Raw genomic sequence first — 230,686 nt, 5'->3', positions numbered from 1 at the left:
TGTCGTCGTGGTGGGTGCCGGGCCTGCCGGGCTGGCAGCCGCCATCCGCCTGAAGCAGATCAACCCGGAAACCAGCGTCGTGGTGGTGGAAAAGGGGTCGGAAGTCGGTGCCCATATCCTTTCCGGCGCGGTGATCGATCCCATCGGCCTCGACAGTCTCCTGCCGGAGTGGCGTGAAGCACCCGATAGGCCGCTGGTGACCGAGGTCACCGAGGACCAGTTCTACTATCTGGGTCCTTCAGGCGCCCTCCGCCTTCCCAATTTCGGCATGCCGAAGCTGATGTCGAACCATGGCAATTTCGTCGGTTCGCTCGGCAATGTCTGCCGTTGGCTGGCCGTTCAGGCCGAGGCCCTGGGCGTCGAGATCTATCCGGGCTTCGCCGCCGCCGAGGTGCTCTACGACGACAATGGCGCCGTGATGGGCATCGCCACCGGCGACATGGGCATCGGCCGGGACGGCAAGCCCAAGGCCGGCTTCACGCGCGGCATGGAACTCCACGGCAAATACACGCTGTTCGCCGAGGGCGCACGCGGCAGCCTCTCCAAGATGCTGATTGCCCGCTACAAGCTGGACGAAGGCCGCGAACCGCAGAAATTCGGCATCGGCATCAAGGAACTGTGGCAGATCGCCCCCAAGAAGCACGTGCCGGGCCGCGTGCAGCACTCCTTCGGCTGGCCGCTGGATTCGAAGACCGGCGGCGGCTCCTTCCTCTACCATCTGGAGAACAACCAGGTCGTGGTGGGCTTCGTCATCCACCTCAACTACACCAACCCCTATCTCTCGCCCTTCGACGAATTCCAGCGCTTCAAGCATCATCCGCTGATCGCGCCGACCTTCGAGGGCGGCAAGCGCATCGCCTATGGCGCGCGCGCGATCACCGAGGGCGGCTACCAGTCGGTGCCCAAGCTCTCCTTCCCCGGCGGGGCGCTGATCGGCTGCTCTGCCGGCTTCGTTAACGTGCCCCGCATCAAGGGCAGCCACAATGCCGTGCTCTCCGGCATGCTGGCGGCGGAGCACATCTCCAACGCCCTGGCCGAGGGCCGCGCGCATGACGAACCGCTCGCCTACGAGCAGGCTTGGCGCCACAGCGAGATCGGCCGCGACCTCTTCAAGGTGCGCAACGTCAAGCCTCTGTGGTCCAAGCTCGGCACCATCGCTGGCGTCGTCCTCGGCGGCATCGACATGCATCTGAACGAGAAGCTCGGCCTCTCCCTCTTCGGGACGCTGAAGCACGGCAAGGCCGACTATGCCACGCTGAAGCCGATCGCGGAGTCCCGGCCGATCGACTATCCCAAGCCCGACGGCAAGCTCTCCTTCGACAAGCTCTCCTCCGTCTTCCTGTCCTCGACCAATCACGAGGAAGACCAGCCGATTCACCTCACCCTGAAGGACCCGAAGGTCCCGGTCGAGAAGAACCTGCCCATCTATGGCGAGCCGGCCCGGCTCTATTGCCCGGCTGGCGTCTACGAAGTGGTTTATGGGGATGAGGCGGCGAAGAAGGATCCGCGCTTCGTGATCAACGCGCAGAACTGCGTGCACTGCAAGACCTGCGACATCAAGGATCCCGCCCAGAACATCAACTGGGTGACGCCCGAGGGCGGCGGCGGGCCGAACTATCCGAACATGTAGGCCGCGAGCGCGGCGCTCCTCCGATCGCAGGCGGGCCTGCCTGCTTCCCGGAGGAGTCGCGTTCTTCGAGAGGTAGAGCAAGCAAGGATGCCCGCGGTCCCGATGGATCCCCAGGCACATCGAAGTAACTACCTTCCCCCAAACTGCCTTCTTACGCAGGCCGAAGGTTCCGAATATATACCAACTCCCGATCATAGACTTTGAAGGGAGTTCCTCCATGACCCAGCCCCGCCTCCTCGTCGCCGCGGCCAGCGGCCAGCTCGGCCGCCTCACCGTCGATGCCCTGCTCGAAAGCGTGCCCGCCGCGCGGATCGTCGCCGGCGTACGCAATCCCGACGGCGATGCCGCCAAGGCTTTCGCCGCGAAGGGCGTCGAGGTACGCAAGGTCGACTATGCGGATCCGGCCGGCCTCGCCGCGGCCTTCGCCGGCATCGACCGGCTGCTGCTGATCTCCTCCAACGCGGTCGGCGCGCGCGCCGTCCAGCATAACAACGCGATCTCGGCAGCCAGGCAGGCAGGCATCAAGCTGATCGCCTATACGAGTATCCTTCATGCCGACACCACGCCGCTCGGCCTTGCCGAGGAACACAAGCTGACCGAGGCCGCGCTGCGCCAGTCGGGCGTTCCCTTCGCGCTGCTGCGCAACGGCTGGTACACCGAGAACTATGCCGCCTCCATTCCCCCCGCCCTCGCCCATGGCGTCTTCCTCGGAGCGGCCGGCGATGGACGCATCTCCGGCGCCGCCCGCGCCGACTATGCTCGCGCGGCGGCAGCGGTGCTGGCGTCCGACGAGAGCCAGGCAGGCCACATCTACGAACTCGCGGGCGACCAGGCCTTCACCCTCACCGAATTCGCCGCCGCGATCGCCAAGGCTTCCGGCAAGCCGGTGGCCTACAAGAACCTCAGCGAGCCGGAGTTCAAGGCAGCGCTGGTGGGCGCCGGGTTGCCCGAGGGATTCGCGGGCCTGCTGGCCGATTCGGATGCCGGTGCGGCCAAGGACGCGCTGTTCGACGACGGCAAGGCGCTGAGCAGGCTCACCGGCCGCCCGACGACGCCCTTTGCCGAAACGATTGCCGCGGCCGTGAAGGGATAAGGCGTCCCGGTTCACGGGCGCCAGCCTCGCGGGACGAGGCGCGTGGAGTGGCGATCGGTGATCCCCACTCCACGCCCGCAAACCGTGTCGTTTCCAAGATTGCCGATCCCGCCGACGCGCTAGCTTCTCGCCAGGCCGAGCCTCGCCGCGCATGCCACCGCGAGCGTAATCAGCACCAGCGTGAAGCCGGCCACCGCCGGCCAGGCGCCCTCGCTCCAGAACCAGCCCCCGCAAGAGCCGGCGATGCTGGAGCCGAGATAATAGGCGAGCATGTAGAGCGAGGCCGCGTGTCCCTTGCTCATGCCGCCGAGCCGTCCGACCCAGCCGCTCGCCACCGCGTGAGCGGCGAAGAAGCCGCTCGTCAGGACGGCGATGCCGGCAACAACGCCGGTCAGTTGGGGCACCAGGGTCAGTCCCACGCCCGCCGCCATCAGGATGAGGCTGAAGATCAGCACTGGTGCCCGGCCGAAACGGTCTGCCGCCGCCCCGCCGAGCGACGATGCGGCGATGCCGAAGAGATAGACCGTGAAGATCAGCCCGGTCTGGGTCGGGCCGAGATCGAAGGGCGGCGCCATCAGCCGAAAGCCGGCATAGTTGTAGATGGTCACGAAGCTGCCCATGGCGCAGAAGGCGATGATGAAGAGCATCGGCTTGGCCAGGGCCAGGCCCTCGGCACCGCTGAAATGGGAAGCCCAGGCCCGGGCGTGATAGGCGAGGTCGAAGCCCTTTTTCGGCGTGAAGTGGCGCGAAGGGGGCAGCAGGGCGATGAAGCCCAGCGCCAACACCAGCCCCATGGCGCCGATGCCGCCGAGTGCGCTGCGCCAGGAAAGGAACTCGGCCAGAAATCCGGTCACCACACGGCCGGCCATTCCGCCGAAGGCCGTGCCCGCGATGTAGAGGCCCATGGCGAAGCCAAGGCCTCGCGGCTCGATCTCCTCGGCCAGATAGGCGATGGCGACAGCCGGAACGCCGCCGAGCGCCAGCCCCTCCGCGGCGCGGATGACCAGGATGGCGTGCCAGCCCGGCGTCGCGGCAGCGGCGATATTGAGGAGGCTCGCGAGACTGATGGAAGCAAACATCAGCTCCCGCCTGCCGAAGCTCTCGGAGATGGCCGCCGCCGCGAAGATTGCGAGGGCGAGCAGGCCCGTCGTCAGCGACAGGGCGAGGGAGCTCTGGGCGGCGCCGATATTGAAATGCTCGGCCAGCAGCGGCAGCAGGGGCTGCACGCAGTAGATCAGCGAGAAGGTGGCAAAACCCGCGAGGAACAGCGCCAGGCTGATCTTGCGGTAGGCTGCGGTGCCCCTCGTCACGTAAGGCACGGGGTCGGCGGATGCGGGAACGGACGTCATGCGGCAGGCCTCGGACGATCGCCGCGCGCTGTCAATCGGGCGTGCGGTCGCGGGCGTCCCGGAAAGGCCATCCCCTTGGTGACCGTGGCCCCTTCCGCAGGTCGCTATCACGAAACTGCGACATCGGAACAAGGACAAAATCGATTTTCGCCCGCACACTATGGGTTGTTCCCTCGCCTCAAAGCGGCCATGGTGACAGGGAATGATTTGCGACTGCGTCGCCTCGCGAAGGCGAACGGATGATTCGGAGTTTTCCCAACAGTGGCCTTGTCTTCTCGCGCGCCTCTTTCCGCCGCCCTCGTGGCGTTCATGGTCTCGACTGCGGCCATCGCCCCGGCCTTCGCAGCCAAATCCGCCGAGGCTGCGAGCTTCCGGCCGACGACGGCCTCCGGGAGCCTCCTGGCCGGACGTCTCGCGGCCAATCTGCGCGATGACGACAATGCCGCCGCCTTCTATGCCCTAGCGTTGAAGAGCCGGCTGTTCCGGGACGGCGAGGCCCAGCAGGAACTGACCAACCGCACCTTCATCGCCCTTCTCACCTCCGGCGAGATGGACAAGGCGGTGATGTTCGCCAAGCGCGTCATCGAAATCGACAAGAAGAACCCGATCGCCCATCTCGTGCTCGGCATCCGGGCGCTGAAGGCGCGCAGCTACAACACCGCCCGGACCGAGCTTGCCTTCACGTTGGACAAGCCGATCCTCCAACTCGCCACCCCCCTGATCTCGACCTGGACCTATGCAGGGGCAGGCCAGACCAAGAAGGGCGTGTCGGCCACGGACGACATCTCGTCCAATGACGGCTTCTCCACCTTCAAGAACTTTTCCGCCGGCATGATGCTGGATCTCGCCGGCCAGCGCGAGGAGGCGATCGCCCGCCTCAAGGATGCGCATGAGCGCGACTCCAATGCCGTCTCGATCGTGGATGCCTATGCGCGCGCCCTGGTGCGTGGCGGCAAGAAGGACGAGGCGCTCACCGTTCTCAACGACTATGCCGCCAAGGTGCCGCGCCAGCCCATCGTAGCCGGCCTGATCGCGGACATCCAGAGCGGCAAGCGCATCGGCCCGGCGGTGAATTCGGCCCAGCAGGGCGCCGCCGACATCCTGATCTCGGTTGCCGCCGGCATCGCCAAGCAGGGCGGAGCCGACTATGCCGTGGTGTTCTATCGCCTCGCGCTCTATCTCGACCCGAACAATGCCAATGCCCTGATCGGCCTCGCCGAGCTCTACAGCGATCTCAAGCAACCCGAGGTCGCCCAGCAGCTTTTCCAGGCGGTTCCTCCTTCCTCCCCCCTCAAGCGCAATGCGGAGATCGAACTCGCCTCGACGCTGGACGAGCTCGACAAGACCGACGAAGGCGTGACGCATCTCAAGAAGATCATCGCCGCCAATCCCAAGGATCTCGACGCCATCATCTCCCTCGGCGGCATCTATCAGACCCGCAAGCGCTGGGATGAGGCCGCAGCCGCCTTCTCGCAGGCCATCGACGTAATCGGCACGCCCTCCCGCAACGATTGGTCGACCTTCTACTATCGCGGCATAGCCTATGAACGCACCAAGCAGTGGCCCAAGGCGGAAGCGGATTTCAAGAAGGCTCTGGAACTGTTCCCCGACCAGCCGTCGGTGCTGAACTATCTCGGCTATTCCTGGATCGACCAGGGCGTCCACCTCCAAGAAGGCATGGACATGATCAAGAAGGCCGTCGATCAGCGCCCTGACGACGGCTACATCGTCGACAGCCTCGGCTGGGCCAACTACAAGCTCGGCCAGTATGACGAGGCGGTGGAGCAACTCGAGCGGGCCGTCTCGCTGAAGCCGAGCGATCCCACGATCAACGACCATCTCGGCGATGCCTACTGGAAGGCGGGCCGCAAGCTGGAAGCGACCTTCCAGTGGCGCCATGCCCTGGATGCCAAGCCCGAGCCCGACGAGAAGGCGGAACTCGAGCAGAAGCTCAAGCAGGGCATGAAGGACACGGCCTCCGCGGATGCCAGCAAGCCGGTCGAGGCGGCCAAGCCCGCGGAGCAGCCCAAGCCCGCAGTGGAAACGCCTACACCCGTCAACGCTCCCAAGCCGGCCGATACGCCCAAGCCCGTGGATGTCCCCAAGCCGGCGGACGCGCCCAAGCCGGCGACTCCCGGCAACGGCGGCTGAGGCCGGCTGCTGGATAGCGACCCATGCGCCTCAACGAACTCGCGCGCGCCAAGGTCAATCTGACCCTGGCGGTGCTGGGGCGTCGCGCCGATGGCTACCATGTGCTCGACAGCCTCGTTGCCTTCGCCGATATCGCCGACAGCCTCAGCCTGGAGCCCGGCCCCGAACTGACGATCGAAGTCAGCGGCCCCCGGGCCGAAGGCGCCGGGCCGGATGAGGACAATCTCGTCCTCAAGGCTGCGAGGGCGCTGGCGGCACGCTTACCGGGACTGGCGCTCGGACATTTCCACCTCGTGAAGACGCTGCCGGCGGCAGCCGGCATCGGCGGCGGTTCCTCGGACGCCGCGGCGGCCCTGCGCCTGCTCGCCCGCGCCAACAAGCTCGCCCTGACGCATGACGCCGTACTGGAAACTGCCCGCGCCACCGGATCGGACGTGCCGGTCTGCCTGGAGGGGCGGGGTCGCTGGATGCGAGGTGCCGGCGAGGCCCTTTCCGAGCCGGTGGCGCTGCCGGTCCTGCCCGCCCTGCTCGTCAATCCCGGCGTAGCCACCCCCACTGCCGACGTGTTCCGGGCCCTGGCCCTTCAGCCGGGCGCCATGGCACCTCATGATGCGATGCTGGCGCGGCAGATCGGGCTTGCGAGCAAGCCATCGGCCCTGATCGACCTGATCGCCGGCGGACGCAATGATCTCGAATCACCCGCCATTGCCCTTCGCCCGGTGATCGGCGAAGCGCTCGACGCGGTACGGGGCCAGTCCTGCTGTCGCCTTGCCCGCATGTCCGGTTCCGGCGCGACGGTGTTCGGCCTGTTCGAGACCCCGGAGGCGGTGCGGGTTGCCGCTCAGGCCTTGAGGCAGTTCAAGCCAGCGTGGTGGATCGTCGAAACGTCGATCGGATAGCGGGTCGAGCAGAGGCGCCATTTCGAAGCGTAGACGGGCCGTCGACACAGGCAGCATTGCATCCTTGCCCCTGATCGGGCAAAGGTCCGGCCCTGACAATCTCTTCAGGCGGTGACGATGAACATTCTTCTGATCGGATCGGGTGGGCGCGAGCACGCCCTGGCCTGGGCGATATCGGCGAGCGCGGAATGCGACAGGCTCTACGCCGCACCCGGCAATCCCGGCATGGAAGAATGTGCAGTCTGCGCTGCCGTTGATCCGGCCGACCATGCGGCCGTGGTCGCTTTCTGCCGGCAGAACGATATCGATTTCGTCGTCGTCGGGCCTGAGGCGCCTCTGGTGGCGGGCCTCATCGACGATCTCTCCAAGGCGGGCATCAAGGCGTTCGGACCCACGAAGGCAGCGGCCGCGCTGGAAGGTTCCAAGGGCTATACCAAGGACCTGTGCCGCGAGTTCGACATTCCCACCGCCGAGTATCGGCGCTTCACCGACGCCACCTCGGCGCGGGCCTATATAACCGAGCGCGGCGCGCCGATCGTGGTGAAAGCCGACGGCCTCGCCGCCGGCAAGGGCGTTGTGGTAGCCATGACCCTCGACGAGGCCCTCGCCGCCGTGGATGCCATCTTTGCGGGCAGCGTCGGCGCGGCCGGCCATGAGGTCGTGGTGGAGGATTATCTCGACGGCGAGGAGGCCAGCTTCTTCGCCCTGTGCGATGGCACCACGGCCATACCGCTGATCTCCGCACAAGACCACAAGCGCGCCTTCGACGGCGACAAGGGACCGAATACCGGCGGCATGGGCGCCTATTCGCCGGCCCCGATCATGACGCCGGCAATGGAAGAGCAGGTGATGGAGACCATCATCCGCCCTACCGTTCGCGCCATGGCCGCCCGCGGCACTCCATTCAAGGGCGTTTTGTTTGCCGGCTTGATGATCACCGGCAAGGGCCCGCAACTGATCGAGTACAATGTGCGGTTCGGCGACCCGGAAACGCAGGTGATCATGCCGCGCCTGCGCTCGGATCTGCTTCCCGCCCTGCTGGCTTCCGCGGACGGCCTGCTCTCCACCATTTCGCTGCGCTGGAAGCCCGATGCGGCGCTCTGCGTCGTTATGGCGACGATGGGCTATCCCGGAAATTTCGAGCGGGGTTCGGAGATCCGCGACCTCGCCAAGGCGGCCTCTCTCGACGACGTGCTCGTCTTCCATGCCGGCACGCGGCGCTCGGGCGACCGTATTCTCGCCAATGGCGGGCGCGTGCTGGGCGTCACCGCTACCGGCAAGACGGTGAAGGAAGCCCAGGCGCGCGCCTACGAGGCCGTGGATCTCGTCGACTGGCCGGAGGGCTTCTGCCGCCGCGACATCGGCTGGCGGGCCATCAGGAAAGGCTGAGCCATGGCGAAGACGGTGGCCCTGGCGCTTGGCGGAGGCGGCGCGCGTGGCCTCGCCCATATCGCCATGCTGGAAGTCTTCGACGAACTCGGCGTCCAGCCCGTGGCGCTGGCCGGAACCTCGATGGGCGCGATCTACGCCGCCTCCTTTGCCAGCGGCCTCTCAGCCCGCGAACTTCACGACTACACGCTCGCAACCCTGGCCGATCGCCGCGGCACGCGCAGCAAGCTGTTCTCCGCCCGTGTCGGCCGACTCGCCGACCTCTTTTCACCCCTCGGCAACCCCGTGATGATCGACGGCGAGGCCTTCTGCGAGGCCTTCCTGCCGGAGGTCGTGCCGCAGAACTTCGACCAGTGCCGCATCCCGCTCACCGTGATTGCCGCCGACTATTACGCCCGCCGGGAGAAGGTCTTCACCGAAGGCCCGCTTCGCCCGGCCATCGCCGCTTCCATGGCGATTCCCGGCGCCATCCGTCCCGTGCGCATCGGCGGCCAGGTGCTGGTCGACGGCGCCACCGTCAACCCGCTGCCGATCGACCATCTGGCCGGCAAGGCCGACATCATCGTGGGCGTCGACGTCAGCGGCGCGCCGGTGGTGCCTGGCGAGGCGGACATGCCCGGCGCATGGGAAGCGATGTTCGGCGCGCTGCAGATCATGCAGGGCGCCATCGTCGACGCGAAGGCAGCGCAATACAAGCCCGACATCCTCGTCCGCCCGAATGTCGGCAGCATCCGGGCACTGGATTTCGGCAGCTCAAGCGTGATCTTCAGGCTGGCGAAGCCCGCGAAGGAGGAGTTGAAGCACAGGCTGGCGGAATTGCTCGAGGGACAATAGGGAGGCTTCGCCTGCCGGCACGCCGCAACCTGCCGTGAGACGTTCCGCCCCTTCCCACCTGCGTCTTCCCGGCTTATGTCAGAGGCATGCCCGCCTCCGCGGGATTCCGTCCACCATCCGAAAGGCCCCGCCTTGGCTTCCTCGCCCCGTCTCATCCATGGCTTTCGCGAGATTGCCGATGCCTACGACCTTCTGTTTTGCGACATCTGGGGCGTCATCCATAACGGCCACGCTCTCTTTCCCGGTGTCGCCGAGGCACTGACGACCTTCCGCGGGAACGGCGGCACGGTGGTGCTGGTGTCCAATGCGCCTCGTCCCAACAGCGCGGTGGCGCCGCAACTCGACAGGCTCGGCCTGCCGCGCGAGGCCTGGGATGCCATCGTCACCTCGGGCGACGTCACGCGCTCGCATATCGCCGCCGTCGCCGACAAGAAGGTCTTCCATCTCGGCCCCGAGCGGGACCTGCCGCTCTATGGCGGTCTCGACATTCGTTTCGCCGGCGCCGACGAGGCAGAGGTCGTTGTGTGTACCGGCCTGTTCGACGACACTACCGAGACGCCGGAAACCTATGCCCCGATGCTCGAGGCCTTCCTTGCGCGCAATGTACCCATGATCTGCGCCAATCCGGACCTCGTGGTCGACCGGGGCGGCATCATGATCTATTGCGCCGGCGCCATCGCCGAAGCCTACCGCGCGATCGGCGGCGAGGCGTCGATCTGCGGCAAGCCCTTCAAGCCGATCTACGACGCCGCCTTCGAGACGGCAGCCGGCCGGCGCGGCGGCCCGATACCGCATGGGCGAACGCTCGCCATCGGCGATTCCGTGCGTACCGACCTCGCCGGCGCGGCTGCCATCGGCTGCGGCGCCTTGTTCATCTCCGGCGGCATTCATGCCCTGGAGGCCGGCCATGGCGACGGCGAGATCGACGCCGAAGCGCTGGCCGCCTTCCTGCACGACAAGGGCGTCGTACCCGATGCCGTGATGCCGCGATTGATCTGGTGAGAGCATCATGCCTTTCGAGCAGTTCCTGGATCCCGTTTCACTGCCCGCGCATCTCCACAATGCGGCAGTGGCGATCGGCAATTTCGACGGCGTCCATCGTGGCCACAAGGCGGTGATCGACGCCGCGGAGGCCCTGGCCCGAGGTACGCACACCGCGCCGCACAACCCACCGCGCCCTGCGATCGCACTCAGCTTCGAGCCCCATCCACGGGCTCTGTTCCGCCCGAACGAACCGCTTTTCCGCCTTACCCCGCCAGCCCTGAAGGCGCTGCTGCTGGAGCGTTCGGGGCTCGATGCCCTCATCACGCTCACCTTCGACCGAGCACTGGCGGGCATGACGGCAGAGGAATTCCTGGAGGAACTGGTGGTGCGCCGCCTGGGTGCCAGCGCCGTGGCCGTCGGCTATGATTTCCATTTCGGCAAGGACAGGCGCGGCACGCCCGAATTCCTGGTCCAGCACGGACGGGCGCTCGGTCTCGACATCGCCATCGTGGCGCCGACGCGCCAGACCGGGGAGGCCGTCTCCTCGTCCGGCATCCGCAAGGCACTGGCGGCCGGCGAGGTGGAACGCGCCAATCGCCTGCTCGGCCATGAATGGTCGGTGCTCGGCTCCGTCATCCATGGCGAGAAGCGCGGGCGCGACCTCGGCTTCCCCACGGCCAACATGGCGCTCGATCCGCAATGCAGCCTGCTCCACGGCATCTACGCCGTGCGCGCCGTCATCGACGGCGTGACGCGTCCGGGCGTCGCCAGCTTCGGGCGCCGGCCGACCTTCGACAACGGCCCGCCGCTCCTGGAGACCTATGTCTTCGACTTCGCGGGCGACCTCTACGGCAAGGTAATCGAGATCGCGTTCGTCGGACGGATCAGGGGCGAGGAGAAATTCGACTCGATCGAAGCCCTGGTGGCACGAATGCACGAGGATGTGCGCGTCGCACGGGAGATGGTGAAAGGCTGAGAACCGCTCCGCCCCAGAAGCCGGAGCGACAAGTCGGACAGCCCGGAACAATTGGCCCTGTCTCCTGTTCAACATGAAAGGGCAGGAGGATTTCCCATGGCAATCGAAAGTGCAGAATTCGGCAATCTCATCGGCAGCGACAAGGTGGAAGGCACCGCGGTCTATGGCGCAGACGGGGAGCGTATTGGCTCCATCGAGCGCGTGATGCTCGACAAGCGCAGCGGCCAGGTTTCCTATGCGGTGCTGGCCTTCGGCGGCTTCCTGGGCATCGGGAACGACCACTATCCGCTGTCGTGGAACACGCTCAAATACAATATCGACCTTGGCGGCTACCAGATCGGCGTCACGGAAGACGAACTGACCCGTGCTCCGAGTTATACGGAAGAGGACGAGTGGGACTGGAACGATCCCGATCGCACACGGGTCATCGACGACTATTACAAGACACCGGGCGGTCGCGCGCTCGGTGAGTATCCCGCTTCAGGGATCTGACGCCTCACCCCAGCATCGGCTTGAGATACACATTCCTTCCCGGCCCTCGCCGGGGAGGAATTCAGGTTGACTTTGCACGCGCCAGGCAGCGCTCGCGATCGCGCGCCCTGGCCAGATCGGAAAAGCGCGCCGCCGCTTCCTGGAACAACGCCGTGGCCTGCGCTCCGTTGCCCTGGGCGCGTCTCAGGACGCCGCGTGCCTCCCATACGGAGGCGACCCACGGCCCGCCCTGCCACATGCCCGCAATGCGCTCCGCCTCGTCGATGCGCCGCCCGGCCTGGTCGACTTCACCTGCCTCGGCCAATGCGATCGCAGAGGCGACGCGAAATCCCATCGAGCAGGGTTGGCAGGTGCTTTCCTCCGCGATGAGCCGATCACCGTGCCTGATGGCCTCGGCGACCTGCTCGATATCCGTCGCGGCTTCCACGGCCAGGGCCGTGTAGCGGATGAGGAGATGCGGCGTCAGCCATGTCTGCTCAGCGATATTCAGCCCCCTCTGCAGCAGGCGGCCCGCCTTCCATCTCTGGCCGCGGGCAAGAGCGACTTCGGCGAGACGATGGAGCGCCAGGGCTCGGCCGACCAGCGCTCCCGCCTGTGCATGGAGTTCGTCGGCTCGGGTGAGCAGGGCCTCGGCGTCTTCGAGACGCCCGGAAAAGAGGGCGGCCTTGCCGAGGATCAGGGTCGCGAGAGCCTGGCCATGGGTCGAGCCCATGTCCTCGGCTATCGTAAGCAGTTCACGCGAAAGACTGGCCATGTCCGCATGGCCACGGGCGTTGCAAAGGCAAAACTCGGCCAGGCAGAGATGGCCGTCGAAGACATTGCTGGCGGCGGGAACCGGCTGGCGCACCCACTTCACGAATTCGGAGCGGAAAAGGTCCTGCCACTGCCCCTGCATGTGGGCAACGAGGCCAACCAGCGCGCTGGCTTCGCCGATCTCGCGGCCGAGGCCACCGGCCAATGCGAGAGAACGCGCCTCCTGCGCCTTGCGCTCCGCCTCCCCGAAATCCCCGCTATGGAGATGGATGATGCCCCAGGCCATCAAACCGCGCACATGCTCGTCGATGCCCTTCGTCGCGGCATCGGCGGCTGTGATCGCCTTCTCGTAGAGCGAGACGGTGGCCCGATCCGGGCCAAGGCCCATGTCGATGCGCAACCGTTCGCGCAGCCCCTGGAACAGGCGAATGGCCTCGCCGCGATTGCCTGTATCGAGCGCCGCCTGCATCAGGGCACGCACTGCCTCCTGGTCGACGGGATCGACCTTCAGCACCTCCTGCCAGAGGCCGGCGCATTTGAGGACCTGGACATGCAGCGCCTGCAGTCTCTCGCGCGGCTGCTGCGTCCACTCCGCATAGCGGTCATCCGGCAGGAGTTCGCCGCCATAGGCAGGCGCAAGCAGGGCACAAGCCGCGGAGTCCCGGTCCTTCAAGGCGGCCTTCGCGGCCGCCTCGTAGCGTTCGAGATCGATGGCCAGCTCCGCATCGGGCGCGAGCGACAGGACCTCACCGTTCAGTCCGATCACCTCGTTCGCCTGCAGGGTCTGCCGCGCGAAATGAACGGCCTTGCGGAGATTGGCGGCTGCCGCCTCCGGCGGAAGGTCCGGCCACAGCGCTTCCATCGCCTGTTCACGGTGGAGACGATGCCTTGGCGCGAGGGCGAGCAGCTTGACGAGCGTGACGCTTCTCGATCGCCGCCAGTCCGTTTCCGCCGTCTCCCTTCCGTCGACCGTGACGCGGAAGCGGCCGAGGAGCTGAATATCGATGCGCATGAAATGGGTCCGGAATAGCTGCTTGCCGATGAAGCCGCCGACCGTCTCACAGCGTGCTGTTGCGAGGAACGGCGGAGGAACGGGACTGCTCTAAGTTAGCATCGTCATCACACAACAGGAGACGAAAAATGTCACTCCGAATTGGCGATCTTGCACCAGACTTTCAGGCCGAAACCACGCACGGCCCGATCAGTTTTCATGGTTGGCTCGGCGATGCTTGGGGAATACTTTTCTCACATCCGAAAGACTTCACCCCCGTCTGCACTACGGAACTCGGCTACATGGCGAAGCTGAAGCCCGAATTCGATATGCGCAACGTCAAGGTGATCGGCCTGAGCGTCGATCCGGTCAGCAAGCATTCGATCTGGGCGAAGGACATCGAGGAGACCCAGGGCACGGCGCCGAACTACCCCATGATCGGCGATCCCAGCCTCGAGATCTCCAAGCTCTACGACATGCTGCCGGCTTCGGCGGGCGACACCGCGGAAGGACGAACCGCCGCCGACAACCAAACGGTACGCAACGTCTATGTCATCGGTCCCGACAAGAAGGTGAAACTCGTCTTCGTCTACCCGATGACCACGGGCCGCAATTTCGACGAGATCCTCCGCGTCATCGATTCAATGCAGCTTACGGCTCGCTACAAGGTGGCGACGCCCGTCAACTGGAAGAACGGCGAGGATGTCATCATCACCACGGCCGTGAGCGACGAGGAGGCCGAAAAGCTGTTCCCCGACTTCACCCGCGTGAAGCCCTATCTGCGCACGACCGCACAGCCTGCCTGAGCGAAATCATCGTCCCCGGCAGAGCACTTGGCGGGGAGGCTGCGAGCCTTCCGCAGCCGGGGTAATCGCCGGGGATGACGGCTGCATCCGACACCGACGCGTCGACGGGAAAGCCGTTTCTCCTGCGATCCCGCGGCCGGGCCGGCAGGCCGCAGAGAGCCGGCTTTTCCGCTCTCCACGACAGGCATAAGGTAGTCGGCCCGGACGGCCCCCGACGACCCGCCAAGGGAACCAGGAGGACAGGCCAGATGATCTTTCGACAGCTCTTCGACAGCGTTTCAGGAACCTACAGCTACATCATCGCCAGCCGGCCCGGCGCGGAGGCCCTGATCATCGATCCTGTCCTCGAAAAGGTGGATCGCTATGTGAAGCTCCTGCAGGAACTCGACCTCAGGCTGGTGAAGGCGGTGGACACGCATCTCCACGCCGATCACGTGACGGGCCTCGGCGCCCTGCGCGACCGCACCCGCTGCATCACCGTGATGGGAGAGCAGAGCAAGGCGGACGTGGTGTCGATGCGCCTCTCCGACGGGGATCGGCTGGAGATAGAAGGCATCGGCCTCGACGTGATCTACACGCCCGGCCATACCGACGACAGCTACTCCTTCGTCATGGAGGACAGGGTTTTCAGCGGCGATACGCTGCTGATCCGCGGCACCGGCCGTACCGATTTCCAGAACGGCGACCCTCGCCGGCAATATGAGAGCATCTTCGGCCGGCTGCTGCGCCTGCCCGACGGCATGCTCCTCTACCCTGCCCACGACTACAAGGGCGATACGGTCAGCACGATAGGCGAGGAGAAACGCAACAATCCCCGGCTGCAGGTGAAGAACGTCGAGGAATATGTGCAGCTCATGAATAATCTGAACCTGCCCAACCCGAAGATGATGGACGTCGCGGTGCCCGCCAACATGCATATCGGCCTGCACCAGGAAGCCGTCGCGGCACGAGGCTGGGCCCTCTCCACCGAACAGGGCATGGCCCTGGTGGGCCGGGAGGAAGCCGTGCTCGTCGATCTCAGGGAGCAGCGCGAACGCGAGCGGCACGGTTGCATCCCCGGCGCGATCCACTGTCCCTACCCCACGCTCGGCGCCGAACTCGCACGTGGCGGCTTTCTGCGCGAGATCGCCCGCAACCGTCGCCTGGTGTTCTTCTGCGCCTATGGCGAGAGGTCGGCGATGGCGGTACAGGCCGCGCAGGACGCCGGGATGACGGCAGCGATGCATCTCCAGGGAGGCATCGCTGCCTGGAAGAACGCGGACGGGCCGATGGAGACCTAGAACAGGGTGGCGTCGGCTCGAACCGCACGTCCGGCTTTACGTCCGGAAATCACGGGCATTTTGCGATTGGGCCTGAAAGCAGGATGCGTCGGCCCCGGGGTTCAAAGACCGAGAAACTTGAACGGGACCGCTGGCTTGAACTGGTCGTTGGCCATGCCGGAGTAGATGTGGATCTGGTTCGGTCCCAGATCGAGCTTGAGGACCTTCCCGGTTTCCTCCGAAAAATCGATGCGAGCGAAGTCCACCCAGAAGATATTCGGCGTCAGCGCGGACTCGAAGAAATAGAGCTTGCGCTTCTGGTCGGACACCGTGCGCCAGCGCGTCGACGAGATATTCGGCTGGTCCGGCGTGGTAATTCCGAACGGGACGGAGACGTTCCTGATCACGCTGAACACGCTGGCGATGGTCTCCACCGCATCCTCGCCTTTCGGAATCGCATTCACGTAGAAGGAGGCTCTCGCGAAGCGGTCGGCCGCCCGGTTCGTCCCGGGCAGCATCACGGTGCCACCGATCTGCTTCCAGTATTCGTTCAGGGCGAGTTGCTCTTCGAAGATGGGAGAATTGGTCATCACCTGATAGGAACGGCTGTGGTGAATGACCTGCCTGCCCTGAATATACTCGACGATCGCACTGTCGCCGGTCGCGTCGGAGAGCGAGAGGTGCAGGGTCGCCAGCCTGTCCTCACCGGGCACGCTGTCGGTGACGATGGTGAAGGGCTCTTTCGACAGCGCGTCGACCGCTTCCTGCACCGTGCCGAAATTGTCGAGAACATATTGCGCCCACGCCGCGATCGACAGGCCCGGGCCAGTGCCGTCATATTTCGGATAGGAGGACTCGACCAGCCAGAGCACGTTGGCGACCAACCCCGCCTCGTTCATGCCGTCGGTGGTCGAGACGTCGTAGCCCGAGGCGATGACGCTGCCATATTTCGAGATCCACCGGATCGAATTCGGCCCGGCCTCCCCCGAACGCCGCATCCCACGGGGGAAGACCCACAGGTTCGTGCCGACATCGGTCTTCCAGTCCATGGAGCGCGCGGTGATCACCTGGTGGTCGGCGCCCACATAGACGAGCCGGGTGCAGGCCTCGGTTGCGGGCACTGCGAGCATGTTCGCCGCCATGAAAATGGCCGCCCAAATCGCGCTGAAAGATCTACGTCCTGCAATCATGACTGCCTCTCACACCTTCCACGCAAGCCGATAGCACAAGGAGCCGGCAAGTTAGCCCCGCACGAGTTGTGGCAGGAGATAGAGCCAGGCGATCAAGGTGACGATCGAGAGCAGCGTCGTGATCGAAACCGTCGAGGCCACGAGGGATTCCTCGCATTTCTGCTCTCCCGCAAGAATGTAGACGGTCTTGGCCGTGGGCACCGCGGCGCATATGACGGCGGCAATGGTGTAAAGGGGATCGAGACCCAGCAGCAGCGCGAGAACGCAAGTAAGCGAGGGCATGACGATCAGTTTCACGGCGGCGAGCGAAAGGGAAGGGCCAAGGTTGGCGCGTACGGCGTCGAGCGACAGGCCAAGCCCTATCGCGAAGAGCGCGCTTGCCGTCAGCGCATCGGCAAAGATCTTCAGGAAGGCGGCGACCGGCGATGGAACCGGGACGCCGGTGATCGCCCACGCCATGCCGATGACAGTCGACAATACCAGCGGATTGATCACGACGTGCCGAACCATTGCCCAACGCCGCGAACCCTGCCGCGCGCCCTTCAGTTCCAGCAGCACCATCGCCAGGGGGAACATGACCACCGCCACGAACACGGTCGCGATGGCAGCCGGCAGCACCGCACGGGAGCCGTAGAGCGCCTGCAGTACCGGCAGCGCCACGAAGCCTGTGTTCGTCATCGAGGCTGACAGCCCATACATGGTCTGCCTGCGGGCATCTTGCCCGGCATGACGTGCGCTCAGCAGGAATATCGCGGCAAAGCAGATGAGAGATCCTCCCCCGAATGCCAGCAAGAACCGCCACGCCAGAAGCGATTCCGGCTTCTCCTGTGCAATCGTGCCGATGAGCAGCGCGGGCATGGCGATGTTGTAGGCGAAATGGATGAGGCCTTCGGCAAGTCCGCGCTGCACATAGCCGAGATAGCCGGCGAGCCACCCCGTCACGATCACGGCGAAGACAGGGAGAATTAGATCGACGACAGCCATGGCTTGCTCCGCCCTGATCCGGATATTTCTACGCTATGACAAGTTCGCTGGCATGACGTGCCGGCCGGAGGCCGAGGGCTTGCCGCGGGCATCACGCCGGTGCCCCGGCTGCATCCGAGGCCTTGTCCATTGCGCCGCGAATGAACGCGCCGGCATGCGAGAGCGCGCGGCGCCCGTCCTCGAGAGCAGCATTCCAGACGGGCCATGCGTGGATCATGTGCGGCCAGATTTCGAGGCGGACATCGACATCGGCAGCGCCCGCCGCTTCGGCAAGCCGCGTCGCGTCGGACAGCAACGTCTCGGCCGAGCCGACCTGGATCAGCAGGGGCGGGAAGTTCGCGAGTTCGGCGAACAGCGGCGAAACCAGGGGATCGAGACGCCCGATCCCGGCCGGCACATAGGCGTCGGCGAGTTCATCGAGATAGCCCTTGTGAATGATGGGATCGACCGCGTCCTTGCTGGCAAGCGTCGCGCCGGACATCGTGAGATCGGTCCAGGGCGAGATCAGCCAGGCACAGCTGGGCAAGGGCTCTCCCACCGCACGAAGACGGCCGATGAGCGAGAGCGCGAGATTGCCGCCGGCGCTGTCGCCGCCGAGCGCAATGCAGCCCGCCGCAATGCCCATGCGGCGCAGGAAATGCCAGGCAGCGAGCGCATCCTCGTGCTGGGCGGGGAAAGGATGCTCGGGTGCACGCCGATAGTCGATGATGAGCGTGCGCATGCGCGCAGCACGACCGGCTTCGGTGACCAGGCGGCGATGGCTCCTGATCGAGCCCGAGCAATAACCGCCGCCATGGAAAAAGAGCAGCACCCTGTCCGCGTTGCTACCAGGGGCGATCGACCATTCGCCCCCGACCCCGTCGCAATCGACGCTCTCGCATTCGATGTCTTCGGCGACGGGCCAGGTTGCTCCCACCTCGTCCAGCCGTTCACGACGCTCCGCCCATCCGACCGGCCGCGGACGGGAGGTGAGAAGGCTGCGAATGGCGCCGATTTCCCGCAGAGCGCGCTCGTGATCGGTCACTGCTTGTTCCTCGATGGGGCCGTAGCATCCTGAAACCATGCCCGGCGGCAAAAATTCCGGCGAACTCACACATCACTTTGCAGACGTCCCGTAGCACCTCCGTGACCGCGCTCCTTCAGCGCGTATCGAAGGTCTATGCCTCCGGCATCGCCTTCGCGGCCGGCCCCTGCAGCAATTCGACATAATCGGCCAGGAGCCGAGCATGGTCTTCTTCCGCGCGGAGGCCGACATGGCCATCGGGGCGGACTACGAGCAGGGTGATGCCGCCGCCCAGCCGGTCCGCCGCTGTAGGCTCGACATGGGCATCGACATCCGAGAAGCCGGTATTGGACGCGAGAGCGATCGTCGCCTCGAGGAGAGTCCCCCCGGATGCCGGTTCCAGGTCACGCAGGACGCGGGCGAGATCCTCCCGGTTCGCGGCCGTGCCGCCGATGAGAAGGGCCGTGTGCCCTCGGCGATTGGCGAAGTCATGGAGTTTGCCCGTGCCACCGCCGGCAATCGTGACCCCGATGCGGTCCGGCAGCCGCTGGCCGGGCCAGGAGGTGTCGCTCCGATGGCCCAGGACGATGGGAGACCCTGCATAGTCGATATCGAGCTCCGCTTCGGCGACCGCTTCGTGATGCCGGGTCTCGGCATCCGCGAAAGCACTGCGGATGGCGACGTCGCGCTGGCGGCGTTCCTCGTCATCCTTCACCATCTGGGCGCTCTCGGCGGCATCTCCCGACGCCATGATCCGGTCCGCGACAGGGCGGCGTTCCGCATGATAGCTGTCGAGGAGCGCTTCGGACCCATGCTTTCGGCAGACAAGGGCGAGCTTCCAGGCGAGGTTGAACGCATCCTGAAGGCCGGAATTCATGCCGTGGCCCTGCGCCGGGCTGCAGGTATGGGCGGCATCGCCCGCGAGCAGGATGCGCCCGGAACGGAAGCGGCTCGCGACCTTGGTATGGCACTGGAAGCGCGTCGGATTCGCGACACCTTCGAAGCTGGCGTCAGGCAGATAGTCGCGCAGCGTGGACAGGGCATCGGTGACGAGATCGGACTCGGGGCCGCCAGGCCGCAAGTAGACGCGCCAGCGCTCGTTCGGCAAAGCCGTGAGGATGACGGGGGTCGGATCCAGATAGGCGTAGTTCGCCTCGAAGGAATGCGGCCAGCCGCTCACACCAGCATCGAAGACGGCCCAGGGCTCCGCGATATCGTGCCCCTCCTGCCCGATATTCATGAGCGTCCGGACCGCGCTGTGATGCCCGTCGCACCCCACAACCCACTGGGCGAGGACGTGGCTCGCCACGCCCTCGTGTTCGACCGTGGCGAGGATCCCCTGCTCCTGTTCCTCCAAGGCCACCAGCATCGCAGCCCGCGTGACTTCGCCCCCCTGGCGAATGAGATAGTCGGTGAGAACGGCCTCCGTGACCTCTTCGGAAATCCCGATATTGTAGGGATAGCGGCTGCCGCACAGCTCGAGGTCGATTTCGCCGAGCACCGCACCACCCGCATGAATGCGCGCCCGCCGTTGCTTCACGCCAACCGCCAGGAGAGTATCCACGATACCGAGTGTCTCGAAGATTTCGAGCGAACGGGGATGGACGACGGTCGCCCGGTCCCATTCCATGGGGCGCTCATGTGCATCGATGAGAAGGCACTCGGTTCCGTGCCGATTGAGTTCGGCGGCCAACAGAAGGCCGGTGGGACCACCTCCAACCACAAGGACAGGTACAGCAGCCTTCACATTGCGCCCCCAGTACAACCGGCGTCATCATGCACGGGCGCGAGGAGGTTGCAACCGCACGCAAGGATAACAACCATTCCTCCTTCGTGCGATAGAGTGCACCGAAAGAACTGGATAGACGAGCCGCGAGCTACGCAGCGCAAAATACTCCGGAAACCAGTTCTATCATGCGGCTCGTCTTCGCCATCCGAGGCATTCAATGCCAGTGCCGCCGTCGACAGGAGCCTTGGAGACGGCGGGTCTGCCTGCGGGAACCGGCAGACCCAAGGGGTGAGCGTCAGTGCGGGATGGCTCCCATCTCGACGCTGGTCTTGTCGTGGAGGGCGAAGCGATCGACAAGATCGGCGCTTGCCTCGTTGTAGCCGGTCACCAGGACGTTGCGATCGTCGCGCCGCAGGCGCAGCACGAGCTTGTCCAGTGCCGCTACCGCGGAAATGTCCCACAAATGAGCGCCGCTCACGTCGATCACGACCTGGCGTATCGACCCGGGGGGCTGGATAGCGCGCGAAAACACATCGACGGAGGCAAAGAATACCTGTCCTGTCACGCGATAGGTGGCGCGGGATCCATCAAGCGCGATTTCCTCCTGGATGGAAAGCATGCGGCGCACCTTGCCGGCGAAGAATATCCCCGAGAGAAGCACGCCCGTCAGCACGCCGAGCGAAAGGTCTCGCGTCGCCACCACGACTACCACCGTCAGCACCATCACGATGGAGGACGGCACCGGATGGCGCCTCAGGTTAGGGATGGAGTTCCAGCTGAACGTGCCGATCGAGACCATGATCATGACCGCGACGAGAGCGGGCATCGGGATCCGGCCGACATAGGGGCCGAGCGCGGCAAGAAGGAAAAGCAGGAAGGAACCGGCGACGAAGGTGGACAGGCGCCCCCTGCCCCCGGAGGTCACGTTGATCACCGACTGGCCGATCATCGCGCAACCTCCCATGCCGCCGAAAAGCGCGGCCACGATGTTGGCGCTCCCCTGCCCCATGCATTCCTGGCGCTTGTCTCCGGATGTCTCCGTCATGTCGTCGACGATCTGCGCCGTCAGCAGGGATTCGAGCAGCCCCACGGCGGCCATGGTCAACGAATAGGGGAAGATAATGCGAAGCGTTTCCAGAGTCAGTGGAACCTGCGGCAACGCGAAATGCGGCAGCCCCTCGGGCAACTTGCCCATGTCGGAAACGGTATTGACCGGCAATTGCCAATACATGCTCACGGCGGAGAGCACGAGAATTGCCACCAGCGGCGAAGGCACGGCCTTCGTGAGACGAGGAAAAAGATAGATGATGGCAAGCCCAGCGGCGACCATCACATAGGTTTGCCAGCTAACGCCCGTCAGCTGCGGCAACTGCGCCATGAAGATCAGGATCGCGAGCGCATTGACGAAACCCGTGATCACCGATCGCGACACGAATTGCATGACGAGATCGAGGCGCAGCAGCCCGGCCAGGATCTGGATGAGGCCCATCAGGATGGTTGCGGCGAAAAGATAGTCGACGCCGTGATCGCGCACCAGGGGGCCGACGACGACCGCGACGGCGGCGGTCGCCGCCGATATCATGCCGGGCCGGCCGCCGGTGAAGGCGATGACCACGGCAATCGCCACCGAGGCATAAAGCCCGACGCGCGGGTCGACGCCGGCGATGATGGCAAAGCCGATCGCCTCGGGAATGAGCGCGAGCGCAACGACGATACCGGCCAACAAGTCGCGCCGAACTTGCGGAAAATCGCCCACCCACTGGCGGCGATAGTCAGTAAATCGATTTATCATGAGGAAGATATTCAACAAGGCACATGGCGCCGGTTCTTGGCGCTGTCGATGATCATGTGTGATGAGGTCCGGCGGATAGGCGGCCGGAATAGCCACCCGGATTCTCACCGGGTCCATGTGAATATGTTCTTGCTAGTGCAGAAGACGTCCCAAGGCAAGAACCCCATGCAGGAACAGGAAGACACCCGAACTCAATCATGCGCCGCCGAGCAACATGAATGTTCTGTCTGCAAATTGTTCAGTGATTACAGATAAATATATTTGATCATGAGAAGCGGTCCATATGTTCTCGGGTGTTCTGGCAACCCCGTCCTGATTCCATACGAGGGCACTCGGGACGCACTGTCGGGTTTCGTGCACCTGGCGACTTCGATCGGTCATTTGCGAGGCGATCCTCGCATTTCACAAGGAGCCGCTGCGATCCATGTCGGTCCCATCGGCCCTGCCGCTTGCTTGAAAAGGCGAAAGGCGCGGGGCACTATGGCGGCATGACCGTGCGTCCACCGCAGAACCTGTCCGGCCCTTCCTCGCGCGCCGCCGTCGACGTCCTTGCCGCCGAGATCCGCGTGGAGAAGGCAATTTCGCTCGAACGCACCGGCGAGGCCGTGGCGAAGGCCGTCGCGGCCCTCAATGCCCTGCCGGTGGACGATCCCGGGCGCGACCGCCTCGTCGCCGAAGCCGCGGAGGCAGTCTGGGGTTATTTCATCCAGCGCGAACTGATGGGCCAGTCAGCGCATGGCGCCGTTATCCGCGACCTCGGCATCCCGCGCGAGGTGCTGGCCCGCCTCGGTGCCCGGCCGCGGAGCGGGTGAGGCAGATCCGAAGGGAATCCTGGCCGGGGCTGTCGCCGTGATCCCGCGCGCTACGCCACGCATCGCGGTTTTGAGCTTCGACGCCTTGCGCAGGGCCGCATGCTTTCATACCTTCAGTCGATATCGTGCATTCGGCTTTTGCCGCCGGGAGCGGCGCTCTGCCCCGAAAGCCGCGCTCTACCAAGATGAAAGCCATGAATATTCATTCGATCATGCGTTCGGTCGTGACCGTGCGCGCCATCATTCCGCAGGAAGCGTTCACCGCCGACACGCTGGGGACGACACGCGAGGGAAGCGGCGTCGTCATCCGAGAGGACGGCCTCGTGCTCACCATCGGCTATCTCATAACGGAAGCCGAGGAAGTCTGGCTTACGGCGCAGGACGGGCGCGTCGTTCCCGCCCACGCCCTCGCCTATGACCAGACGACCGGCTTCGGCCTCGTGCAGGCGCTCGGCCAGCTCGGCCTGCCCGCGATCAATCTCGGCGATTCCGGCAAAGTCGCGATCGGCGATGAAGCCGTGTTCGCCGACGGCGCCGGCCACTATGTCGACGCCAACATCGTGGCCAAGCAGGAATTCGCCGGCTACTGGGAATATCTGCTCGACGAGGCGATCTTCATCGCGCCGGCCCATCCGTCCTGGGGCGGCGCGGCGCTCATCGGCGCCGACGGCCGATTGCTCGGCATCGGTTCGCTCCTGCTGCAGATGGAGCGGGCGGACCAGAGCTTCGACATCAACATGGTCGTCCCCATCGATCTCCTGCCGCCCATCCTGGACGACCTCCTGACACGCGGGCAGGTCAACAAGCCGCCTCGCCCCTGGCTCGGCGCCTTTTCGGCGGAGAGCGACGGCAAGGTGGTCGTGGTCAGCATTGCCGGCGGCAGTCCAGCGGCCAAGGCGGGCCTGCGGCCGGGCGATGTCATTTCGGATGTCCGGAACGAGGAAGTCCAGGGTCTCGCCGACTTCTACCGCAAGGTGTGGGACACGGGCCCGGCCGGGTCGGAAGTGCCGTTGAGGGTGCTGCGCGAGGGCCGGGAATCCTGGCTGCGCATAAAATCGGCAGACCGCAACAGCTTCCTGCGCAGGCCGCAACTCCAGTAAGCGAAAGCTTTCTCCGGGTGCACGGGCATCCTGCCCGTTCTCGGAATCGCCGTGCACCCGGAGATGTCGGTCGTCAGCCTGCCGCTTCCAGCTTGTCCTGCGTCTTCGTGTCGAAGTCGCCGGCGTCGTGACGTTCGCGCAACTGGCTCGACGGTTCGCCTGAGGTGCGGTTGACCATGCGGCCCCGCCTCACCGCCGGACGCTGGAAGATCTGCTCGGCCCAGCGCTGGACGTTCTTGTAGTCCTGCACCGACAGGAACTCGGCCGCCCCGTACTGCCAGCCCTTCGCCAGGCCGCCATACCAGGGCCAGACCGCCATGTCGGCGATGGTGTAGTCGGCGCCGGCCAGATATTCCGCCTCCGCGAGGCGACGGTCGAGCACGTCGAGCTGGCGCTTGGTCTCCATGGCGAACCGGTCGATGGCATATTCGATCTTGGTGGGCGCATAGGCATAGAAGTGGCCGAACCCGCCGCCGAGATAGGGTGCGCTGCCCATCTGCCAGAACAGCCAGGACATGCATTCGGCGCGGGTCGCGATGTCGCTGGGCAGGAACTCGCCGAATTTTTCGGCGAGGTAGAACAGGATCGAGCCGGATTCAAACACCCGGATCGGCTTGGGGCCGCTGCGGTCGAGCAAGGCAGGAATCTTCGAGTTCGGGTTCACATCGACGAAGCCGCTGCCGAACTGGTCTCCCTGTCCGATATTGATCAGCCAGGCATCGTATTCGGCCCCTTTGTGCCCGAGGGCCACCAGTTCCTCCAGCATCACCGTGACCTTCACGCCGTTGGGCGTGCCCAGCGAATAAAGCTGCAGGGGATGGCGCCCGACGGGCAGTTCCTTCTCGTGGGTGGGGCCAGCGATGGGCCGGTTGATGCTGGCGAACTGGCCGCCGCTCGCCTTGTTCCAGGTCCAGACTTTCGGGGGCAGGTATTCGGACGTGTCGGTCATTCTCGAACTCCAGGAATCGGATGGGCGATCGCGCAAGGCAATCCGCGTTGCGCCACGATGGAGCGAAAAGCCGCCGGAGGGCAAGGCAGCCGGGGCGTCTTGCGACGCCAGCCCGGTCAAATCCTGGCGAGGAGACCGAATGTCCGGCGTGCACGGGCACCCGGAAAAATCCCTTCAACCTCACCGCCGTGCTTTATCCCGCCGCGATAGCCTGCTATTCACGCCCGCATGACATACGCGCAGCGCTTCATACGAATTATCGACCCGGCTTCCGCGTGCGGGCTCCCCTGAGCTCCGCGGAAGGTCCGGGTTTGCGCTGCCTGTCTCTTTCATCCGTATCGACGGACCTTTCTTCATGACCGACGCTGTGTCCCATCCCGAAGCCGAGAGCTTCGACTACTCGCAGACCCTGTTCCTGCCGCAGACCGCCTTCCCCATGCGCGGCGGCCTGCCGCAGAAGGAACCGGAGATCCTGGCCCGCTGGCAGAGGGACGACCTCTACAGGCGCCTGCGCGAAACCTCCGCCGGCCGGCCCAAATTCGTACTGCATGACGGCCCGCCCTACGCCAACGGCAACATCCATATCGGTCACGCGCTCAACAAGATCCTCAAGGACATGGTGACGCGCTCGCAGCAGATGCTGGGCTTCGACTCCAACTACGTTCCGGGCTGGGACTGCCACGGCCTGCCGATCGAATGGAAGATCGAGGAGCAGTACAGGGCCAAGGGGCGCAACAAGGACGACGTGCCGCTCGTCGAATTCCGCCGCGAGTGCCGCGCCTTCGCCGAGCATTGGGTGAACGTGCAGCGCGAGGAGTTCAAGCGCCTGGGCGTCGAGGGCGACTGGAGCAATCCCTATCTGACAATGGCCTATCCGGCCGAGGCGCAGATCGCCCGCGAGATCATGAAGTTCGCCGTGACCGGCCAGCTCTACCGCGGCTCCAAGCCCGTGATGTGGAGCGTGGTTGAGAAGACCTCGCTCGCCGAGGCGGAGATCGAGTACGAGGACCACACCTCCGACATGGTGTGGGTAAAGTTCCCGATCATCGAGGGCGCGCGCCGCGACGAGCTTGCCAAGGCGGCCATCGTGATCTGGACCACAACGCCCTGGACGATCCCCGGAAACCGGGCAATCGCCTTCTCCAGCCGCGTCGCCTACGGCCTCTATCGCGTCATCGCCGCTCCCGAGAACAATTGGGCCAGGGCTGGCGACACCTTCGTGCTCGCCGACAATCTTGCGGCTGATGTCTTCAAGGCCGCGAAGGTGGAAGCCTATGAGCGCCTGTCGGACGTCGGCGCCGGTGAACTCGCCGGGCTCGCGGCGGCCCATCCGCTCGCCGGCTACAACGACTTCTACGGCTTCAGGGTGCCGCTGCTCGACGGCGATCACGTCACCGACGATGCGGGTACCGGCTTCGTGCACACCGCGCCCGGCCACGGCCGCGAGGACTTCGACATCTGGATGGCCAAGGGCCGCGAGATCCATGCGCGCGGCATCTCCACCCACATCCCCTACACGGTGGATGGCGACAGCGCCTACACCGCCGAGGCCCCCGGCTTCGACGGCGCGCGTGTGTTCAACGACAAGGGCGAGAAGGGCGGCGCCAACGACGCCGTGATCAAGGCGCTGGTCGGCCAGGGCAACCTGGTGGCGCGCGGACGGCTGAAGCATCAGTATCCGCATTCCTGGCGCTCGAAGAAGCCGGTGATCTTCCGCAACACGCCGCAGTGGTTCATCGCGATGGACATGCCGATCGACCAGGTGCCGCCGGGCAGCGTCGCCGCTGCCTCGCCGAAGCCTACCGAAGGCGGCGCCTTGCGCAACGATACCGGGCCGATACTCGGTGACGGCTCGTCGCTGCGCGAACTCGCGCTCCATGCCATCAGCGTCACCGAATGGGTGCCTGCGGCCGGCGAGAACCGCATCACGGGCATGATCGCCAACCGGCCGGACTGGGTCGTCTCCCGCCAGCGCGCCTGGGGCGTGCCGATCGCGGTGTTCGTGCGCGACAAGGCAGGTGGCGGTGTCGAGGTCCTCAAGGACGAAGCCGTCAATGCGGCGATCGCGGCGGCATTCGAGGTCGAGGGCGCCGATGCCTGGTACCAGGAAGGCGCCGCCGAGCGCTTCCTCGGTGCGCGTGCGTCCGAAGGCTGGACGAAGGTCAACGACATCCTCGACGTCTGGTTCGATTCCGGCTCCACCCACGCCTTCACGCTGGAAGACCCGGTGCACTTCCCCGGCCTGGCCGGCATTGTGCGCAAGGTCGACGGCGGCCGCGACACCGTCATGTATCTCGAAGGCTCCGATCAGCATCGCGGCTGGTTCCACTCGTCCTTGCTGGAGAGCTGCGGCACGCGCGGCCGGGCGCCCTACGACGTGGTGCTCACGCATGGCTTCACGCTCGACGAGCAGGGCCGCAAGATGTCGAAGTCCATCGGCAACACGGTGGCTCCCCAGGACGTGATCAAGCGTTCCGGCGCCGATATCCTGCGCCTGTGGGTTGCCACGTCGGACTATGCGGACGACCAGCGCATCGGCCCGGAAATCCTGAAGACGGTGGAAGACAGCTATCGCAAGCTGCGAAACACCATGCGCTGGATGCTCGGCACCCTCGCCCACTACGAAGCGAGCGACGACATGCCGGCGGCCGAGATGCCCGAACTGGAGCGGCTGATGCTGCACCGGCTGGCGGAACTCGGCCCGCAAGTGCGCGCGGCCTATGAGGGCTACGACTACAAGCGCGTAATCGCGCTGCTCGCCACCTTCATGACGTCGGACCTCTCGGCCTTCTATTTCGACGTGCGCAAGGACGCGCTCTATTGCGATCCGAAATCGTCGCTGCGCCGCCGCGCGGCGCTCAGCGTGGTGAACACGCTCTTCACCAGCCTCGCCACCTGGCTGGCGCCGGTGCTCTGCTTCACCATGGAGGAGGCCTGGACCTCGCGCTTCGGCGAGGAGGGTTCGGTTCATCTTGACCCGCTAGCTTCGGCCGATCCCGCATGGATCGATCCCGCGCTTGCCCGGAAGTGGGAAGTGGTCCGCGAGGTGCGCCGCGTCGTCACGGGCGCGCTGGAGCAGGAACGGGCCGCCAAGCACATCGGCTCTTCGCTGGAAGCCGCGCCCACCGTCCATATCGCCGATGCCGCCACCCTGGCCCTGGTCGGCAGCGTGGATTTCGATGACGTCTGCATCGTCTCCGGCCTGACGCTCGCGGCCGGCGAGGGACCGGCGGACGCATTCCGCCTCGATGGCGTTCCCGGCGTCGCCGTGGTGCCGGGCAAGGCGTCCGGTGTGAAATGCGCCCGCTCCTGGCGCTATTTCGACCCGAAGACGGCCGATCCTGCGTTTCCCGACATCACGCCGCGCGACGCGGCGGCCATGAGGGAATGGCAGGCGCAGGCCGGGGCTGGGGCCTGATCGATGCTGTCACGCTTCATCGGGCGCTTCACGGGCCTGGGGGTGGTGGTCGCGCTACTCGCCATCATCCTCGACCAGGGCTTCAAGTTCTGGGCTCTGCATCTGTTCGGCATCGCCGATCAGATTGCCTTCGAAGGCCCGGTGGATTGGACGTCCTTCCTCCAGTTCACCCTGGTTTGGAACCGCGGCGTTTCCTATGGGCTGTTCCAGCAGGAAAGCCAGGCCGGCATGATCCTGCTGGTCACCTTCCGGCTGCTGGCGACGATCTTCCTGCTCGCCTGGCTGGCGCGTATCCCCAGCCGCTCGGGGGCGGTCGCGATCGGGCTGATCATCGGCGGAGCCATCGGCAACGCCGTCGACGGACTGCTGGCAATCGAGGGCGCTTTTGCACCCGAATGGCTTCGGCGCGAGGGCGTCGCCGACTTCTTCCTGTTCCATGTCGGCAGCTTCAGCTGGTACGTCTTCAACATCGCGGACGTCGCGATCGTTGCAGGCGTGGCCCTCCTGCTGTATGACGTGGTGCTGAACAAGGAAACGCGGGCGCACATATCCTAGTGGATATCTCGGCCCTGGAAGATCGGTTTGATCAGGATTTTCTTTGTTTTGACGCATTTTCTCTGCAGAAGGTCCGGTGACTTTCCTGGAAAATGCTCCGGGGTTCGAGCAGCGATTGGGATTTAGGATGCAGACAAAGAATTGGCTCGGTCTGGCTGCGGCCACTGCGCTCATTGTCATTGCCCCGGCCGGTGCTGCCAACGCGCAGTCCGTTCAGGGTTTCTTCCAGAAGATGCTTGGCACGGGCGACGACGCTCCGGCGATCAACTATTCGGACCGCGCCCCCCTGGTGAAGCCGGGCAAGCTCGACCTGCCGCCGCCCGGCAGCGCGACCACCAATGAATCGGATCCCAACTGGCCGAACGATCCGGACGAGAAGAAGCGCAAGGCCTCCGGCCTCTTCCCGAAGGAAAAGCCGAAGAACGGCGATGGCCGCCTTTCGCCCGACGAGATGGCTGCCGGCCGTGTGCCTGGCGCCGGTTCTCCGGATGCTCCCGAACCCTTCGATGCCGCCAAGTCCAGCTCAGTTCCGTTGAAGCCGAGCGAATTGCTGGGCAAGCGCATCAAGACGGGCAACGACGACGACACGCCGCTGGTCGCCGGCCAGGAGCCGCCGCGCCGTTCGCTCACCGATCCGCCGGACGGTTATCGCAAGCCACTCGCCTCCGCTCCGATCAGCGGCAACGAGCCGCTCCCCTCCGAAGGCAATCAAAACACGCCATGGTACGAGCGCATCTTCAAGAACCCGAAGATGCACTGAGCGCCTTCCAGCGATTTCCAGAAATGCCCGGACCGGTTCCGGGCATTTTTCGTTTTGGCCGGCGCATGAAGACCGGGCCGCTCGGTTGGACCTACCCGTATCCGCAGGCAGGCCGAAAGCTCGGCTTCGCTGCTGCATTGACCTCGGGGCCAGCGCACCCCAGACTGGACACAACAGGACGCGTGCCGGGCAGTTTGCAGCTTGCCGGAGAAGCGCATAGGGGGAGGCAGGCAGGCCATGGCGCAATTGTCGGGTGTCGTGATCGTCACCGGGGCCGCTTCAGGTCTTGGCCGGGAAGCGGCCCGTCATTTCGCGGATTGCGGAGCGACGGTCGTGGCTGTCGACATCAATGCCGAGGGACTGGCCACCCTTGCCTCTGAGCGAATCCACCCTTTTCCGGCCGACATCACCAAAACTGCGGAATGCCGAGCGGTCGCCGACAAGGCTGCTACCCTCGGACGGATTTCGGGCCTCCTCAACTCGGCCGGCATCGAACTCCATGGTTCCGTGATCGAAATGCCGGAGGACGATTGGGACCGCGTGATGAACGTCAATCTCAAGGCGATCTTCCTGCTGTCGAAACACGTCATCCCGTACATGGTCGCCGCCGGAGGTGGCTCTGTGGTCAACATGTCGTCGATCCAGGGAATTGCCACGCAGGCCGGAGTCGCCGCCTATGCCGCCACCAAGGGCGGCGTGCTGGCGCTCACGCGCGTGATGGCGCTGGATCATGGCCGGGATAATATCCGCGTGACCGCCATCTGTCCGGGAACGATCGAGACGCCTCTCGCCCACGCCAACGCACGCCACTGGAATCCGCAAGATCCAGGGGCGGTGCTCGCGGAATGGGGCGCCAAGCATGCCCTGAACCGCATCGGACAACCCATCGAAGTCGCCAGGCTGGCGGCTTTCCTGCTCTCCGATGAATCGAGCTTCATCACCGGCTCCCACCATCTCGTCGATGGCGGTCTGCTGGCTTCATTCTGAGGGGGATGCCATGAAACGTTCCGAGATCAACCGACAGCTGAGATCGGCCCAGGCGCTCTTCGCGGAGTATCGCTTCGCGCTGCCGCCGTTCGCGATGTGGGACGAGGCACGCTGGCGGGACGATCCCGAGACGGCGCATTACTGCCGGGTTCATCAGATGGGATGGGATGTCACCGATTTCGGCTCCGGGGATTTCCTGAGCCGGGGCCTCGTCGTGTTCTGCGTGCGCAACGGCCTGCAGTCCCAGGCCCACAGCAAGCCCTATGCCGAAAAGCTGCTGGTTGTGGCCGAGGAGCAGGAGACGCCCACCCACGCCCATCGCATCAAGATGGAAGACATCATCGTGCGGGGTGGCGGCAATCTGGTGATCGAGTTCTACAACATGACCGACGATGGCGGCCTTGCCGATACGCCGGTGGAGGTGCGAGTGGACGGCACACGCAAGGCCTTGGCGCCCGGAGAGCCGCTGCGCCTCTCCCCCGGCCAGAGCGTCACGGTCACCCGCAATCTCTGGCACCGCTTCTACGGCGAGAAAGGCAAGGGAACGGTCTTCGTGGGCGAGGTTTCGCAGGTCAACGATGACCTTACCGACAATATTTTCCTCGGCGGCCTCGGCCGCTTCGCCGAGATCGAGGAGGACGAACCCAAGCTCTATCCGCTTTGGAACGAATTGTGACGCGGGACGCGCATCGGCGCGCCAGCCACTATCGCCGCCCGAACAGCGCCTCGATGTCCGTCAGCTTCAGGGTGACGTAGGTCGGCCGGCCGTGATTGCACTGGCCCGAGTTGGGCGTGATCTCCATCTCGCGCAGCAATGCGTCCATCTCCGCCGGCAGGAGACGGCGGCCGGCACGCACGGAGCCATGGCACGCCATGGTAGCGGCGACATGATCGAGGCGCCGCTCCAGAACGATCTCCGAGCCCCATTCCGCGAAGCCGTCGGCGAGATCCCGTATCAGGGAAGCCGGGTTCGTCGTGCCCAGGGCCGCAGGGGTCGCGCGCACCAGCAGCGCACCCGGTCCGAAGGGCTCGACCACGAGCCCCAGGGCTGCGAGATCCTCGCCGGCGGCCGTCAAGCGCTCGACATCGGCCGGATCGAGATCCACGACCTCGGGTATCAGCAGGAGTTGGCTCTTGACGCCGGCGGCCGACCGCTCGCGCTTCAGGCGCTCGTAGACGAGGCGTTCATGGGCGGCATGCTGATCGACGATCACGACCCCTTCGCGCGTCTGCGCCACGATGTAGGTTTCGTGCAGTTGAGCCCGGGCGGCGCCGAGCGGCCTGTCGAGACTGTCTGGAATGACAGGTGCCGCGCCGGCACGCGCATCGGCAGACGGCAGGACCAGCGTATCGAACCCTGCCTGCGCGGGCTCTGCGAAACCGGCGAGCCCTTCCGACGTCAGGCGCGGGGCCGCGGGGGAGACGCGCCAGTCCCAATCGAGGTTGGCAGGGCGCCCGGCACTGCGGGCGAGCATGCCGAGCGCCGCATCGGCATTGCCCGTCGAGGTCCGGCCCGACTCTCGTTCCAGCGCGCTGCGAATGGCCGAAACAATCAGGCCCCTCACGAGGCCGCCATCGCGGAAGCGGACTTCAGCCTTTGCGGGATGGACGTTGACGTCAACGTCATGCGAGGGAATATCGAGGAAGAGCGCCAGAACGGGAAAACGGTCCTTCGGCACGTGGTCCGCATAGGCGCCCCGCACGGCGCCAAGCAATAGCTTGTCACGTACCGGACGGCCGTTGACGAAAAGATACTGATGCTGGCCCGTCCCACGGTTGTAAGTCGGCAAACCGATCTGTCCATGGAGACGGACGGAACCGCGCGAAACATCGATCTCGATGGCGTTGTCGGTGAAGTCCTGTCCGAGAATGGCACCGAGACGCGTGGCCTCGTCGCCGGTCGGCCAGGTCGACGGCGCATGATCCTCGCCCGCCAGCGTAAAGCTGATCTGCGGATTGGCCATGGCGAGGCGCTTGACGATGTCGCCGATCGCCGCTGCCTCGGTGCGCTGCGTCTTGAGGAACTTCAGCCGCGCGGGCGTGGCATAGAAGAGATCCCGCACCTCGATGCGCGTGCCCTCGCTCAAGGCAGCCGGCTTGACCGGCTGCCGCTCGCCCGCCTCGATGGCGATCATCGAAGCCGTATCGGCACCCCGCGCACGCGTGGAAATGGCGAGGCGCGAGACTGAAGCGATGGAGGGCAGCGCCTCGCCGCGAAAACCCAGGGTGGTGATGGCGAGCAGATCCTCGGTCGGCAATTTCGAGGTGGCATGGCGTTGCACCGCCAGGGCCAGGTCCTCCGGCGACATGCCGCTGCCATCGTCCACGATACGGATGAGCCTCTGGCCGCCGCCTTCGGTGACCACCTCGATACGGCTCGCACCGGCGTCGATGGCGTTTTCCACCAGTTCCTTTACCGCGCTCGCCGGCCGCTCGACCACCTCGCCGGCGGCGATGCGATCGATCAGGATCTGGGGGAGGGCTCGGATGGCCATAGGCGAATCGTCCAGCGGCGCTTGGGGTCTCGATCGGGAATTATCATACGCAAGAACAAGGGGTTAGGCCGACGGCACCGAAGACGGTCCCACCGGCCCCAAACGATACACCCGCGCCGGTCCGGGTGCACGGGCATCCTGCCCCGGCCTGGGGAGAGGAGGCGGTGTCCGGGGCGACGGTCACCGACCGCCGATCTGCCATTCCCGCGGAACGCCTCGCTCCCAAGACTGGGCCGCTCAGGGCTCGCTGCGTTTCAGGCGAGACCTTCGGGCTTGCCGACCGCAACGACGAAGGGCTTTCCCTTGCCGAACAGGCGCTGGGCCACGCGCCCGGTATCCTCGATCGTCACCGCTTCCACCAGGCCGTTGCGGCGATCGATGAAGTCGATGCCAAGCTGCTCGGTCTGGATCATGGTGAGCTGGTTGGCGATCTTGGTCGAGGCATCGAAGCGAAGCGCATAGGAGCCGGTAATGTACTTCTTGGCGCTATCAAGTTCCGCCTGCGTCGGCCCGGAGCGGGCGATCTCAGCCATCTCCGCCTCGATGATGGCGAGGCTCTCGGCCGCTCGATCATTGCGCGTCGCGACACCGCCACCGACGAAGGCGCTGCGGGCGAGCGCGCCGAGCTGGGTCGAAACCGAGTAGGCCAGGCCTTTTTCCTCCCGGACCTTCTGGAACAGCCGCGACGAGAAACTGCCACCGCCATAGATGTGGTTGAGCACGAAGGCGGCCATGTAGTCGGGATCGTCACGCTTCACGCCGGGCGTGGCGAACTGCAGCACGGTTTGAGGGACGTCGAGTTCGATGATCTTGTGTTCTCCCAGACCGGCAAGGCCGGCTTCCGGTACGACCTGCAGCAGCGCGGTGGTCGGCAGGGAACCGAACACCTTGTCGAGCATCTCCTCCGCGTCATGCGCGTCTATCGCGCCGACGATGGAGACGGTCAGCCCGTCCTTGGCGATCAGGCGGCGATGCTGGGCCGCCACATCGTCGCGGCTGATGGCGCCGATGCTCTCCAATGTGCCGCGCGGGGGGCGGCCATAGGGATGGTCCGGGAAGAGCCCCGCGAAAAAGGACAGGGACGCGATCGAGTTCGGATCGCTCGCCTCCCGCCGCAGGCTCGCCAGCAGGCTCTGCCGGATACGCTCGACGGCGCTTTCCTCGAAACGGGGTTCCGTGATGGCGTGATGCAGGAGATCGAAGCCGAAGCCCTTGCGGTCGGCGAGGGTACGCAGAGAACCATTGATCTGGTCCCTTCCCGCCTGGAACGACAGCTCAACGGCGTTCTCCTCCAGCGCACGCTGGAAAGCCTCGTCGTCATAGGGACCCGCGCCTTCGTCGAACAAGGCGGACATCATATGCGCCAGGCCCGCCCGGTCAGCCGGATCCTGCGCCGCACCGCCCTTGAAGGCGAAGTCGACTGCCACCAGCGGCACGGCATAATCCTCGACCAGCCAGGCTTCGATGCCGAGGGGCGAGACGATCTTCTGTATCATTGAATTACTCGGTGAGACCGGCGAATTCCGCCGATCATACAGGGAAATGAGCCAAACGTTCTTCGTTGACGACGGTGCGGGAAAGGCCGTCAGGCCTGCCCTTCGAGCAGGCCCACCACGGACTTTCCTTCGGCCAGGACCGCGCGTCCGACTTCGGGCAGGCGCTCGGCTGGAACCTCTGCGATGCGCTTGGGCCAGAGCTGCAGATCCTCGACCTTGCCGCCGACGGAGAGCATGGCACCGTAGTAGCGTGCCAGTGTCGACTGGCTGTCCTGCGCATAGATGGCGTCTGCCACCAGCCGGGTCTTGGCGCGCTCCAGTTCCTCGGGCGTGACGCCGTCGCTCACGATGCGCGAGACTTCCTCGTCGATCGCCGCTTCCAGCGTCTCGAAATTCACGTCCGGCATCGGAATTGCCCAGACGCCGAAACGGGTCTCGTCGACGGCCGAGCCGCCATAGAAGGCGCCGGCGGCCGAAGCCACCTTCCTCTCGACCACAAGCGAGCGATAGAGGCGCGAAGTCTGCCCCCCACCGAGGATCTGCGAGAGCAGGTCCAGCACCTCGCCTTCGCCATTGCGGGCGCGGATATAGGATGGCGCGCGCCAATGGCGCTGGTATATAGGCTGCTCCACGCGCTTGTCGGCGAGGCGCACGCGACGGTCGGCCCTCTGCAGGGGCTCCTGCGGGCGCAGGCGGGGCGGCGGCTCGGCGCGGCGCGCCACCTGGCCATAGGTAGCCTCGGCCAGTTCCCGGACCTCCGCCGCCGAGATATCGCCCGCCACGACCAGGGTGGCGTTGTTGGGCGTGTAGAAGCGGCTGTGGAATTCGATGGCGTCCTGGCGCGTCAGGCCCTCTATCTCGTCCTCCCAGCCGATGATCGGCGTGCCGTAGGGATGGTGCGTGAAGAGGGTCGAGGCGATCTCCTCGGCAAGCTGGGAGCCGGGATCGTTGTCGACGCGCATCTTGCGCTCCTCAAGCACGACGTTCCGCTCGGGATTGACGACCTCGTCAGTGAGGGCCAGGCCCGTCATCCGGTCGGCCTCGAAGGCCATCATCGCGCCCAGATGCTCCTTGGCCACGCGCTGGAAATAGGCGGTGTAGTCATAGGAGGTGAAGGCGTTCTCCTGGCCGCCGAGTTCGGCAACCTGCTTCGAGAAGCCGCCCGGATTCTTCTCCGTGCCCTTGAACATCAGATGCTCGAGGAAATGCGCGATACCGGACTTGCCCTTGGGCTCGTCGGCCCCGCCGACCTTGTACCAGATCATGTGCGTGACGACCGGCGCGCGGTGATCGGGAATGACGACGACATGCAGGCCGTTGTCGAGATAAAAATCGGAGATCGCCGGGCCCTGTGCATGTGACGCACCGCCGAGACCGGGGATAAGCGCAATCGTCATAGAAGATCCGATCGGGTGGGGAAGGAGAGTGAACCCAATATGGGCAGTAAAATACCTTTGTGAAGTCCCCTTAGCTCTAGGGCAATGGGGCTGCAAGCGACATTCATGGATCACGTGAAGAGCGAAGAGCCCCTATTCTCGCCGTCAGCGGTTGGCGAGCCTGTGGATTGCGTCGACGGTGGCGGCATCGAAACGGCCGGTCACCGGTCCGTCGATGAGTCCCCGGGCCTTCAATTCGGCCTGCATGGCGCGGCGAAATTCCACAGGCCAGGCGGCGGCCTTCTTGTCGGCCATCTGGCCAAACGCAAAGTCGTTGCCCGCCTGGAGTGCCTTGATCTCCCATTCCACAGCCTGCTGCGTGTCACGTTCGACGCCGGTGCCATGGGCGTAGCTGCTCGCCAGGTTGTTCATCCCCAACCCATCACCGGCCAGGGCTCCCTTGCGGTACCAGTCGTTGGCCTTGCGGGCATCCTGCGGCACGCCCAGGCCCCGTTCATGCGCCCAGCCGATTTCGGTCATTGCAGTAGCATCCCCCGCCGCAACGGACTTGAGATACCAGGTCATCGCCTCTCCATAGTCCCGCTTGACACCCTTGCCGTCCCGATACAGCAGGCCGATGTTCCGCATCGCGATTGCATTGCCGGCGTCAGCGGCCTTCCGATACCAGCCCATGGCCTCCCGGACATCCTTCCTGACGCCTATGCCGGATTCGTACATCGCTCCCAGGTCGTTCATGCCCACACTGTTGCCCGCGACGGCGGACTTGCGATACCAGCCGACCGCCTCCCCGATATCCTTCTTGACGCCGGTGCCATCCTCATAGAGCCGGCCGATATTGGCCATTCCAGCCGCGCTGCCCGCGTCGGCTGCCTTGCGATACCAGACCAGCGCCTGCGCATAATCCTCCGCAGCATCGAGCGCGCGACCATAGTTGAACATCAGCCGGCGGCTTTGCGGATCAGCGGCCGTTGCCTGCTCACAGGCAGGACGAGCCTTGTCCGGCTCGATGGCGCGGAACTCGATCCCCGGCGCCACTTTGTCCAGATCCGTCGCCGACCCGGCCAGCCGATCGCAGGCCGTGATCGTCCCCGCGCCAGCCGGAGGCGGAGGAGGCGTGATCGAGAGCGCAAGCTTGCTGCCGTCGGGCGCTATCGTCGCGGGAACTGGTCCGGCTACCGCGCCGGCCGGGGGGCCTGTGTTCGCGACGGGCTGAGGCGCCTGCGTAACCGCGACCGGGGATGGCTCCTCCCGCACCAGCACCATGGCTCCCTGGGGAAGATCGTCCTGCACCACGTCGGGGACTTGCCGTCCGCTGGTCTCCGTGCGCACCTTGTCGCGCAGGCCGCGAAAGACATCGTCGATGCGCTGGCCCGTGACTGTGATGCCGGCCGCGAAAGCGCGAGCGAACGGGCTGCCCGCGCCATCCTCGCCATCGCTCGCCGTCTCGCCGAGACGCGTCGACAAGCCGATGAAGAGGCTCGCATTGTCGGGGGTCTCGATGCGGGCGAAGCCGCGCCCGGTTCCGCCGGCGGCGCGGGTGACTCGCGGATCGTTCCGACAGGCATCCACGAAGATCAGCGTGGCGCGGGCACGGCCGGACAAGGATTGCACGACATCGTCGAGCGGGATTCCGCCCGAGCGCAGCACGCGTTCCGAGGCGGAGGTGACATCGGCCGATGTCGACATCAGGACGCTAACGGGCCGCAGGCCGTCACTCACGGCAAAGCCATGGCCTGCAAAATAGAACAGGGCGATATCCGCAGACCGCGCCCGCTCGGCAAAGTCACCGAGCGCGCGGTCGAACGCGGCCAGATCGGCATTCTCAACGACACTGGTGTCGAAGCCGATCTTCCTGAGGCTGGCGGCGACGAGCCCCGCATCGGCAAGGGGATTGGCGAGCGGGGCATTTCGATAGGCGGCATTGGCAACGATCAGCGCCACCCGCTTGTCAGCCCAGGCGGGAGAGGCCGCCGCAACCAGCATGATCACGCCGACCAGCCATCTGATCCCCGATACCATCCCGCACCCCCGAGCCATCGAACCATGATAGGAACAACCCATCCAGCCTGACAATATCGACGGTCACGACATGCCGGCAGTGCCCGAAGTCACAATATCGGCTGCAGGATTTCGGCTTGTGACAGGCCGGCAGGCTCACGCCGGCCTGCTGTCTCACCCGCGTTCATGGACGAGGAAGCTCAGCCGCGTTCCCGCGTAGTCGCGCTGATCTGCGAGTGCGAAGGCGGGCGGCGCTTCGAGCGGCGCGTCGACCGCTTCCTCGACCACGCAGAGCGCACCCTTCGTAAGCCAGCCGCCATCGGCCAGGCTCGCAAGGGCCAGCGAAGCGAGGTTCCTGCCATAGGGTGGGTCGAGAAAGGCGAGCGAGAACGGCTCGCCAGGCCCGATGGCACCCAGCCGCGTCGCATCGCGACGGAACAGGCGCGTGCGGCCGCCAAGCGACATCGCCTCGATATTCGTCCGGATGAGACCGCGGGCCTCCGTGCCTTCATCGACGAACGTGACGAAACGGGCGCCGCGCGAAAGCGCCTCGAATCCAAGCGCGCCCGTGCCGGCGAACAGATCGATCACCCGTGCATCGCGCACGGGATCGTCATAGCCGTGAGCGAGAATGTTGAAGAGGGTCTCGCGCAGGCGATCCGAAGTCGGACGGATCACGTCCGACTTCGGAGTCGCCAGATGCTTGCCGCGGAACTGCCCGCCGATGATGCGCATCGCAGCCCCGATCAGCCTCCCCGGCGCGGACCGCGCGGCCCGCCGGCGCCCGGCTTGCCGCCGGAGCGCGGCTTGAACGGCCGATCACCTCCCTCGCGGTCGCGGAACGGCTTGCGGGGACGCTCGCCGCCTTCGTCGCGATCGCGGAAGGAAGGACGCGGCTTGAACGGACGGTCGCCGCCGCCCTCATTGCGGTCGCGGAAACTCGGACGAGGCTTGAACGGACGCTCCTCGGCACCTTCACGCGCACCGAACGGCTTGCGCGGACGCTCGCCGCCTTCGTCGCGATCGCGGAAGGAGGGACGCGGCTTGAAGGGACGTTCCTCGGCGCCTTCGCGCGCACGGAACGGCTTGCGCGGACGCTCGCCACCATCATCCCGATCACGGAACGAAGGGCGCGGCTTGAAGGAGCGCTCGCCGCCTTCATCACGGTCGCGGAACGCAGGACGCTTGCTGCGCTTGGCCGGCTTCTCTTCCTCGACGTCGGAGACGCGCTGCACCAGCACGCGGCGACCCTTGCGATCCTCGACGAGTGCGCCACGGATCACGCGTTCCTTGCCACCTTCCTGCGCCTTGACGCGAAGGCCACGGCCGGATTTGGCGGGCTTCTCGACAGGCTTGGCCGCCAGTTCGCCACGCTCGAAAGCCGGAGCCTCGAACTCGCATTCGGCCTCGGAAATCAGGTCCGGCCCAAGCTGCTCGATCAGCACCCGCGTCTTCACTTCCTCCACCGCTCCCTCGGCGAGGTCGCCGAGCTGGAAGGGGCCGTAGGAGACACGGATCAGGCGGTTCACCTCGAGCCCAATGGAACCGAGCACATTCTTGACTTCGCGGTTCTTGCCTTCGCGCAGGCCAAGCGTGAGCCAGGAATTGGAGCCTTGCTCCTTGTCGAGCTTGGCTTCGATGCGGCCGTAGTCGACACCATCGATGGTGAGCCCCTCGAACAGTTTATCCAGCTTGACCTGATCGGTCTCGCCGAAAGCGCGAACACGGTAACGCCGCAGCCAGCCGGTCTTGGGCAGTTCGAGCTGGCGGGCGAGGCCACCGTCATTGGTCAGCAGCAGCAGGCCTTCGGTGTTGATGTCGAGGCGGCCCACGGACATCACGCGCGGCAGCGAGGGATCGAGGTTCTCGAACACCGTGGGACGGCCTTCCGGATCCTTCTCGGTCGTCACAAGCCCCCGCGGCTTGTGGTAGAGCCAGAGGCGGGTGCGTTCGCGTTTGGGCAGCAGCTTGCCATCCACCGTGACCTTGTCGGTGGGCAGCACGTTGCGGGCAGCGCTGGTCAGGACCTCGCCGTTCACCACGACGCGGCCTTCCTCGATCCAGCCCTCGGCATCGCGGCGCGAGCCGAGCCCTGCCCGTGCGATCACCTTGGCGATGCGGTCACCGGCGAACTCGCCCTCGGCCTCCGCCGGCTTGGCGACTGCCTGGCGCGGCTCGGCGGCCTTTTCGGGTCGGCGGGGCGCCGGCCTCTCAGGACGCTTCTCGCGGCGTTCGTCGAAACGTGGCTCAAAGGCAGAACGGCCCTCGCGCGGCTCGAACGAAGTTTCGAAGCGACGCGTGCGGAAGGGGCGATCCTCGCGATCCTCGCGGTTCGCCCGGAACGGACGGTCTCCACCTTCGCCGCGCTGGGCATCGGTGCGGGGACGGAAGGGCCGATCGCCGCGCTCGCCGCCCTCGCGGTCCTCACGCGGGCGGTAGGAGCGGCGCGGAGCCTCTCCGCTCTCGTCGCGATCCCTGAACGAGGCGCGCGGCTTGTGGGGACGGTCGCCCCCGGCATCGCGGTCGCGGAAGGGGCGGCGCGCCGGGCGGGCTTCGGCATCGTCACCCTCCCGCGGCTTGAAGCGGCTGGGGTGGCGTTCGCCGTCATTGCGCTCGGCAAAGGAACGCGCGGGGCGCTTCGCCCCCGCCTCGCGCCCTTCCCCTTCCGGGCGGTCGCGGAAGGAGCGGCGCGGTGGCGCATCGCCGCCTATGCCGCGGCGGCGGCCCTCGCCGGTCCCGGAAGGCTTCTTGCCGCCGCGCGGGGGCTTGCGGTCATCGCCGCCAGATCGTTTATCGTCGGACATCAATGGCTCCCAGAGCAAAGCGCGGTCGGTAGCGGCGCTCCTTGCTCTAGCTCTTTGTTTTGGAGCGTCTTTGCGATTAGAGGTGATTCCATCAAATCGCAAACGCTTTGGCAGAAAAGGCGGCATGTCACGAGATGAAGCGCTCGATCATGGAACTGGCGCTGGAAGAAGCACGTGCCGCCGCAGGTCGCGGGGAGGTACCTGTCGGCGCGGTCGTCGTCAAGGACGGAATGGTGCTGGCGCGTGAAGGAAATCGCACCTTGGAGCTCGCAGACCCCACCGCCCATGCCGAAATGCTCGCCATCCGCGCCGCTGCCCGGTCGCTGGGGAGCGAAAGACTCGTCGGAGCCGACCTCTATGTGACCCTGGAGCCCTGCCCGATGTGCGCGGCGGCGATCTCCTTCGCCCGCATCCGCCGCCTTTATTTCGGTTGCGACGATCCGAAGGGCGGAGCGGTCGAAAACGGCGTGCAGTTCTATGCCTCGCCCACTTGCCATCACCGGCCGGAGGTCTATTCGGGCATCGACGCGACGGAAGCCCGCGACCTGCTACAGGGTTTCTTCCGGGAGAGACGGGGGTAGACGACGCCCCGACAGGGAGCAGGGATATGCCGCCTCAATCGTCCATCTCGGCGAGATACTCGCTGAGGCGCATCACCCTGCTGCCGGAGCTTTCCGTGAGCGGCTGGCCCGGGGGCACGAGTTGCGGCTTCCTTCGCACGAACTCGACCGCCCTCACCGGATTGGCGCGCTGCCAGTCAATGTCGAGGGCATCGCCGTAGTAGCGCGCGAGATCGGGGTTCTCGAAGATGATCGAGGCGTCGCGATTGACGCTCACGCCCTGACTGCTCCAGTTGTGGCTGCCGATGAGCACGCGCTCGCCATCGACGACCATGCCCTTGGTGTGATGGTTCTCGACGGCACGCAGGCGGTTGTCCACGTCGATACCCTTCGACTTGAAATACCACGCGACATGACGGTTGTCGGAGAACTCCCTGTTGCCGGTGCGCAGCAGCACCCGGGCATCCTCCAGTGTCCTCAGCTTATCGGCCAGCGCATCGATCAGTTCGTCGATGTTGCCGCGATGCACCCTAGGATCGCGACGCATGCCGATATAGGGAATCTGGAACCACAGGCTCCGGCGTGCCGAACGGATCAGGCGGAGCACGGCATCGGTGTAGACGCGCCCTTCCAGGTCAGGCGTCAGAAGCGGCGTCGCCCTGACCGTGCCCGTCACCACCAGCGGGGCGAGAACGCGTGAGGGCGGGCGACGCTCCTCCACGGCTGCTTCCAGGCCAGAGAGCGGCACGAGTACCATCGGCTCGGGCGCGGCCACCGTTTCCTCGCGCGCCGAAAGTTCGCGTGAACGCCTGATGTCCTGGAGGATGTGGTTGCGGAAGCGCGCGGCCAACCCCGGGCTATGCATCACCACATGCCAGTCGCGATTGCCGGGCAGATCCCTGGTTTCTGCATTCTCCAGTTGCTCCCGGCTCACGATGGGCTGGCTCGACGTGTTCTTCCAGTTGCCGGAAGACAGCCAGAGCCAGTCGTCGTCACGAACCGTGACCTTGATGTGGTAGGCCATCATGATCAGGCCCCTGGGCCCCTCGGGAACGGTGACGACATCGAAACGCTCGCCATAGCGCGCGCGCCAGGCCTCGAAGCGGGGCCGGGCTTCGAACTCCAGCGTCCCGGCAGGCTCCGACCCCGCGCCGGGCTCCCCTGCCTTCGGCTCGGGCAGGGTCACGTTGTCGAGCGCTAGCGCCATGGAAGCCTCGCTTTCCAGCGCTTCTCCCACGAGATCGGCGATGGCGGCGCCCTTGAATTCGTACATGGCGGAAACGAGCTTCCTGCGCGCACCGGCCTTGAGGAAGGCCGACAACTCCTCGAAGCCATATTCCGGGCTGACGTGAGCGCGCACCGTCATGGGCTCGACGATCTGGGCGAGGACGAAATCCGCCCCCTGGCGGGCGTCGTCGTCATAGGCGATCCCGCCTGCCGCCTCGAGGGCACCGCGGGCGTCGAGCTGCTCGCCGACATCCGCCGCTTCATAGCGGACCGGATGCCCCAGGAAGGCGGCAGGCCTGCTCCTCCTCGCCTCCTCCAGCCGCGACGGCCGCACCGACACGGCGATGCAGGGCGTGTCGCCAATGCGCGCGCCGTCATCGAGGAATCCGACCCGGGCGGCGAGGATACCCCCATCGGAACAGGAATCGATGAAGGCGGTCACGGCGGCCTCGATATCCCTATTCTCGGCTGCAGGGCCGTCGACACTCACCTTCCCGGCGCCGGAAATCCTGATGGTAACGGTCACGGCGGCCGGCTCGACCTGGAAGGGTACGTCCTGGGAGGGAGGGGAAGCAGGCGGGGCAGCGGGTGCCGGCCCGGTGGTCTCCACGCTCGGCGGCCGCAGCCATAGCCGGCCCTTCACATAATCACGCAGGACGCGGGCCGGCACGGCCTGGTTCTCCTTCATATAGACCCCGGCGAAATGAAGGCCGACCACTTCCCCGGTCGCCATCGCCACCACGCAACTGCCCGACGAACCGCCGAGAGTGGTGCAGTCATGCGTCATGCGCGCCGGGCCTTCGGCGATGAGATAGCCAGGCGCCAGGCGCTTGACGTCATAGAAACCGCGATAGAGCTGCTGCATCAATCCCTGGTCGGGGATGATCGAGGCGGGCGCACGCGCGGGATAGCCGATGGCGCATAGAGGCCAGGCGGGATCTGTCGCTCCTTCCGCGATCGGCAGGGGCGACAGGGTGCCGATCGGCGCCCCGGCCGAAAGTCTCAGAAAGGCGATATCGACGGCGCTTTCCTCCGGCTCGATGAAGAGCACGCTCTCGATGGGAAGGCTGACGCCGCCATCCGCCCGGTCCCGGAAATGGCCGGTATCGAGATTCACCGACAAGGGTTCGCCATTGGAACCGATGCGGAAGCTGAAGCCTGCCCCGCTCCGCCGCGCGAAGAGTTCGGCGACGTGACGATTGGTGGCGACGATGCCGTCGTCGATGATCCAGCCGGTCCCGACGAAGGGCATGCTGGCGAAGCCGTCGACGTCGATGCGGCCGATGCGCGTCAGAAGCGGCTCCATCCTGGCCCGGCAGGCGGCAAGACTCTCGCGAAGCTTCGCAGCCTCCGGCCCGAGAATGGCGGCATCGTCGAGGTCGAAGGACATCGGCGCGGTGTCCTTGGGCGGCAAGGCGAAGAAGACCGGCCGCTCCCGGTCGACGATCGCCTCCAGCGCGCCTCTGTTCGTTCGGCGGATCACATCGGTGATGTCAGGTCCCCCGGCATCCGGACGGGCGGGTGCGGGACCTGCGCCAAGGCTTTCGAAGCCTAGCCGGGCAGGCGCTCCGAGCAACAGAGCATAATGACTGGCCAGATCCGGATTGCGCCGGAGCAGCCGCCGCACGAAATCCTCGGCTTCTTCTCGTGTCATCGAGAGTCCCCGCTGAGCAATCCCTGCCTTATTCTCACATCTATAACATGGAACAGAAATCAATACGGCAATATTTGTCTATGACTTCGTCGTTACATGATCCCTGACCCTCTCGACTGCCGGGCTAGAATGAAGGTCCGAACGTTGCTGCCAAATTCACGTATCCTCGAAGCGTTCTTGCGCTATGGTCAGCGCCCAATCGAGATTCGACCGGGATGCGAGGAGGCTATTCATGGGCGAACCATCCATCGTTCACCTGCTGGTCCTGCTGGTAATCCTGGCCGTCCCCGTGGGCCTGCTTGTTCTGGTCATCCGGTGGAAGCCGCATCGCTGAGACATGATGCGTGAAAGATCCGGCTGCGGGTGCGGAAAGCAGCCATTTGCTTCCTGGTGCTTCATCCCCGTAAAATCACGAGACGAACCGTTCCCGCCATACGACAGGCTCATGCGTATCCTTCTGGCCGAAGACAACCGCGATCTGTCCGAGTGGGTGAGCCGCCTGCTGCGCCAGAGCAACTATGTCGTGGATTGCGTGCATCGCGGCGATGAAGCCGACGTCGCCCTGCAATCGCAGGACTACGCCCTCCTCATCCTGGATCTCGGTCTTCCCGACATCGACGGCATCGAGGTGCTCCGACGCCTGCGGGCGCGCGGCGACCATACGCCCGTTCTCGTCCTCACCGCCAATGACGCCGTTTCCAGCCGGGTACGCGGGCTCGACAGCGGCGCCGACGACTACCTGGTCAAGCCCTTCGAAGTGGAAGAGCTGGAGGCGCGCATCCGGGCCCAGCTTCGGCGCGGCCGGGGGCGCTTCGAGCAGGTGGTCGCCTATGGCGCCCTGGCCTTCGATAGCCAGTCGCGCAGCTTCTCGCTGCACGAGGCTCCCCTCGCCTTCACCCCGCGCGAACATGCCGTGCTGGAAACGCTGATCCTCAATGCCGGTCGTCCCGTGCCCAAGGAACGGCTGGTGGAAAATGTCTTCGGCTTCGACGACGATGCGGGGCCGAGCGCCGTGGAGGTCTACGTCCACCGCGTGCGCAAGAAGCTCGAGGGCAGCGACGTCGGCATCATCACGCTGCGGGGTCTCGGCTACATGCTGCGGCGCGCCGATGTCGCGTAGCCTGCGCCGCGAGCTCCTCGCCTGGCTGGTTCTGCCGCTCCTGGCGGTGGTCAGCTTCAATGTCTGGAACACCTACTCGGATGCCCGCGACACCGCCGACCTCCTGACCGATCGCACGCTGATCTCCTCCGCGCGCTCCATCGCCGAGAACATCCACGAGAGCGACGGCGTCATTCAGGCGCCGATACCGCCTTCCGCGCTGGAGATGTTCGCCACGGACGACCGCGACCACGTGATCTACCGCGTCAACGGGCCGCGTGGCGAACTCGTCGCCGGATACCCGGATACGCTGCCGCCTCCGCAGACGCCGACTAATTTCCGGCATATCTACTACGAGGCAACCTATCGCGGCGAGGCCGTGCGGGCGGTCGTCCTGGCCCAGCCCGTGGTTTCGAGTACCGGCAAGAATGGCGAAGCGCTCGTCATCGTCGGGCAGACCCTGCGTAGCCATGACAGGCTGGTGAAGAGCCTGTGGATCAAGGCCCTGCGCGACGAAGTGCTGCTCGTCGCAGTGGCGGGCATCCTCGCCGTGCTGGGCCTCCAGCGCGGCCTCACGCCGCTGCTGCGCCTTCGTGACGAGGTACGGCAGCGCGGCCCGGATTCTCTGGAACCGCTCGACAGCCGCGGTGTCCAGGTCGAACTGAAGCCCCTCGTGCTCGCCCTCAACGAAGCGCTCGCCCAGGTGCAGCGCCAGGTCGCGGCGCAAAGGCGCTTCGTGGCCAATGCCGCCCATCAGTTGCGTACCCCCCTCGCCCTCTTGAAGGCGCAGGTCGGCGTAGGCCTGCGGGCACCCAGCGCTTCGGCAGCGAGGGAATCCCTCTCGGCGGCCGGTGCGACGGTGGAAGGCATGACCCGTCTTTCCAACCAGCTCCTGAGCCTCGCCCGCGCCGAGCAGGGCAGCGCGCTCCTCCATAGGGAAAGGGTCGATTTCAACGGCCTCAGCCGAGAAGCGGTGGGGGATCTCGCCATCATGGCGGTGGAGCGTGGCATCGACCTGGGCTTTGACGAAGCCCCCGCACCCCTGCCCGTCAACGGCCACCCCACCCTGCTGCGCGAGATGGTGACGAACCTGGTCGAAAATGCCCTGCGCTACACATCCGCGGGAGGTACGGTCACCGTACGCATGCGAGCGACCGGCGGCTCCACTGTCATCCTGCGCGTTGAGGACAATGGCCCGGGCATACCGGCCGATGAGCGCGAAAAGGTCTTCGAGCGCTTCTATCGCCGCCTCGGCAGCGGCATTGAAGGCACAGGCCTCGGCCTCGCCGTGGTGAAGGAGATCGTGTCCTCCCACGAAGGCCAGATCGAACTGGCCGACCGCTTGCCCCTGCCCGGCCTGGTGGTCATCGTTACGCTGCCGGCGCTTGCATCGTGAGTGTTCATCAAGGCGATACTACGCTTGCTCTCGGTATTTCCTAGAGTAATTTATTGTAAATATCTCATGTATGTTGCAATTTTGCCACTTTAGGTTGAATTATTCCACCTATGATAGCAAAAAATCCATCAGTATAAGCATTTTGTGCCAATCGTGATCAATTTATAAAATACTCCTGGCTTTTTAAAAATTATAGTTCCGCAACTCGAATGTCAGGAGAATCGCGGAATGGCGAAGATCAATCTGAAACTGTACATGCTCTGCAGCACCGCGATACTTCTTCCTGCAACCATCGCGCCGACTGTCATCGCCGCTTCGCCGGCTGCGGCGCAGAGCGTCTCGATGACGGGAAGCAACTCGGCGATCGCCTACAACCACACCACGTGCGACGTGGTGACCATTTCCATGAATCCGGCTTGCGGACTGGTGATCACGTCGATCGCCAATCCAACGAACGGCGCGACCTATACGAATACGGCACGTGATCTGGTCGTCGGCACCAATAGGACGGACAGCAACAGCGGCCCGACGGCGAACGGACGGATCGAAATCACCAATGGCGGTGTCGTCACCACGGCCCGCGGCTGGCTTGGTTACGAAGCCGGGACGACCGGAGTAGGCCTCATCAGCGGCCCTGGCTCACTGTGGAAGGCGAACGGCACCTTCAATGTGGGCTTTTGGGGCGACGGATATCTCACCATTCAGGATGGTGGCCATCTGCAAACCAATAACGGGTATATCGGCCATGCGAGCTATGGCGAGGTGCTGATCACGGGTGTCCACGACAATGGCGACGGCACCTTCACCCGTTCGACCTGGGATCGCAATGGCAATCAGTTTCAGTCCGTCGGTGGCGGCCATCCTTCGACGATCTACCAGGTGCCGGCCGAGCAGGGCACCGGCGTCCTGACGATCGAGGACGGCGGCCTGATGAAGAGCGCAGGCGGATTTATCGGTGCACAGCCCGGTGCCACGGGCATCGTGACGGTAAGCGGCATCGATGCAGCATCGGGCTATCACTCGGAGTGGCAGAGCACGAGCGGCATGTATGTCGGCTGGCAGGGGACCGGCACGCTCAACATTCTCGAGGGCGGACAGGTCACCAGCGCCGGCGGCGCCGTGGGCTACAGCACTGGTGCAGCCGGGCATGCCGTGATCGATGGCGCGTCCTCTCTGTGGAACGCCGGGACTTCGCTGACCATAGGCAATCTCGGTACAGGCGTCGTGGACGTCAGCAACGACGGCACGTTGCAGGTGTCCGGATCCGTGCTGCTTGGCCTCGCACAGGGGAGTAGCGGCACGTTGAACGTGGGCGCGGGCGGCCGGGCCGGCATCGTCGCGGCTTCTTCGATCATTGGGGGAGCGGGGACCGCGGTCGTCAATTTCAATCACGTCGACGATATCGATTTTACCGTACCGATCAGCGGAACGACCGCCGTCAACCAGATGAACAGCGGCACGACCACCCTGTTCGGCTCCAATACCTATAGTGGCCTCACAACGGTGAGCGCCGGCACCCTGCGAGCAGGCGCAGGCAGCGTGTTCAGCGCCAGTTCGATCCATGATGTCGGTCCCGCCGGCACGCTCGACCTGCAGGGTTTCGACCAGACCGTCGCCGGCATGAACAATGCAGGTCTCGTTGCGACCAACGGCACCGGTCCGGGAACGACGCTGACGGTCACCGGCAATTACGTCGGGCAGGGCGGCACACTCGCGCTGAATACCTATCTGGGCGATGATGCTTCGCCGACGGACATGATGGTTGTGAACGGCAACGCCTCGGGCTCGACCACGCTGTCGATCGCCAATGCCGGCGGCCCCGGCGCCCTGACCACCAAGGACGGCATCAAGGTGGTGCAGGTCGATGGGAACTCCACCTCGGACGCCTTCCGCCTCGCCCGGACCCTGACGGCCGGCGCCTATGACTACAACCTGTTCTATGGCGGCGTCACCGACCCGGGCGACCAGGACTGGTACCTGCGCTCGGTCGGCGCGTCCGCCTCGACGCAGACGGCGCTGCCCTATGCGGACACGCTGGTGAACTACGCCGAGGCGACGCTGGGCACGCTGCAGCAGAGGACCGGCAACCGCGTCTGGCCGAACGGCACGCCGCCCGAGGCGATCTGGTGCAAGGACCCGTCCCGCAACTTCCGCTGCACCCCGACCGGCGAGCAGAACGCCTCCTATGCCGACGGCAGGCCGGTGATCTACGGCCAGGGCGCCTGGGGGCGCATCGGCGGCCAGTATGCCTCCTACGATCCCAGGACAGGCTCGGCCTACACCCAGTCCCTCGGCTTCCTGCAGGCCGGCTATGAGGGCGTGGCCCATGAGAACGGCTCGGGCGAACTGACGCTCGGCGCCTTCGCCACCATCGGCACCTCGCGCGCCGAGATCGACGTCTCGCCCGACCCGGTGACCAAGGCGGCGCGCAGCGGCAAGATCACCTCGACCGGCTACGGGCTCGGCGGCAACCTGACCTGGCTCGGCCAGGACGGCTTCTATGCCGATGCGGTCGGCCAGTTCACCTGGTATGAGTCGGACCTGTCCAACAAGGCGGGCGGCGGCAATTCGGGCTGGTCCTCGGTGCTGAGCCTGGAGGCGGGCAGGCGCTTCGAGCTCGGCTCGGGCTGGGCGCTGGTGCCCCAGGCCCAGCTCGCCTGGGCCCATGTCGACTTCGACAGCTTCACCGACCTCAACGGCGCCCGCGTCGCCCTCGGCGACGGCGACAGCCTGAAGGGCCGGCTCGGCCTGCGGGTCGAGAACCTGGCCAGCTGGAAGAACCAGCAGGGCAGGACCGACCGCCTGCAGCTCTACGCCGTCGCCAATCTGAGCTACCAGTTCCTGGACGGCACCTCGGTCGAGGTGGCCGGCTCCTCCTTCACCCAGCAGAACAAGCGCCTGTGGGGCGAGGTCGGCCTGGGCGGCAGCTATGCCTGGAACGACGAGTGGAGCCTCTATGGCGAGGCCGACTATGCCGCCGCCCTCTCCTCCGGCTCCGGCGACAACTATGCCGTCAAGGGTACCGCAGGCCTCAGATACAGGTGGTAATTCGATCCACAGAGACAAAGAAGGGGCGTTACCTTGCCAGGTAAGCGCCCCTTCCTTGTATTCAAATCAGCCCCGAAGACGATCTCTCGCTACCGCATCCTCAATGGGCCAGACTGCCGCCCGGGTGAAGCATCGCGCTCTGGACAACGGGTACCACGGCGTCCTTGGGCATGCTCTCGAGAGAGACCGTCTCCGAAGGTTCCGCTGGCGTCGCGTCGCTCGAAAAGTGCGAAACCCGGTACCGGTCGCCCGGCAGCTTCTCGACCTCCATATATTTGGCCCGCCCGAAGGGCATGGTGCCGTTCACATAGAAGATCGAGGGATCGTACTGCTTGACGTTGACGCCGGAGCCCATGGCCTCGGCCACGAGTTGCATGAGCTGGAACTGCGTGGGCCGATCCATCCGCTGGAATTCAGCGGCTATGGCGGAGTCCGGACGGTTCGTCATCAGGATGACCGGCACCACGGCGGTCGGCAGATGACGGATGAGGTGGCCCCAATAGCCTCCCTCTCCCATCAACTCATTGTGGTCGGACGTAACGAAGACATAGACGGGATCCTTTTCGCCCAGAAAGGCCTGGATGATGTCGCTCGTGCTGCGATCCCAGCATTGCAGGCCGGTGTCGTAGCGCGCGCGCCTCGCTTCATCATCGCTGTCGTCCGGCGCCTCGAAGGTCCTGAAATCGCCGACATATTTCTTGCAGTTATCCAGATAGGGCTCGTGATCGGCGCGCTGGTGCACATAGATGAACCGGCGCGGCGCAGGAGGCACGCCCTTCACATCCTCGGCGAGCGATTCCTCCGGCGACATCTCGGCCTTTTCGTCATAGGTCTCGACCGTCTTCTCCTCGAGCACGTGGCGCGCACCGCCCGCGATCTGCATCGTGGTGATCGCCTGGGCCGAGTAGTAGTAGCTCTTGAAATCGCCGGTATTGGCGACATCAAAGATGTTCATGGGCTGGCGATCGGGCAGATTGGGAAAATAGACCAGCCGGAGTGCCGAGGGAACGCTCGCCAACGTGGCGACACCCCCCGAAAATCCGATCTTCGCCATCATGTGCCAACCGGGCGGAGGGGCGTTCAGGAAATGGGCGAGGCCCGGCGTAGTGGCTCGCTTCCAGCCGAAGATGGAAAGCCGCGCGGGGTTGATCGATTCCCCCATCACCATCACCACCGTCGCCTTGCCCTCGGGAACGGGAACAGGCGCAATGGTATGATCGGCAAGCGGGTTGAGGCTGCTGGGCGGCGCGGCTACCTCGGTCTCGCGCATCGCCAGCACCCCGACATTCGTCGCAGCCGTGGCTGACGCCGAATAGCTGCCGGCCTGGATGGCGGCGGGAAGGCCATGGACGCTCCAGCGCGCGACCACGCCAACCAGGGCGAGCGCCAGGACCACGGAGAACACAGCCGACCTGCTACCCCGGAACGGCCGGAAGATCGAGATCAGGCCAAGAAGAACGGCTGGTGCCAGGGCCGTCAGCAGCGGCATCACGAACTGGCTCTCGATGTGAGCGCCCGTCGTGACGGAGTCGGCCGTGTCGCTGAAGAAGAGCTGTACCTGCTCCGGTGTCAGTGGCGCGCCGAAATAAACCAGCGAGCACAGCCAGATCGTCTGGTTGAGGAGGATCAGGACGATGACGGCCATGCGGAACCAGGTTCCCGCCGACAAGGCGAACAGAACCGAGAAAATGCCGATCGTCAGGAAATATTCCTTCTTCACGAAGGGATGGATGGCAAATCCCTTGTAGTGGAGGAACAGGTCGGGAGCGCTCAGCAGCAGGAAGACTACCACGATCTCGACAGCGGCGCCTGCGATCGACCGCAATATGCCCTGCGAATGCGAAACCGGATTCCTTTGAAATACAGACGTCACAAAAGCCAACTAAATATACCTTCGAAAAAGATCCGGGCTAATGCGCCCGAGGCAACAGGCAATGAATACCGCCCCCGGCAACTCCGGCGGGCGTGATTATTGCTGTTTAACACATGCTGCCGCCTCGTGTGAAGCTTGCGGTGCGAGCCCCTCGGGCATCCGCCTGCCAAGGCTCGCCCACAAAAACGAATGCCCGGGGAGAGAACCCGGGCATGAGTTTGGCTGGAGGAAGGATCTTCTGACCCTCTTCTGTTATCCTTGAAGCCGCTACACCTCGTTCGTCAGTGATCAGACAAAGGCTTGGGCCGCCATTTGGCGAGACTGTTCTCCACGCGTGTCATGATCCAGCCGGCTGCCAGCACAACCAGCATGATGATGATGATCGCGGCGGCCACGCCCGGCCCGTCGAAGGAGCCGCGCGCGATGGCGATCAACTGCCCGATGCCATAGCGGGCGCCGACGAACTCGCCGACGATCGCGCCGGTGATGGCGAAGGAATAGCTGACATGGAGGCTGGCGAAGATCCAGCTCATGGCCGAAGGGATGATCACCGAGCGGGTGAGCTGCCAGGGCTTGGCCCCCAGGATCTGCGCATTCGCGATCAGGGAGCGATCTGCCTCGCGCACGCCCTGGAAGGCGTTCTGGAACACCAGAAAGAACACCATGACGAAGGACAGGGCGATCTTCGATCCGAGCCCCAGGCCGAACATGATGATGAAGACGGGAGCCAGCACCACGCGGGGGATCGAGTTGAAGACCTTGATATAGACCGAGAAGATATCGGCCAGGAAGGCATTGCGCCCCAGCGCCACGCCGACGAGAACGCCGGCAATGGAGCCGAACACGAAGCCGATCGTAGCCTCCTCCACGGTGACCCAGAGATGGTACCAGAGGGGCGTACCGTTCGCGCCCTCGGTGATCCACTGCCACAGGCGCTCGACAACGGTGCTGGGCATGCCGAGGGCAAGATCCGTCATCCAGCCGAGGCGGACGGAGACTTCCCACAGGCCCAGCACTGCGGCGAGGATCACGAACTGCCAGATCAGGACCATCACGCGCCGGGTCCTGGCCGCTTTCGCGGCGGCGGCCTCGATCTCGGTATCGGAGGTCCCGGGTCGAAACGCCGGCGTCTTGGGGGACATCGCGACATCGCTCATCTTCTGTCTCCTCTCACGCGGCTTCGGTGGCGCGGCGGTTGCTGGTCTGGACCTCCTCGCGCAAATCGTTCCAGATCATCTTGGAATAATCGATGAACTTCTGGTCGTAGCGGATCTCCTCCACGACACGCGGGCGAGGCAGATCGACCGTGTAGACGGACTTCACCGTGGCGGGCCCGGCGGTGAGCACGTAGATCTTGTCTGCCAGCGCGATCGCCTCATCGAGATCGTGCGTGACGAAGACGACGGAAGCCTTCGATTCATCCCACAGGTCCAGGAGCACGTTGTGCATCACCACGCGGGTCTGCACGTCGAGCGCCGAGAACGGCTCGTCCATGAGCAGGATCTTCGGCTGGTTGATGAAGGTCTGAGCGAGCGAAACGCGCTTGCGCATACCGCCGGAAAGCTGGTGCGGATAGTGGTTCTCGAAGCGTGGCAGGCCGACGCGCTTCAGCCATTCACGGGCCCGGGCATAGGCTTCCGCCTTGGGTACGCCCCTGAACATCGGCCCGGCAGCGACATTGTCGATGACGTTGCGCCAGGGAAAGACCGCATCGGCCTGGAAGACGAAGCCGACGCTGGGATCGATGCCGTTCATCGGGCCGCCCATCACCCGCACCTCGCCGGCGCTCGGCCTGGCCAGTCCGGTGACGAGGTTCAGCGTGGTCGACTTGCCGCACCCGGTCGGCCCTACCACGGCGACGAACTCGCCCCGGTTGACTGTCATGGAGAAATCGTGGATCGCCGTGAGCGACTTGCCCGTGGGTGTCACGAATCGGCGCGTGACGTTGATGAGCTCGATGGCGGGCGAGGAAGCCTGCGCCTGGGACTGGGTCATGGGTTCCTCCTGAAAGAGGCCGGAGCCGCACATTGGGGGAGCGGGCCTTCGGACCCGCCTTTCACCCGTCGATTGGCAGACTGCCGCCAGGACGGATCCGGAGACCCGCCCATCTGGCTTCACTTCGCGTTCTTCACGAACTCGGTGGTGTAGGTCTTGGACAGATCGATCTGCTTGTCCTGCAGCTCCTTCTTGAAGCTCTGCAGCACGGCCAGCACCGTCTTGGGGCCGTCCTCGGGCATCACGCCGTCGACGGTGAACATGCCCTTGCCGGCATCGAGGCCCTTGATGTAGCCGTCCTTGTCGTCGCCATAGAACTCCTTCGGCATTTTATCCGTGATCTCGGCGGCGCTGTGCGTGTTGATGAATTTCAGCGTCTTCACGAAGGCGTTGGCGAGCTTCTGCACCTCATCCTTGTGGGCCTCGACCCAAGCCGTCGGCATGTAGAGCGACGCAGCCGGATAGGTGCCGCCGAGGGCGTCCTCGGATCCCTTCACCGTGCGCATGTCGATCAGCACGCTGGCATCGCCGGATTTCACCATGCGCCCGATCGTGGGCTCGGTGGTCATGCCGGCCTGGATCTGGTCGTGCTGCATGGCAGCGATGAAGGTGGCTCCGGCGCCGACAGGCAGCGTCGTGAACTCGTTCGGCTTCACACCGGCCTTCTGAGCAAGATAGAGCGTGAGAAAGTTGGTGGAGGAACCGAGACCGGTCACGCCGACATCCATGCCCTTGAAGTCCGCGGCGGACTTGATTTCCGGGTGCTTGCTCGACACCAGGATGACCTCGCCCGGGGCCTGGCTGAACTGAACGACGCTCTCGACGAACTTGCCCTTGCCCTGCAGGTCGACGCAGTGATCATAGAAACCGACGACGCCCTGAACCGTCCCGGCGAGCATCTCGGTCTCGGCATCGACACCGGCGGTATCGTTCAGCAACTCGACGTCGAGGCCTTCGTCCTTGAAATAGCCGAGGCTCTCGGCAAGCTTGGCGGGCAGGTAAATCTGCTTTTCGTAGCCGCCCACGACGATGGTGATCTTCTCGTCGGCACGCGCCATGGCGCCGGTCGCCAGGCTCAGGGCTGTAAACGTGCCGGCGAGCAGGAGGCTGTGCAGGAGTTTCGGTTTGACGAACATGGTCTTCTCCAAAAGGCGTTTCCAGATGCCCGCTCTTCTTCCATCGGCGCGATGGTGCGAGGGCGCTTGCTGCCGTGCCTAGCGCATCAAGCTTTCAGTCAGCTTTCAATGCTGACGTCGCGGCAGAATTTTCGCGGTGCCGACCTCGTGGCCGACCTCGCTCCTGCCCGGAATGCCTCGTTTGCGGAATGTCGACGGGGGCCGACATTCCAAACTCCTTGCCCCACCGGCCATTGCTGCCCTAAAGAGCGCCAGGATTTTGGAAAGTTTGCAGCAATGGCCGGCGACAAGAAGCAGAAATTGAAGGCAAGGCAGGCGCGCGGTTTCGTCGACCGCAGCGCCGGCGAGATCGCAGCGACCCGCGCCATGGTCTCGGTGATCCAGGACGTCTATGAGCTCTACGGCTTCGAGCCGGTGGAGACTCCCTTCGTCGAGTATACCGATGCGCTGGGCAAGTTCCTCCCCGACCAGGACCGCCCAAACGAAGGCGTCTTCTCCTTCCAGGACGACGACGAGCAGTGGCTGTCGCTGCGCTACGACCTGACGGCGCCCCTCGCCCGCTATGTCGCGGAAAATTTCGACGCCCTGCCCAAGCCCTATCGCAGCTATCGCGCTGGCTATGTCTTCCGCAACGAGAAGCCGGGACCCGGGCGTTTCCGCCAGTTCATGCAGTTCGATGCCGACACGGTGGGCGCGCCGTCGGTCGCCGCCGATGCGGAGATCTGCATGATGGCCGCCGACACCATGGAGAAGCTCGGCATTCCACGCGGCTCCTATCTGGTGCGCGTCAACAACCGCAAGGTGCTCGACGGCATCATGGAGGTCATCGGCCTCGCGGGCGATGAGAACGCCGGGCGCCGCCTCACCGTGCTGCGCGCCATCGACAAGTTCGACCGCCTCGGCTCCGCGGGGGTGCGTGACCTGCTCGGCGCCGGGCGGAAGGACGAGTCCGGCGATTTCACCAAGGGCGCCGGGCTCGAGGACGCCCAGGCCCAGACGATACTCGACTACGTCACGGGGCAGAGCGGTGGTAACGCGGACACGCTCGCACGCGTGCGCCCGCTCGTGGCGAGTTCCGCCGGCGGGAGCGAAGGCGTCGAGGAATTGGCGCGGATTGCCGACCTCGTGGAAAAATCCGGCTACGGCACGGATCGCATCGTCATCGACACCTCGATCGTGCGCGGCCTCGAATACTATACGGGCCCGGTCTACGAGGTGGAGCTCACCTTCGAAGTCAAGGACGAACAGGGTCGTCCGGTGCGCTTCGGCTCGGTGGCCGGGGGTGGGCGCTATGACGGTCTCGTCGCACGGTTCCGCGGCGAACCGGTGCCCGCCACGGGCTTTTCCATCGGCGTCTCCCGCCTGCTTTCCGCGCTGACCGCCCTCGGCCGCGTCGACACCAAGGGCGACAAGGGGCCGGTAGTGGTCTGCGTGATGGACCAGAGCCGCCTTGCCGACTACCAGGCCATGGCGGGCGAACTGCGCCAGGCCGGCATCAGGGCGGAAGTCTATCTCGGCGGCTCGGGCATGAAGGCCCAGCTCAAATATGCCGACCGTCGCAAGTCGCCCATCGCCGTGATCCAGGGCTCGGACGAAGCCGAGAGGGGTGAGGTGCAGCTCAAGGACCTAGCCCTCGGCGCGGAGATGGCGAAGGCGATCGCGGACAATGCCGAATGGCGGGAGGCCCGCGTAGCCCAACGGGTGGTGGCGCGCGCGGACCTGGTGAAGACGGTGAAGGAGATGCTGGGGTAGCGGGCTCTCCGTCATCCCCGGCCGAGCGCAGCGAGGGGAAGGGAATCCAGGGGCATGGCCACCACACATCATTGAAGATGGCATCAAACATGCCGGCTTTCGCCTGTTAAGCCCATTTCCTCTTTCCGGTCGCCTTCCGCAGCGGCCCTTGTTAGAAACCCTCGGACGTATTCAATGGACCGCGCATATGCCCCACCCAGCCTATGAAGCCTTCGATGCGCTTGCCCAGCGCTCGGGCTATGCGCTGATCGATCCTCCCATCCTGCAGCCGGCAGGGCTTTTCCTCGACCTGCTCGGCGAGGACATGCGGCGCCGTGCCTTTCTAACGGCCGATGCCGAGGGCCGCGAATTCTGCCTTCGACCCGATTTCACCATTCCGGTTTCCCTGCATCATCTGGGAAATGCGAAGGCCGGGACGGTGGGTGCCTATGCCTATCGCGGGCCGGTATTCCGTTTCCGCTCCGACGGGCCGAGTGAATTCCTACAGGCGGGATTCGAGAATTTCGGCCGCAGCGACAAGCCCGCCGCCGATGCCGAAATGCTCGCCATCGCCATCGAGGCAGCCGGCGGGCTCGGCCTGACACGACCCGAGATCCGCATGGGCGATGCCGGCATCGTCACCGCCATGCTTGATGCGCTCGACCTGCCGCCGGTCTGGCGCCGGCGCCTCGTCAGCGATCTGCGCCGCTCCAAGAATCTCGACGAGGACCTTGCCCGTCTCGGCAATGCCGCTCCCAAGAACGGCGCTGCCGCCTATGCCGGCTTTCTCGCTGCACTGGAAGGCTCCGATCCCGGCTCGGCGCGCGCGGCCGTGGCCGATCTCCTGTCCATCGCCGGCATCCAGCCGGTCGGCGGACGCAGCGTCGACGAGATAGCCGACCGCTTCCTCGAACAGGCCGCACTCTCCTCCGGCGCCGGTGTCGACGGGGAGAAGGTTGCGATCACGCGCAGGATCTTTGCCGTCAGCGGCGATCCCGATACGGCCTCGGCGGAACTGCGTACCATAGCGGGGGAAGCCCGGCTGGATCTCAGCGCCGTGCTCGACGCCTTCGACGAACGCACCGGCTTCTTCGCCGCGCGGGGCATCGATATCGGCGCCGTGAAGTTCGCCACCGGTTTTGGCCGGCGCCTCGACTATTATACCGGCTTCGTCTTCGAGCTGCATGACCCTGCCGAGCCTGACGCCCAGGCCCGGGTCGGCGGCGGACGCTACGACCACCTGATGGGCCAGCTCGGATCGGCGCAATCGGTGCCGGCGGTGGGCTGCTCGATCTGGCTCGACCGGTTCGGGGGAGAAGCATGATGACGCCCCTCCTACTCGGCATTCCTTCCAAGGGCCGCCTGCAGGAGAACTGCACCGCCTTCTTCGAACGCGCAGGCATCCGCTTCGTCCAGGAACGCGGCGCGCGCGACTATCGCGGCGCCGTTCCCGGCATGGACGATGTGGAAGTGCTGTTCCTCTCGGCCTCCGAGATCGCCGGCCAGCTTGCCTCCGGCGCGATCCATTTCGGCGTCACCGGCGAGGACCTGGTGCGCGAGAATATTCCGCGTGCTGACGAGCGCGTGACCCTGCTCCAGCCCCTCGGCTTCGGACAGGCCAATGTCGTGGTCGCCGTGCCGCAGGCCTGGATCGATGTGCGCACCATGGCCGACATCGAGGACGTCGCCGCCGGCTTTCGCCAGCGCCATGGCCGCCGCCTCAAGGTCGCCACCAAATATGTCAACCTCACGCGGACCTTCTTCTCCACGCACGGCGTTGCCGACTATCTCATCGTAGAAAGCCTCGGTGCCACCGAGGGGGCCCCGACCTCCGGAGCGGCGGACCTGATCGTCGACATCACCACGACGGGCGGCACGCTTACGGCGAATGCGCTCAAGGTGGTCGAGGACGGCGTGATGCTGCGCAGCCAGGCCAATCTGGTTGCCTCGCTGGGGGCGGACTGGAACCCGCGCGCCCGCGCCGGCGCAGCCGCCATCCTCGGGCGCCTCGCCGCAAAGGCCAAGGGCAGCGCCCAGCGCGAGGTTCGCTGCGTCCTGCGCGGCGCCAACCAGCAACATCTCCAGGATGCTGCCCGCCAATTCGGCGCCGGCGCTCCCTTTGGCCTGCCGGCCCAGGGCCAGCCCCTGACCTTCCACGTGCCGGCCGGCCAGATGTTCGACTTCGCGGCCTGGCTGACCGACCAGGGCGCGGCCGCGATCGCGGTGACCAATCTCGACTTCGTCTTCGAGCCTCACAACGTGCTCTACGGTGAACTGGAGAAGAAGCTCGGATAGCGCGCGCCGGGCTCGGAGCCGCCGTCTCCGGCGGCGATCCTCCTGCCCGGCAGATGCACCGCTTCCAGGACTGGCGGCCAGAGACCGCCACTTCGATCCACCCGCCATTTTCCGCCGACGCATGGCAGGCGCGGTCCCCTTTCATACCGAGGCGCCCGGAATCGTAAAATTCCTTTGTTATCAATACTTTGCTCTAGAGAAAATTACAGCGCTCCACGCATTCGGCTCTAGGCGATCACCCCATCCGTCAACGGCGCCGACTGTCCGTTCTCCGCGCGCAGAAAATCGATCAGGGCGCGCAGCTTCAGCGGTACACGGCGGCGATCTGCATAGTAGAGCATGAGGCCGGCCAGCGGCGGACTCCAGTCCGCAAGAATCCGCACGAGCCGGCCCTCGTCGAGGAAGCGCTCGATATAGCCGTTGATCATGTAGGTGATGCCGATGCCGTCGAGCGCCGCCTGCACCAGGGCGGCCGAATCGTTGAGGATCAGGCGCTTGCCGACTGCGAGTTCCATCTCCTCGCCATCCCGTGCGAAGGACCAGCGTTCCACCTGCCCCGTGGAGGAATGGCGAAAGCCTATGCAGTCATGGTCGAACAGGTCTCGCGGTACCCTCGGCATGCCGCACCGTGCAAGGTAGTCGGGCGACGCCACGATATAGGCTTCGATGGGCGGCCCGATCTTGACGCCCACCATGTCCGGCTCGACCAGGTCGCCAAAGCGGATGCCGGCATCGAAACCAAGGCCGAATATGTCGACGAGCGAGCTCTCGATAGCGATCTCCAGGTCGATCTCGGGACAGGCAGCCAGGAAACGCCGGAGGATCGGCTGCAGGACGATCATATAGGCGGCACGGGGGACGTTGAGCCGCAACAGGCCGGAAGGCCGCCCGCTGTCGTCGCTGAGTTCCTCGGAGGCCTCTGCGAGTTCCCGGATGGCCGGCAGCACGCGCTGGAGATAGCGCCCGCCTGCCTCAGTAAGACTGACGCTGCGCGTCGTGCGGTTGAACAGAGTGGCATTTAGGCGCAATTCGAGCGTCCGTATGGCCTGGCTCACCGCCGAGGGAGATACGCCCAGGCGCACGGCCGCGGCCGAGAAACTCGAAAGCTCGGCCACGGTCGCGAAGGTCACCAGACCGTCCAGTTGATCCTGCCGCATTCCGTCCTCTCGCGGCTCGCACCGCTCATTTGACAGTTTCACTTAAAGGGGTGTGCGGGATTATGCCGGTTATCGCGCGAGAAGCCAGGTTCTATGGTGGCGGCCCCTCCCTTTTCATCTCAGAGATTTGTCATGTCCGATAGTGCAAAGCCCGTCTGGTTCATCACCGGCTGTTCGACCGGCTTCGGCCGGGACCTGGCGCATCACACGCTTTCGCTCGGCTATCCTACCGTGGTGACCGCCCGCAATCCGGCGCAGCTCGAAGAATTCACCATGGAGTATGGCGATCTCGCCCTGGTGCTGAAGCTCGACGTCACCAGGCAGGAGGACATCGATACGGCGGTGGGAATCGCGCTGGAGCGTCTCGGCCGCATCGACGTGCTCGTGAACAATGCCGGCATCGGTTATTTCGGCTCCTTCGAGGAGAGCGACATGGCCGAAGTCCACAAGATGTTCGACATCAACGTCTGGGGCCTCACTCATATGACGCGGGCGATCCTACCGACCCTGCGCAAGCAGCGGTCGGGCACAATCGTCAACGTCTCCTCCATCGGTGGCCTGCGTGCCTTCCCGTCGGTGAGTTTCTACAACGCCACCAAATTTGCGGTGGAGGCCTTGTCGGAAGCGCTTTCCCAGGAACTCGCTCCGCTCGGCATCAACGTGCTGATCATCGAACCGGGGCCGTTCCGCACCGACTGGGCCGGCCGTTCCGCCAACCAGGCGCCGCAGACCATTGCCGACTATCAGGAAACCGCCGGTGCCCGGCAGGCCCAGATCCGCGGCTACAGCGGGAGGCAGGCCGGCGATCCCGTGCGTGCAGCCAAGGCGATCGTCAAGGCGGTGGAGGCCGAGAAGCCCCCGCTGCGCCTGCTGCTCGGCAAGGTCGCGCTCGAGGGCGCCCGGATCAAGCTGGGCCAGCTCGCCGCTGATTTCGATGCCTGGGCCGACGTCACCGAAAGCGCGGACTACCCCGAAGGCCAGTGATCCGAGGCCCCTGCGGACGTGCCGATCTGGAGAGGCCGGTGTGAGAGACGCGACGTTGGGGAAAGAGGTCTATTTTGCCGTGCCCGGGCTTGTCCCGGGCATCCCGCAGTGTTTGTGCCCGCCGGAATCACCGGGACGCGCCCGGCAGTAACTGGAAACCGCGCCTTGGCGATTCCACGGTCGGGCTGCGGGCACGCCACGCCGATTGCCGGCACACCAATGTCATGAAGATTGCAAAGCGTGCCTCGCTGGTCCACACAGGGGCGAATCCCGTTGCCAGCTTGTCATGACCGAACGTCCCAAACTCGTCCTCGCCTCCGCCAGCCCCCGCCGCCATGCCTTGCTCGAACAAGCCGGCTGCGCGCCCGATGCGCTGCTACCCACCGATATCGACGAAACGCCCAAGCGTGGCGAGGCCGCGCGCACCCTCGTGCAGCGCCTGGCGAAGGAGAAGATCGAGACCGCGCTGGTGACGCTGAAGACCCGGCCAGATCTGGTCGGGGCCTACACGGTGTCGGCCGATACGGTCGTGGCCTGCACCGGCCGCGTCCTGCCCAAGGCCGAGACGCCGGAGGATGCGGAGGCCTGCCTTCGGCTCCTCTCGGGTCGCAGCCACATCGTGATGACAGGCGTCGCCGTCGCCAATCCGCAGGGCATCGTCCGCACGCGCCTCGTCGAGACGCGGGTGCGCTTCAAGCACTTGTCGCTCGACGAGATCAATGCCTACCTCGAATCCGGCGAGTGGCGCGGCAAGGCGGGCGGCTATGCCATTCAGGGCTTCGCCGGGGTGTTCGCCCTGCGCCTGATCGGCTCCTACACCAACGTCGTCGGTCTGCCGCTTTACGAAACCGTGAGCCTGCTCGAAGGTGCCGGCTTCCCGGTGCGCGGCACCTGGAGGGAAAATCTGTGAGCGAACCGGTTGCCACTCCCATGCTCAAGCGCAAATGCCCGATCTGCGGCAAGCCAAGCGTCGAGGCGACCAAGCCGTTCTGCTCCAAACGTTGTGCCGACATCGACCTGTCGCGCTGGCTGAAGGGCGTCTACGCCATTCCCGGCAGCGAGAACGACGAGGCCGATCCGACCGACCAGGACGATCCCTTCAATGCAGAGCGTGACCAATGACCGAACCGCAGCGTTACACGATTGCCAGCCTCCAGGCCTTCCTTGAATCCGCCCTCCTGGCCGGCGGGGCTGACGTTCCATCCGCCAACGCCGCGACCCGAGCGATGATGCATGCGTCCGCCATCGGCGTGGACAGCCATGGCGTGCGGCTGCTGCCCTATTATCTCGGCGTGCTCGCCAGCGGCGAGGTCAACGGACATCCCCAGATCGAGGTCATCCGCGGTGAAGGTTCCACCGCGGTCCTCGATGCCGATGGCGCGATCGGCCACTATGCCTGCTATCGCGCCATGGAGGAGGCCGTCGACATCGCCAGGACGCAGGGTGTCGGCGCGGTGACGATCAAGCACATGTCGCATATGGGTGCCGCAGGCGCCTACGCGAAATGGGCGGCCGACCAGGGTTTCATCGGCATGCTCGTCGCCAATTCGGATGCCGCTGTGCGCCTGTTCGACGGACGCGATGCTTTCCACGGTACAAGCCCGATCGCCATAGGCGCCCCCGTGCCCGACCAGCGCCCCTGGCTGATGGACATGGCGACGAGCGCGATCCCACAGAATCGCGTCCTTTTGTACCGTTCGCTCGGAATCACTCTGCCGCAGGGCGTGGCGGTCGACGAAAAGGGCATCAATACCACCGACCCGCATGCCGCGCGCACGCTTTCGCCGGTCGGCGGCGAGCAGGGCTACAAGGGTGCGGCGCTCGCGGGCCTCGTTGAGATCCTCTCCTCGCCTCTCACCGGCATGTCGCTCTCCACCGAGCTGGTGCCGATGTACGGGAAGGCCTCCACCGGCGCCCCGCGCGATATGGGCGGCTTTGCGCTCGCCATCAATCCCGCCTCCTTCATAAGCACCGAGGTCTATGGCGCCATCATCACGCGCTACCTCGCAAACGTGCGCGGAGCCGTGCCGGCGGAGGGCGCAACGGGAAAGCCGATGGCGCCCGGCGACCGCGAATGGAAGGTCGAGGACGAGCGCAAGGTAAAGGGCGTGCCCGTCGACCCCGACAGTGAGAAAGCGTTCGCCGAACTGGCGGAGAAATACGCACTGACGCTGCCTCAGAAGGCATAAGCCCGGGCGGCCTAGCCCGTGAAGCTCCGGCATCTTGACTTTTGTACCGATCGGTTCACCATGTACCTATCGGTACAAATGAGGCTGCTGCATGTCTGAACAACGCCCTCCCCTTCCTCCATTCACCCGCGAGACGGCCATCCGGAAGATCCGGGCCGCCGAAGACGGCTGGAACAGTTGCAATCCCGAGCGCGTGTCGCTTGCCTATACGCCCGACAGCCGCTGGCGGAACCGCTCCGAGTTTCCGTGCGGGCGCACGCAGATCGTCGGGTTCCTGACCCGTAAATGGCAGAAGGAACTCGACTATCGCCTGATCAAGGAGCTCTGGGCCTTCGGCGACAATCGTATCGCCGTGCGTTTTGCCTATGAATGGCATGACGACAAGGGCGAGTGGTTTCGCTCCTACGGCAATGAAAACTGGGAATTCGACGAAAACGGGCTGATGGCCGTGCGCCACGCCAGCATCAACGACGTGCCGATCAAGGAAAGCGAGCGCAAGTTCCATTGGGACCGCTCGATGCCCCGGCCCACCGATCACCCCGGCCTCTCAGACCTCGGCCTGTGAAACCCGGCGACGCAATCAGGAGGTCATGCGCCTGATGAAGCTCATTCGCGAGCGCAGCGACGTCCTGCCTCTTCTGACCGAGGTGTTCCGCACCCACGGTTATGAGGGTACGAGCCTCGCTCTCATCAGCCAGCATACGGGACTTGGAAAGGGCAGCCTCTACAACTTCTTTCCCGGCGGCAAGGAGGAGATGGCGGCGGCCGTGCTGGACGGCATCGACCGCTGGTTCCGTATCCATGTGTTCGATCCCCTGCGCAGCCATGAGGATCCGCGCGCCGGAATCCGGGCGATGTTCGAAGCCACCGACCGCTACTTCCATTCCGGGGAACGGGTCTGCATCGTCGGCGTCTTCGCGCTGAGCGACGTTCGCGATCGCTTCGCGGCAAGGATCAATGCCTATTTCAGCGCCTGGCAGGACGCACTGGCCGATGCACTGCGGCGAGCGGGCCGGGACGAGGCGTCGGCGGAGGACCTTGCCGAGGAAATCGTAGCCGGTATCCAGGGCGCACTGGTGGCGGCCCGGGCCCTCGGCGATCACACGCTCTTCGGGCGGCGGCTGGAGAGGATGAAATCGCTGGCGGAGTGATTTCCGGGTGCACGGGTATCCTGCCCATTCTTGCGCTCGTGCACCTGATGATGGGGAAGAACGGGTAGGAAGCCCGTGCACCCGGCGCTTAGAGCCTGTCCCTCAGCGCGTAATAGCTCATGCCGGCCACCAGGGTCGGCCAACGCAAGAGGCGACCGCCCGGGAAGGGCGGCGTCGGCAGGGCGGAGAGGCGATCGAACTCACCGAGCGTGGACGCCGTGACATCGGCGAGGATCTTGCCGAAATAAGGCGCCAGCATCACCCCCTGCCCCGAATAGCCCGAAGCCGTCAGGACATTCGGCGCGAGGCGACGCACGAAAGGCAGCCGGGTGGCGGTGATGCCGAGCGTGCCGCCCCAGGCATAGTCGATGGGCTTGTCGGCGAGTTGCGGAAAGACCTTCAGCATGCGCTTGCGCACGAAGGCCTTCATGTCGGAAGGAAAGCCCGAGCTGTAATTCTCGCCACCGCCGAAAATGAGACGCCGGTCCGCGGACAGGCGGTAGTAGTTCACGACGAAGCGGCTGTCGGCCACCGCATAATTGTTGGCGATCAGCGCCTTCGCCTCGTTGTCGGAGAAGGGCTGCGTGGCCAGGATGAAATTGTTGATCGGCATCACCCGAGCCTCGGTGTAGGCGTCGAGGCCCGAGAGATAGCCGTCTCCCGCCAGGATCAGCCAGTCGGCCGATACGCTGCCCCCGTCCGTCCGTACCACTGCCTTGCCGCCCTGGGCTTCGTAGACCGTCGCCTTGGACTGCTCGTAGATCCTGACCCCGGCCTCGAGCGCGGCCCGGCCGAGACCGAGCGCGAGATTGAGCGGGTGCAGGTGACCGCCATCATGGTCGATGAAGCCGCCATAGTAGCCGGTCGCGCCGAGCAGCGCGTCAAGCTGCTGCTTGTCGACGGCTTCCACCTTGTCGTAGCCGTAGACCGTGCGCAGCTTCTCGGCATAGGCCCTGGACATCTCGACATAGTGGGGCTTGTGGTCTGCGATCAGGATGCCGCTCCTGTAGTCGCAATCGATCCGGTATCTTGCGACCAGATCCTTGAGATGGGCCTTGGCGTCCTCCGCCATGTTCCACAGGGCCTTGGCCCCGTCCAGCCCCACGAGGCCTTCGAGGTAGTCCTGGTCGCGCCGCTGGCCGGAGTGGATCTGGCCGCCATTGCGCCCCGAGGCACCGGACCCGATCTGGGCTGCCTCCAGGATGATCACCGAAAGGCCGCGCTCGACCAGGGCAAGCGCGGCACCAAGGCCGGTATAGCCCGCGCCGACGATGCAGACGTCGGCCCGCTGATCGCCCGCGAGCGCAGGCTGGGGATCGAGCTTATGGGCCGTGGCGGTGTAGTAGGAAGTGGCCGGATGGCCGGTGTTCTCGGTCATGATGGCGATTCGGGAATGGAGGTCGACCTTGCGGTCGACCTACTGGGTAACGGTACCGTGCCGGCGAGGGAGATGCCGGCCTGCTGGCCGGCACTTCCTTTTGCTTCATCCCGCCTGCAGATGGAGGAACAGGATCATACGTTCAGCAACAGGTGCTCGCGTTCCCACGGGCTGATCACCCTCATGAACGTCTCGTATTCCTGCTTCTTGATGGCCGTATAGGCCGTGACGAAGGACGCTCCCATGACCTGCTTGATGGGCTCGCATTCCTCGAGCTCGGCCACCGCCTCCAGAAGGCCGCGGGGCAGCTCGAAGTCGCGGTTCTTGGCGTCGGACTCGATGGGCGACGTCGCTTCCAGTTCCTCGGTCATGCCGAGATAGCCGGCCGCGAGCACCGCGGCGATGGCGAGATAGGGGTTTGCGTCGGAGGACGGTACCCGGTTCTCGACGCGCCGGGCAGCCGGGCCGGATGGCGGCACGCGCAGGCCGGCAGTCCGGTTGTCATAGCCCCACTGCACGTTGATCGGAGCCATGGAGTCGCGGGCGAGGCGCCGGTAGGAGTTCACATAAGGCGCGAGCATGCACATGATAGCCGGCAAATATTTCTGCTGCCCCGCGATGAAGGAGAAGAACAGCGGCGTCGGGCCACCCGTGTCCGGGTCCGAGAAGATGTTATGCCCGGAGTCGGAATCCACGATCGACTGATGGATGTGCAGCGCCGAACCCGGCTCGCCCGCGATGGGCTTGGCCATGAAGGTCGCATAGATCTTGTGCTGCAGCGACGCCTCGCGGATCGTGCGCTTGAACAGGAAGACCTGGTCGGCGAGTTCGAGGGGATCGCCGTGACGCAGATTGATTTCCATCTGCGCGGCGCCGTCCTCGTGGATCAGCGTGTCGATCTCCAGCCCCTGGAGCTCGGAATATTTGTAGATGTCCTCGAAGACGGCATCGAACTCGTTGACGGCCGAGATCGAATAGCCCTGGCGGCCGATCTCCGGTCGACCGGAACGGCCGACGGGGGGCTTCAGGGGATAGTCGGGATCGGTGTTGGGCTCGACAAGATAGAACTCGATTTCAGGCGCCACCACAGGCTGCCAGCCCTTCTTGCGGTAGAGCTCGCGGATGCGCCGGAGCACCTGGCGCGGAGCCTGCTCGACGGGGCGACCGTCGCGGGTGACGGCGTCGTGGATGACCTGGGCCGTCGGGTCCATCGCCCAGGGCACCGAGGTCAGCGTGGACCAGTCCGGCTGCATGAACATGTCGGTGTCAGCCTCGACCGCATCGACCAGGCCTTCATAGGCGGGATATTCGCCCGTGATGCACTGATAGAAGATCGAGAGGGGCAGGTTCATCACGGGGGCGTTCAGGAACTTGGACACCGGCATGATCTTGCCGCGGGCGACGCCGCCCTGGTCGGGCACGAGGCACTCGATTTCCTCGATGTCGCGAGCGCGGAACCAGTCCTTCGCACTCTCCACGCCGGAAATGCCTCGGGCGGAATCGATATCCGCCACGCCGGTGGCATCCAGCTTGTCTGATTTTTTCTTCTTGCTCATCGTCGCACACATGCGGCTTCCACCCCGCGAATGCGGAGAGGCGACCCGAAACAAGCGCCGGCGACCTGTTTGACGATCCGGAAGGACAGGCTGGGAAAGCCTACCCGGGATCATCACGCGACTAACCTCCGGTTCGGGCCCTTGGTTTAGGAGGGCGGAGGCGCACGCGCCGCGCATCGAGGATGACGCGCAAAAGAGGCATCGGTGGACCGACGCTGACGACACACTGCCTTCAGCGGACTGCAAAAGTCAATTATGCCCCAGCGAAAATGTGATCACAAAATAGAATCAAACCCCAATTTCTTCAGTAGACCGCCATCGACTTCCCGGTTTAGGCTGCGCCCAACGACAACAGCCAGACGGGATATCATGAGTGTTACAGACGGGGGCGGCGCCGAGGCGCCGATAAAATCGCAAACGGCGATCGGGGGTGTTCGCCGAAAATTCCAGCCCTGGAACGATCCGTCCGCTGTTCCACTCATCCGCTTCGAGAATGTCACCAAGCGCTTCGGCGATTTCGTCGCCGTCAACGAGGTCTCGATCGACATTCACCAGCGTGAATTCTTCTCCCTCCTCGGCCCGTCCGGCTGCGGCAAGACCACGCTGATGCGCATGCTCGCCGGCTTCGAGGAACCGACCTCGGGGCGCATCACCCTGGCCGGCAAGGATCTCGCCGGCGTGCCGCCCTACGAGCGGCCGGCCAACATGATGTTCCAGTCCTACGCCTTGTTCCCGCATATGACGGTGGCCGACAACATCGCCTTCGGCCTCAAGATGGACAAGATGCCGAAGTCGCAGATCCAGGAACGCGTCAACCAGATGCTGAAGCTGGTGAAGCTGGAGAAATTCGCGGGGCGCAAGCCGCACCAGCTTTCGGGAGGGCAGCGCCAGCGCGTCGCTCTCGCCCGCGCTGTCGCCAAGCAGCCGAAAGTGCTCTTGCTGGATGAGCCTCTCGGCGCGCTGGACAAGAAGCTGCGCGAGGAAACCCAGTTCGAACTGATGGATATCCAGGTCGAGCTCGGAATTACCTTCATCATCGTCACGCATGACCAGGAAGAAGCGATGACGATGTCCGACCGCATCGCCGTGATGGACCACGGCAAGCTGGTGCAGGTGGCTACGCCGGGCGAGATCTACGAGCAGCCGAATTCGCGTTACGTCGCCGACTTCATCGGAAACATCAACATCTTTGATGGCAAGGTCACCGGTATCCAGGGCAGCACGGTCACCCTGTCCTCCCCCGGCAACAATGCCTTCAAGGTCGAAAGCAGCGAGCCGCTCAGCGTGGGCCAGAGCGTCTTCCTCGCCATCCGCCCGGAGAAGATGCGCATTTCCCTCGATGCGCCGCCTGCCGGGACCAACAGCCTGCCGGGTGAAGTCTTCGATATCGGCTATCTCGGCGACTGGACGAACTACGTCGTGGAGGTTCCCGGCTTCAGCCAGCACCTGCGCGTGAGTTCGGCCAATATGAGCCGCTTCGTCGAGCGGCCGATCACCTGGGAAGACAAGGTCCATGTCAGCTTTGCGCCGGATGCCGGCCTGCTGCTGACCAAGTAGGAGGCAGACATGGCTTCCGCTTCCTCGAAGTCCTCGACCTGGGGCCGGTTTCTTGTGATCGCGACGCCCTATCTGTGGTCGCTTGTCTTCTTCGCCATTCCCTTCCTGATCGTTCTGAAGATCTCCCTCAGCACGGTCGCGGACGGCAACCCGCCCTATACGCCCGTCTTCAGCTTCGATGGCACCTGGCACAGTGTCAGCGACTTCTTTTCCCAGCTCAATTTCGACAATTACTACAGCATCTTCAACATATGGGGCGAGGACGGCGACTCGCTCTACATCAAGTCCTATCTTTCAAGCGTCGTCATTGCCTTCATTTCCACGATCCTGCTTCTCGTGATCGGCTATCCCATCGCCTACGGCATGGCCCGCGCGCCGAAGAACCTGCGCGCAACGCTGCTGATGCTGGTGATCCTGCCGTTCTGGACCTCGTTCCTGATCCGGGTCTATGCCTGGATCGGCATCCTGAAGCCCGAGGGGCTGCTCAACCTGGCGCTGTCCAAGATCGGCCTGGTCGACATGGATCACCCGCTGCAGATCCTCAACACCAACTATGCGATCTTCATCGGCATCGTCTATTCCTACCTGCCCTTCATGATCCTGCCGCTCTACTCGTCGCTGGAGAAGATGGACCATACCCTCCTGGAGGCGGCCGCCGACCTCGGCTGCAAGCCGATAAAGGCCTTCTGGCTGGTGACGTTCCCGCTCTCCCTGCCCGGGGTGATCGCCGGCTTCATGCTCTGCTTCATCCCGGCGGTGGGCGAGTTCGTCATCCCGGATCTTCTCGGCGGCTCGACCACCCTGATGATCGGCAAGTCGCTCTACGACCTCTTCCTCCTGAACCGCGACTGGCCCGGCGCCTCGGCGCTCGCGATCATCCTCCTCATCGTGCTGGTGGGTCCGATCACCTATTACCAGCACGTCCAGGCCAAGCAGCTGGAGGTCGATCGATGAAAAACCAGGCCTCCCTGTTCAATGTGGTCTCGGTCACGTTCGGCCTGGCCTTCCTCTATCTGCCGATCCTGATCCTGGTGGTCTACTCCTTCAACGATTCGCGCCTGGTGACGGTCTGGGGCGGCTGGTCGACGCGCTGGTACGGCACGCTCTTCCACGACCAGGCCTTCCTCGACGCGGCCTGGATCACCGTGCGCGTCGGCGCCCTCTCGGCGACGATCGCCACGATCCTCGGCACGATGGCCGCCATCGTGCTGGTGCGCATGGGACGCTTTCACGGCCGCATGGCCTTCTCGGCCATGGTCTATGCCCCGCTGGTGATGCCGGAAATCATCATCGGCGTGTCACTCCTGCTGCTCTTCGTGGCGGTTGGCGTCGATCGTGGCTTCTGGACGGTGACCCTTGCCCATGTGACCCTCACCATGTGCTTCGTCGCCGTGGTGGTTCAGTCCCGCCTGGTCACATTCGATCGCTCGCTGGAAGAGGCAGCGCTTGATCTCGGCTGCCGCCCGTTCAAGGCCTTCTTCCTAATCACCCTGCCTATCATAGCCCCGGCCGTGATCTCCGGCTGGATGCTGGCGTTCACGCTGTCGCTCGACGATCTCGTCATTGCCAGCTTCACCACCGGGCCAGGCGCCAATACGCTTCCGATGATGATCTACTCGCAGGTCCGGCGCGGCGTGACGCCCGAGATCAATGCCGCATGCACGCTGATGCTGACCGTCGTCGCCATCGGCGTCGTCATCGCCTCCATCTACACGCGGCGCGCCGAGGCAGAGCGTGAGAGGGCCGAGAGGCTGGCAGCCGCCGGGTAGTGCGCCCGCCAAGCCTCTATCGCCCCAGGATATCGAGGACAAACGCGACGAAGGCGCTGACGGGAAACCCCGTCTGCGCCTTTCCTGTTTTATGGAGGATGCTTCAAGGAGCAGGAGGACCCGCCCTCCCCGGTCATTGTGCCGAGGAGGCCGGCAAGCTCGTTGCCGAATCCTGCGTCACGTCCTGGCCCGGCTTGGCGAAGCTGCGCAGAAGCGGGGCGGCAGCGCCTGAACGACGGATGAGCGCTTCGGTGTCAGGCTCGACCACCGGCACTTCCCACCCGCCATACACGCGGAACGGCAGGTGGAAGGGGTCGGCTCCGTCGCCATCGCTCCAGTTGGCCATGCCTGCCATGTCGAGGCTGCGCAGGGCGATATTCGTCTGCCCGGCCAGTGTGACCGAAAGCGATCCGTTTTCCATGCGGCAGTCGGTGGTCTTGGCCATGCCCTGCGCAATCTTGAAGCTCGCCTTGGCGGTGTCGAACGTGGTGCGGCCGCCATAGCCGGACTCGAAGCGCGCCGAGAGCGGACGCTTCTCGATCTTCTGCATGAGGTCGGCCAGATCGATGCCGACAAGCGCGCCATTGGCGACGCTGATATCGGCGCGCCCTTCCAGAGACCGCAGCAGATCGGCCACCGTGGCGCCGGTGCCGGTCACCTCGATGGTTCCTTCTCCAGCGCCCTCGATGCGGTGGAAGCCGAAGAGATCGACCAGGGATTTCCCCATCTCGACCGAACTGAAATTGCCGGAGGCCGTGAACTCGACGCCTTTGCCGACATTCTTGAGGGTAAGATTGCCGTTCACCGTGCCGCCATAGGCGGCCGCCTCACCGAGCGCGAACTCGAACAGGCCGTCATGCGTGGAAATCGTCGCCGCCGTGCGACCGAGTTTCACCTTGTCGATCACCGTCTCGCCGGCGGAAATGCGCAGGTCCAGATCGCTGACCAACAGGCCCTTGATGTTGATGCGATCCTCCCGCCACTGCTTGGGTATGCTGCCGGCGCGCTGGGCTTCGTCGGAATAGGCGGTCAGATCGATCGTATCAGCCGCCAGCGTCCCGCTGATCTTGGGGCGATCGCCGGCCAACTGCACGAGCAGCGAGCCCTCGGCCTCATTCCCGTCGAGCGAGAGCTGGACGTCGTTCAGGGAAATCCCGGTGCTGTCCACCGTGAGCGGCGACTGCACCTCGAAGGCGGCGAGGCTGCTGCCGTCCGGCAGGGGCAGCCCCAGCCAGCGCAGGGTTTCACGCAATGACGTGCCGCCGGCGGAGAGCTGCCCGTCCAGCTTACCGTCGCCATCCACGGTGCCGCTGGCATTCAGATTGAGCATCTCGCCCTTGATTCGAGCCCGCGCGTCGGACTTGCCGCCCGAGATCAGGCTCGCGGGCTCGGCCAGCGATATCGCGATCTCCGCATTGCGGTCGCGCCAGTTGATGACACCGGTCGCCGACATGGCGTTGGTGAGGCCCGACCACGCCAGCGTCGCGTCCTCTATCGACACCGAGGTCGACTGGCCCGAGCCCGCATCGGCATATTGAATGGAGCTGTCGATCAGGCGCAGCGAGGAAATCGGCATCGCCTTGTCGAAATGGCCATCGGCCGCATCCGCCAGCACGCCGGTCTTGAAATCCCATGAATGATTGTTGGCCTTGGTGGCGGTGAGCCCGATGCGCGCCCTCTTCAACATCAGGCCGGAGACCTCGATGCGGCCGACGAGGAGCGGTATGAGGTTCAGAGACCCCTGCAATTTGTCAGCGGCAAGCAGCGGCGGCATGCCCTCGCCGCCCGGAATCGTCACCTTCTCGACCAGCAGCGTGGGCATCGGCGCCCAGGACAGGTGCACCGGTCCGTCGACCTGCGGCGTGCGTCCCGTGAGAGCCACGATCTGTCGCGTGAGCGCGTCGCGAAGCGCGCTCTCAGGCGCCAGCGAGGGTACGATGAGAACCAAGGCGACGAGCGCGGCAGCGATGGCGGCTAGTGACAGCCCAATACGCTTCATGCGGGATCCGCGCCTCACTCGATCAAAACATGTTTGATTATCAATCGCGCGCGCCTGACGGGCGGGCCTGACTCACAAACGCAATTCACTATAGATGGCAGGCCATCGTGGTAAAAGCGAGGCCGGCTTATGATGCCCGCCATGCGCTGCAATCCATGGCCGAACCGACGAAATATGTGACCGTCCTGGGGTATTGCAAGCCCATGCATGGCGATACCCTTGCACAGACTTGGTTAATAAGGCTGGAAACCATAATGGGAAAGTCGCAAATGCGCACGCTGGGCATTGTCGACATGCATACGGCCGGCGAACCCGTACGCATCGTCACCGAGGGCTATCCCGAACTCACCGGCACCACCATACTCGACAAGCGGCGCGAGGCATTGGCCGAGCACGATGCGCTGCGAAAGGCCATGATGCTGGAGCCGCGCGGCCACGCCGGCATGTACGGCGTCATTCCTGTCAAGCCGCATGCACCGGAAGCGGCCTTTGCCGCGCTGTTCACCCATAACGAGGGCTACAGCACCATGTGCGGCCACGCCACCATCGCCATCGGCAAATGGCTGGTGGAAAGCGGGCAGGTGGCGGCGCAGGAACCGGAAACGCGCTTTGCCCTTGAACTGCCGTGCGGGGTGGTCGACGTCAGCTGCCGCGTCGAAGCGGGCCGGGTAGTGGAGACGGCGTTCGAGAGCGTGCCCGCCTTTCTCAGCCAGAAGGACGCCGAGCTGGATGTGCCGGGTTTTGGCCGCATCACCTGCGACATCAGCTTCGGCGGAGCCTTCTATGCGATCCTGCCTGCTTCCCGGCTTGGCCTGGATTTCTTCTCGACGCCTCTGGAACGGTTGGTCGCAGCCGGCACGGCCATCACCGCCGCGGGCCGCCGGAACCTCGGCATCGCCCATCCGGAGGAAGACGATCTTGGCTTTCTCTATGGCACGATCCTCACCGACGATGCCGCGGGGACCGAGCCCAGCTACAATCTGTGCATCTTCGCCGAAGGGCAGATCGACCGCAGCCCCACTGGCAGCGGCGTCACCGCGCGCATGGTGCGGGACCACGCCCGCGGTCTGGTCGGCGAGGGAGCGGAGCGTCGCTTCATGGGGCCGACGGGACTGCCTTTCCACGCTCGCATCACGCAAGTGAAGGACGGCACCGTCCGGGTTCGCGTCGCCGGCCAGTCGGCCTTTAGCGGGACGGCCACTTTCCGGATCGACCCGGACGATCCGCTCGGCCACGGCTTCGTGTTGCCGGCTACTTATGGCGCACTGCGCGAATGATGATCGCAACCGGAGTGGCGGCCCAAGATCGCCGCTGCAATGCCGCCACGGAGATCTTCTCCGCTTTCGGAAATATTGCGCTTGCGGCAAAGGAAGATGCGGACAAGATGTCCGCGCCCGCGAAGCCTCGCCTGCCAGGATCCCTTCATGTCGACTGCCGATAAACCGCTTTGGACCCCCTCGCCCGAACGCATCGCGGGGACGCAGGTCATGGCTCTCATCGCCGCGGCCAATGCCCGCCACCAGCTGTCGCTCGGGACTTATGCCGACCTGCATCGCTGGTCGATCGAGAAGCAAGGGGACTTCTGGAGCCTCGTCTGGGATGACGGCGGCATCAAGGGCGAGAAGGGCGAGCGCTCCGCCATCGACCTCGACGACATCCAGAAGGCCCGCTTTTTTCCGGATGCCCGCCTGAACTTCGCCGAGAACCTCCTGGTCCGCGAAGACGATCGGCCGGCCCTAATCTTCCAGGGCGAGGACAAGGTCGGCTTCACGGTGAGCTGGCGCGAGCTCCATGCCCTCGTGTCGCGCCTGCAGCAGGCAATGCGCGCGGAAGGCGTCGGGGTGGGAGATCGCGTCGCCGCCATGATGCCGAATCGTCCCGAGACCATCGCGATCATGCTCGCGGCGGCTTCGATCGGCGCGATCTTCTCCTCCTGCTCGCCGGATTTCGGCGAGCGCGGCGTTCTCGATCGTTTCGGCCAGATCGAACCCAAGCTGTTCTTCGCCATCGACGGCTACTGGTATGCCGGCAAACGTATCGACAACGCCGAGAAGGTGTCGGCCATCGCCCCACAGCTGCGCGCGAGAACCGTTATCGTGCCCTATATCGGCGACGCGGAGGCGCTCGCGGAACGCATCACGAGCGCCGTCTCGTTCGAGGGCTTCATCGACCCCTTCGCGACCAAGCCCGTGGCATTCGAACGCCTGCCCTTCAACCACCCTCTCTTCATCCTCTATTCCTCCGGCACCACCGGCGTACCGAAATGCATCGTGCATGGCGCCGGGGGAACCTTGCTGCAGCTCGTCAAGGAACATCGCTACCAGTGCGACCTGCGCCCGGGTGACCGGAGCTTCTATTTCACGACCTGCGGCTGGATGATGTGGAACTGGCTGGTGGCAGGTCTTGCGAACGGGGAGACTCTGCTCCTCTTCGACGGCTCGCCCTTTCATCCGGTTTCGAGCGTGCTCTTCGACTTCGTCAGCCGCGAGAAGGGCGTGCTGTTCGGCACCTCCGCCAAATATATCGACGCGGCCCACAAGGCCGGCCTTGCGCCGCGCACCACGCACGACCTTTCGGCCCTCAAGCTGATGACTTCCACCGGTTCCCCCCTGTCGCCGGAGGGATTCCGCTGGGTTTACGAGGAGGTGAAGAGCGATCTCCACCTCGCTTCCATCTCCGGAGGCACCGACATCGTCTCCTGCTTCGTCCTCGGCGACCCCACCAGTCCGGTCTGGTCAGGCGAGATCCAGGCTGCCGGCCTCGGCATGGCGGTGGACGTATGGAACGATGACGGCAAGTCGGTGCGCGAGGAGAAGGGCGAACTCGTCTGCGTCCGACCTTTCCCCTCCATGCCGGTGATGTTCTGGAACGATCCCGACGGCAGGAAATACACCGCCGCCTATTTCGAGCGCTTCGATAATGTCTGGCATCACGGCGATTTCGCCGAATGGACTCGCCATGGCGGCCTGATCATTCACGGCCGTTCCGACGCCACGCTCAATCCGGGCGGCGTGCGGATCGGCACCGCGGAACTCTATGCGCAGGTCGAGAAAATTCCCGACGTGCTGGAGGCGATCGCCATCGGCCAGGACTGGGACGGCGACGTGCGGATCGTGCTGTTCGTTCGCCTGCGCGATGGCCTGGCACTCGATGACGGCCTGGTCGACAGGATCAAGCGCCAGATCCGCACCGGCGCCTCGCCCCGCCACGTACCGGCCAGAATCATCCAGGTGACGGATATCCCGCGCACCAAGTCCGGCAAGATCACGGAACTCGCCGTGCGCGACATCGTGGCCGGAAGGGAGGTGAAGAACCAGGAGGCTCTCGCGAACCCCGAGGCGCTGGCGCTCTACAGGGATCTCCCGGAACTGAAAGTCTGAGTGCCCATGCGCCTCCTCGTCTTCCAACATCTTGCCGACGGCCACCCCGGTATTTTCCGCGCATTGTTCGCCAAGGACGGTGTCGACTGCGACACGGTTCGCCTCGACCGGGGAGAGCCGATTCCCGCGATGGAGACCTATGACGCCCTGTGGGTGATGGGCGGCGAGATGAACGTCTGGGATGTCGACGACCATCCCTGGCTGGTCGAGGAGAAGCGTGCCATCCGCCGCTGGGTACGTGAACTGCAGCGGCCCTTCCTCGGCTTCTGCCTCGGCCATCAGCTGCTGGCGGACGCGCTGGGCGGCACATGCGGCCCCATGCGCCGGTCCGAGATCGGACTGGTCGAGATGGAGATGACGGCCGCCGGCATGGAGGATCCGCTGTTCGCCGGGATCACCCCGCGCTTCCATGCGCTGGAGTGGCACGGCGTGCGCGTTGCCCAACCGCCCGAGAGCGGACATGTGCTGGCACGAAGCTCCAATTGCGGGGTGGAAGCCATGCAGGCCGCGCCACGCGCCTGGGGCGTGCAATTCCACGCCGAGGCAGATGACCAGTCCGTGCGGGACTGGAGCACCCAGGGCGACTCCCGGGTCTCCTTCGAGCACGTTCACGGCGAGGGCGCGATGGGACGCCTGGAGGCGGAGGTGAAGAGCCGCTCCGGCGAACTCGGGGGCAACGCCGCCCTGTTCTATCGCAACTTCATGCAGGCCGTGCAGTGCTGAAGCGAGACGTCAGGGATGGGTGGCTTTCCTGCCTGCCTCGCGAAGCGTGTGCTGGGACTTGATCAAACCGGTCCAATCCTGTCCGATGCCCGTGCACTGACAAATTGGCCGAATCTCCATGCGCATCCTCGTCCTCCAGCACCTGGCTTCCGAGCATCCCGGCATCTTCCGTTCCTTCTTCGCGCGGGATGACGTGTCCTGGGACGCGATAGAACTCGACGAGGGTGGTACCATCCCGCCGCTCGAACCCTACGATGCCCTCTGGGTGATGGGTGGAGCAATGGATGTCTGGGATGTCGAGGATTTTCCCTGGCTGATCGAGGAGAAGCGCGTCATCCGGCGCTGGGTCCGTGAATTGCAGCGTCCATTCCTCGGTATCTGCCTCGGCCACCAACTGCTTGCCGATGCGCTTGGGGGAACCTGCGGGCCCCAGAAGCCGCCGGAAGTGGGCGTTTTCGACGTCGAGCTGACGACACACGGCCGGCTCGATCCGTTGTTCGAGGGCCTCGCACCACGTTTCCCGGCGTTGCAATGGCATTCGGTGCGGGTAGCCCAGCCGCCGGACGGCGCCGAAGTGCTGGCCTCCTCCCCGCTTTGCCCGGCCCAGGCCTTCCGGGCCGCGCCGCGCGCCTGGGGCATGCAGTACCACGTCGAGGCCCAGCTCGAGGCCATCCGGGAGTGGGCTTGCGTTCCCGATTACCGGGCCGCCCTGGAGCGGACGAACGGCGAAGGCGCCATGGAAAGGCTTCTGGCCGAGATTGCTGCCCATGCTGCGGCATTTGAAGCCAATGCCGCCATTCTCTATCGCAATTTCATGCAGCTCGCGCGAGAATAGCGTGCGGGATCGCCAGCTTCTCACATAGCCCGACGAAAGAGTGCGGGATGGAGAATCTGGCTGCCCCCTGGAGGAACGAACCATGCCCGAAGGAACGGCGCAAAACACGACAGGCATTCCCATGCCGTCGCCAGACCCGGCTATCCTCGCGCGCCGTCAGGCGATCGTGGACGGATTGGCGAAACTCGTGCCGGCCGAGAACCTCATCAGCAGCGAGGACGAACGCCGTGCCTACGAGACGGACGCCTTCACCGCCTATCGCGCCATTCCCCTCGCAGTCGTTCTTCCCGAGACCACGGAGGAAGTTGCCGCGGTCCTGAAATTCCTCAATGCCCAGGGAGTTCCCGTCATCCCCCGCGGCGCCGGCACCTCGCTCGCCGGCGGAGCCCTGCCCCAGGCCGATGCCGTGGTCGTAGGCCTGTCCAAGATGAACAAGGTGCTTGAGCTGCGTTTCGAGGATCGGCTCGCCCGCGTTCAGGCGGGCATCACCAATCTCGGCATTTCCGGCGCCGTGGCCCATGAGAGCTTCTTCTACGCGCCCGATCCGTCCAGCCAGCTCGCCTGTACCATCGCCGGCAATATCGCGATGAACTCCGGCGGCGCGCATTGCCTGAAATATGGTGTAACCACCAACAATATCCTCGGCGTTCGCCTGGTGACGATGGAGGGCGACATCCTCGACATCGGCGGTGACACCATGGATGCCGACGGCTACGACCTGCTTGGCATCGTCATCGGCTCGGAGGGCCAGTTCGGCATCGTGACCGAGGCAATCGTCCGCATCCTGCCGATGGCCGAGGGGGCTCGGCCCATGCTCGTGGGCTTTCCGACGCCCGAGGATGCAGGGCGCTGTGTTGCCGCCATCATCGCCTCGGGTATCATCCCCGTGGCGATCGAATATATGGACAGGCTTGCCATCGAGATCACCGAAGGATTTGCCCATGCCGGCTATCCACTCGATGCCGGCGCCATGTTGATCATCGAAGTGGAGGGTTCCAATGCGGAGATCGACCGCTTGCTTGGCCTGATATCCGCAATGGCCCAGGAACATGGGGCAAGCACCATCAAGATTTCGAAGTCGGAGGCTGAAAGCGCGGCGATCTGGAAGGGACGCAAATCCGCCTTCGGCGCCACGGGCCGCATCGCCGACTATATCTGCATGGACGGCACCATCCCGACCGGCCAGCTTCCAAGGGTGCTGCAGCGCATCGACGAGATCACACAGGGTTACGGCCTGCGCGTCGCCAATGTCTTCCATGCCGGTGACGGAAACCTGCATCCACTGGTGCTCTACAACGTCAACGACGCCAACCAGCGCGAGAAGGCTGAGGCCTGCGGCTTCGATATCCTCCGCCTGTGCGTGGAAGCCGGTGGCTGCCTGACCGGCGAGCATGGCGTGGGGATCGAAAAGCGGGATCTGATGCGCGAACAGTTCAACCAGGTCGATCTCGATCAGCAGCGCGACCTGAAGCTCGCCTTCGATCCAAAATGGCTGCTCAATCCCGCCAAGGTGTTCCCGCTCGACATGCGGCCGGGAGGGTGGAAATGAACCGCCGGCCAAGCGAGGCGCGACGAGCCTCTCTCACGCAGCTGGGGCAGATTTTGCAGGGGCACGGGGACCGCATGGGGCGCGGCATGAACCGTCGCTCCCCGGACCGCAGGAGCATCACGTCCGCCGGGCCCTATCCCGACCACACCTCCGGCTGCCCACCCCTGCCGCGCGGGGGAGGCTTCTCGGCCTCTGCACACCGGGAAGCGCTGTCATGACCTACACCCCTGTCACCGAAGCCGAGCTCGCCGAGGTCGTCGCCGATTCCTTTCGTTCGAAGCGTCCCCTCGCCATCAGCGGCGGCGGCTCGAAGGACGCGATCGGACGGCCGGTGAACGCGGTCCCGCTCAGCACGAAACCCCTGACGGGCATCACGCTCTACGAGCCCGCCGAGATGGTGATCTCGGCCCGGGCCGGGACGCCCCTATCCGAGCTCACGGCCGCGCTCGACGACAGGGGGCAGATGCTGCCCTTCGAACCGGCGGACTGGCGCGGTCTGCTGGGCAGCGGCCCGGCCGAGCCGACGCTTGGCGGGCTCGTGGCCGCCAATATCTCAGGCCCGAGGCGCATCACGGCGGGGGCCTGCCGCGACAGCCTGATCGGCGTACGCCTGGTCAACGGCAAAGGCGAGACGATCAAGAGCGGCGGACGGGTCATGAAGAACGTCACCGGCTACGACCTCACCAAGCTGATGGCAGGCTCCTGGGGTACGCTCGGCGTCCTCACCGAAGTCACGTTCAAGGTACTGCCGAAGCCGGAAGCCAGCGCAGGACTCGTCTGGCAGGGGCTCGACGACGGTAAGGCCGTCGAGCTGATGTCGGCCGCCCTCGCGAGTCCCTTCGAGGTTTCGGCGGCCGCGCATGTGCCGGCCGCCCTTGCATCCGGAACAGCGCAGACCGTGCTCCGGCTCGAGAATTTCGAAAGCTCGATCGCCTATCGGCGCGAGAAGCTCGCGGCCCTGCTGAAACGCTTCGGCGCGCCGGACCATCTCGACAGCCAGGCTTGCCAAGGCTTCTGGTGGCAGGTCGCCGATGTCGCTCCCTTCGCGCAGATGGATGGCGCTGTCTGGCGCATCTCGGTCGCGCCCTCCAAGGCCGTCGCACTCGCGCAAGCCTTGCGGAAGGACGGCGACCTCCAGCTCTTCTACGACTGGGGCGGCGGTCTGGTCTGGCTCCTCGCTTCCGAGACACCGGAGATCGCCGAGGTGATCTCGAATGTGGCGAGATCGCATGGCGGCCACGCGATGCTGACCCGCGCCAGCGCCGACTATCGGGCAGAGACCTTCAGTTTCGGCGCACAGACGGGCGCTCTCTCGGCCCTCGGCGCGCGCGTGAAGCAGGCCTTCGATCCCGCCGACATCCTCAACACCGGCCGCCTGGGAGCTTGATAGTGCAGACGAATTTCTCCCTGGCGCAATTGGCCGACCCGCATATGAAGGAATCCGAGCAGATTCTTCGCACCTGCGTGCATTGCGGCTTCTGCACGGCTACCTGTCCTACATATGTGCTGCTCGGCGACGAACTCGATTCACCGCGCGGACGCATCTACCTGATCAAGGACATGCTCGAAGGCGGCAAGGCCGCCACGGCCGAGGTGGTCAAGCACGTCGATCGCTGCCTCTCCTGTCTCTCGTGCATGACGACATGTCCTTCGGGCGTGCACTACATGCATCTGGTCGATCACGCGCGGGCTCATATCGAGAAGACCTACGAGCGGCCGGCCAGCGAGAAGCTTCTGCGCACGGTGCTGGCCAGGATACTGCCCAACCGCAAGGCCTTTCGCTGGGCCATGGCCCTGGCGCGCCTCGGCCGCCCCTTCGCCGGTCTCGCCGCGAAACTGCCCGAAGGCCGCCGGCTGGCGGCGATGCTCGCCCTGGCTCCCTCCTCCCTGCCCGCCGCGTCCGCGGCGACGCAGCCGGGCCATTTCGTTCCCAGGGGCGAGCGAAAGGGCCGCGTGGCTCTCCTTACCGGCTGCGCGCAGGCCGAGCTCGCCCCCGGCATCAACGAAGCGGCGATCCGCCTGCTCAACCGTCATGGCATCGAGGTGGTACTGCCCAGGGGCGAAGGCTGCTGCGGAGCACTGGTTCACCACATGGGCAAGGAGGCCTCGGCCCTCGCATATGCCAAGACCAATATCGATGTCTGGATCACGGAGATGGCTGCGGGGCTCGATGCCATCCTGATCACCACGTCGGGCTGCGGCACGACGATCAAGGATTATGGCTTCATGCTGCGCGATGATCCGGTCTATGCGCAGAAGGCAGCCGCCGTCTCGGCCATAGCCAGGGACATCAGCGAGTATCTCGAGACGCTCCCGCCTCTTCCGGTGACCAGGGAGACCGGCCAGAGCGTGACCTATCATGCCGCCTGCTCGCTCCAGCACGGCCAGCAGATCAAGACGGCGCCCAAGAACCTCCTGAAGCAGGCAGGCTTCGTGGTGAAGGAAGCGGCGGAAGCTCATCTTTGCTGCGGCTCCGCCGGTACCTACAACATGCTGCAGCCGGAGATTTCCGCACGGCTGCGCGAGCGCAAGCTCGGCAACATCGCCGCGACCAGGCCCGAGATCATCGCAGCCGGCAATATAGGCTGCATGACGCAGCTCGCGCAGGGCACCGCGACGCCGATCGTCCACACGGTGGAGCTGCTGGACTGGGCGACGGGCGGCCCGAGGCCGAGCGGCCTTCCGGCAAGAGCCGAGGAGCCCCGGCGCATCGACGGTGCATGAGGCTCAGCTTGAATAGACCGGTCGAATTATGCTCCTACCCGGGCCTGGATGATCGAATCAGCATCGTTCGCGTCGAGAACGAAGTCGATGCCGTGTTTGTCCGAACACGCAGGTTCAACGTCCTGGTGGACACGTTGGGAACGCCCGAGCAATGCCGCATGGCCTTGGATCTTCTTGGGATCGAGGCGTCCTCCCTTCCCCTGATCGTGGTCAACTCGCATATGGACTGGGATCATTTCTGGGGCAATGCCGCCATTGCAGGCCGTGCCCCCATCCTTGCTCATGCGTCCGCTCTGGAACGCTTGCGTGACCCTGCCGCGCAGAGGACCTTACGGGAAAAAGCCAGTCAGGATCCAAGATTCCGGGACGTCGAACTCGTGAGTCCGACCGTGACATTCGCCGGACCGGCAGTGCTTGATGGCGGCGACATGACGCTGGAACTCTTCCATACCCCAGGCCATACGCCCGACCATCTCGCCATTTGGATCCGCGAGCTACGCACCTGCCTCGCGGTCGATGCCGTGGAGCATCCAATTCCGGAGGTTTGGAGCAGGAGTTCGAAGGATCTGCGTCTATTGCGCGAGTCGCTGGGGAAGATATGCAGCCTGGATGCCGACATTGTCATTCCCGCACACGGGAATACGTCTTCTCCTTTGACCGTCCGTGAAAACCTGGCCTACTTCGATACCTTGGCCGAACGGGTCGAAAGCCTTGCTCCGGGCCAGCTTACCGACCCGGATCTCTGTCATGCCAAGGGATACCGGCTTCAGGACTTCGTGTCCGTTCCGACGAGTCTGCCCGCCGAGTTGGTGGGCTTCTACGAGGAATGCCATCGCACGAATCTCGGTGCGACTGTCCAGGCACAAATCGAAAAGCAGAAGTGACGGCAGACCGAGGCTACCCCATCGAGGCTGGCACGCCTGCCGTCCCTCCAAAGGTTACGATGACAGTTCCGCCAGGTTCTTCCTTGCGACCTCGTTCGCCGGATTGAGTTCGACGGCCTTGGCGAAGATCTTCCTCGCCTCGTCCAGCTGGCCGCCGGCGCGCGCGGCGTGGCCGAGGCCCATCAGGGCCGGCTCGGAGGGACGCAGCTGAAGCGCCTGCTGGAAATGTGCGGCGGCTGGCTCGAAGCGCTCATGCTGCAGCAGGAGGTAGCCAAGGTTGAGATGGGCCTCGGCATGGCGCGGATCGGCCCCGATGCAGGCGAGAAAGGCGCGCAGGGCCTCGTCTCCGCGCCCCTGCGAGGCCAGCAGGCCGCCATAGTTGAAATGCGCGTCGGCGAACTTCGGATCGATGTCGAGGGCCGAGCGGAAGCAGAATTCGGCGCGGCTGGCGTTGCCGAGACCGCGATTGGCGAGGCCGAGCCGCATCTGGGCATCAGCGCTCCGCGGGTTGAGCTGCACGGCCCTTCGCAAGGCGCTTTCCGCATCGCCATAGGCCTCACGCTGGATCAGCAGCGTGCCGAGCAGGTTCAACGCATTGAAATCGTTGGCATTCCCGGCGAGGATCTCGCGATAGGCGGCCTCCGCGACGTCGAGACGACCCGCCTCATGATGTTCGATGGCTTTTTTCAGTTTTGCGTCGGCGGCCATGTCTTTGCATCCAGGCAGGGGCGGATGGGAAGGAAGTGCCGGACCTTGTGACGGATGACGGCCGAAAGGTCAATTCGCGCGAGTGCCGGCATCGGGCCGCAATCGGAGGGCCGCGCGTTTCGATACTTCCCTCGTCAGCGGGAAGTTTTCCGCAAAAAAGCGGATAATGGGTTTCAAGGGGGCTGCTTATTGGTCTATCCATCTCCCCGACGATTTCCGCCATATGGAGCCTTCCATGCCTGACTCTGTCCCGACCGGTCTCGCCATCACAGGCGCGATGGGCCCGCGCTATGATGAAATCCTGACGCCGCAGGCCCTGGAATTCGTCGCCACGCTGCAGCGCCGCTTCAACGGGCGCCGCAAGGAACTGCTCGCCAAGCGGGCGGAGAGGCAGAAGCGCTTCGATGCCGGCGAAATCCCCGACTTCCTGCCCGAAACGACGAATATCCGCGAGAGCGACTGGCAGGTCGCCGCCCTTCCCACCGACCTGCTCGATCGCCGCGTCGAGATCACGGGCCCTGTCGATCGCAAGATGATCGTCAATGCGCTGAATTCCGGCGCCAAGGTCTTCATGGCCGACTTCGAGGACGCAAACTCGCCCACCTGGTCGAACTGTCTCGACGGCCAGATCAATCTCAGGGATCGCTGGGCCGGGAAGATCGATTTCACCGATGCCACCACGGGCAAGGCCTATGCGCTCAAGCCCAATCCGGCCGTGCTGATCGTGCGCCCTCGCGGCTGGCATCTCGAAGAAGCCCATGTGACGCTGGACGGGGAGCCGCTGTCCGGGTCGCTCTTCGATTTCGGCCTCTATTTCTTCCACAATGCAAAGGCGCAGCTCGCACAGGGTTCCGGGCCTTATTTCTATATTCCCAAGCTCGAGAGCCATCTTGAGGCAAGGCTGTGGAACGACGTCTTCCTCCTGGCCCAGGAGAGCCTCGGCGTGTCGAAGGGCACCATCAAGGCGACCATCTTGATCGAGACCTTGCCCGCCGCCTTCGAGATGGACGAGATCCTCTACGAACTGCGCGACCACATCGCCGGCCTCAACTGCGGGCGCTGGGACTACATCTTCTCCTTCATCAAGAAGCTCGCCAAGAACCAGGCCTATATCCTGCCGGATCGCAGCCAGGTGGTGATGGGCAAGGCCTTTCTGCGGGCCTACAGCCTGTTGCTGATCAAGACCTGCCATCGGCGCGGCGCCTTCGCCATGGGCGGCATGGCGGCGCAGATCCCGATCAAGAACAATCCGGCCGCCAACGAGGCCGCCTTCGCCAAGGTCAAGGCCGACAAGGAGCGCGAGGCCGGCGATGGACATGACGGCACCTGGGTCGCCCATCCCGATCTCGTGCCGGTGGCGATGGAAGTGTTCGACCGCCTGATGCCGCAGGCCAACCAGCTCGACAAGAAGCGCGAGGACGTTCAGGTCGGCAAGGCCGAGCTCTTGGAAGTGCACCAGGGGACCCGCACCGCCGAGGGCCTGCGCGACAATGTCCGCGTCGGCGTCCAGTATATGGAGGCTTGGCTGCGCGGGCGCGGCGCGGTGCCTATCTACAACCTGATGGAGGATGCGGCCACGGCCGAGATCTCGCGAGCCCAGATCTGGCAGTTCGTCAAATATGGCGTGACGCTGGAAGGTGGCATCGCGGTGACGCCGGCATGGTTCGAAGGCGTGTTCGAGGAAGAGATGCAGCGCGTGCGCGGCGAGGTCGGCGATGCCGCCTTCTCGGGTGGCCGTTTCCCCGATGCCGTGAAGCTGTTCAAACAGCTCTCGCTGGCACCCGAATTCGCCGACTTCCTCACCCTGCCCGCCTACCAGATGATCGTGTGACCGGATTGCTCGTCCGCTGCCTGCGACGACGCAGGCAGCGGCCGCAGTGCATCGGCCTTCTGTTCGAAGCACCAGTGCCGATCCGCCGCCCGAGCGACGCCCCTCCGCCGACATTTCGCTTGCGCCATCCGGCGTTCCAGCCAAACTCCCCGCAAATGGACAGGAATCAGCCGACCCGACTGTCCTTGCGCGGAGCACCCATGTCGATGTCATCGCCCAATCCCCATTACAGCGGCGACGCCTCCCTCGGCGTGGGACAGATCGTGAGTGACGCCTTCAACACCGGCGTCAAGAGCTATCTCGCGCTCTTCTTTCTCAACCTGCCTATTCTGATCGCCGCCGTCGCCGCCTTCGGCTCGGGCTCCCAATCGATATTTTCCGAGGACGGCGCCGCCATGGAACAGATGATCCGTGAGAACACGGGTCGCTTCATCGCGCTGGAGGTCGTGATCTTCGTCATCTCCATCGTCTGTTCCTGTGCAATGATCCGCATCCTCCTTGATCGCTATGTCGGTGCCCCTGTCTCCGACAGGGAAGCCGCCGTAACCGGCGCGAAGAGGGCGCTGCCTGCCATCGGATTGCTCCTCATCTTCGTGTTCGCCTATGTCGTCATCGCCTTCGTGCTCGTCCTGATTGCAGCCTTCCTGCAGGCCGTGATCGGCATCCTCGCCCCCATCGCGGCGCTCGGCGTGGCGCTCCTCTGCCTCTACCTGATCTTTCCCTATGTCCTGTCGGGCATCGTCTGCATCACGGAGGAACTCGGCCCCATCGAATCCCTCAGCCGCAGCAAATACCTGACCGACGGCTATCGCTGGCCGCTTCTGGGACTGACCTTCGTGGCGCTCCTGATCATGGCCGTTTACCAGGGCATCGTTCTCGGTCTCGACTATGCTCTCGCCCCTGCGGCCTTCGGCCGGACGATCCTGCTCGTCTTCGTGGCGCTGATCTATCCGCTGCTGGGCGGCTGGGTAATCGGCCTGTTCGTGATTGCTGCTCACCGCCTGCGAGCTCTCAAGGATGGCGCGATGTCGCGGCGGATGCTGTCGAACGTGTTCGAGTGACGCGGCGGCGCAGCCTCGTCATCACGGCCGTGGGTCGTCGGCCCGTACGGTGGTCAGCCGGCGCTTGAGGCGCACGATGGCTTCCTTCTGCAAATCGCTCGCCATGCCCTCGGCGTTGGCGACCTTCGAGAGCATGCCGATGAACTCCAGCCGCTCGTCCATCGTGAGATGGCTTGCGAGCAGCGGTGCGAGGTCGTCGGCAACGGGCGAGAAAACACGTCCGCGATCAGTCAATTGCCAAGCCGCCTCGAACATCGCCTGGCGATCCTCGATGCCCAGGGGATCGGCCATCAGATCATAGATGACGTTCTTCTCGGCGGCCGTCAGCGGAGCGCCCGTGCGCACGAGCTGGATCATCAGCACCACGCCGGCAAGACGTACGTCCTGGATCTGGTGCAGTGACCGACGGGCGAGCGCGCCCGGATCAGGCGAATCGGGGTCCTTGTTCAGGGGGCGAGCGGGAGCGTCACGCCGGCCCGCGGCATCGCGCGCCTGTATCTTCCCATTGCGCCGGATGAGCCAATAAAGACCACCGGCGCCTGCGGCTATGGCCAGGAAGAAGACACCACGCGGAACCTGCAGCAGCAGAAGGCTCATCAGCACAAGGGCAGCGATCCAGCCCGCCCATTTACGCACGAAGTCCATGATGCCGCCTTCAGCCCCGACTCGCCCTTTCAGGACATTCCGCGGGGGGAAGGCCGTACAGGCCCGTCTTCCATGCCCTGCCGCATCAAAGCGAGCAAGGGCTCATTTGCCCCAGCCTGCCCCCAGCCCTCGAAGTTCAGTACATCTTCAGGCGGGAGCCGCCTGCGCCACCCCTTCACTTCGAGTTCGGGGCGGACATAGGCCTCATGCACATAGCCAAGGCAGAGATAGGCAATGGGAATCACCCGGTCGGGAATACCCAGCATGGCACGCAGCTTGGCGGGGTCGATGATACTGACCCAGCCTACGCCGATCCCCTCGGCCCGCGCCGCCAGCCAGATGTTCTGGACGGCGCAGACGGTGGAATAGCTGTCCATGGCCTTGTCGTGGGTGCGCCCCAGCACGACCGGCCCGGCACGATCCGGATCGCAGGTGATGCACAGATTGACCGGTGCCTCGACGATGCCCTCCAGCTTGAGCGCGCGATAAGACGCCTGCCGCTCCGCCGGGAACATGGCCGCCGCTTCCTCATTGGCCTCCCGGAACAGCGCCTGCACCTTGCGCCGGGTCGCGAGGCTGCGCAGCACCACGAAATTCCAGGGCTGCATGAAGCCGACCGACGGCGCATGGTGTCCCGCGAGCAGGATGCGTGCGAGCACCTCGTCCGGCACCGGCTCGGGGCTGAACTGGCTGCGCGTGTCGCGCCGCGTATAGATGGCACGGTAGACGGCGTCCCGTTCGGCCGAAGAGAACGGCCCGCAAGCCGCAAGGGCCTGGCTGTTGTCCATCGAGTGTCCCCTGACGATGGCAATCCCCGCGCCGTCCGCGCACGGGAACCTATCGCCTCCGGCCGGTCTTCTGACTCGGGATCATCCCGCCCGGACGCCTTCCCCGCGATGGCGAGTGGCATCTGCCCGACCGGTCCCCCTCACAGCGTTGGGCACGTCGCGGCTTGGAACCGCGTTCCCGATTCTCCCGCCAGGCGGGCACCGAAGGTCACGGGGATGTAGCATGGAGCAGCGAGAGCGGAAAGTGCCGGCCTACTCGGCCAGCACGCGTGTCGAGGGGAAGATCACTTCCACCAGGGTTCCCGCATTCTTCGTCGACTGTATGGCGAAGGTGGCACGATTGGCTTCCACCAGCGCCTTGGTAAGCGGCAGGCCGAGGCCGGTGCCTCCCAGCGTCGTGGAGGCCACCTGGCGGAACGGCTCCATGGCGATGGCAAGTTCGCGTTCGGTCATGCCGACACCGGTGTCGCGCACCCGCAGCACCGCTTCCCCCCGTTCGGAAAGCGTGGTCGAAATGATCGCCTGGCCGCCGGCCTGGGTGAACTTGATCGAGTTCGACAGGAGGTTCAGCACGATCTGGCGCATGCTGCGCCCATCGGCCACGACATTGGGCAGGCCGCTGGTGAGGGCCATGCGTATGATGATGCGATCTCGCGCTGCCTGCGGCTGCATCAGGCTCACCGATTGCTGCACGACCTCGTTGAGGTTCACGCTCGAAAAGGTGAGGTCGAGCTTGCCGGCCTCGATCTTGGAGAGATCCAGGAGATCGTTGACCAGGCTGATGACGTGCTCGCCCGAGGTGTGGATGTCGCGGGCGTAGGAACGATAGCGCTCGTTGCCCATGGGGCCGAAACGCTCCTCCATCATCACCTCCGCGAAGCCGATGATGGCATTGAGGGGCGTGCGCACCTCATGGGAGATCTTCGCAAGGAAGTCGGACTTCTGCGAGGAAGCCTCCTCCGCCTGCCGCTTGGCCGCCGTCAGTTCTCCTTCCGCCTTCTTGAAGGAGGTAACGTCGCGGAGCACGGCGCAGAAACGCCTGCCGTCGTCGCCGAGCCGCCCGATCGTCATGAACAGCGGCACGGAACCGCCCTGCCGAACGCGCCCGACAACCTCGCGGCCATCGTTGAGGAGACTCGCCACGCCGTTCGATCGCAGGCTGTCCAGATAGTCATAGGCAGCCCGATGGCTCTCCGGCGCAAAAAGCAGGAGCAGATCCTTGCCCACGATCTCGCGCTGTTCATAACCGAACAGAGCTTCCGCGCTGCGGTTGATGCTGACGATGCGCCCTTCCCGGTCCAGGATCACCACCCCGTCGGTCGCGGTATCGAGCACGGCCTGGAGCTCCTCGGCGCGGCGCTCGGCAAAGCGCAGCTTCTCGGTGCTGGCCTCTCCGAGCGGGCGACGCACCGAGATCAGCAGCGCACTCTCGCCGTCCCAATGCGTGGTCTGCACGCGGCCGTCCACGGTGATGGTTTCGCCGGAAGCCGTCTTCAGCAGCACGCCGGAACCAGCCTCCTCGCCATTGGCGACAGGAGCGGCGCCGGCGAAGACGCGGTCCAGCCCACCATCGTGGCGGATTGCGTCGACATCGGGATAGCCGAGCAGTTCGAGCATGGTGCGGTTGGCGAATTGCAACTCCTCGCCACGGGCGATGAAGATGCCGATCGGCAGGCGATCGATCAGCGCCACGGGCACCTTGTCGAGGCGGCCCAGCCTGATCGAGCGCTCCGTATCCGCTTCCGCCGCATCGGAAGCAGCCGCCTCCTCGCGCCAGCGGACCTCGTCGTCCATGTCGAGCGGCAGCAAGGGCTCCCGCTCGGGCAGGCCGGCCCGCGCAGGCCCATCGGCCTTCGGCGCCTCGGCCTTGATTGCCTCGGCCTTGATTGTTTCGGCCTTGGGCGTCTCGGCCCTGGGAGCCTCGGCATCGCGCGGCCTGGAAATCTCGGATCTGGCGGGCTCGGCCTTGGGGGAGCGCGGCTCTCCTTCGATCCGCGCGCCGAGGGCCTTGGCGATCTCGTGGAAGGCAATGCGCTCGGTCGGCGTCAAGCTGTGCCGGTCCGGGCCGTGACGATCCTGGTTCTGGCGATCCTGGTTCTGACGATCCTGCCCGCCTCGCTCGCCACCCGCCTTGCTCGGCAGGCGCACCACATTGCTCTCGGCGGCCCGCTGCACCGGGCGAGCAGGCTGGACAGGCGGCGGCGCAACTGGCTCGGCCGGCGTTGCGGCGGCGGCAATTCCTGCCTCGTCCTCGTCGGCGGGATCCGCTTCCTGCCAGACGATCGAGGCGGCCGGCCGAGGCGCCGGCTCGATGGAGACGGATATCGGCCTGGGAAGTCCTGCGACGCCGAACCCCTTGAAGCCCTGGAAGCGCCCCTCGACCCCGGTCGTGGGTGACGCGCTCAGCGTGAGCGGAATCTCCTGGCCATTGGCTCGATCCGGCCAAAGCAGCGTAAGGCCCGTCCAGGTGCGACGACCGGCCAGGGCTTCCGATATCGCGGTGCTTTCCGCGAGACCTGCGGCAGCCGCGATCTCCTCGAAGCGCCGGCCAGCCCAATCGGCGGCTGCGTGGCCCAATACCCCTGCAAGCTCCGGCGAAACCGCAAGGAAGCGCCCGCCGGCATCGGTCTGGAAAGTGAAGCGGACAGCCTTGCTGCGGACCGGGATCGATGCCGCCGGTGCCGGTCGCGCGGATTCCACTTGGCGTGGACCAGGCCTCACGAGCTCGGCGATCGCGGGCGCCGGTGCATCCTCGATCGCAGCGGCAGGCTTTTCTCCATCGAGATCGACCCAGCTCCAGGCCCCGCTCTGCTCATAGGGCTTGGTCAGCCCGGCATCCTCCGCCGCAGGAAGCGGCGGCAGGGTTTCGGGCACGGAAGGTGGTGCCCAACCTTGTTGCCGGCGGCCGCGACGCGGGAGATCGAGAGATTGCACGAGAAGGCCGAGAAACCCCTCGGGACCGTCGAAGGAGCGGCAGGCGCAGGAAAGCGCATCGAGAGCGCCCATGCCCGGCGGGCGCAGGCGTTCGAGCCGCATCGCTCCCGGGCGCGGCAGCTTGCGGGCGATGGCCGCGATCTGCGGCGCCAAGGCCACCAGCGCGGCGTTGGACTGCTGGCGGGTAACGTCCGCGGGCGAAAGGCCCAGGCTCTCGGCACCGGAGCGATTCGCCCACACAAGCGAGCGCCCGTCGAGATGCCAGACGAAGGCCGGACGAGGATCGTCCATCAGCGCCTGAAGACGCCGATCGGCAAGCAGTGCGGTACGCAACATTGCCTCGATCATGCCGAACCCTGAAACCTGCGGAAATGACTAACAAAGTATGAATACAGATGGAAAACAAAACGGTAAATCACCAGCCATCCTCCATCCCCCGCTGATCTGGGGCATGGTTAAAAGCGCGAGGCTGCGCTATCGTCCGCTCGACCCGCCGGGTCCGTGGAGGATGATGACATGACAACCAAACCGCCCAATTTCGAGATTCCCTCCGAAATGCGCGAAATGGCCGAGAAAAGCGTCGACCAGGCTCGGAAGGCTTTCGACGGCTTCATGGGCGCGGCCTACAAGGCAGCCGGCACCATCGAGGGCGCTACGGACACGCTGCAGGCCGGAGGCAAGGACATCGGGCGCAAGGCCCTGACCTATGCCGAGCAGAATGTGGCGGCCGCCCTCGAATTCGCGTCCAGCCTCGTGAAGGCCAAGGACCCGCAGCAGGTGCTGCAGTTGCAGAGCGACTTCATCAAGAGCCAGCTCCAGGCCTTCGGAGAGCAGGCCAAGGATATCGGCGCCTCGGCGAGCAAGCTTGCCTCGGACGTTGCCAAGCCTCAGAAGTAAAGGCATTCGCAAAGCTTGCAAGACATGGCTGAAGCGCAGCCCTGTCTTGCAGCGAGAGCATATCTCGCCCGATTTTGGCCAAGTTTATTTTCCGTAGCGGAAACCCTATCGCACGAAATCGCCGAAACGGCCCGTGTTTCCATCGGGACTGTACGTCCATACCTTTTGCGGCGCAATATTCCACCGGTTCACGGCTGAAACATGCCGGTTCAGTTCCTGCTTAGTGATCGCTTTGGACGGCTCTTCACGGCCAAAATCCGGGGAAAACGAGCTATTATCCGACGATTGTGCAGTGCAACAATGATATTGCGTCGCACAAGTGCATTTGCTATAAAAGGAGGCAGCTGAGGTTGCCTTTGTTGCAGCGCGTTGAGCCGCAGGCCCCTCCAAGTATCGCCAGGCCTACAGGCCCATATTTCCCGTTGTCCCAAGGAGCTTCCCATGGTTGCCGCCAAGAACAAGTCTGAAACCGAACTGGCCTTCGAGAATCTGTCCAAGCTGGAAGTCCCCGCTTCCGTGCGTGACTTCGCCGAAAAGGGCGCTGCCCAGGCGAAGGAGACCTACACCAAGATCAAGGCTGCGACCGACGAAGCTTCCAACGCGTTCGAGACCACCTACAGCACGGCCACCAAGGGCGTTTCGACCCTCGGCCTCAAGGTGCTGGAGAATGCGCGCGCCAACACCAATGCTACCTTCGACCATGCCATCGCCCTGTTCGGCGTGAAGACCTTCTCCGACGCGATCGAACTCAACACCGCCTTCCTGCGCAAGCAGGCCGAAACCGTTACGGCCCAGACCAAGGAATTCGGCGAGCTCGCCCAGAAGGTTGCCAACGAGACCGCCGCCCCGGTCAAGGCCCAGGTCGAGAAGACTTTCAAGAGCGTCGCCTGAGTTTTTCAGCACGTCTTGATATTTAGGCGAGGCCCGGGGTTCGCCCCGGGCCTTTTTATCGTGGGACAGCTCGAAATTTCGAGCAACTCCGCACTTGAAAATGCGGAACGATCCCGCTAAACGCATCCCCAGATGCAGTTGTAGCTCAGTTGGTTAGAGCGTCGGATTGTGGCTCCGAAGGTCGGTGGTTCGAGTCCACCCAACTGTACCATCACAAAGCATTGATATTGCTTTGTTTTCTGTGCCACAGATCTGTAGCCCATGCTCAGGTTTCACAGAAATGTCTCGGCGCTCGATTTCTTCGCCGAATGATTTGCCAAGAGCTCATCTTCCCCGGCAGGCCCGCAGCACCGACCTGCCACCGGGGTTTCATCCCGCGGCGATCGAGCCTCTGCCGTCCTGATCCGGTATCATTTGTTGGATCGCCGCAAGATGCAGATTTCGACCTGCTTCACGGTGGCAGGCCGGCAGCGCCACCGTAGGGCCAGTCTGGCCTGGAGCTTCTGCGAGCGCAGTTGCTCCCACATGAGCCAAGAGCAAAGCGCGTTTAGGTAGAAACGCCGCTGTTCTCTAACTCTTTGTTTTTCGACGCGTCCTTTTGCGTTCTGCCGATTCCGTAAAAATGCAAAGCGCTCTAAAGAACCGTGTCAGTCGATTTCCAGTGAAACCGCCGGATGCAGCTTCTTGAGATTGGGCAGGGACTTGTGCTGCCACGGAATCTCGGAACTGCCGCGCACGACCAGCGCCACCCCCGGCTGCTTCCGCACCTCGATGGTGAATTTTGCCAGCAGGTTGATGCCCGAGGAATTGAGGAATTCAAGACCCGTCAGGTCGAGCGTGATCGTCTGCGGCGCAGTCGCCAGGATCTCGGTCATCAGGCTCATGATCGGAGCATAGGCATCCGTTCCCGACAGCCGCATCATGCCTTCGAAGTGGATGATGCTGTCTTCGGCCCAGACCCGGTATTCGTCCGACTTGATCTCTAAATTAGGCGTCATGCTTTCACTGCTGCGACTGGATGAGGGGAATGGCGGCGAAGGTTTCGACATGAACGCGCCGGCCGTCGTCGACGGGATTGAATATCCAAGCAAGCCGGGCGCCATAGTCGCTCATCAGCGTCAGCAGCCCAAGGCCGGAAGTCGAAGCCTCCGGATCGGCTGCATTGGCCTCGATGCGTTCGATCAGGAGGTCGCCGGGATCACCGACGGTGATCTCTGCCAGCAGGGCCTGGAACGATGTGGCCACCTCGGTGCTGACGACGTTTGAAACCTTCACCTTGAAGCTGTCGACGTCCATCGCCGCCTCGACCCTGATCTCGCCGGGCTCGCGGAACTTTACCGAGTTCTCGATCAACTCGTTGACGACGTAGCCGATATTGTGCCGGACCTCGCGGTAGTCGTGGCGCGAGGCATGAAACGGCAGTGCGAACAGGTCGGCTATGAAGTCCGACGTCGTCGCACAATGATGCCATCTCAAGTCAAGGGGGCCGTCGAACAGCCTGACGCGGCTGACGCTTTCGTTCATGCCGATTACGATCTCTGCCGGTCCGTAAAGTGTGGTCATAACGTTACCTATGCCTCATGACAAGGAGCGTGATGTCGTCGTGAATCTTGGTGCTGCCGATATGCGTCATCAGGTCCTTGACGATCCCGTCCTTTATTTCCTCGGCGCTCGAGCCGTAACGCTCACGCGCGCTCTCGATAAGACGATCCAAGCCGAACAACTCGCCTTTCGCGCCCTCTGCCTCGGTCACGCCATCCGTATGCAGCACGACGACGTCGCCGCTCCCGAAGGGTATGCTGACAGTCGCCACGAAAGGCCGGATGTCCTTTTCGAGTCCGATCGGCAATCCCAGGTCGATCGTATCGATGCGTTCGACTCCGCCGTCGGCGCGCAGGACGACGACTTCCTCGTGCTGGCCCGAAAGCGTCAGCTTGTCGTCTTCATAGTCGAGGAAGGCGAGAGACAGATGCTTGTCTGAATTGGTTCGCTCCAGGTTCTTGAAGATTGCCCGGTTGAGCCGGTCAAGGAACTGCAAGGGGTCGCCCTCGCCCGTTTCCTGTAGGGCTCGCGCAACCGACTGCACCATCAGCATCAGAACCCCGCTTTCCAGGCCGTGGCCTGTGACGTCGCCGATCCCGACCTTGAATTTGCGCCCTTGGCGCAGCACATCGTAATAGTCGCCGCCGACCTCGTCTGCCGGCCGCATATATGCTGCGATCTCCACCCCCGAGATCTTCGACAACTCGCGGTCCTTCGGCAGAACCATCATCTGGATCTGACGGGCTACGTCGAGTTCCGCGCCCATGCGAATATTCTCGCTGCGGAGCTTTTCGTTGAGCAACGAAATCTCCGTGTTGGCGCTCTCGAGGTCGCGGGTGCGATCCTCGACGAGCTGCTCGAGGTTCTCGGTATGGTAGGAGATTTCCTCCGCCATGCGGTTGAAGGCAACGCCGACTTCGCCGACCTCATCCTTGGTGGGGATGTCAACGCGGACCGAGTAGTCCTTGGACTGCAGCTGGCGTGCCGCTGCGGCCAGGGCGCTGAGGCCCGCCGTGATCCGCTTCGAAATGCCGAAGATCGCAACGAACACCACGAACAAACTGAACAGCACCGCCAGGATCTGATATTTCAGGATGCGGTTGGTCGCGTCCGAGATGTCGGACTGCGCCGCGATCAGCGAGGCGTAGATCTCCCGTTCCGGTACCAGGAAGCCGAGCGTCATCGTCTCCTTCACGATCGGCCCGTTGTTCCACAAATTAGTGGGTTCGAGTTGCTTGAGCACGGCGATGTAGGGGACGTCCTCGCCATTCTGCTTAAGGAGGATGTGCTGGATATCCGGCTTGCTGTCCCTGGGCATGCTCAAGGCGACGATCGCCGGCTGGTCGCTCTTCTTCAACGAACGGTCCAGGCCCGTGACGCCCTGTCCCCCGGCACCGCTGGCGGTGACGACGCCGAGCGTCTGCTCGCCGGCTGGATTAACGGCGATTACATTACCGTTTGACATGGCCAGGAAACCGAAGCCGGTTTCGGCGACTTTCACGCTCTGCACAAGGTCGGTCAGCTGGTCGAGGGTGACGTCGGCCGCAGCCATGCCGGCAACCGATTTTCGATCCGCTGTCCAGAGCGGACGAAAGAACGAGACGATCTGCTTACCGGAATTCGCGTCGATATAGGGCGCGGTGATGGTGGTAACGTCATCGAGCGGCCGGTTCGACGGGTTGTCCAGCCAGGTCTGCCAGTCCTCGTAGATGCCGGGAAAAAAGAAATCCCAGAAATTTGCCTTGTTATGGCCGGGATAGAGCTTGTCGAAGGTCTGGGCGAGTTCGGAGGCCGGTGTGGCACGCATCACGGGCAGAGCCTTCGGACCAACATAGTAGACCTGGAGCTTCTTGGATCCGGTCTGCATCAGCGTCGGGCCGAGAATATCGAACAGCGCGCTTTCACGCACACGATCCCGGGCGGCCGGTGTCGGCTGATGATTGGAGTCGAGCAGATAGCTCCAGACGCTGGTCGTGCCCGGGGCACCCGGGAGGTTCTGCACCCAATCGCCCGCCGCATTGTAGACCAGGGGTGTCGACAGGGTGGGGTCCTTGGCGATGGCGTCTCCGATTGCCTTCGCGGTCTCCGGATGATCGATCATAGCCTGCATCGATCCGGACAGCACGCCGACTTCGGAATGCACGCGTTCGAACAGAAGATTCGCCCGCAGCGCCGTAGCGTCGATATAGGTCTGCAGATATTCGCGGCTGGCCTTGGTCAGGCCGGTGCCCACCTGTTCCGCTGCATCACGAGACAGGCGCTGCACGTTCCACAGCGCGATACCGCCGCCGAGCAGCATGTCGAACAGGACTGCCGCGCCGACCACGAGAATGAACTTGCCGCGAAAGCTCGTGGGAGAAAGGCGTCGGCGCCAGGGTGGGGAGACAGCGCCGTCGGTCATTGCGGCTTGGTCCCGGACGCCACCCAGATTGGCCAGCCCGCATAGCCTCTGGGATGCAGCGCGGCGAAGATGTGATCCTGGAAGCCGCGACGGAAGCGGTCCATGAACTCCTGGGTATCGCCTCGGCGGATCGACATCTGGCCAACGAAAGCGTCTTCCCAGGCTTGCACGATATCGGCGAAATCCTGCGGATCTCCATCGAGATTGCTGACCATGAAGGTCTCCAACTTGATGTTTTCGAAGCCGCAATCGACCATGTAGCGCCGGCTCTTGGGCCCGCATTCGATGTCCATGTCGAAATATGCCCAGACCTTGGCTGCCTGTTCATAGGTCCATTTGATCGTCTCGCTACGCGGCTCGCCGACGCAATGGGAGACCTTTTCATTGGTGACGTAGACGCGTCCGCCCGGCTTGCAGATCCGGAAGAGTTCCTTGAGGATCATTTGGGGCTTGGGGAAAACCTGCAGGGCGTGCCGGCAGGTGACAAAGTCGAACTGATTGTCTTCCAGCAGCAGTTCCGCGGCATCGCCATAGACATATTCGATGCCATGCAGGTCAAAATCGGCGGCCACCTGGCGCGCATACGTCAAGCTCGGCCTGGAATGGTCGAGCGCGACGAGGCGCGAGGGCTTGAAGTCCTTGTATACGAGCGCCGCGAAATCGCCGATGCCGCAGCAGATATCCGCGACCGCCATGTTCTCCTTCAGGCCGTGCCGCGGCAGGATGTTGCGTTCATGGCGCCATGTCATCTTGGTCTGAGTGCGCAGAACCGGGAAGAAGCGGCTTTCTTCGAGAATGCTCTGGAAGGGGTAGAAGTCGGCGTCGTACTCCTCGACCTTGATCGCCGGCTCGATCACGCTCAGCCGGCCGAATTTCTCCGTCGTCCAGCCTACAACGCTTGATGTCACGACGACGAACCGCAGGTCCGGCCTGATACGGCTGGCGTCCAGCATCACTCGCGCGAAGGCATGGAAGGCGGTGTTGTTCATCTGTCCGAGGCGCCGGACATTCACGTACAGCACGCCGCTTACGCGATCGATCGAGTCCTTGAACAGCGCCAGGCTTGGCGCGATCTCGTCGACGGACTGCGGGCGCAGCGTGCCGGAAAGCGAAAACTCCTGATTGTTCAGGTCGAATTGCGCCTTGAAGCGCGCTTTGTTGGCAAAGGTTACCGCGGTCAATGTGTCAGGCCCCCGAGTGGGAGGTCGACGACCAGCGTGATGGTGTCATTGTCATGCGCGTTGATGCTGACTGTCGCATTGTAGCTCACGGCGAGTTCGACAAGCAGTATGTCGCGGCTGGGCCCGGGATCGCCGGACAACGAGCTCATGTAGTCGGCTTCGGCGTCACCGCCCCGGATGCGGGCCACGGCATGTTCAAAAAAGCGCTGCTCCTCCTTCGTGGAGGTGAAGGTGAGCTCAACCCTGTCGATGCTGCCCTGGCGCGATATCCTGCAGACGAAGGTGCCGCCAGCGTGACGGCTTCTGAATGTGATTTCCAGCAACTCGTTCAGCGCGGACGAAAACAGGTTGGCGAACAACACGGAATCCGGCCGGTTGTGGCTTATGGTGCGCGCCAGGTAGGTGGCAATATAATCGCAATGCGTCCAGTTGGAGTGGAACGCCGCCATTTCCATGTCGATCTGTACCATCATGCGGAAATCATGATCCGCTTTAGTGTCGTGCGTGGATTGCGGCGACATATCACTCTCTACTGTTGCGATGCCCGGCGTGTAGGTGTTGACTTCAATTGATGCGCTCGCGGCGCCTGCGCGAGGCCCCACCCTTGGATGCAAAAACCCGTGCCACCTCCGCACTCATGACTAGGCCGAGGTGGTAACCCTGGAGCAAGTCGCAGCCTTCGTCGATCAGCCACTGAGCCTGCGCGGCGGTCTCGACGCCTTCGGCTATGGCCATCATGTCGAGGCCGTGGGCCAGGGCGATGATCGCCCGTACGATCGTCTGGCTTTTCCCGTCGCTCTCGAGATCGTGGACGAAGTATTGGTCTATCTTCAAAGAGTCGAAAGGAAAATTCTTGAGGTAGCTGAGTGACGAATAGTGCGTGCCGAAATCATCCAGGGAAATGCGGATTCCGAGCACATTGAGCGTGTTCAGAGTATCCAGGTTGTCCACCGTCTGTTCCAGCAACACAGATTCGGTGATTTCCAATTCCAGCCTGTCGGCCCTGATGCCGGTGCTGTCGATGACCTGGGCCACGGTGTCGGTGAGCGACCCGCCGAGGAACTGCGCCGGCGACAGGTTGACGGCGATGTTGAGGGAGTCCGGCCAGGTCATTGCCTGCCGGCAGGCCTCGCTCAGTACCCAGCGGCCGATATCCTCCATGAGCCCATCGGATTCGGCGATCGGAATGAAAACATTGGGCGGAATTCGCCCGATCTCCGGATGGTTCCAGCGGAGCAGCGCCTCAAAACCGACGACCTTCCCCGACGAACGAAGCAGCGGCTGATATTCCAGCAGGAGTTCCTGCCGTTCCAGCGCCATGCGCAGGCTGCGCCGCAGGTTCTCCCTTTGCTCGATCAAGAGCATCATTGATCGATTGAAGACCCTCATACAGCCGCGGCCGTCGCGCTTGGCGGCGTAAAGCGCGATATCGGCCGCCTTCATGAGTTCTTCGCTTTCGGTCCCATGCTGGGGGCCGAAGGCAATGCCGACGCTGGCGCCGACGAAGAGCGGCATGTCGTTGATGATGAAGGGAGCCTTGAATGCGTCGACAAGGGCCAACGCGACGCCTTCCGCCTCGCTCGGATCCTTGTCGTACTGAATGATCGCGAACTCGTCGCCAGCGTAGCGAAACGCAGAGTCGCCCTCCTGCAGCACGCTTCGAATCCGGTTGGCGGCGAGCTTGAGCAATTCGTCACCGGTGCCGTGGCCCAACGTATCGTTTACCGACTTGAAGTCGTCGAGATCGATCTGCATCAGAGCCGAAGGGGCCAGTACGCCGTTGCGCGGGGCCAAGATCTCGTGGAGCCGCTCGCTGAGGCGCTGCCGGTTTTGCAGGCCGGTCAACACGTCATGCGTGGCCTGGTGCAGCAGCTTGCCATGTTCGGCGATCGCTGCCGCCGCCGCGCTCTCCGCCACTTCGATCAAGCCAAGCCCGGCGCCGGTCGGAAACGCCCGCAGCCGCAACTCTCGATTGGGCGCGATGGCAACGTTGACGACCACGGGAGCTCCATTGGTGAGCAACCGGTCAAGTGCCTCCCGCGCATCACCGGAAGCGAGGCCAGGATAAAGGTCGAAAAGGCTTGCACCAACCGATATTGCATCGCCGCGCAATATCCTGAGCCGCGCCGCGCACTGGACGAGTCTCAGATCGCGATCATAGATGGAGATCAACTCGCTGGTGTTGTCGAGCAGCTCCTCCAGCATCATACCGCCGGCCGCGGTTTCGCCCGCCCCGGCCGCCCCGCCTTTCGGAAACCCAAACCTACTCCAAAAGCGGCGCAATTCCGCATCTCCCGAGGTCACTTAAGAAGGCTACCGCGACGGTTCATCTTCACAAAGCCTCCAGTGGAAAACCACGGTGCATTTAAATCAGTGTTTCCTCGATTCATAAACAAGGAGATCGGGAAAAACTGTAACTTTGGTGCAACAGTTCAAATAAATGAACGATCATTACTTACGTATAGGAAGCTTATTGATCGAGGCGTTCTCGGGGTAGATTACACCCAAGGGCAGCAGGAAAAAATTCAAGAATTGAAGTTGGCTGGGTGCCGCGGGCAGTCTCCGCTGAAGTCTTGTTGCTCGCGGGCTCGTCAAACTGGGCTCGCATGTAATGCCACGTTGGGAACCAGCGATTTGATTAAAGCTGAACTCGGAAAAAATATTGCCCGAATTGATCTAGCTGACGGTTAAGTCGACGATGTCCTTTCGGTCGGCGCCGACACGGCTCAGACTGTCTTTCTCGTACGCGGCGAACCGACTGCCGGGCTCGACAGGGAAATCGAGAAATTGTTCTCCGTCGCGCGAGAGGCAGCCCATGGGCCATCGGGGTGCCTAACGCAATCCGGATCCCACTTAGGAGAAGCCGAGAGCAGGAACATGTACAGCAATTCCTACGAGGATGATTAAATATTCTCAAAAATCTTATTGCACGAAGTTCTCTACGAAATGGCGTTTATATTGAATAAAAATTGATGCAGGTGTAACCAATGCCCTTAAGTACAATAGATTTTTCCATCTGAATTTGCTTAACTGACGAGAGTTCAGACGAGATCAATACGCTACTCGTTACGACGATCGAATATGACGCGCGATGGGAAGCAATGTCCCCTCGCGATCTTGATGAGCCGACCGATGACCAATTGCCGGATCGGTCCAGCTTTCCAACGTCCCGCCGGTGAGACCTGGCGTGTCACGCCTTCGGGACAAATTGCCAAGAAGCAAAAATACCCTGATTGACAAAGGGTTACGTCGGAAGGTGTCGATCTCGCGCATTCCGCCCCAGGCACCGTCCTCGGGCCGGGCGAACATCCCAATGAACTGCACTGGCCAGTGAGAGGTCCACAATGCCCCGCAAGCTTGCATCAATTGCCATCGCTGTATTCGTGACCGTGTGCGTCATGGTTGCAGCATCATCACCTGCGCAGGCAGGCTTCGGAATCTATCTGGGCTTGGGTTTTCCTTGGATCGGCGCCGGATATCCCTACTACGATCCCTACTATGGCCCCTACTACCATGATGATCTCTATTATGATCATCCTTATTACTATGGGCCCTACCATCACTATGGACACGATGGACATGTCGTCTGCCGTAACCATCGCGTCCTGGTGAGAAGCCATCATCATCGGCACTGGGTATGGGAGCACAGTTGCCACCATATCTGAATGCCTGACCAGTTGCCGACAAAAGGCGGCGGCCGGGTTCCGCCCTCTCGTCTCGGAGGCAAGGCAGCAATGGTTCACGAAAATGGCGCCCTCCAGGAATTGGAAGGGCGCCAAGTGGCCGGCGGGGGAAGAAGCAAGCGAAGCACCCCGGATAGGGGAATGAAGCCTGTCTGGCGCTTGCGTGATCCGAGATCCGTTCCCCACCAGTCGGAGGGCAATGGATTCTATTCCTTCAAGATGTGGAAGGCCTCAGTGAATGTCAGGCTCACCATGTCGCCCTTGCGCAACCTGCCGAGATCGGCCTGGACAGAGGGATCCTTCACCCTGAGCGAGTTGGGACCTGCGGGGCCGATATAATGGACAATCCCGGAGGAGGGATCGAAGCTGTCGAACTTCGCGGTCAACGTCACCGAATGCAGCACGTATTTGTCAGGGAGGTTCTGGAACCTCGGCTCGCTCACTGCTTCGGTGTATACGACGCTTGGCTTCTCGCCTTTCCTGGCACGCCGCATGGCTAGAACCGCACCGTCAGCCCGCCTGATTTGGAGCCGATCCCCCGCCTGGATGTGCTGGAGATCGCCGAATATCGGCGGAACGTCAACGAGCCACGCGTAGTTCCCCTGCTGCACGACGACTGTCCGGCTGCGCGGATCGACGCTCACGACCGTTACATCGATTCTCTCGATCTGCACGGCTCCCAGCCCCGCCACGACCACGGTCTCGCTCTCTATTCGCGGCCCGGGTGCACAAGCTGTCATGCCTAATGCGATCGATAAGGCCAACGTCAGGGCAATGCGTTTCGGCACGGAGGACCTCCCTATGTTGAATTGAGTTTGATTGATGTCGCGTGACCACCCGGTCGGGGCAGCACGCGGAAGCAAACGTCACGCTCGGCCCCCAGCCATCTTCCCTTTGCTGTCAATCTCCCCCGGGGGGCAGATTGGATATTCCCGTTCCCTGCGCGATCCATCCACCATGCCTCGGACTCGTGGCACTCGAGCTGGTCAAGGTCATGATGGGGAATGTTCCCTTCGATAGTGATGCGAAGGCGAAAGCCACTTCGCATGCTGCCGAGCCAATAGTTCAAACCTATGGGCCGGTCACTTAGATGGTGATGGCGCTACGGACAGTGTTCGAGGGAAGCCGAAGAGAGAAGTTGCGCCCTCCCCAGCAATATTAGCTGCCAGGGAGGATGCCACCGACAGATAGCGATGTCTGTTGTCCTTTGTGACAATGATTGGCTAGGACCAGTCCGGCACGCTGTTCTTCATGGCCGCGGCCATCTCCAAGGCTTGTCTTTTCAAGGACTGCAGGGCGTCGTCCGAACTCATGCGGGCGCTGGACAAGGTCCCCAGTCGCTCGGCGATCGACACGAGCTCCGCCAGCGAGCGGACCTGCATCTTTTCCATAACCTTGTGCCGGTGCGCCTTGATCGTCCGTTCCGTGGTGCCGAGCTCATAAGCGATCTGCTTGTTGAGCTTGCCCTGGACGACGAGTTCGAAGACCTCCCGCTCCCGGGGGGTCAAGCTGGCCACCCGGACCCGCAGGCAGCGAAGATGCAGGTCGCGCTCCCGCATCACCGAATAGGTGCCCATCGCGCGATTGATCGCGCTGATCAGCGTGTCTTTGGACACCGGCTTGGTGAGAAAATCCTCCGCGCCCGCCTTGATCGCCCGGACGCTCATCGGAATGTCGCCGTGACCGGTGAGGAAGACGATCGGCAGGGTCGAGCCGAGCTTGGCCAGGCGCTCCTGCAGCTCCGGCCCGCTCAGGCCCGGCATCTGGGCGTCGAGCAGGATACACGAGGGGATGTTGCCGTCGGGACGGTTCTTCAGGAAGTCTCCCGCCGACCGATAGCCTTCCACATCGAAGCCGAAAGCCCGCAGCAGGCGCGTCAGCGCCGTCCGAAACGACAGGTCGTCATCGATCAAATGTACCAGTGTCCGCATAACAACCCCCTTTGTTACTGCATGAGCGGAAGCCTGATCCGGAACACGACCCCTCCCTGGGGCCGGCTCTCTGCCCAGATCTCGCCTCCGTGGGCCTCGACGATCTTGCGAGAAATGGACAACCCCATCCCCATTCCGTGTTTCTTCGTCGTGAAGAAGGGCTTGAACACCGCGCCGAGCTTGTTTGCGTCGATCCCTGGCCCGTTGTCGGCGATCGAGATTTCCGCGAACCTGTGGTCCAGCCTGGCGGTGCGGCCTACGATCTCGCGGCGCCCGCCGGATCTCTTGTCCTCCATCGATTCCAGGGCGTTCATCACGAGATTGAGAATGACCTGCTCCAATTGAACGCGGTCACCGCTCACCTTGAGTTTCTGGTTCGAGAAGGAGGTGCTGAGGGCCGTGTTAGCGCCATTTGCCTGGTGGCTAAGAAGCCCGAAGACCTTGTCGACGGCCTCGTTCAGATCGAACTCCTCGGTCTCGATTACCGCACCCTTCAGGAGATTGCGCAGTCGGGAGATGATCTCGCTGGCTCGCCTGTCATCCCGCTTGATGTCTGCAAGGATCTCTCTGACCTCTCCGAGATCGGGCGTGCGCGAATCCATCATCATCTCAGCCGCCTCCGTATTGCTCAGGATTGAACCGAGCGGCTGGTTGAGCTCGTGGGTAATGGAGGCGCACAACTCGCCAACTGTCGTGCGGCGGTTCATATGGGCAATCTCCGACAAGTGCTCCCGCGCATTCACTTCCGCGCGCAGCCGACGCTGCCGTTCCGCCAACATACCCAGGATGAGAAGGCCCTGCGTGACGATAATCAGTATAATACCAATTATCTGCCATTTATATTGCTCCCAGGCGCTCAAGGGTCGGAAGCGGATTTCGCTGCCGGCAGGCAGGGATGATGCAGGCACTTTCCAGCGTTGTAATTGACGCCAATCAAAGACGGCTTTGACGCCCTCGCCCTCCACGGGAATGTCCGCGGCCTTCTCGCCATGGAGAATTCGCAGGGCTGTCTTGGCGATGCCGGCGCCGATGCAACTTGGTCTCATGACAAAGCCGCCGACACCGCCGCGTCCGAGGAAGGTCTCCGCGGTAACGACGATGGGACGATTGGCACTCTGCGCGATCGCGGCAAGGGCATCGGCCGGGGTGTAGTACGTGCCGGCACCGTCCGAGTAGATGCTCGTATAGAGAATGACACTGGAGGACGGAAGATTTGCCACCCGATTGAGAAGATCGAGCATGGGAAGGCCCGTGAGGTCGACGACCTCGATACTGGGGTTTATCTGGGGAATCTGGGGCACGAACTGGCGGAACAAGGGTTGGCGCGCGAGGGTATCCCCCACGATGACGACGCTTTTCAAGTCGGGGGCGACCGAACGCGCCACCGTCACCATGTCATCCAAGGACAGCTTCACGGTCTGCCCGGTCGTGTTTGGCACACCCTTGAACTGCGCGGCTGTCTGGGCGTCCACCAACCCGAAAACCAGGGGAACCCCTGGCCACAAGCTGGAACGCCACCGCTGAGCGAACTCCAGCGCCGCCGTACCGACCGTAACGACCACCGTGATCGGCCTGCCCTGATACTTTATGCGAAGGTGGTTCTGCAGGCTCTCTTCATAGGCAGCCCCGCTGAAGCGGGTAAGATCCAGGTTCTCGACATAGAGTGAAACCGGCGCTGCCTCGTCCTCGTTGACGGCCGCCCGCATCGCAGAGAAGATCTCGGCGTAAAATGGACCGCGAACGTCTGATTGCTCAAGCACGAGTATTGAACGCGCGGGCTGCCCCCATGCCCCCGGCGGTCCAGCAGCAAGAAATACTATCAGGCAGAGAATTAACTTATCCAAGACGCGCATTTGACAGCTACTTTACCTGCCGCCACGGATAGTCAGCGAATTAGAGCCATATGCAATTCGTTGTAGCACGACACATTGCCATGTCACGATAGGTCTTCATGGGCAGAATAGCCCCCCACCGATCCAGAGACGGTATTTAATTACCACCATTCAGTCTCCGTGATCGAACAAGGCGCAACTAACTACGCAAAAGCGAGCATAATCTCCCGAAAAGCTATGAGCTGAGGCGCACACCATATTGGCCTAAAGTACAATGCCTATACGGACAATAGAGAGCAATTGTTTGGCGTTGTAGCCTCCTTCGGTGCCGACCAGAACATAGGAAAGCCGCGCCTCGTGATCTGAGGCCAACCGCCTAATCGCCGCAAGACTCGACATTCCATCTTAAAATAAGGATCACTAATGTCTCTATGATTGAAATTATACACACAGCATATATAAATGTACTTATAATAAACGAGCCATTCTTCAAAAAATATTATTCCAAAAACAAAATATATGAAGCCTCATTGTGTTCCCGTCGAGCCATGAAAAACAAAAATTGAGAGACTCTAATAATTTTAAGCGTCAACAACCTTTGGTCAGAATGACTAATTAAATTATATTTAAACAAAAAATGTTATTATTATACAATATGTAAGTATATAATTATCTTGTTCCGATCTAATTTACATTAGATCGCACATGAGTATCCATGCGGAAGGGGCATAAGGTGATAGGTCTTCCGAGTCTAAAGTCGTACGGCACTTCGAGAAAAGCGATCGCCATTGCCCTGCTGGCGTCGACATTTCTGGTTCTGCCGCTACGATTTTCTTTTGCCGCGGACGAAGGACAGGTTTCGGTCATTGCGGTACCTGCCGAGCGCAAGCCGATCTCGAAGGCAATGGAATTCGTCGGCCGCATCGACGCTCCCGAGAAAGTGGTGATACGCGCCCGCGTCAAGGGAGTTCTGGAAGGCGTCCTCTTCCGGGAGGGTGACACCGTTCAAACCGGCGCGCCGCTCTATCGCATCGAGAAATCCCTGTTTGATGCCGATGTCCAGCAGGCAGAGGGCACGCTCGAACGGACACAGGCCGAACTGGCGCTTGCCACCATCCAGCGCCAGCGCGCCGAAGAACTTCTCAAGCGCAATGCCGGCACGGCCGTCGCCTTCGACCAGGCCGTTGCACAGGAGGCCCAGGCCAAGGCGGCCACGGTTTCCGCGGCAGCCAGCCTCGATACTGCCAAGATCAATCTCGGCTATACCGACATCACCGCCCCGATCACGGGCCGCATCGGCATGACAGCGGTTTCCAAGGGCAATCTGGTCGGACCGGAGACGGGCGAGCTGACTTCCATCGTCAGCCAGGATCCGATGTACGTGACCTTCCCGGTCAGCCAGCGGGATATCACGGCCGCACAGAAGGCTGGCAAGACCTCGGACCCGAAGTCGATCAAGCTGCGCATCCGCTTTTCCGACGGCACCCTCTACGACCAGATCGGGCAGATCAGCTTCCTGGACGTGAGCGTGGACAGGTCGACCGACACCCTGATCGTGCGCGGGAATATCGCGAACCCCGGCCGGTCGTTGGTCGATGGGCAACTGGTCAAGGTCGAACTCGAGGCCGGCGCGCCGGAGGAGCGCGTCGTCGTGCCCCAGTCGGCGCTCATTGCCGACCAGCAGGGCGTCTATGTCTTCATCGTGGAGGATGGCAAGGCTGCCGTTCGACGCCTGAAAACAGAAGGCAACAGCGGCGCCAACTCAGTGGTGTCGAGCGGCCTGGAGGGTGGAGAGCTTGTCATCACGGACGGGTTCCAGAGCCTTCGTCCCGGCGTAGCCGTGCGCCCGAGCCCAGCCCCTGCCCTGAATACCGGAGGCTAGGCTCATGATCTCCTCGGTCTTCGTCGATCGTCCGCGGCTCGCGATCGTCATAGCTATCGTCACGGTGATTGCCGGGCTGCTTTCGCTCCTGGTCATTCCGATCGCGCAATATCCCGACATCGTGCCGCCGCAGGTATCGGTGACCACCAACTATCCCGGTGCTTCCGCAGACGTGGTGGATTCCACCATTGCCCAGCCGATCGAAGCGCAGGTCGTCGGTGTCGACAAGCTGATGTACATGAAGAGCGTGAGCGGCAATGACGGCAGCTACACGCTCACCGGTTCCTTCGAACTGGGCACCGATCCCGACATCAACACCGTCAACATGAACAATCGCGTCCAGACCGCGATCTCCAAGCTTCCTCAGGACGTGCAAAAGCAGGGCGTGACGGTCAAGAAGAAGTCATCCGCCCTCCTCGGCGTGCTTGCTGTCTATTCGCCGAAACATAGCTACGACCCGCTGTTCATCTCGAACTATGTGACCATCAATATCCTGGACGAGATCAAGAGCACCCCGGGGGTGGGAGACGCCACGCTCTGGGGGCCGCAGGATTACGCCGTCAGGGCCTGGATTCGCACCGACCGTCTCGCCGGCCTGAATCTAACGACGAACGACATCATCAAGTCCATCCAGGCCCAGAATATCCAGGCTGCCGTGGGCCGAGTGGGCGCACGGCCGATCTCCGACGATCAGCAACTGCAGCTGAACCTGCAGACCAAGGGACGCCTTTCCTCCATCGACGAATTCAACCGCATCGTGTTGAGGACCAATTCCGACGGCTCGCTCCTCCGCCTCGGCGATGTCGCCCGGGTCGAAATGGGCGCAGCGAACCTCGATCGTGAAACCCTCTTCAACGGTGGACCGGCCTCGGTGCTGGCCATCTACCAGGCGCCGGGTGCCAACGCCATCTCCACCCTCGATGCCATCCGGGGCCGGATGAACGAGCTTGCAGCGCGTTTCCCGAGCGACCTGGAATGGAAGATCACCTACGACCCGACCGTCTTCGTGAAGGATACCATTCACGAAGTGCAGAAGACCCTCATCGAGGCCTTCGTCCTGGTCGTGATCGTCGTCTATCTGTTCCTGGGCAGTTTCCGGGCGACGCTGATACCCACCCTCGCCGTTCCCGTCAGCCTGATCGGCACGTTCATCGCGCTGAATGCGATCGGCTATTCGGCCAACACGGTCTCCCTCCTCGCGCTCGTGCTGTCGATCGGCATCGTCGTCGATGACGCCATCGTCGTGGTCGAGAATGTCGAACGGGTGATGGAGGAAAACCCGTCGCTGTCGGTGGCTGACGCCACCAAGCGGGCGATGAGCGAAATCACGGCGCCGATCGTTGCCATTACCCTCGTGCTGCTGTCCGTTTTCGTGCCGGTGGCCTTCATACCTGGTCTGTCGGGTGAACTGTTTCGTCAGTTCGCGGTCACGGTGGCCGTCGGCATGTTCCTCTCGGCCATCAATGCCCTCACGCTGTCACCGGCTCTATGCGCCGTCCTGCTGAAATCCGGCTCGCACGGTCCCAAGCGCGGCCCGATCGGCATGGTCATGCGCGCCATCGATCGTGTCCGCGACGGTTATGGCGCCGGCGTCGCACGCCTGGTGCGCTTCGCCACCATCGGACTCGTCTGCGTCGCGGCTTCGATGGGCGGGGTCTACGCGCTGAGCAAGGCGACCCCGACCGGGTTCCTGCCGGAAGACGACCAGGGCGCCTTCTTCGTCGTCGTGCAATTGCCGGGAGGAGCCTCGCTGAGTCGCACGACCGACGTCATCCGCGAGGCGGAAAAGACCCTGCGCGAGGAAGAGACCATAGCCGACTTCACATCGGTGATCGGGCTGAACTTCATCGACAATTACTCGCAGCCCAATGCCGCCTTCATCGTCGTCACCCTCAAGCCGTTCGAGGAACGCTCCGGCGAGGGACAGGGAGCGGCAGCAGTGCTCGCGCGCCTCGGGCCTCGCCTGCGGCAGCTCTCGGGTGGCACTGTCGTACCGATCGCCCCTCCCCCCATCGTCGGCCTGGGCACCGGTGGAGGTTTTGCCTATGTCCTCCAGGATCTGCGCAGCTCCGATCCCAAGACCCTTGACCAGGTGCTCCGCGGCCTGCTCGTCGCAGCCAACCAGGATCCGCAGCTTTCCCGCGTCTTCAGCACTTATTCGGCGACCAATCCGTCAGTCTTTCTCGATATCGACCGCGACAAGGCACAGATCCTCGGCCTGTCGCTCTCGGATGTCTTCCAGGCGCTGCAGACCTCGCTCGGCGGATTCTATGTCAACGACATGAATCTCTACGGCCGTACCTGGCAGGTCCAGGTCCAGGCGGAGGCAACGGATCGGACCTCGATCGACGACATCTACCGGATCAATGTCCGCAACGCCGAAGGCAAGATGATCCCCATGCGCTCCATTCTGGAGGCCCGCGTGGTGGTCGGTCCGCCGGCGCTCATCCGCTACAACAACAAGCGGGCAGTCACGATACAGGGCAATCCAGCCCCCGGTGTCTCCTCGGGCCAGGCCCTGGCGGCGATGGAGAAGATCGCCGCGGCGACCTTGCCGGACGGGTATAGCGGCGCCTGGACCGACACGTCCTTCCAGGAGAAGCGGGCCGAAGGCAAGACGGCGATCATTCTCGGCTTCGCCGTGCTCTTCGCCTTCCTCTTCCTCGTCGCCCTCTACGAGAGCTGGACGATCCCCGTGCCGGTGCTCCTGTCGGTCTCGGTGGGTATCCTCGGTTCCTTCGCCGCTATCGTCATCGCCCACCTCACGCTCGATCTCTACGGCCAGATCGGCATGATCGTCCTCATCGGCCTCGCGGCCAAGAACGGCATTCTGATCGTCGAATTCGCCAAGGAGCAGCGCGAACGCGGTATTCCGCTTCTGACGGCAGCGACGGAAGGCGCCCGCCTGCGCTTCCGTCCGGTGATGATGACGTCGCTCGCCTTCATCCTCGGCCTCTATCCGCTGGTCGTCGCCCACGGCGCCTCGGAAATCGCCCGGCGCAACGTCGGCACCCCCGTGTTCGGCGGCATGATACTGGCGTCGTTCATCGGCATCTTCGTCATCCCGCCCCTTTACGTCCAGTTCCAGGCCCTGCGCGAAAAGCTGAGGCCCGGCGCGCGCCCGAAGCAGCCAGATCACGGCCCTGCCGAGACCGGAGGAGGCCAGGATGCCGTCGCCCCCTTAGCTTCGCTCCAAAAAGGAGGACACCCATGATGAAAGCAGCACTTACATCGGCAATCGCCGTCGCTGGCATGCTGGTCCTGGCAGGCAGTGCGAGTGCCGATAAGCTGCAAGGCCTGACGTCGCTGCAGGGTGCCTGGGTCGAGCAAAGCATGAGCTGCGATCAGGTCTACTCCCCGGGCAAACGCGGCATGGCCTTCCGAAAGGACGTGAGTGTCTTTGCACCGGCCTTCATGATCTCCGGCCGGAGGATAAGGACGCCTGGCGCGAGTTGCAGCATCCAGGGCATCTCCTACAAGGGAGACCGGATGATCCTGAATCTGGGTTGCACCACGACCATTACGTCGAGCCCCGTCAAAGCCTATCTCTCGGCTGGAAAGGACGGGGAGCTCTATCGCTACAATGACGACGTCGCACAGGTCGGCAGTCGATACGACGCCTGCAAACCCTGACCGCCAAGCATGCTGAGGGAGTCTGACATATGAATACACAAACCTCGTCGACGACGGCCAGCCTGGACACACTCGGCGACGATAGCTTCATGTCGGCCGACGATCTTCGAAAGTACATGGCCGAAATGAAGATGGCCCAGATGTCCAAGGAGCTCAACGCCATGGACAAGGCCGAAAAAGCCCGCAAGGAGCTCGTCGAGTCGCTGCAGCAATATGTCGACCTTACGCCGGCAAAGATCGCCGATATCAAGCAGCGGGTGCAGGGCATGATCCGGCGGGCCGCCGCCAATGGCGAGACGGAAGCGATGGTGATGCGCTTCCCCAACGCCCTTTGCACCGACAGCGGGCGCGCGATCAACAACACCGAGCCCGACTGGCCTTCGACCCTGACCGGGCGCCCCAAGCAAGCCTTCGAATTCTGGAGGGACCACCTTCAACCGATGAAATACAAACTCAAGGCTATGATCATAGAATTCCCCGGTGGCTTTCCCGGTGATGTCGGATTCTTCCTAAGCTGGTCCTAGAGCGTTTTGTGTTTTGACGGAATCGGCAGAACGCGAAGACGTGTCGAAAAACAAGGAGTTAAAGCAAAGCGCCGTTTCTACCTAAACGCGCTTTGCTCTGGGAGGATCGTTCCGATGGATAAGAAGGTCGATAAACCGCTCAAGGAAAAAGCATATCAAAGCGCGCTGCGTTCAGCCCACATCGAACTGGTGAAGCTCCAGGAATGGGTGAAGCACAGCGGCACCAAGGTCTGCATCGTGTTCGAGGGTCGCGACGGCGCCGGCAAGGGCGGCACGATCAAGGCGATCACCGAGCGGGTGAGCCCGCGCACATTCCGCGTGGTCGCGCTTGCGCCGCCGACCGAGCGCGAGAAGTCTCAGATGTACGTCCAGCGCTACCTGCCGCATTTGCCTGCAGCGGGCGAGATCGTCATCTTCGACCGCAGCTGGTACAACCGCGCCGGCGTCGAAAGAGTCATGGGCTTCTGCACCGAAGACCAGGCCCGGCATTTCCTGAACATCCTTCCGGGAGTCGAGAAAGCCATTGTCGACTCCGGCATCATCCTCCTCAAATACTGGCTGGAGGTGAGTCCCGAAGAGCAGACCCGCCGCATTCAGGCGCGTATTCTGGACCAGCGCAAGATCTGGAAGCTCTCGCCGATGGATCTGAAATCCTACAGCCGCTGGTTCGACTATTCGCGCGCGCGGGACGAGATGTTCCTGGCGACGGATACCGAATGGGCTCCCTGGTATGCCGTCCATTCAGACGACAAGAAACAGGCGCGCCTCAACATAATCTCCCATATCCTCGGCTCCATCCCCTATGAGGAGGTACCGCGAGATAAGATCAAGTTGCCCAAGCGCCAGAAGCCGGATGGTTACGAGGAGCCGGTTTTCGCGCGTCACTGGGTTCCCAATTCACATTTCTAGCGCCGGGAAGGATGAAACATGGCTCCCCGTCGGAGGCATAGGTCATGAAATCGCGAAATTCTCTGTTGGTCCTGCTTTCAACCCTCATGCTGGCTGCTGCGCAGCCGGCGACAGCCGTGGAGAAGAAGCCCGTTCCAAGCGGGACGATCACCATCAGCCAGGGACAGGCCGGCTACATCGTGACGGCCCAGTATGGCGGAGGAACGTTGCGCTACCGAGGTCGTAGCTACGGGTTCAAGATCGGCGGCGTGGGTATCGGGGGCCTGGGTGCATCTTCGCTGACGGCAAGCGGCACGGTCTACAATCTGAGCTCCCTCCGCAACTTTCCCGGCCGCTATGTGGCAGCCCGAACGGGACTTGTGGTGCTGGACAAGAGTCTGGGCAAGATTTGGCTGAAGAACGAGCAGGGCGTCTACATCGCCCTGCGGGCCAAACGCAAAGGCCTCATGCTGTCGACCGGCCTGGATGGTGTCGTCATCACCATGAAATGAGCCGGGCTCGCCAGGTCCGGGCGCGATCCGACGATCAGCGCCCGCGCCTCGGGTGCGTCAGAAACCGGGAGGCGGGAGGCGTCCCGCTGGTCTCTTCGTTCCGGAACCAGGCAGGCTTTCCGCCCCGGTCTTCAGCCTGCTTTCTGGACGTGATTGCGCGGAGCGTGCCGGAAGGCGCTCACCGCCTCCTCCAGATCCTCGAAGATCATGTCTTCCCCGATGCTGTGGATGGTTCCGGCCCGTGTGAGGACCTCCATGGGCTCGTGATGCAGTTGGGCTATGGCGAACCGAAGGCCTCGCTCGGCAAAATCGGACCGCAGTTCCTCGAGCATGCCCGCAGCGGTCGAATCGACCTGGGCGACGGCGCTCGCATCTAGGACAAACCACCTGGTGTTGGCCGGCAGAGCCTTCGCAACCTCCAGCAGGCGTGCGCGGACATAGTCGACATTGAAGAACAAGAGGCTTCCCTGCACCACGCAGACAGCGAGCCCGGGGATCGGTTCGGCGTTACGCGCTCGATGCAGCTTGTAGAAGCCCTTGCGGCCGGGAACGCGCCCCAGCAGGGCATCGCGCGGCCGCATCTCCTTGAGCAGCACATAGAGGAGAGTCGCCGCGACCGCGATGACCACGCCGTTCAGGACCCCGAGGCTGATCGGCCCGGCCATGCCGATCAGCGCGAAGATGAACTCCATTCGGCTCACGCGCCAGATCGCGCGAAGGCCGGCCACGTCGAGAAGACTTAACGCTGCCGCCACGAGGATGGCACCCAGGGCCGGGATGGGAAGGAGGCGTATGGCTCCCTGCATGAAGAGGAGCATGGCCGTCAGCGTCAGCGCTGCAACCAGGCCCGACATCTGCGATCGACCGCCGACCGACAGGTTCACCGCGGTGCGAGAATCGGAGATCGTTACCGGAAAGCCGCTGAACAGCCCGGCGGCGACATTCGCCGCCCCTAGTCCAACGAGTTCGGCATTGGCGTCGACGTCGAACTTGTCGCGAGCGCCGAAGCTGCGCGCCCCGACGATGCCAGAGCCAAAACTCACAAGCCAGACGGCACCGGCGCCAAGCAACAGCTCCTTGACAGGCAGATTGCTGTTGATCGGAAAGGAGAGGCTGGGAAATGCGTGCGGGAGTTCGCCGACGACCGCGATTCCCATGCCGCTGAAATCGAAAAGCGCAGAGGCTGCGATGGAGGCGGCGACAACGATCAGCGGTGGAGGCACCGGCGAGCGCCAGTGCGTGAGCAGCAGCAAGAGCGCGATGAGCGAGCCCCCAAGGATCAGGGAGGGCAGATGCACGAGCCCGGCTTTTTGGATGAGTTCCCAGATGGGTGGGAACAGCCCGTCGGCCTCTATGCGCACTCCGGTCAGGCGCTGGATCTGTCCCACGATGATGGAGATCGACACGCCGCTGATGAATCCAACCAGGATCGGCTTGGACAGAAAAGCCGCAATGACGCCAAGGCGAAGCAGCCCGGCAATGATGCAGAAGACTCCCACCGTGATCGCAAGCGCGGCAGCGGCCGTAACGCGATCCTCTGTCGTCGCGAGAGGGAGGGTGGCAAGAACGGCCGCCAGAACCGTCATTGTCGCAGCATCCGGCCCCACCATGAGTTTGTGCGAAGGGCCAAACAAGGCATAGCCGACCAACGGAAGGATGCTGGCATAGACACCGACTTCGGCCGGCAGACCAGCGATGGCTGGATAGGCGATGGCGCTTGGAATGGCGACGGCGGCGACGGCCAGGCCAGCCGTGAAATCGGTCCGCAACCATGCCAATCTAAAGCCTCGGAGGCCGCCGAAGATCGGGAAATGTGTCAGCATGGAACGAACTTTCCGAGAGTTTGCGACAACTGGACGCTCCCGAGCATCTGCGTGAAAGCCAGGTCGCCTCAGCCTCCGTGATCGCGCAATGGCGCCTGCGCGACCTCTAGCGTCATGGGGACCCGTGATACGGGTCCCACTCCGCCTCTCCGATCGCCATATGGAGGCTTCATCGAAGCTTGCGCTTTCGCGGCGCGCTACTCGGGATCCGTCGCTGGGCGGACAAGGTCGTCGGTCTCACTCACGAACCGCCTCCCAGCCCTTGCCGGGATTCAGGCTCTCGATGCGAGCCGCCTCCGTGGCGGTGCCGGGCCCGAGGTTGCGCTGATAGACCTTGCCCTGCTGATCGCACAGGAAGGTCATCACCCCCGTCTCGCCCCAGCGTTCGGGGTAGGCCAGGAGTGCAAAGCCCGCCAGCATCCGGCCGCCCACCACATAGCCATAGGCGCCGCCGGGAGCATCCGGGCCCTGTTTGGTCAGGATGCGGTAGATGTAGCCGAAATAAGGTGTCGGGCCTTGCTTGCCGCTGCTCTTCTCGACAGCGGCCGCCGCGATGACGTCACCGAGCGGGCTGCGGTCACGCGGGGTCTCGGGCTGCCACCAGAGGCCATCGTGGCGTCCCGGCGAACTGATGAAGCGACGCGCATATTGCTGGACCGGCTCATCATCGTGAAGGCTGTCGTAGTACTCCCGCTGCGCCTGGACATAATCGGCGCAGGCAGCGATGGCCGTCAGTTCGTTGCGGCCGACGGCCCTGTCGCGAATCTCCTGTTTTCCGGCCTTGAGGTCGAACGCCCATTTTCCGTCCTTCTGGCGAAGGGGGATCGGAAAGCTCCAGGGGTCGGCGCCGAAGACAAGGATCGCCATGCCGGGCTTTTCCTCGACGACACCCTGCGCCTGATCGGCAAGGGCGAGAAAATCGGCGAGACGCTGGTGGTCTATTTCCTCATCACCGGAGCTGAGCAGTTCCTTGGCGCCCGCCCCCATCATCTCATCGAGCTTGCCTTCCTGAGGTTGGCGCGCAGCGTCGACGAGGGCCTGGGAAGCCTCCTTCGGCGTATCGAAGAGATGTTGGCACAATCCGGCCTCTGTGCCGCCGATCAGGAGGAACGCACCAAGCAGCGAGCCGCTGAATGCCTGCATGAAAATGCCCATATGCCGCCTCCCTATCGACCGCGCCTGCCGCCACCGCCACCACCGAAGCGCCGGCCACCGCCGCCGCCCCCCCGGAACCCTCCGCCCCCGCGGAAGCCGCCGCCATTGAAGCCGCCTCTCTGGAAGCCACCGCCGCCATAGGGACCACCTCCGAACTGGCTCCGCCTGCTCGCCATGCCGCGCTGCGCCGCGAAGTTGGACGCGCGGCCCCCCATGCGGGCATCGCCGAAGGCCGAGTCGCGTGCCCTGCGATTGACGGCCGGCCGTTTGCCGGCGCCCTTCTGTTGAGCGCGCCCGCCCTGGCGGCGATTGGCGGGACGGGGGCTCACCTGATTTCCCGCGAGGCCGTTTCCGGCCTGGGCGCGGTCGCCGCCCCTGTTCATGCGGTCCGAGACGCCTGGCCTGTCACTGCCGGGCCGTGGGCTCCCGAGGCCCGGCTTGGTGCCTTGACCCGGGCGATAGCGGCCCGAATCCGGCCTCCAGGGGCGGGATCCATTGCCGATGTCGATCTTGTTGCCGATATTGATGCCACCGCCGGGCAACTGAGAGGGAAAGTTGCCCTGACCGGGTGGACGGTAACCGGGAGGCCGGGTCCCTGGCGGATAGCCGCCATAGCCGGGCGGATAGCCGCTCCAACGCGGCGGGTAGACCCAGCCGTGCCCCCAGTCCCAATAATTGGACATCCCGGCACCGACCGCGACGCCGAGGCCGAAGCCAAGCAGGCCCGCACCGATCGTGTAGGCCGTCGAGGGATCATATTCCGGCACATAAACCACGCCCGGATCAGCCGAATCGATCGCCACGTAGGACTTGCCGTTCTGGGTCTCCGACCGCACCCGCTGGTGCTTGTCCGACTTTAGCGAGCCGGCCGCCTGCGCTGCCTGCCTGAGATCCTGGATCATCGCGGCGACGTCATTCGGCTGATTGACGAAGGCGTCGCCGAGGTCGCTCGTTGCGTTGAGATCCGAATTGAGCAGTTCGATCACCTTGGGGAAGCGTGACAATGCCTTCACCGTGGGATCGAGGTCCAGCGCATCGAGCCCGGAGAAGTCACCCTTGCTCACGGCGGCTGTGTTGCGCGCCAGCCATCGGGAAGCTTGTACGATGTCGACAGGATAGGCGGAGGCCGGGAGGAGCTGTGCGAGCAGGGAATCCGGATAGAGCGCATAGGGTGCCAGAAGCTTGCGCAGCTCTTCCGTGCTGAACACAGAATCCGCCTGAGAAGCTGTCGCCGGCTGGGCATCGGGGGCAGCGGGTTGTGCCGCCGGCGGCGTCGGAGGCGGCGCGGGTGTTTGCCCGAAAGCCGTTGCAGCGTGCATGATCGTGAAAATCGCACCCGCGATCAGGGCCGGTAGACAAGTCTTCGACAACAATGACCGTGCAACCCATTGAGACATAAGCGCCCCCTTAGTACCAAACGCATTGAAATGACGGCTCGCCGGCCTGCACCGGGGCTGTCCAGACACTCCTCGGCGAGGATTGGCGCTCTGAAGCCCCCTCCGGCTTCGAGTCGCTTGCAGTGATCACACCGATAGCCGCCGGAGTGCGGGCACTTTCTGTAATGAGCGCCCCCACCCGCCTCGTGCCGCCAGATCGGCCTCCTGGGCTCGGTCCCGGCATTGGGATCGAACCCGCAAGGATCGAGCGGATCTGCCGTTCGCTCTATTTCAGACGCTCCAATCTCATCTGGCCCATCCGGCCGGTTCCACCAAGTTGCGACGACCCCGATCCCGACAGCGTTTGGAGGGCAATGGACTGTCCTTCCCCACCGACCAGAACGTCCGCACCCAGCCCGGCGGCGAAGGTCGGCGTCTTCGTTGTGCTGAGGTAGGTGCCGCTGAGATCGCGCGGGCGTTCGTCCGCTTCGAAGACACGCCATACAAGGACCTGCGGCCGCGCCATCGCGCCTTGAGGATCGAGATAAAGGAATTGGGCATTGTATCGCTGAGTCGCCAGGCCTGCCGGCTTATAGGTGCACAGACCCATTCCCCCATGCGCCTGACACGTCAGCGTGCCCGCAACCGCGCGCTGCCGCGATGCTGCATTGGCGAAATTCAGCGCTGTCCCGACGACGACGATGAAAGCAGCTAAAGTCAGCAAGGCAGGATGCAGCACCATGAGGTCCCCAGGGTGAAAAGGTCGACTTGTCGACTACGGCGCGTCCAGGCTCTGCCGCTCAACCGCCGGTGCCCCATCGCCCTGCCTGCAGAATCAGGGCCATGATCCAAGCTCCAGCCGAGCGGAACGGCTTTTATGGTACTGGAGGGAACTAGATTTCATATTGTCCTCTAAGCCACTGTCCCCCGGAACAATGCTCCTAAAGCGGCAGAAGGATGTTAACCGATAACTGCGATCCGAATACTTCGGAGGGCCTCCCCGCCGATAAGCCTAATGCTTGCCCGCGAACGCGTGCCTGGGCCGATGGCGAGCGCGATGGCGCACGAGGAGGCGGCGAGGCACGCCCAGAGCATGCAACTGCATTGCTCCCATCTCCCACTAAAGAATTTACTCAAATAATTCTTCGCGCATACACTCAATATCACTTAGATATTCACTTAAATAAACAAAATTAAAAGATATTTTTGATTAATTATTAAAATTTTATCTTATCCAAACACACAGTTCCTATTACAATAAATATATACCCCTCCGTCATACAAATTCAAACTGTTGATTGAGGAGATGATGGCGATGACACGCCTTCGGTAGCGTGTCCACTCTATCGAACCACAGTTATTTTGGTTATGTTAGATACTGCATTTGGCGAAGGCCGCCTCCCTCGCCAGTGGAGAACATTACGTTGTGGCAACTTACGCCTTCGGATGACCCTTTGTTCACAATATTGCACAGAAAATGATCTTATTAGTGACTTGCCCATTTTTGAATAATATCGCACTCTAATATTGAGGTTTGTTTGGGCTCTTAGAATGATTTTCGAATTTAGATTGCCAAAGATCAATCCGCATATGTCCGGTGCAACCGTAGAATTTCTTCATACTGGACCGGCCGCCTTGAAGGCAGGCGCAAAGCTGCTGGATGTCAGTGTCGATCTCGGCAGCGCCTTCACGCAGGAATGTCCGCCTGTGTCGTTCTACCGCTTCGTGATGCGTGAGCCCGCCTGGCTGCGCGAGATCAAGGTGGTCCCCGGACAGCACTGCACGGTAGACGAGTTGGTTGCGTTGTTCAGCACCGCCCCCGAAGAAAGTCTCGACCAGGCCGCCGCCCGCGGCGTGCGGCTGACGGTGGCCGGCATCATGCATTACCCCGGCATGTGGACAAGGAGCGCCCAGTGAGCAGTCTCGCACTGCATCTCGGCCCGCTGAAGGTCGATGGCCACAAGATCTTCCGATCCGGCGTCCGATGGCTCTGCGCGCCGGGCGAACAGGTCCGCGCCAACCAGATCATCGGGTACTGCAATATCTCGTTGCAGTCGGCTGGCCTGCGGCTGAGCGGGCCGCCGCCATTCGCGGACGAACAGGAATTGCAGGTCGCCTTCGCGCCGCGCGTCGCCGGGCGTGTCGCCATCAATGCGAGCATGGTCCGCGGCGGCTATCTCAGCATGCACAGCGTGGAGACCTGGAATCCGGACGATGTCGTCGCCCATCTGGAAACCGATGCGGATGAAAGCGCGGAGGCAGGCCGGGTGCGCCTGATGATGCTGGCCGGGCGGAGGATGACGGGACTTGCCGATCTGCAGCAGGCCGGACTCCTGCCGAGTTGGCACGGCCGCAGCCGTGGCTGGTGGTGCGAGGAGGGCGAAACCCCGGTGAGCCTGCTGAGCCTTGGTGTATGCGATGCCGCCGGCATCGTAACCGGGGAGAACGGCGCTTTTCTCGAGACGTTCGAGGCAGTTCAGCAGGCGGCGCAGATGGTCTACGTCCCGGACCATCCGGTCGCATTCACCACGCAGCTTCTGCTCGACCAGTTGAGCCGGACGCCCGCCCAGGCAAAGGCGATAGCATCGGATTTGCGTGCTTTCCTCGGCGAGACGACGACGGCCCCCTCCGCCGACGACTGGATGTTCGCCGGCAGTTTCCTGCAGGTGATGCAGCGGTCCCCGATCACGGACACTTATACCGTCTTCTCGGGTGGCGGCTTGACACAACTCAGGCCGGCGGAAGTCATCCTGATGTCGCTGATAGCGGAACCCCAATCGATCCTCCGGCACAAGAAACTCGGCTATCACCTCAACATCCTGCGCCATTATCAGGCCGCGGCGGGCCCGGCCATCCGCGCCTGGCTGGGCAGCGCCTTCGAGCCCGTCAAGCGCTCGCTCGACGACATAAAGCGCGACTTTGAAAACCTGATCGACACGGTAGCCCGCACCACGGGGGCGAAGCTCGCCATCGTCAACCGCATGTCGACCCAGGGACACGAGGATATTTCAAGCTACGCCCCCTTCGACGCGCCGATGAGCAATACGCTTACCAACATCGCCGCGAAGGAAACGAACCTGATGCTCCACGATATCGCCGAGACGCGCGACATCGCGATCATCGATGTCGATGCCATCGCGGCCGACATCGGCGGCGCCGAACACCTCCCGGATTCGGTCCATCAAAGCGGAATCATGCAGGCGCTCCTGCGCGCCGAGATCCAGCAGGTATTGCGGGAAGTGCGGCAACCTATTGTGGCGGGCGCCGCAGCGTGAAGGTGATTTACAGTCAGAATCGTGGACCGCAGCCATGAGCGTGAGCTTCACCACCCGGGCAGGGGATGGGGAGCGCCACAGGCAGCGCCCTCCCCACGACGCAATGGAAGTGCAGTCGCCGCCAGGGGGATGGGCAAGATGGCCTTCGATCCTTCTTTGGATGGTCTGCGCCGCCGCCTGCCTGGCTCTGAGCTTTTATGTGCTGACGAGAGCCAGATACTCCGGCCAGGACTCATGGCTTCCCATGGGGCGTGCGCTTGACTTTCTGCATGGCGCCAATTCGGGATCGGTCTATCAGACGCTTTTCTTCTCCGAGCACGTCAAGTTTCAATATCCGCCGGCGAGTTTGCTGCTGATCGATTTGCTGCGCTCGATCGGAATTCAAGCGCCGGAGGAGTTGAACCTGCTCAATGCGGGGGTCCTCATTGCGACCGGCCTGGTATTCGCCGTCTTCACCGTCCAGGTTCTAGGGTCGATCCGCTGGTTTGGTGTGCAGGTGCCGGTCGGACCGCTCGCATTCCTCGCAGCCATCCGCTTCTATCCAAGCAATCTGGCATTCCAGATCGGGCAGATGCAGATCCTGCTGGGTCTTCTCTTTCTGCTTGCCTGCTGGGCGGTGCTGCATGAGCGACGCGGCCTCGCCGGTTCGCTCATTGCCTTGGCCGCGACCGTCAAGCCGCAATTCCTGCCGCTCGGACTGCTGGCGCTATGGAGAAGGGACTGGCGGTTCGTCATCGGGCTGGCGGCTGTTACGGCCGCATCACTGGTGCTCTCGGTGGGGCTCTATGGCTGGCGTACGCACCTCGACTATGTCAACGTCCTGGAATTTCTGTCGAAGCGTGGCGAATACCAGCACTTGAACCAGTCCGTGAACGGCATATTAGTTCGCTGGTTCTACGACGGCCCCTCTCTCGACAGGGATCCCCTGGGCGCCATTCCGCAATCCGCGTTCCCTCCCTACATGGCCGCCGTTTACTTTCCGACGTTCATATCGAGCCTGCTGATGCTGCTCACGCCCTTTTTCGTGCGCGCGCGGGACGACGACCGTGTTTCAAAGCTTCTCGAATTCTGCACCGCGTCGCTGTTGTTCACGATGGCTTCGCCGATCGCCTGGGTGCATCACTACAACATTCTCTTGCCCATCTATGTAGTGGCTATCAAGGCCGCGCTCGAACGATGGGAGGGCACCCCGGCATGGATTGCCTTGGGGCTGCTGGCCGTCTCGTTGCTGTTGACGGGATTTCCCCTGGTGCCGGCGAGCGACCCGACGATGGCGTCGCTCAACCTCGTCCAGTCCCACGTATTCCTGGGAACGCTCCTGCTGGTCGTCATAATGCTTGTGGAGATGCGGACGACCGTTGCGCAGCATTCGATACGACAGTCCCTCCAGGCTCAGGCCGCGTCCTGATCCCGGCCGACAAATCCAGGGCGAGCGGGATCTCAATGAGTCCGTGAACGATCCGACGGAGCCTGGGTTGGCGATTGCCGCTCAGGGCCCCTCCGTCGCGCAGCCTGCCAAGATAAAACCTCCACTTCCAGCCCATTCCGGTCCAAACTCCGACCGCACGCGGCTGCTTGCTTTTCAAGGCAGGGTGTAGGCGATCACGTAGTCTCCCAGCTTGGTACCGAAGGAGCCGTGCCCGCCGGCCGCCGTTACGATGAACTGCTTGCCATTCGCCTCGTAGCTCATGGGCGTGGATTGTCCTCCGGCAGGCAGGCGATCTTCCCAGAGTTGCTGGCCGGTCGTCACATCATAGGCGCGGATATAGGCATCCATCGTGCCAGTCATGAAGGCGACGCCTCCTGCCGTGACGATGGGTCCGCCAAGCGCGGGAACGCCAAGCTTGAAGGGCAGCGGAATCCGAGTGCTGTCGCGGACGGTTCCGTTGCGATGCATCCAAACGATCTTGTGAGTCTTCAGGTCGATTCCGGCGATATACCCCCAAGGCGGCTGTTTGCAGGGCAGCCCGAGCGGCGACAGCAACGGTCCGAGCTTGACGCCGAATGGCACGCCATATTGCGGCTGGATCCCGACTTCCGATCCGGGCAGGTCATCGGCCTTGGGCGTATCCGGGTTGCTGTCGCTGCGGGGGATGAGGCGCGAAACGAAAGGAACGGCGATCGGATTGGCAATGGCGATCTGGCGCGTGGGATCGACCGCGATCCCGCCCCACTCGAACATGCCGAGATTGCCGGGGAAGACAAGCGTACCCTGGACGGAGGGCGGCGTGAAAATGCCCTCGTAACGAAGGCGGTGGAAAATAATCCGGCATGCGAGCTGGTCGACCATGGTTGCGCCCCACATATCCGCGCCCGTCAGTCTGTCGCTGGGGCGGAAAGTGAGTTCCGAAAAGGGCTGGGTAGGCGACGTGCGATCTCCCGGTGCGGCGCCCTGGGGCACCGGCTTCTCCGGCGCGGGCACGATCAGCTTGCCGTCGCGGCGGTCCAGGACGAAAATGTCCCCTGTCTTCGTCGGAGCGTAGATGGCCGGGATCACGCTGCCGTCCGGCCGCTTGATGTCGACGAGACTCGGCTGGGCCGGCAGGTCCATGTCCCAGAGGTCGTGGTGCACCGTCTGATAGGACCACGCCAGCTTGCCGGTATCCGCGTTGAGCACCAGCAAGGACGAGGCGTAACGCTCGCCATCCACCGTCCGGTTGCCGCCCCATGTGTCTGGGGTCTGCACGCCGGTGGGAATGTAGATCAAGCCAAGCTTCGCGTCATAGGCGGAAATCGTCCAGGAATTCGGAGAGTTCGCGACGTAGTGATGGGTCTCCGAAGCGGGCTCGTTGGGGTTGGGGTTGCCGGGATCGAATGCCCAGAGAAGCTTCCCGGCATGGACGTCGAAGGCACGAATGACACCTGAGGGTTCCTTGGTCGAATAATTATCGATCACGGCGCCGGCGACGATGACCGCCTTCGCGGTGACGACCGGGGGAGAGGTTGCTTCATAGAACCCGTTGGTCGTGACGCTCATGCCTTCCTTGAGGTCGATCTGCCCGTCCTTGCCGAAATCCTGGCAAGGCGTGCCGTCCTTGGCATTCAGCGCGAACAGGCGTCCATCATTGGTGGGCAGGAAGATGCGGGCGGGACATTCGGGCGAAGGTACGGATCCGTCGGGAAGCCTGCTGTCCGCCTTCGTCTCGAAATAGGATACGCCGCGGCAGGTCATGTGCTGAAAGGCGCGATTGAAGACGATCTTGGGATCGAACTTCCATTTGAGCGCACCCGTGGCCGCATCGAGCGCGAACAGCATCTGGTGCGGCGAACACAGATAGAGAGTGTCGTTGATCTTTATCGGCGTGACTTCGTCGGTGATTTCGGTGGGATCGTCGGGTCCCTTGAGATCGCCCGTGCGAAATGTCCATGCAACCTTGAGATTCTGCACGTTCTGCGGCGTGATCGCGGCAAGCGGCGAGTAGCGGTTGCCGAATTGGGTGCGGCCATAGCTACGCCAGTCCGCATCGGGCATGTCGGCGGCGTCCGCCGCCTTCGGGTTGGAGGCATCGGCCTGGGGCAACGTGCCCGCGATGTCCTGCGGATCTTGCAAGAGGGAAGCGACCAGCACGCCGGCGGAGGCGAGAACGGCGAGAGCCAGAGGCAGCTTCCTGTTGCGGCTCACCGGAAGAAAGCCGTGTCCCTCGAGCTCCCTCGTGATGAACGGCAACAGCAGCCAGAGTCCCAGCGGAGCGAGGATATCTCCGCGCGGTACCAGGGCCCAGAAGTCGAGCCCGACCTCCCAGACGGCCCAGACCAGCGTGCCGAGAAGGAGAATGGCATACACCCAAAGCGCCCGATCATCCCGGCGGGCCAGCAGGACGGCCGTCACGAGCAGCAGCAAACCGGCAATGGCGTAATAGGCGGAACCGCCGATCGCCACCAGCCAGCCACCACCGGCTGCCAGAACCAGACCAAGCAGTGCCACGCCCAGAATCGTACAGACAAACGCAATTCTACGCAGCCGCGGCATGAGGCTCTCCAGTCTCAAGTTTCAAGGGCACCTTCCCCGCAAAGGAAAGGCACCACACTCATTTTCGCAACTTCCGTGAAGCTGCAAGACAGGATGCGCTTAACGCCCGGACTTGTCCAAGTCTGCACCAATTCGCCGATCGGGCGACACGGTCACGGATAAGCCTGTATCGTCGACACCCCGGGCATGTCCCCGATCTGCCCCGCAAGTTCGGCGGAGCGGCGCAGTTCGTCCCAATTGTTCCAGCCCCCGGCGGTGATCACGACCGCCGCGAGGCCGATACCGATCCATCTGCCCGGACTGAACCAAGACATCGCGGCCAATATCGTCAGCAACGGGATGGTGTGCATCGTATAGAGAAAAGTGACCTCGCCGTAGACGCTGTGAAGAGCGCCATTGCCCAGGATCATGAGCGCAAGTCCCAGCGAGAAGGACCGGAACCGGCGATTTCTGACGGCGCCCCATGCTCCCAGCATCAGGAGTGCGACCCAGGCGAAGGAAGCAACGGGTCCCGAATAGGTGCGGCAGGGAAAACCATCGCCCTGGTTGGTTGCGACATATTCCTGGCCCTGCTTCTCGACCCTGGCCCGTGGTGCCACCGCCGCGCTGACATAGAGTACTTCCAGATTCGTCAGGGGATGCCAGCCTTCACTCAACAGTCCCCTTCGCTGCATCACGGGCTCGGAAAAACTCACTGCGTCCCATTTCAATCCGCGAGGATCGATAAAAATCCGGGCATCCTTGAATATGAAGAACTGAACGAGCGACAAGAACAGCACTATTCCCAAAGAAATAAAGGTAATGAACAGGAACGACCGCAATCGCCAGCGCAAGAACGTTGCGATGAGACCGATGCTCCAGTTCGTCACCGTTATCGACAGGGTCAAGGCGCTCGCCAGTACCCACCAGATACGATTGGAAGTCCGGCCATAGGCCATGAGATACAAGGCTGGCAACAGCGAGAAACAGGCAATCGGATAGAGTTCGACGACCGAACTCCAGAAGATCACCGCGGCGCTGGCCAGGAACAAGGCCGTAAAGACCGCGGCCACCTCGCGAGGCATTTTGAGTTGCCGCAGCACAAGGAACAACAGGGCCGGGTTCAGGGCACAGAAGGCAATCACGATCGCACGGCCCACCTGCAGGGTCGAGAAGCCCGACTCTGCAAGGAGAAAACCCGCAGGATAGAGCAGAATGGATGTAATGGGGTGGACGGAGGTGCGCCAATGGCTGCCACCCAGGTTCGTCATATTATCGATGACGCGTGCAATGTCTGCCTGGAACCAGATATTCTTATATTCAAGCAAGCCATGTTCCTGGCTCGTGAGAGAAAAGCCCAGGGTTGCTACTGCTATTGCAAGGCAACCGAAAATGGCTGCAAAGAGGAGATCCATGGGGAGGAAAGGCAGGGGAGCCGAATAATCCCTGGAATTACCCTCATCCTCCAAATTCTCGACATAGAATAACGAACTACCCTCGGAAATCATCTTGAGTATCATTTTTTGCCAATTATCAAAAATCGGGGAGTAAAAATAAACAACTCGACTCGACAATATAGAGGAGTCTTATTTTTTTGTATCTTACTTATGCTTAATTCAACATCAAGTATCTTCTGATCCCGAATGACCATTCCGGATCAGAAGAGTGCGGAAAACTCGACCATTGCCCTCGGAGTAAAACGGCGCATAGGATCGAGCATGTCTCGACAGACGACGCGACCCGGTCAGGTCACTTCGAATTCGACGGTGAGTTCGGACAGGCCAGCCTCGTCGGCAGGCACGGCTTCGTCCGCCCCGTCGCTGAACACGGCCAGCGGCAGGCCGATGCCCTTCCAGTCCCCCGCCTCGGCCAGCGTCCGGCGCAGCACGCCCGCCTGCCCCGCCCGGACCTCCACCACAGCCTTGTGGGTCTCCAGCTCAACGATCAGGTCGCCCTTGCCGAAACTGCTGCCTTCCTCCCCATGCCATTCCAGGATGCGGATTTCGTCGACGCCCGGCACGGCCGCTGGCACGCTCAGTTGATAGATCATTCGAGGAACTCTCTGAAGGTCGGGAAAACGGTTCTGGAGACAGGGCAGGCCAAACACGGCCAGCCCTACCCCTCCTTGATGTCAAGCAGGCGACGCACGCCCGCCACGACGCGCCCTGCGTCGGGAACGCAGGCAGCTTCGAGCACAGGGTTGGAGGAGACCGGCGCCGGCAAGGCGCCGATACGAATGCTCTTGTGATAACCGACGCGCTCGGTGACCTGGGCGGCGACTTCGACACCTACGCCGCAGGTCAACTGCCCCTCCTCGAGGGTGAGCAGCGCACCCGTGCGCTTAACGGAAGAGGCCACGGTCTCGGCATCGAGCGGAGCCAGGCTGCGTAGGTCGATGACTTCGCAGGAGACCCCCTCCTCCTGCAGCTTCTGCGCCGCTTCCATCGCGATGCGCGTCATGAAGCCATGGGTAGCGATCGTCACATCCGATCCAGCGCGGCGAACCACGGCCTGGCCGAAGGGGAGCACTGTTTCCGTCACCGGTACCTCACCCGGTATCGGGAACAGGCGCTTATGATCGATATAGACGACAGGACCGTCCGCCCGGAGGGCCGCTTTCATGAGGCCATAGGCATCGCCCGGCGTCGAAGGCGCCACGACCTTGAGTCCCGGCACGCTCATCAGCCAGGCCTCGATGCACTGGGAATGAGCGACACCCTGACCGAGGGCACCCGCCGTGGTCTTCACGACCAGCGGTGCCCTGAGAAGACCACCTGTTTTGTACCGCAGCTTGGCGGCATAGTTTATCAGCGGATCGAAGCCCAGCATGGTGAAGTCCATGTAGGTGATGCTGACCAGGGGCCGGTATCCAGCCGCCGCGGCGCCCGCGCCGATGCCGACCGTGCCGGCTTCGGCCACCGGCGTGTCCCGCACGCGCTCCGGGCCGAACTCTGTGAAGAGCCCGTCGAACTCCCGATAGGAGCCGCCAAAGGAACCGACATCCTGGCCGAGGATGATCACACGCGGATCCAGGCGCATTTCCTCCCGCATGGCCCTGATGATGGCCTCACGGAAGAACATTTTGGTGGTCAGGGTGGCACCGTCAGCCGACATCATCGAGTACCTCGCTGGCTTCCGGGAAGGGTGAAGCATCGGCAAAGGCCAGCGCCTCGGCCACTGCCTCTTCCGCCTCGGCGCGAAGCGCCTCGGCTTGTGTGGTGTCGAGCCCCAGGGCCGAAATCTGGTGCTCGATCGGACAGAACTGCCACAGCCGCGCCAGTTCCTCGCGGCTGCGCGTTTCGCGCGCCGTCGTCGAGTGAGAGCGCAGACGAATGGAAATGCATTCGACGAAGGCCGGCCCTTCGCCCGCGCGTACATGCGCGGCCGCCTGTCCGAGGGCGGCGGTGGTCGCCGCGAGATCCATGCCGTCGATGGTTTGCGCCGGCAGACCGAAGGACAATGCGATGTCGGAGATGCGGGCCGGAGCCAGTGCGGCTTGACGGGGAGTTGAGACGGAGAGCTGGTTGTTGTTGCACACGAACAGGAGCGGCAGCTTCCACAAGGCGGCCATGTTCAGCGTTTCGTGCAACGCGCCTGCCCCGGCGGCACCGTCGCCGAACAGGATGGCAACGATGCCACCCTGCCCCTCGAGCTTGCGTGCCAGGGCCACGCCGCCGGCAATGCTGATATTACCGCCGACCACGGCATGAGCGCCGAAGAAGCCCGATGCGGGATCGGAAAGATGACCGCGCCCGCCGCGCCCCCGATTGACGCCCGTGCTGCGCGCGAGCAGTTCGGCCATGACCCGCCTGGGATCGACGCCGCGAGCCAGGGCGGGACCGATCGACCGGCCGCCCGTCAGGAGCTGGTCCTTGTCATTCAGCGCGGAGGCGAGCCCCACGGCAACCGCCTCTTCGCCGGTGGAAAGCAGCTGGAAGCCGTGATCGCGACGCTTTGCCAGGGCCGTCTCGAACGCCCGGATCAGCATCATCCTGCGCAGAGGATCCACGGTTATGTTCATCGGCGTTCACCCCGGACCATGCGGATAACGGCGGAGGCGATGAGCGCTCCGCTCTCGATGGCGCCGCGCCTTTGCACCGCCTGCCTCAGCCTGTCTAGGGCCTCGCCGGCCGCAACCTCCCGCTTCAGGACCTGGCGGAGCAGGCGTCCGGCCTGGTTGCTGCCGTCGGTTTCCGCGATGGTGGACACGGTCTGCTTGCGCCGCCCCCTCCCCAGCGCCATCACGTTCGCGGGAACCAGTTCCTTGATCACGTTGGGCCTCACGATAGTTCGTGCCACGATCTCCCGCATCTGCTCCTGGGCCTCGAAGGAAACCAGTGCATCGAGACCGTTGACGATGATGCCGAGCGCGATGGCCTGCCCGGCGACGGCGGCGGCGGCCTCACCGTTCAGGCGATAGTCCGTCTGCAGGTTGCGCCCGCCGATATCGGCGATCACGCGGTCGATATCGATGACGAAGGCCCCGGTCTGGCGTGAGAGCTCCGCCGCCAGGAGGTTGAGCCTGCGGATACGCACGCGCCGACGATAGAGAAGTTCGGCGTCCTCGTCTTCGCCGGCATGCCGCAGGACCGTGCAGATGAACACGGGGTCGCCGGCGGCGACCAGCGTCTCGAAGGCCGCCTGGAGACGTGACTCGGTCTCGTTCCACGGCTCATCGAGAGTATCGACTTCCGGCAGCAGGGAAGTGAGACGAAGGCTGCCCGACGGGCACTGCGCCAGAGCATCGAGGCTCGGCACGAATACGGGATCACAGACGGCGGCAGTACCCGTTGCCTCGCCGCAGGCATTCGCGAGATTCTGCGCCGCGGCCAGCGCTGCCGCCTGTTCGGACTGGGCCAGGAAGGCCTGTATCGGAATGACGGTCATGGTGCACCTGCCGCCCACTGCATGTGTGCCTTGACGACGGCGTCGCGACCATTCAGCGGATGCCAGCGTGCCGCCGCCTCCTCCAGCTCCGGAAGGGAATGAATCCGCGCGGCTTCCGGGACGGAGCTGTCACCCAGGCTCGCCCACAGGATCGGCATGAGCGCGACCTCGGCGGTGGGATGGGCGGCATAGAAGATATCCTCCCAGTCCCGCTCCTGCAGCGGATCGCGCCAGCCGCTGCGATGAATCATGTGATAGGTGCGCGCCGGCGTCCCCGCCATCTGCGAGCCCTGCTCGGTAAGACGCAGGGCAAGTTCGCGATGCTCGTTGATGCTCAGCTCGGGATGGAAACCGCCAACCTCCAGGAAGGCATCGCGGCGGAGCGACTGGTTGGAGCCCGCCGCCGCCGCCCACAATACCTTGCAGTCGGGTGCAGTGGCGAGCGCCTCCATCTCGAGTTCGAATAGCCGGCGTGGCCCGAAACCGGGATATACGCCTGGCTGGGCACGGCTATCGATTTCGGCGAAAGCCTCGGCGATCTGCCGCCGGGTGACGAGGGAACGTGCCAGCTCCGCCGGCGACATTCGCGCCACCCTGTCCTCCTCCCCGCGCTTCGGGGTGCCCGCCTCGGGATCCAGGAAAGGCCGGGTGCAGCGCAGATGCCACGTCTCGCCCCGGACGACCAGATTGGGCCGCTCGCGGTGCAGGGCGAGATGGCTCGCCACGAGATCGGGCGCGGCCAGGGTATCGCCGTCCAGGAACAGGACGACTTCGCCGCTGGCTTTGGCCGCACCGGCATTGGCTGCGCCGGATCGCCCCGCCGGTTTCTCGTGATGGAGGGCGATCAGATCGAGATCGCCCGAAGCCGAGGCAACGACATCGGCGGTATGGTCCGTCGAGCCGTCATTGACGACGATTACCTCCGGCTTCTCAGTCTGATTCGCCAGGGACGAAAGCGTCAGCCTCAGCCTGTCGGCCTCGTCCTTGGATCGGATGACGACACTCATGCGCATGGTCAGACCCGCATCCCCTCGTTAACATCTTCAAGAACGCCAAGGTCGTCCAGGACGCGGACGACCTCTTCCGCGACAAGGCGATAGGCCTGTGGCGTCAGGTGGAAAGCATCCAGCTTCAGCGTATCCGCGCCGTGACGCGCCACCAGGGCATCGATATCGACGATCGAAACCCCGGTACGCTCAGACAAGCCCACCAATCCAAGATTGAAGCGCCGGATACGATTGGAGAACGTCTCATCCAGGCCCAGATAGCAATGGATCGTCTCGCCCGGGATGATGGGAGAGACATTGTAGATCAGGATCGGCACGTCCCTGTCCCTACGGATCTCCTCGACGATCGCCTCGAGGTTGGCCATCGAGGCCTCGAAATCGAGGAAGCCTGTCGGCGTGAAGTCAGACTTCAGCCATTCGCGGTCATCCGCCGTCCAGCCGTTGAGATCTGCGGCATAGAACAGGAAACCGTCGTCCTTGTGCCGCATCAGGCCTGTGGCGATGTCCGGAAGCACCGACAGAATGACGGCGTCCGCCGAAGTGTCGAAGACGGCGCGGCTGAACTGGCTGGCGGCGGGATAGACGCCCAAAGGAAGGTTTCGCGAAGCAATGGCCTCAGGTACGACCCCCGTACTCCCCGCGAGAGCGTCGGAGCGGGTCCACGTTTCATGGCGGACCCGCGCGGTGACTCCCGGATGGCCTTGCCGGAGCACGTCATTGATCCCATTCCAAAGCAATTGCCCACCAATTCGGCAGGAATGCAGAGAATCATGCACATCGACATTGCCTTTGACGAATAATGTCAAGCGCCTCACCACAGATCCCTCAAGCATCCTTTGAAAACTATACAGAATAACAATAAAGGAAATAAATGGCCTGTAAATCTAGTTAGCGCACCAACGACCTTCAAAACTCCACCCAAAATGGAGAGGGAGAATCAGAATGTATCAGCCTCCGGGGGAGATACCCTTCCCCTGTCGGGTAGGGGTTAGCCCTTCGTATTGGATCAGCTCGGCGATGGATACCTATTCCGACCATTTTCCGCGCTAAAATCTGCTGCTTAAATCCCCGGCGGCGGCGCGCCCGGCCGGAATGGCGATGGCCAAGGACGCCAAGTCTCCGAGTTTCGTTCTCGCGGTCAACACCTCCGCCTGGCCGGAGGGGTTGACGCCTTGGAAGGTCCATAGTTCCTTCTGAGATGGGGCCTGGCGCGAGACGCCGGCGGCAATCGGAACAAGACGCCGTGATGCAGGGCATTCGCTTTGACGATGGGTATCGCAACGTGCCGGAACGGCGCATCATCGACATGCTGCTGCTGAAAGGCTGGGCCTACGAAAGAGGCAGCGCCCAGGCAGAAGCCGCGACCCGCGAGGCGCTGGAGCGCTGGATCGGCCTGGGGCTTGGTGTCAGGAGTCAAGGCAAAGCCCGTTTCTTCGATCCGGTCGAGGTCATCAACTTCCTGAAATGGGCAGGCGTAAACGGGCATGACGACTTTTGGCGCGAGCGCTATGTCACGACCGAGCGACGCCTGCTCGAGGATCTCGCATCCTCCGGAGATCATGAAACCTTCAAGGTCGGCTTCCAGCGCAGTTTCCATATCCGCGAAGGTGCCGACCGGGCCCGGCTGCGCATGCCCCTCCCCCTCGAGAGCAGCCATCTCAAGGATCTCGTGGTTTCGCCATTTGCGGAGACAGCCGGAGATATCCGCCTGGATGTGAGCTCCGGCCGTCTCGAAGCTCGCGTCGCGGGACTGCGCCCGGGAGACCTCACCATCGGCGCGGAATTGTCATTCACGGCCCTTCGCCGCCCAGACGGCGCAAATGAACGGCCGAGCGCGAAGGAACTGGAGCTGTACAGCCGCCCCAGCGAGGGCCTCATCGTCGTTTCCGATCGCATCCAGGCGCTCGCAGGGTCATTGGCGGCAGACGCTCGCGAGCCGATCGATGTCATCCATGCCTTCTGGGACTACATCCTCGACAATTTCATCGTCGCTTCGATCCACTACGATCAGGTCGATGTCGATGCGCCGGGCGATTGGGCATTGGAGACCGGCTGGTGCGACTGCCAGCTTGCCGCCGCGCTTTTCGTCGCCCTGTGCCGCGCCCGCGATATTCCGGCCCGGCTCACCGGCGGCTACATGCTTTATCGCCTCGCCCCCGCCAATCACTACTGGGCGGAAGCCTGGCTCGACGATCACGGTTGGACTCCGGTGGATTTCGTGAGTTGGGACCTGTCGATGGGCGGTCGCGACCCGGCCTGGCGAGACCGCTGCTTCGCGAGCCTCGCCCCCCGCATGACGACGCAAGTCATGCCGCTGGCCTTCACCGGCTCGCTGGGCCTCCCGATGCCGGCGGATTTTATCGTCGTGCCCGTCGCGAAGGGGAGCGGCTTCGAGATCTCGCTGTCCGGCGCCGACGGTGCTCCCGTCTACACCGACCACCTGCGATTCGGGGACTGACCTATCTTGGCGCCTTCGTCACTGCGCCGATGCCACCGGCTGCAGGCGATCGGTCATGAATTCGACCGATCGCCGGAGTGCGGTGCGCCCGGCTTCCGCTCCAAGGTCGAACTGAAATCCATGCATGACCTTGGTCGGGCTGTCCTCCGGGAAGAAGAGGCGATCGACCGGCACCCCGAGGCGGCCTAGCTTCTCGGCAAGGGCATAGGATTGGGGCGCGAGCGCATCGTCGTTGCCCGACGAGACGAATGTCGGCGGAAAAGCTGCCGTTACATGGTTGAGGACCGAGAATTGATAGACTCTCGGGTCCGTCATGAAGTCCTTGGTTCCAAAGTAGGACCAAAGCACCCCCGTCCGGCCGAATCGGGCCAGTTTGACGTCATACATGCCGCCATGCAGGACCATGCCCCGCAACTCGGAGGGTAGAATGGACGGCACGATACCCATCTCCGCCGCGTAGGGCGGCGCAGTGATGACGACACCCACCTGCGCGGCGATCTGGGCACCCGCAGAATCGCCCGCCAGAAACAGCCGCGAGGGATCTATGTGCAACTGCCCCGCGTTCTTGCTGAGAAAGCCAAGCGCCGTATTCACCTGCCTGACGGGCGTGGGATACATGGCCCCCGGCGCGAGCGTGTAGCCCACGCCGATGGTCGTGAACCCTTTTGATGCCAGGATCTTGAGATAGTTCGAAACGTGGTCCTTGCTGCCGGAAATCCACGATCCGCCATGTATCCAAACCACCGTCGGCAGGCCACGACCGTTTTTCTCCTCACCCGAGGGATAGTATACGTCGAGGCGGGCGTCGCTGTCGCTGGCATCGTAGCTGATGTCGAGGCGGGCGGTCACATCTGACGGGACATATTTCTCGAGGGCGCCATTGGTCACCACACCCCCTTTGTCCCAGCCGCGTCGGAGCATGAGGGCGGAGGGCCAGGGGCTGAGATGGAAAGCCGCATAGCCGGCGATCACCAACATCACGAGTGCCGCCGACAAGCCTGAGGCCCAGATAATCGCCTTCTTCATCGCACAGCCGCCTGTCAATTATGTTTGTTAAAACCTATCTACAATATATCTTCTATATTAGAGCACAATTATTACAACTAAACCACGAAATATTTCTACAAGTATTGCGATAAATTAATGCTTAATCCTCACGTGAGGAAAGATTATATTACAAAATTTCAATATCTATAGGATCTCTTTAGCTCGCCGGGTCATTCAAATATCAGCCCGAATCTTTACGCCATGCGCCATTGCATAAAGGCGAGGATCGGGGCGCTAACTCGCGCGCGCCATCAGGATCACGCCCGAGACGATCACGACGAGGCCCACGACGCGCCCGGTATGTATCTGCTCGCCCAGCAGCAGAATGCCGGCGAGAACGGTCAGGACGATTCCCAGGGCAACGCAAGGATAGGCCTGCGACACATCGATCCGCGCAAGAACGAGAAGCCAGACCACTGCACTCAGGCCAAAGGCCACCAATCCCAGCACGACGAGCGGATTGAAGGCTATGGCCATAATCACATCTCTCAGATCGGACCGGTTGGCCATGGCAGCCTGCACCGGCCGCGCGGACATCCCCAGCTTGAGCAGGATCTGGGCGGTGGACGACAGCAGGACGCTGACGAGAACGAAAATGATTGTCGTGAATTTCATGAGGCGGGGCTTTCTGAAGCTGCGAAGACACAAAGCTCGCCGAACCGGGCGACAGGGACTTGGGTGCCGGGCTGCGGACAGCCATCGACGACATAGGCGATGCCCTCCCGGGAGGCGTAGTCCAGGCGCTCGGGCAGGCTTTGCAGTTTCTTGACCTCGGTCAATCGGTCCTTCCAGGTCGAATAATAGGCGGGAGCCCACATGACCGCGGCTCCTCCGGGCGTGAAGATCCAGGCCCGTCGATGCGCGAAATACTGAAAGACCTCCGAACCCTCGAAGAGCCTGTCCTGATACTCGTCCGATCGGGAAGAAATCTGTTTCGTGCCGCGTGAGATGCCAGGAGGCATGAGGAAGACCGCCTGGGAGGGGGTCTGCGCCTGTGCCCACTGCCCCAGGGCCTGCCATTGGTCTCGCCCGGCCAGGGCCCGCTTCTCCCAGACCGCGACGCCGTAGACATGTACCGCGACGAACAGGCCGGCCGCCAGCAGAAGACCGGATGCAATCCAACGGCGCCAGGAGAAGGCGGCGGCGGCCGGCCAGATCCAGCGCAGGAGCAGCAACGGGACGAAGAGGACCAGCATCGTCTTGAACGTGCAGGACAGCACGACGAGTGCCGGCGCCCATAGGAGGCGGTCGGCTTCATCCACGGAAAACATCCATCTCGTGGCCAGCGCAGCGATCGTGATTGCGGACAAGAGATGGATGGTGGAACTCGACCGTAGGAGATGCAGGTCCAGCAACATTCGGCTGTCGGTGATGAAGGGAAGCAGGGCCCCCAGGATCCAGACCGTGGCGGCTCCCAGCAGGGCCGGCATCAGGAACGCGCCGCGCACCCGCAGCATCGCGGTGGCGACGATGCCGCAGCCAAAAATGATGGCAAGCTGAAGAATGTCCTGGCGCGGAATCGACCACACGAGAAAATGAAACGGATAGAACTCCTCAAGGAAGGAGACGTAGTCGAAGGCCGATGCCCCGCTCGAATATGGATTGGTCGCGATATTGTAGATGATGGGAGAAGACAGAATCGCTGCAACGACGAGCCCGATGACCACCTGTCGCATGAGCGCGCGCGGACTCCACTCCCCGTTGCGCCATTGGCGCCAGAGAATGAAGAGCAGCGGCACGGCGGTCCATACCGCAATGAAGGCATTGATGAAGAAGGTCACGCCGTTCATGGCGAACGACAGCGCAATCCTGCGTCGGGCGGCCCAGGCAAGCGCCAGGAGGGTCGTCCCATTCGCGAGTTCCGACTGCGTGAAATTGTCGATCAGCAATCCGCCGCCGCCGGCCTTGGAAACGCCCTGGAGGATCGCCGACAATGCCAGGAGCACCGTGAAGGCCAGTTGCTCCCTGCGACGGCCGATCCCGAGCAGCTTGGCCCATTCGAGCATGCCGACGAAGAGAAGCGTGCGCGAGACAATCTGGAAAAGGAACAGAAGATAGTAGACCCCGTCGCCATGCAGGCGGCCGGAAAGCAATTGCCAGAATCCGGATGAGTAGTAGCGCAGGCTCTGAATGAACATGTCATTCGAGAACTGCGGTTCGTCATAGAGCCCCGTGAGGATGGGGAGATGATAGTAGTTGTTCCCCCAGCCTCCGATATAGCCGGACATGAGAAGGGAGACGATCGTTCCGAATAGCGCAATTCCCAGGTAGGAAAGGCCATTCAGGACGTCATGGGTCGGCTGGGGTCGCTCATCCGGCATCGCAAGAGACTGAGTCATGTCGGTCAGATCGATGCCAGGACGACGATGACGGAAAATGCCACCGCGATACGGCTGGTGCGGTCGCGCAGTGCCCAGATCACCGGGTCGTCATGCATGTCGCGCCTGTGGGCGACCATCAGGGCGCGGGCCAGCAGGAATAGAAGAATTGGCGACAGGATCCACAGGCCGGCGGGATGGCTGTACATCGCCTTGACCGTGTCCGAGGTGATGTACAGCGTGAAAACGGTCACGGCATTGGTTCCGCAAGCTGCCGCAAGCGCCGCCAGGATGAACAGATCGTCCTTGCGATAGGCCCGGCTGCTCGATTCAGGCAGGTTGTTGTCGAGCCGCACGAGGAGTTCCGTATACCTCTTGATCAAGGCGAGGGAGGTAAAGGTGAACAGCGAAAAGGCCAGGATCCACTCCGACAGGACGATCCCCGTCGCGACGGCCCCGCCGATCATTCGTATGGTGTAGAGCAGCGACAGGCCCACGACATCGCCGAGTTTCTTGCGCTTCAGCCAGAACGAGTAGCCGGTCGTCAGGACGATGTAGCCCGCCAGCGTGGCCGCGAACAGAAGCGGCAGGAAAAGGCAGGCAGCGATGGCCCCGAGACCGAGAATCGGAATTGCGGCCAGGGCCGCATGCGCGGAGAGCTTGCCGCTGGCAAGCGGACGATCCTTCTTGGTGGGATGGCGCCGGTCGTCGCTGAGATCGACCAGGTCGTTCAGCAGATAGATGGCGGACGCGGCCATGCAGAAAGCGAAAAAGGCCAGAAGGCTTTCCACGATCGTGCTGACGTGAAACGCATGAGCCGTAAAAACGGGCAGGAAAACAAGGACGTTCTTCGAATACTGATGGACCCTGAGGGCTCGCCGCCAGACCTTTATCGTTGGCTTCGAGCTTTCCAGTTCGGTCGCATCGCCGAGGCTCCTGAACTCCTTCAGCGATTTCGCATCCAGGCCCACGGCATAGCGGTGCCCGGCATGCCGCCAGATCTCGAGGTCGCTCCGATGGTTGCCGATATAGTCGAATCTGCCGTCGCCGAACTTCTCGACGAGGAGGCGCGCCTTGTTCGCACCGGACAGGTTGTGGTTCTTGTCGCTCGCGAAGACGCCGTCGAAGACACCGAGATGCTCGGCTATGGCATGGGCGAACCGCTCGTTGGCGGCCGTGGCGAGGTAGACCTTGCGTCCCTGTCCGCGAGCCTCTTCGATCAAGGCCAGAACCGTGGGATTATAGGGAAGCGTCGCCACATCGAACTCGACCTGGGACGCCAGGGCCTGCTTCAGATGCGAACGGCCACGCAACAGCGACGAAATCAGGGAAGGCAAGCTGGCCGGATTCCGGCCCACACAGCTGAAAAACGACTCTATGAGCAGGTCCGACGCAATCAACGTCCCATCCAGATCCACGACCAGTGGATTGGGGCGAACCTCGCCCGGCGATTCTACAACTTGCATTTTCACACCAATACTTATGATTGTTTAATGTAAGTGTCGGAATCGTGACAATATGCCGGTCACTATTCCCCCAGCCATCGATTTATCATAGCAAGGAAAGCGACGTTGTTAAAGCAACAGATCGAGGCCGGCATTAGTACTTTTGATGGAATTTAATTCCGACTTTAGGCTCTTCCGCTCTCATGAGGATGATAGTAGCGACCGGTCGGTCGCGAGGCGGCGAAGGAAAAAAGTCTTCATTCGCAGCGAATTCCCCGTCCGAACTTATTTGCGGCGAACTCTACTCCTATTTGCCACCCGTGGGCGAGCAATCCCCTCACTATGAAATCGGGGTCGCAATCGGCAATGTCACGATAGTAATGCACTCGACTATTCGACGTCGATTTTGCGAGTACGGACAGAAGTAACAATTGAAAAGCTTCGAATGCTGGAGGAAATCATGCCTGCCATTCCGCTGAGGGTTTACATCACGCCTTTTGCCGAGAAGAGCGTCAGGGAGGACGAGAAGTGGAGCAGCGATGCGGCGACGGAATCACTGAATGTGGTCAATGCGATCTGGGCTAAGGCCAACGTCACTTTCGTGATGAACGAGTGCATAGTGGACAAGCCGCTCGACATGGCAAAAAGTGTCCGCAACAACGATCAGCGCTTGCTCGACGTGCTCACTTCCCGGCATGCGCCGGACAATCTGGTGCACATCTACCTCGTGAACCCGATAGAGAACCTCGTCGCCGGGGGGGGCTCCTACGACAACGGCGATCCCGAGCCTGCCAGTTTCGTACAGTGGTATTACAACACCGCGGCCAATGGCAGGGCCTGGGCGCATGAGCTCGGCCACCTGATGAGCCTGGATCATGTCGAGGTCGATTATGCCGACGAGAAGCAGGCAGCGCTCCGCAGCAATCTCATGACGAAGGGGTTGAGCACGGGCAGGGATCTCACCAGCGCACAGATCGCCAGGGTGAAGAGTTCCAAGCTGGTCGGTCGATTTGCCGGCTGATGGTTTCGTCGCAGCCGGCTTGCAGGCGAGTTCCGGGCCTAGAGGCCCCTGGAACCCGATGGTGCTATTCCCGAGACAGGAAGGTGCGGGTTGTAACGGCCGACACGCGCTGCGCCAGCCTGACCTTGTTTCCTTCGATGGCAGCGACCTGGCTCAAGTCGAGCAAGAGCTCCTCGGGATCGATAGCTTCTTCCGCTTTCAGGCGAATGCGGCCGCCCTCCATTCTCTCGACGAAGCCGACATGCTGGTCATTGGCGTCGACGACCTCCATATTCTCCTGAATATCCATCTTCCTCTCTCCGATCGGCTGGCGTGATGTTTTTCAAACGCCGGGCCGGACGGGCGGTTCCGTGCCGCCGGACGTTTTGAGGTGCGGCGACGTCGCCAGCCATGGCGGGCTTGGTCGCATGGACGCCGTGATGGGAATGTGCATGATGCTCGCAGACGTTGTCGTGTCGATCTCGACAGGAAATGCTGAGGAGAGGGCAATGAACTTCAAGATCATTGAAGGTGGAAATCCGGCCACGCCCGAGCCGATTCAATTCAACAATTTGGCCGCCGTCTTCGCTAATCTCGACGAACCCTCGCTCGCAGAGCAAATCATCCGACGAAACGAAGGCATGCTGTCCCCCGGTGGTGCCGTGGTGGTCGATACGGGTGCGCATACCGGCAGGTCGCCGAAGGACAAGTTCGTGGTCCGTGAAGCGGCCACTGAGGACAAGGTCTGGTGGGAGAACAACAACGCCATCAGCCGGGAAGCCTTCGACAAGTTGCTGGACGACATGCTGTGGCACGCGACCGGCAAGGAACTCTTCGTGCAGGACCTGCGCGGCGGGGCCGACCCGGCGCACAGCGTGAATGTCCGCGTCTACACCGAATACGCCTGGCACAGCCTCTTCATCCGGAATCTCCTGATCCGCCCGCCCGCCGCCGACCTCGTCGGTTTCTGGCCGGACCTGACGATCATCGACCTGCCGTCCTTCAAGGCCGATCCCGGCAAGTATGGCATTCGCTCGGAGACCGTCATCGCCTGCGACCTCGTCAACGGCATCATCCTGATCGGCGGCACCGCCTATGCCGGCGAGATGAAGAAATCCGTCTTCACCTATCTCAACTACACCCTTCCCGAGCGGGCCGTGATGCCCATGCACTGTTCGGCCAATATCGGCGCGGACGGTGACGTGGCCGTCTTTTTCGGACTCTCCGGAACCGGCAAGACCACGCTTTCGGCTTCTCCCGAACGCGCTCTGATCGGTGACGATGAGCATGGCTGGGGCCCGGACGGCGTCTTCAATTTCGAGGGCGGCTGCTATGCCAAGACCATCAAGCTCGATTCGGATGCCGAGCCACAGATCTACGCCGCCACGCAGCGCTTCGGCACGATACTCGAGAACGTCGCCATGAATCCGGTGACGCGCCGGATCGATTTCGACAGCGCTGCCAGGACCGAGAACACGCGCGCGGCCTATCCCCTGCATTTCATCGAGAATGCTTCGCCCACGGGCCGCGGCGGCCAGCCTGGGACCATCGTCATGCTGACCGCGGATGCCTTCGGCGTCATGCCGCCGATCGCCAAGCTGACGCCCGATCAGGCGATCTATCACTTCCTGTCCGGGTTCACCGCCAAGGTGGCTGGCACGGAGCGGGGCGTCACGGAACCGCAGCCGACCTTCTCGACCTGTTTCGGAGCTCCGTTCATTCCGCGCCATCCTTCCGAATATGCCCGGCTTCTGCGCGAGTTGATCCGCGAGAACGACGTCACCTGCTGGCTCGTCAACACCGGCTGGACCGGCGGCGCCTTCGGCACCGGCAGGCGCATGCCGATCCAGTGGACGCGCACGCTCCTCTCTGCCGCTCTCGACGGCACCTTGGCGCGGGGCGGCTTCCGCACGGATCGCCATTTCGGTTTCAAGGTGCCCACGGCGGTCGCAGGCGTGCCGACCCATGTGCTGGACCCCTTCAAGACCTGGGCCGATAAGGCTGCCTACGAGGCGCAGGCGAAGAAACTGGTCGGCCTCTTCGTCGAGAACTTCCGAAAGTTCGAACCCTATGTCGACAAGGACGTCCAGGCGGTGATGCTGACGAGTTGATGGTCCGCCAGGCTTCGCATGTCGACCAGCCGGCATTCGTGAGAACGAAAGGCGTCAGGCATAGGCCATCCAGCCGCGGAAGCTGAAGGCGGCGTAGAACAGGCCGACTTTCGAGAAGCCGGCCTCGCGCAGGATCGCTTCGTCCTGTTCTGGCGTGAGAATATGCGTTTGCGTATCGATTGCCGAGCGAGCGTTCGCCGCCTTTTCGGGGTCGAGGCCGGAGGCGATCAGGAATGCGGCATGTCGTGACAGCCAGAACTGGCGCTCGCCTTCATCCTGCGGAAAACTGAAGTGGACGATCACATAGGGTGCACCGGGCTTGAGGCGGCGGCGGACTTCGAGGGCCGCGTGTCGCCGCTCCTCCGGCGCCAGGAAATGCAAAGTCAGGAGACAGGCGGCTGCATCGAAGGGTCCATGCGGCGCGCTGTCGATATAGCCATGGTGCAGGCGCACGCGGGGCGCAAACGCCCCGAGCGTCTGCGCTGCCAGCTTGAGCATCTCGGCTGACGGGTCGATACCATCGAAGCTCCAGCCCGAATGGGCCTGGGCGAATGTCCTCAGTTCCAGCCCGCCTCCGGCGCCGAGGACCAGAACCCGCGCATTTTCGGGAGCACGCTCAGCGAGCAGAAGCGTCGCCATCGTTTGCATGGCGTGATAGCCGGGCACGAAACGCGGCGGCCCATCGGCGTAGCGGGCGACCATCTGGGGATCGGAGAAGGGGTCCATTGATTCGTTCACGTCGCTGGCTCAAGTCGTTTCGCGCCGCATGGGGCGACCGGCCGTCCACGATTGGCACTCCGCAACGGCTGCGCGACATGCCAGGCGACTCCGCGCGCGGGATCCGGCATCGAACCGACGCAGTCACCGATGGGGTTTGCCTCAGGGTGCATGAAAGTTCCCAGGATGATGAACTGCACCACGGGCAATAATGCGCTCGTGGAAATCCGTGCTCAGCATGGCGAGCGTCACTTGCCCAAGGCGCTGAAGCAGCAGCGCCTCGGCATCCTCGAAGGCCTGATCGAGGGCGGCATTGACCGCCTGCTCGACGAGGCAGCCGGGCGTCTCCACCCGGTTGCCCATGGCCAGGAGCACCGGGCGGCCAAGCGCAACATAGATGTCGTACATCGTTACCTTGGAAAGGTCGCAAGCCAGCGCCCACCCGCCGCCATGTCCCTTTTCCGACCGGACATACCCTTGGTCGCGCAGGCCGGCCATGATGCGACGAACCACAACCGGATTGGTGTCGATCGCCTTCGCCAGCACTTCGGAAGTCACGGGCCCGCCCTCCTCCGCCATGTGCAGCAGGACATGAAGCACACCCGACAATCTGCTGTCTCGTCTCATGCAACATACAATGTTACATGACTTCGGTGTGGTCAAGCCTTTGGATCGCGCGGCGTCTCACTTTCCTGCCGCGGGGATGGTCAGGAGGAGCCGGCAACTCGCCTGTGTCTCACGCCAAAAGCCCGCCCCTTCCTGACCGCGGAACGACAGGGCGGCCCACGGGTTTGGTTCGGATGGCACTGTGATGAAGGAAGGTCTTGTCATCCCTGCAAAGTCCAAGGCTCAGCAATAGGCGGCGGGTGCCGCACTCGCCGCCAAACGCGGCGATATGAAGTCGAGGGAACTCAAGGGTGCTCCGAAGGAAATGGCGAAGTCGATGAGTGAAGAGCTTGAAATATGGCTTCGCCCAAACGCAAGGACAAACCCGAACATATGACGAAATCCCATTGACGGCGCGGTCTCGGCCAAGGGACACACTCGATATTGAAAATACTGTCGCGTGGAAACGAACTGCTTCTGCCGCGCTGGAAATAGGCATTATTCGACTGGAACAGGGGGCAAGTGCACGATAGCTGTGCGATGCGGCAGGGTGTTGCTCAGTCAGCGCGAGTAGATGGACACGCCAGACACGATGGGCAGTGTTTTCATCGTCACATAGCCTTGTAAAAATTGCGGTACTAACTAAAGTCGCTGGTTGTCGGGTGTCGGTGATTTTTCACAAGCTCAATATTATCGTGACTTGATCGCGGCACACCGGGAATTCGGGATCGAAGGCCATGACTGACGCACGCAATACTGGTGCGCCCGTTACGTAGCCAACTAAGGGTTCATTCTCGACCGATACGGCGGCCGTTTCGGCGTGCCCGGAATGGCTCAATACCGGCCACGGGGGCGTTGCGGAATTCGATTCCAGCGGGTTTTTGCCCTGCCGTCGAATCGGAGGCTGGACGACGCCGTTATGAAGACTGCCTGGAACTGCCATCCGTCTCAGAATTCTCATTGCAGTTATCGCGTTCATGATTACCAGACGAACCCTTTTCCTGGCCGCTCCAATACTTGCCGCGCAGCCCGTGGCAGCGGCTGCGCAAGTCGAAGACTCCCCCGCGGCTCCGCCGGCCCAGGGCGATATCGACGCGATCCTTGCGCGCCAGGCCCTCGTGGTCGCCACACCGGCGTTCCAGTCCCCACCCTTCTTCGAAACAGTGGACGGCACGCTGCGTGGCATCGATGCCGAGACCAGCCAGAAGCTCGCGGAGGCGCTTGGCGTAAAGCTGGTGCTTGACAGGAGTGCGCCCACCTTCGACAGCGCCGTCACGCTGATCCAGCAGGGCAAGGCCGACATCGTCGTCGCCAAGCTGAGCCGAACCCTCGCCCGGGCGCGAAGCATCGGCTATTCGCGTCCCTATGCGCAGCTCAGCCACGCCCTGATCATCAATCGCGTGCGCTTCGCCATCCTTTCGAACGGCCGCCAGCCGGAGGAAGTGGTGCGAAGCTTCGACGGTGAATTGGGCGTGATCGGCGGATCCTCGTTCGAATATTACGCACGGGCCAATTTCAGCAAGGCCCGGGTAAAGACCTTCCTCTCCTGGCAGGAACTGGTCGCGGCCGTGCGTGACGGCCATATCGACGCCGCCTATCGCGACGATCTGGAGATCAAGCGGCTGCTCCACGAAGATCCCTCGCTCACCATCGTCGCACGCTCCGTCACCCTTACAGACCTGACCGATACGATCGCGATCGGCGTGCGACGGGATTCACCCCACCTCCTGGAGTTCATCAACCTGTTCCTTGAGCTGTCCGGGCGCGACAAGCCCATGACTGCCGACGAACTCGTGAACCGCTACCTGCGCAAGGCGTGACCCGATGAGCTCCCTGCCTGTTTCCGAAACACAAAAGCAATCCGGCTGGAACATCTCCCTGCGGCGGATTTCCCAATCGCCCTGGACGGTCATCGGCTCGGTCGTCCTCGGCGCCCTCTGTGGCGCCTATCTGCCGGATTTTGCGAAATCGCTGACGCCGATCAGCGATGCCTATCTCAACCTCCTGAAGATGGTCGTCCTGCCGCTGATCGTGTCGGCAACGGTGTTCTCGATCAAATCGATGACGCGGGATCCGCAGACGGCCGCCTATCTCTCCCGGGTCGTGCTCGCGATCGTCGTCGTATCCGTGGGAACCGTCTTGATCGCCGGCGTGGCGACGCTCCTGCTGAAGCCGGGCGTGATCGACAACGTGCAGGACCGTATAGAGCTGGGCACCGTCCTCAACAGCCGGGGCAACATCGGCACGGACCTCCAGATGACGCTGGCACCGCCCAGCCAGGCCGCGCCCAGCGAAGGCGTGTTCTCCGGCCTGCTGGAACTGATCCCGAGCAACATCTTCAATTCGCTGTCGGTCGGCAACACCATGCAGGTACTCGTCTTCTGCCTGCTGTTCGGCATCGGCATCGGCCGGGTGCCGGCCGCGACCTCGATCAGCTTCGCCAACGCGCTGGAAACGATCTACCGCGCCTGCCTGATCATGACCGGCTGGTTCAACGTCCTGCTGCCCTTGGCTTCCTTCGCCATCATCGCCAGCCAGACCGCCTCGACCGGCATCGAGCCGCTGATGCTGATGGTCGGTTTCATCCTGACCTTCTCCGCCGCGACCGCCATCATCATGGCGCTGTCACTGCTGGTGGTGTGGCTTCGCGGCGGCGAGAGCCTGTGGGCCATCTTCAAGGCACACCAGCCCCTCTTCATGATCGCCATCGCGACGCGGTCGAGCACCGCCAGCATTCCCTGGATCATCAGCCTCGTCGGCGAGCGCCTTCGCTTCAACCGGGTCGTCGTCGAGATGCTCGTGCCGCTCCATGTCACCATGCTGCGTGCCGGCCCGATCCTGCTGTTCGTATGCGGCTCCCTGTTCATCGCGCAGCTCTACGGACGATCCCTGAGTGCCGGCGATTTCGTCTATATCGCAGGCGCATCGATCTTGGTCGGCATGACCACCGCCGGCATGAGCGGCGCGGTGACGCTTTCGCAGATGGCGATCCTCTGCGCCCATCTGAAGCTGCCCTTCGAGGCGCCCTTCGTGCTGTTCCTCACCATCGATGCCCTCACCGACACGCTTCGAACGCTGACGATCGTCTCGACGATCGCCGCCGCAACGGCCGCGATCGCGCCCAGGGACCAGGCGCAGCACCCGGTGGACGAAAGCGAGGAATTCGCCCTCAACGTGCCCGAGCCGGAAGCAGTCCGATGAACGGGCGACTGCTTCGTCCGCGCCTTGGCGTCATCGGAGGGCTCGGACCTCTCGCAACGGCCGATTTCTATCGCAAGACGATCGAGGCAGTCCCCGCGGCGAGCGATGCCGATCACATCCCACTCATCATCCTGAGCGTGCCGCAAATACCGGATCGTTCGCGCGCCATCCGCGAGGGTAGCGACAGGCCCCTCCCCTGGCTGATAGAGGCGGTGGCGATGCTCAACGGCCTGAACGTCGAGATCATCGCGATCGCCTGCAACACCGCCCATCACTGGTATGACGAGCTTGCGCGTGGCTCCGAGGCGGACATCGTCCATATAGCGGACGCTGCGATCGCCGAATTGCAGCGCCGATACGATGGCGGCAGGGTCGCCGTCCTGGCGACCCGCGGCACGCTGAGTTCGGGGTTCTACCAGAGCCGCTTGCGGGAAGCCGGCCTCCACTGCGCGAATCCCTCCAGGCCGACCTTCCAGCTTGCCGTCGACGAAGCGATCCATATGGTGAAGATCGGCAGGCTCGCGGAAGCAAGAGCCGCCTGTGCAGCAGCCTTCCAGAGCTGCGTGGACGACGGATTGGGAGCCGCGATCCTCGCCTGCACGGAGCTGCCGATCGCGGCGGAAGGCATCGTTCCCGAAGGCATGCAAGTCATCGACAGCACACTGGCGCTGGCGCTCGAATGCGAGCGGCGACTTCGCGGCACGGCCAGCGTTCGGAACGCGGCCATATGATCGCAGCCCGGAAGCCGCCGATATACGGAAGGCTGATTTCGGCGGGCATTCATCCGGCCCAGGAAGCGCCGGCACGGCGGTCGCAACCTGTCCAAGCCACCTGATACACTTTACAACCTATCCAATACTCTAGAATTTTGTACGCGCCGTTACGACCTAGGACTGGCAGCTAACGACCTCCGACCATAAACCGGGTACCTCATTTGGCATAGCAAGTGTACCCGTCCATCAGGTCCGACCATGAATATGCCCGTCCAAGTCCATACACCGGCATCCGCCTTCCTGGGAGCAATCCCTCTTTCAGCTCCTAAGCCGGAAGGCTCGGGCTCCTCGACCCTGGAGCAGCCCCTTTCCCCCTATGCCAAGACTGCGCAGACATCGGTTGCCGTCATTTGCGAGAGCCGCATCTTCGGCACCTGCCTTACGCGGTGCCTGCAGGCCATGGCGTCCGACTACGACGTGCTCTCCCATGACAACCTCCGGGCGTGGCTAGACGGTGCAGCCGCCAACTCCCACGGCATCGTGCTGCTTTGCGCGACCGGCCAGAAGGCAACCGCCACCGCCATCACGCAGGATCTGCACGAGATTCAGCAGGTCGCGAATGGCACCAGGGTCATCATCGTCTCCGACGTCGAGCAACCCTCGCTGATGATGGCGTCGCTGACGGCCGGGGCGAAGGGTTATGTCACGATGGACATGGATCTCGACGTCGCCCTGGGAGCGATAAGGCTGGTCGACGTCGGAGGCTGCTTCATTCCGGCGAGCGGCATCATGTCGGGCCGAAATGCGCAGGCGACCGCTGAAGCGCCGATGCCCCGGTCGAGCGGATTCTCCGATCGCCAGCTCGAAGTGCTCGAACTCGCCCGCCAGGGCGATCCGAACAAGGTCATTGCGTACAAGCTGAATCTGAGCGAGGCGACGGTCAAGGTGCATCTGCGTAACATGATGCGCAAGCTGAAGGCCAAGAACAGGACCGAGCTGATCTTCAAGAGCAATGAACTCCTGGATCTATACTAGAGCCTTTTTCAGGCCTCGGCCGTAACGGGGTTTGCCGAGCGCCGAAGTCAGATACGCTACCCTCAACAACGAACACGCAATCGCATGGCTTGCGCGACACCGATCTGGCGGCGCGCGGAACCGCGCACCCGCGCGCGCGTCGAGACATGCAATAGAACCGAACCCGGACCTTCCAACCATGAAGCAGGAAACCTCCTTCTCGCTCTCTTCCAACCGTGTCGCACCTGGCGCTGCCCGGTCCAACAGGGGTCGCATGCCAGCGATGGAAGCAGAACATCAGCTGATGTCCATGCTCGCCTCCTCGGGTCCGATGTCTCCCGAGGCGCGAGCGGAACTCGAGAAGAGAATGAGCTGGTATCAGCGCCAGGGTGGCCTTCACCACGCCGGCCTGGTCGCTTTCGGACGATAGGCTTTCTTGCAGGCTGATACGCCTACCATCCCCCATCCCCGCTGCAGAAGCCACGGCGCGCGATTTCAAGGCCCCTTGGACGATACCGCCCGTGCCACGATGGCAGCCAGGGGTTCAGGCCGGTGCAACAGGTAGCCCTGGCCGAATTCGATACCCATGCCGCATAGAGTGTCGAGCACCTCTCGCCTCTCGATTCTCTCCGCCACCACGCTGCAGTTCAGACTCTTGGCAATACGTGCAATGGCCGAGACGACCTCCTGATCGAAGCGGCTGTCCACGATATGCTCGACGAACGAACCGTCGATCTTGATGGCATCGACGGGGAAACGCCTCAGATATTCGAACGAACTCATGCCGGTTCCGAAATCATCCAGGCTTACGCGGCACTGCCTTTCACGCGCCTTCCGCACGAACTGCACGGCCGCGCCGAAATTCGTAACGGCGGCGGTCTCGGTGATTTCGAAGCCGATTCCCGAATGGGAGGCGCCGGTGTCCTCCACCACGCTGTCGACGAAGTCCCAAAGTTGAGGATCGCTCAATGTCTGGGCGGACAGGTTGAAGCCGAGCGTTATCGCATTCGAGCTTACTGCGTCGCCAAACTGGGAGAGCGCCTTCCTGATGATCCAGCGATCAATCTTGGAGGCCAATCCGAACCGTTCGGCCGCCTTGACGAAATCCCCCGGCGGAATGGACATGCGATTGCTGCCGGTCAGCCGGGCCAGGACCTCGACATGGCGGCAATCCTCCCAGGCCCTGCCGAGCAGGTGCACCTGCTGGCCGAACAGTTCCAGCCGGCCCTCTTCCATGGCATCGACCGTATCGGCGGCCACCCGCGACGAATTGAGCTTCCCAGACCCGAGAGGGGGCTCTGCGGAGAAAACGGCAAAACGGTTGCGGCCAGCAGCCTTCGCGGCATAGCAGGCATCGTCTGCATTGGTGAGCGCGTCGGAAACACTGGTGCCCTGATCAACCACCGTGGCGATACCGATGCTGGCCGCCAGGCTGCGCGAGGCCAGGGCCTGTCCAAGATCCGCACTGCGAACGGCGGCAAGAATTGCTCCGGCGAGGGTCTCAGCCTGATCCGTATCGCAATTCGGCACGATGAGCGCAAATTCGTCTCCGCCCAGCCGGGCCGCAAAGGCAGTCGGCGGCAGGCAGGCGACGAAGCTCGACGTAACGTTCTTCAGTGCAAGATCACCGGCGGCGTGGCCTGCATAGTCGTTGAGTGCCTTGAAATAATCGAGATCCATATAGAGAACCGCGAGCGGAAGCGCAGCGGGATTTGAAATCTGGTCGGAGATGAGTTTCTCGAAAGCCGCACGGTTCAGGAGCCCTGTGAGCACATCGTGCCGAGCGGCGAATGCGAGCTCCTGTTGGCGCTGCTTCTCTTCCGTGATGTCGCGCACGGTGCCGAGAAGCTGGCCTGCCGTAGGCCCATCCCCGATAAAGCGCACCAGCGATTCGAGATGACGGATCTCTCCGTCCCTTCGGACGATACGATACTGCACCGCCACGACACGACGATGTTCCAAGGGCTCCAGATGGGCCTTCATGGTGCCGTCCCGGTCCTCCGGATGAAGGAAGGACTGCCAGAGATCCTCCGCCACTTCGTCCGTGTCGGATTCGATGCCGTAGATCTCCCGCGTGCGGGCATCCCAGTAGCTCTTGGAACTGTTGAGATCATGATGCCAGATGCCGATGCCGGTGGCCGCCAGCGCCAGCCTCAGCCGCACATTGGCCCGCTCCAGCTCGGCCTCCGCTTCCTTCTGCCTGGTGATGTCGGTCTGGACACCCATGACCCGCAGGGGGCGTCCGGCGCTGTCACGCTCGACGATCCCGCCTCGGTCCAGAACCCATACCCATCCGCCGGACTTGTGCCGCAAGCGAAGTTCGGTCTCGATCGTATCGGTCAGTCCGGCAATGTGGCGGTCCCCGCTGACCAGCGCATGCTCCTTGTCCTCGGGATGCGTCAGTTTTAGCCAAAGATCCGCTGTCTCGGTAAGCTCATTGTCTCCATAACCGAGCATTCGTGACCAGGTGGGGGAATAAACGCATTCGCCGGTCTGCAGGTCCCAGTCCCATACGCCCAAGCGTGCTCGTTCAAGAGCCAATTCCAAGGCTTCAACCGTGCGAGATCTACCCTTAGTCATACCTGTGCGCATTTCCCCCGCCAGGAACATTGTGCACAAACCAGACTCGTTGCACAGCATTCATCGGAGAAAATCTACACTTTGTACTGGCTCGCACCAATGATCTTCTGCCGCGACGACAGCCCGGAATGACGCATGCCCGCGGAGGGGTCGGCGTTCCGCCGGTCAGGAGGAAAGGCAAGTCGCGTCAAGCGACACCCACAGATCCGCCAGCGACAAAGAGCATACGTTTTGCCGGCCCGTCACTGCGGCCGTGTCGTCAAGAAGCGAAAGCGTGAAGAGAGGCGTGGTGGAGGCGGCCGTTGCGCTGATACCAGCCCAGTGCCTTCTCCATCTCCGCCCGGGCAGCCGGCGGAAGGGACCCAGCCGCAAGCATGGACATTAGCTGATGCTCCGCCTCCATCATCGGCGCGCGTGAAAGGCCCGGACGCTTCATCGAGGTGACGCGATTGGAGGAGAGCGAAAATGAACTTGCCTGCGTCATGATTATTGCTCCACTGCGGGGTCCAGGGCCCCACACTAAGGCGTAGGACAGAGCTTCATCACCCGATGTGCAAAAAAGCACATTTTAAAATTCAGAATTACGCCGGCTTATTGCCTATTACATAATCACAAAAATTTTTTGAAATCTAACAAAAATTCTTAATGCGAACTTCAAAAAGAACAAACTATCAATGTATTATATATAAAATTCCATCTATGCTGCCGGAGATATCAAAAATTCAGCACTGTATTCACTAGATTTTATTTCGATAGGCCGACGAGTCACGTTGAAATACATGATGGCAAGAACACCAACCACCACCATGGTGATAATCATCAGTCCGATAGCTGCATTTCGTGTCATAGGAGCGCTTCCAGCCCTTCCGATTCCGACCCCCGACAGATCTAATATTATTATCGGACATCATGGCAACATGAAAAAATAAAATTATATTCTTGACTTACCGATTTCAATAATTCGAACGACCCGTCACTTAACCAACTGGCGAATAAAATAGCCTCTCCTTTCTCGATCGAGTATCTCGGCGAGCAAAGAAAGTTGCATGAGATTTGGAAGTCTTGCGTGCGCCCGGAAACGAAAAAGAGAACCGTTGCCAACTTGCTTCCGGAGCTAAGGGTGGGAAATTGGAAGCTGGGCTAGAAGGAGAAACTGCCGGCGACTGCGCTCAATGGCGCCAGTGCACAGCTCCGCCCGTTGTGGAATCGACGTCGAGCAAATCGAACTGGGCTTCTTCCAAGGCACGGACGAATGCTTCCCGTGCCTCCTGCGTTGTTGCATCCCCCGCGAGAGCCCGCTTGCACACGCGGCAAGCCTGACCATGCTCGGCGCCTTCGACTCCGGGCCACTTATGCTCAAGGAAATAAAGGGCGGCTTCGGTATTTCCGACATGGCTGGCCACGCCCGTGCCACGGGAAAATAGAACCGCGCCCCTGAAAGGATGCATCGTCATCGTCTCACTCTCCCATCCCATGAAACGGGTCGAGAGGTTTACGGTTCCTTGCCGCGTGGCAAGATATACAAAAAAAGGATGCAGGCTAGCCCCTGTCCGGCAGGTTTTCGGAAAAAGTGGGCGTATGGGTCGCCCGAAGGCTTGCTTTATGCCCGGAGGCTTGCGCCGGGCAGCAATTTGGCCAAGTCACGGCAGCAAGTCGATACGGCAAGGGTAGGATGGCAAATATACGCCATGCGTATCGCGCCTCATGCTCACCGGGAAATCCGCGCCATGCTCGCGGACGCTAAGCCAGAGGACGGTACCAGGATGAAGGAGTGCCCCTCCGGCCAGAACATAATGCAAAGGGGAGGAGACGCGAGTCTCCTCCCCTAAACGGAAGTATACTATGGTGATCTATTTTTCAGGACGCGCGTTCACAAGCCAGCTCTACGCCTAACCACCCCGAAAATGGAGCAATAACCGGTAAAAAAGGCCCACAAACCCTAAACGTCCGCCGCGCGCGCTTGATTGAGATCATACCTCCCGGCAGTCTTTTGTCTAGCGACGGAGGATACTCCTTTCGGCGCAGAATCATGCCGGCGCCCTCCTCTTATGGAGGCAGCCGGGCCCTCCTGCACCTTTCTCGCAGCCATGGGCGCCAAACCGGCGCGGGTAGGCGCTCCAGCCGTATTTTTGTACGCATTGTTACATCTTAGGAATTACAGCTAACGACCGTCTCACGCTCCTCATGTACCAATTGACCTACGAGAAGCATCCCAAGCCAAGGTCGATTATGAATATGTCCGTCCAAGCTTACACCCCCTCGCCGACCTTTATGGGAGGCTTCCCTCTTCCCGCAACCGACGCAATCCCGCCCGTTCCGGCGCCGCGCACGGAAACCGAGAGGACGTCGATCGCCGTCATTTCAGAGAACAGGATCTTCCGTACCTGTCTCGCCCGGTGCCTGCAGACGATGACGAAGGACTTCGAAGTCTCGTCCTACGACACCCTGCAGGAGTGGCTGGACGGCGGCGAGGAGCATGCGACCGGCATCGTGCTGCTGTGCGCGACCGGCCAGAAAGCGACCGAGGCAGCCATTCGGCAGGGTCTCAACGAGGTCCAGCAGAATGCAGCCGACGCCCGCATCATCATCGTTTCGGATGTGGAGCAGCCGAGCCACATGATGGAAGCCCTGACGGCAGGCGCCAAGGGTTTCGTGACCATGAATACCGATCTCGACGTCGCCTTGGGCGCCATCCGTCTGGTCGACGTCGGAGGCACGTTCATTCCCGCAAGTGGCCTCATCTCCGCCCGCGCTGCCCAGGCGACCGCACCAGCTGCCGGACCGAAGACGGCGGGCTTCTCCGAGCGTCAGCTCGAAGTCCTCGAACTTGCACGCCAGGGTGATCCCAACAAGATCATCGCCTACAAGCTCACGATGAGCGAAGCGACGGTGAAGGTTCATATCCGCAACATGATGCGCAAGCTCAATGCGAGGAACCGCACCGAACTGATCTTCAAGAGCAACGAGTTGCTCGGCCTCAGCTGAGACGGCAACGGCACGGCGCTCCCAAGAGCGCCACTCCGCCCTTGCCCATCTTGCCAATGCGACAACAAAAAGCCGGCCATCTGGGCCGGCTTTCGATTCTGGGGCCTGCCGCGCCCGACGTGCCAGCGCCGGGATGCCCCCTCACCTCACCAAGGACAGTGGCCCCTCCCACTGCGCGCGAAGGCTCGACTGGCGCCGCAGCAGATCCCGGAACTCCGACGCGGGAACAGGCTGGCTGAAGTAGAAGCCCTGGAATTCCCTGCACCCTTTCTTGCAAAGCCACTCCAGCTGCTCGAGCGTCTCGACGCCCTCTACGACGATATTCATGCCGAGCAGCTTGCACATCGAGATGACCATTTCGGTGATGGCCTGCTTGTCCTTCATGTTGGCGATGAAGGATCGGTCGATCTTCACGCAATCGACCGGAAAATTCTGGAGGGAGGCCAGGTTGGAATAGCCGGTGCCGAAATCGTCGATCGACAGGCGAACGCCGAGCTTCGTCAATTCAGAGATGACCTGAGTGACCGTGCGATCCTTCTCCATGATCATGGATTCCGTGATCTCGAGTTCGAGGTCGCCGGGACGGCAGCCTGCGCGCTCGATCGCCCGGGCAATTCGCGCAACGATATCCTCGTTCTTGAACTGCCGGGGAGACAGGTTCACCGAGACCACGATGGGAAAACCGTTCTCGCGCCAGCGGAGTTGCTCCTCGAGGGCTACCGCCAGCACCCAGTCGCCGATCTGCTCGATCAGCCCGGTTTCCTCGCACAACGGGATGAAATCCAAAGGCTCTATCAGCCCCCTCAGCGGATGCCTCCATCGGATGAGCGCTTCCGCGCCCACGATGCGGAAGTCGTCGGAGACGCGCGGCTGGAAGAACAGCTGGAACTCGCCTTCCCGGATGGCACGCTGGATGTCCGATTCCAGTTCCATTCTGTCCTGGACCTGCTCCTGCATGCCCAGCGAGAAGTAACGGAAACAGTTCCTGCCGTCTTCCTTCGCCTTGTACATGGCAAGGTCGGCACTCTTCATGAGGGTGTCGATGTCGTTGCCGCTCTCAGGGAAGATGCTGATGCCGACACTGGGCGTGACGAGCAGGGACCGCCCCGCGATACGCAGGGGGATCGACAGCGCCGTCAGTATGGTGGCCGCGACCGTCTTGAACTGATCGCCATCATCCTCCTGCTGCATCAGGATGAGGAATTCGTCACCGCCGAGGCGGGCGACCAGCCCATCCCTGCCGACAACGGACCGCAACCTCTGGGCGACCTCGATGAGCACCTCGTCGCCGACGGAATGACCGAGGGAGTCATTGATCGTCTTGAAGCGATCAAGGTCGACGAAGAAGACGGCAAGACGCTTGTTCTCGGCACGCGCCAGTTCAAGGCGGGCCGAGTAGTCCTTCAAAACGGAGGTGCGGTTGGGAAGTCCCGTCAGCACGTCGTGATAGGCGAGGAACTTCGCCTTCTCTTCCGTATCCTTGAGATCTGTGATGTCCACTTCGCTCATCAGCATCGCGGGGGAACCCGTGACCGCGTCACGGCATTCACGCGCCGTGACTTCGTGCCAGCGAATGCCGCGTGAGGTACGTGCTCGGATGACGATGCGCGCCTCGCCTCTCTGCACAAGGGTCTTGCGCAGCATCCGGTAGTCGCTCGCATCCACGAAGCGGGTCTCAAGAGACTTGTCGGATACGGCCCAAGTGCTGCGGGCCGCCGGATTCTGATAGAGGAGGGCGCCTTCCTCGCTGTAGAGCGAGATCATCATCTGCGTGTGCAGGAGCGCTTCCGCGCTTCGCAGGGCCTCGGGCGTCTCCGTAACGTTGGCAAGTCCCTCGCAGAACATCGCCATGCGCCCGTCAGGCAGACGGATGCCCGTATATTTCACCCGAAGCGTGGTCGGCTCGCCGGCTGGATAAATGGTCCAAAGCTCGGAAAACGACGCGTTGCTGCGAACGAAATCTTCCTGATACTGCCGCAGGCGCCGGGAAACCGAGGCCGACATGTCGGCCTTCATGTCGCGCGCGGTCAATTCGGCAAGACTATCCGCCCTCCACACGCTGAGAGCAGCCTTGTTGGCCCAGAAGATGCGGCTCTGATCGATGTCGAAGATCCACGCGGGCGTTCTGAGCCGATCCATCAAAGGCAGCTCATTGGCGAAGCCGATGGTAAGCTGTGTCGTTTCCGCCTCGCTGGCCGTCATAGTCGGGTCTGAAATCGCCTTACTCCGCATTATGACGACCTTCATCGTCCGCCAGGTTTACCGAGGGGTATTCATCCATCTCTGCCAGCGATGCGTATGCGGGAGTCTCCTTAACCCGCTTTATCCATTGCTCCACGGCTGGAAAGTCTCCCAGGTCAATTTCTGCCCCTGCCGCTACATGTATGTATCCGAAGGCCGCAATGTCAGCGGCGCAATAGCCGCAGTCGGTAACAAAATCGCGTCCCGTCAGATGGCGGTTGAACAATGCAAGTCCCGCCCGCGCACGCGCCTGCCAGGCGGCGATCTCCTTGGCCTTCTCCTCCCTCTTTTCCGGGATGATCGAAATAAAGAAACGCGCTGGGGATATAAAAGGTTCGAGGTGGGTCTGCTCGAAGAACATCCACTGCAGCGCTTGGGCGCGATCATAATGCGACGCTGGTTCGAGGTGCGTGCCTTCCGTGAGATACCAGACGAGCGCGTTGGATTCGCCCAAACGCCTGCCGTCCGAAATCGCCATGTAGGGAACCGTGCCGACCGGGTTTATGTCCAGATACTTCGAAGACTTGGTCTCTCCTGAAAGAACATCGACGAAAACGAGACGAAATGGAATACCAAGCTGCTTCATGGCCAGGAAAGGCTTGAAGCTATTGCCTGACTGGTGTGCGGCGTAGAGCGTATTCATCTCAATTCACACTCACGATACTTGAGAGGTCACAAGTCTGCCTGTCGCCTCGTGCCATGCTCGCCGAGCCGAACCTCGGGAACAGCGGTCGCGAAACGAAAAAAGAACCACCGGGCGCCCGATGGCACCCCGCGGCTCTGATTATCGCAAACGCGGAGCACTTGCAGCGCCGCATTCGGCTCATGACGTCCTGGCGCGGCGGGTCGCCTGACGGTCGACCGCAAATACCGCAGGGACCGGACCGGCGCATCCCGCGACATGCCCTTTCGCCGAAGGATACCCTCACGCGGACGTGGTGGCATCCTGCTGGAACTCGTGCCGGCCCAGATAGTCGACGGAGACTTCCCTGAGGGCCTCCTCGATGACCGGACCAAACTCGGCCTTGTTCTGAAGGCTGTCGAGAGACGACTGCTGCCCCCAGCGCGACGCAAACGCCGAGATGAAAGCCTCGATCGGCACCCCATGCTGCAAACCCACGGCAACAGCCACCGCCACTTCATTGGCAAGCCGATGCGAATTGCCCTCCGCCTTGACGGTATCGACCGAGATGAAGGCAGCCCGCTCGTCGTCGCCGCGTGTGCGCAGGGAAACACGATGGCCGCCGATCGTCACGGTATGCTTCACACCCGCCTCGATTTCGTGAGCGGCATTGGCTTCCTTGACCACCCGGTTGGCCACCGTCTCCGCGACGACGCGGATCTGTTCGGCGGGAGCCTGAACGGCAAAGGCCTCGACCGCATCCTCCTCCTCGACCTCGTCTTCCAGAATCTGGGCATTCAGAGGCTGCGAGAGCTTGGAACCGTCACGGTACAGTGCATTCGCCTTCAGCGCGAGGCGCCAGGACAGCAGATAGGACTGCTTGCAGTCGTCGACCGTCGCTTCGTTCGGCATGTTGATGGTCTTGGAGATCGCTCCCGAGAGGAAGGGCTGCGCGGCGGCCATCATGCGGATATGGCTCTCCACCGACAGGTAGCGCGTGCCGAGTCGGCCGCACACATTGGCGCAGTCGAATACCGACAGGTGCTCCTCCTTCACGTAGGGCGCACCCTCAAGCGTCATCGTACCGCAGACATAGTTGTTGGCCTGCTCGATCACGTCTTCGCTGAACCCGAGGAACCTCAGGAGATTGAAGGTCGGGTCATCGAGATTGCTCGCCGGGATGTTCATGGTGCCGGTGAGGAACTCCTCGCCGATCGTCCACTTGTTGAAGGCGAACCTGATGTCGAAGGCCGTCTTCAGCGCCCTGTCGATCGCCGCGACCGTCTCGTCCGTGAAGCCCTTCGCCTTGAGCGAGGCCGGGTTGATGCCGGGAGCACCTTCCAGCGAACCGCGCCCGAGGGCATAGGCTTCGACCTCCGAAATCTCGGCGTGGCTGTATCCCAGCGTCCGAAGAGCCTCGGGAACGGCCCGGTTGATGATCTTCAGATAGCCGCCGCCGGCAAGCTTCTTGTACTTCACGAGCGCGAAATCGGGCTCGATGCCGGTGGTATCGCAATCCATCACCAGGCCGATGGTGCCGGTGGGTGCGATGCAGCTCGCCTGCGCGTTGCGGTAGCCGTGGATTTCGCCCAGTTGCAGGGCCTGATCCCAGGCGTGGCGCGCACGCGCCGAAAGGCGCTGGCCGTTGGCACCCAGAGCCCGCAGCGTCTGGTGGTCAAGCGGCACGGGATTGGTCGACAAGCTCTCGTAGCCCTCCATTTCGCCATGCGCCGCACGGCGATGGTTGCGAATGACGCGCAGCATGTTGTCGCGATTGGCAGCGAAGTCTTCGAACGGCCCCATCTGCTTGGCGATCTCCGCCGAGGTCGCGTAGGACACGCCCGTCATGATCGCCGTCAGGGCACCGCAGATCGCCCGGCCTTCCTCTGAATCATAGGGAATGCCGGAGGTCATCAGCAGGCCGCCGATATTGGCAAAGCCCAACCCGAGCGGACGATAGCGGTAGGTCTGGATGGCGATCTCGCGCGAGGGATACTGCGCCATGGCCACGGAGATCTCGAGCACGAGCGTGGCGACACGGCAGACATGCTCATAGGCGTTCACGTCGAACTGGCCATTGGCGGAACGGAACTGCAGCAGGTTCAGCGAAGCGAGCGTGGCACCCGTGTTGTCGAGGAAGAGGAACTCGGAGCACGAATTGGACGCGCGAATGGGACCGCCCGCCGGGCTGGTGTGCCACTCGTTGATCGCGGTCGAATAGTGAATGCCTGGATCGGCCGAAGCCCATGCCGCATATCCGATCTGCTCCCAGAGATCCCGGGCCCTGACTGACTTGACCGTACGGCCATCCCGGCGCGCGGTGAGATCCCAAGCGGCGTCGTCCTCGACGGCCTTCAGGAAGGCGTCCGGAACGCAAACGGTGTTGTTCGAATTCTGCCCGGCGACGGTATCGTAGGCGGCGGAGTCCCAGTCCGTGTTGTAGACGGGGAATTCCATCGAGAGATAGCCCTGGCGAGCGAACTCGATGGCGCGGAGAATGTAGTTCTCCGGGATCTGGGCCTTCCGGGCCGCCCGCATCTCAGCGCGCAAGGCTGTGTTGGAACGCGGATCGAAGGCGCTCTCCCCCTCGAAATCGGTGCACGCCTTCATGATCGCATTGAGGTGCGAAGCGCAGAGCCTGGAGCCCGTGACCAGCGCGGCCACCTTCTGCTCCTCCTTCACCTTCCAGTCGATGAAGTCCTCGATATCGGGATGATCGACATCGACCACCACCATCTTCGAGGCCTTGCGGGTCGACCCGCCCGCCGTGACGAGGCCGGCAGCCCTGTCGCTGGCGCGCAGAACCGCAATCAGGCCGGAAGCCTTGCCGCCGCCCGACAGAGGTTCGCTTGCCCCACGGATGTTCGAGAAATTCGCGCCGGTGCCGGATCCGTACTTGGCGATACGCGTCTCGTCCACGATATGCGGGAGCACGCCGCCGTCATTCACCAGATCGTCGCCGACCGACTGGATGAAGCAGGAATGCGTCTGAGGGCGCTCATAGGCATTGGCCGAGCGGCGAACCTCATTGGCCTGAGGATCGAAATAATAGTGTCCCTGGCTCGGCCCCTCGATACCGTAGGCCCAGTGGAGGCCCGTATTGAACCATTGCGGAGAGTTCGGCGCCACTTTCTGAGTAGCCAGCATGAACCGCAATTCATTGAAGAACGCCGCTGCGTCGGATTCGGTAGAGAAATACCGATTCTTCCAGCCCCAGTAGGTCGTCGCACCCGCGATCCGGTCGAAAACCTGCCGCAGGTCGTACTCTCCGCCATAGCGCTGCTCATTCGGCAGCTCCGCGAGCGCGTCAAGATCAGGGACCGAGCGCCAGAGCCAAAAGGGCACGTCACTTTCGGGAACACGGCGCAGGCGAGCTGCAACACCTGCCTTCCGAAAGTACTTCTTGGCAGCAATATCAATAGCTATTTCGCTCCACTCTTCCGGAGCTATAACTCTGGCAAGGTCGAATGCCAACGATCCGTCTGAATTCCGGATTTCACTCGCCGTTTCTTTGAAAGTCAGAAGCGAATAGGGATCTTCAACACCGCAAGTATACAACGCAGGAATCTTCATAGCTACCTCGCCCAAATAAGCATGCTGCAGGCGATCTTATCACTGTATTCTCTTGTGAAGATTGCCGCCTTGAACCACTGTAACATTAAATTGCGGCGGCCCAATGCCGAACAATGCAATTGCCCTTTTTTAAGCCGTCGCTGCCTCGTATATGACCAAGGAGCGCTTGCCACAACTTAACGTTCGGACTTCACCTTTCCGACGGGTAAGGAAAATCCTGTCTCATATTTCCAGAGATACTATTGGCTTGAACGAAGACGCCAGCTGTTTCAGGCAGCCTAAAAAGCTACTCGCTGGCCGAAACGGATGGAGCCTATCCGCAATCACCGACAGATCGTCTACTGGAGAATAAGGGGAAAGAGTATACCCCTTTCCCCTATTCCGAAGAACTATGACGCCCATTTCAGCGAATGAAATCTACATCTGGGAGCTAGGTTAAGCTCCGCCCAATAGTTTAGCACCCACCTTGCGAGCGTCTTTGCTAGCCGTAATATCCTACATAATAAGGCTGTTTTGTCCAGTAGCCTAGCCAAAAGATGTACACTTAAATGACCGAAATCAGGAGATTCCAGCAAATCTCAGGCTAGACAGCCAACTCGAAGCACAAAGGCGCCAGAGAACTTTGCGGGATTGCAGGAAGCGGCGAGCGATCCGCTACCCAGAATGGCACATTCCCCACTATCTCGGAATGGCAAATCATTGCCGCGGCAGCACCCTCGGCCACGCGAAACCGCTACCTCAATGGGTCGCAACAGGAGAAATTCTGGGAAGCGGTAGACTTCGCGACGACGGCGCGCGCTGGACACTGCCATTATGGTCCGGCTTCGATAGCGCCCCCTGGCGCCATGGATCGACAGTCGGCAAGAATGCGTACCGTGCCTCGGCCGTGCGGCAACGAGTCACGCCAAAGCCGCGAACCCGGGCGGCCAGAGCTCCGGGGAAGCGCCATTGGGAATCAGGATTTATTGGCAAACGTCAGCGCACCACTGCGCGCACCTTGAGACTTTGCAACAATCCGCAGTCGGCCTGCCCTATTCCCGATCGCCATTCGGGCGGGATTTGCTGACACGTTTGATTGCGGCCGCGATCTGTGCGGCGACATCGGTGCTACCGGCACTCAAAAGAAGTTCGTTATCGGCCAGATTGATGAAGGCGTGGCAAACCTCTTGCGTGCCCCAACCAGCGGACTGCGCGAGCTCCATCATTATCTTGAAGAGAGGCTCAAGCTGGCTCTCGCAGTCGCGCGCTCGATCCAGGGTATCGTGTCCCAATTCGGGACCACTGACGTAGTAATCGGCCATGGCGTTGTTCCACTAACTGATATCGGTATACTGTCATTTTGTCTCAGCAACTTACGCTGACACGCCAAGCCCTCGTGCGTTCCACGACGTGCAACTCATCACTATCCCCCCTGGACGAGACTCGAATGGCTTGCGTATTGACTGCCAGGCCGGAGAGCCCCGGAATATATACTTTTCCAATATAATCCAAAGTTAGCCTCTCTAACAGAGCAAATTCATAACTTCCACTGCACGATCTTGAGAGCTCTCACTCCACGCTCGAAATGAACAATAGCTCGCGCACTTCCTTCAAAACCCTTCTAGGCTACGACCAATTACCCGCCCGCTCAAAGCGCCAGCGACAATAAAAACTCGTCGCGCAAGCCAGAACTACGCAAGACAACTCCAGATAGACTACGGCCACTGCAAAAGATTAAGCTTGTCGTTCGGTCGGACCGCTACGCATAACCCCGTCATGGCTGGTGGAGGCCGCCGGTACGATCGAACACCCCAAACCACAGTCGCACCCCGCCTCGGTGGACGGCATGCTTTCCTGTGAGCATTCTATAAAACGAAAAATTTGAAAGTTAAATATTACACATCAATGGGGCCCGCCACAGCCGCTCACAATCGCACCACCCCCCTCCTTCCACCGGCCACGATGTCTCACCGACTTCCCCAGCCGACAATTTCTTCCTGTTCAACTTTCAGATATTGCCCTCGGCATCTCGATATAAAGTATAGCACTCCAGACCCGCATCGATATTCTGCGCACGGCATACCTAGCTTCGATACTGCCCCAAGACCGCCCCGAACCAGCATATACCTGACATAAATTCCCAATTGCATAAATTATACCGATATAATTAGAATAAATACCTCACATTTGGTATAATTATTCACTTTTACCAAATATAATACGAATATTATTTTATCATATATTCTTACGTGGAGAGAATCGAAACTCATATATCGCGCGTATAATGAATGTGCGGCGCTCAAATTATGTTTAAAGCGCTTAATGTCGAAACCAAACCCTTGATCGATCTACAAGGCATATCGAGCCAACAGCACAGAAGAGTCGTCATACGCTCCCTTCGAAACACCGCTCAGAGCCGCCTGCCAGCATAAATATTGTGTAACAGCTAATATTTTTGACAAAACAAATATTGTCTAAAAATAATGAACGTTTAAATGCCACCATGGCGCTCATCCAAAGGTATAATAAACTTTATATCGGGCCTAAAGCGAATCTCATACTCTTCCAGCTGTGCCTTCGTGGGCTGCCCAAACAATAACGAAACAGGCAGTGGACGATGCAGAATGAAATCGGCTGCACGCTCTGCCGTAGCCTCCAATTCAAATGGTGACAGGCGAATAATTCTCTCGGGGACAGAATACTTCTCTTCGAAGTTGTCTATCCAGTTCGGCACCAACCATAGGCAGTCATCCAACATAATGGTGTCGATCCTATGGATATCGCCTCCTATGGAGACCATTGTCGACTGAATTCTATTCACGATAGCATGCCTCTGGGTGAAGATCACTTCAACCCGAGCCGTGACACCGACGTGACATGCCATCCAATATGAGGGCATTTCGCTGCGTAAGCCCAGCAATGCCCTAACCCCCTCCATATATGTTATCCTTTAGTGCTATTCTTCGTTTTGCCCCGATGTAATTTCAGCACTCTTCCGCACCCTCACCCTACTCCCTCCCGTATTTTATTGGTAATGATAGTAATTCAGATCATTTAGTCGTACCTAAGATCATACAGACAGAATTACCTCAGACTTCATATTTGCACATATGAAACAAATTAGATATCATGCGGATTTTATTCTTAAAAAATACCGAATTAAATAAGTTAATCCGTATTGTATGTCGAAACATCTAGAAAACAATAAATTCAATCTGGCAAACGAACGGAGGGAAACGGCATGGAGCCTGCAGGCACTCACAAATTCCTGGCCAGCGAGCGATTTCATTGCACGGCCTTCGTACGACACTTTGACAAGCTGCGGCGAATCCTTTTCTCGACTGGATTCGCATTGGAAAACAGCCTTCGTACGGTGATGCTAGAGCGTTTTGTATTTGACGGAATCGGCAAATCGCAAAGACGCGTCGAGAAACAGAGAGTTAGGAAAAGCGGCGTTTCTACCTAAACGCGCTTTGCTCTAGGCATCGGCACCGGTGAGCCAACGCTCGATCCCCTGAGGGGCAAGCGACCGACTGAACAGATAGCCCTGCCCGACATGGCAATCCAGTTCCAGCAACAACTCGCTCTGTCGCACGGTCTCAACCCCTTCCGCGATGACGGTGATGCCGAGCCGGCGCCCCATCTGCGTGGTCGCCGCTATGATCGCGCGAGCGCGCTCGTCCGTCTCTATACGACTGGTGAAGCACTGGTCGATCTTCAATTCCGACACCGGCAAGTTCAGGAGACGGCGCAAGCTGGAGTAGCCGATGCCGAAATCATCCATCGACAGACCGACGCCCTTGGCGCGGATCGCCGTCATGGTCGTGAGGATCGCCGGGTCATCATCCAGCGCCGCCCCTTCCGTCACTTCCAGGACGAGGCTCTGGTTCGGCACGCCGAACCTGCGCAGCAGGCCGAGGATGCGATCGAGCAGATCCGGGTCACGGAATTGGAGCGGGGATACGTTCACGGCGATGGCGGGTACAAGCCATCCGCTGCTGCGCCATTCGCTCCATTGACGGCAGGCCTCGCCCAGGGCCCACAATCCGATTTCCTCGATAAGGCCTTCCTGCTCCGCCGCAGCGATGAAGCGATCGGCCGGAACGTCGCCGACGGTGGGGTGCGCCCATCGCGTCAGCGCCTCCAGCGCATGGAGGGATCTATCAGCGAGGTTGACCTGAGGCTGATACCCCAACTGCAACTGGCCTCCTGCCATCGCTTCACGCAGGCCGATGCCGAGTGTCTTGAGATCGCTGTTGAGCAACTGTGAATTCCTGTCCCGATACTCATACCTATGCGAAGGTATCAGACTGCCTTCATGTGCCTGGTTTTTTAGCGACAGGAGTATAAAGACGTATTCTAAAATACCACCAAGGCGGCTCACCCGCAGGTGAGTCAAGCTCTTATGTTTTTCATCAACTCAAAGCCCTGCGGCGGCCGGCCGACCCGGCGACCACATTCAGAAAAGATGTTTGGTGAGATTGACCAGTTCGGTACGATTCCGAGCTTGGATTTTCTTCATCATGTTGCGAACATGAATCTTGACCGTCGCTTCGCTCATATTGAGCTTGTGGGCAATGAGTTTGTTGGGATCACCCTGCCGCAGATATTCGAGCACCGTGATCTGGCGCCGCGTAAGAACTTCCCTGCCACTCTCCGGCTCCCCGACTTCCGGCGAGGAGATCGCGGTTGACCGAAACGACAGCAAACCGCTTGCCGGTACGAAAGTGCCGCCCACATTCACGAGCTTTATGGCCCCGATCGCAACCTCCAGGTCGAGACTCATTGGAACATAGCCCTTTGCACCATGTTTCAAGGCGGCAATCATGGCAGACGGGCTCTCGACGTCCGAGATCACGATGGTACGCGCCTGGGGCGCGACCTCGGCCACCAAATCGAGATTCTGCGAGACCGTCGAATCGGCGGCATCGGCCCCGGTGGCGCAGAGAAGGACGATAACGGTGGAACCGCGATCCTGAGCCTGGCTCCAATCCTCCACACTGTCGAAGGCCTCGATCGAGAACTCCTCGAACAGTGAACCCAGGCATCGACTGAGAGCCGTCAGAAACAGAACATTCCGTGTAATGACACTGAGGACGCCTTTCGCCGGCGCAGCAGCCTGCGTCTCGGTCGGCAACAGCACATCCTCCTTGGCGTACTGATCGGACTCGTGTGAGACGTGGGATGTGTCCGCGTGAAACGGCGCGGTCAGAACAGGGTGCATGATCTCTACCGGCAAATGCCTCGTACTGGTATCGAGCCTACAAATGCCGGTCTGCTTCGTCGTTAGCGCCACGTCCGGAGTTCTGACGCAGAGTCCATAATTGGACAGGAAGAGAACGGCTCGGCTATCCGTGGGACTGCGCCCACCGTCGAGACGGCCGCAAGGCGCCAGTTTATCGGCAATAATGGTACGAAAATACCATAGAGAAGTTTACCTTCGGCATCGTCTTGCTTCCAACGCGATTCACAACCATTCTGTTGCAATCCACGACCTACCTATTAAGCATTAGATTCGGTAGTTTAGTTCCACCCGAGATCCATCGTCGAGTTTAACAGAAGTGCGACACTTTGAATTGCCGCTTCCCTGCCGCAGATGGGCCTTGAATTGGATTTTGTATCCGAACCCTGCAATGCGCATCGGAGTGAGGAACTCCATGAGTCGAGGCGAGGGATACCTTCGAATTGGACTGAGAATGGGAATGAAATTTTAGATGTACCGAAGTAACTTATTGCAGGTTCGCAGGTTTCCAGAACATAGCCGCGCCCCTACGATTTACGATTATATTCAGTATAATGATTAGTAGCTCTCCGGCCTTTGGAGCCACGTTGACACCGGGCAGGGGATTTGGAGGTCCTTATGAGTGACGATACCCCTCGCGACGGCGAGGGCAGTGCAGGGAAGAGAGCGAATACCCCGACGCAGGAGCGCCGTCGCTGGCCCAGGCAGCAGAAATCCAATGACGATTCCAAGCCGCGCTCTCCCTCCGCTCTGAAGCCTCTGGCTTTTTCGACACTCGACCTGACTCCGGGCGAACAATTCGATGCCTGGAGAAGCTATGTCGCACCCTTGATGGATGTGCAACTGCCCGACGGCGTAGCGGAGGAGCAGGGATTTGCCATCAGCCATGTCGCGTGGAATTTCCGCAACATGCTGCTCGTTCAGCAGCGCGGAGACGCCTATCGCTATCAGCGCTCCGAGGCGAAGCTGCGCTCGAGCCTGCTCGATCACTGGTCCATCACGCTGCGCCGCACCGGACGCTCATGGACGGAAGTCGGCGGACGCGTAGCGGAAAGCCTGCCCGGGACCATCGAGATCCGGTCTCTGGGGAGGCCTTTCCGCGGCCGCTTGCTGGAATCCGAATTCCTGACCATCTACATGCCCCGCACCCTCTTCGGGGACAGCGTCTGGCTTCTCGACGCCAACAACAATGCCGTACTGTCAAGCAACCTGGCGGATGTGCTGGCAAAGTATATCAATGCGATCGAGGCGAGGCTTGCCGAGTTCACCGAGGAAGAACTGCCGGGCGTGATCAGCGCCACGCGTGACATGATCATTGCGTGCCTGTCGGCATCCGAGACCAGCCCGAAGGGAGAAAACCGCATCGGCGCAGTCTCCCTCATCGAACGCGCACGGAAATATATTCGAGAAAATCTGAGCTCGACGCAGATCACGCCGGACGTCCTGTGCCGGGAACTGGGGCTCTCCCGGACCCATCTCTATCAATTGTTCGAGCCAAGCGGCGGGGTTGTCCGCTACATTCAAAGACAGCGCCTGTTGGCGGCGCACGCCGCCCTGAGCGATCCTCAGGACCGGCGGCAGGTCTCCACCATCGCCCATACCTTCGGATTCAATTCCTCGGCCGACTTCAGCCGCGCGTTCAGCCGGGAATTCGGTTACAGCCCGACGGAAGCCCGCAATCTCATAGCGCCGACGCATGGGGCCCTTCATCACGACAAGGCCAAGATCGTCGAGACCTCCTCGTTCGAAAGCTGGCTGCGGGCATTGGGAAGCTGAGAACCGAAAGCTTTCGCCCGGCAAGGCAAACGCCCCGACTCGCCCGAAGACTCCTTCTCCCATTTCCTTGAATTTTGTATGGATATAAATCCATACATTTAGTTGAATCCGGGCGTCCACACGAGCCGGACAAACGACTGCGCGCGTGCGGCCCGCTTTCTTTGCTGCAGAACACACTCGCGCTAGCAGCGCCTGCAACAAGCGGCCTTTTCCAACAATCGCCAAATACGCTTCCCTCGACGAAGATGACGTGCTATTCATAATGTATGCATACAAACCATACATTATGACAAATCGCCACCGAACCATTCAGGGTTCGGCGGCACACTTTCCGCAGCACCCCGCAACCAGATGTTTCGAGGAGGCCTGCAGGAGGAGGCATCATGGTCGGCCTGACGGCACTCGAGTTGGCTCGCATCCAGTTCGGCTTCACGGTCTCGTTTCACATCATCTTCCCGGCGATTACGATCGGTCTCGCCAGCTACCTCGCCGTGCTCGAGGCTCTCTGGCTCTGGAGGGGGGACGCAGTCTACCGCGATCTCTATCATTTCTGGTCGAAGATCTTCGCCGTGAACTTCGCCATGGGCGTGGTTTCCGGCCTGGTCATGGCCTATCAGTTCGGCACGAACTGGAGCTATTTCTCCGCGTTCGCAGGCAGCATCACCGGCCCCCTGCTCGCCTATGAAGTGCTGACTGCGTTCTTCCTCGAAGCCGGCTTTCTCGGCGTGATGCTGTTCGGCTGGAACAAGGTCGGGCCAGGACTTCATTTCTTCGCAACCGTGATGGTGGCGATCGGAACTCTCATCTCCGCCACGTGGATCCTCGCCTCGAACAGCTGGATGCAGACACCGCAGGGTTTCGAGATCGTCGGCGGCCGCGTCGTACCCGTCGACTGGCTCAAGGTCATCTTCAACCCTTCCTTCCCCTACCGGCTTGCGCACATGACCATCGCGGCCTATCTCGCCACGGCCCTGTTTGTCGGAGCCTCGGCCGCTTGGCATCTGTTGCGGGGGCGTGCGACGCCGGCCATACGGACCATGTTCTCCATGGCGCTGTGGATGGTGCTGATCGTGGCGCCGATCCAGATCGCGGTCGGCGATGCCCACGGCCTGAACACACTCGAGCACCAGCCGGCCAAGATCGCGGCTATGGAGGGGCATTGGCACAACGAGCCGGGGGTAAGCGTGCCCCTGATCCTGTTCGGCTGGCCCGACATGGCGGCACAGACCACCCGCTACGCGATCGAAATCCCGCGGCTCGGCAGCCTCATCCTCACACATAGCCTCGACGGCCAGTTTCCCGGCCTTTCGGAGTTCAGGCCGGAGGATCGCCCCAACTCGACAGTGGTGTTCTGGTCCTTCCGGGTGATGGTCGGCCTCGGTTTCCTGATGCTGGCTCTCGGCCTGTGGGGTGCCTGGCTACGCTGGCGCGGACGCCTTTACGGCTCAGCCCCGTTCCTTGGATTTGCCACGCTGATGGGACCGACCGGCCTGATCGCGATCCTGGCCGGCTGGTTCACGACGGAAATCGGACGCCAGCCCTGGGTGGTCTACGGCCTGATGCGGACCGATCATGCCGTCTCCAATCATTCGGCCCTCGCCCTCTCTGCAACGCTGATCCTGTTCATCGTGATGTATTGCGCCGTCTTCGGGACGGGGATCAGCTACATGCTGAAACTCATCGCCAAGGGGCCGCAGGGAGGATCGGCGTCCGGAACCGCCGACGGGCACGGACAGGCTGCCCGCCCGGCGCGCCCCCTGTCTGCCGCGCCCGACGACATCGACCCCGCGATCGGCTGAGGAGGAATGACCATGGGTATCGATCTTCCGCTGCTCTGGGCCATCATCATCGGCTTCGGCCTGATGATGTACGTCATCATGGACGGATTCGATCTTGGGATCGGCCTGCTCTTTCCTTTCGTCCCCGATCGCGAGGACCGCGATACGATGGTGAATACGGTCGCGCCGGTCTGGGACGGCAACGAGACCTGGCTGGTGCTCGGCGGCGCGGCCCTCCTCGCCGCTTTCCCCCTCGCCTATTCGATCGTCCTTAGCGCGCTCTACCTGCCACTCGTCGCGATGCTCGCGGGGCTGATATGGCGGGGCGTGGCATTCGAGTTCCGCTTCAAGGCCGACGAAGCCCACAAGCCATTCTGGGACAATGCCTTCGCCTGGGGCTCCTACATCGCCACCGCCTCGCAGGGCGTGGCGCTGGGCGCCTTCGTGAACGGCTTCAACGTCGCGGACGGCGCCTATGCGGGCGGCCTGCTCGATTGGCTCACGCCTTTCAGCCTCTTCACAGGCGTCGGCCTGCTCGCCGCCTATGCGCTGCTGGGTGCAACTTGGCTGGTCATGAAGACCGAAGGCCTGCTGCAGGCACGGATGCGCGAACTCGCGCGGCCGGTGATGCTCGCCCTGCTAGCGGCCATCGCCATCGTCAGCATCTGGACGCCCTATGCCCATCCGGAGGTCGCCCTCCGCTGGTTCTCGCTGCCCAACCTCCTGTTCTTCGCCCCGGTTCCCGTGCTCGTGCTGCTGGCAAGCTGGGCTCTCCTGCGCACGGTCGGCAGCGGAAGCGATGCCGCACCATTCGTCCTGGCCTTGCTGCTGCTGTTCCTCGGCTACAGCGGCCTTGCCATCAGCCTGTGGCCCAACATCGTGCCACCCGCGCTTTCGATCTGGGATGCGGCGGCTCCGCCCCAGAGCATGGGGTTCGCGCTGGTCGGCGCGCTCTTCATCATCCCCTTCATCCTCGCCTACACCGCATGGTCCTACTACGTCTTCCGCGGCAAGGTCCGAACCGGGGAGGGCTATCACTGATGGCCCTGGCAACCCGCTCCCGGCCGGCGATCTGGGCGCGCCGCCTCGGCTGGCTGGCGCTGCTCTGGACGGCGAGCGTCGCCGTCCTCGCCCTTGTCGCCATCCTCTTTCGCCTGCTGATGAATGCGGCCGGAATGACGGTCTGAAACGCCGCTCGCCGGTTGCCTGGGCCTGCCCATGAGTTCCGGAAGCAGCCGCCCGTTTCCGGCTGCCGGGCCTCCCGTATGCGCCTGGAAATCGGCATCGACCCGGCCTCGCCGCCCCCTTCCGGACAATAGGCCTCTCAGCGGCAGCCCTCCTTGACAGATGGCAAGAGGTTTGAAATAAACTTCAGCATAAGAAAAAAATATCAGGTCTGAGGGAATGCTGACCGAGGCGCCAAAATATTCCGAGGAGGAGTTCGACCTGAGCGTCCGTGCCGCCTGGCTGCATTATGGCGCCGGGCTGACACAGGGCGAGGTCGCCAAGCGGCTGGGCGTGCCGAGCCTGAAGGCTCATCGTCTCATCGCCCGCGCCCATCGCGACGGCCTCATTCATTTCACCATCGACGGCGACATTTCGGACTGCCTGCGGCTGGAGGAAAAGCTGCGCCAGCGTTTCGGCGTGAAGTTCTGCGAGGTCTGTCCGGATCTCGACGACGAACCTCTGCCCTTGCTGACGCTCAGCATCGCCGGCAGTCGCTTCCTGCGACGGTCGCTCGAGACGGGCGAGGACCAGATCATCGGGTTCGGCCACGGCCGCACGCTCTCGACGTCGGTGGCCCGCCTGCCCAACATGAGCATCGGCAAGCGAAAGCTGGTGTCCCTGCTCGGCGGCCTCACCCGCCGCAACTCGGCCACGCCCTATGACGTGATCCACCGTCTCGCCGCGCGCACGGGTGCCGAGACCTACGTCCTCCCCTTGCCCTTCTATGCCAATTCCGTCGAGGACCGCGCGGTCTTCCTCGCCCAGCGGGGAGTGCGGGAGGTGGTGGAACTCGGCATCCAGGCCTCGTTGCGCATCGTCGGCATCGGCACGATGGAATATGATGCGTCCTCGGTAGCGACCGGCATGATCGAGCGCGAGGAATTCGACGCCGCTCGTGCGGCCGGCGGCATGGGCGAGGTGCTTGGTCACATCTTCGGCATCGATGGCCGTGTCATCGAAAACGGCCTTTCGGCCCGCACCTTGTCCATGCCGGTAGCGGAGATCGGCCGGCACAAGACCATAGCGCTCGCAGGGGGACGCTCGAAGATAGACGCCATTCGCGCCGTGCTGGCCAGCGGCCTGCTTTACGGCATCATCATGGACGAGAGGACAGCCAGAACGCTGACCGCTTGAAAAGCCAGGCAAAAGAACCTGGACCCACTAAGAACAACGAAAAATGGTCTGATAGAGGAGATGAAACGATGTCCCAGAAGGGCGAAGACTTCTTTGATCAATACAAGGCCGGCAAGATCAGCCGGCGCGAGCTGATGTCCGGCGCCGCCAAGCTCGGCATCTCCGCCGCGCTCGCGAACTTCATGCTCAACGCCGCGGCCACTCGTGCCATGGCCGCCTCCGACTTCGACTGGAAGAAGTTCAACGGCAGCAAGCTGCATCTGCTCTTGAACAAGCATCCCTACGCGGACGCGATGATCGCCGATCTTGCCAACTTCAAGACGCTGACCGGCATCGACGTCACCTACGACATCTTCCCGGAGGACGTCTATTTCGACAAGGTGACGGCCGCCCTGTCGACCAAGTCCACGCAATACGACGCCTTCATGAGCGGCGCCTACATGACCTGGACCTACGGTCCGGCCGGCTGGGTGGAGGATCTCAACCCCTATATCAGCGACGCGACCAAGACGAACCCCACCTACAACTGGAACGACGTGCTGCCGGGCCTGCGCGCTTCGACGGCCTGGAACGGCGTGCCCGGCGCGGCGCTGGGTTCCAGCGATGCCAAGCAGTGGTGCATTCCCTGGGGCTATGAGCTGAACTCCATCAGCTACAACCGCAAGATGTACGAGAAGGCCGGCGTCGAACCGCCGAAGAACATGCCGGACCTCGTCGAAAAGGCGGCGAAGCTCACCAAGGACCTCGGCGGCCCCTATGGTATCGGCGTGCGCGGCTCGCGTTCCTGGGCAACCATCCATCCCGGCTTCCTGTCCGGCTACGCCAACTACGGCCAGAAGGACCTTACGGTCAGCGCCGACGGCAAGCTGAAGGCTGCGATGGATACGCCCGAGTCCAAGGCCTACCACAAGCTCTTCGTCGAGATGGTGCAGAATTCCGGACCGAAGAACTGGTCGACCTACACCTGGTATCAGGTCGGCACGGATCTGGGCGCCGGCGCCTCCGCCACCATCTTCGATGCCGACATTCTCGGCTACTTCATGAATGGCGGCGACAACAAGGAGAAGGGCAATCTCGGCTTCCACGCCTTTGCCGCCAATCCCGACGCCAAGGCACCCACGCCCAACGTGTGGATCTGGGCGCTGGCCATGAACGCCTTCGGCACCCAGAAGGATGCCGCCTGGTACTTCATGCAGTGGGCCTCCTCGACCGAGCATGACATGTTCGGCGCCATCAAGATGGACTTCGTCAACCCGGTCCGCCAGTCAGTCGCCACCAACGCAGACTTCAAGGCCAAGCTCGAGAAGTCCTACAGCGGCTATTTCGACCAGCTGACGGCCTCCTCGCCCGGCGCGCAGATCTACTTCACGCCGCAGCCCCTCTTCTTCGACGTCACCACCCTCTGGGCCGAGACGCTGCAGAAGATGGTCGCCAAGGAAGTACCTGTCGACGAGGGCCTGGACCAGCTCGCGGCCGCGATCAACAAGCAGCTCTCCGACGCCGGCCTCGGCTGAGGCAGCCACGACACACCAGGTTCCGGGACGGCTCGTCCCGGAACCTGCAGCCGGCGGTTCGGCGGCGCGGATCTCCTCCCTCCGCGCCGCCGATCCCGGCCAACTCCCGCACCGGGAAACCGAATGCTCCATGCCCCGGCGTGGAGAGGGGCGACCTTGCCCCGTTCAATGCCACATCGCACCAAGGGTGTCCCGATATGACCGACGATGCCGTCGCCGTACCGGCCTCGCGCCGCCGCAGGATCAAGTTCCTGCCTTATATCCTCAGTCTTCCGGCGCTGATCGTCTGCATCGGCATCCTCATTCCGTTCGTGACGGCAGTGTATTACTCGCTGCTGCGCTATCGCCTGAACATGCCGGCCATGAAAGGCTTCATCTGGTTCCAGAACTATATCGGGTTTCTCTCCGATCCCGAGTTCTGGAATACGGTGAGAGTATCGCTGCTCTATACGGGGCTTACCGTCGGCGTGGAGGTCTTGCTAGGCCTGGCCATAGCCGTGCTGCTGCAGCGCCAGACCCGCTTCAACAACACGGTATCGGTGCTCCTGCTGCTGCCCCTCATGACGGCGCCCGCGCTCGCCGCACTGATGTGGAAGCTGATGACCAATCCCGGCTTCGGCATCCTGTCCTATTTCCTGCAGTGCATCGGCATCAGCAACTTCAAATGGGCTTCGGACCCCAGCTCCGCCCTATTCACGGTCGTGCTGGTCGATGTCTGGGTCTACACGCCCTTCATCATGATCCTGCTGCTGGCCGGCCTGCGCTCGCTGCCGCGGCAGCCTTTCGAGGCGGCCGCGCTCGACGGCGTGCCCCGCCACTTCGTCTTCTTCCGCATCACCCTGCCGATGCTGGCGCCCTATCTGATGACAGCCATGCTGTTCCGCCTGCTCGATTCCATCCAGCAGTTCGACATCATCTATTCGATGACACAGGGCGGTCCCGGCAACACGCTGCTCGTCTTCCAGGTGCGCTCCTATCTCGACTTCTACCAGTATACCAACGTCGCCAAGTCGGCGGCGCTGCTCATCATCCTGTGGGCGATCACCTACACCCTCTCCAACATCTTCGTGAAACAGCACCTCAAGCTGCGCGAACGCGCGCGCGGTCTGGCCTGAGGAGGATATCATGGAACATACATCCCTCCTCGAACGCATCCTGCGCGGGACACTCATCTCGCTGATCCTGATCTTCTTCCTGTTCCCGATCTTCTGGATCTTCCTGATGTCGTTCCAGACGAACGAGGACATCCTGCGCATCCCGCCCAGCCTGTTCTTCACGCCAACCCTGAGCAACTACACGGCGCTGATCACCGGCAAGCTGGTATCGGCCGCCGGCACGCTCGACATCGCCTTCATGAACAATCTGTGGAACAGCGTGCTGCTTTCGGGCGTCTCGGTGCTGATCTCTCTGCTGCTCGGCGTGCCCGCGGCCTACGCCTTCGCACGCTTCAAATTCCCGCTCAGCGAGGATATCGCCTTCACGCTGCTGTCCTTCCGCTTCGCGCCGCCGCTCCTCGTGCTGCTGCCGCTGTCGCTCTACTACCAGCAGATCGGCCTCACCGACACCTATGTGGGACTGATCTGGGTCTACCAGCTCATCTCGCTGCCGCTCATCCTTTGGATCGTGCGCGGCTATTTCGAGGACATCTCGCCCGACATCGAATCGGCTTATCGCATCGGCGGCCATTCCTGGCTGAAGACCTTCACGCGCATCGCCGTACCGCTTGCCGGCCCCGGCATCGCGGCGGCGGGCCTGCTCGCCTTCATCTTCTGCTGGAACAATTTCGTCTTCGCGCTGGTGCTCGCCTCGGCCTCCAAGCAGCCGGTGACGGTGGGATCGCTCGCCTTCGTCACGGCATCCGGCATCCAGTACGGCCAGATCGCCGCAGCCATCGTGCTGTCGATCACGCCCACTCTGGCCATCGCCCTATGGGCACAACGCTATCTGGTCGAAGGGCTCTCCCTCGGCGCGGTGAAGGGCTGATCCCATGGCGCAAGTCGAAATCCGCAAGGTCAGCAAGAGCTTCAAGACCGGAGACGTGCTCAAGGGCGTGTCGCTGACGGCCGGCGAGGGCGAGATCGTGGTGATCTTCGGCCCTTCCGGCACCGGCAAGACCGTGTTGCTACGCCTCGTCGCCGGCGTCGAGGAAGTGGACTCGGGCAGCATCAGCCTCATGGGGCGCGATGTCACGGATGCGGCGCCGGAGACGCGGGGTGTCGGCATGGCGTTCCAGAACTTCGCGCTTTTTCCGCACATGTCGGCCTATGACAACATCGCTAGCGCCCTCACCGCGCGTGAATCCGCGGCCGACAAGATCCGCAGCAAGGTCGAAGGCGTCGGCAAGCTCCTCAAGATCAGCCACGTGCTGCAGCACGCCCCGCGCGAGTTGTCCAACGGCCAGAAGCAACGTACGGCGCTGGCGCGTGCGTTGGTCTCCGATCCGCGCATCCTCCTGCTCGACGATCCCCTGCGAAACGTCGATGCCAAACTGCGCTACGAGATGCGCCTGGAACTACCCTCGCTCCTGAAGAATGCCGGGTCCACGGTGCTCTACGTCACGCAGGACTACAAGGAGGCCATGGCTCTGGGCGATCGCATCGCCGTGCTGCTGGATGGCGATTTCGTGCAGGTCGCGACACCGGCAGAGGTCTATCTCCAGCCTGCCACCCTGGGCGTCGCCCGCCTGTTCGGCGATCCCACGCTGAACGTCATCGACGCGGAGCCATCGCTTCGCGAGGGGCAGCCCGTCTTCAACCTCGGCGGTGTCTCGCTCTCGCTGCCGGCGCGCTATGCCCATGTCGCCGGCAAGGCCTGCAAGCTCGGCATCCGGCCGGAAGCACTGGCCGTCGACGAAACCCCGTCGGCCGAGAGCTTCCCGGTCGAACTCGTGGCGATCACCCCGCTCAACGAAAAGAGCGTGCTCCTGCTGCGCACCGCCGACGGCCACGAACTCCTCGCCGCCGAGCCTGGCAACGAGGAAGTCTCGCGCCGCCACGGCCCGGCCTTCGCACGTTTCGACCGCGACGCCGTACTGGTGTTCGACGCCGCGAGTGGGCGCCGCATCTCCCCTACTTCGAACTGAGTTCCGACATGGCTGACATCGCGCTCGTCATCGACAAAGTCGACAAGATCTATCAGCGCCGCGGCAAGCCGCCGGTCCACGCCGTCAAGTCCCTCGACATGGCGATCGAGAAGGGTGAGATCGTCGCCCTTCTCGGATCCTCGGGCTGCGGCAAAACCTCGACCCTGCGCATGATCGCGGGCTTCGAGGAAGTATCCAAGGGAAGCATCTCGCTGGCCGGCCGCCGGGTCGAGCATCTGCCTCCGGCCAAACGCAACGTGGCGATGGCCTTCGAGGGATATTCGCTCTATCCGCCGCTGACGGTGCGCGACAACATCGCCTTCGCGCTCAAGAGCTCCAACATGCAGCAGGCTGAGATCGCCAAGCGCGTCGCCGAGGTCGCGGCGCTGGTGGAGATCGAGCCGATCCTCGACCGCTACCCCTCCTCGATTTCAGGCGGGCAGCAGCAGCGCGCCTCTCTTGCTCGCGCCCTGGTGCGTCGGGCCGATCTCTACCTCCTCGACGAGCCGATGGGCCAGCTCGAACCGCAATTGCGCGCCGTATTGCGCGGGCGCCTGAAGAGCCTTCTGGTCGAGCGCGGCATGACCTCGATCTTCGTCACGCACGATCAGACCGAAGCAAACGCGCTCGCGGATCGCATCGCGGTGATGGAGGGCGGCGTCCTGCAGCAGTTCGCCAACCAGAAGGACCTCAAGGAGCGGCCTGCAAACCTTTTCGTGGCTACCTTCATCGGCGAACCCCCGATGAACGTCTTCGACGCCTCGATCTCCAACGGAGAACGGCTTGTCTTCACCGTCGCCAACGGGCCGGTGTTCGATTTCGCGGCCTCCGAAGTGCCGCAGGCGGTGCGCTCGGCCATCGGCAATCGCGGCCGGTGCGTCGTCGGCATCCGTCCTCATTCGGTCAGGCTTGGCACGGGGCCCAACCAGGCGCGCGTCGTCTCGAACCAATGGCTGGGCGACCAGAGCCATCTGGCCATGGATGTCGCCGGGAAACTGCTGGTGGCGGTCTCTCACAACCCGATTGCTGCCAAGGCGGGCGATACGCTGAACTACCAGGTGAACCTGCCGAGTCTCCACGTGTTCGACGTGGAAACGGGCGTTGCCCTCAGCCACGGCACCGAGGCGGCGTAACCATGGGTCGGAAGTCGGTCGATACTGCCTGCCGTTACCGGCAGGTCTCGAGGATCAGCCATGGAGCGTGACCTGCTCATCGGCATCGATGCCGGGACCTCCGTAATCAAATCCGTCGTGTTCACGCTGGCCGGCAAGCAGCTTGCCATGGCTTCGCGGCCCAATTCCTATGCCACACCGGGCCCTGGCCAGGTGGAGCAGGACATGCATCGAACCTGGAGCGATTGCGCCACCACCCTGCGCGAGCTCCACGATGCCATTCCTGACCTCGCCGCGCGCGTCGCGGCGGTGGCGGTGACTGGCCAGGGCGACGGGACCTGGCTGGTCGACCGGGAGGGCGAGCCGGTTGGGGGAGCCCTTCTCTGGCTCGATTCACGCGCCGCCGGCCTGATAGCGCCCTACATGCGCTCGGACGCCTACCGAAGGCACTTCGAATTGACGGGGTGCGGGCTTAGCGCCTGCATGAGTTCGAGTCAGCTCGCCTGGCTGCTGGAAAATCAGCCCGAGCGAATCGCGCGCGCCAGCACGGCATTCCATTGCAAGGACTGGCTCTACTTCAAGCTGACGGGCGAGCGCGCCACCTGCCCGGCCGAAGCGAGCTTCACCTTCGGCAACTTCCGTACGCGCGCCTATGAGCCCGTCATTCTCGAACAGATGGGCATCGCCGACTGCTCAAGGCTGCTGCCGCCGATCGTGGAGGGCACGGAGATCTCGCATGGCCTGAGTGCCACCGCCGCATCCGCGACCGGCCTTCCTGAGGGCCTGCCGGTTATCCTGGCCTATCTCGACGTCGCCTGCACGGGCCTTGGGGGTGGCGCCTTCGACCGCTCCGGCCAGGTGGGTCTGACCATCATCGGCACCACCGGCATGCATATGCGCTACACCGCCACGCTGGACGCGGTGAAGCTCAACGCATCGCTTTCGGGCTATACGATGTGCTTCCCCATCTTCGGCGCCTCTCTCGCGCTGCAGTCGAACATGGCGGCGACCGTCAATATCGACTGGATCCTCGATGCGGGGCGCGAGGCGGCGGCGGCCGCCGGTGCGGAAACCAGCCGTGCCGCCATGCTGTCCGCCATGGACAAGCGTGTCCTCGACGCACCGCCGGCGTCCGCGCTCTACCATCCCTACATCCTGGAAGCGGGCGAGCGTGGCCCGTTCCTCGATCCCTATGCGCGCGCCCAGTTCAGCGGCCTCACCAACCGGACGAGCTATGCCGGCATGGTCCGGGCGGTCTATGAGGGGCTCGCCTTCGCCTCGCGCGATTGCTACCTCGCGACAGGCATGATCCCCCAGGAAGTTCGTCTCGGCGGCGGCGCCGCGCGTTCACGGGCGCTGCGGGTCATCCTCGCCTCGATGCTCGGAGCGGAGGTTCGCACCGTCAACCGCGAGGAAAGCGGTGCCGCCGGGGCGGCGATGATGGCGGCCGTGCAACTCGGCATCTACCCGGACATTCCCACCTCCGTGGATGCCTGGGTCACCCCCGCCCTCAGCGAGACCACACCGCCGGACCCCGCCCTCAACCAACTCTACAGCGAGCTCTATCCCTCATACCTCGCCATCCGCAAGGCCATGGCACCCTCCTGGGAGAGCCTCGCCCGCACAAGGGAGCTTACCGCGTGACATCATCGACAGGACGCAAGATCACCATTATCGGCGACCGTTTCATGCTGCCTTCCATGTTCGAGAAGGCAATCCGCGACAAATGCGGCAACGGGCTGGAGATCCAGTCCTTCGAAATGCCCTGGCCCGACGAACCCATGCAGCATGGCTACGCCGAAGCCGGCATGGACGGCCTGAAAGAATATCAGGGCACGGCCGACCAGATCGTCTCGATGCTCGGCGATGCCGAAATCGCCGTGACCCAGCTTGCCCCCTTCTCGGCGGGGATCATGGATCGCCTGCCCAATCTGAAGATGATCGCGGTCTCGCGCGGCGGCCCCGTCAACATCGACATGAAGGCCGCGCGCGATCGGAAGATCCTCGTCGTCAACACGCCCGGCCGCAATGCCAGCGCCGTGGCGGAATTCACGATCGGCGCCATCCTCGCCGAGACGCGCCTGATCATGCGCGGCCATGAGTCCCTGCGCAGGGGCGAATGGCGCGGCGATCTCTACCGCGCCGACCTCACCGGCGAGGAACTGTCGGAAATGACCGTCGGCGTGATCGGCTACGGCCATGTCGGCACCAAGGTGGTGCGGATTCTCAAGGCCTTCGGCTGCAAGATCCTGGTCTGCGATCCCTATGTCCAGCTTTCGGTGGGCGATCTCAATGACGGCGTCGAACAGGTTTCGCTCGAGACCATCCTGGAGAAATCCGACGTCGTCACCCTTCATGCCCGCGTCACCGAAGAAACCAAGGGTTTCATCGCCGCCGAGCAGTTTGCGGCCATGAAGAAGGGAGCCTTCTTCGTGAACACCGCGCGCGGACCGATGGTCGACTATCCCGCCCTCACCGAAGCGCTGAAGAGCCGGCATCTGCGTGGCGCCGCGATCGAAACCTTCGGCATCGAACCCGTCCCGCCGGACTGGGAATTGCTGCAACTCGACAATGTGACGTTGACGCCGCATATCGCCGGCGCGTCCGTGAAGACGGTAAAGTTCGCTGCCGAGGCCACAGCGGAGGAAGTAAGTCGATATATAGCCGGCAAACCGCCACTGAACCCGTGTTGAGGCTAGGCTATCGGGCGAGCGTGACCCTCCCCGCAAGGCAGCCGGAAGCGATTGGCCTCACGCCCGGAACCATCCCTCAAGAGACTCCAACGCTTCAGCGGAGACCATTCCAATGACCCATCCCATGGCCGCCGACAGCGAGTTCCGGGCCCTGAATGCCTTCTCGGCCGCACTCGGGCGCGACTCCAATCGCACGCAGGCGGCGGGCGGCAACACCTCGCTCAAGCGCGACGGTGTGATGTGGATCAAGGCCTCCGGCACCTGGCTCGCCCATGCGCTGGAACGCGACATCATGGTGCCGGTTGTGCTCGCGGACCTCGCCACCGCTCTGGCGGACGGAGATCCGCGCGCCGAAACGGCGGTCGACTTCGTCGACCAGGCGCGCAACACCCTCAACCTGCGCCCTTCGATCGAGACGAGCGTGCATGCCGTCATTCCTCATGCGGTCGTTGCCCACATCCACTGCGTCGAGACGCTCGCCCATGCGGCGCAACCGGGGAGCGAGACGGAGATCGCCCGCAGGTTCGCAGTGCTCGTCGACGTAGCCTGGGCGTTCGTGCCCTATTGCCGACCCGGCGTCCCCCTGTCCGAGGAGATCGTTGCGCGCTCGACGCCAGCGACCAATGTCCTCGTTCTCGGCAATCACGGGCTCGTGGTCTCCGGCGCGACGGTTGCCGAGGTCGAGGATCGGCTGAATCGCGTCTGCCGAGCGCTTGCCCTGCCCCACCGTCCCGCACCGAAGGCGGACGTCGCAAAGCTCGAAACCGTCGTCTCCGGCACCGACTATCGCCTGCCGGCCAACGAGGCAGCCCACGGCGTCGCCCTCGATCCCGTCAGCGCCGGCCATGCCCGTGGCGGGTCGCTCTATCCGGACCATGTCATCTTCCTCGGTCCCGGCATCATCGAGACCGACGACATCGCGGCGGGCGAAGCCGTGCGCAAACCCGAGGCCAAGGACGGCCCGCCGCCCATGCTCGTCCTGCCAGGTCTCGGCGTCGTGCTGCATCGCTCGACTACCACCGCGGCGGACGCCTTGGCGCTCTGCCTGTGGGACGTCACCTCGCGTATCCCCGCCGGCGCCGCCGTCCGGCGTCTGTCCCCCGAGCAGGACTACCAGTTGACGCATTGGGAGGCCGAAAAATACCGGCAGGCTCTGGACGCCAAGGCAAAGGCGTCATGAAGGCAACGGTTCTCGGCATCGACATCGGCACGTCCGGCGTGCGCGCGGCCCTCCTCACCGCCGAGGGCGAGGTCGAGGGGATGGCAGCGACGAACTTCGCCTCCCTCGACGACGATCCAGCCGCGCCGCAGACTTGGTGGCGGGCGGTGGAGAGCACATTGCGCAGGCTCGCTGCCGATCACGATCTTTCCGCACTGCGGGCGCTCGCCGTCGACGGTACGTCCGGGTCGATGGTTGCTGTCGATGAAGAAGGCAGCCCCGTCGGGCCGGCCCGCATGTACAACGAGCCGTGCGACGATGATTCCATCATCGAGCGCGTCGCCGCCCATGCATCGCCAGAGAGCGCGGCGCTCGGACGCACCTCGGGCCTCGCCCGGGTGCTGCTGATGCAGGATCGCCCGGGCGTGCGCCGCTGCCTGCATCAGGCGGACTGGATCGCCGGCCGACTTTCCGGGCGCTTCGATCGATCCGACGAGAACAACGCCCTGAAAACCGGCTATGATCCCATTGCCCGCCGCTGGCCGGACTGGATTGCCGCCACGGGCGCCGACATCGCCAAGCTCCCCCGCGTCCTCGAACCGGGGGCTGCCATCGCCCCGGTCGGCGCAACAGGCCAGGCCCTCGGCCTACCGGGCGCCGCCGCCGTCCATGCCGGCACCACCGATGGCTGCGCCTCCTTCCTCGCCACCGGCGCGAGCCACATCGGCGAGGGCGTGACGGCCCTCGGTTCGACGCTGGTGCTCAAGCTCCTGTCGGACAGGCCCGTTTTCGCCCCCGCCTACGGCATCTACAGCCACCGGCTGGGGGAGCAATGGCTCGTCGGCGGTGCCTCCAACACGGGCGGCAAGGTGATCGAGGGTCTCTTCCCGCGCGAGAAACTGGCCGAACTTACCGAAAAGCTGCATCCGGACGAGCCGACAAGCCTGCATTTCTATCCGCTGAGCAGGCCGGGAGAGCGTTTCCCGATCAACGACCCAGCCCTGGAACCGTGCCTCGCTCCACGTCCGGACGACGAGGGCCGCTTCTTCCAGGCCGTGCTCGAAGGCATCGCGGAGATCGAGGCCCTTGCCTATCGGCGCCTGACGGAGCTCGGCGCCCCCGCCCTCGCCAGTGTTCGCAGCGTCGGGGGCGGAGCCGCCAATCAAGCCTGGGCTCGCATACGCCAGTCGCTGCTCGGCGTGCCCTTCGAGCCGGCGCTCTCGCAGGAAGCCTGCGTCGGCGCCGCCCGCCTCCTGCTTCGGCCGAAGGCGGCGTGACATGAAGGGACTGCCTCTGTTCGCTGCGGTGAGCGCCGCCTTCGATACGGTCTTCCTCGACCAGTTCGGCGTCCTCCATGACGGTCATCGTCCTTATCCAGGCGCAGTGGACGCCCTGCGCCTCCTCAAGAGCCGGGGCACCCGGACCGTCATCATCTCCAATTCGGGCAAACCGGGAGAGGCCAACGCGCAGCGCATGACGAGGCTCGGCTTCCCGCGTGACCTCTACGACCACTTCCTCACTTCCGGCGACGTCGCGAGGTCCATGCTCCTCGACGGAGAGTTGCCTGTGATCCCCGGCCCGTCGATACGCTGCCTGACCATCGCCTCCTCCGACGAGCACGAACTTGCCGACAGCGTCGGCCTCGCGTCGACCGACAGGGCCGAGGAAGCGGACCTCGTCATCATCGGCGGCAGCCAGGGCGAGACGATCAGCCTCGACAGCTACGCGGCAAGCCTGGCTCCCGCCGCCCGGCGCGGCATACCTTGCCTCTGCACCAATCCAGACCGCCTCGCACTGGGGCTGAAGGGCACGTTCCCAGGGGCCGGCGCCATCGCCGAGCGCTACGAGACGCTGGGCGGCCCCGTCACTTGGATCGGCAAGCCGCATCCGGCCATATACGCCGCCGCCGCCCTGCTCGCGGGGCAGACGCCCGGAAACATCCTATGCGTCGGCGACAGCGTCGAACACGATATCGTCGGCGCGCACCGCTTCGGTGCCAGGGCCGCGCTGGTGCGCACCGGTATCCATGCCGATTTCGAGGAGGCCGAGCTCGTCGCCGAATTCGCCCGTCACGGCGTGGCGCCGGATGTCATCCTGAGCGGCCTGGTCGGATAGCGGCCGCTTCGGCGCCGCTATCCAGCGATGCCCGGGCCGGCGAGGAGCCGCGGGCCAGGCCTGACGAAGGTCTGCCGGCCGGCCTTCCAGCCGGCGACGGCCGGCGCAACACGGGCTATGGCATCGGCGGGCGAGGAGGCATCCAGCAGGACGATATCGGCCGGGCTGCCGGTTCCCAGCCCGTAGGAGGGATCGCCGAGGAGCCGCGCCGCCTCGCCAGTGACCATGCCGAACACGACCGCCAACCCCTCCGACGTGCCGAGCTGGGCGATGTTGGCGTAGAGATTCGCCATCCGGACAAGACTGGCGTCGCCATAGGGCGTGAAGGGATTGAGGACATTGTTGGTGGCGATGCTCGTCACCACGCCGAGCGCCGCCAGCCCGTGAGCGGACGTGACTCCGCGCGGCACGAGATGAGATTTTCCACGCCCCATGAGATAGAGATCCGTGGCCGGCAGGACGGTGACCGCAATCCCAACCTCCGCCAGCCGCCGGCCGATGGGCTCGAAGGCCTCGGGCGGCAGCGCCGAGAGTTTGGTGACATGGCCGACCGAGACCCGGCCGCCATAGTTGCGGGCCGACGTTTCCGCGATCACCGCCGGCAGGTTAGAGCCGTGCGGATCGAGGTCGAAGTCGAGATGGAAGTCGACCGGAACGTCGTGGCGCACGGCGAGGTCGAAGATCCGGCGGATATGCTCGACAGGCTCGGGATCGGTATAGGGACAACCGCCCACCAGATCCGCGCCCGACTTCAAAGCCTCCTCCAGCATTCCTTCCGTCTCGGGATCGTTGGTCAGGCCTTCCTGTGCAAAAGCGCAGATCTCGATGTCGAGGGCGGCGGCATAGGCCCTCTTCAACCGCTTGACCGCCTCGAAGGAGCGAAACCCCGCCCGCGGATCGATCTCGACAAAGGTCCGGAGCCGATTGGTGCCGTTGAGAATGGCTTGCTCGATGACGGCGGCGCCCCTGGCATGGACATCCTCTTCGGTGAAGGCGGCCTTCGCCTTCGCCGTCTCGGCGATCGCCTCGGCGAGGGTGCCGCTGCAGAGCATGCAGCGGCCGATGATGCCGGCCTTGTCGAGATGGATGTGCGTCTCCACGAGACCCGCGCAGGCCAACCTCCCGGCCGCATCATGGACCGGCGCATCGCAGACAAAGCCTGGCGCGATCGCCGCGATCCGCCCGCCCTCCACGACGATGTCCGTCATGTCCTGCGATCCGGGCAGGCGCACGTTCCGGATGACGAAGTCGACGGCCATGAAGTCTCCGTGGCGTTAGTGGGGATCGCAGCATCGAATCGGGTCACGATGGTCACCGTTCCGGGCGGTCAAAGACCGTTGCGGACCCCATGAACAGCATCCTCGCAAGGCCATGTTCATGGACTCCGGCCCTTGTGCCGGAACAATAGCGAACGGCAGCATCGGTCGCCCCATCAGACGGCCTGGAGGAAGGCGCGCGCGGCGCGGCCGTGCTCGGCCATCAGCCGCTCGACATCGACACCCAGCGGCGCGCCGTCGCGCACGCGCCACCGCCCGGCGACCATCACCCTGTCCGCCTGCGTGGCTCCGCAGAGGACCAGGGCGGCAAGGGGGTCCCCGGCTCCGGAGAAGCGCAGTTCGTTCAGACGGTAGAAGGCGAGATCGGCCTGGCGGCCCGGCGCAATGACGCCAATGTCGGATCGTCCCAGGAGCCTGGCCGAGCCCACCGTGGCCCAGCGCAATGCGTCGAGATGGGTCACCGCCTCCGAACCGTAGCGCAGCCGGTTCAGCATCAGGGCATGGCGGACGCCCTCCATGAGGTTGGAGCTGTCGTTGGAGGCCGACCCATCGACGCCGAGGCCGATCGCCACCCCGGCGGCTTCCAGTTCGCAGGTACGGCACTGACCGGCGGCAAGGACCATGTTCGAGGTCGGGCAATGGCAGATGCCGACGCCGTGTCTCGCCAGCTTCGCGATCTCATCTTCCTCGAAGTGGATGCCGTGCGCGAGCCAGACACGCGAATTCAGCCAGCCGCACTGCTCCAGATAGTCGACCGGCGTGCAGGCGAAGCGGTTGCGGCAAAAATCCGCCTCGGCACGGGTCTCGACCAGATGGGTATGCAGGCGGCAGTCATGGCGCTCGGCGAGGGCCGCGGTCTGCCTCATGAGTTCCAGGCTCACATCGAAAGGGGCGCAGGGGGCGAGGGCAACCTGAGTCATCGCCCCGTCTCCGCGCCGGTGATAGCGCTCGATCACACGCTGGCTGTCGGCCAGGATGACGTCGGTATTCTGCACGACGTTGGGGGGCGAGATGACGCCCTGCTGGTCCTTGATGTCGAGGCTGCCTCGCGTCAGCGTGATCCGCATGCCCAGCCGACCAGCCTCTTCGGCTTCGACGTCCATCGCATCTTCCAGCCCGGCTGCGTAGAGGTAGTGGTGGTCGGAGGTGGTGGTGCAGCCTGAGAGGATCAATTCCGTCAAGGCGACGCGCACGGCGAGCCGGAAGGCCTCCGGTGTCATATGCCTGGCCCATACCGGATAGAGCGAACGGATCCACGGCCAGAGCGATTTGTTGATCGCCGCCGGATGGCTCCTCGTGAGATTCTGGAACATGTGGTGATGGGCGTTGACCAGGCCGGGAACGACGACATGACCGCCCGCTTCGAAGCGCTCGTCCACCGGAGCAGCCGGTTGCCCGCCAGCCGGCACGAGTTCGACGATGCGGCTCCCCTCGACGACGATGCCGCCATCCGCGCCTTCGGCCAGGATCGCCAGAGGCGACCGGATCCAGAGCCGGCTCTCCATCTAGGCGAAGGCCTCCAGCAGCTTTCCGCTCTCGGCGACCAGTCGCCCGCCCCGAAACACGGCACGGTCGAGAGGGCGGCCCGCAACGGCCTCCGCCACCGAGCGGGCCGGCAGGATGACGAAATCTGCCGGCGACCCGGCCTCGAGCCGAGGATCACGGCGACCCAGCACGGCGGCAGGCACTTCGGTCACCAGGCCATAGGCAAGTGCCAGGTCCTCGTCGGCGCGGAAGTCCTGGCGGTCGCAGACGATGCCGGCGCGCTCCAGCATGTCGCCATTGCCGTGGGGCGACCACGCATCGCGGATATTGTCGGAGCCGCAGAAGACACGCACCCCCGCTGCCTGCAACCGCTTCACCGGCGGCATGGCAACGGAACCCGGTGCTGTCGTCATGATCGAGATGCCCGCCTCGGCCAGCGCGGCGGCCGTCCTGCCGAAATCAGCCTCGTCAAGCTCGCCCAGGCAGAAGGCGTGGCTCACGGCGACCTTGCCTTGGAGGCCGAGCGCCACGGTCCGCCCGGCGATCTGGCGCAGTTCGAAGGCCCCGAGCGATCCACCGTCATGGAGATGGATGTCGAGCCCCACGCCATGCCTCTGCGCAACGGCGAAGATCGCGTCGAGGTGCCCGGTCACGTCATCGTCGATGCCCGCGGGATCGAGGCCCCCGACCAGATCGGCGCCGGCGGCAATGGCGGCGTCAAGCAAATCGGCCGTTCCGGGATCGCGCAGGACGCCGGATTGGGGAAAGGCGACCGTTTCGATATCGATCAGATGGCCGTGGCTCTGCTTCAGCGACAGCACGGCTTCGAGGCCGCGGAGACCGATCTCCGTGTCGATGTCGACATGGCTGCGCACGGCCAGCGTGCCATATGCGGCAATCTGCTCGATCAGGCGACCGCCCCGCTCTTGCACGGGCATCGTCAGCGAGCGCCGCAGCGTCTTCTCCGCCTCGATGCGGGCTGCAACGCTGTTTCCGGGAATATGGGGAATGAACGGCAGGCCTATCAGCGTCTTGTCCAGATGGACATGGCCATCGACGAAAGGCGGGCATAGCATGCCGCCCGCGGCATCGAAACGAGACTGCTCGTCCGTTGCACCGATGGCGATGCCCGGCCCGATCGCAGCGATCCGGTCTCCCTCGATAATGAGATCGACGGCCAGCCCCTCGGTGGTCCTGGCGTTCTCCACGATCAGACGAGCCGTCATCTGCGTTCCATTTTCTCGCATGAGGGGATCAGGGGATCAGCGACACCCGCCGGGCGGCGACGACGCGATAGAGCGGATCGTGCCATACCGTTTCTTCCTGAAGGGAGGAGAATACGAGGCTGACGTCATGCTCGTCATTGGAGGCGATTGCCGCCTGCTTGATGGCATCCCACCCCGGCGCCTTGCGCCGACGCATCTCCTCCAGTTCCACCGCCGTGGGCAGCACAGGGAAGCCGATCTTCGGAACCAGCGAGGCGATGACCTGCCAGAAGGCGCGGTAGAGCGGGTCCTTGCGTTCGAGATGGGGAGAAACCAGGCGCAACCAGTGCAACCCGGTCACGGCATGCAGGGCGGAGAAATCCATGGTCGCCGCGAAAAGGGCGAGGGCCGTTCCCACCATGCGGGACGGTGTGCGATGCTCATCGAAGGCCAGTCGATCCACCACCGGACGGAACCCCGGCAGTGACGCCACCGCGCGGATGTTGTGCCAGAGAAGGTCCGTTTCCGTCTTGTAGTCGCGGACGCCCTCGATGGTGCCGATATCGGCGAGGATGGCGGCAGGATCGTCCGTATCCGGCGTTGCCCCCGTGGCAGCGGGAAGCGGCAGATAGCAGGTGGCCCAATAGCCCAGCGCCGTGCCGACTTCCTGTCCGTTCTGTGCGAGCACGCCGTAGGCCAGCCGCATCAGGGGGTGCGTGGCGCTTGCCGCGACGCCGTCGGTGAGACGCGGCAGATAGGTCCGGATGGCGGTGGCGATGCCCAGGCGCCCCACCTCACCGACGAAGAAGGCCCGGTAGTCCGCCTCCCTGCTGCGGTCGCCCAGCGCCTCCTGCCAGTTCGCACGCCGGATCGGCGCGACGGGCGGCGGCATGGGCACCAGTCCGTTGGCGGCGCGATACTGCTCGTACCACTCCTCCAGGCGTTGTGGCGGCGCTCCGAGCCGATCCAGTGCGATCAACACCATCGGCACGTGGTTGGCGAGGAGATAAGGGAATTCCACACTGTCGCCGCGAGCCCGCGACAGCACTTCCTCCAGGCCATTATGCAGGATTGCGGCAGCTTGGGTCATGCCAGTGCCTCCATGTTCGTGCTCTCCTCCGCCTTGCCGCGCGGATCGAAATGCGCCTCCCGATAGGTGGCGAGCGCCGCCAGGTAGCGTGCGGAGTCCTCCGTGAAGAGCGCCTTCACCAATGCCGCGACGACACGGGGCACGCCATATTTCAGGCCTGTGACGCCGTTGCTGATCGGGCCGAGGCTCGCCAGCGCTCCTGCATTGAACATATGGACCCGGGAGACCCAGCCGTCGAGGCCGGGATGCTTCGGCATGAGCTCAAATCCGGGCCCAAGATAGGGGTGGCTGGCAAGGAATGCCTGCTCCTCGCCGGGCGGCGGCCGGAAACGGTCCCGCCAGAAGGCCGTGGCATCGGCGAGGCGGGCGAGTTCGGGGCGAAGGGCGAAACTCAGCTCGTAGCCGGTGCCTACCAGCAGGTGATCGGCTTCGAACGACCCTTCGCTGGTGGCGAGCCTGACCTTGGCATCCTCCATCGTCAGGGCGTCCACCCGGCAACCCAGCCGCATGCTGAAATTCGGATAGCCCCTCGCGCGATCGTACTGGTCCTGCGTCGGCGGCACCTTGAAGCCGAAGTAGAGCCGCCCAAAGCGCCAGCGCTCGATGTCCGGCAGATCGGCGAAATGCCCGAGGAAACCGGGGAAATTCGTCCAGGCCAGCACTTCCGTGCGCGGAAAATCCCGGCTGCGGGCAAACATGGTGACATTGCGCGCCCCGGCCTCCAGGGCAGCGACCGCCCAGTCGAAACTGGCAGTGCCGCCGCCCAGAATGGCGACATTCCGCCCGGACAGGAAGTCGATGTCCCCGGGTTCGCTGCTGTGTGTCCAGGCGGTTTTCGGCAGCGCCCGGACCATGGCGGGAATATGAGGGCCTCCACAGCCGTCGATGCCCGTCGCCAGTACCAGATGCCGGCAGGTCACCTTCCGCATGCCGCCGCCGGCCCGTTCGAGCGTGAGCGCCAGGCCCTTCCCGGCCGGCTCGATCGCAGCGAGGCGGACGCCGTTCTCGACCTCGATACCGGCGATCTTCCTGAACCAGGCGAGGTAGTCCATCCAGTCCGTGCGACCAATTCTCTCGACGCGCTCCCACGCCTCGGCACCGTGGAGCGCTTCGTACCACGAGCGCACCGTGAGGCTGGGGATCCCGAGGTCGGGGCCCGACAGGTATTTGGGCGAGCGCAGGGTACGCATGCGTGCGCAGGTGACCCATGGTCCTTCGCGTCCTTCCTCGGCCTGATCGACGACCAGGACGGACCTGATGCCCTTGCGTTTCAGCGCGAACGCGATCGACAGGCCCGACAGGCCGGCGCCGCAGATCACGATGGCAGGATTCTCCTGCGAGCCGTCGCCCTCGTCCGGCCACCCGGCGCAGAATGCCTCGATACGCGCCATCTCCTCGCGGGCGCGGTCTTCCAAAACTGCGAGGCGGTCATCCGGCGAGGCCGTCATGTCGGGTCGCTCACATCATCCAGGCAATTACCATAGGCGCGACTGAGAATTCACTCGCGCCAAATTTTGAGCACCCCGCACAAAATATAGTCATTTGTGCGCGAATATGTTTTCTTTTGTGATTTCTATTGTTTGCGGTTTTTTGTCAAGTGCGCTTGAGTGCGATTTTGTTTGTTGTATAGTGCCTTTAACCAACCAGAACAGGGGACTTGGCGTGAATTTGCTACGGGATTTCACAAGGAAGGTGGCAGTTCTGGGCCTGGTGACGCTCGCCTTTGCGGGCTCCGCCATCGCTGCAGACAAGAAGTTCGCCGGCGTCACGCTGACGCTCGCCTCACAGAACGACCAGTTCGCCGCCGTTCTCGCGGCGCTCTCGCCCAAGTTCACCGAGGAGACGGGTGCCATCGTCAAGGTGGACATCCTCGACTACGGCTCCCTGCTCACCAAGACCACGGCCGACTTCGTGGGCAAGACGGGTGGCTACGACCTCGTCACCATGGACATCGTCTGGGCCGGGCAATATGCGGAGAACGGCTACTCCGTCGACCTCACCGACTGGATGAAGCGCGACGCCTCCGAACTGAAGCTGGACGACATCTACCCCACCCTGCTGAACGCCCTCGGTCATTATGGCGACAAGCAGGTCGCCTTCCCGTTCGCGGGCTATGCGAACGTACTCGCCTATCGCAAGGACCTGTTCGAGGCGGCCGGCATCAAGCCGCCGACCACGATGGAGGAGATGACGGCTGCCGCCTACAAGCTCACCGATCCTGCCAAGAAGATCTACGGCTTCGTCGCCAACGGCCAGAAAGGACCCGCCGTCGCGCAGGACTGGATGCAGTACAACACCGAGATGGGCGGCTCCATCCTCGATGCGAACGGCAAGCCGGCCCTCAATTCGGAAGCGAACATCAAGAGCCTCACCGTCTACAAGCAGCTCTTCGACAAGGCCGCTCCTCCCGGCGCCGTCGACTATGACTGGGGGGGCCGCGAGGAGAGCTTCCGCCAGGGCCTCGCCGCCACGATGCAGACATGGTCCGTCGGCGCACCCGGCTACTACGACCCCTCGATCTCGAAGATCGTCGACAAAGTCGCGATCACCACGGCACCGCGCGGCGAGGGCCTGCCCAAGCTCTACGGCATCGGCGGCTGGGGCATGGCCATCAACGCCGGCATCTCCGACAAGCAAAAGGAAGCTGCCTGGGCCTACATCAAATGGCTGGTCAGCCCGCCCGTGCACAAGGAGTTCAACCTGATGGGAGCCGGCAGCTTCCTGCGCAAGAGCGAGATGACGGATGCCGACCTCAAGGCGAAGTTCCCCTTCCTGCCGGTGATTGCCGAAACCTTCGAGCATGGCGATGGCGAATACCGTCCGCGCATTCCGCAGTATCCCGAGATCCAGGATCTTCTCGGTACTGCCGTGAATGCCGTGCTGGTCGGCAATGCGGATCCCAAATCGGCTCTCGACGCAGCCCAGGAAAGCGCCTCGAAGCTTTTCTAGCGCGGGATGAAAAAGGTGGGTCGCCGAACGTCATTCCGGCCGGAGAGCTGGAATGACGCTCGTTGCGGCCCGATCCGATCATGGCAGTTGATGGACGTCGCGTGGCCCTTTCCCTCGTTTCCGCGTTGAAGCCCGCTCAGAGATCGAGCGTCGCCTACCAGCAGCGCCGGCGCCTGTTCCTCGTCGCCATGACCCTACCGGCAGTGCTCTACGTGCTGGCGATCGGGGTCTGGCCACTCGCCCGGGGCATGTGGTTCAGCCTCTACGACTTCAATCTCCTGAGGCCGGCACGCACCCACTTCGTGGGGCTCGGCAACTACATCGACGTTCTCGGCGACAGCGTCTCGCTTCAGGCTTTCCTCAACACGGTGATCTTCACGGTGGGTGCGGTGAGCGTCGAGCTGCTGCTGGGATTTGCGATCGCTCTGGCGCTGTGGCGGGACGACCGCTTCAATCGCATCTGCCTCGCACTTATCCTCATCCCGGTCACGATCACGCCCCTCGTCGTCGGCCTCATCTTCAGAGGACTGCTGATGGCCGACTACGGGCTCGTGGGCTATTACCTCGCCGAGTTCGGCCTGTCCGATCCGCGCGGCCTGTTCGCGAATCCCGGCTCGGCGCTCGCCACGCTGATCTTCATCGACATATGGGAATGGACGCCGCTGGTCGCCCTCATCCTGCTCGCAGGGCTCAAGGCGCTGCCGGGCGACATCCTCGAGGCGGCGGAGGTGGACGGGGCGACGGCCCTGCAGCGCCTGCGCATCGTCGTGATCCCGCTGATGCTGCCCTCGATCCTCCTGGCGCTGACCCTGCGAACCATCGACGCCTTCCGCGTCTTCGACAGCATCTACGTGACCACGGGGGGAGGACCGGGGAACGCCACCAATACGCTGATGCTGCATGCGGTGAAGCAGGGTCTCGAATTTTTCAATATCGGCAGGGCCTCGGCCATCGCCAACCTCACGCTGCTCTGCATCGCCCTGATCGCCATCTGCTTCATCGGGCTGATACGCCGGGCCGACAGAAAGGCCAACGGACGATGAAGGCACGCAGCCTGCGGCGCATCGGCGAGCGCACCTTCATCCTGGTGATGCTGGCATTCTTCCTCCTGCCCTTCCTGTGGCTGGCTTCCACCGCCTACAAACCCTCCCGCGACATCTTTTCGGTACCGCCGACCTTCACCTTCGTACCGACCCTGGAACAGTTCGGCTCCGTGTTCCGCCTGTTCGACGTCTGGAGCCTGCTTTCCTCCAGTCTCCTGATTGCGGGGGGATCGGTGGTGCTGTCACTGCTGCTCGGCGTGCCCGCGGGCTACGCACTCGCCCGCTCCACCAGCCGGGCAGCCGTCGCCGTCGCGTACTTCTTCATGGCCATCCGCATGGTGCCGGCGGTGGCCGCCCTCATTCCCTTCTATCTGATGATGCGCGACGTCGGGCTGCTCGGCAGCTGGGTGAGCGTGGTGCTGATCAACGCGATGCTCAACTCGGCCTTCGTGACCTGGATGATGTTTTCCTATTTCAGGGGGTTGCCGAAGGAGTTGGAGGAAGCGGCCCTCACCGATGGCTGCACGCTGTTCGGGGCTTTCTGGCGCGTGGCGCTGCCGGCCGTCCGCTCAGGCGTCATCGCCTCGGTCCTGTTCTGCGTGATGTTCTCCTGGAACGACTTCCTCTACCCCATGTTCCTGACCAGGCTCGATTCCAAGCCGCTCTCGGTGGCTCTGCTCTCGGCCTATGGCACCAAGGACATCACCTGGGGGACACTCGGCGCGCTGGCGCATTTCTCGACCATCCCGATCGTCCTGATCGTGCTGTTCCTGAACCGCTATTTCGTGCAGGGACTGACCAAGGGCATCCACTGAGCTCGACGCGGCAGCCGCCCCTCATCCACTTCCTCTCCTAGCCTCAATCCCGTATCGCGGCCTCCGTCGCCGCATCGAAGAGGTGGATGCGGGCGGCATCGGCGACGAGCGACAGGCGTTCGCCCCGCGACACCCGCCGCGTGCTGTCGATCATGACTCTCAGCCGCGGTGCCGACAGGGCGACCTCGTCCTGCTCGGTGGCCAGGGCCTTGAGATGATCGGCCATCTCGACGTCGACATGGGCCAGCAAGTCCGCCCCAAGATCCTCGATGAAGGCGACAGTGCCCGGTATGGCGGACGAGGGTGCATTCACCCCGTCGACCGGCTGGAACACATCCGGGCGGACGCCGAGCACGACCGCCCTGCCCGCCGCACGGCCGACTCCCGGGCGCTCCGCCAGCACGCCGGCTGAAAAGGGAATAGCCACCCCGCCGAAACGGGCCTCGATACCGCCATGACCCGCGACGAGTTCGCCTTCCAGAAGGTTCATCGCGGGCGCGCCCATGAAGCTGGCGACGAAGAGATTGGCCGGCCGGTCGTAAAGGCTGCGCGGCGTGCCGAGTTGTTGCAGGACGCCTCCCTTCATCACCGCCACACGGTCCCCCATCGTCATCGCCTCGACCTGGTCGTGGGTGACGTACACGGTCGTGATGCCCGAGAGCTTCTGCATGCGGGCGATCTCGGCCCGCATCTGGCCGCGCAGGCGGGCATCGAGATTGGAAAGCGGCTCATCCATCAGGAAGGCCTGCGGGCTGCGCGCGAGGGCCCGGCCCATCGCGACACGCTGGCGCTGTCCGCCCGAGAGCTGGGCCGGCTTGCGCGCGAGATAATCCTCCAGTTCCAGGAGCCGCGCCGTCTCGTCCACCTTCCGCGCTATCTCGGCCTTGTCCATGCCCCGCACGCGCAGGCCAAACCCGATATTCTCGGCCACGGTGAGATGCGGATAGAGCGCATAGGACTGGAACACCATGGCGATGTCGCGATCTCGCGGAGCGAGATCGTTCACCACGGCTCCATTGATCATGAGCCGCCCCTCGCTGATGTCCTCAAGGCCGGCGATCATGCGGAGCGCGGTCGACTTGCCGCAGCCGCTCGGGCCGACGAGGATCAGGAATTCGCCGTCGCGGATGGTCATGTTGAGATTGCGGATAGCGGCATATCCGCCGGCGTAGGTCTTGCCGATCTGATCGAAAACGATCTCCGCCATGGTCTTCCCTTGTCTCCACGCCGCCCGCCCGCATCCGGCGTGCGAAGCCGTCCAGGCGAGAACATCGGCGATCATACTTCAACAAATCCTTACAGAACAAAAGAAGTTAATGTTTGAAATTGTTCGTCTGTTTGATAGACAGGGATGAGCAAATATTGGCCTTGCGGCAATTGGTCGACAGGGCATGGAGGAGCCAGGACAGCAGCATGAACGCCGGTCAGCCCATCACAGCCGCGCCCGAACGGCCCAAGGTGCTGGCGCAGGTGCGCCACGCGCGCATCCTGGCGACGCTTGCCAGGAACGGTTCGGTGTCGGTGAGCGATGTCGCCGCGCAGCTTGCCGTGTCGGAAATGACCGTGCGCCGCGACCTGATCGAACTCGAACGGGAAGGCAGGCTGGTGCGGACCCATGGCGGGGCCGTGCGCGCCAGCCGCCCCCTCGAAGCCCTGCCTGCGGAGCCGGTCGATCGCGAGGAGCCGACCTTCGAATCGCGGCTCGGACGGAACGCGACATCCAAGCGCATGATCGCCGTGGCGGCGGCTGGCCTGGCCACCGGTGCCCGCACCCTGGCCCTCGATGTCGGCACCACGACCTATATCCTCTCCGGGCTGCTGCTCGACCGGCCCCACACCAAGATCTTCACCAACAGCGTGCGGAATGCCATGCAGCTTTCTGCAGGTTCGGCGGAGGTCTACCTGCCCGGCGGGCGCATGCGCGGCGAGGAAATGTCCATCAGCAGCCAGTCGGCCGTTTCCCAGTTCGAGGAACTGTGGTTCGATATCGCCTTCGTCGGCGTATCCGGCATCACGACGCAGGGCATCTACGACTATTCCTTCGAGGACGCCGACATGAAGCGGGTCTATCTAAGGCGTGCCACGCGCAAGATCGTCCTGTGCGACTCCACCAAGTTCCGTCGCATGTCGCTGGTGCATGTCGGTCCGCTGCAGGATTTCGACATGCTGATCACGGACAACGAGCCGCCTGCCGATCTCGCCGACGCCCTGGCCACGGCCGGCGTGGAGGTCCGCGTCGGGCGGGAGGAGCACCTCCTGCCTTGACCGGGAACACGGGAGCCAGGGAGGCGACTGGGTGCGGCGGCATGGTCACGAGCCCCCATGCCCTCGCAAGCGAAGCCGGCGCCGCCGTTTTGCGGGCGGGTGGCAATGCGCTCGAAGCCGCAATAGCCATCGGCAGCACGATTGCTGTCGTCTATCCACATTTCTGCGGCCTCGGCGGAGATGCGATCTGGATGGTTGCCGATCGCAGTGGGCGCCGAAGCTGCTTCCTTGGCATCGGGCAGGCCGCCGGCGAACCGCCCGAGTTTAAGGGCGCGATCCCCGTCAGGGGGCCGATGTCGATGCTGACGACTGCCTGCGCCGTCGATAGCTGGCGTCACGCCCACGCCTATTCCGCCAGGCATTGGGGCGGTACGATTCCCTTTGCGGACCTGCTCGCCTCCGCGATTCGATATGCGCATGACGGCTTCCCCGTAACGCGATCGCAGTCCTTCTGGCTGGATTTCCGGAAGACCGAGGCCGGTGACTGGCCGGGTTTCGCCGATATCTTCATGCCCGGTGGCAGGTCGCCGGCCATAGGCGAACTCTTCCGGCAGGAGCATCTGGCTCGATCGCTGGACCTGATCGCCCGGGACGGCCCGCGATCCTTCTACGAAGGGGAACTGGGGGCCCGCGTCGCAGCCGGGCTGCACGCAGCCGGCTCTCCCCTCACCGCTGCCGACCTCGCGGCGACCCATACGCGCGAGGTGGCTCCCGAAAGCCTTGCGTATCGCGGTTTCGAGCTTCTCGCCCCGCCACCGCCGACGCAAGGCATCTCCACCCTGGCGATCATGGGCATCCTGGCGCATTTCGACATGGCGTCCCTTTCGCCAGGCGGGACGGACCATATCCATCTGTGCGTCGAGGCGGTCAAGCGTGCCTTTCTCGACCGAAGCGGCATCGCCGATCCGGATTTCGCTCCCCAGCCGGTGGCCGACTGGCTGGCTCCGGATCACCTGCGGGATGCCGCCGGGTCGATCGCAATGGACAGCGCGCTCGAATGGCCAGCGCCGCTGCGCACAGGCGACACGGTGTTCTTCGCGGCGGCCGACGCCGAGGGTGGTTGCGTCAGCGTGCTTCAAAGCACCTATTTCGATTGGGGAAGCGGCACCGTCGTCGGGGATACCGGCATTCTCTGGCAGAACCGCGGCGCCGCCTTCTCGCTGGACCCCACGCATCCGAACGCCTTCCAGCCGGGCAAGCGCCCCTTCTATACGCTCAACCCGGGCCTCGGCTTGAGAGAGGGCAGGCCAGCCCTGCTCTACGGCACCCAGGGCGCGGACGGCCAGCCCCAGACCCTTTCCATGATCCTCAGCCGGCATATCGACTTTGGGCAGGAGCCCGCCAAAGCCCTCGCGGGTCCGCGGTTCCTGCTCGGCAAGACGTTTTCGGACAGCCGCGACAGCCTCAAACTGGAGCGCGATGCGGGACAGGATGTCTTCGCCGGGCTTGAGGCACGCGGACATGCGATCGCCCCCATCGAGGCGCAGAGTCCGCTGGCCGGCCTCGCGGGGCTGATCAGCATAGACGAGCACGGAACGATGCGCGGTGCGCACGATCCGCGCGGAGACGGCGTCGCGCTCTCCGCGGATGCCCCGCCTCAGGACTGATCTCACGCAATATTCTCAAGCAAATGCGTTCAGGCTGGACAGCCCGTCCAACCTGAGATGCAGAAAATATGAGCATTTTGCGATTCATGGCGATTCAATCTGAAAGTAGAATGCTCCGTGCGGAGGCGCCCGCAACCTTCGTGTCACGTTCGGGTGGCTAGGCTGCGCGTATCGCTACGCCGTTCGATCATTCGACCGGGACCGAAATCCCTGTCGCAGGCGGGCGCATCAAGAAGAACACCGGTCGGGAGGGTGAGAGATGTCGGAATCCCAAGGTAACCTGGCGCATCTTTTCGCCCAGGCCGCCAAACATGCGTTTGCATTCCGCGCCGGCCTCGACGAACGCCCGCAACATCCTCAGCACAGCTATGCCGACGCACTCACAGCCTTCGACATGCCCACCCCGGCCACCGGCGAAGCGGCGGAGGTCGTCTTGGAGGATCTGGTCGAGCGGGCGACGCCGGGACTGCATGCCTGCACGGGCAGGCGCTTCTTCGGCTGGGTGATCGGCGCCTCCCACCCCGCCGGCGTCGCCGCGGACTGGATGGCCTCGGCCTGGGGCCAGAATGCCGGCAATCATACCGCCTCTCCAGCGGCCGCAGCGTGTGAAACGATCGCCGCGCGCTGGCTGCTGGACATGCTCGACCTGCCTCGCGAAGCCTCCGTCGGCTTCGTTTCAGGCGCGACCGTTGCCAATTTCGTCGCGCTGGCTGCAGCCCGCAGCGAGGTCCTGCATCGACTCGGCTGGGATGTGGAGGCCAAGGGCCTGTTCGATGCGCCGCCCATCCAGGTCCTGATCGGCGAAGACGCCCATTCCACGGTATTCTCCGTCCTGCAATATCTGGGCTTCGGCCATAGGCGCGTCACCCGCATTGCCACCGACGGCGAAGGGGCGATGCTGCCGGACGCGTTCGTGCGGGCGATGCGGAACGTTTCGTGGGATGCTCCGCTCATCGTGATCACCCAGGCGGGCCAGATCAATACCGGCGCCTTCGATCCTCATCCAACCATCGTCCGAGCCGTCCGGGCGCATCCCAATTGCTGGATCCATGTCGACGGGGCCTTCGGCCTCTGGGCCAGGGCCTGTCCCGACCGCGCATCGCTGGCGGATGGCGTCGAGATGGCTGACTCCTGGGCGACGGACGGGCACAAATGGCTGCAGACGCCCTATGACAGCGGCTATGCCATCGTGCGCCATTCCGATGCCCATCGCCGTGCGATGATGATCGCGGCGAGCTACCTGCCCTCGGTGGGCGCGGGCGAGCGCGATCCCTCCCACTACGTACCGGAGCTCTCGCGGCGGGCCCGGGGCTTCGCGACCTGGGCGATGCTGCGCCACTACGGGTGCGAGGGCATCGCCGCCATGGTCGAGCGACATTGCCGCCTGGCCCGCCTGATGGCGGATGCGCTGCGCCAGGAACCCGGCGTCGCCATCGTCAACGACGTCGTGCTCAACCAGGTCGTCGTCCGCTTCGGTTCGAGGGAAGAGCCGGAGACGGGCGACGAACTGACGCGTCGCACCATCGCCGCCCTCCAGCAGGACGGAGCCTGCTTTGCGGGAGGAGCGCAATGGAAGGGACGCTGGGTGATGCGGCTCTCGATCATCGGCGGCGAAACGACGGAAGCGGATGCGGTGTGTTCGGCCGAGGCGATCACGCGCGCCTGGCGGAAAGTGCAGGGAGCGGCCTGACCACAGGATGATCCGGCGACGCCGGAGGACTGCTCCAGCCAACGAGCCGGAACCCTGACCCGTCCACGAAAGCGCAAACGCCGGAGATGTCGCGCGCGGATGCGCGGGACAAGCCCAGTCATGACAAAACCAGCCACCCCGCGAATTGGCTCGGCCGTGAATCAACAAAAAGGGCCAGGCTTGCGCCTGGCCCGAATACCTTGAGTGTCGACGCCGCCGCAGCGGCCTCCAGATCTCAGGCAGCCGAAAGACGGTCGGCGGCAACCTTGCCGGAACGACGGTCCTCGACCAGCTCATAGCTGATCTTCTGGCCTTCCTGCAGGTCACGCAGGCCGGCGCGCTCGACAGCGCTGATGTGGACGAAGACGTCCTTGGAGCCGTCATCCGGCTGAATGAAACCATAACCCTTCTGGGTGTTGAACCACTTCACGGTGCCAGTGCTCATGATGAACCTTTCCTGTGGGCACGATCATGCCCCTGCAGCCGACTGGCGGCAAAGGCGCTGTTGGTCGAAATTGGTAGGAAGGTCATCAGCGTGCACGGCCAAAAGACCGCGCGGCCAAAACGTCCGGCCGAGTTCGATGGCGATTTTATGCTAGGAATGACGCACAATTGCAAGGGCGCCGGTGGCCGGCTTTCGATTTTGTACCTGCAGCTCCCTGTTTTTCCGCCTGTTTTCACGGTCACGCGGGGTCAAGATAGGGGCTGAGCTGTGCCAGGCTGAGCGGCGGCAGACCGGCGAGGCGGGCGGGATTGCCATCCGCAGATTCCCTCAGATGGCGCTCGAGCGCCTCTGCCGCCTCCTCGATGCGCCCCCCGGCAAGATGGCCCAGCACGGCCTTGTGCATGATGATCATCTGCGGGATGTCAGGTTGTTCCTTGTAGGAGCCGAAGGATAGATGCGCCGTGATCAGCGGCAGCTGGCAACGGTAGAGCGTCTCGCGCAATTCCTCGTTGGAGCAGCCGAGCACGATATCGTGGTGCAGGTCGACCTCGAGCCGGTGCAGCAGGCTCGGATCGGAGCGTGCCTCGAGCGTCTCCGCCGCCAGAACGCGCTCCAGCCTCTCCAGGATCATGTGTTCGTCCATATGGACCATGGCCTGCCGGAGCGCCGCGGGCTCCAGCAGGATCCGCATCTCATAGAGTTCTCCAATGCGCGCGGGCCTCAGCGGCCCCGCATACCAGCGCGCATTGGCCTCCTGCCGGACCAGCCCGACCCGCTCCAGCCGAAGCAGCAGTTCATGGGCGATGGTGCGGCTGACGCCGAAATGCTCGGCCAGAGCCTGGGAACGGATCTGGAAACGCCCGAACAGGAGACAGGACGCGACGTCCTTCTCGACGGACGAGTAGATCAGGTCGCGCCAGTTGCGCACCTTCAGCTCGGCCTCCGCTTCCGCCGGCAGGGCGACATGGGCGGCGAGATCACCGAAGATCGGCGCGTCGGTCGGTCGCGTTCCGACCACCACGCCGCGCATGGGCGGGCGGCGGTGCACCAGGCCTTCGGCCTCAAGCCGCGTCATGGTGTTCACGGCCGGCATGCGACCGATACCGAAGAGATCGGTCACCGCCTTCTCCCGAATGACGAACCCCTCCGGCAGGGCGCCCGAGTGGATATGGCCGGCCAGGATCTCCCAAACGATCGCGTTCATCCTGCGCCGCCCGCCTCCGGCAGGGCCGGCAAGCTCCTCCCTCCCCTCCCGCAGGCGTCCGTTCATGGCTTGGCTCCCCGCCGTCCGCTCACCGATAGCCCGCCTCCGACAGGATGCCGATACGCGCGACATTGCTGAGGTCGACTATGGCGGCGCCGGCATCCATGTCGACGGGCAGCAGGCCATAGCGGATGTTCAGAACGAGCTGGATCACGGGATAGAAGCCCTGCGTGTAGGGCTGCTGATCGGTTGTAAAGACCAGATGGCCCGTCTGGATCAGGCGCAGGATCGTCGGGGAGAGATCGAAGCCGGCGGCATAGATCGGACGGGCGGCCCGTTCCGCCGCAAGCGCCGCTCCCTCGGTGTCGGCCTGGCCGGTGGCGAGCACGATGGAGATCTCCGGCCGCTGGTCGAGAATAGCCAGGATGTGCCGGGCTGCTTCCTCCGCATAGTGGCCGGTGACGGTCTCTACCCACTCGATGCCATGGCCGCTGAGGCCCGCCTTGATGCCGTCTCGCCTCTCTTCCAGCGCGGAGATGCCGGGATCGTGCATGGTGAGCAGGACGGTGCTGCCGGGCCTGACATCGGGGGCAACGCGGCGTGCGAGCGCCCGGCCCGCGGCGGGGAAATCCTGCGCGATGCCGCTGAGCACACCGCTCCGGCCACGTCCGGCGTCGATGTTGAAGGCGACGACCGGTACCCCCCGGCTCCTGGCCTCGGCGATCACCGGCGCAAAGGCCTCGACGTCGAACACCACGATGGCAAGGCCGTCGACACCCTGTTCGAGCCCCCGCCTTGCGATGGCGGCCATGCCGGACGCGTCGACGCCGACCGTACCCGTGAATTCCACCTCGACATCCATCAAGGCCGCGGCATCGGCCATGCCTCGCCGGACAGGGCCGAAGAAATCCTCGTCGCAGGTCACGGCGATGAACAGGAGCTTCAATCGCCTGGAGGCTTCGGAAGGGTTCATCTGCCGCTCCTCAGGAAATCACGCGCGCCGATCCCTCGGCCTGGTGGCGCCCAAGCGCCTCCCAATCCCAGTCGATACCAAGGCCGGGCTCCGTGGACGGGATGGCATGACCGGCCTCGATGCGCATGCCGGTCTTCGTCACGCCGTCGAGCTGCGGGATGTATTCCACCCAGCGCGCATTGGGCACGGCGCAGCACAGCCCGACGTGCAGTTCCATGAGGAAATGCGGGCAGACCGCCACGTTGAAGCTCTCGGCCATGTGGGCGACCTTGAGCCAGGGCGTGATGCCACCGATACGCGCCACGTCCACCTGCACGACGGAACAGGCACGGCGCTGGAGATAATCGCGGAAATGGGAGGCGCCGTAGATGCTCTCGCCGACGGCGATGGGAATGGAGGTCGAGGCGGCGAGGCGTACATGCCCGTCGACGTCATCAGCCGGGAGCGGCTCCTCGAACCAGCCGATATCGGCCTCCCGATAATGATGGGCGCGCCGGATCGCCTCGTCCACCGCGAAGGCCTGGTTGGCATCCGTGAAGATCTCGAATGCCTCGCCCACCGCCTCGCGCACGGCGAGGAGCCGGCCGACATCATCCCGCACAGGCCGGCCGACCTTGACCTTGCATCCCCCGAACCCATCCGCCTTCGCCTTGAGCGAATCCTCGACGATGGCCTTTGTCTCGAGCTGCAGCCAGCCGCCTTCTGTGGTGTAGAGCCGCACCTTATCCTGGGCTCCGCCCGCCATCACATGCAGGGGCAACCCGGCCCTGCGGCAGCGCAGGTCCCAGAGCGCGGAATCCACGGCCGCCAGCGCCAGCGAAGTGATGGCGCCGACCGAGGTCGCGTGGGTGAGGAAGAGAAGATCCCGCCAGATCTGCTCGACCATGGCGGCTTCGCGCCCGATCAGGACCGGAGCGAAGGTGCGGGCGAGTAGTTCCAGCACAGAATGGCCACCCGTTCCGATGGTGTAGCTGTAGCCGGTGCCAACCGCGCCATCGGCGTCGATGATGCGGACGATCGGGGTTTCCTGCGCCACGAAGGACTGGATCGCATCGACCCGCTTCACCTTGGGCTCAAGCACCACCATCGAGAGCTCGACACGCACGATCCTGGCCATGAGCCGTCCCTTCCCGAACACACCTGTTGCCGTCGCTCGACGGGCAGTCTTTCGCTCAGGGATACGCCCCGCCTCCCAACGCCGTCAAGAATATTGCATGGACTATGCAAAAGTGATCTTAAGCGAACGGAATCATGCGCACCGCCCTTGATCGGATCGCGTGGGCGCGCTCAATAGGGCCACAGCCAGAAACGTCAGGAAACGCCATGAAGACACGCAAGGTCGGCCGCACGAGCGTCGAGGTAACCGAGATTTCCTTCGGCTGCACCGGCATCGGCAACCTCTACAAAGCCGTGAACCGCAACGACGCCGCCGCTACCCTGCAGATCGCTTGGGATGCGGGCATCCGCTATTTCGACACCGCGCCGCGCTACGGCCACGGCCTTTCGGAGCTGCGACTGGGCGATTTCCTCTATGGCCGGCCGCGGGACAGCTATGTGATCTCGACCAAGGTGGGGCGAGTGCTCAGGCCCGTGGCGGAGGATGCCGTGCCCGACTACGGCTTCGCAGATCCCCTGCCCTTCGCGGCCGATTACGACTACAGCTACGATGGCATTCTCCGCTCCTTCGACCAGAGCCTGACGCGCCTCGGCCTCAACCGCGTGGACATCGTCTACGTCCATGACATCGGCGTACTCACGCATGGCAAGGAGGACAACGAACGGCATGTCCGCGCCCTGCTGGACGGTGGCTTCAGGGCGCTCGACGAGTTGAAGAGCCGTGGCGCCATCCGGGCAATCGGCATCGGCGTCAACGAGGTGCAGGTGTGCCTCGAACTCATGGACCACTTCCCACTCGACTGCATCCTGCTGGCCGGACGCTATTCGCTGCTCGACCGCTCCGCCGAACCGGCGCTGCTGGAGCGCTGCGTCAAGGATGGCACCTCGCTGGTCATGGGCGGCGTGTTCAATTCAGGTATCCTCGCCACCGGCGCGATCCCCGGCGCGACCTTCGACTATGGCCCCGCCTCCGAGGAGGTGCTTGAGCATGTGCGCAACCTCGAAGCGGTGGCCGCGAAATACCAGGTGCCGCTCGCGGCGGCGGCGATGCAATTTCCCCTCGGCAGCCCGGCGGTCGCCTCGGTGCTCATCGGCACCGGCAATCCAGGCAGCCTCAGGCGCAACCTCTCGCAACTCGACTTCGAGATTGCTCCTGCCGCCTGGGCCGAGTTCGACCACCATACGCTCATGGCGCCGGATCCTGCGCACGCCACGCCCTGGGCCCAGACGGAGGGGTAGGCGGATCGCCAGAACGCCCGGCCCCCGCCCCTTCCCGAAGCCCGCGGTCGCACGGCCGGCGACAGCCTCGGTCACAACCGGCAGATCGCGAATTCCGGTCACCGGTGTTACAAGGGCGCTCGGCTTCGTGTAACAGGGCGGCATGTCTGAAAATCTCACGCTCGGCATTGCCGCTCTCTCCACCGCTGCGGTCATCCTGCGCCCGTTCAACTGGCCCGAAGCGATATGGGCCGTCGCAGGCGCGGTGATGCTGCTCGCTCTCGGCCTGATCTCGCCGCATATGGCGCTGGCGGGCGTGGCGCGCGGTACCGACGTCTATCTCTTCCTCATCGGCATGATGCTGCTGGCGGAGATAGCGCGCCATGAGGGCCTGTTCGACTGGCTTGCCGTGCAGGCCATGCGCCATGCGGAGGGCTCGCCCCTTCGCCTCTTCGCTTTGGTCTATGGCGTGGGGGTCGTGGTCACGGTGTTCCTGTCGAATGACGCCACGGCGGTGGTGATGACCCCGGCGGTCGCAGCCGCGATGCGGGCGGCACGCATCGACAAGCCCCTGCCCTATCTACTGGTCTGCGCCCTGGTCGCGAATGCCGCCTCGTTCGTGCTGCCGATCTCCAATCCCGCCAATCTGGTGGTGCAGGGAACGGCCATGCCTCCGTTGATGCAATGGCTCGGCATCTTCACCCTGCCTTCGCTCGCGGCGATCGCAGCCACCTATGCCGCCTTGCGATTGATCTTTCGCGGCCAGTTCACGGGGCAGATCGCCAGCGACATCCCCGAGGTGCGGCTTTCGCGGGGCGCGGTCGCCGCAGCGCTCGGCATCACCGCCACTGCAATCGGCCTGATGACGGCGTCCGCAATCGGCCGGGATCTCGGCCTGCCGACGGCGATCGCCGGCATCGCCACCACGCTGATCGTCGCCTGCATGGGCAAGGAAGCGGCGCCTGCCATGCTGCGTCACGTCGTCCGGGACATTTCCTGGGGAGTCCTCCCGCTGGTGGCGGGCCTGTTCGTACTCGTCCAGGCGCTGGAAGGAACCGGGGTGCTCGCCACGCTCGTGAGCCACCTGCAGGAGCTCGCCCGGCAGTCGACGCCGGTGGCGAGCTGGATCGTTGGCCTCGTCACTGCCTTCGCCTGCAACGTCACCAACAACCTGCCCGCCGGACTGATAGCCGGCAGTACCGTTCAGGCCGCACAGGTGCCCGACGCGATCCGCGCGGCGGCGGTGATCGGCATCGACATCGGCCCGAACCTCTCGATCACCGGCTCGCTCGCCACCATTCTCTGGCTTACCGCGCTGCGCCGCGAGGGACACGGCGTAAGCGCCTGGGCCTTCCTGAAGAGCGGCTTCATCGCCATGCCGCCGGCGCTGCTCCTCGCCCTGGCGGCTCTCGGCCTGCAGGGCTGGCTGTGGTAGGCGGTCCGGTCAGGAATCGGTAAAGCCCAGCCAGGGCTCGAGCTTCTCCCAGGTTTCGTCCATCGCATAGGCGGCGACGAAAGGCAGCGACAAATGGCCGTAGCGCAGCGAAAGCTGATCCTCTGCCGCCTCCTCGCCCCGCCTCGCGACGGATGCCACATAGAGCGCGGCGGCAAGACCCGTGCGATCGGAACCGGAGTTGCAGTGGATCAGGAGTGGCTTGGGCGCCTTCGCCATCAACGCGATCAGTTGCTCGGCTCGCTCCTGTGTCAGTTCGTGCTTGGCCGACATCCGAAAATCGATGTGTTCGACGCCGAGCGCTCGGGCGTCGGCCAGTTCCTTGTCGTACCAGTGCTCGCCGGGATTGGCGCCACGCAGATTGATGATGGTCCTGATGCCGTAGCGGCGGACGTCGCGGTTCATCAGCGTATTGCTCAACTGCGCCGAGCGGTAGACCTCCCCCGGCACGACGGTAGCGAAATTGCCCGTCAGCAGGGCATCGCTCGCATAAGCGCCGAGAGCGAGCGCGGCGGCAACGCAGACGCCGCCGCACAGGGCAAGGAGGGGCTTTCGGCCGGGGAACATCGCAGGACCATTGGCAGGGAGAACAATCCCTATTCGCGCGTCGATTGCAGCCAAAAGAGGGCTGTTCATTGCCGAAACGTAAAGACGACGATTATTTCTGCTCCTCAAAAACAGGGGCGTTCCGGCTCCGAACCGCTGTTCCGCGAAAGAAGCCGAAGGCGTATACTCGATGATCGGAACAAGATCATAAGATCAAAAGGGGAGGCGTCATGCACACACCCCCGATCACGGGTGCGCAGATCAGGGCCGGCAGGGCACTGTTACGCTGGACGGCACAGAAATTGGCCGATGCGTCCAAGCTCGGGGTCGCCACGATCCGGCGAGCGGATGCCAGCGACGACATTCCTTCGATCACGGCCGCCAATGCCGCCGCAATCCGACAAGCCCTCGAAACAGGAGGGGTCGAATTTATCTGGGATCATGGTAGAGGTGTGGGCGTTCGCCTGGCGCGCCACCGTATCGTGCCTGGCGAACATTTCGACTTTGTCAGTGATGGGAATGAAGGGTGAGGAAGTCTTTCTTGGCCGTGGCCGCGGCAATGCCGGTGATGTTGGGCGTGTCGCATGCGTGGGCCTATGACTACATGGCTATCGGGATTGGCACCATGCCGTGCAAATATTGGTTGTCCACACCGCAGCTCGAAGGGGAAGGCAATACCTGGATCCTAGGCTGGTGGACCGGGTTGGACAGCCGCAACGACAATCATTGGGTCGGCAGCAGCACCGACGGCAACGGCATCATCTTGGTCGTCAAAAGAGAATGCGAGCACAATCCTGACAAACTACTTATGAATGTCGTGGCCGATCTCTTTAAGAAATGGAATCACCCTCCAAAATAAAAGTTCAATCACTGAAGAAATACATATTCATTCATACGTTTCAGCAGGCAAGCCCGCCACGCCGCTGAACGCGTTATAGTTCATATGATGCAGGAACCATCGAATCCATATGCATTTTGTTAAGAAAGTTTCCGTAGCGGTATGGCACTGGGTCAACCCTGGATACTCACTTAACAAGGCAAGATGGTTTCCATGTCAAAGATTGCAAAATTCGCTGCCGCCCTCGGCTTCGTGATCGCCACCGCCGGCATCGCCCAGGCCATGCCGGCCGGCGCGCCGCACCATGACGGCCTGTCGATGGCCACCGAGGCGGCGTATGGCTGCCCGCGCGGCATGCATCCCAACCGTTTCGGCCGCTGCGAGCCCAATCGCCCTGTGGTGGTGCGTCCGGCTCCGATCTATCGTCCGGCTCCGGTGGTCCGTCGTCCCGTCTGCCCGCCCGGCATGCGCCTGGCACCCTCCGGCCGCCGCTGCGTCACCCGCTTCTGATCGGCCGATACTCCTCAAGACAGGAAAGGCTGGAGCCTCGCGGCTCCAGCCTTTTTCATGCCGCTCACTCGGCGCCGGTGTGCCAGGGGCCGTGATGAGCGCCGGGCTGGTCGATGCGCTCGAAGCCGTGCGCGCCGAAAATATCGCGCTGTGCCTGGACCAGATCCACCGTGGCGCGGCTGGTGCGCAACTGCTGCAGGTAATTCACAGCCGAGGTCAGGGCCGGCACGGGATGGCCATTGGCCACGGCGAGGCCCAGGATCTTGCGAGCGGAAGGCAGGCTTGCCTTGAGTTCACCGGCAAAATCCGGATCAAGGACGAGCGACTCGGGAGCGGGCGTCGCCGAATAGGCCTTCGACATCGAGTCGAGCATGCGGGAGCGGATGATGCAGCCGGCGCGCCAGATCTTGGCGATTTCGGCCAGCGGCAGATCCCAGCCGAACTGCTTGGAGCCGGCGGCCAGCACGTCGAAGCCCTGCGCATAGGCCAGGATCTTGCCGGTCAGCAGCGTCTTCTCGATATCCGCGATGATCTCGGGCGTGGCCGAGCCGATCGGCGCACGTTCGGCATCGCCAAGGACGCCGTTCACCGCCTGGCGCAGGCTGCGCATCGAGGACAGGCCTCGCGCTTCGACGGCCGCGGAGATCGCGCTGGCCGGCACACCGAGGTCGAGTGCCTCGATGGCAGACCAGCGGCCGGTGCCCTTCTGGCCCGCGCTGTCGAGAATGACGTCGACCAGCGGCTTCGAGGTGGCCGGATCGACCGTACGCAGAGCCTGCACCGTGATCTCGGTGAGGTAGGAGGCGAGCGGTCCCTTGGTCCAGCCTTCGAACACGTCGGCAATGGCCGAGGGCGCCATGCCGAGCCCGGAGCGCATCAGGCCATAGGCCTCGGCGATCATCTGCATATCGGCATATTCGATGCCATTATGCAGCGTCTTCACGAAATGGCCGGCGCCGGCAGGTCCCATATAGCCGCAGCAGGAGGCGCCTTCGTAGCGGGCCGCGATGGCGTTCAACACATCCTTGACGCGCTCGTAGGCCGTGGGGCTGCCGCCGACCATGATGGAGGGGCCATGGCGGGCGCCCTCCTCGCCACCGGACACGCCGACGCCGAGGAACTGAAAACCCTCTGCGCCCAGAGCCTTGTCGTGGGCGACGCTGTCACGGTAGTTCGCGTTGCCGGCATCGATGATGATGTCGCCCTGCGACAGATGCGGCTTGAGCTGGTCGATCGTATCGTCGACGGCGGCACCGGCCTTCACCATCAGCAGCAGCGCGCGCGGCGGCTTGAGCGCGGCGACGAGTTCCTCGATCGAATGGCAGGCAATCATGCTGGAGGCCAGGTCCCCGGCTTCCTTGATCGCCTCGTCCGTACGGGCGGTGGAGCGATTGTAGACGGCGACCTTGAAACCCTTTTCGGCGATGTTCATGGCGAGGTTGCGCCCCATCACCGCCATGCCGATGACTGCAATATCCGCCTGTGCCACTTGTACGTCTCCCCTGATAACTCGATGACCGACCGCTTTGCCCGATCGATCCTTCCCAGCGCTATGCCGCCTTTGGCGCGCGATGTACAGCCCTGGCGGCGCTCATTGTGTAGGCAATGTCGTTTTGCGAAAATTTCGAGCGGCGCGATAAAATGGACGCGATCGAGCCGCCCGGCCGCCCGAAGCGACAGATTCGATCCTCACCAGGTCTGCGGAGGCGACAGCGGCACGGGATCGTTCCTGAAGCCATGAAGATGGCGGGTGCGCAGCTCCAGTCCATGCGCGACCTGCTCCACGATGTCGAGAGCATGGCGCAGCTCGGTGTGGCTGTAATAGGTCAGCAGGTTCGCCGCGAGGGCCTCCTCACCGGCATCGAGCAGGATGGCGGCGCTGCCGGCGATGCCGGCCTGGCTGAGGCTCAGCTTCGCCTCGATGGCCTCCCAAAGCGCCGTCGTCTCCGACAGGAAGGTCTCGTGATGCTGGAAGATGAGGTTGAGCAGGCGCTTTCCGGCGGCGCTCGCCGAACGCGTCGACTCGATGCCCTGTGGCACGTGGGAAACCGTATCGGCGCGTCCCTTGTCCGCATGGCGTGTGTCGAGGAAGCGTGCCGCCTCCCCCGCGGCCAGGTAGCGGTGGGCGCGATATTCCTCGGGGACCTCGCTCATGCCCATGAAGACCGGCACGAAGGGCGCGGCAACGGCACCGACCTGCGTATGCCAGAGCAGGCGGAGCTGGCTGTGCGCAGGGGCCGCGAGCGGCACGACCTGGCCGTAGCCTGCCGTGTCGCCGGTGAGCCGTGCGGTGCGGACGGCCCAGATCATGTCGGCGAGGCCGATCTTCTCCGGCCGCCTCGCCCGTGCGGCCATCTCCGTCTCGATCCACGCGACGCCGGCCCAGCGGCCTTTCCCGTCACCATAGACCGAATTGGCGTCAAAGGGACCGTCCCCGTCATACCAGCCCTGTTCCCTTGCGAAGGAGACGAAATGCGGGGGATAGAGGAAGTCGTCCCGCCCGGGCTCCGCGACAGGCACGACGCCGACATAGCCGGGCCTCGAAGCCCGGATGGAGTCGGCGCCCAGCCGCTCGGCCACCCACAGACCCCTGCCGCCGGAAAACTCGATCACCACCCAGGCCTCCTCGGCGTCGGCGATCAGGTGCGAATTGCCGCCGTAATCGGCATAGCCGTGGCGGGCGATGAGACCGGCGATGATGTCGACGCCCTCGCGAGCGCTCCGCGCCCTCTCCAGGACGATGCGCGCAAGGTCGCTGTAGTTGAGGCCGGCCTGATCCCGCGGTGTCATGGCGACGAGTTCGGGCCGCGAGGACGACCAGATATCTCGGACCGCCACGCCATGTTCGTTGAGGCCGCCATTGGTGAGCGGAGCGGGCACGCCCTTGTAGTAACTGTAGCTTACGCGGACATGACGCGCGGTTTCGTCGGCCTGGGGGATCTCGCTCATGCGTCCAGGCATGTCGGCCTCGGACGTCACGCCAACCCGAATCGTCGCTCCCGCCTCATGCTGCCGGCGCGGCACGATTTCCAGCCAGTGGCTCGAGGGCTCGTCACCGTAGCCCGCGAGATAGGCGATGCCGTCGGCCGTATGATTCCTGCCGACATAGAGACCGTAACTCACACTTTCCTCCGCCTTGCCCGCCCGCCGGCCGCGCTCGGCCCGGCTTCCGCCTCATACAACGGGATAGGCCTTTCACCCTATGGCCAAGTTGCGCGAAGCGCGTGCGTTTGATCACGTATGGATCATTGGAAGCGCGTTAACCTTCGAGCAAGGTTGTCGCCTCTAGCGTTGGGTAACCGAGGCAGCGAGACTGCAGCAATCAAACCGGAGGCCAGACACGTCATGGCTGAAGTTACACAGAATGCTCAACTGTCGAGCGATTTGCTCCATACAATGTTCGCCTCGAACATGACGAACATGATCGTTCTCGATCTCATGGTCGCCGCGACCATACTGCTTGCACACCGCATCTTCCTCGCGAACGAGCGCAGGCTGAACGCTACGTCGCCCACCCCGAAGGAATAGACCTGGCACTTCCGCTTGCGGGCAATCCTCTCGGACCACCCGCCGCCTTCACGCCTCAGGCTCCGTAGGCCGGCTGGCCCCTGACCATATCGGTGCTCGGAATCGCCTGATCGATCAGCACCACGTAGAGCACGGCCGCCACCACGGCGATCACCGCCCCCGTCAGCAGCGCCGGCACGAAGGACCCGCTCGCCTTGACGATGAAGCCGGTGACGGTGGGCGCAAGCGCGCCGCCGACATAGCCCCCGAAATTCTGCATCGAGCCGATCGAGGCCGTGGTGTTCGCCGGCGCGGCCACGGACGCCATCGCCCAGGCGGCGGAACTTGATATGTAGAGCAGGAACAGCGAGATCGAGATGCAGACGATCGCCAGCGTATCGCTGGGAGTCTCGGCTGCGACCGCCGTGAAGACCGCGGTAAGGAGTAGAGAAGCGGCCATCGGATATTTGCGGGCGTTCATCGGCGAGACGCCGTTGCGCGCCAGGAGGTCCACCAGCCAACCGCCGCAAACGCTGCCCACGACACCGAAGATGAAGGGAATCGCGCCCACGATGCCGGTGTTGGAGATGGTGAAATGGCGTTCCATCTCCAGGTAGCCGGGCAGCCAGGCCGTATAGATCCACAGCACGTAGATGGTGCCGAAGAATCCGGCGATCATGCCCCAGGTGGTGCGATATGCGAACAGCCGCTTCCAGTCGTCCCAGCTGACGCTGCTTTTTACCCCTTCCTCGTCGCCTTCGGTGAGGAAGGCGCGCTCGTCCGCATCGAGGTCCACCTCGGTTGGATTCCGGAAGACGGAATAGACGACGAACGCCAGAAGAAGGCCGGCGAGGCCCATGACGATGAACATCCAGCGCCAGCCCACCAGGAACATCAGCCCGGTCAGAATCGGCACGGCCACGGCGGTACCGAGCGAGGAGGCGCAGTTCCAGATACCCGTAGCCGTGCCGCGCTGGCGCACATTGAACCAGTCGCGGGCGACCCGGGCGCAGGTAGGAAAATGCGGCGCCTCGCCGAGCCCGAGAACCACGCGGGCTCCGATGAATTGCCAGAAGCCGAGCACCAGGCCGCCCAGCACCTGGGCGACCGACCATAGCGACATGCCGGCCGCGAGCATTACGCGCGGGCCGAGGCGATCAATCAGGGCGCCGGCCGGCAATTGGGCCAGTGCGTAGGCCCAGAGGAAGGCGGAGAGAAGGAGGCCCATCTCGCCGACATCGATGCCGAGATCCTGACGGATCAGCGGATTGGCGACGGCGAGCGTGGCCCTGTCGATGTAATTGAGGACACCCGCGGCAATCAGGAAGACCAGGGCAACGATCTGAATCCGCCGCACGCGCGGCGTAATGGATGAAATACTCATTCCTCACCTATCACCTTAAATACGGCCGTTCCGGCTCTTCTGAACAAAGGGATAGTGAGTATTGTCATACGATACAACGGCATGTTCGTATGGAATGCTTAAATCCCGGGATTGCGAAGCCCACTTATCGTCGAACTAAACTCTAGGGCGAAAAACACAACTATAGATTGCGCACCCGTCATTTTCATCATCAAACGGACTTCTAAGCAGCGCCATGAAGGACCCGACTCACCGGCGCTCCCCCCTTCACGTCAATGGTAGCCGTCCCGGCAGAGCCGGCCCGACGGCCCGGAACCTACCGTTCCCGCGTGAGTTTCCTTGGGGTGGCGCATATCGGGCCGCGCCGTTTCCATTCAACTCCAAGGAAAGACCCATGGCAGATACCTTGTCACCGGAAGACCTTCGCAAGGAATTCGAAAAGCAGATCGCTGACCTGAAGAAGGAAGTCGGGGCGCTCAGCAAAACGCTGGCCCAGCGCGGAACGGATACGCTCGAACGGACGCGGGAAAGCGCCTCGGATGCTCTCGACCGCGCCCGGGGGCAAGCCCGCAGCTCGCTCGCCCAGGTTCGCGAGCAGGCACAGCTCGTCTCGGACACCGTGAAGGAAAATCCCGGCACGACCGCGACCGTGCTGTCCTCCGCCGGCGTCATCGGCTTCGTGCTGGGGCTCATCGTCGGCACCCAGCTCGCGGGCAACTCCCGGCGCTGGTAGGACGAGAAGAGAGCGGCAAGGCTCGCGCCTTCGCCGCCTCTCATCCTGCCCGGCTAGTTTGCGGGTCCTTCGACCTTCACGCCTCCGTTGCCGATGCTGATCTCCACGGAATTCCTGTGTTGCTCCCGATAGATGTAGACCGCCGCACCGGCGACGGCGACAATGGCGACGATCAGGACGATGGCGGCATTCCTATTCATGCGGGGCTCCAAGATACACGTTCTGCCAAGAGCCAACGCCCCGCCGGCTCCTTCGGTTCCACGATGGACGCGGCGAAGCCTGCCCAGGGAGCGGCATATCTACGTGGATGCGTGTTTCTGGAAAACTGGTGCTGCAAGAGAGGATTGAACTCTCGACCTCTCCCTTACCAAGGGAGTGCTCTACCACTGAGCTACTGCAGCGCCTGCGGGGACTTGCCCGATGCGGCGCCCTAGTGCCACAAGGGAGCCGACAGTGCAAGCCGCCAGCCGCATAAAGTTGCTGATTAGATGAAATCCTCTCCCAAAACCGAAGCCGAAAAGCGGGCCGAGCGCCTCGCCAAGGCACTGCGGGCCAATCTCGGCCGGCGGAAATCGCAGGCTCGCGGGCGCGACGCAGCCGAGTTGGGTCCGCCCCCGAAAAGCGATGCGGAAAAGTCACAAGAAGATTCGGAATGACGCTCCACGGCGCGAAGCCCCGGTTTCGCCCTTGTCCGGCCTTTGTGGTTCGTTTACTCAAACCGGTTAACCTTAAGCGTTGAGTGACTCTCCAGTTGAGTCCCGGCCTCCTATGCTCCCGTTGCGAGCGGGCCGCAGTCATTTCGAAGGACCGATCATGGATCGCATCAAGATCACCGGCGGCGCGCCGCTCCACGGCGTCATTCCGATTTCCGGTGCCAAGAACGCCGCCCTGCCGCTGATGATTGCGAGCCTCCTGTCCGAAGACGTACTCACCCTGACCAACGTGCCGCGCCTCGCCGACGTCGCGCTGCTCGCCCGCATCCTCGGTAACCACGGGCTCGATGTCACCATCGCCGGCAAGCGCCCCGGCGAGCTGGAACTGACGGGCCAGACGGTGCGCCTCGATGCCCGCACGATCGTCGACACCACCGCCCCCTACGAGCTCGTTTCGCGCATGCGCGCCAGCTTCTGGGTCCTCGGCCCGCTGCTCGCCCGCATGGGGCAGGCCCGCGTCTCGCTGCCGGGCGGCTGCGCCATCGGCACCCGTCCGGTGGACTTCCTGCTCATGGCGATGGAGCGCCTGGGAGCGACCATCGACATCGAGAACGGATATGTGGTGGCGCAGGCCAAGAACGGCCTGAAGGGCGCCGAGATCGATTTTCCGAAAGTCACGGTCGGCGGCACGCATGTGGCGCTCATGGCCGCCACCCTCGCCGACGGCACCAGCGTGATCCACAACGCGGCCCGCGAGCCGGAAATCGTCGACGTGGCGGACTGCCTCGTCAAGATGGGCGCCAAGATCAAGGGGGCCGGCACCTCCACCATCGAGATCACCGGCGTCTCGCGCCTGCAGGGCGCCCATCACCGCGTGGTATCCGACCGCATCGAGACAGGCACCTATGCGATGTGCGTGGCGATGACGGGCGGCGACGTGATGCTCGACGGCGCCCAGCCTGACCTCCTGGAGAGCGCACTCGACGTGCTGCGCGAGGCTGGCGCCGAGATCACCGCCACCAACGAAGGCATCCGCGTGCGCCGCAACGGCCACGGCATCGATCCCGTGGCGGTGACCACCGAACCCTTCCCGGGCTTCCCGACCGACCTTCAGGCGCAGCTCATGGGCCTGATGACCAAGGCCAAGGGCAAGTCCCGCATCACCGAGACGATCTTCGAGAACCGCTTCATGCATGTGCAGGAGCTCGCCCGCCTCGGCGCCCATATCCACCTCGACGGCCAGACGGCCATCGTCGAGGGCGTTCCCACGCTCAAGGGCGCGCCGGTGATGGCGACGGACCTGCGCGCCTCCGTCTCGCTGGTGATCGCGGGGCTGGCGGCACAGGGCGAAACGACAGTCAACCGCGTCTACCACCTCGATCGCGGCTTCGAGAGCCTGGAGCGCAAGCTCGGCGCCTGCGGCGCACAGATCGAGCGGATTTCCGGCGAGGGTTGAGGCTGGAGTGCGGACATTCGTCCGCTCCTGGAATCATAGAGTTCGACCGGAAGGGCGCAGACCATCGAGTCCGCGCCTTTTCCTTTCATGCGAGCGCTTCGAGAGCGGACGGGATGTCCGCGTTCCCAGCCTACTTCCCGTCCAGGAACTGCAGCAGCGCCGCATTGAAGAGGGCCGGATCCTGCAGGAAGGCAAAATGGCTGGCATTGGGCAGGATCAGTAGGCCGGCACCTGGAATGGCGGCGGCGATATATTCGGTGTGCTCGCGCTTGATCGCCTCGTCATGGTCCCCATCCACGACCAGCACCTGCGCCTTGATGCCCTTGAGGTCCGCGTCCGTCCAGTTCGGCTGGCTCGCCCACATGTGGCTGATCTGCTCCATGAAGGCATCATATTCCTTCGGCGTCGCCGAGAGCCTCCGGTACTCCCTGCCTGCCCGCTCGATATAGGCCGCAAACGTCGGATTCTTCTCGACGCCCTCCTTGACGCCTGAAGTCACGGTATTTGCGGCAAAGGCGAAGATCTTGCCCACGCGATCCGGATGACGGATGGCGAGATCGAGGCCCAATATGCCGCCGTCGCTCCAACCGACGATGTCGGCGCGCCGGATCTTCAGATGGTCGAGCAGGGCCACGACGTCGTCGGCCATCAGGTCGTAGCCATAGGGCCGGGTATCGCGCGAACTGCGGCCATGTCCGCGGCTGTCGACCACGACCACCTCGTGGCGCGACGCCAGCGCCTTCACCTGCAGACCCCAATAATCGGAATTGGCGAGGCCGCCATGCAGCAGCACTACCGGCGATCCCTTGCCGATGACGGCGTAGTAAAGCCTGATGCCGTTTACCTCCGCGTAGCCGCTCTTCTCGCCGGCCACCGGTGGCGGCGTCGGGGGCAGTGTCTCCCAGCGTTCGGCCGCTCCGACCGAGGTCGTGAGAAGCAGAAGGGCAGAGAAGATGGCGGACATCATGCGCATGGCGGGCTCCATCGATTCCAATGTGAATGCGACGATCCACGATTGTGATGCGAAGGTCAAAGGCCCACTAAAATAGTAGATTGTCTTCTGTCGCCATCTGAGGCGGGCCATGTCATGGGGAGCGCGCAGGACTCCCCGTGGCAGTTCCCGGCCGCCGGCCCTGGAAACGAGGCTTACCTATCCCCATGCGGAAATGGCCGTTGGAAACGGCTGCTCCGCGTTCGGTGCGTTCTTGGTTGGAGGATCAGCGCCTGAGGTACGAGGAGGCCGGCGGCCCTACCCCGCGTTGGCGCCGACCCAACGGTACCAGGCCTCGGCGCTGCCGTTGAAGACGTTGAGGTCGATCTTGCCATCGACGCCATGGGAAAGGCCCGAGCCGGAATATTGCCAGAAGATCCACTTCCGGTCCTCGAACACCTTCGCGGGATGCTGTGCGACCGACCTCAGCCAGAAGGGATATTCCATGAAGGCGCCTTCCAGATTGTCATGGTAGAAGCCCGGGGCCGTATAGATAATCGGGCGCTGGCCGTAGTGGCGCTCCACCATGCTGATGAAGACACGCATCTTCTCCTGGACCTGTGCGGGCGAGAGACGGATCTTGCAGGCGGAATCGGCGTTCCACTCGACGTCCACAACCGGCGGCAGGGCTCCCGGCACCCGCGGCACGTTTCGGATGAACCAGCGCGCCTGCTCGGCGGCGTTGCGGCACCAGTAGAAGAAATGATAGGCGCCGCGCTTCAGCCCGGCCTCGTGCGCGGCCTGCCAGTTGCGCCTGAACATCGGATCGAGGTGGTCGCCGCCGTCGGTCGCCTTGATGAAGGCGAAATTGGCGCCCTGGAGGCGCAATGTCTGCCAGTCGATGTCGCCCTGCCAGCGAGAGACGTCCACGCCATGCACGGCAAAGACGCGCGGAGAGGCGCGGCCGAAATTGATCGGCTTGGCATCGCGGAAACGCCGGCTGTAGATGCGGTCCCGCGTGAAGCCACGCGGCGCCGGGGCATCGGACGCGGCGTCCGCGTCGGGGCGCATCGGCGGAATGGAAACGAAGGCGACCTGCTGCGACGTAGCGGCCTGGCGCGGAAGGCGCCGGACCTGAGGCACAGGGTCGTCCGGCTCCCGGGCCACGGGAACCTGGACGCCGTCGTCCGCGACCAGGGGCCGCCGAGGCATGGGCTGGCTGACGGTGGCCGGCGGCAGGGGCGCATCCACATCGACGATCGAGCCGGTGGAATCGGCCGCCGAAGGCCGCAGCGCGGAGGTGGTGCCCCCGCAGCCGGCCAGGAAAAGACAAGCGCCGACGAGGGCGAAAAGGCCGGATACGCGCATGGATACTCTGTCGAACAAACGCCACAACTGCCGCGGCGCCGGTCATCCGGCACCGCGATCATGATCTGGGCGAAATTTACAAAAAATGGCTGAATCCTGGCCACCCGCGTCGCGTGTACGGCCTCAATTCCGAATCATGGTGACTCGTTTGTTACGCAACTTGCCGCAACACCCGCCGGCATCGCTCCCACACACGAGGTCGATGCAAGGCTCATTCCCAAAAGGAAGTTTGCGACCGACCTTCCATTTCTGAGATGCCGCAAGATTCAAGAAGCCTGAGGAACATCGCCGGGGTCCGGCAGACCGTGGCTTGACGGCTTTCGGCCACCGGCGGCGCCAGACGGCAGGATATGCGCCCATGCGAATGACGATTGATTGCTCTGGCGATCGATCACGCAGACATCGCTCGGCAGCCGGAAAGCACTATTAGGCCGGAGATCCTCCGAAGCCACGAAACAGTATTAATCTGTCTCTCCATTTCAAATTTCTGTGTTGCCGGGCAGCAACAATCATCGCGGATTGCGAATATAATTTTCATAAAACGATCTATTATTTTCACATAACGATCATATTTCAAAAAGTTGTACCTTGTTTAATCACGACATCAGGTTGATTCCTCTGCGGTATTGCAATCGCCGATTTGCCCCGTGGCCGTATCGGCGACCATTTGCCATGTGAGGGGGATCATGAGCGGGAAGCGTCCAACGGCAGCCGCGCTGGCGGCAGCCTTGTCATTCGGGGGACTGGCCTTTGCCCCGGAGGCGGCCAGGGCCGGCAGTTGCACCACCTCGGACGGCATGACATGGGAGTGCTCGGGAGCGGCATCGGGCACCAGTGGCGATGCAACGCAGACCATCTCGTCCGGCGGTGCCGTGACTGTCTCGACGGAGCCCGGCTTCGGGCTCGCCACGACGGGCGACGGCTTCCATATCTCGTCATCCGGCGGAATCAGCTTCACGGACGACAACCAGTCGTCCATCGCTGGCGACACGAACGGCATCTGGACCTCCAATGTCGGCACGGGCGCGCTGACAATCACCTCGACGGGCACGGTGACGGGCACGTCTGATTCAGGTGCTAGTTCCGGCATATACGCCTACAACGAAGGCACGGACCTGGCGGTCAATGCCGCCGATACGAGGGGCAGCCAATACGGCATCTACGCTCAGAACAATGGTACGGGCGCGGTGGCTGTCACCTCGACCGGCACCGCGACCAGCACGACCTACGCTGCCATCGCGGTATACAATACCGGCACGGACCTGACGGTCGACGCCGTCGATACGACTGGCGATTCTTACGGCATCTACACCTCCAACCAGGGCACGGGGGGTGTGACGATCAACTCGACCGGCACGGCGACCGGCACGGCGGACACTGGCATCTACGCCTACAACGATGGTGCGGACCTGACGATCAATGCCGTGGATACTGCAGGTGGCTCAACCGGCATTAGTGTCTGGAACAGCAGCCTGAGCAGGGGCGAGGTGACGATCAACTCGACAGGCACGGCGACCGGCACGACTTACGCTGGCATCTATGCCTGGAGCTACGGTACGGCTATCACGATCAATGCCGTCGATACAATGGGCGGCTATTTCGGCATCGCGGCCGACAACTATGGCACGGGCGCGCTGACGATTACCTCGACGGGCACGGCGACCGGCACGACCTATTATGGCATCCTCGCCTATAACGAGCTTGGCAGTACGGATCTCACGATCAATGCAGCGAATGCGGCGGGCGGCATATACGGCATCTATGCCGACAACCGGGGCACAGGCGACACCAACGTCATGGTGTCGGGCACCGCGACCGGCGGCGATGGCGTCTACGTTCACAATTACGCCGTCACGATGGGTGCGTTGAATGTCACTGTGAACAACGCCACGGGCAGCCGATACGGCATTTCCACCGAGAACGCGGGCATGGGTGCCACGTCGATCACCACGACCGGTGTCGTAGAGGGCGGTACGGCCGGCATCTATGCCCAGTCGGATTCGGAAGAGGCCATCGGCATCTCCAATTCCGGGACTGTCCGGAACGCCTCCGGCGCTTCCTCGGATTTGGCAATCGACACCTCGGGCGGCACCACGTCGATCAGCAATAGCGGTCTGGTCAAGGGTACTGTGGCGCTGAGCGACCAAGGCAACAGCTTCGACAACCTGTCTGGGGGCGTATGGAACACGGCCGGGGGCACCAACGAGTTCGGTACCGACCTCGCCGACAACGTCCTGACGAACGAGGCCGGCGGCACCATCATCGCTGCCGAGGCCGGTGCGTCGGCCGCGGCAACCACCACCTTCAACGGCCTGGGAATCTTCGCCAATGCCGGCACCCTCACCATGCAGAACGGCCGGGCGGGCGACCAGACGGTAGTCAACGGCGACTTTGTCGGTGCGGGTGGCACGGTCAAGCTCGACACGGTCCTGGGCGACGACAATTCCCTGACCGACAAGCTCGTGATCAATGGCGATGCCTCCGGCTCGACGACTCTGGCGATCCATAATGTCGGCGGCACCGGGGCGCAGACGACGAACGGCATCGAGGTGGTCGTGGTCGGGGGAAACTCGACCTCGGATGCCTTCCATCTCAACGGGGCGGTGGCGGTCGGCGCCTATGATTACGGCCTCTACTTCCAGGATCTCGCCAAGACCGACCAGAACTGGTACCTGCGCTCGGTCGGCGCGTCCGCCTCGACGCAGACTGCGCTGCCCTATGCGGACACGCTGGTGAACTATGCCGAGGCGACGCTGGGCACGCTGCAGCAGAGGACCGGCAACCGCGTCTGGCCGAACGGCACGCCGCCCGAGGCGATCTGGTGCAAGGACCCGTCCCGCAACTTCCGCTGCACCCCGACCGGCGAGCAGAACGCCTCCTATGCCGACGGCAAGCCGGTGCTCTACGGCCAGGGCGCCTGGGGGCGCATCGGCGGCCAGTATGCCTCCTACGATCCCAGGACAGGCTCGGCCTACACCCAGTCCCTCGGCTTCCTGCAGGCCGGCTATGAGGGCGTGGCCCATGAGAACGGCTCGGGCGAACTGACGCTCGGCGCCTTCGCCACCATCGGCACCTCGCGCGCCGAGATCGACGTCTCGCCCGACCCGGTGACCAAGGCGGCGCGCAGCGGCAAGATCACCTCGACCGGCTACGGGCTCGGCGGCAACCTGACCTGGCTCGGCCAGGACGGCTTCTATGCCGATGCGGTCGGCCAGTTCACCTGGTATGAGTCGGACCTGTCCAACAAGGCGGGCGGCGGCAATTCGGGCTGGTCCTCGGTGCTGAGCCTGGAGGCGGGCAGGCGCTTCGAGCTCGGCTCGGGCTGGGCGCTGGTGCCCCAGGCCCAGCTCGCCTGGGCCCATGTCGACTTCGACAGCTTCACCGACCTCAACGGCGCCCGCGTCGCCCTCGGCGACGGCGACAGCCTGAAGGGCCGGCTCGGCCTGCGGGTCGAGAACCTGGCCAGCTGGAAGAACCAGCAGGGCAGGACCGACCGCCTGCAGCTCTACGCCGTCGCCAATCTGAGCTACCAGTTCCTGGACGGCACCTCGGTCGAGGTGGCCGGCTCCTCCTTCACCCAGCAGAACAAGCGCCTGTGGGGCGAGGTCGGCCTGGGCGGCAGCTATGCCTGGAACGACGAGTGGAGCCTCTATGGCGAGGCCGACTATGCCGCCGCCCTCTCCTCCGGCTCCGGCGACAACTATGCCGTCAAGGGTACCGCAGGCCTCAGATACAGGTGGTGAGGCCGCGACAGCAGACTGCTTCGACGAATGGGGTGGGCCGGAAACGGCCCACCCCATTTCTTATGTTCCGGCGCCCCCGACGGCGGCGGCGGGCAAGTTTCTGCATGTCCACTCCAGAACGACCCCCGCTCACGAAGCATCTGGCGCAACATGAAACCTCACCGGCACGCCCTGATGCACGGCTGATCTTCCGATGTTCGGGATGCCAAACGAAATGCGATCGACGAGAGATCCAGGGCAGGCTGTCTGCCGCATCCCCAGCCCCGCCTCACTCCGCGGCCTGCGCTTTCACCTGGAAAGGCAGGTCGAGCTTCTTCCACACCGCTACGAGGGCCTTTGTGAGATCGGCGATCAGCGCCTCGCCATGGAACGGCGTCGGCGTGATGCGCAGGCGCTCGGTGCCTCGCGGCACCGTGGGATAGTTGATCGGCTGGATGTAGATGCCGTGGTCGGAGAGCAGCAGGTCGCTGGCCGCCTTGCAGCGCTCGGCATCACCGACGATCACCGGCACGATATGCGTCTCCGAGATCGCAACCGGCAGACCTGCGCCGGCGAGCGCTGCCTTGGTCCTCGCCGCGTTGGCCTGCTGTGCCGCGCGCTCGGCCTGCGACCCCTTCAGGTAGCGGACAGAGGCCTGCGCCGCGGCGGCAACCGCCGGTGGCAGGGCAGAGGTGAAGATGAAGCCCGGAGCATGCGAACGCACCGCATCGACGATCGGCGCCGCGGCGGCGATGTAGCCGCCCAGCGCCCCGAAGCCCTTGGCCAGCGTACCCTCGATCACATCGACCCGGTCCATCACGCCGTCGCGCTCGGCGATGCCGGCGCCGCGCGGTCCGTACATGCCCACGGCATGCACCTCGTCGAGATAGGTCATCGCCCCGTAGCGCTCGGCAAGATCGCAGATCCGGCCGATGGGCGCGACGTCGCCATCCATGGAATAGACGCTCTCGAAGGCGATCAGCTTGGGACGCTCCCTGCCGGCCTTGCGCAGCAGATCCTCGAGATGGTCGAGATCGTTATGGCGGAAGATCGCCTTCTCGCGGCCCGACTGGCGAACACCCTCGATCATCGAGTTGTGATTGAGTTGGTCGGAAAGGATCAGGCAGTCCGGCAGGAGCTTGCCAATGGTGGAGATGCCGGTCTGGTTCGAAACATAGCCGGACGTGAAGACGAGCGCGGCCTCTTTGCCGTGCAGGTCGGCGAGTTCGGCTTCCAGCATCACCACCTGGTGGCTGTTGCCGGAGATGTTGCGCGTCCCGCCAGCCCCGACGCCGAGTTCCGTGGCCGCCTTGACCATCGCCTCGATCGACGCGGGATGCTGGCCCATGCCGAGATAGTCGTTCGAGCACCACACCACGATCTCGCGCCGCCCCTCGGGGGAATGCCAGACGGCGTGCGGGAAACGCCCGGCGATGCGCTCGATGTCCGCGAACACACGATAGCGCTTTTCCTGCCGGAGCGAGTCGACCGCATTTGCGAAGATCGCGGTGTAATTCATGATCTCAACCCAACTTTGCCGGTGCATGGGCTTGGATTACCGGAGGCGGCATCACGGCCTGTGCACCAGGATACGACACGGGTTCTCCCGTATGGAACTCCTAAAAACTGACGCTGTCATATCGTCATTCCCGCGACAATGCATCAAGCAGCGTGACATGGACGGCGATTGGTCGCGGTCTGGCTTCGGTCTTGCGATGGGAAAACAGGCCATCACATCGGCGTGACGCCATTGCTCCGCCATCGAAGCGGCCACAATCGCGCCTAGTCTGCCCGTGTTTCGATGGAGGTACCCATGACGTCCAAGAACGCAATCCTGCTTTCCACCCTTGGTCTCTCGCTCGCCCTGACGGCCGCGCCCGCCCTTGCCGAGATCGTCAAATACAAGGCCGACCTTTCAGGCCCGGAGGAAAATCCGCCGACGGCCTCGAAGGGCACGGGCTCGATCGAGGCGAGCCTCGACACGGCCACGCGCAAGCTCACATGGTCGGGCAGCTATTCGGGCCTGACCGGCCCCGAGACGGCGGCCCATTTCCACGGCCCCGCGCCCAGGGGCACGAATGCGGGCGTGATGGTGCCGGTGACGGCGAAATCCAGCCCCTTCAAGGGCTCCGCAACCCTGACCCCGCAACAGGCCAAGGCCTTTTCGGACGGGCAGGTCTATTTCAACATCCATACCGAGCAGAACAAGGGCGGCGAGATCCGCGGCCAGATGGCGGCCGAGAAGTAGACCGCTCATTCCGGAACTTGTTCCTGACCAATCGAAGATGACGATTGCGGCGCGGAAGCGGTCTCTTTATTGAGACGAAAAAATCCTTCCTGCGCTGCGGTCGTTTCCGTGTCCCCTGTCCTGCTTCCCACCCTTCGCAAGTACCAGCGTTCCAAGCCGCCGGGGGCTCGTCCATGAGGAACGAGACATCCCTGCGCCCGCTCCTGATGTCGGGCCTCGGCGTGACCTTCCTGGCGTTCCTCGACGCCAGCATGAAGGTGATTTCGGAAACCTATCCGCTGATGCAGGCCGTCACCATGCGCTACGGCTCGGGCGCCCTGTTCGCGGCCCTGATCTATTTCTGCTTCGGAGGCGGCAGGCCGAGCCTTGCAGCGGTGAAGCGCAACGCACTGAGAGCCCTCATCGTCCTGGCGACAGCCGCCTGCTTCTTCACCGCCATCGCGCGCCTGCCGCTGGTGGAGGCGATCACCCTCACCTTCCTTGCCCCGCTGCTGATGGCCCTGCTCGGCCGGGTGATCCTGAAGGAGCCCGTCGCGCTGAAGGCTCTCGTCGCGATCCTGATCGGCTTTGCCGGCGTGATGGTGATCGCGCGCGGGCAGGAGGTCGGGCAGAGTCACAGCTTCGACATCATCGGCCTTCTCGCGGCACTGGGCTGCGCCTTCTTCTATGCCCTTTCCATGGTGCTGATGCGCCAGCAGACCGCCCTGGATTCGACGATCACCATCGTCTTCCTCTCCAACGGCCTTGCCCTGCTCTTCGTTCTCCCCATCGGCCTTTGGGACTGGCGGCCCGTGGCGCCCATGCACTGGCTGATCACGGCTGCCGTAGGCCTGTTCGGCACCTGCGGGCATCTCTGCCTTGCGTGGGCCTATGCCCGGGGCCATGCCGGCCGCCTGGGCATCATGGAATACACCGCCTTCGTCTGGGCGATGATCTTCGGTTATTTCATCTTCGCCGAAATACCCACCGGCTGGACGCTCGCCGGTGCCGCGCTGATCATGGCCGCCTGCCTGTTCGCCACGTTCAACCCTCCGCGCGTTAAGACTGCGTGAAAGGGCCTCGGCGTTTTTTGTCGTTGCCCGCTTGACCTGGCAATCTGGTAGGCAGAGATATTCGGGAGCGTGGCGGACGCCTCGAATACATCCGGGCATGACGGATCCCTGCTCGTTGGCGATCCGCTGAATTGAGGGCGTGGAGAGCGGCGCACTGCGCCCGTCGCTAACCAAAATGCGCTCCCTTGAGATTCTTTGCCCGCGCGCTCCTTGACAGTCCGGGGAGGCCTGACTAAATCCGGGCCAGCTGTTAGCACTCACCTCGGTAGAGTGCTAACAGCTTCAAGATAATCCCTTCGATGTGGAATGTGGGCGCATCCCCGCGCCTGTCGCACAAGAGGAAAAAAGCCATGAAGTTCCGTCCGCTCCACGACCGCGTGGTCGTCCAGCGCGTCGATGCCGAAGAGAAGACCAAGGGCGGCATCATCATCCCCGACACGGCCAAGGAAAAGCCCCAGGAGGGCAAGGTCATCGCCGTCGGCCCCGGTGGCCGCGACGAGGCCGGCAAGCTGACCCCGCTCGACGTCAAGGCTGGCGATCGCGTGCTGTTCGGCAAGTGGTCGGGCACCGAGATCAAGCTGGATGGTGAGGATTACCTCATCATGAAGGAATCCGACATCATGGGTATCGTTGCCTGATAGGCAGCTACCGCATTCTCCATTTATTCTGAGGACACCCAAATGGCTGCCAAGGAAGTCAAATTCTCCACCGATGCGCGCGACAAGATGCTGCGCGGCGTGGACATTCTCGCCAATGCCGTCAAGGTCACGCTCGGCCCCAAGGGCCGCAACGTCGTGATCGAGAAGTCGTTCGGCGCTCCCCGCATCACCAAGGACGGCGTCACCGTCGCCAAGGAGATCGAACTCTCGGACAAGTTCGAGAACATGGGCGCCCAGATGGTGCGCGAGGTCGCCTCGAAGACCAACGACACCGCCGGTGACGGCACCACCACCGCCACGGTTCTTGCCCAGGCCATCGTTCGCGAAGGCGCCAAGGCCGTTGCGGCCGGCATGAACCCGATGGACCTGAAGCGCGGCATCGACCTCGCCGTCGCCGCTGCCATCAAGGACATCGCCGACCGTTCCAAGAAGGTCGCGAACTCGGCTGAAATCGCCCAGGTCGGCACCATCTCCGCCAATGGCGACGCCTTCATCGGCGGCGAAATCGCCAAGGCCATGCAGAAGGTCGGCAATGAAGGCGTGATCACGGTCGAAGAGGCCAAGAGCCTCGACACCGAAGTCGACATCGTCGAAGGCATGCAGTTCGACCGCGGCTACCTGTCGCCCTACTTCATCACCAATGCCGAGAAGATGATCGCGGACCTCGAGGATCCCTATATCCTCATCCACGAGAAGAAGCTCTCGGGCCTCCAGGCCATGCTGCCGGTGCTCGAAGCCGTCGTGCAGACCGGCAAGCCCCTGCTCATCGTCGCTGAAGACGTCGAAGGCGAAGCTCTCGCCACCCTCGTCGTCAACAAGCTGCGTGGTGGCCTGAAGATCGCCGCCGTCAAGGCTCCGGGCTTCGGCGACCGCCGCAAGGCCATGCTGGAAGACATTGCCATCCTCACGGGCGGCCAGGTGATCTCCGACGACCTCGGCATCAAGCTCGAGACCGTCACGCTCCAGATGCTCGGCCGCGCCAAGAAGGTGACGATCGAGAAGGAGAAGACCACGGTCGTCGACGGCGCCGGCAAGAAGAAGGACATCGAAGGCCGCGTCTCCCAGATCAAGGCTCAGATCGAAGAGACCACCTCCGACTACGACCGCGAGAAGCTCCAGGAGCGCCTGGCCAAGCTCGCCGGCGGCGTTGCCGTCATCCGCGTCGGTGGTTCCACCGAAGTGGAAGTCAAGGAGAAGAAGGATCGCGTTGACGACGCTCTGAACGCCACCCGCGCGGCCGTTCAGGAAGGCATCGTCCCCGGCGGCGGCACGGCTCTGCTCCGGGCCAAGGCTGCGGTCGCCAAGCTGACTTCCGACAACTCCGACATCCGCGCCGGCATCAAGATCGTCGAGAAGGCTCTCGAATCGCCGATCCGCCAGATCTGCGAGAACTCGGGCGTCGAAGGCTCGATCGTCGTCGGCAAGATCCTCGAGAACAAGTCGAAGACCTTCGGTTTCGATGCGCAGAACGAGGAATATGTCGACCTGCTCGAGAAGGGCATCGTCGATCCGGCCAAGGTCGTGCGTACCGCGCTGCAGGACGCCGCTTCGGTGGCTTCGCTCCTGATCACGACGGAAGCCATGATCGGTGAAGCTCCGAAGGACAAGACGCCTGCTCCCCCGATGCCGGGCGGCGGCATGGGCGGCATGGACTTCTAAGTCCATCTTCCCTCTGGAATCAGGAAGGGCGGTGTCTAAAGGCACCGCCCTTTTTCTTTCTTGGCGCCGCCCCCCGGTCTTGTCCATCGGGCCGGCGCGACAGCCGTGCCAAACCGCGCGCCCCGCAATCAGGCACTCCATCTCCCCATGCGACTTCACAGAGGACACCCGGGGCGTCCCGAACCAGCCCATCGGCCTCGCCTTGCGAGATCGCTGATCCGAGGCGATTTTGCATCGGCACGCGGCTCTGGCATGAGGGAGACCTGCGCTGGTTGCATGGGCTCTCCGGCTCGCTATAGGCTCGGCCCGCGCATTGCTTGATAGCTATGCCGTGGTTGCAATTGACCTGCCCGGTCCATCAGTTGCATGAAGGCTTATGGAACACGCGAACACGTCCTTTCTCCCCAGCCTTCTTCTCTTCCTCGGCGCTGCGGTCATCGCGGTGCCGATCTCCAAGCGCGTCGGGCTCGGCGCCATTCTCGGCTATCTGATCGCGGGCGTGGCCATCGGGCCATCGGGCTTCGCACTCTTCACCGACACGACGACCATCCAGCATATCGGCGAGATCGGCATCGTGCTGCTGCTCTTCGTCATCGGGCTCGAACTGCAGCTCTCGCGCCTGCTTGCCATGCGCAAGGACATCTTCGGCCTCGGCGGCCTGCAGCTCGCGGTATGCGCCCTGGTGATCGGCGGCATCGCGACGGCGCTCGGCCTTTCCCCGCTGGGTGCGGCGATCACTGGCATCGCGCTGGCGCTTTCGGCGACGGCCATTGCCCTACAGGTGCTGAACGAGCGCGGCGAACTGCAGGCGCCCTACGGCCAGCGCAGCTTCGCCGTGCTGCTGTTCCAGGACATGTCGGTGGTGCCGATCCTCGCCCTCGTGCCCCTGTTTGCCGTCGAGACCGTCCATGCCGCGAATGAGGGCAACGGCCTGCTCGACACGGCCTACATGATCGGTTCCATCGCCGTGGTGGTTCTGGCAGGGCGCTACCTGCTCAATCCGCTCTTCCGCATCCTCGCCTCCACCGAGGCGCGCGAAGTGATGACGGCCGCCGCGCTCCTGCTGGTGCTCGGCACCGCGCTCCTGATGCAATGGGCAGGCATGTCGATGGCGCTCGGTGCGTTCCTGGCCGGCGTATTGCTGGCCGAATCGCAGTTCCGCCACGAGCTGGAGGCCGATATCGAGCCGTTCCGCGGGCTGCTGCTCGGCCTTTTCTTCATGAGCGTCGGCATGGACATCAACGGCAAGCTGGTGCTCGATCACTGGCTGGCGCTGATTGCGCTCGCTCTCGGCCTTGCGCTGGTCAAGTCCGTCTCCGTCGCCGCCGTGTTCCGCCTGATGGGCTCATCCAGGCTCGATGCGCTGCGCTCGGGCATCCTGCTCTCGCCGGCCGGCGAGTTTGCCTTCGTGCTCATTCCGCTCGGCGCCGGCTATGGCTTCCTGACCGGCGACCAGGCAGCCTTCGCCAAGGCACTGGCCGCGCTCACCATGCTGTTCGGCCCCTTGATCGCAGCCGGCTCGGAACGATTGCTGAAGCGTTTCGCACCGCCCGCGCTCACGATCGAGGAAGATTATTCCGACGCTCACGGCAAGGCGCTGGTGATCGGCTTCGGCCGCTTCGGCCAGGTCGTCAGCCAGGTGCTGCGCACAGCGGACATAGAGACGACCATCATCGACAAGGATGTCGAGATGATCGACGTTGCCGCCCGCTTCGGCTCCAAGGTCTATTTCGGCGACGGGGCGCGGCTCGACGTGCTGCGGGCTGCCGGTGCGGCGGAGGCACGCGTCATCTGCGTCGCCATCGACGACCGTGCCGACGCTGTGAAGATCGTCGAGATGGTCAAGGCCGAGTTCCCGCTGACGGAAGTCTACACGAGGGCCTATGACCGCCAGCACGTGCTGGCCCTACTAACGGCGGGCGCCGACTACCACATGCGCGAGACCTTCGAGAGCGCCCTCGCCTTCGGCCGCTCGACGCTCGAAGCGCTCGGCATCGATAATATCGAGGCCGAGGAGATCATCGACGACGTGCGCGACCGCGACGCAAGGCGCATCGTCGCCCAGCAGCAGGGCGGCATCTACGCCGGCATCGACCTCGTCAATTCCAAGCGCCTCATGAAGCCGGAACCGCTGGAGCGACCGGACACCGTAGGCGTCACGCTGAACCGCGACGCCATCAATGCAGCCGAGGAAGCGAAGGAAGACGAGGAGACCGGCTGAGCGGCCTCGTCTTTCATTTCGGCAGGCAATCCATGGCTTTCGCAGCCATATGGGTGTCGCAGAATTCCAGGAGTTCGGCGATCTTGCCGTCGACGATGGTCAGGAGATCGAGCGTTTCAGTTTCGATCTTCTGGTTTTTCGGCACATAGGTCATTGTGCCCTTGCCATGGACGACGGCCCGGTTGCCGTCCACCAGCACCGTGTCGATCCGATAATCGCTCCAGTCCCAGGTCCTCGTCAGGCTCTCCATGACCGCCAACAGATTCTCGCGGCCGCGGACCTCCGCCGAGAGTGCGCCGAGGATCTCGTCGCCCGCTATCCGAAATCGCGGGTCGGGTCCGAACATGCAGATCAGCCCGTCTATGTCGCCTGCGCAGCGATGGACATAGGATTGGCGCACCATGGTTTCGATCTCGTCGCGAGTACTCATGATAGATCCCCCGTTGTTCGGAATGGGCGGAGAGCACACCGGTGGTCGATGGGCGGAAGGGTACCGCCCTTCGAGGTCCGTGCGGACACCGGTCTTCCGCAGCGGCCCCGATGCAGGGCAGGCCGTGAAAATCAGGCAGCCGCCAGCCCGACCACGCGGGCCAGTAGATGCGTGTCGAGGAATTGCAGGAACTCGACGATCTTGCCATCTTCGAGGCGGATGAGGTCGAGCGTCTCGGTCTCGTAGCGCTGTCCCGTCGGCGTGAAGAGCATCGGCCCGCTGCCGTGCACGACGGCACGGTCCCCGTCCACGATGACGGACTGGATCTGGTATTCGGACCAGTCCCAGTTGTCGACCAGTTGCTGCATCATTGCGCGCAAGGCATCCACGCCTCGCACTTCCGTGGAAAGCACGCCAAGCACCTCGTCACCCGCCACGCGGAAGCGCGGCTCCGCGCCGAAGCCGGCCATGATGCTCTCGACATTTCCCGCGAAGCGATGCGCATACATTTCGCGCAGGAACGCCTCGATCTCAGCCCGTCCATTCATCTGCTCCTCCAAGCCCGCATCATGTCGACGCCGCGCATGACGCCGATGATGCGGAAGCAACGGCCCATGCGTCGAAGACGTACCGGACAAATGTGCCGAGGAAATGCAGCACGCCCCGCTTGCGCCGGGCAACTCATGCTACGCGAAAGCAGCCCGTGGCAAAAGATCCAACTTGGGTGACCGTCTCTTTATTGAAGCCATACCTCGCGGCGGCATCGAAATTCCGAGCGGAATCGGGCGATTCCTTTCAATTTCTTGCCTCGCACTTCAGCCCAACGCGGAGCGAGCGCTCACCGGAATACATCCGTCACGCCGGGTCTTGTTTCGACGCCGGGCCACGGCGCTTTCGAGAACTGCCATAGACCAATGACATTGGCGACGGGGATGAGAGACAGAAGAGACCACCAGCCACTATAGCCGGCGCGACGCAGGATTCGTACGATCGCCACGAAATAAGCAACGATCATGATGATATACAGGATCAATATCAGCCAGTGAACGATCGAAAAAGTACCCATCTCGGCTCTCCCTACGGTGCCATTGCTTACACTACCGCTATTTGTAGTTCTATGGATGACATTCATGAAACGCCAGATGGAAATAATCGCATCTTCGGCAGGCAACGCGCCGACCATGCCTCCCTTGCCCCCCCAGAAATTGTTTGTAGACTAACGACTTCGATGCACGGCAGGGACACGAGAACATGGCGCATGAAGAAGCAAAGGCGGGCAGCGCGGACGAAAAGCTGGTGATCCGCAATATCGGTCTGCTCCTGAGCGGCGATATCGCGAGGCCGATCCTCGACGCTGACACCATCGTCTCGGTCGGCGGCAAGATCGTGGCCATCGGACGCGAGAAGGATCTCGATCTTTCCGGCGCCGCCAGCACCATCGATGCCAACGGCACGGCCGTGACGCCGGGCCTGATCGACAGTCACGTCCATCCCGTTGCCGGCGACTGGACGCCGCGGCAGAACCAGCTTGGCTGGATCGAATCAAACCTGCATGGCGGGGTCACCACCATGATCTCGGCCGGCGAAGTGCACACACCCGGACGGCCGCGCGACGTCGTCGGCCTCAAGGCGATGGCGATCTATGCGCAGCGCTGCTTCACCGCCTTCCGCCCGAGCGGCGTCAAGATCCATGCCGGCGCGCCGGTGATCGAGCCCGGCATGGTGGAGGAGGATTTCAAGGATCTCGCGGCCGCCGGCGTAAGACTGCTGGGCGAAGTCGGCCTCGGCGGCGTCAAGGACGGTGCGACGGCACGCAGGATGGTGGCCTGGGCGCGCAAATACGGCATTCAATCCACGATCCACACCGGGGGGCCCTCCATTCCAGGCTCCGGGCTGATCGACAAGGACGTCGTGCTGGAGGCCGACACCGATGTGGTGGGCCACATCAATGGCGGGCACACGGCCTTGCCCACGGACCAGATCCGCTGCATCTGCGAGGGTTGCGGACGAGGCCTCGAACTGGTGCATAACGGCAATGAACGCGCCGCCCTTTATACGCTGCGCATCGCCCGAGAGATGAACCAGCTCGAACGCGTCATCCTCGGCACGGACGCACCCGCCGGCTCCGGCGTGCAGCCGCTCGGCATCATGCGCATGGTCTCGATGCTCTCGTCCCTCGGCGACGTGCCGGCGGAGATCGCCTTGTGCTTCGCCACAGGCAACACGGCCCGGATGCGCTCGCTCGACTGCGGCATCGTGGAGGTGGGTCGCTCGGCCGACTTCGTCATCATGGACAAGGCCCAACATTCGGCGGGCAAGGACTTGCTGGATTCCATCCAGCTCGGCGACCTGCCGGGTATCGGCATGACCATCATCGATGGCGTGGTTCGCACCCAGCGCAGTCGCAACACGCCGCCGGCGACGAAGGTGCCGCTGATCGTGGCGCATTGAACGGAGTTGGATTGGCACGCCATTCCCTTACGGCATGTGCCTGCGGTCATATAGGCGGCGAAGTGCCATTGTGCTTGGCTGGAGGGGTCTAGTCCCGTCTCCAGCGACACCGATCCCGGCGGATAAAGGATCAAGGGGTTACGCGCGTCTCCGGCAGGACGGATTAGCGACAATCAAGAAAATCGTTGTCATCGTCCTCAGGAGACTCGATATGAAGTGCTTCCGCACGTTTCTCGCCATTGCAGGTCTCGCATCCGCGGGCCTGGCCAGCCCTGCACAGGCCGGCGACCCCAGCAGTTGCAAATCCGTCCGGTTCTCGGATGTCGGCTGGACGGACATCACCTCGACCACCGCGATCGCCTCGCGCATATTCAGGGGATTGGGATACGATCCCCAGACGACCGTACTCTCCATTCCCGTTACCTACGCCTCGATGAAGAACAAGGACATCGACGTTTATCTAGGGGACTGGCAGCCAAGCATGGAGAACGACAGGAAAGCCTATCTCGACGACAGATCCATCGTCGTCTCCGCCGCCAACCTGCCGGATGGGGCGAAATATACGCTCGCAGTGCCGCAATATACCCATGACAAGGGCCTGAAGGACTTCGGCGACATCACCAAGTTCAAGGACTCGCTGCAGGGCAAGATCTACGGCATCGAGCCCGGCAACAACGGCAATCGCCTGGTGCAGGGCCTGATCGACGGCAACAAGGACGGCCTCAAGGGCTTCGAGGTTGTCGAGTCGTCCGAGCAGGGCATGCTTGCCCAGGTGCAGGGCGCGGTCGCCCGCAACGAGGACATCGTCTTCCTCGGCTGGGCGCCCCATCCGATGAACGTCAACTTCAAGATCCAGTATCTGACGGGTGGCGACGACACGTTCGGCCCGGATTTCGGCAAGG

186 protein-coding genes, 2 tRNA genes, 2 pseudogenes, 1 riboswitch and 1 other annotated feature (2 of these 192 cut by a window edge) are annotated in these 230,686 nt (G+C 63.3%); of the genes and pseudogenes, 104 read left to right on the top strand and 86 right to left on the bottom strand.

Going from position 1 to position 230,686, the window contains the following annotated elements:
• Together AC6H34_RS16790 and AC6H34_RS16785 are read left to right on the top strand one after the other, a co-directional pair.
• Nucleotides 1–1,630, top strand: the 3' portion of a protein-coding gene (locus AC6H34_RS16790) for an electron transfer flavoprotein-ubiquinone oxidoreductase (protein WP_497539484.1). It extends 47 nt beyond the left edge of the window; 1,630 of the gene's 1,677 nt are visible here — the last part of the coding sequence; the start codon falls outside the window, past its left edge; it ends in the stop codon at nucleotides 1,628–1,630.
• A gap of 217 nt (nucleotides 1,631–1,847) precedes the next feature.
• Nucleotides 1,848–2,723 carry an SDR family oxidoreductase gene (locus AC6H34_RS16785; RefSeq protein WP_448148772.1) on the top strand — a complete coding sequence of 292 codons (876 nt, stop codon included), beginning with the start codon at nucleotides 1,848–1,850 and terminating at the stop codon, nucleotides 2,721–2,723.
• Between the two features lie 119 nt (nucleotides 2,724–2,842).
• On the opposite strand, the gene AC6H34_RS16780 is transcribed toward AC6H34_RS16785, so the two are convergent.
• Nucleotides 2,843–4,072 carry an MFS transporter gene (locus AC6H34_RS16780; RefSeq protein WP_497539483.1) on the bottom strand — a complete coding sequence of 410 codons (1,230 nt, stop codon included), beginning with the start codon at nucleotides 4,070–4,072 and terminating at the stop codon, nucleotides 2,843–2,845.
• Nucleotides 4,073–4,333: 261 nt separating this feature from the next.
• On the opposite strand from AC6H34_RS16780, the gene AC6H34_RS16775 reads away from it, so the two are divergent.
• The 7 genes from AC6H34_RS16775 (at nucleotide 4,334) to AC6H34_RS16745 (ending at nucleotide 11,797) form a co-directional block, all read left to right on the top strand.
• Nucleotides 4,334–6,223 carry a tetratricopeptide repeat protein gene (locus AC6H34_RS16775; protein ID WP_497539482.1) on the top strand — a complete coding sequence of 630 codons (1,890 nt, stop codon included), beginning with the start codon at nucleotides 4,334–4,336 and terminating at the stop codon, nucleotides 6,221–6,223.
• A gap of 23 nt (nucleotides 6,224–6,246) precedes the next feature.
• The gene (locus AC6H34_RS16770) at nucleotides 6,247–7,122 is read left to right on the top strand and encodes a 4-(cytidine 5'-diphospho)-2-C-methyl-D-erythritol kinase (RefSeq protein ID WP_497539481.1); all 876 of its coding nucleotides are present in this window, start codon (nucleotides 6,247–6,249) and stop codon (nucleotides 7,120–7,122) included.
• Nucleotides 7,123–7,239: 117 nt separating this feature from the next.
• Nucleotides 7,240–8,511: a phosphoribosylamine--glycine ligase gene (purD, locus tag AC6H34_RS16765; RefSeq protein WP_497539480.1), complete on the top strand. Its 1,272-nt coding sequence runs from the start codon at nucleotides 7,240–7,242 to the stop codon at nucleotides 8,509–8,511.
• Nucleotides 8,512–8,514: 3 nt separating this feature from the next.
• Entirely contained in the window at nucleotides 8,515–9,345 is an 831-nt protein-coding gene (locus AC6H34_RS16760; protein ID WP_448148778.1) for a patatin-like phospholipase family protein, read from the top strand.
• Between the two features lie 132 nt (nucleotides 9,346–9,477).
• A complete protein-coding gene (locus tag AC6H34_RS16755) occupies nucleotides 9,478–10,347 on the top strand; it encodes a TIGR01459 family HAD-type hydrolase (RefSeq protein WP_497539479.1) in 870 nt (289 codons plus the stop codon).
• Between the two features lie 7 nt (nucleotides 10,348–10,354).
• Complete coding sequence (locus AC6H34_RS16750; RefSeq protein WP_448148780.1) at nucleotides 10,355–11,305, top strand: bifunctional riboflavin kinase/FAD synthetase; 951 nt, start codon at nucleotides 10,355–10,357, stop codon at nucleotides 11,303–11,305.
• A gap of 96 nt (nucleotides 11,306–11,401) precedes the next feature.
• Nucleotides 11,402–11,797 (top strand): PRC-barrel domain-containing protein, encoded by a 396-nt coding sequence (locus AC6H34_RS16745; protein WP_497539478.1) that lies wholly within the window; start codon nucleotides 11,402–11,404, stop codon nucleotides 11,795–11,797.
• 61 nt (nucleotides 11,798–11,858) lie between these two features.
• Here the strand turns inward: AC6H34_RS16745 and AC6H34_RS16740 are convergent, their stop codons facing one another.
• The gene (locus AC6H34_RS16740; protein ID WP_497539477.1) at nucleotides 11,859–13,562 is read right to left on the bottom strand and encodes an AfsR/SARP family transcriptional regulator; all 1,704 of its coding nucleotides are present in this window, start codon (nucleotides 13,560–13,562) and stop codon (nucleotides 11,859–11,861) included.
• Between the two features lie 128 nt (nucleotides 13,563–13,690).
• On the opposite strand from AC6H34_RS16740, the gene AC6H34_RS16735 reads away from it, so the two are divergent.
• The gene (locus tag AC6H34_RS16735) at nucleotides 13,691–14,347 is read left to right on the top strand and encodes a peroxiredoxin (protein WP_448148783.1); all 657 of its coding nucleotides are present in this window, start codon (nucleotides 13,691–13,693) and stop codon (nucleotides 14,345–14,347) included.
• Nucleotides 14,348–14,595: 248 nt separating this feature from the next.
• Nucleotides 14,596–15,627 (top strand): MBL fold metallo-hydrolase, encoded by a 1,032-nt coding sequence (locus AC6H34_RS16730; protein ID WP_448148784.1) that lies wholly within the window; start codon nucleotides 14,596–14,598, stop codon nucleotides 15,625–15,627.
• A gap of 101 nt (nucleotides 15,628–15,728) precedes the next feature.
• Here AC6H34_RS16730 and AC6H34_RS16725 read toward each other — a convergent pair whose 3' ends face one another.
• From AC6H34_RS16725 to AC6H34_RS16705, 5 genes are all read right to left on the bottom strand, one after another.
• The gene (locus AC6H34_RS16725) at nucleotides 15,729–16,736 is read right to left on the bottom strand and encodes a linear amide C-N hydrolase (protein ID WP_497539476.1); all 1,008 of its coding nucleotides are present in this window, start codon (nucleotides 16,734–16,736) and stop codon (nucleotides 15,729–15,731) included.
• Nucleotides 16,737–16,847: 111 nt separating this feature from the next.
• Complete coding sequence (locus tag AC6H34_RS16720) at nucleotides 16,848–17,780, bottom strand: AEC family transporter (RefSeq protein WP_448148786.1); 933 nt, start codon at nucleotides 17,778–17,780, stop codon at nucleotides 16,848–16,850.
• A 91-nt stretch (nucleotides 17,781–17,871) separates the two neighbouring features.
• Complete coding sequence (locus AC6H34_RS16715) at nucleotides 17,872–18,804, bottom strand: alpha/beta hydrolase (RefSeq protein WP_448148787.1); 933 nt, start codon at nucleotides 18,802–18,804, stop codon at nucleotides 17,872–17,874.
• 133 nt (nucleotides 18,805–18,937) lie between these two features.
• A complete protein-coding gene (locus tag AC6H34_RS16710) occupies nucleotides 18,938–20,506 on the bottom strand; it encodes an FAD-dependent monooxygenase (protein ID WP_497539908.1) in 1,569 nt (522 codons plus the stop codon).
• 301 nt (nucleotides 20,507–20,807) lie between these two features.
• Nucleotides 20,808–22,301 carry a SulP family inorganic anion transporter gene (locus AC6H34_RS16705; protein WP_448151329.1) on the bottom strand — a complete coding sequence of 498 codons (1,494 nt, stop codon included), beginning with the start codon at nucleotides 22,299–22,301 and terminating at the stop codon, nucleotides 20,808–20,810.
• 65 nt (nucleotides 22,302–22,366) lie between these two features.
• Nucleotides 22,367–22,422: a sequence feature (sul1 is cis-regulatory element that is thought to sense ions involved in sulfur or methionine metabolism; They are found in Alphaproteobacteria), on the bottom strand.
• Nucleotides 22,423–22,792: 370 nt separating this feature from the next.
• On the opposite strand from AC6H34_RS16705, the gene AC6H34_RS16700 reads away from it, so the two are divergent.
• Both AC6H34_RS16700 and AC6H34_RS16695 read left to right on the top strand, forming a co-directional pair.
• Nucleotides 22,793–23,116, top strand: coding sequence for a DUF6665 family protein (locus tag AC6H34_RS16700; protein ID WP_448148789.1), 324 nt, complete (start codon nucleotides 22,793–22,795; stop codon nucleotides 23,114–23,116).
• A 194-nt stretch (nucleotides 23,117–23,310) separates the two neighbouring features.
• Nucleotides 23,311–24,216 (top strand): S1C family serine protease, encoded by a 906-nt coding sequence (locus AC6H34_RS16695; RefSeq protein WP_448148790.1) that lies wholly within the window; start codon nucleotides 23,311–23,313, stop codon nucleotides 24,214–24,216.
• Nucleotides 24,217–24,289: 73 nt separating this feature from the next.
• On the opposite strand, the gene yghU is transcribed toward AC6H34_RS16695, so the two are convergent.
• Complete coding sequence (yghU, locus tag AC6H34_RS16690) at nucleotides 24,290–25,165, bottom strand: glutathione-dependent disulfide-bond oxidoreductase (protein ID WP_448148791.1); 876 nt, start codon at nucleotides 25,163–25,165, stop codon at nucleotides 24,290–24,292.
• A 355-nt stretch (nucleotides 25,166–25,520) separates the two neighbouring features.
• Here yghU and ileS point away from each other — a divergent pair, with 355 nt between their 5' ends.
• The 5 genes from ileS (at nucleotide 25,521) to AC6H34_RS16665 (ending at nucleotide 31,561) form a co-directional block, all read left to right on the top strand.
• Nucleotides 25,521–28,583, top strand: a complete 3,063-nt coding sequence (gene ileS, locus AC6H34_RS16685) for an isoleucine--tRNA ligase (RefSeq protein ID WP_497539475.1) — start codon at nucleotides 25,521–25,523, stop codon at nucleotides 28,581–28,583.
• Between the two features lie 3 nt (nucleotides 28,584–28,586).
• The gene (gene lspA, locus AC6H34_RS16680) at nucleotides 28,587–29,138 is read left to right on the top strand and encodes a signal peptidase II (RefSeq protein WP_497539474.1); all 552 of its coding nucleotides are present in this window, start codon (nucleotides 28,587–28,589) and stop codon (nucleotides 29,136–29,138) included.
• A gap of 127 nt (nucleotides 29,139–29,265) precedes the next feature.
• The gene (locus tag AC6H34_RS16675) at nucleotides 29,266–29,898 is read left to right on the top strand and encodes a hypothetical protein (protein WP_497539473.1); all 633 of its coding nucleotides are present in this window, start codon (nucleotides 29,266–29,268) and stop codon (nucleotides 29,896–29,898) included.
• A gap of 237 nt (nucleotides 29,899–30,135) precedes the next feature.
• Nucleotides 30,136–30,885: an SDR family NAD(P)-dependent oxidoreductase gene (locus AC6H34_RS16670; RefSeq protein ID WP_448148795.1), complete on the top strand. Its 750-nt coding sequence runs from the start codon at nucleotides 30,136–30,138 to the stop codon at nucleotides 30,883–30,885.
• A 10-nt stretch (nucleotides 30,886–30,895) separates the two neighbouring features.
• Entirely contained in the window at nucleotides 30,896–31,561 is a 666-nt protein-coding gene (locus AC6H34_RS16665; protein WP_497539472.1) for a D-lyxose/D-mannose family sugar isomerase, read from the top strand.
• Nucleotides 31,562–31,589: 28 nt separating this feature from the next.
• On the opposite strand, the gene mutL is transcribed toward AC6H34_RS16665, so the two are convergent.
• From mutL to AC6H34_RS16635, 6 genes are all read right to left on the bottom strand, one after another.
• Nucleotides 31,590–33,380 (bottom strand): DNA mismatch repair endonuclease MutL, encoded by a 1,791-nt coding sequence (gene mutL, locus AC6H34_RS16660; RefSeq protein ID WP_497539471.1) that lies wholly within the window; start codon nucleotides 33,378–33,380, stop codon nucleotides 31,590–31,592.
• Between the two features lie 254 nt (nucleotides 33,381–33,634).
• Nucleotides 33,635–34,876, bottom strand: a complete 1,242-nt coding sequence (locus tag AC6H34_RS16655; RefSeq protein ID WP_497539470.1) for a M16 family metallopeptidase — start codon at nucleotides 34,874–34,876, stop codon at nucleotides 33,635–33,637.
• A gap of 89 nt (nucleotides 34,877–34,965) precedes the next feature.
• Nucleotides 34,966–36,273 carry a M16 family metallopeptidase gene (locus AC6H34_RS16650; protein ID WP_448148799.1) on the bottom strand — a complete coding sequence of 436 codons (1,308 nt, stop codon included), beginning with the start codon at nucleotides 36,271–36,273 and terminating at the stop codon, nucleotides 34,966–34,968.
• 144 nt (nucleotides 36,274–36,417) lie between these two features.
• Nucleotides 36,418–38,292 (bottom strand): caspase family protein, encoded by a 1,875-nt coding sequence (locus AC6H34_RS16645; protein WP_497539469.1) that lies wholly within the window; start codon nucleotides 38,290–38,292, stop codon nucleotides 36,418–36,420.
• Between the two features lie 153 nt (nucleotides 38,293–38,445).
• On the bottom strand, nucleotides 38,446–39,006 hold the full coding sequence (rsmD, locus tag AC6H34_RS16640) for a 16S rRNA (guanine(966)-N(2))-methyltransferase RsmD (RefSeq protein WP_497539468.1): 561 nt from the start codon (nucleotides 39,004–39,006) through the stop codon (nucleotides 38,446–38,448).
• An 11-nt stretch (nucleotides 39,007–39,017) separates the two neighbouring features.
• Complete coding sequence (locus AC6H34_RS16635; protein WP_497539467.1) at nucleotides 39,018–41,075, bottom strand: pseudouridine synthase; 2,058 nt, start codon at nucleotides 41,073–41,075, stop codon at nucleotides 39,018–39,020.
• A 149-nt stretch (nucleotides 41,076–41,224) separates the two neighbouring features.
• Between AC6H34_RS16635 and AC6H34_RS16630 the strand changes: the two genes are divergently transcribed.
• A complete protein-coding gene (locus tag AC6H34_RS16630; RefSeq protein ID WP_497539907.1) occupies nucleotides 41,225–41,656 on the top strand; it encodes a nucleoside deaminase in 432 nt (143 codons plus the stop codon).
• 34 nt (nucleotides 41,657–41,690) lie between these two features.
• Here AC6H34_RS16630 and AC6H34_RS16625 read toward each other — a convergent pair whose 3' ends face one another.
• Nucleotides 41,691–44,516 carry a phospholipase D-like domain-containing protein gene (locus tag AC6H34_RS16625; RefSeq protein ID WP_497539466.1) on the bottom strand — a complete coding sequence of 942 codons (2,826 nt, stop codon included), beginning with the start codon at nucleotides 44,514–44,516 and terminating at the stop codon, nucleotides 41,691–41,693.
• A gap of 445 nt (nucleotides 44,517–44,961) precedes the next feature.
• Here AC6H34_RS16625 and AC6H34_RS16620 point away from each other — a divergent pair, with 445 nt between their 5' ends.
• From AC6H34_RS16620 to AC6H34_RS16610, 3 genes are all read left to right on the top strand, one after another.
• Entirely contained in the window at nucleotides 44,962–45,636 is a 675-nt protein-coding gene (locus AC6H34_RS16620; protein ID WP_448148804.1) for a response regulator, read from the top strand.
• A complete protein-coding gene (locus AC6H34_RS16615; RefSeq protein ID WP_448148805.1) occupies nucleotides 45,626–47,011 on the top strand; it encodes a sensor histidine kinase N-terminal domain-containing protein in 1,386 nt (461 codons plus the stop codon). Before AC6H34_RS16620 ends, AC6H34_RS16615 begins: the two co-directional genes overlap by 11 nt.
• A gap of 228 nt (nucleotides 47,012–47,239) precedes the next feature.
• Entirely contained in the window at nucleotides 47,240–50,059 is a 2,820-nt protein-coding gene (locus AC6H34_RS16610) for an autotransporter family protein (protein ID WP_497539465.1), read from the top strand.
• Nucleotides 50,060–50,159: 100 nt separating this feature from the next.
• Here the strand turns inward: AC6H34_RS16610 and AC6H34_RS16605 are convergent, their stop codons facing one another.
• The 4 genes from AC6H34_RS16605 to AC6H34_RS16590 form a co-directional block, all read right to left on the bottom strand.
• Nucleotides 50,160–51,884, bottom strand: a complete 1,725-nt coding sequence (locus tag AC6H34_RS16605) for a sulfatase-like hydrolase/transferase (RefSeq protein WP_497539464.1) — start codon at nucleotides 51,882–51,884, stop codon at nucleotides 50,160–50,162.
• A 329-nt stretch (nucleotides 51,885–52,213) separates the two neighbouring features.
• The gene (locus tag AC6H34_RS16600; protein ID WP_497539463.1) at nucleotides 52,214–53,089 is read right to left on the bottom strand and encodes an ABC transporter permease; all 876 of its coding nucleotides are present in this window, start codon (nucleotides 53,087–53,089) and stop codon (nucleotides 52,214–52,216) included.
• Between the two features lie 13 nt (nucleotides 53,090–53,102).
• On the bottom strand, nucleotides 53,103–53,927 hold the full coding sequence (locus AC6H34_RS16595; RefSeq protein ID WP_497539462.1) for an ABC transporter ATP-binding protein: 825 nt from the start codon (nucleotides 53,925–53,927) through the stop codon (nucleotides 53,103–53,105).
• Between the two features lie 119 nt (nucleotides 53,928–54,046).
• A complete protein-coding gene (locus AC6H34_RS16590) occupies nucleotides 54,047–55,063 on the bottom strand; it encodes an ABC transporter substrate-binding protein (protein WP_497539461.1) in 1,017 nt (338 codons plus the stop codon).
• Between the two features lie 276 nt (nucleotides 55,064–55,339).
• Here AC6H34_RS16590 and hisS point away from each other — a divergent pair, with 276 nt between their 5' ends.
• The 3 genes from hisS (at nucleotide 55,340) to hisG (ending at nucleotide 59,089) form a co-directional block, all read left to right on the top strand.
• Complete coding sequence (hisS, locus tag AC6H34_RS16585; protein ID WP_497539460.1) at nucleotides 55,340–56,815, top strand: histidine--tRNA ligase; 1,476 nt, start codon at nucleotides 55,340–55,342, stop codon at nucleotides 56,813–56,815.
• Nucleotides 56,816–57,002: 187 nt separating this feature from the next.
• Nucleotides 57,003–58,118, top strand: a complete 1,116-nt coding sequence (locus AC6H34_RS16580) for an ATP phosphoribosyltransferase regulatory subunit (protein ID WP_448148811.1) — start codon at nucleotides 57,003–57,005, stop codon at nucleotides 58,116–58,118.
• The gene (gene hisG, locus AC6H34_RS16575; protein WP_497539459.1) at nucleotides 58,115–59,089 is read left to right on the top strand and encodes an ATP phosphoribosyltransferase; all 975 of its coding nucleotides are present in this window, start codon (nucleotides 58,115–58,117) and stop codon (nucleotides 59,087–59,089) included. The genes AC6H34_RS16580 and hisG overlap by 4 nt, the downstream gene beginning before the upstream one ends.
• A 227-nt stretch (nucleotides 59,090–59,316) precedes the next feature.
• Here hisG and AC6H34_RS16570 read toward each other — a convergent pair whose 3' ends face one another.
• On the bottom strand, nucleotides 59,317–60,246 hold the full coding sequence (locus tag AC6H34_RS16570; RefSeq protein WP_497539458.1) for a LysR family transcriptional regulator: 930 nt from the start codon (nucleotides 60,244–60,246) through the stop codon (nucleotides 59,317–59,319).
• Nucleotides 60,247–60,378: 132 nt separating this feature from the next.
• On the opposite strand from AC6H34_RS16570, the gene AC6H34_RS16565 reads away from it, so the two are divergent.
• The 6 genes from AC6H34_RS16565 (at nucleotide 60,379) to AC6H34_RS16540 (ending at nucleotide 64,570) form a co-directional block, all read left to right on the top strand.
• On the top strand, nucleotides 60,379–61,230 hold the full coding sequence (locus AC6H34_RS16565; RefSeq protein WP_497539457.1) for an oxidoreductase: 852 nt from the start codon (nucleotides 60,379–60,381) through the stop codon (nucleotides 61,228–61,230).
• 286 nt (nucleotides 61,231–61,516) lie between these two features.
• Nucleotides 61,517–62,140, top strand: a complete 624-nt coding sequence (locus tag AC6H34_RS16560) for a Maf family nucleotide pyrophosphatase (protein WP_448148815.1) — start codon at nucleotides 61,517–61,519, stop codon at nucleotides 62,138–62,140.
• Entirely contained in the window at nucleotides 62,137–62,352 is a 216-nt protein-coding gene (gene yacG / locus AC6H34_RS16555; RefSeq protein WP_497539456.1) for a DNA gyrase inhibitor YacG, read from the top strand. Before AC6H34_RS16560 ends, yacG begins: the two co-directional genes overlap by 4 nt.
• Nucleotides 62,349–63,419, top strand: a complete 1,071-nt coding sequence (locus AC6H34_RS16550) for an Ldh family oxidoreductase (RefSeq protein ID WP_497539455.1) — start codon at nucleotides 62,349–62,351, stop codon at nucleotides 63,417–63,419. The genes yacG and AC6H34_RS16550 overlap by 4 nt, the downstream gene beginning before the upstream one ends.
• 91 nt (nucleotides 63,420–63,510) lie before the next feature.
• The gene (locus tag AC6H34_RS16545; protein ID WP_497539454.1) at nucleotides 63,511–63,984 is read left to right on the top strand and encodes a nuclear transport factor 2 family protein; all 474 of its coding nucleotides are present in this window, start codon (nucleotides 63,511–63,513) and stop codon (nucleotides 63,982–63,984) included.
• A gap of 31 nt (nucleotides 63,985–64,015) precedes the next feature.
• Complete coding sequence (locus AC6H34_RS16540) at nucleotides 64,016–64,570, top strand: TetR/AcrR family transcriptional regulator (protein ID WP_448151331.1); 555 nt, start codon at nucleotides 64,016–64,018, stop codon at nucleotides 64,568–64,570.
• 88 nt (nucleotides 64,571–64,658) lie between these two features.
• On the opposite strand, the gene AC6H34_RS16535 is transcribed toward AC6H34_RS16540, so the two are convergent.
• Together AC6H34_RS16535 and AC6H34_RS16530 are read right to left on the bottom strand one after the other, a co-directional pair.
• Nucleotides 64,659–65,948 (bottom strand): NAD(P)/FAD-dependent oxidoreductase, encoded by a 1,290-nt coding sequence (locus tag AC6H34_RS16535; RefSeq protein WP_497539453.1) that lies wholly within the window; start codon nucleotides 65,946–65,948, stop codon nucleotides 64,659–64,661.
• Between the two features lie 134 nt (nucleotides 65,949–66,082).
• Nucleotides 66,083–67,516 (bottom strand): glutamine synthetase family protein, encoded by a 1,434-nt coding sequence (locus tag AC6H34_RS16530; RefSeq protein WP_448148820.1) that lies wholly within the window; start codon nucleotides 67,514–67,516, stop codon nucleotides 66,083–66,085.
• 357 nt (nucleotides 67,517–67,873) lie between these two features.
• Between AC6H34_RS16530 and AC6H34_RS16525 the strand changes: the two genes are divergently transcribed.
• The 3 genes from AC6H34_RS16525 to AC6H34_RS16515 are packed head-to-tail and all read left to right on the top strand — an operon-like array spanning nucleotide 67,874 to nucleotide 70,830.
• Entirely contained in the window at nucleotides 67,874–69,061 is a 1,188-nt protein-coding gene (locus tag AC6H34_RS16525; RefSeq protein ID WP_497539452.1) for an ABC transporter ATP-binding protein, read from the top strand.
• 9 nt (nucleotides 69,062–69,070) lie between these two features.
• Nucleotides 69,071–70,015: an ABC transporter permease gene (locus AC6H34_RS16520; protein ID WP_448148822.1), complete on the top strand. Its 945-nt coding sequence runs from the start codon at nucleotides 69,071–69,073 to the stop codon at nucleotides 70,013–70,015.
• Nucleotides 70,012–70,830, top strand: coding sequence for an ABC transporter permease subunit (locus tag AC6H34_RS16515; protein WP_497539451.1), 819 nt, complete (start codon nucleotides 70,012–70,014; stop codon nucleotides 70,828–70,830). The genes AC6H34_RS16520 and AC6H34_RS16515 overlap by 4 nt, the downstream gene beginning before the upstream one ends.
• A 133-nt stretch (nucleotides 70,831–70,963) precedes the next feature.
• Here AC6H34_RS16515 and AC6H34_RS16510 read toward each other — a convergent pair whose 3' ends face one another.
• The gene (locus AC6H34_RS16510; RefSeq protein WP_448148824.1) at nucleotides 70,964–72,829 is read right to left on the bottom strand and encodes an AsmA family protein; all 1,866 of its coding nucleotides are present in this window, start codon (nucleotides 72,827–72,829) and stop codon (nucleotides 70,964–70,966) included.
• A 254-nt stretch (nucleotides 72,830–73,083) separates the two neighbouring features.
• Here AC6H34_RS16510 and AC6H34_RS16505 point away from each other — a divergent pair, with 254 nt between their 5' ends.
• The 8 genes from AC6H34_RS16505 to AC6H34_RS16470 all read left to right on the top strand — a co-directional run bounded on the left by AC6H34_RS16505 (nucleotide 73,084) and on the right by AC6H34_RS16470 (nucleotide 82,924).
• On the top strand, nucleotides 73,084–74,106 hold the full coding sequence (locus AC6H34_RS16505) for a proline racemase family protein (protein ID WP_497539450.1): 1,023 nt from the start codon (nucleotides 73,084–73,086) through the stop codon (nucleotides 74,104–74,106).
• Nucleotides 74,107–74,253: 147 nt separating this feature from the next.
• Complete coding sequence (locus tag AC6H34_RS16500; protein ID WP_497539449.1) at nucleotides 74,254–76,209, top strand: acetoacetate--CoA ligase; 1,956 nt, start codon at nucleotides 74,254–74,256, stop codon at nucleotides 76,207–76,209.
• Between the two features lie 6 nt (nucleotides 76,210–76,215).
• On the top strand, nucleotides 76,216–76,932 hold the full coding sequence (locus tag AC6H34_RS16495) for a type 1 glutamine amidotransferase (protein ID WP_497539448.1): 717 nt from the start codon (nucleotides 76,216–76,218) through the stop codon (nucleotides 76,930–76,932).
• 118 nt (nucleotides 76,933–77,050) lie between these two features.
• Nucleotides 77,051–77,767 carry a type 1 glutamine amidotransferase gene (locus AC6H34_RS16490; protein ID WP_497539447.1) on the top strand — a complete coding sequence of 239 codons (717 nt, stop codon included), beginning with the start codon at nucleotides 77,051–77,053 and terminating at the stop codon, nucleotides 77,765–77,767.
• Nucleotides 77,768–77,849: 82 nt separating this feature from the next.
• On the top strand, nucleotides 77,850–79,316 hold the full coding sequence (locus tag AC6H34_RS16485) for an FAD-linked oxidase C-terminal domain-containing protein (RefSeq protein WP_448148828.1): 1,467 nt from the start codon (nucleotides 77,850–77,852) through the stop codon (nucleotides 79,314–79,316).
• 214 nt (nucleotides 79,317–79,530) lie between these two features.
• On the top strand, nucleotides 79,531–80,703 hold the full coding sequence (glcE, locus tag AC6H34_RS16480) for a glycolate oxidase subunit GlcE (RefSeq protein WP_497539446.1): 1,173 nt from the start codon (nucleotides 79,531–79,533) through the stop codon (nucleotides 80,701–80,703).
• A gap of 2 nt (nucleotides 80,704–80,705) precedes the next feature.
• On the top strand, nucleotides 80,706–82,040 hold the full coding sequence (gene glcF, locus AC6H34_RS16475) for a glycolate oxidase subunit GlcF (protein ID WP_497539445.1): 1,335 nt from the start codon (nucleotides 80,706–80,708) through the stop codon (nucleotides 82,038–82,040).
• Nucleotides 82,041–82,048: 8 nt separating this feature from the next.
• Complete coding sequence (locus tag AC6H34_RS16470; protein WP_497539444.1) at nucleotides 82,049–82,924, top strand: MBL fold metallo-hydrolase; 876 nt, start codon at nucleotides 82,049–82,051, stop codon at nucleotides 82,922–82,924.
• A 54-nt stretch (nucleotides 82,925–82,978) separates the two neighbouring features.
• Here AC6H34_RS16470 and AC6H34_RS16465 read toward each other — a convergent pair whose 3' ends face one another.
• Nucleotides 82,979–83,632: a tetratricopeptide repeat protein gene (locus tag AC6H34_RS16465; RefSeq protein WP_497539443.1), complete on the bottom strand. Its 654-nt coding sequence runs from the start codon at nucleotides 83,630–83,632 to the stop codon at nucleotides 82,979–82,981.
• Nucleotides 83,633–83,867: 235 nt separating this feature from the next.
• Here AC6H34_RS16465 and aceB point away from each other — a divergent pair, with 235 nt between their 5' ends.
• Both aceB and AC6H34_RS16455 read left to right on the top strand, forming a co-directional pair.
• Complete coding sequence (gene aceB, locus AC6H34_RS16460) at nucleotides 83,868–85,463, top strand: malate synthase A (protein WP_497539442.1); 1,596 nt, start codon at nucleotides 83,868–83,870, stop codon at nucleotides 85,461–85,463.
• Nucleotides 85,464–85,663: 200 nt separating this feature from the next.
• On the top strand, nucleotides 85,664–86,524 hold the full coding sequence (locus AC6H34_RS16455; protein ID WP_497539441.1) for a hypothetical protein: 861 nt from the start codon (nucleotides 85,664–85,666) through the stop codon (nucleotides 86,522–86,524).
• Between the two features lie 21 nt (nucleotides 86,525–86,545).
• Here the strand turns inward: AC6H34_RS16455 and AC6H34_RS16450 are convergent, their stop codons facing one another.
• The 3 genes from AC6H34_RS16450 to AC6H34_RS16440 form a co-directional block, all read right to left on the bottom strand.
• Nucleotides 86,546–87,169 (bottom strand): tellurite resistance TerB family protein, encoded by a 624-nt coding sequence (locus AC6H34_RS16450; protein WP_497539440.1) that lies wholly within the window; start codon nucleotides 87,167–87,169, stop codon nucleotides 86,546–86,548.
• A gap of 29 nt (nucleotides 87,170–87,198) precedes the next feature.
• Nucleotides 87,199–87,957, bottom strand: a complete 759-nt coding sequence (gene bluB / locus AC6H34_RS16445) for a 5,6-dimethylbenzimidazole synthase (RefSeq protein WP_497539439.1) — start codon at nucleotides 87,955–87,957, stop codon at nucleotides 87,199–87,201.
• Between the two features lie 43 nt (nucleotides 87,958–88,000).
• A riboswitch (cobalamin riboswitch) is annotated at nucleotides 88,001–88,178 on the bottom strand.
• 31 nt (nucleotides 88,179–88,209) lie between these two features.
• Entirely contained in the window at nucleotides 88,210–91,227 is a 3,018-nt protein-coding gene (locus AC6H34_RS16440) for a PAS domain-containing sensor histidine kinase (RefSeq protein ID WP_497539438.1), read from the bottom strand.
• Between the two features lie 180 nt (nucleotides 91,228–91,407).
• Between AC6H34_RS16440 and AC6H34_RS16435 the strand changes: the two genes are divergently transcribed.
• The 3 genes from AC6H34_RS16435 to AC6H34_RS16425 all read left to right on the top strand — a co-directional run bounded on the left by AC6H34_RS16435 (nucleotide 91,408) and on the right by AC6H34_RS16425 (nucleotide 92,890).
• Nucleotides 91,408–91,788: a phasin gene (locus tag AC6H34_RS16435; protein WP_448148838.1), complete on the top strand. Its 381-nt coding sequence runs from the start codon at nucleotides 91,408–91,410 to the stop codon at nucleotides 91,786–91,788.
• A 441-nt stretch (nucleotides 91,789–92,229) separates the two neighbouring features.
• Nucleotides 92,230–92,679 carry a phasin gene (locus tag AC6H34_RS16430; protein ID WP_448148839.1) on the top strand — a complete coding sequence of 150 codons (450 nt, stop codon included), beginning with the start codon at nucleotides 92,230–92,232 and terminating at the stop codon, nucleotides 92,677–92,679.
• A 134-nt stretch (nucleotides 92,680–92,813) separates the two neighbouring features.
• Nucleotides 92,814–92,890, top strand: a tRNA-His gene (locus tag AC6H34_RS16425).
• 436 nt (nucleotides 92,891–93,326) lie between these two features.
• On the opposite strand, the gene AC6H34_RS16420 is transcribed toward AC6H34_RS16425, so the two are convergent.
• Genes AC6H34_RS16420 through AC6H34_RS16395 form a run of 6 tightly spaced genes read right to left on the bottom strand, consistent with a single transcriptional unit; the run spans nucleotide 93,327 to nucleotide 100,011 of the window.
• Nucleotides 93,327–93,677 (bottom strand): slr1659 superfamily regulator, encoded by a 351-nt coding sequence (locus tag AC6H34_RS16420; RefSeq protein WP_497539437.1) that lies wholly within the window; start codon nucleotides 93,675–93,677, stop codon nucleotides 93,327–93,329.
• A gap of 4 nt (nucleotides 93,678–93,681) precedes the next feature.
• On the bottom strand, nucleotides 93,682–94,242 hold the full coding sequence (locus AC6H34_RS16415) for a slr1658 superfamily regulator (RefSeq protein WP_448148841.1): 561 nt from the start codon (nucleotides 94,240–94,242) through the stop codon (nucleotides 93,682–93,684).
• Between the two features lie 4 nt (nucleotides 94,243–94,246).
• Nucleotides 94,247–96,622, bottom strand: a complete 2,376-nt coding sequence (locus tag AC6H34_RS16410; RefSeq protein WP_448148842.1) for a SpoIIE family protein phosphatase — start codon at nucleotides 96,620–96,622, stop codon at nucleotides 94,247–94,249.
• Nucleotides 96,619–97,803: a methyltransferase domain-containing protein gene (locus AC6H34_RS16405; RefSeq protein ID WP_448148843.1), complete on the bottom strand. Its 1,185-nt coding sequence runs from the start codon at nucleotides 97,801–97,803 to the stop codon at nucleotides 96,619–96,621. Before AC6H34_RS16405 ends, AC6H34_RS16410 begins: the two co-directional genes overlap by 4 nt.
• Nucleotides 97,800–98,324 (bottom strand): ubiquinone biosynthesis methyltransferase UbiE, encoded by a 525-nt coding sequence (locus tag AC6H34_RS16400; RefSeq protein WP_448148844.1) that lies wholly within the window; start codon nucleotides 98,322–98,324, stop codon nucleotides 97,800–97,802. The genes AC6H34_RS16405 and AC6H34_RS16400 overlap by 4 nt, the downstream gene beginning before the upstream one ends.
• A gap of 43 nt (nucleotides 98,325–98,367) precedes the next feature.
• The gene (locus tag AC6H34_RS16395; RefSeq protein ID WP_497539906.1) at nucleotides 98,368–100,011 is read right to left on the bottom strand and encodes a putative bifunctional diguanylate cyclase/phosphodiesterase; all 1,644 of its coding nucleotides are present in this window, start codon (nucleotides 100,009–100,011) and stop codon (nucleotides 98,368–98,370) included.
• 1,241 nt (nucleotides 100,012–101,252) lie between these two features.
• Between AC6H34_RS16395 and AC6H34_RS16390 the strand changes: the two genes are divergently transcribed.
• Nucleotides 101,253–101,468 (top strand): hypothetical protein, encoded by a 216-nt coding sequence (locus tag AC6H34_RS16390; RefSeq protein ID WP_497539436.1) that lies wholly within the window; start codon nucleotides 101,253–101,255, stop codon nucleotides 101,466–101,468.
• A 224-nt stretch (nucleotides 101,469–101,692) separates the two neighbouring features.
• Here AC6H34_RS16390 and AC6H34_RS16385 read toward each other — a convergent pair whose 3' ends face one another.
• From AC6H34_RS16385 to AC6H34_RS16375, 3 genes are all read right to left on the bottom strand, one after another.
• Complete coding sequence (locus AC6H34_RS16385) at nucleotides 101,693–102,226, bottom strand: hypothetical protein (RefSeq protein ID WP_497539435.1); 534 nt, start codon at nucleotides 102,224–102,226, stop codon at nucleotides 101,693–101,695.
• Nucleotides 102,227–102,709: 483 nt separating this feature from the next.
• The gene (locus AC6H34_RS16380) at nucleotides 102,710–103,417 is read right to left on the bottom strand and encodes a response regulator transcription factor (protein WP_448148848.1); all 708 of its coding nucleotides are present in this window, start codon (nucleotides 103,415–103,417) and stop codon (nucleotides 102,710–102,712) included.
• 14 nt (nucleotides 103,418–103,431) lie between these two features.
• A complete protein-coding gene (locus AC6H34_RS16375) occupies nucleotides 103,432–105,270 on the bottom strand; it encodes a sensor histidine kinase (RefSeq protein WP_497539434.1) in 1,839 nt (612 codons plus the stop codon).
• Nucleotides 105,271–105,964: 694 nt separating this feature from the next.
• Here AC6H34_RS16375 and AC6H34_RS16370 point away from each other — a divergent pair.
• The 6 genes from AC6H34_RS16370 (at nucleotide 105,965) to AC6H34_RS16345 (ending at nucleotide 112,688) form a co-directional block, all read left to right on the top strand.
• The gene (locus AC6H34_RS16370; protein ID WP_497539433.1) at nucleotides 105,965–107,131 is read left to right on the top strand and encodes an efflux RND transporter periplasmic adaptor subunit; all 1,167 of its coding nucleotides are present in this window, start codon (nucleotides 105,965–105,967) and stop codon (nucleotides 107,129–107,131) included.
• Nucleotides 107,132–107,135: 4 nt separating this feature from the next.
• The gene (locus AC6H34_RS16365; protein ID WP_448148850.1) at nucleotides 107,136–110,345 is read left to right on the top strand and encodes an efflux RND transporter permease subunit; all 3,210 of its coding nucleotides are present in this window, start codon (nucleotides 107,136–107,138) and stop codon (nucleotides 110,343–110,345) included.
• Nucleotides 110,342–110,764 (top strand): hypothetical protein, encoded by a 423-nt coding sequence (locus AC6H34_RS16360; RefSeq protein ID WP_448148851.1) that lies wholly within the window; start codon nucleotides 110,342–110,344, stop codon nucleotides 110,762–110,764. Before AC6H34_RS16365 ends, AC6H34_RS16360 begins: the two co-directional genes overlap by 4 nt.
• A 29-nt stretch (nucleotides 110,765–110,793) precedes the next feature.
• Entirely contained in the window at nucleotides 110,794–111,288 is a 495-nt protein-coding gene (locus AC6H34_RS16355) for a hypothetical protein (protein WP_497539432.1), read from the top strand.
• Nucleotides 111,289–111,402: 114 nt separating this feature from the next.
• Nucleotides 111,403–112,197: a polyphosphate kinase 2 gene (gene ppk2, locus AC6H34_RS16350; protein ID WP_497539431.1), complete on the top strand. Its 795-nt coding sequence runs from the start codon at nucleotides 111,403–111,405 to the stop codon at nucleotides 112,195–112,197.
• 44 nt (nucleotides 112,198–112,241) lie between these two features.
• The gene (locus AC6H34_RS16345) at nucleotides 112,242–112,688 is read left to right on the top strand and encodes a hypothetical protein (RefSeq protein WP_497539430.1); all 447 of its coding nucleotides are present in this window, start codon (nucleotides 112,242–112,244) and stop codon (nucleotides 112,686–112,688) included.
• 131 nt (nucleotides 112,689–112,819) lie between these two features.
• Here AC6H34_RS16345 and AC6H34_RS16340 read toward each other — a convergent pair whose 3' ends face one another.
• The 4 genes from AC6H34_RS16340 to AC6H34_RS16325 form a co-directional block, all read right to left on the bottom strand.
• Entirely contained in the window at nucleotides 112,820–114,511 is a 1,692-nt protein-coding gene (locus AC6H34_RS16340; RefSeq protein ID WP_448148854.1) for a SulP family inorganic anion transporter, read from the bottom strand.
• A 237-nt stretch (nucleotides 114,512–114,748) separates the two neighbouring features.
• Nucleotides 114,749–115,666, bottom strand: a complete 918-nt coding sequence (locus tag AC6H34_RS16335) for a DUF2950 domain-containing protein (RefSeq protein ID WP_497539429.1) — start codon at nucleotides 115,664–115,666, stop codon at nucleotides 114,749–114,751.
• Between the two features lie 11 nt (nucleotides 115,667–115,677).
• Nucleotides 115,678–116,874: a DUF3300 domain-containing protein gene (locus AC6H34_RS16330; protein WP_448148856.1), complete on the bottom strand. Its 1,197-nt coding sequence runs from the start codon at nucleotides 116,872–116,874 to the stop codon at nucleotides 115,678–115,680.
• Between the two features lie 454 nt (nucleotides 116,875–117,328).
• Nucleotides 117,329–117,784, bottom strand: a complete 456-nt coding sequence (locus AC6H34_RS16325) for a DUF992 domain-containing protein (protein WP_497539428.1) — start codon at nucleotides 117,782–117,784, stop codon at nucleotides 117,329–117,331.
• 809 nt (nucleotides 117,785–118,593) lie between these two features.
• On the opposite strand from AC6H34_RS16325, the gene AC6H34_RS16320 reads away from it, so the two are divergent.
• The 3 genes from AC6H34_RS16320 (at nucleotide 118,594) to AC6H34_RS16310 (ending at nucleotide 121,725) form a co-directional block, all read left to right on the top strand.
• Entirely contained in the window at nucleotides 118,594–118,959 is a 366-nt protein-coding gene (locus AC6H34_RS16320) for a hypothetical protein (RefSeq protein ID WP_497539427.1), read from the top strand.
• Entirely contained in the window at nucleotides 118,956–120,317 is a 1,362-nt protein-coding gene (locus tag AC6H34_RS16315) for a hypothetical protein (protein WP_497539426.1), read from the top strand. Before AC6H34_RS16320 ends, AC6H34_RS16315 begins: the two co-directional genes overlap by 4 nt.
• A gap of 244 nt (nucleotides 120,318–120,561) precedes the next feature.
• Entirely contained in the window at nucleotides 120,562–121,725 is a 1,164-nt protein-coding gene (locus AC6H34_RS16310) for a glycosyltransferase family 87 protein (RefSeq protein ID WP_497539425.1), read from the top strand.
• A 174-nt stretch (nucleotides 121,726–121,899) separates the two neighbouring features.
• On the opposite strand, the gene AC6H34_RS16305 is transcribed toward AC6H34_RS16310, so the two are convergent.
• From AC6H34_RS16305 to AC6H34_RS16270, 8 genes are all read right to left on the bottom strand, one after another.
• Nucleotides 121,900–124,287 carry a glucose/quinate/shikimate family membrane-bound PQQ-dependent dehydrogenase gene (locus tag AC6H34_RS16305; protein ID WP_497539424.1) on the bottom strand — a complete coding sequence of 796 codons (2,388 nt, stop codon included), beginning with the start codon at nucleotides 124,285–124,287 and terminating at the stop codon, nucleotides 121,900–121,902.
• 152 nt (nucleotides 124,288–124,439) lie between these two features.
• The gene (locus tag AC6H34_RS16300; protein ID WP_497539423.1) at nucleotides 124,440–125,774 is read right to left on the bottom strand and encodes a hypothetical protein; all 1,335 of its coding nucleotides are present in this window, start codon (nucleotides 125,772–125,774) and stop codon (nucleotides 124,440–124,442) included.
• A gap of 236 nt (nucleotides 125,775–126,010) precedes the next feature.
• The gene (locus tag AC6H34_RS16295) at nucleotides 126,011–126,316 is read right to left on the bottom strand and encodes a lipoyl domain-containing protein (protein ID WP_448146727.1); all 306 of its coding nucleotides are present in this window, start codon (nucleotides 126,314–126,316) and stop codon (nucleotides 126,011–126,013) included.
• Between the two features lie 65 nt (nucleotides 126,317–126,381).
• Nucleotides 126,382–127,383, bottom strand: coding sequence for an alpha-ketoacid dehydrogenase subunit beta (locus AC6H34_RS16290; protein WP_497539422.1), 1,002 nt, complete (start codon nucleotides 127,381–127,383; stop codon nucleotides 126,382–126,384).
• Nucleotides 127,370–128,287, bottom strand: a complete 918-nt coding sequence (locus AC6H34_RS16285) for a thiamine pyrophosphate-dependent dehydrogenase E1 component subunit alpha (RefSeq protein WP_497539421.1) — start codon at nucleotides 128,285–128,287, stop codon at nucleotides 127,370–127,372. The genes AC6H34_RS16290 and AC6H34_RS16285 overlap by 14 nt, the downstream gene beginning before the upstream one ends.
• The gene (locus AC6H34_RS16280) at nucleotides 128,284–129,153 is read right to left on the bottom strand and encodes a hypothetical protein (protein ID WP_497539420.1); all 870 of its coding nucleotides are present in this window, start codon (nucleotides 129,151–129,153) and stop codon (nucleotides 128,284–128,286) included. The genes AC6H34_RS16285 and AC6H34_RS16280 overlap by 4 nt, the downstream gene beginning before the upstream one ends.
• The gene (locus AC6H34_RS16275) at nucleotides 129,150–130,160 is read right to left on the bottom strand and encodes a glycosyltransferase family A protein (RefSeq protein ID WP_448148866.1); all 1,011 of its coding nucleotides are present in this window, start codon (nucleotides 130,158–130,160) and stop codon (nucleotides 129,150–129,152) included. The genes AC6H34_RS16280 and AC6H34_RS16275 overlap by 4 nt, the downstream gene beginning before the upstream one ends.
• Before the next feature lie 8 nt (nucleotides 130,161–130,168).
• Nucleotides 130,169–130,750: an SGNH/GDSL hydrolase family protein gene (locus AC6H34_RS16270; RefSeq protein WP_497539419.1), complete on the bottom strand. Its 582-nt coding sequence runs from the start codon at nucleotides 130,748–130,750 to the stop codon at nucleotides 130,169–130,171.
• Nucleotides 130,751–131,406: 656 nt separating this feature from the next.
• Between AC6H34_RS16270 and AC6H34_RS16265 the strand changes: the two genes are divergently transcribed.
• Nucleotides 131,407–132,618: a transglutaminase-like domain-containing protein gene (locus AC6H34_RS16265; RefSeq protein WP_448151335.1), complete on the top strand. Its 1,212-nt coding sequence runs from the start codon at nucleotides 131,407–131,409 to the stop codon at nucleotides 132,616–132,618.
• Nucleotides 132,619–132,636: 18 nt separating this feature from the next.
• Here AC6H34_RS16265 and AC6H34_RS16260 read toward each other — a convergent pair whose 3' ends face one another.
• The 4 genes from AC6H34_RS16260 to AC6H34_RS16245 all read right to left on the bottom strand — a co-directional run bounded on the left by AC6H34_RS16260 (nucleotide 132,637) and on the right by AC6H34_RS16245 (nucleotide 137,449).
• Nucleotides 132,637–133,644, bottom strand: a complete 1,008-nt coding sequence (locus AC6H34_RS16260) for an alpha/beta hydrolase (protein WP_497539418.1) — start codon at nucleotides 133,642–133,644, stop codon at nucleotides 132,637–132,639.
• Nucleotides 133,645–133,899: 255 nt separating this feature from the next.
• On the bottom strand, nucleotides 133,900–134,280 hold the full coding sequence (locus AC6H34_RS16255) for an SMR family transporter (protein WP_448148869.1): 381 nt from the start codon (nucleotides 134,278–134,280) through the stop codon (nucleotides 133,900–133,902).
• The gene (locus tag AC6H34_RS16250) at nucleotides 134,277–136,004 is read right to left on the bottom strand and encodes a hypothetical protein (protein ID WP_497539417.1); all 1,728 of its coding nucleotides are present in this window, start codon (nucleotides 136,002–136,004) and stop codon (nucleotides 134,277–134,279) included. The genes AC6H34_RS16255 and AC6H34_RS16250 overlap by 4 nt, the downstream gene beginning before the upstream one ends.
• 5 nt (nucleotides 136,005–136,009) lie before the next feature.
• Nucleotides 136,010–137,449, bottom strand: coding sequence for a UbiA family prenyltransferase (locus tag AC6H34_RS16245; protein ID WP_497539416.1), 1,440 nt, complete (start codon nucleotides 137,447–137,449; stop codon nucleotides 136,010–136,012).
• A 439-nt stretch (nucleotides 137,450–137,888) separates the two neighbouring features.
• On the opposite strand from AC6H34_RS16245, the gene AC6H34_RS16240 reads away from it, so the two are divergent.
• Entirely contained in the window at nucleotides 137,889–138,449 is a 561-nt protein-coding gene (locus tag AC6H34_RS16240) for a zinc metalloprotease (RefSeq protein WP_448148872.1), read from the top strand.
• 64 nt (nucleotides 138,450–138,513) lie between these two features.
• Here AC6H34_RS16240 and AC6H34_RS16235 read toward each other — a convergent pair whose 3' ends face one another.
• Complete coding sequence (locus AC6H34_RS16235; protein WP_448148873.1) at nucleotides 138,514–138,738, bottom strand: DUF2171 domain-containing protein; 225 nt, start codon at nucleotides 138,736–138,738, stop codon at nucleotides 138,514–138,516.
• 199 nt (nucleotides 138,739–138,937) lie between these two features.
• Between AC6H34_RS16235 and AC6H34_RS16230 the strand changes: the two genes are divergently transcribed.
• The gene (locus AC6H34_RS16230; protein ID WP_497539415.1) at nucleotides 138,938–140,539 is read left to right on the top strand and encodes a phosphoenolpyruvate carboxykinase; all 1,602 of its coding nucleotides are present in this window, start codon (nucleotides 138,938–138,940) and stop codon (nucleotides 140,537–140,539) included.
• Between the two features lie 54 nt (nucleotides 140,540–140,593).
• On the opposite strand, the gene AC6H34_RS16225 is transcribed toward AC6H34_RS16230, so the two are convergent.
• Both AC6H34_RS16225 and AC6H34_RS16220 read right to left on the bottom strand, forming a co-directional pair.
• Nucleotides 140,594–141,265 carry a class I SAM-dependent methyltransferase gene (locus AC6H34_RS16225; RefSeq protein WP_497539905.1) on the bottom strand — a complete coding sequence of 224 codons (672 nt, stop codon included), beginning with the start codon at nucleotides 141,263–141,265 and terminating at the stop codon, nucleotides 140,594–140,596.
• A gap of 153 nt (nucleotides 141,266–141,418) precedes the next feature.
• Nucleotides 141,419–141,883 (bottom strand): RrF2 family transcriptional regulator, encoded by a 465-nt coding sequence (locus AC6H34_RS16220; protein ID WP_448148875.1) that lies wholly within the window; start codon nucleotides 141,881–141,883, stop codon nucleotides 141,419–141,421.
• Nucleotides 141,884–142,085: 202 nt separating this feature from the next.
• Here AC6H34_RS16220 and AC6H34_RS16215 point away from each other — a divergent pair.
• From AC6H34_RS16215 to AC6H34_RS16190, 6 genes and pseudogenes are all read left to right on the top strand, one after another.
• A pseudogene (locus AC6H34_RS16215) lies at nucleotides 142,086–142,273 on the top strand (DUF3008 family protein).
• 566 nt (nucleotides 142,274–142,839) lie between these two features.
• The gene (locus AC6H34_RS16210) at nucleotides 142,840–143,682 is read left to right on the top strand and encodes a substrate-binding periplasmic protein (RefSeq protein WP_497539414.1); all 843 of its coding nucleotides are present in this window, start codon (nucleotides 142,840–142,842) and stop codon (nucleotides 143,680–143,682) included.
• Nucleotides 143,683–143,686: 4 nt separating this feature from the next.
• Nucleotides 143,687–145,063, top strand: coding sequence for a dicarboxylate/amino acid:cation symporter (locus AC6H34_RS16205; RefSeq protein WP_448148877.1), 1,377 nt, complete (start codon nucleotides 143,687–143,689; stop codon nucleotides 145,061–145,063).
• A complete protein-coding gene (cuyB, locus tag AC6H34_RS16200) occupies nucleotides 145,060–145,794 on the top strand; it encodes a cysteate racemase (RefSeq protein WP_497539413.1) in 735 nt (244 codons plus the stop codon). The genes AC6H34_RS16205 and cuyB overlap by 4 nt, the downstream gene beginning before the upstream one ends.
• A 240-nt stretch (nucleotides 145,795–146,034) precedes the next feature.
• Nucleotides 146,035–146,811, top strand: a complete 777-nt coding sequence (locus AC6H34_RS16195; RefSeq protein WP_448148879.1) for a response regulator transcription factor — start codon at nucleotides 146,035–146,037, stop codon at nucleotides 146,809–146,811.
• A 178-nt stretch (nucleotides 146,812–146,989) separates the two neighbouring features.
• Nucleotides 146,990–147,220: a hypothetical protein gene (locus AC6H34_RS16190; protein WP_448148880.1), complete on the top strand. Its 231-nt coding sequence runs from the start codon at nucleotides 146,990–146,992 to the stop codon at nucleotides 147,218–147,220.
• 65 nt (nucleotides 147,221–147,285) lie between these two features.
• Here the strand turns inward: AC6H34_RS16190 and AC6H34_RS16185 are convergent, their stop codons facing one another.
• The 3 genes from AC6H34_RS16185 to AC6H34_RS16175 all read right to left on the bottom strand — a co-directional run bounded on the left by AC6H34_RS16185 (nucleotide 147,286) and on the right by AC6H34_RS16175 (nucleotide 150,818).
• The gene (locus AC6H34_RS16185; RefSeq protein ID WP_448148881.1) at nucleotides 147,286–149,370 is read right to left on the bottom strand and encodes an EAL domain-containing protein; all 2,085 of its coding nucleotides are present in this window, start codon (nucleotides 149,368–149,370) and stop codon (nucleotides 147,286–147,288) included.
• Between the two features lie 259 nt (nucleotides 149,371–149,629).
• A complete protein-coding gene (locus AC6H34_RS16180; RefSeq protein WP_497539412.1) occupies nucleotides 149,630–149,854 on the bottom strand; it encodes a hypothetical protein in 225 nt (74 codons plus the stop codon).
• 685 nt (nucleotides 149,855–150,539) lie between these two features.
• On the bottom strand, nucleotides 150,540–150,818 hold the full coding sequence (locus tag AC6H34_RS16175; RefSeq protein WP_497539904.1) for a DUF982 domain-containing protein: 279 nt from the start codon (nucleotides 150,816–150,818) through the stop codon (nucleotides 150,540–150,542).
• Nucleotides 150,819–151,605: 787 nt separating this feature from the next.
• On the opposite strand from AC6H34_RS16175, the gene AC6H34_RS16170 reads away from it, so the two are divergent.
• Nucleotides 151,606–152,355 carry a LuxR C-terminal-related transcriptional regulator gene (locus tag AC6H34_RS16170; RefSeq protein WP_448148884.1) on the top strand — a complete coding sequence of 250 codons (750 nt, stop codon included), beginning with the start codon at nucleotides 151,606–151,608 and terminating at the stop codon, nucleotides 152,353–152,355.
• A gap of 141 nt (nucleotides 152,356–152,496) precedes the next feature.
• Here the strand turns inward: AC6H34_RS16170 and AC6H34_RS16165 are convergent, their stop codons facing one another.
• From AC6H34_RS16165 to AC6H34_RS16140, 6 genes and pseudogenes are all read right to left on the bottom strand, one after another.
• Nucleotides 152,497–154,494 (bottom strand): putative bifunctional diguanylate cyclase/phosphodiesterase, encoded by a 1,998-nt coding sequence (locus tag AC6H34_RS16165; protein ID WP_448148885.1) that lies wholly within the window; start codon nucleotides 154,492–154,494, stop codon nucleotides 152,497–152,499.
• Nucleotides 154,495–154,576: 82 nt separating this feature from the next.
• Nucleotides 154,577–155,239, bottom strand: a complete 663-nt coding sequence (locus AC6H34_RS16160; protein ID WP_497539411.1) for a glutathione S-transferase family protein — start codon at nucleotides 155,237–155,239, stop codon at nucleotides 154,577–154,579.
• A gap of 312 nt (nucleotides 155,240–155,551) precedes the next feature.
• Nucleotides 155,552–158,791, bottom strand: a pseudogene (locus tag AC6H34_RS16155) (adenosylcobalamin-dependent ribonucleoside-diphosphate reductase); the annotation flags it as partial.
• Between the two features lie 1,031 nt (nucleotides 158,792–159,822).
• A complete protein-coding gene (locus tag AC6H34_RS16150; RefSeq protein ID WP_448148888.1) occupies nucleotides 159,823–160,092 on the bottom strand; it encodes a hypothetical protein in 270 nt (89 codons plus the stop codon).
• Nucleotides 160,093–162,248: 2,156 nt separating this feature from the next.
• Entirely contained in the window at nucleotides 162,249–163,034 is a 786-nt protein-coding gene (locus tag AC6H34_RS16145; protein ID WP_448148889.1) for a putative bifunctional diguanylate cyclase/phosphodiesterase, read from the bottom strand.
• A 195-nt stretch (nucleotides 163,035–163,229) separates the two neighbouring features.
• Nucleotides 163,230–163,994, bottom strand: coding sequence for a response regulator transcription factor (locus AC6H34_RS16140; RefSeq protein ID WP_497539410.1), 765 nt, complete (start codon nucleotides 163,992–163,994; stop codon nucleotides 163,230–163,232).
• A 636-nt stretch (nucleotides 163,995–164,630) separates the two neighbouring features.
• On the opposite strand from AC6H34_RS16140, the gene AC6H34_RS16135 reads away from it, so the two are divergent.
• The 15 genes from AC6H34_RS16135 (at nucleotide 164,631) to AC6H34_RS16065 (ending at nucleotide 181,602) form a co-directional block, all read left to right on the top strand.
• The gene (locus tag AC6H34_RS16135; protein ID WP_497539409.1) at nucleotides 164,631–165,788 is read left to right on the top strand and encodes a helix-turn-helix domain-containing protein; all 1,158 of its coding nucleotides are present in this window, start codon (nucleotides 164,631–164,633) and stop codon (nucleotides 165,786–165,788) included.
• A gap of 383 nt (nucleotides 165,789–166,171) precedes the next feature.
• Nucleotides 166,172–167,587, top strand: a complete 1,416-nt coding sequence (locus AC6H34_RS16130; protein WP_497539408.1) for a cytochrome ubiquinol oxidase subunit I — start codon at nucleotides 166,172–166,174, stop codon at nucleotides 167,585–167,587.
• A gap of 12 nt (nucleotides 167,588–167,599) precedes the next feature.
• A complete protein-coding gene (cydB, locus tag AC6H34_RS16125; protein ID WP_497539407.1) occupies nucleotides 167,600–168,607 on the top strand; it encodes a cytochrome d ubiquinol oxidase subunit II in 1,008 nt (335 codons plus the stop codon).
• Nucleotides 168,607–168,753 (top strand): DUF2474 domain-containing protein, encoded by a 147-nt coding sequence (locus AC6H34_RS16120; protein WP_448148894.1) that lies wholly within the window; start codon nucleotides 168,607–168,609, stop codon nucleotides 168,751–168,753. The genes cydB and AC6H34_RS16120 overlap by 1 nt, the downstream gene beginning before the upstream one ends.
• Nucleotides 168,754–168,970: 217 nt before the next feature.
• Nucleotides 168,971–169,927 carry a sugar-binding transcriptional regulator gene (locus tag AC6H34_RS16115; RefSeq protein WP_448148895.1) on the top strand — a complete coding sequence of 319 codons (957 nt, stop codon included), beginning with the start codon at nucleotides 168,971–168,973 and terminating at the stop codon, nucleotides 169,925–169,927.
• A gap of 68 nt (nucleotides 169,928–169,995) precedes the next feature.
• Complete coding sequence (locus AC6H34_RS16110; RefSeq protein ID WP_448148896.1) at nucleotides 169,996–171,441, top strand: ABC transporter substrate-binding protein; 1,446 nt, start codon at nucleotides 169,996–169,998, stop codon at nucleotides 171,439–171,441.
• A gap of 197 nt (nucleotides 171,442–171,638) precedes the next feature.
• Nucleotides 171,639–172,556 (top strand): carbohydrate ABC transporter permease, encoded by a 918-nt coding sequence (locus AC6H34_RS16105; RefSeq protein ID WP_448148897.1) that lies wholly within the window; start codon nucleotides 171,639–171,641, stop codon nucleotides 172,554–172,556.
• A 10-nt stretch (nucleotides 172,557–172,566) separates the two neighbouring features.
• Nucleotides 172,567–173,424: a carbohydrate ABC transporter permease gene (locus AC6H34_RS16100; protein WP_448148898.1), complete on the top strand. Its 858-nt coding sequence runs from the start codon at nucleotides 172,567–172,569 to the stop codon at nucleotides 173,422–173,424.
• 4 nt (nucleotides 173,425–173,428) lie between these two features.
• Complete coding sequence (locus AC6H34_RS16095; RefSeq protein ID WP_448148899.1) at nucleotides 173,429–174,523, top strand: ABC transporter ATP-binding protein; 1,095 nt, start codon at nucleotides 173,429–173,431, stop codon at nucleotides 174,521–174,523.
• 8 nt (nucleotides 174,524–174,531) lie between these two features.
• Entirely contained in the window at nucleotides 174,532–175,656 is a 1,125-nt protein-coding gene (locus AC6H34_RS16090) for an ABC transporter ATP-binding protein (RefSeq protein WP_448148900.1), read from the top strand.
• Between the two features lie 60 nt (nucleotides 175,657–175,716).
• Nucleotides 175,717–177,279 carry an FGGY family carbohydrate kinase gene (locus tag AC6H34_RS16085; RefSeq protein WP_448148901.1) on the top strand — a complete coding sequence of 521 codons (1,563 nt, stop codon included), beginning with the start codon at nucleotides 175,717–175,719 and terminating at the stop codon, nucleotides 177,277–177,279.
• Nucleotides 177,280–177,323: 44 nt separating this feature from the next.
• A complete protein-coding gene (locus AC6H34_RS16080) occupies nucleotides 177,324–178,328 on the top strand; it encodes a 2-hydroxyacid dehydrogenase (protein ID WP_448151337.1) in 1,005 nt (334 codons plus the stop codon).
• A 112-nt stretch (nucleotides 178,329–178,440) separates the two neighbouring features.
• The gene (locus tag AC6H34_RS16075; protein WP_448148902.1) at nucleotides 178,441–179,508 is read left to right on the top strand and encodes a class II aldolase/adducin family protein; all 1,068 of its coding nucleotides are present in this window, start codon (nucleotides 178,441–178,443) and stop codon (nucleotides 179,506–179,508) included.
• Entirely contained in the window at nucleotides 179,505–180,764 is a 1,260-nt protein-coding gene (locus AC6H34_RS16070) for an FGGY-family carbohydrate kinase (protein WP_448148903.1), read from the top strand. Before AC6H34_RS16075 ends, AC6H34_RS16070 begins: the two co-directional genes overlap by 4 nt.
• 1 nt (nucleotide 180,765) lies before the next feature.
• Nucleotides 180,766–181,602 carry a TIGR01459 family HAD-type hydrolase gene (locus AC6H34_RS16065; protein ID WP_497539406.1) on the top strand — a complete coding sequence of 279 codons (837 nt, stop codon included), beginning with the start codon at nucleotides 180,766–180,768 and terminating at the stop codon, nucleotides 181,600–181,602.
• Between the two features lie 17 nt (nucleotides 181,603–181,619).
• On the opposite strand, the gene AC6H34_RS16060 is transcribed toward AC6H34_RS16065, so the two are convergent.
• From AC6H34_RS16060 to AC6H34_RS16040, 5 genes are all read right to left on the bottom strand, one after another.
• Entirely contained in the window at nucleotides 181,620–182,861 is a 1,242-nt protein-coding gene (locus AC6H34_RS16060; RefSeq protein WP_448148905.1) for an amidohydrolase family protein, read from the bottom strand.
• A gap of 173 nt (nucleotides 182,862–183,034) precedes the next feature.
• Nucleotides 183,035–184,384 carry an 8-oxoguanine deaminase gene (locus tag AC6H34_RS16055; protein WP_497539405.1) on the bottom strand — a complete coding sequence of 450 codons (1,350 nt, stop codon included), beginning with the start codon at nucleotides 184,382–184,384 and terminating at the stop codon, nucleotides 183,035–183,037.
• Entirely contained in the window at nucleotides 184,385–185,590 is a 1,206-nt protein-coding gene (locus tag AC6H34_RS16050; protein ID WP_497539404.1) for an amidohydrolase, read from the bottom strand. It lies immediately after the preceding gene.
• 28 nt (nucleotides 185,591–185,618) lie between these two features.
• A complete protein-coding gene (locus tag AC6H34_RS16045; RefSeq protein WP_497539403.1) occupies nucleotides 185,619–186,659 on the bottom strand; it encodes a questin oxidase family protein in 1,041 nt (346 codons plus the stop codon).
• Complete coding sequence (locus tag AC6H34_RS16040; RefSeq protein WP_497539402.1) at nucleotides 186,656–188,107, bottom strand: NAD(P)-binding domain-containing protein; 1,452 nt, start codon at nucleotides 188,105–188,107, stop codon at nucleotides 186,656–186,658. Before AC6H34_RS16040 ends, AC6H34_RS16045 begins: the two co-directional genes overlap by 4 nt.
• Before the next feature lie 220 nt (nucleotides 188,108–188,327).
• Here AC6H34_RS16040 and AC6H34_RS16035 point away from each other — a divergent pair, with 220 nt between their 5' ends.
• The 3 genes from AC6H34_RS16035 (at nucleotide 188,328) to AC6H34_RS16025 (ending at nucleotide 191,466) form a co-directional block, all read left to right on the top strand.
• A complete protein-coding gene (locus AC6H34_RS16035) occupies nucleotides 188,328–189,608 on the top strand; it encodes an ABC transporter substrate-binding protein (protein ID WP_497539903.1) in 1,281 nt (426 codons plus the stop codon).
• Nucleotides 189,609–189,709: 101 nt separating this feature from the next.
• On the top strand, nucleotides 189,710–190,651 hold the full coding sequence (locus tag AC6H34_RS16030) for a carbohydrate ABC transporter permease (RefSeq protein WP_497539902.1): 942 nt from the start codon (nucleotides 189,710–189,712) through the stop codon (nucleotides 190,649–190,651).
• Nucleotides 190,648–191,466: a carbohydrate ABC transporter permease gene (locus AC6H34_RS16025; RefSeq protein WP_448148911.1), complete on the top strand. Its 819-nt coding sequence runs from the start codon at nucleotides 190,648–190,650 to the stop codon at nucleotides 191,464–191,466. The genes AC6H34_RS16030 and AC6H34_RS16025 overlap by 4 nt, the downstream gene beginning before the upstream one ends.
• Before the next feature lie 43 nt (nucleotides 191,467–191,509).
• Here the strand turns inward: AC6H34_RS16025 and AC6H34_RS16020 are convergent, their stop codons facing one another.
• Nucleotides 191,510–192,673 carry an ABC transporter ATP-binding protein gene (locus AC6H34_RS16020; protein WP_448148912.1) on the bottom strand — a complete coding sequence of 388 codons (1,164 nt, stop codon included), beginning with the start codon at nucleotides 192,671–192,673 and terminating at the stop codon, nucleotides 191,510–191,512.
• Between the two features lie 206 nt (nucleotides 192,674–192,879).
• Between AC6H34_RS16020 and AC6H34_RS16015 the strand changes: the two genes are divergently transcribed.
• The 3 genes from AC6H34_RS16015 (at nucleotide 192,880) to AC6H34_RS16005 (ending at nucleotide 197,028) form a co-directional block, all read left to right on the top strand.
• On the top strand, nucleotides 192,880–193,731 hold the full coding sequence (locus AC6H34_RS16015) for a DeoR/GlpR family DNA-binding transcription regulator (protein WP_448148913.1): 852 nt from the start codon (nucleotides 192,880–192,882) through the stop codon (nucleotides 193,729–193,731).
• A gap of 41 nt (nucleotides 193,732–193,772) precedes the next feature.
• Nucleotides 193,773–195,338 carry a gamma-glutamyltransferase family protein gene (locus tag AC6H34_RS16010; protein ID WP_497539901.1) on the top strand — a complete coding sequence of 522 codons (1,566 nt, stop codon included), beginning with the start codon at nucleotides 193,773–193,775 and terminating at the stop codon, nucleotides 195,336–195,338.
• 259 nt (nucleotides 195,339–195,597) lie between these two features.
• The gene (locus tag AC6H34_RS16005) at nucleotides 195,598–197,028 is read left to right on the top strand and encodes a pyridoxal phosphate-dependent decarboxylase family protein (protein WP_497539401.1); all 1,431 of its coding nucleotides are present in this window, start codon (nucleotides 195,598–195,600) and stop codon (nucleotides 197,026–197,028) included.
• A 235-nt stretch (nucleotides 197,029–197,263) separates the two neighbouring features.
• Here the strand turns inward: AC6H34_RS16005 and AC6H34_RS16000 are convergent, their stop codons facing one another.
• From AC6H34_RS16000 to AC6H34_RS15985, 4 genes are all read right to left on the bottom strand, one after another.
• On the bottom strand, nucleotides 197,264–197,473 hold the full coding sequence (locus AC6H34_RS16000) for a cold-shock protein (RefSeq protein WP_448148915.1): 210 nt from the start codon (nucleotides 197,471–197,473) through the stop codon (nucleotides 197,264–197,266).
• A gap of 238 nt (nucleotides 197,474–197,711) precedes the next feature.
• Complete coding sequence (locus AC6H34_RS15995) at nucleotides 197,712–198,743, bottom strand: GntR family transcriptional regulator (RefSeq protein ID WP_497539400.1); 1,032 nt, start codon at nucleotides 198,741–198,743, stop codon at nucleotides 197,712–197,714.
• Nucleotides 198,744–198,765: 22 nt separating this feature from the next.
• Nucleotides 198,766–199,650: a substrate-binding domain-containing protein gene (locus AC6H34_RS15990; RefSeq protein WP_497539399.1), complete on the bottom strand. Its 885-nt coding sequence runs from the start codon at nucleotides 199,648–199,650 to the stop codon at nucleotides 198,766–198,768.
• 10 nt (nucleotides 199,651–199,660) lie between these two features.
• Nucleotides 199,661–200,767 (bottom strand): mandelate racemase/muconate lactonizing enzyme family protein, encoded by a 1,107-nt coding sequence (locus tag AC6H34_RS15985; RefSeq protein WP_497539398.1) that lies wholly within the window; start codon nucleotides 200,765–200,767, stop codon nucleotides 199,661–199,663.
• A 206-nt stretch (nucleotides 200,768–200,973) separates the two neighbouring features.
• Here AC6H34_RS15985 and AC6H34_RS15980 point away from each other — a divergent pair, with 206 nt between their 5' ends.
• Complete coding sequence (locus AC6H34_RS15980; protein WP_497539397.1) at nucleotides 200,974–202,005, top strand: aldo/keto reductase; 1,032 nt, start codon at nucleotides 200,974–200,976, stop codon at nucleotides 202,003–202,005.
• Nucleotides 202,006–202,147: 142 nt separating this feature from the next.
• The gene (locus AC6H34_RS15975; RefSeq protein ID WP_497539396.1) at nucleotides 202,148–203,419 is read left to right on the top strand and encodes an arsenic transporter; all 1,272 of its coding nucleotides are present in this window, start codon (nucleotides 202,148–202,150) and stop codon (nucleotides 203,417–203,419) included.
• Between the two features lie 9 nt (nucleotides 203,420–203,428).
• On the opposite strand, the gene AC6H34_RS15970 is transcribed toward AC6H34_RS15975, so the two are convergent.
• Entirely contained in the window at nucleotides 203,429–204,004 is a 576-nt protein-coding gene (locus AC6H34_RS15970; protein WP_497539395.1) for a dual specificity protein phosphatase family protein, read from the bottom strand.
• Between the two features lie 209 nt (nucleotides 204,005–204,213).
• Between AC6H34_RS15970 and AC6H34_RS15965 the strand changes: the two genes are divergently transcribed.
• The 3 genes from AC6H34_RS15965 to AC6H34_RS15955 all read left to right on the top strand — a co-directional run bounded on the left by AC6H34_RS15965 (nucleotide 204,214) and on the right by AC6H34_RS15955 (nucleotide 205,331).
• Nucleotides 204,214–204,513: a transcriptional regulator gene (locus AC6H34_RS15965; RefSeq protein WP_448148922.1), complete on the top strand. Its 300-nt coding sequence runs from the start codon at nucleotides 204,214–204,216 to the stop codon at nucleotides 204,511–204,513.
• Between the two features lie 11 nt (nucleotides 204,514–204,524).
• Entirely contained in the window at nucleotides 204,525–204,842 is a 318-nt protein-coding gene (locus AC6H34_RS15960; protein ID WP_497539394.1) for a hypothetical protein, read from the top strand.
• Between the two features lie 192 nt (nucleotides 204,843–205,034).
• A complete protein-coding gene (locus AC6H34_RS15955) occupies nucleotides 205,035–205,331 on the top strand; it encodes a hypothetical protein (RefSeq protein WP_497539393.1) in 297 nt (98 codons plus the stop codon).
• Between the two features lie 64 nt (nucleotides 205,332–205,395).
• Here the strand turns inward: AC6H34_RS15955 and gnd are convergent, their stop codons facing one another.
• Nucleotides 205,396–206,820: an NADP-dependent phosphogluconate dehydrogenase gene (gene gnd, locus AC6H34_RS15950; protein WP_448148925.1), complete on the bottom strand. Its 1,425-nt coding sequence runs from the start codon at nucleotides 206,818–206,820 to the stop codon at nucleotides 205,396–205,398.
• 200 nt (nucleotides 206,821–207,020) lie between these two features.
• Nucleotides 207,021–208,454, bottom strand: a complete 1,434-nt coding sequence (locus AC6H34_RS15945) for a C69 family dipeptidase (protein ID WP_497539392.1) — start codon at nucleotides 208,452–208,454, stop codon at nucleotides 207,021–207,023.
• A 222-nt stretch (nucleotides 208,455–208,676) separates the two neighbouring features.
• Here AC6H34_RS15945 and AC6H34_RS15940 point away from each other — a divergent pair, with 222 nt between their 5' ends.
• The gene (locus AC6H34_RS15940; protein WP_448148927.1) at nucleotides 208,677–208,859 is read left to right on the top strand and encodes a hypothetical protein; all 183 of its coding nucleotides are present in this window, start codon (nucleotides 208,677–208,679) and stop codon (nucleotides 208,857–208,859) included.
• 55 nt (nucleotides 208,860–208,914) lie between these two features.
• Here the strand turns inward: AC6H34_RS15940 and AC6H34_RS15935 are convergent, their stop codons facing one another.
• The gene (locus AC6H34_RS15935) at nucleotides 208,915–210,222 is read right to left on the bottom strand and encodes an MFS transporter (protein ID WP_448148928.1); all 1,308 of its coding nucleotides are present in this window, start codon (nucleotides 210,220–210,222) and stop codon (nucleotides 208,915–208,917) included.
• Nucleotides 210,223–210,595: 373 nt separating this feature from the next.
• On the opposite strand from AC6H34_RS15935, the gene AC6H34_RS15930 reads away from it, so the two are divergent.
• The gene (locus AC6H34_RS15930) at nucleotides 210,596–210,934 is read left to right on the top strand and encodes an ElaB/YgaM/YqjD family protein (protein ID WP_448148929.1); all 339 of its coding nucleotides are present in this window, start codon (nucleotides 210,596–210,598) and stop codon (nucleotides 210,932–210,934) included.
• 53 nt (nucleotides 210,935–210,987) lie between these two features.
• On the opposite strand, the gene AC6H34_RS15925 is transcribed toward AC6H34_RS15930, so the two are convergent.
• Together AC6H34_RS15925 and AC6H34_RS15920 are read right to left on the bottom strand one after the other, a co-directional pair.
• Nucleotides 210,988–211,134: a hypothetical protein gene (locus tag AC6H34_RS15925; RefSeq protein ID WP_448148930.1), complete on the bottom strand. Its 147-nt coding sequence runs from the start codon at nucleotides 211,132–211,134 to the stop codon at nucleotides 210,988–210,990.
• A 126-nt stretch (nucleotides 211,135–211,260) separates the two neighbouring features.
• Nucleotides 211,261–211,335, bottom strand: a tRNA-Thr gene (locus AC6H34_RS15920).
• A gap of 412 nt (nucleotides 211,336–211,747) precedes the next feature.
• Between AC6H34_RS15920 and murA the strand changes: the two genes are divergently transcribed.
• Nucleotides 211,748–213,043, top strand: coding sequence for a UDP-N-acetylglucosamine 1-carboxyvinyltransferase (gene murA, locus AC6H34_RS15915; RefSeq protein WP_448148931.1), 1,296 nt, complete (start codon nucleotides 211,748–211,750; stop codon nucleotides 213,041–213,043).
• A 130-nt stretch (nucleotides 213,044–213,173) separates the two neighbouring features.
• Here the strand turns inward: murA and AC6H34_RS15910 are convergent, their stop codons facing one another.
• A complete protein-coding gene (locus AC6H34_RS15910; protein ID WP_497539900.1) occupies nucleotides 213,174–214,010 on the bottom strand; it encodes an alpha/beta fold hydrolase in 837 nt (278 codons plus the stop codon).
• 282 nt (nucleotides 214,011–214,292) lie between these two features.
• Nucleotides 214,293–215,342: a glycoside hydrolase family 25 protein gene (locus AC6H34_RS15905; protein WP_497539391.1), complete on the bottom strand. Its 1,050-nt coding sequence runs from the start codon at nucleotides 215,340–215,342 to the stop codon at nucleotides 214,293–214,295.
• A 686-nt stretch (nucleotides 215,343–216,028) separates the two neighbouring features.
• Here AC6H34_RS15905 and AC6H34_RS15900 point away from each other — a divergent pair.
• Nucleotides 216,029–219,085: an autotransporter family protein gene (locus tag AC6H34_RS15900; RefSeq protein ID WP_497539390.1), complete on the top strand. Its 3,057-nt coding sequence runs from the start codon at nucleotides 216,029–216,031 to the stop codon at nucleotides 219,083–219,085.
• 268 nt (nucleotides 219,086–219,353) lie between these two features.
• Here AC6H34_RS15900 and hemA read toward each other — a convergent pair whose 3' ends face one another.
• Nucleotides 219,354–220,583 carry a 5-aminolevulinate synthase gene (gene hemA / locus AC6H34_RS15895; RefSeq protein ID WP_448148935.1) on the bottom strand — a complete coding sequence of 410 codons (1,230 nt, stop codon included), beginning with the start codon at nucleotides 220,581–220,583 and terminating at the stop codon, nucleotides 219,354–219,356.
• A 294-nt stretch (nucleotides 220,584–220,877) separates the two neighbouring features.
• Between hemA and AC6H34_RS15890 the strand changes: the two genes are divergently transcribed.
• From AC6H34_RS15890 to AC6H34_RS15870, 5 genes are all read left to right on the top strand, one after another.
• Nucleotides 220,878–221,312, top strand: coding sequence for a CHRD domain-containing protein (locus AC6H34_RS15890; protein ID WP_497539389.1), 435 nt, complete (start codon nucleotides 220,878–220,880; stop codon nucleotides 221,310–221,312).
• 173 nt (nucleotides 221,313–221,485) lie between these two features.
• Complete coding sequence (locus tag AC6H34_RS15885; protein WP_497539388.1) at nucleotides 221,486–222,364, top strand: DMT family transporter; 879 nt, start codon at nucleotides 221,486–221,488, stop codon at nucleotides 222,362–222,364.
• Nucleotides 222,365–222,714: 350 nt separating this feature from the next.
• Nucleotides 222,715–223,002, top strand: a complete 288-nt coding sequence (gene groES, locus AC6H34_RS15880; RefSeq protein WP_311942632.1) for a co-chaperone GroES — start codon at nucleotides 222,715–222,717, stop codon at nucleotides 223,000–223,002.
• 42 nt (nucleotides 223,003–223,044) lie between these two features.
• Nucleotides 223,045–224,682 (top strand): chaperonin GroEL, encoded by a 1,638-nt coding sequence (gene groL / locus AC6H34_RS15875; RefSeq protein ID WP_448148938.1) that lies wholly within the window; start codon nucleotides 223,045–223,047, stop codon nucleotides 224,680–224,682.
• Between the two features lie 376 nt (nucleotides 224,683–225,058).
• Nucleotides 225,059–226,903, top strand: coding sequence for a monovalent cation:proton antiporter-2 (CPA2) family protein (locus AC6H34_RS15870; protein ID WP_448148939.1), 1,845 nt, complete (start codon nucleotides 225,059–225,061; stop codon nucleotides 226,901–226,903).
• Between the two features lie 13 nt (nucleotides 226,904–226,916).
• Here AC6H34_RS15870 and AC6H34_RS15865 read toward each other — a convergent pair whose 3' ends face one another.
• The 3 genes from AC6H34_RS15865 to AC6H34_RS15855 all read right to left on the bottom strand — a co-directional run bounded on the left by AC6H34_RS15865 (nucleotide 226,917) and on the right by AC6H34_RS15855 (nucleotide 228,516).
• Nucleotides 226,917–227,333, bottom strand: coding sequence for a nuclear transport factor 2 family protein (locus tag AC6H34_RS15865; protein ID WP_497539387.1), 417 nt, complete (start codon nucleotides 227,331–227,333; stop codon nucleotides 226,917–226,919).
• A 131-nt stretch (nucleotides 227,334–227,464) separates the two neighbouring features.
• Complete coding sequence (locus AC6H34_RS15860) at nucleotides 227,465–227,881, bottom strand: nuclear transport factor 2 family protein (RefSeq protein ID WP_448148941.1); 417 nt, start codon at nucleotides 227,879–227,881, stop codon at nucleotides 227,465–227,467.
• Between the two features lie 290 nt (nucleotides 227,882–228,171).
• Nucleotides 228,172–228,516 carry a hypothetical protein gene (locus AC6H34_RS15855; protein ID WP_497539386.1) on the bottom strand — a complete coding sequence of 115 codons (345 nt, stop codon included), beginning with the start codon at nucleotides 228,514–228,516 and terminating at the stop codon, nucleotides 228,172–228,174.
• A gap of 68 nt (nucleotides 228,517–228,584) precedes the next feature.
• Here AC6H34_RS15855 and AC6H34_RS15850 point away from each other — a divergent pair, with 68 nt between their 5' ends.
• Together AC6H34_RS15850 and choX are read left to right on the top strand one after the other, a co-directional pair.
• Nucleotides 228,585–229,784 (top strand): amidohydrolase family protein, encoded by a 1,200-nt coding sequence (locus AC6H34_RS15850; RefSeq protein ID WP_497539385.1) that lies wholly within the window; start codon nucleotides 228,585–228,587, stop codon nucleotides 229,782–229,784.
• A gap of 211 nt (nucleotides 229,785–229,995) precedes the next feature.
• Nucleotides 229,996–230,686 carry the 5' portion of a choline ABC transporter substrate-binding protein gene (gene choX / locus AC6H34_RS15845; protein ID WP_497539384.1) on the top strand. It continues 260 nt past the right edge of the window, so only the first 691 of its 951 coding nucleotides appear in the window; its start codon is at nucleotides 229,996–229,998; the stop codon falls past the right edge of the window.

This window comes from Labrys sp. ALF-8 (assembly GCF_059699065.1).
The sequence above is the reverse complement of the archived record's forward strand: the minus strand, read 5'-3'. Positions and strand labels throughout refer to the sequence as shown.

What these genes read in the sequence shown, in the direction of transcription:
- AC6H34_RS16135 (WP_497539409.1), top strand. Translation starts at nt 164,631, where the DNA reads ATGAGTGACGATACCCCTCGCGACGGCGAGGGCAGTGCAGGGAAGAGA.
- AC6H34_RS16535 (WP_497539453.1), bottom strand. Translation starts at nt 65,948, where the DNA reads ATGACCGAGAACACCGGCCATCCGGCCACTTCCTACTACACCGCCACG.
- AC6H34_RS16045 (WP_497539403.1), bottom strand. Translation starts at nt 186,659, where the DNA reads ATGACCCAAGCTGCCGCAATCCTGCATAATGGCCTGGAGGAAGTGCTG.
- AC6H34_RS16245 (WP_497539416.1), bottom strand. Translation starts at nt 137,449, where the DNA reads ATGCAAGTTGTAGAATCGCCGGGCGAGGTTCGCCCCAATCCACTGGTC.
- AC6H34_RS16700 (WP_448148789.1), top strand. Translation starts at nt 22,793, where the DNA reads ATGACCGTGCGTCCACCGCAGAACCTGTCCGGCCCTTCCTCGCGCGCC.
- groL (WP_448148938.1), top strand. Translation starts at nt 223,045, where the DNA reads ATGGCTGCCAAGGAAGTCAAATTCTCCACCGATGCGCGCGACAAGATG.
- hisG (WP_497539459.1), top strand. Translation starts at nt 58,115, where the DNA reads ATGATGACGCCCCTCCTACTCGGCATTCCTTCCAAGGGCCGCCTGCAG.
- AC6H34_RS16410 (WP_448148842.1), bottom strand. Translation starts at nt 96,622, where the DNA reads ATGACCGACGGCGCTGTCTCCCCACCCTGGCGCCGACGCCTTTCTCCC.
- AC6H34_RS16025 (WP_448148911.1), top strand. Translation starts at nt 190,648, where the DNA reads ATGAAGGCACGCAGCCTGCGGCGCATCGGCGAGCGCACCTTCATCCTG.
- murA (WP_448148931.1), top strand. Translation starts at nt 211,748, where the DNA reads ATGGATCGCATCAAGATCACCGGCGGCGCGCCGCTCCACGGCGTCATT.
- AC6H34_RS16720 (WP_448148786.1), bottom strand. Translation starts at nt 17,780, where the DNA reads ATGGCTGTCGTCGATCTAATTCTCCCTGTCTTCGCCGTGATCGTGACG.
- AC6H34_RS16015 (WP_448148913.1), top strand. Translation starts at nt 192,880, where the DNA reads ATGAACGCCGGTCAGCCCATCACAGCCGCGCCCGAACGGCCCAAGGTG.
- AC6H34_RS16495 (WP_497539448.1), top strand. Translation starts at nt 76,216, where the DNA reads ATGCGCCTCCTCGTCTTCCAACATCTTGCCGACGGCCACCCCGGTATT.
- AC6H34_RS16420 (WP_497539437.1), bottom strand. Translation starts at nt 93,677, where the DNA reads ATGACGCCTAATTTAGAGATCAAGTCGGACGAATACCGGGTCTGGGCC.
- yghU (WP_448148791.1), bottom strand. Translation starts at nt 25,165, where the DNA reads ATGACCGACACGTCCGAATACCTGCCCCCGAAAGTCTGGACCTGGAAC.
- AC6H34_RS16325 (WP_497539428.1), bottom strand. Translation starts at nt 117,784, where the DNA reads ATGGTGCTGCATCCTGCCTTGCTGACTTTAGCTGCTTTCATCGTCGTC.
- AC6H34_RS16240 (WP_448148872.1), top strand. Translation starts at nt 137,889, where the DNA reads ATGCCTGCCATTCCGCTGAGGGTTTACATCACGCCTTTTGCCGAGAAG.
- AC6H34_RS16255 (WP_448148869.1), bottom strand. Translation starts at nt 134,280, where the DNA reads ATGAAATTCACGACAATCATTTTCGTTCTCGTCAGCGTCCTGCTGTCG.
- AC6H34_RS16020 (WP_448148912.1), bottom strand. Translation starts at nt 192,673, where the DNA reads ATGGCGGAGATCGTTTTCGATCAGATCGGCAAGACCTACGCCGGCGGA.
- AC6H34_RS16165 (WP_448148885.1), bottom strand. Translation starts at nt 154,494, where the DNA reads ATGGATCGGCTCAGAACGCCCGCGTGGATCTTCGACATCGATCAGAGC.
- AC6H34_RS16265 (WP_448151335.1), top strand. Translation starts at nt 131,407, where the DNA reads ATGCAGGGCATTCGCTTTGACGATGGGTATCGCAACGTGCCGGAACGG.
- AC6H34_RS16105 (WP_448148897.1), top strand. Translation starts at nt 171,639, where the DNA reads ATGACCGACGATGCCGTCGCCGTACCGGCCTCGCGCCGCCGCAGGATC.
- AC6H34_RS15990 (WP_497539399.1), bottom strand. Translation starts at nt 199,650, where the DNA reads ATGAACCCTTCCGAAGCCTCCAGGCGATTGAAGCTCCTGTTCATCGCC.
- AC6H34_RS16175 (WP_497539904.1), bottom strand. Translation starts at nt 150,818, where the DNA reads ATGCATCCTTTCAGGGGCGCGGTTCTATTTTCCCGTGGCACGGGCGTG.
- AC6H34_RS15905 (WP_497539391.1), bottom strand. Translation starts at nt 215,342, where the DNA reads ATGCGCGTATCCGGCCTTTTCGCCCTCGTCGGCGCTTGTCTTTTCCTG.
- aceB (WP_497539442.1), top strand. Translation starts at nt 83,868, where the DNA reads ATGCCTGACTCTGTCCCGACCGGTCTCGCCATCACAGGCGCGATGGGC.
- AC6H34_RS16075 (WP_448148902.1), top strand. Translation starts at nt 178,441, where the DNA reads ATGACCCATCCCATGGCCGCCGACAGCGAGTTCCGGGCCCTGAATGCC.
- AC6H34_RS16490 (WP_497539447.1), top strand. Translation starts at nt 77,051, where the DNA reads ATGCGCATCCTCGTCCTCCAGCACCTGGCTTCCGAGCATCCCGGCATC.
- hemA (WP_448148935.1), bottom strand. Translation starts at nt 220,583, where the DNA reads ATGAATTACACCGCGATCTTCGCAAATGCGGTCGACTCGCTCCGGCAG.
- AC6H34_RS16625 (WP_497539466.1), bottom strand. Translation starts at nt 44,516, where the DNA reads ATGACACGAGAAGAAGCCGAGGATTTCGTGCGGCGGCTGCTCCGGCGC.
- AC6H34_RS16355 (WP_497539432.1), top strand. Translation starts at nt 110,794, where the DNA reads ATGAATACACAAACCTCGTCGACGACGGCCAGCCTGGACACACTCGGC.
- AC6H34_RS15850 (WP_497539385.1), top strand. Translation starts at nt 228,585, where the DNA reads ATGGCGCATGAAGAAGCAAAGGCGGGCAGCGCGGACGAAAAGCTGGTG.
- AC6H34_RS16610 (WP_497539465.1), top strand. Translation starts at nt 47,240, where the DNA reads ATGGCGAAGATCAATCTGAAACTGTACATGCTCTGCAGCACCGCGATA.
- AC6H34_RS16010 (WP_497539901.1), top strand. Translation starts at nt 193,773, where the DNA reads ATGGTCACGAGCCCCCATGCCCTCGCAAGCGAAGCCGGCGCCGCCGTT.
- AC6H34_RS15980 (WP_497539397.1), top strand. Translation starts at nt 200,974, where the DNA reads ATGAAGACACGCAAGGTCGGCCGCACGAGCGTCGAGGTAACCGAGATT.
- AC6H34_RS16205 (WP_448148877.1), top strand. Translation starts at nt 143,687, where the DNA reads ATGAGCTCCCTGCCTGTTTCCGAAACACAAAAGCAATCCGGCTGGAAC.
- AC6H34_RS15940 (WP_448148927.1), top strand. Translation starts at nt 208,677, where the DNA reads ATGGCTGAAGTTACACAGAATGCTCAACTGTCGAGCGATTTGCTCCAT.
- AC6H34_RS16745 (WP_497539478.1), top strand. Translation starts at nt 11,402, where the DNA reads ATGGCAATCGAAAGTGCAGAATTCGGCAATCTCATCGGCAGCGACAAG.
- AC6H34_RS16735 (WP_448148783.1), top strand. Translation starts at nt 13,691, where the DNA reads ATGTCACTCCGAATTGGCGATCTTGCACCAGACTTTCAGGCCGAAACC.
- AC6H34_RS16725 (WP_497539476.1), bottom strand. Translation starts at nt 16,736, where the DNA reads ATGCTCGCAGTGCCCGCAACCGAGGCCTGCACCCGGCTCGTCTATGTG.
- AC6H34_RS16770 (WP_497539481.1), top strand. Translation starts at nt 6,247, where the DNA reads ATGCGCCTCAACGAACTCGCGCGCGCCAAGGTCAATCTGACCCTGGCG.
- AC6H34_RS15865 (WP_497539387.1), bottom strand. Translation starts at nt 227,333, where the DNA reads ATGAGTACTCGCGACGAGATCGAAACCATGGTGCGCCAATCCTATGTC.
- AC6H34_RS15985 (WP_497539398.1), bottom strand. Translation starts at nt 200,767, where the DNA reads ATGGCCAGGATCGTGCGTGTCGAGCTCTCGATGGTGGTGCTTGAGCCC.
- AC6H34_RS16485 (WP_448148828.1), top strand. Translation starts at nt 77,850, where the DNA reads ATGCCCGAAGGAACGGCGCAAAACACGACAGGCATTCCCATGCCGTCG.
- groES (WP_311942632.1), top strand. Translation starts at nt 222,715, where the DNA reads ATGAAGTTCCGTCCGCTCCACGACCGCGTGGTCGTCCAGCGCGTCGAT.
- AC6H34_RS16360 (WP_448148851.1), top strand. Translation starts at nt 110,342, where the DNA reads ATGATGAAAGCAGCACTTACATCGGCAATCGCCGTCGCTGGCATGCTG.
- AC6H34_RS16070 (WP_448148903.1), top strand. Translation starts at nt 179,505, where the DNA reads ATGAAGGCAACGGTTCTCGGCATCGACATCGGCACGTCCGGCGTGCGC.
- AC6H34_RS16150 (WP_448148888.1), bottom strand. Translation starts at nt 160,092, where the DNA reads ATGGCCGATTACTACGTCAGTGGTCCCGAATTGGGACACGATACCCTG.
- AC6H34_RS16545 (WP_497539454.1), top strand. Translation starts at nt 63,511, where the DNA reads ATGTCTGAACAACGCCCTCCCCTTCCTCCATTCACCCGCGAGACGGCC.
- AC6H34_RS16560 (WP_448148815.1), top strand. Translation starts at nt 61,517, where the DNA reads ATGACCGAACGTCCCAAACTCGTCCTCGCCTCCGCCAGCCCCCGCCGC.
- AC6H34_RS16345 (WP_497539430.1), top strand. Translation starts at nt 112,242, where the DNA reads ATGAAATCGCGAAATTCTCTGTTGGTCCTGCTTTCAACCCTCATGCTG.
- AC6H34_RS16595 (WP_497539462.1), bottom strand. Translation starts at nt 53,927, where the DNA reads ATGACCCAGTCCCAGGCGCAGGCTTCCTCGCCCGCCATCGAGCTCATC.
- AC6H34_RS16300 (WP_497539423.1), bottom strand. Translation starts at nt 125,774, where the DNA reads ATGATTTCCGAGGGTAGTTCGTTATTCTATGTCGAGAATTTGGAGGAT.
- AC6H34_RS16565 (WP_497539457.1), top strand. Translation starts at nt 60,379, where the DNA reads ATGTCCGATAGTGCAAAGCCCGTCTGGTTCATCACCGGCTGTTCGACC.
- AC6H34_RS15955 (WP_497539393.1), top strand. Translation starts at nt 205,035, where the DNA reads ATGTCAAAGATTGCAAAATTCGCTGCCGCCCTCGGCTTCGTGATCGCC.
- AC6H34_RS16250 (WP_497539417.1), bottom strand. Translation starts at nt 136,004, where the DNA reads ATGACTCAGTCTCTTGCGATGCCGGATGAGCGACCCCAGCCGACCCAT.
- AC6H34_RS15900 (WP_497539390.1), top strand. Translation starts at nt 216,029, where the DNA reads ATGAGCGGGAAGCGTCCAACGGCAGCCGCGCTGGCGGCAGCCTTGTCA.
- AC6H34_RS16580 (WP_448148811.1), top strand. Translation starts at nt 57,003, where the DNA reads ATGCCCCACCCAGCCTATGAAGCCTTCGATGCGCTTGCCCAGCGCTCG.
- AC6H34_RS16260 (WP_497539418.1), bottom strand. Translation starts at nt 133,644, where the DNA reads ATGAAGAAGGCGATTATCTGGGCCTCAGGCTTGTCGGCGGCACTCGTG.
- AC6H34_RS16100 (WP_448148898.1), top strand. Translation starts at nt 172,567, where the DNA reads ATGGAACATACATCCCTCCTCGAACGCATCCTGCGCGGGACACTCATC.
- AC6H34_RS15860 (WP_448148941.1), bottom strand. Translation starts at nt 227,881, where the DNA reads ATGAATGGACGGGCTGAGATCGAGGCGTTCCTGCGCGAAATGTATGCG.
- mutL (WP_497539471.1), bottom strand. Translation starts at nt 33,380, where the DNA reads ATGGCCATCCGAGCCCTCCCCCAGATCCTGATCGATCGCATCGCCGCC.
- AC6H34_RS16600 (WP_497539463.1), bottom strand. Translation starts at nt 53,089, where the DNA reads ATGAGCGATGTCGCGATGTCCCCCAAGACGCCGGCGTTTCGACCCGGG.
- AC6H34_RS16335 (WP_497539429.1), bottom strand. Translation starts at nt 115,666, where the DNA reads ATGGGCATTTTCATGCAGGCATTCAGCGGCTCGCTGCTTGGTGCGTTC.
- AC6H34_RS16780 (WP_497539483.1), bottom strand. Translation starts at nt 4,072, where the DNA reads ATGACGTCCGTTCCCGCATCCGCCGACCCCGTGCCTTACGTGACGAGG.
- AC6H34_RS16180 (WP_497539412.1), bottom strand. Translation starts at nt 149,854, where the DNA reads ATGACGCAGGCAAGTTCATTTTCGCTCTCCTCCAATCGCGTCACCTCG.
- AC6H34_RS16785 (WP_448148772.1), top strand. Translation starts at nt 1,848, where the DNA reads ATGACCCAGCCCCGCCTCCTCGTCGCCGCGGCCAGCGGCCAGCTCGGC.
- AC6H34_RS16570 (WP_497539458.1), bottom strand. Translation starts at nt 60,246, where the DNA reads ATGCGGCAGGATCAACTGGACGGTCTGGTGACCTTCGCGACCGTGGCC.
- AC6H34_RS16415 (WP_448148841.1), bottom strand. Translation starts at nt 94,242, where the DNA reads ATGACCACACTTTACGGACCGGCAGAGATCGTAATCGGCATGAACGAA.
- AC6H34_RS15925 (WP_448148930.1), bottom strand. Translation starts at nt 211,134, where the DNA reads ATGAATAGGAATGCCGCCATCGTCCTGATCGTCGCCATTGTCGCCGTC.
- AC6H34_RS16665 (WP_497539472.1), top strand. Translation starts at nt 30,896, where the DNA reads ATGAAACGTTCCGAGATCAACCGACAGCTGAGATCGGCCCAGGCGCTC.
- AC6H34_RS16675 (WP_497539473.1), top strand. Translation starts at nt 29,266, where the DNA reads ATGCAGACAAAGAATTGGCTCGGTCTGGCTGCGGCCACTGCGCTCATT.
- AC6H34_RS16000 (WP_448148915.1), bottom strand. Translation starts at nt 197,473, where the DNA reads ATGAGCACTGGCACCGTGAAGTGGTTCAACACCCAGAAGGGTTATGGT.
- AC6H34_RS16510 (WP_448148824.1), bottom strand. Translation starts at nt 72,829, where the DNA reads ATGAAGCGTATTGGGCTGTCACTAGCCGCCATCGCTGCCGCGCTCGTC.
- AC6H34_RS16060 (WP_448148905.1), bottom strand. Translation starts at nt 182,861, where the DNA reads ATGGCCGTCGACTTCGTCATCCGGAACGTGCGCCTGCCCGGATCGCAG.
- AC6H34_RS16370 (WP_497539433.1), top strand. Translation starts at nt 105,965, where the DNA reads ATGCGGAAGGGGCATAAGGTGATAGGTCTTCCGAGTCTAAAGTCGTAC.
- AC6H34_RS16195 (WP_448148879.1), top strand. Translation starts at nt 146,035, where the DNA reads ATGAATATGCCCGTCCAAGTCCATACACCGGCATCCGCCTTCCTGGGA.
- AC6H34_RS16160 (WP_497539411.1), bottom strand. Translation starts at nt 155,239, where the DNA reads ATGAATACGCTCTACGCCGCACACCAGTCAGGCAATAGCTTCAAGCCT.
- AC6H34_RS15935 (WP_448148928.1), bottom strand. Translation starts at nt 210,222, where the DNA reads ATGAGTATTTCATCCATTACGCCGCGCGTGCGGCGGATTCAGATCGTT.
- AC6H34_RS16285 (WP_497539421.1), bottom strand. Translation starts at nt 128,287, where the DNA reads ATGAACATAACCGTGGATCCTCTGCGCAGGATGATGCTGATCCGGGCG.
- AC6H34_RS16375 (WP_497539434.1), bottom strand. Translation starts at nt 105,270, where the DNA reads ATGCGCGTCTTGGATAAGTTAATTCTCTGCCTGATAGTATTTCTTGCT.
- AC6H34_RS16185 (WP_448148881.1), bottom strand. Translation starts at nt 149,370, where the DNA reads ATGACTAAGGGTAGATCTCGCACGGTTGAAGCCTTGGAATTGGCTCTT.
- AC6H34_RS16760 (WP_448148778.1), top strand. Translation starts at nt 8,515, where the DNA reads ATGGCGAAGACGGTGGCCCTGGCGCTTGGCGGAGGCGGCGCGCGTGGC.
- AC6H34_RS16120 (WP_448148894.1), top strand. Translation starts at nt 168,607, where the DNA reads ATGGCCCTGGCAACCCGCTCCCGGCCGGCGATCTGGGCGCGCCGCCTC.
- AC6H34_RS16295 (WP_448146727.1), bottom strand. Translation starts at nt 126,316, where the DNA reads ATGATCTATCAACTGAGCGTGCCAGCGGCCGTGCCGGGCGTCGACGAA.
- ppk2 (WP_497539431.1), top strand. Translation starts at nt 111,403, where the DNA reads ATGGATAAGAAGGTCGATAAACCGCTCAAGGAAAAAGCATATCAAAGC.
- AC6H34_RS16050 (WP_497539404.1), bottom strand. Translation starts at nt 185,590, where the DNA reads ATGACGGCTCGTCTGATCGTGGAGAACGCCAGGACCACCGAGGGGCTG.
- AC6H34_RS16450 (WP_497539440.1), bottom strand. Translation starts at nt 87,169, where the DNA reads ATGGACTTCGTGCGTAAATGGGCGGGCTGGATCGCTGCCCTTGTGCTG.
- AC6H34_RS16055 (WP_497539405.1), bottom strand. Translation starts at nt 184,384, where the DNA reads ATGGAGAGCCGGCTCTGGATCCGGTCGCCTCTGGCGATCCTGGCCGAA.
- hisS (WP_497539460.1), top strand. Translation starts at nt 55,340, where the DNA reads ATGGCCGGCGACAAGAAGCAGAAATTGAAGGCAAGGCAGGCGCGCGGT.
- AC6H34_RS16320 (WP_497539427.1), top strand. Translation starts at nt 118,594, where the DNA reads ATGATTTTCGAATTTAGATTGCCAAAGATCAATCCGCATATGTCCGGT.
- AC6H34_RS15910 (WP_497539900.1), bottom strand. Translation starts at nt 214,010, where the DNA reads ATGATGTCCGCCATCTTCTCTGCCCTTCTGCTTCTCACGACCTCGGTC.
- AC6H34_RS16290 (WP_497539422.1), bottom strand. Translation starts at nt 127,383, where the DNA reads ATGATGTCGGCTGACGGTGCCACCCTGACCACCAAAATGTTCTTCCGT.
- rsmD (WP_497539468.1), bottom strand. Translation starts at nt 39,006, where the DNA reads ATGCGCATCATCGGCGGGCAGTTCCGCGGCAAGCATCTGGCGACTCCG.
- AC6H34_RS16365 (WP_448148850.1), top strand. Translation starts at nt 107,136, where the DNA reads ATGATCTCCTCGGTCTTCGTCGATCGTCCGCGGCTCGCGATCGTCATA.
- AC6H34_RS16170 (WP_448148884.1), top strand. Translation starts at nt 151,606, where the DNA reads ATGTCCGTCCAAGCTTACACCCCCTCGCCGACCTTTATGGGAGGCTTC.
- AC6H34_RS16650 (WP_448148799.1), bottom strand. Translation starts at nt 36,273, where the DNA reads ATGACGATTGCGCTTATCCCCGGTCTCGGCGGTGCGTCACATGCACAG.
- AC6H34_RS16455 (WP_497539441.1), top strand. Translation starts at nt 85,664, where the DNA reads ATGTCGATGTCATCGCCCAATCCCCATTACAGCGGCGACGCCTCCCTC.
- AC6H34_RS16080 (WP_448151337.1), top strand. Translation starts at nt 177,324, where the DNA reads ATGCTGCCTTCCATGTTCGAGAAGGCAATCCGCGACAAATGCGGCAAC.
- AC6H34_RS16525 (WP_497539452.1), top strand. Translation starts at nt 67,874, where the DNA reads ATGAGTGTTACAGACGGGGGCGGCGCCGAGGCGCCGATAAAATCGCAA.
- AC6H34_RS16695 (WP_448148790.1), top strand. Translation starts at nt 23,311, where the DNA reads ATGAATATTCATTCGATCATGCGTTCGGTCGTGACCGTGCGCGCCATC.
- cydB (WP_497539407.1), top strand. Translation starts at nt 167,600, where the DNA reads ATGGGTATCGATCTTCCGCTGCTCTGGGCCATCATCATCGGCTTCGGC.
- glcE (WP_497539446.1), top strand. Translation starts at nt 79,531, where the DNA reads ATGACCTACACCCCTGTCACCGAAGCCGAGCTCGCCGAGGTCGTCGCC.
- AC6H34_RS16275 (WP_448148866.1), bottom strand. Translation starts at nt 130,160, where the DNA reads ATGAGTGTCGTCATCCGATCCAAGGACGAGGCCGACAGGCTGAGGCTG.
- AC6H34_RS15890 (WP_497539389.1), top strand. Translation starts at nt 220,878, where the DNA reads ATGACGTCCAAGAACGCAATCCTGCTTTCCACCCTTGGTCTCTCGCTC.
- AC6H34_RS16235 (WP_448148873.1), bottom strand. Translation starts at nt 138,738, where the DNA reads ATGGATATTCAGGAGAATATGGAGGTCGTCGACGCCAATGACCAGCAT.
- AC6H34_RS15975 (WP_497539396.1), top strand. Translation starts at nt 202,148, where the DNA reads ATGTCTGAAAATCTCACGCTCGGCATTGCCGCTCTCTCCACCGCTGCG.
- AC6H34_RS16210 (WP_497539414.1), top strand. Translation starts at nt 142,840, where the DNA reads ATGATTACCAGACGAACCCTTTTCCTGGCCGCTCCAATACTTGCCGCG.
- AC6H34_RS16500 (WP_497539449.1), top strand. Translation starts at nt 74,254, where the DNA reads ATGTCGACTGCCGATAAACCGCTTTGGACCCCCTCGCCCGAACGCATC.
- AC6H34_RS16465 (WP_497539443.1), bottom strand. Translation starts at nt 83,632, where the DNA reads ATGGCCGCCGACGCAAAACTGAAAAAAGCCATCGAACATCATGAGGCG.
- AC6H34_RS16590 (WP_497539461.1), bottom strand. Translation starts at nt 55,063, where the DNA reads ATGTTCGTCAAACCGAAACTCCTGCACAGCCTCCTGCTCGCCGGCACG.
- AC6H34_RS16110 (WP_448148896.1), top strand. Translation starts at nt 169,996, where the DNA reads ATGTCCCAGAAGGGCGAAGACTTCTTTGATCAATACAAGGCCGGCAAG.
- AC6H34_RS15970 (WP_497539395.1), bottom strand. Translation starts at nt 204,004, where the DNA reads ATGTTCCCCGGCCGAAAGCCCCTCCTTGCCCTGTGCGGCGGCGTCTGC.
- AC6H34_RS16380 (WP_448148848.1), bottom strand. Translation starts at nt 103,417, where the DNA reads ATGCGGACACTGGTACATTTGATCGATGACGACCTGTCGTTTCGGACG.
- AC6H34_RS16280 (WP_497539420.1), bottom strand. Translation starts at nt 129,153, where the DNA reads ATGACCGTCATTCCGATACAGGCCTTCCTGGCCCAGTCCGAACAGGCG.
- purD (WP_497539480.1), top strand. Translation starts at nt 7,240, where the DNA reads ATGAACATTCTTCTGATCGGATCGGGTGGGCGCGAGCACGCCCTGGCC.
- AC6H34_RS16040 (WP_497539402.1), bottom strand. Translation starts at nt 188,107, where the DNA reads ATGACGGCCTCGCCGGATGACCGCCTCGCAGTTTTGGAAGACCGCGCC.
- AC6H34_RS16670 (WP_448148795.1), top strand. Translation starts at nt 30,136, where the DNA reads ATGGCGCAATTGTCGGGTGTCGTGATCGTCACCGGGGCCGCTTCAGGT.
- AC6H34_RS16430 (WP_448148839.1), top strand. Translation starts at nt 92,230, where the DNA reads ATGGTTGCCGCCAAGAACAAGTCTGAAACCGAACTGGCCTTCGAGAAT.
- AC6H34_RS16750 (WP_448148780.1), top strand. Translation starts at nt 10,355, where the DNA reads ATGCCTTTCGAGCAGTTCCTGGATCCCGTTTCACTGCCCGCGCATCTC.
- AC6H34_RS16065 (WP_497539406.1), top strand. Translation starts at nt 180,766, where the DNA reads ATGAAGGGACTGCCTCTGTTCGCTGCGGTGAGCGCCGCCTTCGATACG.
- AC6H34_RS16630 (WP_497539907.1), top strand. Translation starts at nt 41,225, where the DNA reads ATGGAACTGGCGCTGGAAGAAGCACGTGCCGCCGCAGGTCGCGGGGAG.
- AC6H34_RS15995 (WP_497539400.1), bottom strand. Translation starts at nt 198,743, where the DNA reads ATGAACGGACGCCTGCGGGAGGGGAGGGAGGAGCTTGCCGGCCCTGCC.
- AC6H34_RS16005 (WP_497539401.1), top strand. Translation starts at nt 195,598, where the DNA reads ATGTCGGAATCCCAAGGTAACCTGGCGCATCTTTTCGCCCAGGCCGCC.
- AC6H34_RS16505 (WP_497539450.1), top strand. Translation starts at nt 73,084, where the DNA reads ATGGGAAAGTCGCAAATGCGCACGCTGGGCATTGTCGACATGCATACG.
- AC6H34_RS16085 (WP_448148901.1), top strand. Translation starts at nt 175,717, where the DNA reads ATGGAGCGTGACCTGCTCATCGGCATCGATGCCGGGACCTCCGTAATC.
- AC6H34_RS16655 (WP_497539470.1), bottom strand. Translation starts at nt 34,876, where the DNA reads ATGATACAGAAGATCGTCTCGCCCCTCGGCATCGAAGCCTGGCTGGTC.
- AC6H34_RS16550 (WP_497539455.1), top strand. Translation starts at nt 62,349, where the DNA reads ATGACCGAACCGCAGCGTTACACGATTGCCAGCCTCCAGGCCTTCCTT.
- AC6H34_RS16520 (WP_448148822.1), top strand. Translation starts at nt 69,071, where the DNA reads ATGGCTTCCGCTTCCTCGAAGTCCTCGACCTGGGGCCGGTTTCTTGTG.
- AC6H34_RS16340 (WP_448148854.1), bottom strand. Translation starts at nt 114,511, where the DNA reads ATGCTGACACATTTCCCGATCTTCGGCGGCCTCCGAGGCTTTAGATTG.
- AC6H34_RS16435 (WP_448148838.1), top strand. Translation starts at nt 91,408, where the DNA reads ATGACAACCAAACCGCCCAATTTCGAGATTCCCTCCGAAATGCGCGAA.
- AC6H34_RS16515 (WP_497539451.1), top strand. Translation starts at nt 70,012, where the DNA reads ATGAAAAACCAGGCCTCCCTGTTCAATGTGGTCTCGGTCACGTTCGGC.
- AC6H34_RS16095 (WP_448148899.1), top strand. Translation starts at nt 173,429, where the DNA reads ATGGCGCAAGTCGAAATCCGCAAGGTCAGCAAGAGCTTCAAGACCGGA.
- AC6H34_RS16635 (WP_497539467.1), bottom strand. Translation starts at nt 41,075, where the DNA reads ATGTCCGACGATAAACGATCTGGCGGCGATGACCGCAAGCCCCCGCGC.
- AC6H34_RS16620 (WP_448148804.1), top strand. Translation starts at nt 44,962, where the DNA reads ATGCGTATCCTTCTGGCCGAAGACAACCGCGATCTGTCCGAGTGGGTG.
- lspA (WP_497539474.1), top strand. Translation starts at nt 28,587, where the DNA reads ATGCTGTCACGCTTCATCGGGCGCTTCACGGGCCTGGGGGTGGTGGTC.
- bluB (WP_497539439.1), bottom strand. Translation starts at nt 87,957, where the DNA reads ATGGACAACAGCCAGGCCCTTGCGGCTTGCGGGCCGTTCTCTTCGGCC.
- cuyB (WP_497539413.1), top strand. Translation starts at nt 145,060, where the DNA reads ATGAACGGGCGACTGCTTCGTCCGCGCCTTGGCGTCATCGGAGGGCTC.
- AC6H34_RS15885 (WP_497539388.1), top strand. Translation starts at nt 221,486, where the DNA reads ATGAGGAACGAGACATCCCTGCGCCCGCTCCTGATGTCGGGCCTCGGC.
- AC6H34_RS16615 (WP_448148805.1), top strand. Translation starts at nt 45,626, where the DNA reads ATGTCGCGTAGCCTGCGCCGCGAGCTCCTCGCCTGGCTGGTTCTGCCG.
- AC6H34_RS16385 (WP_497539435.1), bottom strand. Translation starts at nt 102,226, where the DNA reads ATGACAGCTTGTGCACCCGGGCCGCGAATAGAGAGCGAGACCGTGGTC.
- AC6H34_RS15965 (WP_448148922.1), top strand. Translation starts at nt 204,214, where the DNA reads ATGCACACACCCCCGATCACGGGTGCGCAGATCAGGGCCGGCAGGGCA.
- AC6H34_RS16130 (WP_497539408.1), top strand. Translation starts at nt 166,172, where the DNA reads ATGGTCGGCCTGACGGCACTCGAGTTGGCTCGCATCCAGTTCGGCTTC.
- ileS (WP_497539475.1), top strand. Translation starts at nt 25,521, where the DNA reads ATGACCGACGCTGTGTCCCATCCCGAAGCCGAGAGCTTCGACTACTCG.
- AC6H34_RS16310 (WP_497539425.1), top strand. Translation starts at nt 120,562, where the DNA reads ATGGGGCGTGCGCTTGACTTTCTGCATGGCGCCAATTCGGGATCGGTC.
- AC6H34_RS16115 (WP_448148895.1), top strand. Translation starts at nt 168,971, where the DNA reads ATGCTGACCGAGGCGCCAAAATATTCCGAGGAGGAGTTCGACCTGAGC.
- AC6H34_RS15855 (WP_497539386.1), bottom strand. Translation starts at nt 228,516, where the DNA reads ATGGTCGGCGCGTTGCCTGCCGAAGATGCGATTATTTCCATCTGGCGT.
- AC6H34_RS16140 (WP_497539410.1), bottom strand. Translation starts at nt 163,994, where the DNA reads ATGCACCCTGTTCTGACCGCGCCGTTTCACGCGGACACATCCCACGTC.
- AC6H34_RS16225 (WP_497539905.1), bottom strand. Translation starts at nt 141,265, where the DNA reads ATGGACCCCTTCTCCGATCCCCAGATGGTCGCCCGCTACGCCGATGGG.
- AC6H34_RS16230 (WP_497539415.1), top strand. Translation starts at nt 138,938, where the DNA reads ATGAACTTCAAGATCATTGAAGGTGGAAATCCGGCCACGCCCGAGCCG.
- AC6H34_RS16090 (WP_448148900.1), top strand. Translation starts at nt 174,532, where the DNA reads ATGGCTGACATCGCGCTCGTCATCGACAAAGTCGACAAGATCTATCAG.
- AC6H34_RS16645 (WP_497539469.1), bottom strand. Translation starts at nt 38,292, where the DNA reads ATGGTATCGGGGATCAGATGGCTGGTCGGCGTGATCATGCTGGTTGCG.
- AC6H34_RS16190 (WP_448148880.1), top strand. Translation starts at nt 146,990, where the DNA reads ATGAAGCAGGAAACCTCCTTCTCGCTCTCTTCCAACCGTGTCGCACCT.
- AC6H34_RS16220 (WP_448148875.1), bottom strand. Translation starts at nt 141,883, where the DNA reads ATGAGACGAGACAGCAGATTGTCGGGTGTGCTTCATGTCCTGCTGCAC.
- AC6H34_RS16395 (WP_497539906.1), bottom strand. Translation starts at nt 100,011, where the DNA reads ATGATGCTGGAGGAGCTGCTCGACAACACCAGCGAGTTGATCTCCATC.
- AC6H34_RS16740 (WP_497539477.1), bottom strand. Translation starts at nt 13,562, where the DNA reads ATGCGCATCGATATTCAGCTCCTCGGCCGCTTCCGCGTCACGGTCGAC.
- AC6H34_RS15930 (WP_448148929.1), top strand. Translation starts at nt 210,596, where the DNA reads ATGGCAGATACCTTGTCACCGGAAGACCTTCGCAAGGAATTCGAAAAG.
- AC6H34_RS16530 (WP_448148820.1), bottom strand. Translation starts at nt 67,516, where the DNA reads ATGTGTGCGACGATGAGCAAGAAGAAAAAATCAGACAAGCTGGATGCC.
- AC6H34_RS16400 (WP_448148844.1), bottom strand. Translation starts at nt 98,324, where the DNA reads ATGTCGCCGCAATCCACGCACGACACTAAAGCGGATCATGATTTCCGC.
- AC6H34_RS16440 (WP_497539438.1), bottom strand. Translation starts at nt 91,227, where the DNA reads ATGTTGCGTACCGCACTGCTTGCCGATCGGCGTCTTCAGGCGCTGATG.
- AC6H34_RS15870 (WP_448148939.1), top strand. Translation starts at nt 225,059, where the DNA reads ATGGAACACGCGAACACGTCCTTTCTCCCCAGCCTTCTTCTCTTCCTC.
- AC6H34_RS16730 (WP_448148784.1), top strand. Translation starts at nt 14,596, where the DNA reads ATGATCTTTCGACAGCTCTTCGACAGCGTTTCAGGAACCTACAGCTAC.
- AC6H34_RS16305 (WP_497539424.1), bottom strand. Translation starts at nt 124,287, where the DNA reads ATGCCGCGGCTGCGTAGAATTGCGTTTGTCTGTACGATTCTGGGCGTG.